We start from the raw sequence: 230686 nt of genomic DNA, 5'->3' as shown, positions 1-230686 counted from the left end.
GCGGTAACGGTGCCGAGCGCGGAAAGATAGTAGGGAACCGAGGCGGAACCGGTCCGGGCGGCCTGCACCGGAGGCAGCACGTTCATGGCGGCACGGCGACCGCCGCCGTTTCCCTGGCGCGCCGCGGGCGCGGCACGATCGCCGCTCTGGCCGGCGGTGGTTTGCGGCTGGGTGAAATGACGCCAGAGCAGCAGAGCGGCAACAACGACGGCAACGAATATCAACGGGCGTAAGAGGCGTTTGGCATTCATGGTAATCGGTTAGTCTCTCCGTATGGCGCGGACGGCGCGGGTCCCTGGAACATAGCGTGGTATAAAATTATGCGTTTTATCATACTAGTTTAACCACCCCATGCCGGAAAAATAATGAAGGAAATATGGAAGATATGTCAGGGATTGTCGGCGCGGGGCGGAAATGCCATACCCGACAGGCGGAAATCAGGCCGCGGCCAAAGCCTCTGACGGCGGCGGCGTGCCGGCGGGAGGGGTGTCGGAAACAGAAATGCCGCCTTGTCCCGGCAGGGTGGGGGCAAGGCGGCATTGGCAAGACGTTGTTTTATGCCGTTTGCTCCGTTCGGCCGGCGTGCGGAGATTGCGGCGCCCTTTCCTGGGATAGCGCCTCGATGCAGCGGTTGACCACGCCGTCGAGCGAGGCGGCGATGTCGATCGGCATCACGTCGCTTTCCCGTTTATCGGGAGACTCCAGGGTGGCGAACTGACTTTTCAGCAGGCTTTCCGGCATGAAGTGACCCGCGCGCTGTTGCATCCGTTCTAACACCAACTGGTAGTCGCCGTTCAGCCACAGGAAGGTCATATGGTTATTCCCCTCTCTCAGCCGGTCGCGGTAGCGTTTTTTCAACGCGGAACAGACCAGAAAGCCGGTTTCGTTTTTTTGCTGCAGGCTATAGGCCACGTCGCTCAGGCGTTCGAGCCAGGGCAGTCGATCGTCGTCGTTCAGCGGGCGGCCGGAGGCCATTTTTTCAATGTTCGCCCGCGGATGCAGGTCATCCCCATCGATGAATTTGGCGTTGAGGCGACTGGCCAGCGCCAACCCGACGCTTGATTTCCCCGTGCCGGATACGCCCATGATAATAATGCATTTACCGGACATACTATTCTCTCCCAGAGTCGGTCACACCGCGACCAGCATGCCGCCGTCAACGAACAACAGGTGCCCATTGACGAAATCGGACGCTTTCGATGAGAGGTAGACCGCCGCGCCGATTAACTCTTCCGGGTCTCCCCAACGCGCGGCGGGGGTGCGTTGGCATAACCAATCGGTAAAGGCTTTGTCATCCACCAGCGTTTTGGTCATGTCGGTTTTAAAATAGCCGGGGGCGATACCGTTAACCTGAATGTTATAGCGGGCGAGTTCCACGCACATTCCGCGGGTCAGCATTTTTACCGCCCCCTTGGAGGCGGCGTAAGGGGTGATGGTATCGCGGCCCAGTTCACTCTGCATGGAACAGATATTGATAATCTTTCCGCGCCGGCGTTGCACCATATGGCGCGATACGGCTTGAGAAACCAGAAAGACCGATTTTTGGTTAACGTTAATCACATCGTCCCACTCTTTTTCCGGAAATTCGGTAAAGGGGTGACGGCGTTGAATACCGGCGTTATTAATCAACACATCAATGGCGCCGATGTTTTCTTCGATATGGTGAATGGATTCCTGAACGGCGTCATGGTTGGTAACATCGAATGCCGCCGCATAGGCTTGATAACCGGCGTCGCGTAATTGTCCAACGGCTCTTTCCGCGCGTTCGGCGGTAATGTCGTTAATAATGATTTCCGCGCCAAATTCAGATAACCCTTTAGCCAGCAGAAAACCGATGCCTTGCGCGGAACCCGTAATAAGCACTTTCTTTTTGGACAGTGAAAATAGATCTTTCATAAATAATTCCTGATGGCTGCCTGAATGATTTTTTACGCAATGCCGTTATATTTCCGCGTGTCGTCAATTCCGATTCGGTAAATAATTAACCATCGGCATAGACCGTCCTGAAAAAAACAGGATGGCTGATGTTCAATTTATTTCACTCTGACCGATAAACGGAATGTCACCGTAAATAACGTGGGGCTATGAAACCGTTTTACGACGGGTAAAACTGTGACTAAGATCACTTTAAAGCGTGTTACTACCAGCTGTTACGGATTACGTGACCTTCATCAGGTCGTTAGCGGAAAAATTAGCCGAGCCGCAAGCAAACGCGGCGGAAAATACTCGATGGTTAAATTATAATTATATGATATTTAATATTATTTATTTTTACAGTTTCGGTATTTCCGCTTATAGGGGTAGCGGCAGTCTAGCCACAAATGTTGTAGAGTAAAGGTGATTTTTACCTTAATGATAGAGTATTGCAACAATCGGCGCGGTGGAAATGTCGACCGGATCACGTTACCGGTAACATGATTTGTTAACATCATATAGGGTAGGTAAGATAGTGGCAGAAGGTTAATAGCGTGGCGGTTTTTTATTAAATACCCACCGATAGCGGCTTCTGTTTTTTAATTAACAGGGGAGGGGGCGCTCTTATTTTAAAAGGGCGTGATAAGCGGGTGAAAAATAATATCGCTCATGCCCGCCGGTTACGCGTTGCCGCTCCCATTGTGCCGTTTTTGATTCAGATCCAGGAGACAGTATGAACCCGGTTGTATTACAGGTCACACAGCAGATTATCGATCGTTCAACCGACAGTCGGCGCGCCTATCTTGAGCGGATAGCCGCCGCCGGAGAGAGTAAGGCGCAGCGTTCCCGGCTGGCCTGCGGTAATCTGGCCCACGGCTTTGCCGCCTGCGCGCCGGATGACAAAGCGATGCTCAAAAATATGGTGCACAGCGATATTGCGATTATCACGGCGTATAACGACATGCTTTCCGCCCACCAGCCTTACGAAAACTACCCTGAGCAGTTGAAAGCGGCCCTGCGGGCGGCGGGCGCGGTGGGGCAGGTGGCGGGCGGCGTGCCCGCCATGTGCGACGGCATCACCCAGGGGCAGGACGGCATGGAGCTGTCGCTGATGAGCCGCGATGTGATTGCGATGTCGGCGGCGGTGGGGCTGTCGCACAATATGTTTGACGGCGCGCTGTACCTTGGCATCTGCGACAAAATTGTTCCCGGTTTATTGATGGCGGCGCTGTCGTTCGGTCATCTGCCGGCGTTGTTTGTTCCGGCCGGTCCGATGACCAGCGGCCTGCCCAATAAGGAAAAGGTGCGCATCAGACAGCTTTACGCCGAGGGCAAGGTGGATCGCCAGGGGCTGCTGGAGTCGGAGGCCGCCTCTTATCATGGCATCGGAACCTGTACCTTTTACGGGACGGCCAATTCCAACCAGATGGTGATGGAAGTGATGGGGCTGCATTTGCCCGGCGCCTCTTTTGTGCATCCCGATACGCCGTTGCGCCAGGCGCTGAATGAGGCGGCGGCCCGCCAGATTGTCCGCCTGACCGAGGTTTCCGGCAACTATCTGCCGGTCGGCCGGCTGGTAAACGAACGGGTGATGGTTAACGGCATGGTGGCGCTGCTGGCCAGCGGCGGGTCGACGAACCTTACCATGCATATGGTCGCCATCGCCCGGGCGGCCGGCATTATCATCAACTGGGATGACTTTTCACGCCTGTCCGAGGTGGTACCGCTGCTGTGTCGCATTTACCCGAATGGTCCGGCGGATATCAACTATTTTCAGGCCGCCGGCGGCGTAGCGCTGCTGGTGCGCGAACTGCTCGACGGCGGTCTGCTGCATGAGGACGTCGATACGGTCGCCGGACGGGGGTTGCGGCGCTATACCCGGGAACCTTATCTTGCGGACGCGGGCCTGCAATGGCGCGACGGTCCCGCAGCCTCGCTGGATCCCGCGGTGATTACCTCGGCCGACCGGCCTTATTCGCCGCACGGCGGGTTAAAGGTGCTGTCCGGCAATCTGGGCCGGGCGGTGATGAAAACCTCCGCGGTGCCGGATGAATCATTGGTTATTGAAGCTCCGGCGGTGGTCTTTGACAGTCAGCATGATATCGCCCGGGCGTTTGACGCCGGCGAACTCGATAAGGATTGCGTGGTGGTGGTGCGTTATCAGGGGCCGCGGGCGATAGGCATGCCGGAGCTGCATAAGCTGATGCCGCCGCTGGGCGTACTGATGGATAAGGGATTCAAGGTGGCGCTGGTGACCGACGGCCGTCTGTCCGGCGCGTCCGGCAAGGTGCCTTCGGCGATACACGTCACGCCGGAAGCCGGCGACGGCGGGGTGCTGGCGAAAATCCGCACCGGCGACAGGGTGCGCGTCGACGGACGTCGGGGAGAACTCTCGCTGCTGATTGACGATGCCGAACTGGCGCGGCGTGATGTCGTCCCGTACGATTTAACGCCCTACCATCAGGGCTGCGGCAGAGAGCTGTTTACCGCCTTGCGTGAACGCCTTTCCGGCGCGGAGCAGGGGGCCTGCTGCATTCCTTTCTGAAAGTAAAACCGGGAACGACGGTTCCCGGTTCAGGCCATTGACAAAGCTTGTTCTTACAGGCGGCTTTGTCAGCAATCCCGCTTACAGCACCAGCCCGGCAATGGAGGCGGAAAGGATGCTCACCAATGTGGATCCGTAAACCAGCTTCAGTCCGAAGCGGGAAACCACGTTGCCCTGATGCTCATTCAGGCCTTTGATGGCCCCGGCAATGATGCCGATAGACGAGAAGTTGGCAAAAGAAACCAGAAAGACGGAGAGGATCCCGACGCTGCGCGGTGAAAGTTCCCCGGCGATCTTTTGCAGTTCCAGCATGGCGACAAACTCGTTGGAGACCAGTTTGGTCGCCATAATGCTGCCGACCCGCAGCGCTTCATGGGAGGGGATACCCATAATCCAGGCGAACGGGTAGAAAGCGTAGCCGAGCATCTCCTGAAAACTTATGCCGAATACCGCGCTGAAGATGGCGTTGATGGCGGCAATCAGGGCGATAAAACCAATCAGCATGGCCGCTACGATAACCGCAACCTTGAAGCCCGCCAGAATATACTCGCCCAGCATCTCAAAAAAGCTCTGGCCTTCATGCAGATTGCCCAGCTGCAACTCCGGTTCTGCGTCGACTTTGTACGGATTGATCAGCGACAGCACGATAAAGGTGCTGAACATGTTCAGTATCAGCGCGGCAACCACGAATTTTGCGTCCAGCATGGACATATAGGCGCCGACGATCGACATGGAAACGGTGGACATCGCCGTCGCCGCCATGGTGTACATGCGCTTTTCGGACATCTTGCCCAGGATATCCTTGTAGGCGATAAAGTTTTCCGACTGCCCGAGGATCAGCGAACTGACGGCGTTAAACGACTCCAGTTTGCCCATGCCGTTGACTTTGGACAGCACGGTGCCGATCAGGCGGATGATGATCGGCAATAGCCTGATGTATTGCAGAATCCCGATCAGCGCGGAAATAAACACGATGGGGCAAAGCACCTTGAAGAAGAAGGAAATCAGGTTTTTCTCGCTGTTGACCATATCGCCAAAGACGAAATCGGTTCCCTGGCCCGCAAAACCAAGTAACTTATCAAAAACGGCGGCAAACCCTGTTACCACGCCCAGGCCGATATTCGAGTAGAGGAAAAAATAGGCAAGCAGGATTTCAATAACCAGCAGTTGAATAATAAACCGAATGCGGATGCTTTTACGGTCGCGGCAGATGAGTAACGCCAGAATCGCAACAACAACCAGCGCTAACGCAAATTGCGCAATATGTAACAGGGACATGTATGCTCCAAATATGAGGCAGGCCAAATTTTCCAGGTCATTTTATGTAACGGCTGCGCCAAAAATGAGATGGAGAACGCAAAAATGCAATTCTATATGAGAATGATGGCTAAACTAAATGGCGCATCTCGTTATCTCGGCACTTTTAACCATTCATTATTCTGATGCCTCCTTACAACGGCGATATTTTCATCAGCGCGTAGCGATGGGTGCATAACCATGTCCGCAGCCTGGCGGACTAATTCCACCGAGTCGGATTCGTTCCGTATGGCGAATAGCGGTAAAATTCGCATCTAGAGGCGAATATTTGATATATTCGTCCCTGAGTACGAATTTTGGTTCTATCATTGCCTGAGGGCGATAAAAATGGCGACAAAAATCAGTGTGATTACCGGCGATCTGGTCAATTCCCAACGGGGTGACACCACGGCCTATCTTGAGCGGCTGGAAAACCTGCTGCACGATTTGCAGCAGGCTAAACGGTTACATAGCTTCGAAATCTTCCGGGGCGATTCTTTTCAAGCCGTCGCTAAATCCGAACAGGGCTTATTGTTGGCGGTGTATATCCGCATCGCGTTGAAAGCCTCCGGCATCGCCTACCGGGACGCCAGGGTAGCCGTTGGCATAGGCAGCCGCAAGGCTCGGGGAACAGGCTACGGCAGCGCTTTTGTCAATTCCGGCAAGGCATTGGATACGATAGGCAAAAATTGCAGACTGGCTCTGAAAAATGACAATGATAAAACAAACGCGGTTGTCAGCGATTTGCTGCCGATGTTAGATCATGTCATTAGTCGTCTATCGCCGAGCGAGGCAAAAATCGTCCAGGCGCGGATGTTTGCCGCGACCAACGTCGAGGTGGCGAAAAAACTGCAAAAGGCGACATCAACGGTATCCGCTGCGCTCAAACGGGCCGCCTATGAGGAAATCACAAGATTTATCTCTGCCATCAACAGGATAACCTAGCCATGGATTTAACCTACGCTCCGCTGTTGACCTGGATGCTGATAGCGCATCTGGTTGTTGATTTCTCTTTGCAACCGCTCAGTTGGGTGAAGCATAAAGCCAGATACCGCGCCGGTTCGAAATTTTTGTTGCTCCACGCCATTCTGCATGCGGCGGCGGCGGCCTTGGTCGTCGCCGGATTTGGTTTACTGTACGGCGGTTTGCCCTCTTTCTACGCGTTGCTCGCATTACCGGTGATAGGCATCAGCCATTATCTGATCGACCTGATGAAAGTCACCGTAATGAGCCGGTTAAACCAGGCCGGCAGTTTCCTGATAGATCAGGGGCTGCATCTGTCGGCGATCCTGCTTCTGTGGTTAGCCTTGATTCCCGATGCCCGGCCGCTGCTCTCTTTCTTGTGTCAACAACTGGCTGGCGTGCAGTTTAGCCTGATTGTTGCCGCCTATCTGGTGATTTACCTGCCGATGAGTCTCCTGATCGACCAACTGCTGGCGCGTTGGTCGCCCCAGATGCCCCCTTCCGCCAGGGAGAATAAAGACTCACTGCTGAGAGCGGGGAAACAAATCGGCTATTTGGAAAGAACGCTAATTCTGACCTTTGTGCTAATTGGGCAGATACCGGCGATTGGTTTTTTACTGGCGGCAAAATCCATTTTCCGTTTCGGCGATCTGCGCCAAAGCGACGATAAGATGCGTACCGAGTATGTGATGCTTGGCACGCTGTTTTCCTTCACCTTGACCATCATGCTCGGCCTGCTGGTCAGGCGACTGCTGTAACCGGCGGGCGCAACCCTGTAAACGGACGCCGGCCCGACGAGTCGGGCCGGCGGATTAAAGAGGAAAGCGTCATTTCTTCTGGGACGGCGGGCTGACGGAGTGACGGCGAACCAGCGTCGGGCTGAACAGGTTTGTCGTCTCTTGCAGTGTTTTTCCCTGATGCAGGGCGACGGCCAGTTCGGCCGCCTGTATCGCCATGGCCGAAACCGGGTAATGCACCGTGGTCAGGCGGGGACGGAGATAACGGGCGATCAGCACATCGTCGAACCCCACGACGGACATATCCTGAGGAACGTTGATGCCGTTATCGCTAAGCACCGATAGCGCGCCCGCCGCCATGGAGTCGTTGTAACACACCACGGCCGTTATATTGCCGCCGCGGCTCAGCAGTTCGGTCATGGCGGATTCACCGCCCGTTTCATCCGGGGACGCGCGGGCGATCCGCCGCTCGTCCACCGGCAGGCCGTGCTCATTCAGCGCGTCGGTGTAGCCCTGTAAGCGGTCGAATGCGTCGGAAATCGGGTGATTCGAACAAAGAAAACCGATCTTTTGATGTCCTTCCTGCAGCAGGTGGCGGGTAGCCAACCAGGCGCCGTGGCGGTCGTCCAGCGCCACACAGCGGGTTTCATAGCCCGGCAGGGTACGGTTGATCAGCACCATATCGGGGATGTGGCTCATCAAGGACGCCAGTTCCCGATCGGCAATCATTTTGGCGTGGACCACCAGCCCGGCGCAGCGGTGGCGAATCAGCTGTTCAATCGCTTTTTTCTCTTGTTCGGCATTATGGTAACCATTGCCGATAAGTAAAAAATTTCCTGTCGCCTGGGCGATTTGCTCCACTGATTTCACCATGGCGCCGAAGAAGGGATCGGAGACATCGGCAACCACCAGACCCAGCGTTTCGGCGCTTTGATGCGCCAGGGCTCTGGCATTGGCGTTAGGATGATATTTCAATTCGGCCATCGCCTTATGCACGGCTTGACGCGAAGCGCTGCTGGCCTTGGGCGAATCGTTGATGACGCGTGAAACCGTGGCGACCGATACCCCTGACAAACGAGCGACGTCCTTTATTGTAGCCATGGCGGATTCCTGAAATCGGCATTACCGAGGGGCATGGGTTTTCCCGGTTAACGCAGTGGTTAGCAAAAACTAAAAGTTTATAAAACGACAGGTTTATAAAACGATAGGTTTTTTCAGATGTTACCTATTCATTCTTTTAGCGTCGGTATCCAGAGAACGCTTATGTGATCGGTATCACTATCAAGAGTAACTTCTCACTTCCCAAATGTCATCATGCGGTTTAAATTTAGGGTAATCGATTACACTAAATACGTATCCATAAATATTAATATTAATTTATTTTGTTTATTATTAATGAGTTATATCTGTAATTTGAAGTGGAACATGTTACATTCGGTGCGGTTTTGACATCATCATCCGGAGGCCGCCGGGAAATATCGCCACGGCGAAGGGTGTCTGTCCTGTTTTGAGGAGCGATCTATGCCATTTGAACCAACCGAACACCCGCATCGCCGTTTCAATCCGCTGAAAGGGGAGTGGGTTCTGGTTTCCCCGCACCGCGGCAGGCGTCCATGGCAGGGGCAGCAGGATGAACCCGAGCGCCGAGCGCCGCCGCCGCATGACCCAACCTGCTATCTGTGTGCAGGGAATAAGCGCATCACCGGCGATATGAATCCGCAATATCAGGGGACGTTTGTTTTCACCAATGACTTTTCCGCCCTGATGGAAGACACCCCGACGGTTTCGCCCGGCGACGATCCGCTGTTTCGGATACAAAGCGCCCGGGGCGTTAGCCGCGTGATCTGTTTTTCGCCCGATCACAGCAAAAGTCTGCCGGAATTACCGCTGTCAGCCCTGAAAAGGATCATCGACACCTGGAGCGAACAGACGTCGGAACTGGGACAACGTTATCCCTGGGTACAGGTGTTTGAAAATAAAGGGGCGATGATGGGCTGCTCGAACCCGCATCCGCACGGGCAGGTCTGGGCCAACGATTTTTTACCTAATGAAGTGGTGCGCGAAGATCGGGAGCAGCGGGCTTATTTTACACACTACGGTACGCCTCTCCTGCTTGACTATGCGCAGCGCGAGCAGGCGGACGGCGGGCGGCTGGTGGTGGAAACCGAATTCTGGCTGGCGGTGGTGCCTTACTGGGCGTCCTGGCCGTTTGAAACCCTGTTGCTGCCGAAGTTTGCCGTACGGCAACTGCCGCAGTTGAGCGAGGCTCAACGTGAGGATTTGGCCCTGGCGCTGAAAAAACTGACCAGTCGTTACGACAATCTGTTTCAGTGCTCGTTTCCCTATTCCATGGGGTGGCACGGCGCGCCCTTTAACGGCGAAGAGAATAGCCACTGGCAGCTGCACGCCCATTTTTATCCGCCGCTATTACGTTCCGCCAGCGTGCGCAAGTTTATGGTCGGTTACGAAATGCTGGCGGAAGCCCAGCGCGATCTGACGGCGGAACAGGCGGCCGAACGCCTGCGCGGCGTCAGCGATATCCATTTTCGTGAGTAAATTTGAGGACCGGGTATGAGCCGTATTGATGCTTTGCGCCACTCCGTCGATGCAACCTTTCAACGCCTGTTCGGTTACGCGCCGCAGGCGCATATTCAGGCGCCGGGACGGGTGAACCTGATTGGCGAGCATACCGACTACAATGATGGTTTTGTCTTACCCTGCGCCATCGATTACCAGACGGTGATCGGCGCGGCGGTTCGGCAAGACCGCATCGTGCGGGTGGTGGCGGTAAACTGCGATAGCCAGCAGGATGAATTTGATCTGACGCAGGAGATAGCGCCGCACGCCGAATATACCTGGGCAAACTATGTGCGCGGCACGGTAAAGTTTTTGCAGGCGCGCGGCTTGCCGATCGGCGGCATGGATATGGTGATTGCGGGCAATGTGCCGTCCGGCGCGGGATTAAGCTCGTCGGCCTCTCTTGAGGTCGCCGTCGGACAGACGTTCAAGGCGCTTTACCGCCTGGATATCAGCCAGCTGGACGTGGCGCTGGTCGGCCAGCGGGCGGAGAACGATTTTGTCGGCTGTAGCTGCGGCATTATGGATCAGTTTATTTCGGCGCAGGGGCGGTCGGGGCATGCGTTACTGATCGACTGCCGGTCGCTGGAAGGGCGGGCGGTAAGTATGCTGGAAGGGTTCGATATCCTGATCGTCAATTCCAACGTGCGTCGCGGACTGGTGGACAGCGAATACAATACCCGTCGTCGGCAGTGCGAGGAGGCGGCGCGCCATTTTGGCGTCCGGGCGCTGCGCGATCTGTCGCCGGAGCAGTTTGCGGCGGGTGCGGCGGGGCTGGATCCGCTGGCGGTAAAACGCGCCCGCCACGTTATTAGCGAAAACAGTCGTACGCTGCAAGCGGCCGACGCCCTGGCCCGGCAGGATGCCAGACGCCTGTTTGCCCTGATGGCCGAGTCTCACGTTTCGATGCGCGACGATTTCGAGATCACCGTTCCCCAGATTGATACGCTGGTGGATTTGATTCAGAACCACGTCGGTGAGCAGGGCGGAGCCAGAATGACCGGGGGCGGTTTCGGCGGCTGCGTGGTGTCGCTGGTGCCGGCGACGATGACCGCCGACATTTGCCGGATGCTGGAGCGCGAATACCCGGCGCGCAGCGGATTGCCGGCTTCAATCTATCTCTGCCGTCCGTCCGACGGCGCCGGCCGGCTGAGCTGAGCCGCTTTGGGCGTCAGGCGACGCGGGCTGCATCACGGCAGCAAAAATAGCGTTGCCAGCCCGAGGAAAATAAAAAATCCGCCGGTATCGGTGATGGCGGTAATCATTACGCTGGAGCCAATGGCGGGGTCGCGTCCGAGCTGCACCATAACCAGGGGGATCAGCACCCCCATCAGCGCCGCCAGCAGCAGGTTGAGCAGGATCGCCAGCATCATGACGCCGCCCATTTCGGGGTTGCCGTACAGCGCGAAGGTGATAAGCCCCATCACGCCGCCCCATATCAGGCCGTTGACCAGCGCCACGCCCAGCTCTTTTAACAGCAGATAAGACTTCCTGCCGTGTTCCAACTGATGCAGCGCCAGCGCGCGGACGATCATGGTGATGGTCTGGTTGCCGGTATTTCCGCCAAGGCCGGCGACGATCGGCATCAGGGTGGCCAGCGCCACCAGATGCGACAGCGTGTTTTCGAACAGGCCGATAACCCGTGACGCCACCAGGGCGGTGCACAGGTTGATGGCCAGCCAGCCCCAGCGGTTGCGTACGGCTTTGTAGACCGGCGCGTAGACGTCTTCGGAGGGCGTTAACCCGCCGGAACGGCGCAGATGGCTGTCGCTTTCTTTATTGACCACGTCGACGATATCTTCCACCGTCAGGCGGCCCATCAGTTTGCCTTTGCTGTCCACCACGGCGGCGGAGATCAGGTTATAACGCTCAAAAGCCCCGGCGGCGTCCGTCACCCGATCTTCCGGCTGGAACATGGTCGGCTGTTTATCCATGATGGCGGCTACCGACGTCCCCGGCGCATTAAGCAATATATTGGCCAGAGACAGCTCGCCAATCAGGGTGTTCTTGCGATCGGTGACGAACAGCTTATCGGTGGACTCCGGAATGGTTTTCCGATAGCGCAGATAGCGCTGTACCGCGGCAAGGGTAACATCGGCCCGTATGGTGGTGAGTTTGAAATCCATGATATGGCCGACGCAATCTTCGTCATAATCGATCGCGCCACGCACCTGCGCGCGCTGTTTCGGCTCCAGCGAGGTCAGTATCCGGCCCAGCAGATGGCGGGGGATCATGCGCGCCAGCTGGGCCTGTTCGTCAACATCCAGCACGCGCACCGCTTTCAGAATCTCTTTATTCTGCATATCGCCGACAAGATCGTCCGAAATGCTGTCGGAGGCCTCGATCAGCACCCGTCCGCGCCGGTCTATGGGGATCAGCCGCCAGAGCGCCAAACGTTCGTCATGGGGCAGCGACTCCAGCAGGTCGGCCAGGTCGGCGGCGTGCAGCCCGATAATCAACCGGCATATTTCTGCCGTCTGGTCGAGCAGGGTCTTACGTTCTGTGGCGCTGTCTCCTGGTTGCCGGTTGAGAATGTTATCAACCAAGTCGCCGTTTTCTAACAGTAAAAGCGATATGCGACGCCGGATGGCGGTGAGTTTTTTTACATTCGACATGAGTTTCTTATGCTCGGTATGGTTTTATTCCCGATCGGTATTTTATCCCGATTGTACTGAACGGTTGGTGCAGATGACTAAACGTAGCGCAAAATCAGTGGATTAAGAATAGGACGGTTTGCGGATTAATGCCTGAATGTGTTGAATCGGGGGAATAAAAAGGCAGCGGGACGCGGATGCCGCGAATCGATGGCGTGACGGAACGCGCGGATGAAGAGGCTGAATAATCAGCTACAAAACAGTCGCGGGGCGGCGAACGTTATTCTTTCTTGTGGATTACTACGTCGGAAGCGGTGAGGGATTGTTCGACGCGCTGTTGCTGTTTGTCCTGATGATGGGCGAACGCGCTGATAGCGGAGTAAGCAAAACGGCCTAAGAGGATAATAAAACTGATCAGTAAAACGGCACGGGCAATGCGTGAACTACTTCGTCGCGGGCGCATTGATATTCGTCGTTTATGGGTAAGCGTGGACATTACCGTAAAATCTCCTATGGAAGCGAACATTCGCTGTGATTAATTTAGGCACAAGCGCTGACGCAGGTCAATCCATCAGGATAAAAAAATGAAAGACGGCGTCGCCTTTCATTGCGGCGGTAAAAAGCGGCGCTGCGCGGGGCAACGGGCCGATAACGCTGAGGAGAAGCGAAGCCTCGGCGTTATCGGCATCCGGTTCAGGCCGGCTCTTCTTCGATATTCAGCTTCCAGCCGGCGACATCCTTCCAGTATTCCTGCTCCCGTTCCAGATCGAGCTGCACCAGGGTGTTCTGGGCGAAAAAGCCCGCGGGGAAAATCAGCGTCCAGTGATTATCGTCGGTGAGCAGGCGCAGCGTGGCGGGCGTGGTGGTGGCCTGCCGCTGATTGTTCAGCAGGGTGGCCAGGCGCAATAGCTGAACCATGGGCAAATACTGCTTCTTTTTAAACAGGTTCAGGCGCGGGAACTCTTCCAGCTTGATGGCCTTGCGATGCAGCCGCACGGTCAGCGCCAGCAATAGCTGCTGCTCCTGATTGAAGCCGGGCAGGTTGGTATTTTGCAGAATATAGGCCGAATGGCGATGCATGCCGCTGTGGTTTATGCCCAGCCCGACCTCATGCAGCATGGAAGCCCAGTTGAGGATCGCCTCAAGCTGCGGGTGCACCAGACTCGGGTTTTGCTGCGCCCATTGGGCGTACAGCGACTCGGTGGTTTCCCGCACCCGGCGCGCCTGTTCCCGATCGATATTGTAATGGCCGGCGAGGCTTTGCGCGGTGCGGATACGGATATCCTGATGGCGGAAACGGCCTTCCATTTCATACAGCACCCCTTCCCGCAGCGCGCCGTCGGAAAGACGAAGCTCTTTGATCGCCAGTACGTCGAAAATGCCGCACAGAATAGCCAGCCCGGGAACCAGCACCGACTGCCGGTCTTCCGGCAGCCCCGGCAGACTCAGCGCCTTGAACGACTTAAAGCGCAGCACATGGTCGCGCAGCATTTCCAGACGTTCCGGCGTAATCAGGCCGTCTTTCTCGCCCATTTCCACCAGAATTTCATGGGCGGCCTTGATGGTGCCGGACGCCCCCAGCGCATATTGCCAGCCGTAGATACGGTATTCCCAGGCCAGCGTCTCCAGCTTCTGGGCCGCCGCCAGCCTGGCGCGCTTAAAGTTTGCCGCGCTGATTTCGCCGTTGGGGAAAAACTGCTGGGCAAAACTGACGCAGCCCATACGGCGGCTTTCCACCAGCATGGGCTCAAAGTCTTCGCCGATCACCAGTTCGGTGGAGCCGCCGCCAATGTCGATCACCAGCTTGCGCCCCTTTTCCGGCTGGGTGTGCTCCACGCCCATGAAAATCAGCCGCGCCTCTTCATGGCCGGAGATGATTTCAATCGGATAGGGAATGATTTCCGCCGCCCGGCGCAGAAATTCCTGGGCGTTGGTCGCCTGGCGCAACGCATGGGTGCCGACAATGGAGACGTTCAGCGCCGAGAACCCCTGCAACCGTTCGGCAAACAGCGCCAGGCAGCTTAAACCGCGCTCCATCGCCTCTTCGCTGAGCCGGTTTTGACCGTCCAGTCCGTCGGCCAGATGAACGCGCTGTTTTAAACGGCTAAGCACCTGAAGCGCGCCGTTTACCACGCGGGCGATCACCATATGAAAGCTGTTGGACCCCAGATCGACGGCGGCGAACTCCTGGGGTTTTACGACATCGTCGTCTTGATTCGTTAATGGCATTATTCAGGCTTATCCTCGGGTTGCTCAAGCGCCTTGATGTAATCATAAATGGCATTTTGCGCGCGTACTTTACGACGGTTGCCGCGCAATACATAGCGATTACTCAGCTCTTTATCAATCACACGGGCTTTCACCGTATCGCTGAACAGAATGTCCAGAATCTCCAGAATACGATTTTTTAAAATGGGATCGAGCACTTCGACGGCGACTTCAATACGGTAATCAATGTTACGCGTCATCCAGTCGGCGGAGGAGAGATAGACTTTCTTATCGCCGCCATTATTAAACACATATACGCGATCGTGTTCCAGATAGCGATCGACGATGCTGATCGCCTGAATATTTTCGCTGATCCCCGGTAGAGCCGGGATCAGCGAGCACATACCCCGAACCAGCAGATTGATTTTCACGCCGGCGGCGGAAGCCCGATACAGCCTTTCCACCAGCCCTTTATCCACCAGGTTATTCACCTTAAGGGTGATGCCCGCGTCGATATTCGCCAGCGCATTGTCGGTTTCCTTATCGATCAACTGATAAAGCTTGTCGCGTGAATTCTGGGGAGAAACCAGCAGATGCTCAAAGGAGACGGGCCGATAGGGGTTTTCGATGAAATTAAATACCCGGCGCACTTCATTGGTGATGCGTTCGTCGGCGGTAATCAGCGAGTAGTCGGTGTAGAGCCGGGCGGTTTTTTCGTTGAAGTTGCCGGTGCCGATATGGGCGTAACGCACGATGTTGTCCCCTTCACGGCGGGAGATCAAAAACAGTTTGGCGTGAATTTTCAGCCCCGGCACCGAGAAGATCACGTGAACGCCGGCCTCGGTCAGCCGTTTGGCCCAGTGAATATTGGCCTCTTCATCGAAACGCGCCTGCAGCTCCACCACCACGGTGACTTTCTTGCCGTTGTGCGCGGCGTGGATCATCGAGGTGATGATGCGGGAATCTTTCGCCACGCGGTAAATATTGATTTTGATAGCCAGCACGCTGGGGTCGAACGACGCCTGGCGCAGCAGCTCCAGCACATGCTCGAAGGTGTGGTACGGATAATAAAGCAGTACGTCGCGTTCGCGAATGGCGTCGAAGCCATTGCGGAAGTGGCCGAACCACTCGTGGTGCAGGCGCGGCAGCGCTTTGTTGACCAGCGCGGCGCGGCCGACGTTGGGGAACGAAATAAAGTCTTTAAAATTGTGGTAACGACCGCCGGGGATCACCGAGTCATAAGAGGAGATCCCCAGCTTCTCCTGTAGTACGGCGACCATCGCATCCGGCATATCGCGCTGATAAACAAAGCGCACCGGCTCCGCCGTCAACCGCTGCTTGAGGCTGGAAGACATCAGTTCCAGCAGGCTGGACTCCATCTCGGTGACCAGATCGTACTCCGCGTCACGCGTCATTTTCATCGAATAGGCGTTGAGCGCGTCGTAATCGAAAAAGCCCTTGAAAATATCGTTCAGGCAATAGCGCAGAATGTTATCAATCAGAATCATGGTCTTGCGGCGGCGGGGCGCTTCCGCCGGCAGGTTGACGAAGCGGGGAACCTTGTCCGAGGGAATTTCCAGCAGCGCGTAATTGATCCTATCGCCGCGGATGATTTCCACCGCCAGATAGGTGTAGTCATCTTTCAGGAACTGCACCAGATTGGTGTCGTGCTGGATCAATATCGGGGTAATATGCTGGCGTAAATGCAGCCTGAAATACTCCCGCAGCCAATCCTGCTGATTCGGGGAGACCTGGCGCTCATTAACCAGGAAAATCTGGTTGCGCGCCATTTCAAGCAGTAACTCGTTGTAAAGATTGTCAAAAACTTGATCGGTTTTCAGCACCCGCGCCTGAATCTTGCCTAAAAGGTGGCGTAAATTGCCGTCTAAACCTTGCTCTTCGTTAATCAGGATGCGTCTTTTCAGATCGGCAAAACGGACTTTATAAAACTCATCGAGATTGCTGGAGTAAATGCCAAGAAAGCGCATGCGCTCAATCAAGGGGTTGCTTTTATCTGCCGCTTCCTGAAGTACGCGTTCATTAAAGGATAACCAACTTAACTCTTTTTCAATATAGAGTTTGTCCTGACTCATTGTCACTCCGGTAAACTAGTATGCTGAAGGTCTATCCAATATCCATCAACATTATGGCGCGTTCATGACGTGAAAATCCAATCCGCGGACGGCGTTGCCATCGTCATATTACGGGCATAAAGGCAACATATGCTACCTGCTTTTCCGGCGGTGACGATTAACCCAACAAACTGTAAACGATGGCGGAGATAGCGATCAGCCCCATAACGGTGACGAACAGGTTGCTGATATGGCCGCCGTATTTTTTCATCGCCGGGACTTTCTGGATGGCGTACATCGGCATCAGGAACAGCAGGCAGGCGATAATCGGACCGCCCAGCGTTTCGATCATCCCCAGAATGCTGGGGTTCAGCGTGGCGACGAGCCAGGTCGTCGCCAGCATAAACAACGCGGTAATGCGATTCAGTTTGCCGCTGGAGATGGTTTTCCCCTTACTGCGCAGCGACTTCACGATCATGCCGTTGAAACCTTCGCCGGCTCCCAGATAGTGGCCGAGAAACGATTTGGAGATGGCGATGGTGGCGATAACCGGCGCCAGGTAGCCCATCAGCGGGTTATTAAAGTGGTTAGCCAGATAGGACAGAATGGAGATGTTCTGCTCTTTTGCTTCCATTAGCTCGGCCGGGGAGAGGCTCAGCACGCAGCTGAACACGAAGAACATCACGGTGATTACCATCATGATATGGCTGTAAGACAGAATGCGGGCGCATTTCCTCTCGGCCTGTTCGCCATACTCTTTACGCTTGGCGACCGCAAAGGAGGAGATGATCGGCGAATGGTTGAATGAGAAAACCATCACCGGGATCGCCAGCCACAAGGTAGCCAGCAGCCCATTGCCGGTTACGCTGTTCGCCAGGGAAGCATTCTCGAAAACAGAGGTATTCCAGTGCGGCACTAAATACAGCGCCAGCAGTAATAAAACAACAACAAAAGGATAAACCAGAATACTCATTGCCTTAACAATCATGGTTTCGCCGAAGCGGACAATAAACATTAATCCCATGATTAATATCAAAGACAGCAATGCTCTGGGCGGAGAAGGCAAATGCAGCTGGTGAGTAATAAAACTGTCAACCGTATTGGTAATCGCCACGCTGTAAACCAGCAGAATGGGATAAATGGCGAAAAAATACAGCAAGGTGATTAATTTTCCAGCGCCGACGCCGAAATGTTCTTCAACAACTTCTGTAATATCTTCACCACCTTTTTTACCGGATAATACAAATCGACACAACGCGCGGTGGGAATAATAGGTCATCGGGAAAGCGATAATAGCCATGATAATTAGCGGGATCAGGCCGCCGATACCGGCATTTATCGGCAGAAACAACACGCCGGCGCCAATGGCCGTACCATAAAGGCCGAGCATCCACACCGTATCGCTTTTGCGCCAGTCTGAAGCCTGCTCCAACGCCTGGCTGCTATCGTGAATTGTGCTCATGCAAATTTCTCCTTAGTGAACACAGTATATAAAAAGTACAGTACCGGTAAGTTGCCGCTACGGAGTGGACATATAAATTACGTCGATGGGCATACCTTTGTGGCTGCATGTATATCGTGCTGGCCGGCGAATAATATTGCGGCGATCGCATAAATAAATCGAAGTGAATCATTTTAATAAATTTCAGGGGAAATGAAAATATCCATGGCGATAGTTTATTTTTTGACGGAAAATTATTGATGCGATAATTTATTTTCAAACGATAAAAATGACCGGGAATATAAAACTGTTAAAAACAGGGATGATGTAAATAATAAACGCCATTTCAAGGATGTCACGCTGAAAAATCGTGTTTTCGCTTTTAGCGAACGGCCAGGCATAGCGCGGCGTATGCCTGGCGGCGAATCAGACCGGCAGTTTTTCCTGCGCCCAGCGCAGACCGCTGTGGTATTCATCCGTCAGCATGGCGGCCAGCGATTGCAGGCTCTGCCGCAGCTGAGCGGTATCCTGGGCGGGTAAATTCAGATGGCCGACTTTACGCCCCGGGCGCACCTCTTTTTCATACCAGTGCAAATGAACCAGCGGCAGCGACAGCCAGTCGGTATTGACGTCGGTGCCGATCAGATTGACCATCACCGAGGCGTCGCTCACCACCGGCGCCGGCATCGGCAGATCCAGAATCGCCCGCAGGTGCAGTTCGAACTGGCTGATGGAGGCGCCGTTTTGCGTCCAGTGGCCGCTGTTGTGTACGCGCGGCGCGAGTTCATTAATCAGCAGACGATCGCCGACGATGAAACATTCCATCGCCATCACGCCAACGTAGCCCAGCTCGTCCATGATGGCGGAGAGCATCCGTTCCGCCTGTTGCTGCAACTGCGGCGCCGGCCGGGGCAGGGCGACGCTGGCGCGCAGAATGCCGTCCTGATGCAGATTATGCGTCAGCGGATAAAAAACGCACTCCCCGTGCGCGTTGCGCGCGCCGACCAGCGACACCTCGCCGGAAAAATTGATGCCCTGTTCAACGATGCATGCGCCATAGCAGTCCGCCGGTAATCCGTGCTGCTCGCCGTCCCGCAGGCGCCACTGTCCGCGGCCGTCGTAACCGCCGACGCGGCGTTTGACGATGGCAAGCTCGCCGAGCCGGCTAAAAACCTGCGGCCACTCTTCCGCGGCGGCAAGCAGCTGCCAGGGAGCGGTTGCCAGATTCAGCTCGTCCAGCAGCTGTTTTTGCGTCAGCCTGTCGGCCAGACGCGGGAAGATATCACGGTTGACGAACGCGGTATGCGCCGCCAGCTCACGCGTAAGCGCCGTTTCCGGCCAGCGTTCGATTTCAGCGGTAATGATGCTGTTGTGGAAAGGCACCGATTCCGGCTCCGCATCCAGCCCGACCGGGTAAACCGCGATCCCCAGCGGCTCGCCGGCCTGGCGCAGCATTCTTCCCAACTGACCATCGCCCAATACGCAGACCGGTTTCATGCTTCCTCCCGCGGGTCGGGGTGGGATAACACTTCATCGGTCTGGCTCCGCCGCCAGTCAGCCAGGCGCGTGGCGATTGCGCCGTCATGTAACGCCAGAATCTGCGCCGCCAGCAGCGCGGCATTGGCCGCTCCCGCTTTGCCGATGGCCAGAGTACCGACCGGCACGCCGCGCGGCATCTGGACGATGGAGTAAAGGCTGTCGATTCCGCTCAGCGCGGCGCTCTGCACCGGCACGCCCAATACCGGCACCAGCGTTTTGGCCGCCAGCATGCCCGGCAGATGAGCCGCGCCGCCCGCGCCGGCGATAATCACCTCGAAACCGTTGCTCGCGGCCTGTTCGGCGAAGCTGAACAGCTTATCCGGCGTTCGATGGGCGGAGACGATTTCCACATGAAAAGGAATAGCCAGCGTAGTGAGGATTTCCGCGGCAAACTGCATGGTGGCCCAGTCACTCTTTGAACCCATGACGATGGCGATTTTAGCCGGGGCAACGTTGGATGACATGCCTGTAAAGCTCCTGTGATGTTACATGGTGGTGGTGCGGCATCCGCCAGATAGTGGGTGCGCTGGCGTTGAGGGCGTAGAGCATATCACGACTGCAAAGTGAGGAAAACGGTTGCGTACGCCCGAAAAACAGCGCCGGCGGCAAGCCGCGGGGGGGAAAAGGGGTCAGAAAGGGAAAAAAATCAGTTCGATATCATGCTCCGTCACTTTGATCATCGATCCTTCGTTATGCCAGGCGCCCAGCACCGCGCGCTGCGCGCTGAAATGATCGGCGACGATTTGATGAATGGCCGGACGATGGGTGTGGCCGTGGATCATGGTGCTGACCTGATAGTGTTGCAGACGGGCGATAACCTGTTGCGGATTGACATCCATAATCTGCTGCGATTTATGCTGGTTGGCGCGCTGACTGGTCGAGCGCATTTTTTCCGCGATGCGCAGGCGCAGGCGTAAAGGCAACAGCAGGAAAAGACGCTGGATCAGCGGATTATGCACCCGGCGGCGAAACTTCTGATAGGCGCGGTCGTCGGTGCACAGCGTGTCGCCGTGCAAAATAAGTATCCGCCGGCCGTACAGATCCAGCACGTTTTCCGTCGGCAGCAGCGTTAAGCCGCTGCGTCTGGCGAAGCGCCTGCCGAGCAGAAAGTCCCGGTTGCCGTGCACGAAATAACAGGGAACGCCCTGTTGATGTAATGTCCGCAAGGCGTCGGCGACCGTCGCGTGCAGCGGCTGCGGATCGTCATCGCCGATCCAGGCGTCAAACAGATCGCCCAGAATATACAGCGCATCCGCATTTACCGCTTCATGGCGTAAAAAACGCAGAAAACCGGCGGTGATCGCCGGTTGATCAATGTTTAAATGCAGGTCGGCAATAAATAGTGTCGCCATGCTGCGGCAGTTACTCGCTGACGGTAACGCCGGTGATCACCACGTCTTCTTTGGGAACGTCCTGGTGCATGCCGCTGCGGCCGGTTGCCACGCCTTTGATTTTATCCACCACGTCCAAACCTTCAGCCACTTCGGCGAATACGCAGTAGCCCCAGCCGTCCGCACGCTCTGAACGGAAGTTCAGGAAGTCGTTGTCAACCACGTTGATAAAGAACTGCGCGGTGGCGGAGTGCGGATCGTTGGTGCGCGCCATCGCCAGCGTGCCGCGGGTGTTTTTCAAGCCGTTGTTGGCTTCGTTTTTAATCGCGCCCTGGGTTTCCTTCTGCTGCATGCCGGGAGCGAAACCGCCGCCCTGGATCATAAACCCATTGATAACACGGTGAAAAATGGTGTTGTCGTAAAAACCGCTGCGGCAGTAATTGAGAAAGTTTTCCACGGTAACCGGCGCTTTGTCGGCGAAAGTGTTAATGACGATATCGCCGTGGTTGGTATGAAACGTGATCATAGTAATGAGCCCTACATAGCCTTGGTAATGAACAACGACGCTCACAACATGCGGTGAACAATCAAGAGCGCTCTTATAACATAACTGGCTTGCCGAGTCAGTACAGGCCGGCGCATAACCTGGGGAGCGCGCGCTCAATCAGCGCGCGATATTTCGCCTATCCAAATAAACTGATTTAATATCAAAAAGTTAGTTAATTTATTTGAATGAGATTTTTATTGCGCCGGATCACTGTTTTTCATAATTTGCTTGTTGTTTAGCTGCCACCCGGATTAGTCTGAGAGCGATTCTTATTACCCTTAAATAACACTAAATCAATAGAAAGGTGAATTATGCTCAACAGTATTAATCGAGTATTGGATAAACCCGATTTCGGGAAGTTGTTGCTGCGCGTGTCGTTCAGTATCCTGATGCTGTTTCACGGCTGGCACAAGGTCCATAGCGGCATTGGCGGCGTGCAGAAAATGCTGGTGGAAGCGGGTATTCCGACATTCGTCGGTTATGGCGTCTATGTTGGTGAAGTCATCATTCCGATTCTGCTGATTCTGGGCATCTTCACCCGTCCCGCCGCGTTGATTTTTTCCTTCACCATGCTTACCGCCGCGTTGCTGGCGAATCCGAACGATTTATTCGTACTGACTAAAACCGGCGCGTGGATCGCGGAACCGGCGGCGGTATTTTTCTTTGCCGGCCTGGCTATCGCTTTCCTCGGCAGCGGCAGATATTCGGTGGTCTCCAATCCGCGCTGGCGCTGACGGCGTCTGTGCCGTCGCCACGGCAGTTTGGTTCCCGGCCCGGATAATTCCGGGCTTTTTTGCGGCGCGCCATCCCTGGCCGCCGCCCTTACGGGCCGTCGCCGGGGACGACGTCAAAAAACGCGCCGGGCGTTTTTTTGGCGCTATTCCTTAGCGGTTATCCGTTTATTCCTCTGCGTCAGTCTTGCAATAGCGCAGGGTTCAGGTTTCAATACGCCGTCAGGGTTGTAAAGCCCTTGGCAAAATGATGTTACTCACGCTTACAGCGAACGATGATCCACCTATCCTGCGAATACCATGGAATGCCTGATGCTAAAGATTTTTAATACGCTGAGTCGCCAAAAAGAGGAATTCAAACCTATCCACGCTGGTCAAGTCGGGATGTATGTATGCGGGATCACCGTTTATGACCTCTGTCATATTGGTCACGGGCGTACTTTTGTGGCGTTTGATGTGGTGGCGCGGTATTTACGGTATTTGGGATATTCGCTGAAATACGTGCGCAACGTTACCGATATTGACGATAAAATTATCAAGCGGGCGGCGGAAAATGGTGAAAGCTGCGATCAACTCACCACCCGGATGATCGCCGAAATGCATGCTGACTTTGATGCATTGAATATTTTACGGCCGGATGAAGAGCCGCGCGCCACCCATCATATCGCCGAAATCATCGAACTGGTTGAAGCGCTGATTGCCCGACGCCACGCCTATGTGGCAAGTAACGGCGACGTGATGTTTTCCGTCGCCACCGCCCGCGGCTACGGCGCGCTCTCCCGTCAGGATCTGGATCAGCTCCAGGCCGGCGCGCGGGTCGAGATTACGGAAGTTAAACATAACCCGATGGACTTCGTGTTGTGGAAAAAGTCCAAACCCGGCGAGCCGCACTGGTCTTCGCCGTGGGGAGAAGGGCGCCCCGGCTGGCATATCGAATGTTCGGCGATGAACTGCAAACAGCTGGGCGAACATTTTGATATCCACGGCGGCGGTTCGGATCTGATGTTCCCGCATCATGAAAACGAAATCGCCCAATCCACCAGCGCGCACGACGGCCCGTATGTGAACTATTGGATGCATTCCGGCATGGTGATGGTCGATCGGGAGAAAATGTCGAAATCGCTTAATAACTTTTTCACTGTGCGCGACGTACTGGCCTATTACGATCCTGAGACCGTGCGCTATTTCCTGATGTCGGGCCACTACCGCAGCCAGCTGAACTACAGCGAAGAGAACCTGAAACAGGCGCGTTCCGCGCTGGAGCGGCTGTACACCGCGCTGCGCGGTACGGACGGCAGCGTGGAGGCGCAGGGCGGAGAGATCTTTGAAGCCCGCTTCCGTGAGGCGATGGACGATGATTTCAATACCCCGGAAGCCTATTCCGCGTTGTTCGATATGGCGCGGGATATCAACCGCCTGAAGACGGAAGACCCGCACGCGGCCAATCAGCTGGCGTCGGCGCTGCGTAAGCTGGCGAAAGTGCTCGGCCTGCTGGAGCAGGACCCGGAAGTGTTCCTGCAAAGCGGCGCGCAGACCGATGACGCCGAAGTCAGGGAGATCGAAGGGCTGATTAAGCAGCGTAAGGACGCCCGTCAGGCTAAAGACTGGGCGCTGGCGGACCAGGCGCGCGACCGGCTCAATGAGATGGGCATTATTCTGGAAGACGGGCCGCAGGGAACTACCTGGCGCCGTAAGTAATTCGTTGCCGCTTTAGCAAAATAAAACCCCGCCGGAGCGCTATCGGCGGGGTTTTTTATGCGGATATCCTAGGCGCCGACTTCCACCGCGGCGCCGTTAAACCGCACTTGCTGGCCGGCAACGATTTTGCAGCGCTTGCGCGTCTCCGTTTGTCCGTCGACGCTGACCTCTCCCGCGGCAATCGCCACTTTGGCCGCGGCGCCGCTTTCACTCCAGCCCAGCAGTTTCAGTAAATCGCACAGTTCAACGTGCGGGTGATCGTCGAGATGAAAAATTTCCATAATTTCCTGATTTATATGCGTTAAGTATGTATTACCGCGCGGCGTTATCGTGATACTCCTCGCAGGCCTGCAAGGTGTTCTGAATCAAGGTCGCGACCGTCATCGGCCCGACGCCCCCCGGCACCGGGCTGATATATGACGCTTTTTCCCGGGCGCCGTCGTAGTCTACGTCGCCGACCACCCTGCCGCTTTCCAGACGGTTGATGCCGACGTCCAGCACTATGGCGCCGGGTTTGATCCATTCGCCGGGAATAAAGCCGGGTTTACCCACGGCGACCACCAGCAGATCGGCGTTTTCAATATGGTGGCGCAGGTTCTTGGTGAAACGGTGAGTCACCGTGGTGGTGCAGCCGGCCAGCAGCAGTTCAAGGCTCATCGGGCGGCCGACGATATTGGAGGCGCCGACGACGACGGCGTTCAGGCCGAAGGTGTCGATATTGTAGCGCTGCAGCAGCGTGATAATCCCACGCGGGGTACAGGCCCGCAGCAGCGGCGCGCGCTGGCAAAGGCGCCCGACGTTATACGGATGGAAGCCGTCGACATCCTTATCGGGCGCGATGCGCTCAATCACCTTGGTATTATCAATGCCTGCCGGCAGCGGAAGCTGAACCAGAATACCGTCAATGGTGTCGTCCGCGTTAAGCTGGTCGATTAACCCCAGCAATTCGGATTCCGTCGTCGTGGACGGTAAGTCATAAGAACGTGAGATAAAGCCGACTTCTTCGCAGACCTTGCGTTTGCTGGCGACATAAATCTGTGATGCCGGATGCTCTCCAACCAGGATAACCGCCAGACCCGGCGCACGTTTACCCGCGGCCAGACGCTGTTTTACCTGCGCAGCGACTTCGTCTTTAACCTGCTGCGCAATCGTTTTACCATCAATAATCTTTGCTGCCATCTGAGATGAGATCCATCAATTTTAAATGCGGGGAAGTGGCGCTATTTTGTCAGAAGCCGCGCGCGCTGTCAGGCATTGTGTAAAGATAATCATAACAATGGCGGCTACCCTGGGCCGCCGCCATGGCGCCATCTATCTTGTCAGCACCAATTTTTGACTCCGTTGATGCCAGCGCCAGCCGCGTTGACCGCCATCAATCCGTACGCCGCCAAGCCAGCGTTCAGCCGGATAACAGTTCATCCAGTCCAGACGATTGGCCAGCAATGCGCGTCCAACCTCGGTCAGACTCAGGACGCCCGAGGCCGCATCCAGCGACAGCGCGGGTTCCGGCGCCAGCCTCAGTCCGTCGATAATGTCGTCCAGCATGATATCGCCCAGCCAGGGCAAGGGGTCATGGTGTTCCGTCAGAGTGTGAAAAAGCTGCTTTGGCGTGTGGGGACGTTCCGCCAGACAGCGCAGCGCCAGTTGTTCGGTCAGGCCCAGTCCATTCTCTACGCCGGGAAACTCCTGGCAATGGCGCAGTAGCGCCTGCGGCATAAAGGGAAGGTCGGTGGCAACCGCTGTCGCCAGCGACAGCAACGTCGAGGGATTATCCGAACGCAACTGTTCCCACACCTGACGGCCCAGACGGCATTGCAGCGGGGTAACGGGCTGACGCGTTTGCCACAGCAGCAGCAAAGCTTCGGTCGGCAACTGGCCGAGGCCGAGAAAACGGCGGCTGCCGGGGTAGCGATCGACGGTGACCATTTCGAGCAACGGAGCTGGGTTAGCGTCGAAATGAGCCAGGCAGCGTGCCAGAATCAGCTGATCGTAGCTGTCATGTTCAAACCATAATACGATGCGCCGATAATTTTCGCCGGCGGATAACAGCGTGTGTTCTTCCTGTTCACGCTGTTGCAGAAGCTGTTGCCGGCTGATGCCCATGCGCGAGGTGTAGTGGCTGGCGAGAAACGCTATCCGTTGCGGCAGCCAGTCGTCGCCGGCAAGCACCGGGCCCTGACAAAAAGGATCGCTATAGGCCAGATAGTCGCCCCGGAATCCGGCCTGCCGCAGCGGCTGCTGAATGTCTGAACCACAGCGGATATGTAAGGTGGAAAGCGCGTGATCCGGCGCTCTGCTCTGGGCGTCGATCACCTTTCTGGCGCGCGCCATCGCTTCTATATGCGCTTTCAATTTGGGCCAGCTTGGCAACCCTAATTCCTGGGCGATGATCCACTGCGCGTCGCTCAGTCGGTCGTACCGTTCCGCCAATTGCGCTGGCGTCAAACCGGGATGGTAACGGCTAAAGCGGGCAATTGCCTCGGGATGAGATTGCCTGATGGCATCGCGCAGCGCTTTAGCGCGTTTACGCTGTTGCTCAAGATTAATGCGAAAGGGTGAGGATAATACGGAAGATTGGGATGACGTCATGATTGCGCCCCTTTTCCAAGGTCCGAGTCCGCCAGTCAGACAGAAAAGGGAAAGCCGTATGGCATACCGATTCATCGATCATGGGCGCAGCCCTTCCCGCGGACAAGGTGGCGCTGATCGCGCCTCCAGCACGTTAGCAAAGCGTAATATAACTTTCAATGGTCATATGTTGCGTCAGGACGATAATCGTTTTCCGTTGCCGCCGCTAAAATCCCGCCTGCGCGCTATTGCGGTCAATATTTATATTGTCAGCTTATATTAATCATGCTAATTATTTGTTGCCATAAATAGTCATGTATATAATCCCATTGTTTATTTTCTCTGGTTTCGGTGCGCTTTTTATTCATCCTTTCATTTTTAAAATCACGGCTATACTTTAAATGATTTAATGTGTTTACGGTGTTTTACAATACGCCGACAGCATAAAACTGACGACTTAACAGGAGTTTAGGTATGAGCGTTACGAATGAATTGCACGTGGCAAAAAAAATATCATGGGGGAGCATTATCGGCGGCGTCATCACCGTGTTAGCCGTCTCGTTATTGCTCTCTACGCTTGGCACCAGCCTAGGTTTTTCGATTGTTGATCCGCTGTCCGACGATCCGGTCGACGGCGTTGGGAGCACGGTATTGGTTTGGTCCGCCGTTTCCATCATTATCAGCCTGGCGGTGGGGGCATTTATTGCCGGCCGACTGGCGGCGATGGATGGCTTGATTCACGGTTTCCTTGTCTGGGCGACGGCGCTTATCGTCGCCGCTATTTTAGGCAGCGCACTGCTGGGCGGCGCGGTAAAGGCGACCGGCAGCGCGTTGGGTTCGGTGGCCTCGTTGACCGGTAACGTTATCTCCGGCGCCGGTTCCGCCGTAGGCGGCGGTTTGCAGGGGATGGCCAATATCGGCGGACAGGCATTTGATAATCTGAATCTGGACACCGAGCTGCAACCTGAAGCGATGACCGATGAAGTGGCCGCGGCCTTACGCAAAAGCAATATCGCCTCATTACAGCCGGACTTTGTGCAAACGCAGTTGCAGGGCGCCAAAAAGGAAATCGGCGAAGCGGTAAAAGCGCTGGCCATCAACCCGAATAACAGCGATGCCGTTATTCAAACGCTGACCGACAAGCTGAAAAAACGCGGCGAAGCGTTAACGCAAGACGTCGATCGCGACAGCTTGACCAGGGCGCTGGCTGAAAACACCTCGATGTCGCAGGAAGAAGTGAATAAAACCGTTGATAACCTGATTGCCGCCAAGCAGAAAACGGCGCAGTTGGTCGAGCAGCGCCTGAATGACGTTGAAGCCGGTATCGAACAGGCGAAACAGCAGTATGCCGAACTGAAACAGGCCGCGCGTGAAGAGGCCGCCGTCGCCGCTTCCGCCGTGGCTCACGCCGCGTTGTGGTCTTTCTTTGCGTTGCTGATTGGTGCGATCGTCAGTGCGCTGGCGGGACTGTGGGGCGTTAAAACCTGCAACAGATACTTTGTGCGTTAACCTTGCCGGTCGGCTAAAAACGCCGACCACCATCGGTTAAGCATGTGAGATATCCTCACCACGGGGCAGGCCGGGTAAATGGAGACCGCGCCCCGTGATTCCCCCCTCGCCGGACTGGCGTACGCCATAGCGCGATTCGGTATCGTACAAACTAATCTATTATTAAATCCAAACCTGGATATTGACGAGCGTGGCTTCCCCGCCATCAAACCGTCGGTTGCCGCGCGTCTGGCTTGGCTGATTTTTATCGTATCTTCGATGACTCTCTCATTTACGTGGTGGTTTTTTTAAGCAATTGTGATGGGATGTTTGTAATATTATGAACAAATAGTGCGCAAACCACGTAGCTAAAGGAGGAGAAGGATCTACCACGATATTTACTTCAGAAGGCCGATAACTGACCGGAGGTAAAGAAAATGGACATAGAAACCCGGATGATTGAGTTGATTGTTCAGTCTGGAGAAGCGCGCTCCTGCGCGATGGAGGCTTTGCGCTCTTCCCGCAAGCGGGAGTGGGAGCAGGTGGATCAGCTATTGAAGATGGCTGCAACGGCCGTTCGTAAAGCGCAGTCTATCCAGACGGAATTTATCAGCGGCAATGGAAATAAGGAAAAAATCAACCTCGACCTGATCATCATCCATGCTCAGGATCACCTGATGAATGCGATATTGTGCCGTGAACTGACTGAAGAAATTATTGCGCTTAGAAAAGAGCTATACGCTAAATAATTCGAGTTGCGGCAAGCGAGCGAATCCCCAGGCGCTTGCTACTTAGAACCTTCCCCCGGAGCAAGCCATCGACAAACGGCGCGCCAGCGCAGTTATGCGTTTTGCTCGTCGGCGCAACCCTCCCCCTGATTTTCACCCATAAATTTAAAGTATGGTCACCTCGTCGCAATATAAATCGCTGCAAAACCGCTGCTGGAACAACCTTTGAACCATTTATGCGGAAATTGATGGAACATTGAAGCTAAAAGCAGCAACTCCGTAGTGATTTTGTTGAGATTGCCGCATTTTCCCGCCCTTATCCCCCGTATTGACAGCGCATTCTTCTCATGGTCTGTTTGAACCAATTAAGAATTGGGATGAACCAATGAATAAAGCCATCGAGATGAAAACGGCTGAGAACGCCAATTACGCGCTGGAACGATTACGGGAGCTGTTAAGCGAAAGCGCCATTGAACCAAACGGCAAACTACCGACGGAGCGGACGCTTTCGGAGCGTTGGGGCGTCGGCCGGCGGGAAGTCCGGCGCGCGCTGGAAGTGGTGGAGGCCGAGGGGCTTATCTGGCGTAAACAGGGCGCCGGAACCTTTCTCGGCCCCAAGCCCGACAATTGGAGCCGTCACGCCGCCAACCTCGTCGAAGGAACCAATTTTATGGAGATCATGGAGGTCAGGCTGCGCATCGAGCCGCAGTTGGCGCAACTGGCGGCGTTGCGCGCCAAGCCGCAAGATATCGAACGCATGCGGGCGCTGAGCGAAAAAATTCACCAACGGACCGACGCCGACTGGCGCGAACTCTGGGATGGCTCGCTGCACCGCCTGATTGCGCAAAGCGCCGGCAACCAGCTTTTTCTGTCGCTGTTCGATGTGGTTAACCGCGTGCGGCAAGATCCGGCCTGGCAGGCGATACGCGATCTGGCGCGCCGGCAAAACGCCTCGATGGCTGAATCGCGCGCCCACCATAACGAGATTATAGAGGCCATCGCCGCACGTGACCCGCAAAGGGCCGGCGAGGCGATGCGCCGACATTTGCTCAGTCTGCAGGAACGGCTGATCCGTCAGACGTCGCTGGGCTACTTCACGCCGGAGACGGCGGGAGAGGCAGCCGACTGAGATTTTAGACCGGCCGGCGATTCGGCCGGCGACAACCGACCAGAGGAATGACGACATGAACCGACTTACCAGACAGACCGGGCTTTTGCTGGCCGGGACGTTGATGGCCGCTACGGCGTCTGCAGCGGAATTGCGTATTGGTTTACAGGATGATGCCGACGTGCTGGATCCCGCGCAGTCCCGAACTTTCGTGGGGCGTATCGTCTACACCAGCCTGTGCGACAAACTGGTGGATGTGGACAATACCCTGTCGATCATTCCTCAGTTGGCGACCAAATGGGAGTGGGGCGATAACGGCGGCACGCTGACCATGGATCTGCGTCAGGGGGTGGTGTTCCACGACGGCACGCCGTTCAACGCCGAGGCGGCCGTCTATAATATCGACCGTTATATGACGATGCCGGAATCGCGCCGCAAGAGCGAGCTGGCCTCCGTCGCCAAAGTAGAGGCCAGCGGCGCATACCAGATCAAGTTTACGCTGAAAAGCCCGGACGCCAGCCTGCTGGCCCAGCTATCCGACCGCGCCGGCATGATGATTTCCCCCGCCGCCGGCAAGAAGCTGGGGGCCAATTTCGGCTCCAACCCGGTGTGCTCCGGCGCCTTTAAATTTGTTCAGCGCGTTCAGCAGGATCGCATCGTGCTGGAAAAATTCGCCGACTACTGGAATGCGCAAAATATCTTTATCGATAAGATCACCTTCCTGCCGATCCCGGATACCACGGTTCGCCTGGCCAACCTGCAATCCGGCGAGCTCGACCTGATCGAACGCATCTCGGCGTCCGATGTCGATGCCGTCAAAAAAGATTCGAACCTCGTCTACGGCAAAGTCGTCGGTCCGGGCTATATGGCGCTGTACGTCAATATCGGCAATGGCGCGCAGGCCGATAACCCGTTCGGCAAGGATAAGCGCCTGCGGCAGGCTTTCTCGCTCTCCATCGACCGTGAGGCGATCAACCAGGTGGTATATGAAGGCACCGCGCTGGCCGGCAACCAGCCGTGGCCGTCCACCAGCCCGTGGTACAACAAAGCGATACCGGTTCCGGCGCGCGACGTCGCGAAAGCCAAGTCGCTGCTGAAAGAGGCCGGTTTTGAGAAATACGACATCGAGCTGCAGCACGCCAACAACACCACGCAGACCCAGATGATGCAGGTAATTCAGTCAATGGCGGCCGAAGCCGGCTTTAACGTCCGCCTGAAGGCGACCGAATTCGCCACCCTGCTTGCCGAGCAGACGGCGGGCAACTATGTGCTGTCGCGCTCCGACTGGTCCGGGCGTCCCGATCCGGACGGCAATATTCATCAGTTTGTGACCTGTAAAGGCGGCATCAACGACACCAAATATTGCAACCCGCAGGTCGACGCGCTGCTTAACGACGCCCGCGCCTCGACGGACAACGCGGTGCGCAAAGCCAAATACGATGCCGCGACCAAAATTCTGGATGACGATTTGCCGCTGATCTACCTCGGCCATCAGGCTTATCTCTACGCCTACGCCAAAAAAATCGCCGGCTTCGAGCCGTCGGCCGACGGCATGATCCGCCTGACCGGGGTCAAGAAAGGCGACTAGCGCCGTTTCGTCCACACGCCGGGAGCGCCGGACGCGTCTCCCGGGGTATCCGGTTAAGCCTTGCCTGAATGAGGAGTCGCCTGCATGCACATCTACATCGGTAAACGGCTACTGGTAGCGATACCGACGCTGTTAATTATCTCTATTTTCGTTTTTTCACTGCAAAAGCTGCTGCCGGGCGATCCGATACTGGCGATGGCGGGAGAAGAGCGCGATCCGGCCGTTATTGAACTATTGCGCGACAAGTACCGGATGAACGATCCCGTGGTTTATCAATATTTCTACTGGCTTGGCGACGTGGTTCAGGGGGATTTCGGCGTATCGCTGCGCACCAATCAGCCGGTGCTGGAGCTGATTGGCGAAAAACTGCCGGTCACCATCCAGCTTGCGTTGATGTCGATGTTTTTCGCGCTGATTATCGGCGTGCCGATCGGGATTCTGGCGGCGGTAAAACAAAACACGGCGATTGATTATCTCGCCAATATCGTTGCGCTCTCCGGCCTCTCCATTCCCAACTTTTGGCTCGGCATTATGCTGATCCTGCTGATTTCCGTAAATCTGGGCTGGCTGCCGGCATCGGGCTATGAGTCGATATTCGTCGATCCGGCGCGCTCGCTGAAAACCACCATTATGCCCGCTTTCGTGCTCGGCACGGCGCTGGCGGCGACGCTGATGCGCCATACCCGCTCGGCGATGCTCTCGGTGATGAAGTCGGACTATATCCGCACGGCGCGCGCCAAAGGGCTTTCCAACCGCGAGGTGGTGCTCAGCCACTCGTTGCGCAATGCGCTGTCGCCGATCGTCACGCTGACCGCGCTGCTGTTTGGCGAGCTGCTGGCCGGCGCGGTGCTGACCGAACAGATCTTCACCATTCCCGGTTTCGGCAAGCTGATTGTCGATGCGGTGTTCAACCGCGACTACGCGGTGGTGCAGGGCGTGGTGCTTTGCACCGCCGTGGGCTTTATTTTCATGAATCTGCTGGCCGATGTCATCGCCGTGCTGCTTAATCCGCGGATGAGGAGCGCGCTATGAGTCTTTCCGAAACACAGTTGCCCGCGCCGCAGGCCGTACCGGGCAATCGCGCCTGGAAAAAGATGAAGCGCAATCGCAGTTCGATCGCCGGGCTGATCATCATCGTCTTTTTCGCTCTGCTGGCCGTTCTGGCTCCCGTACTGCCGCTGGCCGATCCCTTCGCCACCAGTTGGAGCGCGATTCGCCAGGCGCCCTCCGCGGCGCACTGGCTCGGCACCGACGATATCGGCCGCGACGTGCTTTCCCGCATGGTATGGGGCGCGCAGGCGTCGCTGATGGCCGGCGTTATCTCCGTCGCCATCGCCGTGCTGACCGGGGTGCCGTTCGGCCTGATTGCCGGCTACTTCGGCGGCTGGGTCGATCAGGTGATTTCGCGTATTACCGAGGCGTTTCTCGCCATGCCTTTTCTGATTATGGCGATAGCGCTGGCGGCGTTTCTCGGCCCGAGTCTCACCAACGCGATGATCGCCATCGGCCTCTCCGCCATGCCGATTTTCGTGCGGCTGACGCGTTCGCAGGTGCTGGCGGTGAAAAACGAGGACTATATCGAAGGCGCCCGCTCCATCGGCCTCGGTCACGGCGATATTCTGCTGCGCTATATCCTGCCGAACATTCTGCCGCCGATTATCGTCCAGTCGACGCTGACGGTGGCCACCGCCATTATCGCGGAGGCCAGCCTCTCTTTTCTCGGTCTGGGCCAACAGGCGCCGGCGCCCAGTTGGGGCTCTATGCTTAACGTCGCCAAGAACTTCCTGACGCAGGCGCCGTGGATGGCCTGGTGGCCGGGCGCGGCGATTTTCCTGGTGGTTATCGGTTTCAATCTCCTGGGCGATGGTCTGCGCGATGCGCTCGATCCGCGCGAAAATTAACATACAGAAGGATATCGTTATGCCCGCATTCACCACACGCCCCGAGATCCTCGGCACCTTCGGCGTCGTCGCCTCGACTCACTGGATGGCCTCGGCCGTCGGCATGAGCATACTGGAAAAAGGCGGCAACGCGTTTGACGCCGCCGTGGCGACAGGTTTTGCCTTGCAGGTGTTCGAACCCCACCTGAACGGCCCCGGCGGCGATATGCCCGCCGTTATCTATTCGCGCAAGAAAGATAAGGTGGAAGTGATCTGCGCGCAGGGCACCGCGCCGGCCGGCGCGACCATTGAGCACTATACCGCCGAAGGGCTGGATTTGATCCCCGGCGACGGGCTGCTCGCCACCGTGATCCCCGGCGCGTTCGACGGCTGGATGCTGATGCTGCGCGATTACGGCACCCTGGGCGTGCGCGAAGTCCTGGAACCGGCGATCCACTATCTGGAGAACGGCCATCCGCTGCTGCCGCGCGTCGCCGCGACCATCAAGGATCTGGGCGAGTTTTTCCGCCGGGAGTGGCCGACCTCCTATGAAACCTGGCTGCCGGGCGGCGTCGCGCCCACGGCGCTGTCAAACTTTAAAAACCCGGCGCTGGCCGAAACCTGGAAACGTATTATCCGCGCAGCCGAAGCCAGACCCGGCCGCGAGGCGGGCATTGACGCCGCGCGGGATGCCTTTTACCGCGGCTTCGTCGCCGAGGCGATCGGCGAATACCTGAAAACGGCGGAGGTGATGGACGCCAGCGGCACGCGCCACAAGGCCGTGCTGACCGCCGAAGATCTGGCCAACTGGCGCGCCACCGTCGAGGAGCCGGTCACCTATGACTATCATGGCTGGACTATCGCCAAGACCGGGCCGTGGGGGCAGGGACCGGTGCTGCTGCAAGCGCTGGCGCTGCTCAAGGGCTTCGATATCGGGGCGATGGATCCGAACGGCGCTGATTTCGTCCACACCGTGGTGGAGGCGATGAAACTGGCCTACGCCGATCGCGAAGTCTATTACGGCGATCCCGCCTTTTCGCCGGTGCCGCTGGCAACACTGCTTGCGGAGGATTATAACCGGGAACGCCGCCGGCTGATTGGCGCGCAGGCGTCGCTGGAATTGCGCCCCGGCCGCTTACCCGGTTTTGAAGCGCAGCACGATCTCACCATGACGATGCTGGACGCCATGAGCGGCAGCGGCGCGGTCTACGAACCGACCATGTCGCACCTCAGCGAAAAACGCGGCGACACGGTTCATATTGACGTTATCGACCGCGAGGGCAATATGGTTTCGGTCACGCCGTCCGGCGGCTGGCTGCAATCCTCCCCGATCATTCCGGGGCTTGGCTTCTGCCTCAACTCCCGCGCCCAGATGTTCTGGCTGAAACCCGGCCTGCCGACCTCGCTGGCGCCCGGCAAACGTCCGCGCACCACGCTGACGCCGTCGCTGGCGCTGTATCAGGGCAAGCCGACGCTGTCATTCGGCACGCCCGGCGGCGATCAGCAGGACCAGTGGCAGCTGGCCTTCTTTCTGCGCTACGCGCATTTCGGCATCAACCTGCAACAGGCCATCGACCTGCCGCTGTTCCATACCGCGCATTTTCCCGGTTCGTTCTATCCGCGTACCCGCCAGCCGGGCAATGTGATGATCGAAAGCAGTATCGGCGAAGCCACGCTGGCGGCGCTGAAGGCGCGCGGCCATGACATCTCCACCGCCGCCCCCTGGACCATCGGGCGTTTGACCGCCGCGCGCCGTGATGCCGACGGCCTGCTGCACGCGGCCGCCACGCCGCGCCTGATGCAGGCATACGCGATTGGCCGCTGATGAATTAGACGACACCGGACGCTTATCGAAGCCGATGGTTTTCCGCAGGCTCCATGCGCCGCCGACAGACGCCTGATAGTGAGGAAAAAGATGACTAGCAATGTGATAAAGCCTGCGCCGGAAACCGTGCTTGCGGTTCGCAATCTCACCGCCGCCTTCCGGGTGGACGGACAGTGGAAATCGGTTGTGCGCGATATTTCCTTCGAGGTAAAGGCCGGAGAGACGGTGGCCGTGGTCGGCGAAAGCGGCTCCGGCAAAAGCGTCACCTCGCTTGCCATTATGCGCCTGCTCGATCCCCGCTCGAGCCGCATTGCGGGCGAGATTATCCTCAACGGCAGAGATATCCTCGCCTTGTCGGAAAAGGAGATGCGCGCGGTGCGCGGCAATGAGGCGTCGATGATCTTTCAGGAGCCGATGACGTCGCTAAACCCGGTTTTCACCATCGGCAGGCAGATTTCAGAGGTGCTGCGGCGCCATAAAGGCATGGGTAAAACCGAAGCGCGGGCGGAAACCATCCGGCTGCTGGAAAAGGTGCGAATCCCCAACGCGCAGAGCCGTTTCGACGAGTACCCCCATCAGTTCTCCGGCGGCATGCGTCAGCGCGTGATGATCGCCATGGCGCTGGCCTCGCGGCCCAAACTGCTGATTGCCGATGAGCCGACCACCGCCCTGGATGTGACGATTCAGGGCCAGATACTGGATCTTATCAAACAGTTGCAGGAAGAGGACGGCATGGCCGTGCTGTTTATTACCCATGATATGGGCGTGGTGGCGGAAATCGCCGACCGCACCCTGGTGATGTTTCGCGGCGATCGGGTAGAGACCGGCGCCACCGGCGATATCTTTCATCATGGGAAACACCCTTACACCCGGGCGCTGCTGGCGGCGGTGCCGACGCTGGGCTCAATGAAGGGGCACGCCTGGCCGCTGCGTTTCCCGCACATCGATATGGCAAGCGGAGCCATCACCGCCGCCAAAGATGTGCCGGATACGGTGGCCGGCGGCCAAACGCCGGTGCTATCGGTAAAGAATCTGGTGACGCGCTTTGATATTCGCTCCGGCCTGCTGGGTCGCGCCAGCGGCGCGGTACACGCGGTGGAGAACATTTCGTTCGACCTCTTTCAGGGGGAAACGCTGTCGCTGGTGGGCGAGTCCGGCTGCGGGAAATCCACTACCGGCCGCTCCATCAGCCGGCTGATCGAACCGCGCAGCGGTGAAGTGATGCTCGACGGGTTCGATGTGCTGAATCTCGATATGATCGGCCTGCGCACCATGCGCCGCAGCGTGCAGATGATCTTCCAGGATCCGTTCTCCAGCCTCAATCCCCGCATGACGATAGGCGCGGCCGTCGCCGAACCGATGATCAAGCACCGGCTGGCGACCCACGGCGAGGCGCGGCAACGGGCCGCCGACCTGCTGGAACGGGTGGGATTATCGCCGGCGATGATGGACCGTTATCCCCACGAATTTTCCGGCGGCCAGCGCCAGCGCGTGGCGATTGCCCGTGCGCTGGCGCTCAAACCGAAGGTGATCATCGCCGATGAGAGCGTTTCCGCGCTCGATGTGTCGATCAAAGCGCAGATATGCAACCTGCTGCTCGATCTGCAAGAGCAGTTCAAGATTGCGTTTCTGTTTATTTCCCATGATATGGCTGTGGTGGAGCGCGTCAGCCACCGGGTGGCGGTGATGTGCCTGGGGGAAATCGTCGAGATCGGCCCGCGCGCGGCGATTTTCGCCAACCCGCGCCATCCCTATACCCAAAAGCTGATTGCCGCCGTACCGGTTCCGGATCCAGCGCGGCGCGGCTTTCGCCGCAACGCCGCCATCGATGAACTGCGCAGCCCCGTCCGGCCGCTCGGTTATATTCACCCGCCGCGGACTTATACCGAGGTCGGCCCCGGACACCTGGTGATGGAGAATTTCGCCTCTGGATGAAAACGCCCATCCATTCGCCAACCGTTTAATCCGGCTCGGCTTGCCATTTTGCAGGAAGGCGCCCGGCCAAATATATGCGGCGCAATGGGCCGCGATGCTGGTATGATGCTGGGTGAAAAATCGACGTTTTTGTCGAATCGGAGAGCTGATTAAGATGAAACCACTATTCATTGCCGGCGCGTTCTGCCTAACGTTGTCGCTGACCGTATTGGCTCAGGCGCAGCCCCCATCGACCGATTCTGCGGCGTCGAAACCAATCGGCCAGAGGAACCTGGCGCAGGAAGAAAAAAACCGGGCGCTGGTGATTGAGTTTTATACCGCCGTTTTGAGTCATCGCAATGTTGATCTGGCGTATCGCTATCTGAGCGAAGATTACATCCAGCATAATCCGTTCGCCGCAACGGGGCGGGAAGCGTTTGTGGACTATTTCCGCGACTATTTTGCGCGCTATCCGCAGGCCGAAAGCCATATCATTCGCACCGCAACCGACGGTAATCTGGTTTATCTGCACGTTTTCGCTAAAAACGATCCGCAGGATATCGGACGTGCCGTGGTCGATATTCTACGCGTGGACAACGGCAAGATTGTAGAGCACTGGGACGTCGTGCAGCCGGTGCCGCAAGAAAGCGCCAACCAAAACGGTATGTTTTAAGCTACGGGCAATGCGCATGTAACCCCGATATTGGCGTTTTCACACTGCTGTCGTAGCCGTTGAAACCAATAGCCATACCGACGCTAAGGATGGATAAAAGCCTCCATCCCTACTTGAGCCTGTCTTAAAACTTGGTTGGCACCGTTATATTTTTTGCGCCGTCCAAAGCATAAACATCTTCGCCAAGCCATTTCCATCTGAACGGCCCCGGCTGCGCTCAGAATTTGCCGATAAAAATGTGATTCAGATCACTAAAAATGGCGCTTGAAATTTTTTCCGCCGTCACCATGTTGTCTGGTAGACAAGCGATGCTTGCCTTATAGGTTGAACTTTTGAATGTCTGGTAACGTATATTCAGGAGGTTAATTATGGCGCTAAGAACCTTGTCGTTATTCCCTGACGTCTCCAATACGCTTTTTTCCGATCGCTTTAACCGCATTGACCGGCTATTCAGTCAGCTAACCGGGGATGCGCCTTTATCAACAACGCCGTCATATGATATCCGCCGTCTGGATGACAGCCGCTATGGCATCACGCTGAGCGTTCCCGGCTGGAAAGAAGACGAGCTGGATATAAAAACGGCGGGCGGGCAGCTGATCGTTTCCGGTAAACGCGAAGAGGAAAATAATGCTGAAGAGGAAAACTGGCTGCATCGGGGGATTAGCCGTACGGATTTCAGCATCAGCTATTCCCTGCCTGAGCATGTGAAAGTGCAGGGGGCGGCTCTGGAAAACGGTCTGCTGACCATTGAGCTCTACCAGGAAATTCCGGAAAGCGAAAAACCGCAAAAGATCGCCATCGACAATCGCAGTAAGGCCATTGAACATCAGGCTTAATGGCCCGCTGACGTCACATCGCGACAGGGCGCGGTTGCCGCGTCCTGTCGTTTTTTTCAGTGGCTGAAAATCTTGCCGCCTAATCCGCCATCATCCATTCGTCGGCATCGTTAAACATCTCTTCAACCAGACGATTCAGGATGGCTTTATCCGATTTGCTGGCGTCGGTATTAATCCCGTTCGCCTGCATGGCTTTCGCCGTGACCGCCGCGTCGGGGAATACGCGCCGCACGCGCTTTTCCAGCTCGCTCTCAATCAGGGCGTGAGCATTATTCAGCCCGGCAACGTTGCGTTTATCGTATACAAGTTCAACAAACATGAAATACCTCATTATCAACTGTTTGGATATACAGTAATGGGGCGGGGCGGTTTTGAAAAGAGGATTAAGACAAAATAATCGCGATGCCGTTTCCTGGCGCATTTTTATCGTACCGATTGCATTACCGGCAGGCTTATTTATACTGTATAAAAAAACAGTATAGGTGTGCCATGTTGGTAATGAGTGCGATTGAGAATCCTGACGAACTGAGTCTGCCATTGTTTAATGACCTCATCCCCGCGGGCTTTCCAAGCCCGGCGCAGGATTATGTCGAACAGCGTATTGACTTAAACAAGGTATGCGTGCGCCATCCCAGCGCGACATATTTTTTGCGTGTGAGCGGGGAGTCGATGGTCGAGGGACATATCAGCGATGGCGACCTGCTGGTCGTTGACAGCTCGCTGGAGGCCAGACATGGGGATATCGTGATTGCGGCGGTTGACGGCGAATTTACCGTGAAGCGGTTACAAACCGCGCCGCGCCTGGCGCTGCTGCCGATGAACCCCGCCTATCAGCCCATTTATATCCACTCGGCGGAGTGCCTGGATATCTTCGGGGTGGTCACCTACGCCATACATGCGACACGTTAATGTACGCGCTGGTTGATGTGAATGCGTTTTATGCGAGTTGCGAGACGGTCTTCCGCCCCGACTTGCGCGGCCGGCCGGTCGTTGTGCTCAGCAACAACGATGGCTGCGTGATCGCCCGATCGGCGGAGGCCAAAAAACTCGGCATCAAAATGGCGATGCCTTTTTTCCATATCCGCGACCTGGTCAAGCGTTATGGTGTCGCTGTTTTTTCTTCAAATTATGCGCTCTATGCGGATATGTCCTGCCGCGTGATGACCATCCTGGAAGAGATGGCCCCCGCGGTTGAGGTGTACAGTATTGATGAGGCATTTTTAGATTTAACGGGGGTCGGCAACTGTGTGGATTTGACGCAGTTCGGCCACCACGTACGGGAGCGTGTTTTGCGGGAGGCTCATTTGATCGTCGGGATTGGGATAGCGCCGACGAAAACCCTGGCAAAACTGGCGAATTTCGCCGCCAAACAGTGGAGTAAAACGGGTGGGGTGGTCGATCTTTCAAACGTCGATCGCCAGCGAAAACTTTTAAGCCTGATCCCCGTCGAGGAAGTCTGGGGCGTTGGGCGCCGGCTGTCGCGCAAACTGAGAAGCTCGGGCATAGACAGCGCGTTGCAACTCTCCCAGTGTAATTCGTCATATATTCGGAAATCGTTCAATGTGGTATTGGAGCGCACCGTTCGCGAACTGCGCGGGGAATCCTGCCTGGACGTTGAGGCGCTGGCGGCGCAAAAACAGCAGATCGTCAGTTCCCGCTCATTCAGCTCGCGGGTCACTCACTATGACGATATGAGGCAGGCGGTTTGTTTATACGCCGAGAGAGCGGCCGAGAAACTACGGCGGGAGCGACAATATTGCAAACAGGTTTCCGTGTTTATCCGAACCAGCCCGCATGCCGGGAACGAGACGTTCTATAGCAACCAGTCCATGGGCGTATTATCGATACCCTCCAACGACACGCGCGATATTGTCCGAGTGGCCGTTGAATCGTTGCAGCGAATATGGCAACCGAATTGCCGCTATATAAAAGCGGGAGTGATGCTCAACGATTTCTACAGCCGTGGAATCGCCCAGCTCAACCTGTTTGATAGCCATCAACCCCAGCCGCACAGTGAAGCATTAATGTCGGCGATTGATAAAATCAACCACAGCGGTAACGGAAAAATCTGGTTTGCCGGGCAGGGCGTTTGCCAGTCGTGGGCCATGAAAAGAGAAATGCTCTCCCCGGCATACACCACCCGGCTATCTGATATCCCTGCGGTAAAAATGTGATTATGTAAAGGGGGTATTTTCTATTGGCGAGCTGACGGCTATAGCGTCGTCTCACTGTTATCAGGTACGGAAGCCGATAATTACAGGGGGTTTAATCTGAGGCAGTCTGTCCTGGAAGCGCGTTTAAAGATTCATAATCAATTTCAGAATCATTCTCTTCAAGTAACTGAGTTAGTGAAAGAAGGGTATCGAATTCATGCAGAAGTATTTCTGCATCAGATTTAAGCGGATTATCCGCTGAATCAAGCGCGGCGTTGATGGCTTTTTTAACGTTATCAACCATTTCGTTTACGCCACCGTTTTTGCCGATGGTCAGTAACAAGGCTCCAATGAGTAGTGACTGCGCCTCTACTCGGGCCGCAAGAAGCTTGGCTTCCGCATCCATCTTGGAAATCTTGGTGACCATGCTAATAATTACGTTTTTCATAATACCCCCTTTTTTTCGCCAGCTTAACCTGTTAGTAAAATAAGGGCGAGATTTCTTTGATGAAAAAACGAATTTCCTTGTGGTTGTTGGGGCGCCCGCCATGTTCCACCATTGGTTCTGGCCATATCGCTTGGCGCTGCCCTGTTACTGCCAGCCGTATTCTCCGGCAGGTCAGTTCACTGTCCGGTCTGTCTGAGAAGACTCAACGGACCACCCGACGTGAACACTGATCTATCAGTTCGCCGGGCAGTAGTGTTAGGATTTGATATGACTTTTATATCTGATGGTCATTCCATTTGTGATGATGGTGAATTATCGTATCAACAAATAATTTCGCACCATAGCAACATATTCCCAACTTTTAAATTTCATTACAACCCGTCAATAGGCTCAACCGAATATTTTACCCATTCATCTCGTAAAATACTCATTATTTTCGTATCCCATCTTTCGTTGCCGACTCTTGCAGAGGATCGTCGAATACCTTCAGCAATAAATCCTACGCGGGTATATATTTTGATGGCTTTTTTATTCCAGGTATAGACGTTAAGTTCCGTTCGCTCTATGTCAGCATAAGAAAATGCTTTTTCTAAAACCTTGCGAATCATTGGCGCTGCCAAACCACTTCCCTGTCTTTGGGGCGAAATTACAACCCTGCCAATTATGGCCGTCCCATTCCTCCAGTCAAAAGCAAGCTGGCAGTGGCCGCATAAGTCTCCTGCATGATCTTCAAGCATCCAGCACAAACGGTTTGGTGGTGTAGTCTTTGTTTCAATAAGCATCGCGTTAAATTGTGCTTCATTAAGCGGATAATACAGAGTCGTTCCTCCCCATTGGACAACTTCTTTTTCATTGAAAAACCAATCAGCCAATATTGAGAAATGTTGTTCAGTAAAAGAAATAAGACGGAGTTTATTATTCGAAGAGTTTGTTTTTTTATTCTGGAGAGACGCCGACATGTCCATAACCAATCTATCGCCCCGTATGTTACTTTGATACGAATGAAAATATCACAAACAAAATAGCTGATCAAAACACAATTTAATACAGCATTTCATTAGGTTCTGTCTTCTACTACGCAGATCGTCGTTTCGTGATAATCGATACCCCCAAACCTTTCCGCCTGGATTTTTTGCGGATGATTAGCCGGATAAGGTCATGGATTATATCCGGTTTTGAGTGAGGGGAAAATATGGCTTATTGGTTGACCCAGTTTTCTACCCGTAGTCCTGGCACGCGTTCAAACTCGCGAATATTATTTGTAACCAGTATCAAGCCTGACGAACGAGCGTGCCCTGCCAGCATGGCATCATACGGACCGATGGACGTTCCTTTTTTTGCCAGTTCTGCGCGAATCTGGCCAGTATGAACGGCAGCCTCGAAGCCATAGGTTTGTACTTCCAGACGCGCAGAAAAACCTTCAATCACGGCCAGATTCTTTTCCGGATTAACCGATTTCTCTGCGCCATAGATCAGTTCCATCAGCGTGATAGCACTAATCGCAAATTGCCCGTAATAGCGTTGGAACGCGTCCCTGACTTCCTGCGGTTTGTTCTTTATGGTGTAAATACAGATATTGGTATCAAGCAGATATTTGAGCATCAGAAATCTTCCCTGATTTGTTCATCAGGCTGTTCCCTGCTACTCATGAAATCAGACGTTACCCCAGTCCCTTCAAACCAACTATCCCAGCTTTCGCCTGCGGGAGTGATAATACGCGTGCGGCCAATAGCGACGATGTCGACATGTTTCACATCATCAGGCAGTGCAACGGCTTTAGGGAGCCGTACCGCCTGGCTGCGATTGCTTTTGAATACCGTTGTTTTCTCCATGGTAACCTCCGTGGATAAATTTTGTTCTATCACTAGCATAAAATGTTATTGGGATATGTCAATGGGATATACATCGGTGGCGGTGTTTCTATGTTATTAGGCAAGAAATGCGATAATGCCAAGTATGTGGACACTTACCGTCAGGGCAGCCAGTACACAAGTCATGAGTGACAGTCATTCATGAGTGGAGCAGGGTTTTTGGTCAGGGGGGTTCATTGAACGGGCTTGTACCATCAGATGTACCAACAAAGATTACTTGATGTACATTGATGTACATTGATGTTGATAGAGTCCAGTTGAGTGAAAATAGCCGAGTTAAGGTTAATTCACTGAATTTTAGGCATAAAAAAAGACGTCGGTTGACGTCTGTTTACTTCGAAATGGTACGCCCTACAGGATTCGAACCTGTGACCTACGGCTTAGAAGGCCGTTGCTCTATCCAACTGAGCTAAGGGCGCATTGCGAGGGGGGGGTATGACAATGCGTTGCAGTAACAGTGGGCTGGATTATACCCACCCGCCCCGGTGAGTCAACGGATCGGCGTTCGATTTCCTCCATACGGCGAATCCCTGTACAACTCGGGGAATATCTTCTTCTCCGGCGCTGTTTTTGTACCGCCGCGAGCTTTATTATGCTACGTGATAAAAGTATGGCTATTTCATCCTTATCTGCTGTGACTGTTCGGTTATTCTTTGTATGGTTATACGTGGGCAGGAGCCTGCTGTTGCTACACTGCATCACCGATGAATGATAATTTAACCTGTCTGACGCGTGCGGTTGTTTTAAAGTCCGCCACTTCTGTCGAACCTGGGAACCTTGCTATTTATGCGTACTTTGTTATCTGCGTTATTGCGTATTTTTCTGTTGGCAATGTTGGTATCGCCCGTCGGGTATGTGGCGGCGGCAGACCCGGATCCTCAGTCGTCATCAGATGAAACTCCGGTGAAAATAAATGTCGATGCCGAACTGGTGAAGCTGCAAAAGCAGCTGGACGGCATTAAGCAGCAGGTTTCAGGCGCCAACAGCGACGGTAAATTCGGCGCCCTGAACGACACCACGCAGCTACTGGTCGGCAGCGCCGACGATTTGTCCGCGGCGGTCGCGCCGCTGCGCGCGCAGTTACAGGCGCAGCTGGATGTTTTGGGGCCTGCGCCTGAGGCGGGTTCTTCCATCAACGAAACCAATGAAGTCACCCGCAAGCGCAACAGCCTGAACGCCCAAAAGGCGAAGGTGGATGCGCAGATTGAGCAAATTCAGGCGCTGCGCGCCAGTGCCGCGAATCTTTCGGCGCAGATTGTTACGCTGCGGCGTAATGCGTTGAAAACCCAGCTGGCATTGAATTCCGGCAGTATTTTGGGCGCGCGTTTCTGGTCTCCACTAATAAATCCGCAGGCGGAAGATTGGCGTAAGCTGAGCGCGTTTCAGCAGCAGTTAGGCACAGCGTTTACGGCGTCCTGGGGACCCGATTGGCGTTATGGTTCCGCTTTTTATCTGTTGATCGCGGCGGTGCTGGTCAGCGCGGGGCGGCGCTATATGGAGAAATACCTGACCTGGGCCGGGATTAATATATTGCCGGAAGGGCGGTTGAGACGCAGTTTTCTGGCGACGGCCAGCGTTATCTCCACGGTACTGACCATCGGCATCGCCGCAAATTTACTCGATTTCACCTTTACCCGTCATGGCGAGGCGTCTGAACGGGTGGCGGCATTTCTGGATGCGCTGACGCAATTATCCATCTTTTGTTCGATGATTGCGGGACTGGGGCGCGCATTTCTCTCGAATCATCGGCCTTCCTGGCGGTTGCCGGCGATCTCCAACCCGGTAGCCAAGGCCATGAAGCCTTTCCCGGTGATCGCGGCGGTGTTTATTCTGGTGTTTGGTATTGTTGAACAGGTTACGGCCACCGTGGGAACGTCGGTGTCGGCCACCATTATGGTGAATGGTTTATCCGCGCTATTTCTGGCCCTCACCGCCGGCACCATCGCGCTGAAAAGCGATCAGATTCGCCGCCAGATGGTACATTCCGGCACACAGCCGGAAGCGCGTTCTACGCTGGCCGGGTTGATTCATCTGGCTGTGCTGGTGACTTCACTGTCTGTGCTGATTTCGCTGCTGATTGGTTATATTTCGCTGGCCAGGTTCCTGACCTATGAACTGGTGTGGATCGGCATGGTTTTTTCATGCCTCTATCTGTTCTCGACATTTGTTACCGATATCTGCGAAAGCGTCTTTTCTCCCAACAATATCAGCGGGAGACGCATTAAAAACTCCCTCAATCTCGACGACCGGCATTTGGCGCAGGCAACGGCGCTGCTTTCCGCCAGCGGAAAGGTTTTTTTGATTTTGATGGCCGCTGTCGCGTTACTGAACGGGACTTTCGGCACCACCACCCCGCTGGAGCTGGTGCAAAAGGCCGCCGAGCTATGGGGCGGCAAGGGGCTGGAAACGTTAAGCATTGTGCCGGCCCATTTGGTTAATGCGGTGCTTTTCCTGGTTATCGGGATCTATGTCTTGCGCTCGTCAAAGCGCTGGCTGGAGGATGAGTTTCTTCCCAAGACCATGATGGATCGCGGCATCCGGGCGTCGCTGGTGACGTTATTCAGCAATATCGGTTATATCCTGATCATTCTGCTGACGCTGGCGACGCTGGGTATTCAGTGGAATAAGCTGGCATGGATCGTCAGCGCGCTGTCGGTGGGTATCGGTTTCGGCCTGCAGGAGATCGTAAAAAACTTTATTTCCGGTTTGATTCTGCTCACCGAACGGCCGGTCAAGGTCGGCGATCTGGTGAATATCAGCGGCGTGGAAGGGGATATCCGGCGCATTAACGTCAGGGCGACGGAGATTCAGCTGGGCGACCGTTCGACGGTGATTGTGCCCAATTCGCAGTTTATTTCGCAGAACGTGCGCAACATTACCATGGGGAATGCGCTTGGGGTGGCGACGCTGGCGCTGACGTTCCCGCTGGATATCGATCCCGAGGAGGTCAGAACCATTCTGCTGGACGCTTACACTGACCATGAATCGATACTGGAGTCGCCGGAGCCTTCCGTTACCTTCAGTCAGTTAACCCCGACGGGTATGGTGTTGAGCGTGACGGGCTATGTCAACAGCCCGCGCCTGGTGGCCGGTGCGAAGAGCGATCTGCTGTTTGATATTATCCGCCGCCTGCGGGCGTCTAGTATTCCTTTGGCGGTGCCGCAGAGAATGGTGTTGGAAAACTCTGCCGCCGATTTGCACGATGGTATTGAAGAGAAAGCGTAAAAAATAGAGGCTCCCGCGTTGATGGCGGGAGCCTGTTTGTGCCGCGGACGGTCTGTTATTTAACCTGTTGCTTCACCATCTCAATATAGATTTCCCGCAGGCGGCGGGTTACCGGGCCGGGTTTTCCGTCGCCGATGGTTTTGCCGTCAAGCTTGACCACCGGTAAAACGAAGGTGGTGGCCGAACTGATAAAGATTTCACTGGCGTGATAGGCTTCTTCCGGAGTGAAAAGCCGCTCTTCCAGTTTGATTTGAGCATCCGCAGCCAGTTTCAACAGCGACTGGCGGGTAATACCGTGCAGAATGTCGTTACTTAACGGGCGGGTCACGACGGTATTATCGTGCAGGACGATATAACAGTTGCAAGAGCTGCCTTCGGTAATAAATCCGTTTTCCACCAAAAAGGCATCATCGGCGTGCTGGGTATGGGCGTACTCTTTCGCCAGACAGGCGGCCAACAGACCGACCGTTTTAATATCGCGGCGGTGCCAGCGGATGTCGGGGCTGGTGACGACATGCAGACCGGTATCCGCCTTCGGGTTTTCCAGCACGGCGCGCGCCTGAGTGAACAGCACCAGCGTCGGTTTTACGTCAGCTGGCGGGAAGTGGAAGTCGCGATCGCCGGCGTTGCCGCGGCTTAACTGTAAATAGATCGCGCCTTCTTTCATGCCGTTTTTTTCGATCAGGGCGTAATGAATATCTTTCAGTTCGGCGGGGCCAACGGGCAGCGTAAGCGACAGCTCGCGGCAGGAGCGTTGCAGACGAGCCAGATGACCGTCAAACTCGGCCAGTTTACCATTTACCACCGCGGTCACTTCATATACGGCATCGGCAAAAAGGAAACCGCGGTCGAATACCGAAACTTTGGCTTCGCTTTCCTGCACATATTGCCCATCAACATAAACAAGACGTTGCATTACAACACTCCTTAAAATAGTCGTTCAATGCAGCTTAACGTATTTTAGCCCCACAGCGCCGCTTCTGACGGCTGTATTTTACTGCCGTCATAACCCAGGCCGTTGGTCCGGTCGCGCTGTAATAGCAAAGGACCGTCCAGATCGACCACCTGCGCACCCTGGGCCACGATAAAGGCCGGCGCCATCGACAGCGAGGTGCTCACCATACAGCCGACCATGATCTGCAACCCTCGCTCCTGCGCTTCAGCGCGCAGGCGCAGCGCTTCGGTCAGGCCGCCGCTTTTGTCCAGCTTGATATTGATCATCTCATAGCATCCGGCGATCGCCGCCAGCGAGTGGCTGTCATGGCAGGACTCATCGGCGCAGATCGGGATCGGGTGCGGCAGTTCGGCCAATACGCCGTCTTTCCCGGCGGGCAGCGGCTGTTCGATCATCGCTACGCCCAGGGCGGCCAGTTCCGGCACCAGTTTCAGGTAGAGCTCCGCATCCCAGCCTTCGTTGGCGTCGACGATCAGGCGCGCGGACGGCGCGCCGTTGCGCACCGCGGCCACTCTGGCCAAATCGTCTTTATCCGCCAGTTTCAGCTTGAGCAGCGGGCGGTTGGCGTTTTGCCGCGCGGCCTGTTGCATCTTCTCCGGCGTATCCAGCGACAGGGTATATGCCGTTTCCAGTACGCCCGGCGCCGGCAGATTCAGGCGCTGCCAGATGCGCTGATTGTGCTGTTTGCATTCCAGATCCCAGAAGGCGCAGTCGAGCGCATTACGCGCCGCGCCCGCCGACAGCCGGGTTTGCAGCTGTTCGCGATCCAGACCGTGGCGGATATCGTCATTCAGCGCGGCGATTTGCGCCATCACGCTTTCGATGGATTCGCCGTAGCGCGCGTAGGGAACGCACTCGCCATAGCCGGCAACATCGCCGGAACGGAGCGCGACCACCACCACGTCGGCCTGACTTTTACTGCCGCGCGAAATGGTGAATGTACCCTGTAGCGGCCAGCTTTCATGGAAAAGTTCGAGTTCGATCATAGACTGGCCAATTGGTCGACGATGCGTCCTACGCCCTGGCGGAACGGATCCACCACCGGCAAGCCGAATTTTTTCTCCAGGTCGGCCATCAGCTGTAATGCGTCCGCTTCGCTGAGCGCCGCCGTATTGACGGAGATGCCGACAAAACGCGCTTTAGGATTCGTGAGATGGGCGGCCGATAAATTCAAGGCCATACAATCGGCGATATCGGGAATGGGGTAGTCGACGCCGCGGAGGGTTTTACGGGTCGGCTCGTGACACAGCACCAGCGCATCGGGCTGCGCGCCGTGAATAATCCCGATGGTTACGCCGGCGAAGGAGGGGTGAAACAGCGAACCCTGGCCTTCGATAACGTCCCAGTGATCTTCATCATTCGCCGGAGCGATGGTTTCAACGGCGCCGGCGATAAAGTCGGATACCACGGCATCGATACTGACGCCCGAGCCGCTAATCAGGATGCCGGTTTGGCCGGTAGCCCGGAAGGTCGCTTTGCCGCCGCGCGATAAAATTTCTTTTTCGATTGCCAGCGCGGTGTACATTTTTCCGCAGGAGCAGTCGGTGCCGACGGGCAGCAGGCGTTTACCGGCGCGTTTGCGTCCGTTGGCGACCGGGAAGGTTTGCGACGGATGACGCACATCGAACAGGGAACGACCCAGTTTCGCGGCCAGTTCGCGGAGTTCCGCCACGTCGGCCAGGCGGTTATGCAGGCCGGCGGCCAGATCCATACCGCTTTCCAGCGCTTCGCTCAGTACGGCGATCCATTGTTGTGAAATAATCCCGCCGCGGTTGGCGACGCCGATGACCAGCGTTTGCGCGCCCGCCGCGCGGGCGGCGCTGATATCCATATCGGGTAAATTACAATCGGCGTGACAGCCATCCATACGATATTGGCCGACGCAATATTCCGGGTGCCATTGCTTAATCCCGATAGCAACCTTTGCTGCCAGCTGATCGTGCGCGTCACCAAGGAATAATAAATAAGGTTTTCTGATATCCATTATTCATCCTCATAAGTACCAGAACATAAGTCATTATAAAACGTTAGCGGAAAAGTTTTATTGGGCGGAAACAGGATCTTGCTGATTGATAATAACCGTGGGTGGATAATTGTCAATAACAACCATTATTAAGTGATAACGGCTGATTTTTTGCCTTTTTCATGAAATTAAATGCAGTTTTTTGCTTTTTTTGTGATATTAAATTTTGTCTTGGGGTTTTATTTCCCAATGTTGTGGTTTTTTATAAAAACCAAAAACATTTTCGCGAGAAGAAATATTTTAGTGGTTTGATATTATTGTGTTTTTTGTTTTTCGTCATTTGCGTACTGATGCGCTAATTTGGTGAGTTGATTTATAATGGGGCCCCAAAATAAAGCATTGGGCTTTTTTTAAATTACTAATATCAATAATTATGATGTTTTTACGCTTTGTCAGAAAAATAATTAATATCCTGTCTTTAAATATATAAGTGTAATGACGCGACAGGACAAGCACCGCCGGTAATTTGGTACCCGGTTGCCGACCGTGTGGTTAAACACGGCCGTCCGGGGATATCAGTTACGCCGCGCGGTATAACCCGCCGCGACATTATCGGGCGCGCAATCCACCACCGTTTGATCGTCAGGGTCGCAATCTTCAACAAAGGTCAAGGCAGCGAATTCGTCGATGACCAGTTTCGGATAGGTGGGGCCGGCGTCGCGGTATTGACGCATCAGATCCAGATGGTCGTTCTGGAAACAAACCGTTCTTTCCGGGTGTTGGGCAATCCATTGCGGAAAGAAAATTACGCCGTGTATCAACCGCTCGGCAAAGTTGATGGCAACGCTGACGGCGGTGCCGGTTGGTTCATCCCAGGAAATTTTACACACTTCGTCGGCCAGCCTGACGAGATGGACTTCCTGATCCCGTACCCAGCGCCCGCCCACCATGCCGCTGTGAATGCGGTAATCAATGGTGCGGGCGTTTTTGATATACATCTCATACTGCCAGCCGTTATCGTAGGTGTAGATAAGGTGTTTGCCAATAAAACGGGTCAGGGTTTCAGGCTTGGTGGATTCGAAAGCATCACTCATATTAAACGTCCTCTTATGTTGATTAAGGAATGAACCACAGCGTACTCCGCTACTAATTAGAGGAATATCAGAGTATTTAGGCGTTAATAACCATAGCAGCCAGACTAATATCCGTGTCTGTGGCTCGAAGGCAGGCGGATTGACGCCGGCCGGTATGGCATCCCCCCGCGATGGCAGGGGAACCTGTGGCTTTGCCGGATTAGCCGTTGCCCATCGCATTGAGCTGCTCATCCACAAACGCCCGGACCTCGTCGCCGTAGGGCGCGCGCATCGGGAGATTGGAATGGCCTGCCGCGCTCTGGATAAATATCGGGCGGGCATGGCTAAAGCGTTTGAAACCTTCTATGCCGTGATAGGCGCCGGTTCCCGACGCGCCGACGCCGCCGAAGGGAATATCATGGACCAGAACATGGGATAGGGCGTCGTTGATCACCAGCGCGCCGGAGAGGGTATGGTTGCGCAGCCGGTCGATTTCCGCCTGGTCGTGACCGAAGTAATAGGCGGCCAGCGGGCGCGGCCGGCGATTGACGGCGTCAATGCATTCGTCGTAGCTGGAATAGCCTTGTACCGGCAGCACCGGGCCGAAGATCTCTTCCTGCATCGCGCGCGCCGTATCGGGAACGTTGACCAGCAGCGTGGGCGCTATTTTATGTAATGCCTCGCTGTCCAGGTTTTCACTGGCCGGATTAAGCTCGAAAACCTCCGCGCCCAGGTCGGCCGCTTCCTCGATAAGCCCGTGCAGCCGGTTGAACGCTTTCGCGTTGATGATGGCGGTGTAATCCGGGTTGTCTTTGAGCGTCGGATAGGATGAGGCGATAAACGCCTGCGCGTATGCGATGAATTCGCCGAGTTTATGCCGCGGCGCCAGGACGTAATCCGGTGAAATACAGATCTGGCCGGCATTAAAGGTTTTCGCCGTCAGAATTCGTTCGACGGCCTGACGCAGATCGCTGCTTTCAGAGATGATGACCGGCGATTTGCCGCCCAGTTCCAGCGTAACCGGCGTGAGATTCTCAGCCGCGGCGGCCATAATCTGCCTGCCGGTCGCGGTGCTGCCGGTAAATACCAGATGATCGAACGGCTGCGCGGAGAAAAAGGTGCCGGCGTTGTGACCCTGCACCGTCGAGATCTCTTCCGGGGAAAAGTGTTCGGCGATAAGCCGGCACAGCAAACCGGAGCCGTTCGGCGTGGTGCTGGACGGCTTGAGCACCGCAATGTTTCCCGCGGCGATAACGTCCGCCAGCGGCCCAAAGGTCAGAACCAGCGGGAAATTCCACGGACTGATAATGCCGATGACGCCCAGCGGGCGATAGTCGATAGAGACCTGGGTATCTGGAAACGGCGATCTGCGGGTTTCGCTCTCCACCCAGGCGGATAAATGGTCGTGGGCGTGTTGCAGCGCGGCGACCGAGCCCAGAATATCGGAAATCAGGGTATTAACCGGGCTTCTGAAACCAAAGTCCTTGCTGTAAGCCGCCGCGAAATCTTCTTTGTTCTCCTTTAGCAGGCGAATGGCGCGCAGCAGGCGGTTCTGCCGTTGCTCGGCGGAGGGCGGCGAACTGCTGAGATGATGCTTTTTAAGCGACGTCAGTAACCGGGTGAAATCCTCATAAGATGCCGGATGGTTATTGACGATAAGCGCCGCCGGTGATGTTTGATTTGCCATAATGATCGTCTCTTATCAATGAGTTAGGGTTATTCGCAATAATAAAGGAACCGGTTTGTCCGGCGTCTGTTTAGCCAACCTGTTTCTCTATCGTCACAACAATGCGGAAGCGGGCTTCGTTGCGCATCATTTTCGCATATCCTTCCGCCGCCTGTTCCAGGCTTATCGTCTCGATTTTTGCGCGGATATTTTGCAGCAGGCTGAAGTTGAGCATGGTTTCGGATTCGCTTGGCGAACCGGTGACTACGCCTTTAACCGAACGTTCGCCGGCTAACAGATCGCCCACATTGATGCTGACGGGCTCGCTCCCTACGCCGACGATAACCAGGCTGCCGTGAGGATTCAGGCCGCGCAGCAGCGGCCCGAACGTGACCGGGTTCGACGCCGTGGCGATTATCACCTCTGCGCCGCCTAAAGCGATAAGCGCCTGCGCGGGATCGTCGACCTGACTATCGATATAGTGATGCGCGCCAAGTTCGAGGGCTAGCCGCTGTTTTTCGCCGCCGCGGGCAATGGCGATGGTGCGTAGGCCCATGCCGCGCGCATATTGGATGCCAAGATGACCCAGACCGCCGATCCCCTGAATCACCGCGGTCTGACCCGCTTTCACGCCCGACTTGCGCAGCGCGTTGAAGGTGGTGATGCCCGCGCACAGCAGCGGGGCCGCGCTGACCGAATCCAGATCGTCGGGAATGGCGATAAGACCGTACTGGTTGGCGAGCATGGCTTCGGCGTATCCGCCGTCGCGATGCACGCCGGTTACCTGCTGATTGGCGCAGTTGATAAAGTCGCCGTTGCGGCAGGGATCGCACTGGCCGCAGCGGCCGGCGAGATAGCCGACGCCCACGCGCTGACCGACGCGCCAGCGTGGGTCGATGCCTTCTCCGCATTGCGTAATCCGGCCGATGACCTCATGCCCCGGCACGCGGGGGTAGGTTAAGCCGGCAAAACCATAATCCACCGTAAAGGCGTCGGTGTGGCAGATGCCGCAGGCTTCGATGGCGAGCAATACCTCTCCGGCGCCCGGGGTCGGCAGCGGGCGTTCGACCAGTTCAAGTGCGCCGTTGCCTGTTGCCTGTACTGCACGATACTTAGCGTTCATAGGCTGTGATCCTTCTTTGATCTTGTGGCGGGGGTTGCATGATTTGCTTCCGTGTTCGAAATAAAATGCGGATAACGGGATAAATGAATCCGCGGGTTAGTCGTGGTAACCAAAAGGAGATCTGATAATGCCAATGCCACAAACAACGCTTGAACAATGGGCGGTACTGCGCACCGTGGTCGAATCCGGCAGTTTCGCCAGGGCGGCGGAACAGCTCAACCGCAGCCAATCTTCGGTTAGCTATGTGGTTAACCGTTTGCAGGAGCGGCTGGGGGTGGCGCTGTTGCAGATTGACGGCCGCAAGGCGCGGCTGACCGAGGCCGGGCGCACGTTGCTGGCGGACGCCACGCCGCTGATTGAGGATATGGTCCTGCTGGAGGTGCGCGGACGTTCGCTGCTGGCGGGGCACGAAGCGCAGGTGCTGCTGCTGGTGGACTGCATTTTCCCGCGTCCGTTGCTGTTTAAGGCGCTGACCGCCTTTCAGCAACACTATCCGACGGTGCAGATAGAGCTGCGGGAACTGGTGCGTCAGGCGGCGCCCGATCCGGCGACGCTGGCTTACGATCTGGCCATCAGTATGTGGGATATCACCAGCCGCAATGCCCGAAAAATGTTTGACGTCGAGCTGGTTGCCGTCGCCCATCACGGCCATGCGCTGCATCAGCGGGGGACCAGACTGACGCAGGCTACGCTGTCGCGTTACCCGGTGGTGTCCATTCAACATCACGATAGCAACCCGGCCATGCTTCACGCCTCGTCGATGACCAGCCGGCAGTGGCGGGTAAATACGGTGGAAGCGGCCATCAGCGCGGTAAACAGCGGTTTGTGTTATGGCTGGCTGCCTCGCCATTTGATTGCAACCGAACTGGAGGAGGGGCGTCTGGTGGTGTTGCCGCTGCTTAACGGCGCTTCGCGCCAGATCCCGCTGTGCCTGAGCTATCCCAGTCGGGATCGCGTCGGTATCGCCACCCAGGCGCTGGCCGAACTGCTGCTGGCAGGCAGCGAGTAACGCGGTACCGACGACGGACGGCGTGCTTGCCGACCCGTGCCGAAGCGGCGACGGCATGGCGTAATCGGTGGATTGGGAGAAGTCTGTCATCTCATTTACCCGCTGCGGTGTAGGGTGAAAAACATCCTATTCCGCCGGTAAAGAGATTAAAAACGGAAATTTTAGCCATCAATACATCGAAAAATCAGATTAATTAACATAAAAGAAGCGTGATTGTCGCCTGGGGTTAACGCTAAGTAACATATTATCGGCGGCAGGAGAAACGGCGGGGAAGGGGGAAAATAGGAGCAAAAACCGTTGATTACACGCAACTGGGCATTCTGGCGAAAATGCGTGAACGGTCATCGTTACGCGGTTGCAGCTCGCGGCGTCAATAAGCGCTGAACGGGGCGGGGCAGCCTCTTATCGGCCTCCGGCTGATATCGTAAAATGTGACGGAGTTATCTGTATATCCGCACCGGAAAAATTTTATCGGGCGCCGCTCGACAGATTATCCGATCTGGGATAGCTTAATTGCGGGCTCGCAAGTCGTGCCCAGCGTCGCTCGGACGGTCCGGGCGCTCACGTTACCTTGAGGATATTATGGCTGATTCCCATTCTCCGCGCCGTTTTACGCGCATCGATCGTCTTCCCCCTTATGTATTCAATATTACCTCCGAGTTGAAAATGGCTGCCCGCCGGCGCGGCGAGGACATTATCGATTTCAGTATGGGCAACCCCGACGGCCCGACGCCGCCGCATATCGTTGAAAAACTGTGTACCGTCGCCCAGCGCGAGGATACCCACGGCTACTCAACGTCCAGAGGGATCCCGCGTCTGCGCCGGGCGATTTCGCGCTGGTATGCCGAGCGCTATCAGGTGGAGATCGACCCAGAAAGCGAAGCCATCGTCACCATCGGTTCCAAAGAGGGGCTGGCGCATCTGATGCTGGCGACGCTGGATCACGGCGATACCGTGCTGGTGCCGAACCCAAGCTACCCGATTCATATTTATGGCGCGGTGATTGCCGGGGCGCAGGTTCGTTCTGTGCCGCTGGTTGACGGCGTGGATTTCTTCAACGAGCTGGAACGGGCGATCCGCGAAAGTATCCCTACACCGAAGATGATGATCCTGGGTTTTCCGTCCAACCCGACGGCGCAGTGCGTCGAGCTGGATTTCTTCGAGCGGGTTGTCGCGTTGGCGAAACAGTACGGCGTGCTGGTGGTTCACGATCTGGCCTACGCCGATATCGTCTATGACGGCTGGAAAGCGCCGTCGATTATGCAGGTGCCCGGCGCCAAGGATATTGCGGTCGAGTTTTTCACCCTGTCGAAAAGCTACAATATGGCCGGCTGGCGCATCGGTTTTATGGTGGGAAATCCGGAACTGGTCAACGCGCTGGCGCGCATCAAAAGTTATCACGATTACGGCACCTTTACCCCGCTTCAGGTGGCGGCGATAGCGGCGCTGGAAGGCGACCAGCAGTGCGTGCTGGATATCGCCGAGCAGTATCGCCAGCGGCGCAATGTGCTGGTGCGCGGCCTGCATGAAGCCGGCTGGATGGTGGACGAGCCAAAAGCCTCAATGTATGTCTGGGCGAAAATTCCGCAGGCTTACGCGCATTTAGGCTCGCTGGAGTTCGCCAAGCGTCTGTTGTCCGATGCGAAGGTATGCGTATCGCCGGGGATCGGGTTCGGCGACTATGGCGATACGCATGTGCGTTTCGCGCTGATTGAAAATCAGGATCGTATCCGCCAGGCCGTGCGCGGCATCAAGGCGATGTTCCGGGCTGACGGGATATTGCCGCCGTCGGGTAAAGTTCCCTTAGGGAAGGCTGCATCGGTCTGATAGACGGGCTCTCCGGTCGTTCCGGCCGGAGAGTGCCGTGGTTAATAACGTTTATCGGTGAGCCGTCGCCATTTATCCCTTAATGCCGCCGGAGGTCAGACCGTTGACCAGCCAGCGCTGCGCCAACAGAAATACGACCGTGATCGGAATGGCGGAGAGCACCGCCGCCGCCGCGAAGTCGCCCCACAGGTAATTTTGCGGGTTGAGATATTGCTGCATGCCGACCGCGAGGGTATAGCTGTTGACGTCGCGCAGCAGCAATGAGGCTATCGGCACTTCAGTAACCGCGGCGATAAATGACAAAATGAACACCACCGCCAGAATCGGCACCGACAGCGGCAGCAACACCAGGCGAAACGCTTGCCACGGCGTGGCGCCGTCCAGAGCCGCCGCTTCCTCCAATGAACCGTCGATGGTTTCGAAATAGCCTTTAATCGTCCAGACGTGCAGCGCGATGCCGCCCAGATAAGCGAAAATCACGCCGCCGTGGGTATTCAGACCGATAAAGGGCACATACTGCCCCAGACGATCAAACAGAACGTATAACGCCACCAGCGACAGAACGGCCGGAAACATCTGGAAAATCAGCATACTTTTCAGCAGCGTGGCCTTGCCGGGGAAGCGCATCCGGGCGAACGCGTAAGCGCACGTGGTGGAGAGCGACACGATGCCCATGGCGGTAACGGCGGCGATTTTCACCGAATTCCACAGCCATAGCAGCACCGGGAACGGCGGCGGAATGATTCGCCCATCCTCCTGTTGCACGCTGAACCCCAGCGCGAGCCGCCAGTGTTCCCAGGAAACCTGTTCCGGGATCAGGCTGCCGGTGGCGAAATTGCCGGCGCGCAGCGATATGGCGATCACCATTAATAGCGGGAACATAATGGCGGCGACAAACAGCAGCAACAGCAGGTGCGTGATGAACAGCCGCAGCTTTTGCGATTTGGGTTGAACCATTGCCATGGGTTGCGCTCCTTAATCAAACTTCATGCGAGTGGCTTTTAGATTAATAATCGCTATTGCGCCCACCAGCAGGAAGATCAGCGTGGCGATGGCGGCGGCCAGACCGAAGTCCTGGCCTCCGCCGCCTTCAAATGCAATGCGATAGGTGTAGCTGACCAGCAGGTCGGTGTAACCGGCCGGCGTGGTGGTGCCCAGACGGTCGGGGCCGCCGTTGGTCAACAGCTGAATCAGCACGAAGTTGTTAAAATTGAAAGCGAAACTGGCGATCATCAACGGCGTCAGCGGCTTGATTAACAGCGGAAAGGTGATACGGAAGAAGTTCTGCAAGGGACCGGCGCCGTCCATCGCCGAGGCTTCGTACAGATCGTCCGGAATGGCTTTTAACAACCCCATACAGAGGATCATCATATACGGATAGCCCAGCCAGGTGTTGACGATCAGAATCATCGCTCTGGCGGTGGTCGGGTCGCTGAACCAGGACGGACTGATGCCGAACAGCGCGTTGAGCATCATGTTGATTTCGCCAAAGCTCTGATTGAATAACCCTTTAAAGATCAATATAGAAATAAATGAAGGCACGGCGTAGGGCAAAATCAGCAGCACGCGATAAATGGCTTTGCCTTTCAGCGCATCCCACTGCACCAGACAGGCCAGCACCATGCCGACCGCCACCGTCAGGATCACGGTCAGCACGGAAAAGATCACCGTCCAGATAAAGATAGCGAAAAACGGTTTGCGGATCCCCTCATCGGTAAATACGCGTACAAAATTATCCCAACCGACGGTGACGCTATAGCCGGGACTGAGACGCTCCTCTCCCCAATGTCCATCGGCGGTCGCCGCCTGATAAAAACCGATCTCGTCATTCGGGCGATAGGTCGCGCCGCTCTGATTATTCGTCAGCGTACCGTCATCGCTCAGAGTATAGAGCGGGCGCGTGCCGGAAAACTGGCGCAGGGAACTCATCACCAGCTGCGTATGGTCCGGCAGTTCGGCGGTAAGCCTGCTTAACGCCTGGCGGTTTTGCGTGATAACGCGCAACGCGGCGCGTTCGCCGTCCGGTAGCGTATCCGCCGGCGCCATGATGAGATGCCGCTCTACGCCCAGGCTGAATGGCGGCGAGAGAAAATGTCGGCCGCTCGTGCCGTCGGTCAGCGCCAGCCGCCAGCGGTCGTCGATCGGGTAAAGACCGAAATTAAATGTATTGCCGGTCTGATACTGCCTGTCCAGCAACACCTGCTGAGCGCGTTCGTAGTTGAGTTGATTGGTGCTGCTGTAGTTGGTAAACGCGATAGTGATGGTATAGATGAGCGGGAAAAGCACAAATAGTCCCATTCCCGCCATGCCCGGATAAACATAGCGCCAGGCATAGGCATGGCGGTTGGTGAAAATGTACGAGCCAATGCCGCTCAGGAGCAGCGTTATGATGGCGAACAGATATTCCCCCCGGACGTACATCAATACGACAAGGTAGCCGACCAGTGCTCCCAGCAGCGAAAGGATGACCCATTTCAATCCTTCGCTTTGCCACCAGCGACGCTTCTTTATCACATCCATAGGGGTGATTCCTCATACAACCAATACCGCTCTCCCTCTCCGGCGAGGAGAGGGAAGCACAGGGGATATTATTTGGCGATACGGCTATGCGCATCTTGCAATGCCGCATCAACGGACTGGCGTCCGCTTAGCGTGTTGAGTACCGCGGTACGCATGGCATACCAGAAAGCGGACATTTGCGGAATATTCGGCATGATCTCGCCGTTCTGGGCGTTGGCCATCGTGGCGGCGATGCGCGGATCTTTCTCCAGTTTCTCCTGGAAGGATTTCAGCGCGACGGCGCCCAATGGCTTATCCTGATTCACGCTATCCAACCCCTCGTCGGTGATCAGATAGTTCTCCAGAAATTCTTTGGCGAGTTCTTTGTTCGGGCTGGCGGCGTTGATGCCGGCGCTCAGTACGCCAACAAATGCTTTGGAGGGGTTACCCTTGAAGGTAGGCAACAGCGTAACGCCATAGTCGATCTTGCTATTATTGATGTTGGACCAGGACCAGGGGCCGTTGATCGTCATGGCGACGTCGCCTTTGTTGAAGGCCGCTTCCGCGACGGAGTAGTCGGCATCGGCGCTGATATGTTTGTTTTTCACCAGATCGATCAAGAAGCCAAGCCCCGCTTTGGCGCCGGCGTTGTTGACGCCGACATTTTTCACATCGTATTTGCCGGCGGCGAGTTTAAAGGCATAACCTCCGTCCGCGGCGATTAACGGCCAGGTGAAGTAGGGTTCTTGCAGGTTGAACATCAGGGCGCGTTTGCCTTGCGCTTTTAACGTGTTATCCAACGCGGGAATTTCTTCCCAGGTTTTGGGCGGTTCGGGGAGCAGGTTTTTATTGTAAATCAGCGACAATGCCTCTACCGAGATCGGATAGGCGATCAGCTTGCCGTTGTAACGCACCGCGTCCCAGGTGAACGGATAGAGTTTATCCTGAAAAGCCCGTTCGGGCGTGATTTCCGCCAGCAGGCCGGATTGGGCGTAGCCGCCGAAACGGTCGTGCGCCCAGAAAATGATGTCCGGACCGTCGCCGGTGGCCGCTACCTGCGGGTATTTTTCTTCTAATTTGTCCGGGTGCTCTACGGTGACTTTAATACCGGTTTCCTGTTCGAATCTTTTGCCCACTTCAGCCAGGCCGTTATAGCCTTTATCACCGTTAATCCAGATAATCAGCTTACCTTCTTCAATTTTGGCCAACGTTGAAGCGGAAAACATCATGGTGCTCAGTGCGGATAACGCGATGATGCCCGCGCCTGTTGTTAGTTTCATAGGTTGTTCCGTCCTTTTCGTGATGAGCCATGGGTACAGATATAAAGTCAAAACGCTTTATAGCGAGCAGTCTGCGCATTTGGCCGGCGCGCGGCATCCTCCCCGGCTCTACGCCCGCCCTGGGCTGAATGTGATTCATTTCTCATAATTGCTGATTTTGCGGCGCAGAGCACGTAAAGCCCCCCGGATTTTGCCGCCAGGATCACGAAATTTCCTCTCGTATGCGCCGTACTTACGGTCGAATCCTTTACTCCGTCCTCCCGTCTTCTCCCCTGTAAAAAGTCAAACGCCGGAGGATTTGAGCCTCCCGCAGATCCGGTATAACCGGAGCCATCCTGATTCTTCCGCCGTTTGGCGGGCTGTATGGCAGTAAATAGGGAGAAGTGATGGCGAACGTACAACTGCGTAATGTGACGAAAGCCTGGGGCGACGTGGTGGTGGCAAAGTCGATTGATCTCGAGATCAAGGACGGGGAATTCGTGGTGTTCGTCGGGCCGTCAGGCTGCGGTAAATCAACGCTGCTGCGCATGATTGCCGGATTGGAAACCATTACCAGCGGCGATTTACTGATTGGCGGTAAACGAATGAACGATATCCCGCCGGCGGAACGCGGCGTGGGGATGGTGTTTCAATCCTATGCGCTTTATCCGCATCTGTCGGTTGCGGATAACATGTCGTTCGGCCTGAAACTGGCGGGCGTCAAAAAAGAGCAGATTAACCAGCGGGTGACGCAGGTGGCGGAGATGTTGCAACTGGCGCATCTGTCGGCGCGTTTGCCTAAAGCATTATCCGGCGGACAGCGCCAGCGGGTGGCGATCGGCCGCACGCTGGTGGCGGAGCCGCGCGTGTTTCTGCTAGACGAACCGCTCTCTAACCTGGATGCCGCACTGCGTGTGCAGATGCGCATCGAAATCTCCCGCCTGCACAAGCGCTTGCAACGCACCATGATTTACGTCACCCACGATCAGGTGGAAGCGATGACGCTGGCCGACAAAATCGTGGTGTTGAACGCCGGCCGCGTCGCGCAGGTAGGCAAACCGCTGGAGCTTTATCACTACCCGATTGACCGCTTTGTCGCGGGGTTTATCGGCTCGCCAAAGATGAACTTCCTGCCGGTTAAAGTCATCGCCACGGCCATTGATCAGGTGCAGGTGGCGTTGCCGAATCATCAGCCGATCTGGCTGCCGGTGGACAGCCACGGCGTCCAGGCGGGTTCCAATATGTCGCTCGGCATCCGGCCGGAGCACCTGCTGCCGGGTGATGTCGCCGACGTTACCCTTCAGGGCGAAGTGCAGGTGGTGGAACAACTCGGCCACGAAACCCAGATTCACATTCAAATCCCCGCCATACGTCAAAACCTGGTTTATCGCCAGAACGACGTGGTATTGGCAAAGGAAGGCGCCACATTCGCCATCGGTCTGCAACCCGAACGCTGCCATCTGTTCCGTGAGGACGGCAGCGCTTGTCGCCGGTTGCATCAGGAGTCTGGCGTTTAGGCGCACAACATAAAAAACAGCATCTTCAGGAGAAGAAAATAATGATAACTCTGCGCAAATTACCTATTACAGCGGCTGTGGCGGCGGGAGTGATATCGGCCCAGGCACTGGCCGTGGACTTTACCGGTTACGCCCGTTCCGGCATCGGTTGGACCGGCAGCGGCGGCGAGCAGCAATGTTTTCAGGCAACCGGCGCTCAAAGCAAATACCGTTTGGGCAATGAGTGTGAGACTTATGCGGAGCTGAAATTAGGCCAGGAAGTGTGGAAAGAAGGCGACAAGAGCTTCTATCTCGATACCAACGTGGCGTATTCGGTGGCGCAGGCGGATGACTGGGAGTCGATCTCTCCCGCGTTTCGCGAAATGAACGTACAAGGGATCAATCTGATCGACAGTTTGCCAGGCGCGACAATCTGGGCGGGCAAACGCTTCTACCAGCGTCATGACGTCCACATGATCGACTTCTACTACTGGGATATTTCCGGCCCGGGAGCGGGGATTGAAAATATCGATCTGGGCTTCGGCAAACTGTCGCTGGCGGCGACGCGTAATACGGAAAGCGGCGGTTCCGTGGGGTGGATTCGCGGGGAGCGCGATGAGATCGCCACATCGAACGATGTGTTCGATGTGCGTCTGTCGGGGCTGGAAACCAATCCCGGCGGCGTGCTGGAACTTGGCGTGAACTATGGGCGCGCCAATGCCCGCGACGGCTATTCGCTGGACAAAGACGCGTCGAAAGACGGCGTAATGCTGACGGCGGAACACGTGCAGGGCATGCTGGGCGGGTTCAATAAATTTGTCGTTCAGTATGCCACCGACTCGATGACCTCATGGAATGTCGGGCACAGCGAGGGCGCCAGCATCAACAATAACGGCAGCATGCTGCGTATTCTCGATCACGGCGCGATCCAGATGGGCGAAGACTGGGAAATGATGTATGTCGCCATGTATCAGGACACCGATCTGGACAACCAAAACGGCTCGACCTGGTATACCGTCGGCGTGCGGCCGATGTACAAATGGACGCCCATTATGAGCACCCTGCTGGAGGTGGGCTACGATAATGTGAAGTCGCAGCGCACCGGCGATCGCAATAACCAATACAAGGTAACGCTGGCGCAGCAGTGGCAGGCGGGCAGCAGCATTTGGTCGCGCCCGGCTATTCGCGTGTTCGCCACCTATGCCAATTGGGACGAAAAATGGGGAACCGATGGCGGAATCGCCTACCGCGATACGGCAACGACCACTTATAGCCGCGGCGACGACGACGAAGTAACGTTCGGCGTACAGTTTGAAGCCTGGTGGTAAAAGGTAAAACGCATCTTGTGCGTTAGCCTTGTCCGGGGACGGCGCGTTCCCGGAAAAGATCTCATCCGTTCAGGCGGCATGTCGTACTCCACATTGAGGTTCTGCTATGAAAACGAAACACGCTTTTGTTGCGATCTGCCTTGGCGCCGCGCTGCTGAGTATGGCGCCGATAAGCCAGGCGGCGGAAGCGCTTGTGCCGCAAGATGTTTCCGCCGCCCCCGCCGTTTCGGCCGCCGCGTTGCGGCAGCTTCAGTGGACGCCGGTGGGGCAGGGAGAAAAAAAGGTTACGCGTCTTGCCGCGGACGGGCAACCTCTGTCAGCCGGGGAGATCGCCGGCCCGGTCGCGGCATATCGCATACCGGCTAGTGTGGGAGATGTGACCGTGACGCTGAGCAGCGATGTCCGTCACCGCCAGGTGTTCGCGCCGAATGTGCTGGTGCTCGACGGGTCTATGACGCCTTCGGCCTTTTTCCCCAGCCGCCATTTCGCCTATCAGGGGCCGGGAGTAATGGCGCTTGATCGGCTGCAAGGCGAACTGAAATTAACGCCGGCGCCGGGGCAGCAGTTTATCTACCTGCTGGTGTTCACTACCCGACAGGATTTGCAGCAAACCACGACGTTGCTCGATCCGGCGAAAGCATACGCGAAAGGAACCGGCAACGCGGTGCCGGATATTGCGGACCCGATTGCCCGGCACACCCCAGAGGGGACGCTGACGCTGGCGGTGAAAACCTCTGCCGATGCCAGCGTGCTGGTCGGGCCGCTGTTCGGATCGTCCCGCCCGGAACCGGTGGTGGTCGGCGGTTCGAAGGCTGCGGGCAACGCCGTTCCGCCGCTTTCGCCGGCGCCGGTGTTGTCCGATACGGAAGACTATTTTAACCAGGCGATCCGGCAGGCGGTCGCCAGGGACGAAATCGATAAGGCGCTGACGCTGTTGAATGAAGCGGAACGTCTGGGGGTATCTTCCGCCCGTAAGGTGTTTATCGACAGCGTGGGCAACAGGAAGTAATGCAAATCGCACGTTGAAAAAATGCAAGGTAAGGTGGCGCGGATTACCTTGCGTATTACCCTCATCATCCGCTCCGGCGGCCTGATACGGCCGCGTTCTCCGGTCGGGAGCCCGTTGTGTCGCGGGCTCCCTTTTACATTACACGCCGTAACCCATCATTTTCATCAGTCGCCAGGCATGCTGCACGGCTTCCTGACGATGCGAGATGCCCAGCTTCTGATAGAGATTACGAATGTGCGTTTTGATGGTGGTCGCCGCGACAGCCAACTCGTCGGCAATCTGATCGTTGCTATAGCCGGAATAAATCAGCCCCAGCACCTGCCATTCCCGCTGGGTCAGCGGGCTGGTGCGGATCATTTCCGGCACTTCCGGGTGAGTGAGCAGACGGTTGACGAAATCTTCGTCAAAATGGGCAAACTTGTGGCGATAGTGCTGATTGATTTCGCGCAGGATACGCCGGGCGCGCGAGTGGTCCTGCTCCGGCAGGGTATTGAGCTGGATTAACAGGCGCAGTTGCTGAGCCATGGATTCGCCTTCAATGACAAAGTGACTGATAAAGCCGGTGCGGTTAGCCAGCGCCAGAGCCTCTATCAGCACGCGCTGCGCCGGACTTTTACGGCCATCCTGCCAGTAAAGCTGGTTCAATAGCAGCAGATTCTGATTGATATCGCTGATTAGGGACAGGCGGCGCGCATTGTCGTTCAGTTCTTCCAGCACCGTCTCCGCCGCATCAAATTCGCCCAGCAGAATTTGCGTGCGGGCGATATTGCGCCACTGGCTCTGCAGAAAATGGTTATGGGCGAATGCCGGTTTAGGCGTCTGGCGCAGCCAATTGGCGGCCTGCGTTTTATCGCCGGCCATTTGCCAGTAGATCGTCCGCACATTGTTCGCGTTGGATACCCAGTCGCTATGATAGTGACCATTGCTGAGCAGATTTTCCAGACGATTAAGGTGGGTGCGGGCGTTATCCAGATCGCCGCGCGCCAGTGAACACTGAATGATCAGCGCCAGGCATTGCAACTGTTGTCGCGGGTGACTGGCGGCAAGCAAGTCCATGCCCTGACGCGCCATCCTGTCCGCTTCATCCAGCCTTGACCAGGCCCATAGCAGTTGGGCGCGCACGCGCAACAGGAATTCATGCAGCGGCAACTGCCCGAGGTGCTGCTCGCGGATAAGCTGGAATCCGCGTTCCTGCGTTTCCCACGCCATTTGCGGAATTCCCTGAGAGAAAAGAATTTCACTTTGCTGGATCATGCTCCACAACGCGTAATGCCAGACGTTGTAACGGCGGGCATCCTGTTCTATCTGCCGCATCAACGTCAGCGCTTGAGGAAGATCCCCTTTGCAGTGCAGGACCTCTCCCCGCACCGAGGTGGCGACGATGCGGCTGTAATAGCTGGCGTAAGGCAGCATGTCGAGCGCCGCGTCGGCAAGGCGCTCGGCTTCTTCCGTATCGCCGTCGCTGATCGCCACCTGGGCGCGCAGGGCGCTGAATTCAGCGCGCAGGATATCGTCCATTTCGTCGGTCATTTCCTGTTCGGCGCGGGTCAGCAGCGAGTTCACCTCGTCGTAACGGTGCTGCCGCTGAATCAGCCACGCTTTCAACAGGATCAGCTTGGGGTTCTCCAGCAGATTCTCCCAGGACAGCGTTTGCAGCGATCTTTCAAATAAAGCCAGTTCGCTGTGATCGAACAGGCTCCAGGCGTGTTGCAGCAGAATATCGCGCAACAAGCCGGTATCGCCGGCGGCCATGGCGTGGTGGATGGCTTCGCCGGGAAACCCCAGCGTCATCCAACCCTGCGCGGCGGCATGGTGAATATCCGTAAGCTCCTCGGCGAGTTCCCACTGACAGCGCTGGCGCAGGAAGTTGCCGAACAGGGGATGATAGCTGAACCATTCGCCGGTATCGTCCATGCGTTGCAGGAACAATCCCTGACGTTCAATTTCCTCAAGACGCAATCGACCGTGGGCTTCGCCGGTAACGCAGGCGATCAGATCGTCGTTCATCGAACGCAGCAGGGAACTGCGCAGCAAAAAACGGCGGGTGTCGATATCGACGTTATCCAGCACCTCATCCGCCAGATAGTCGGAGAGGTGTTGCGAACTGATCCCGGAAAGACGGCGGGAGGAGGAGTGGGCGGAATTGCTGTCCTGACGCGCCGACAGGGCGATTAATTGCAGCGCGGTGGCCCAGCCCGCCACGTTGTCGCACAGATGGCGGCTTTCTTCGTCGGCAAGAGGCGATGCCAGACGACGATCGAAAAACAGCTTCGCTTCCGAATGGGTGAATGCCAGTTGCTGACTGTCGATTTCCAGCAGTTGATCGCGCACGCGCAGATTGGCGAGCCCCAACTGCGGCAGGTTGCGTGACAGTACCACCAGCGTCAGGTTTTCCGGCTGGTGACTGAGGAAAAAGCGCATGGCCTTGTGGATCGCCGGATTGGTAATCAGATGGTAATCGTCAATCACCAGCAGCGTGGGAGCGTGCCAGGTCGCCAACTCGATAAACAACTGGGCGAACAGGGTGCTGAGACTGGCGTACTGACACTGCTGCGCCATGACTTCGCTACTGACGAAATGGCCCGATGTGGCCTGCTGTAATGCGGCTACCAGATAGTTGGCGAACCGTTCCGGTTGATTGTCGCCTTCATCCAGCGAATACCAGCCCAGAGCCTGTTTGTCGCAGGCCCATTGCGAAATCAGCGTGGTTTTGCCGTACCCTGCCGGACCGGTAATGAGCGCCAGACGGTAGTTGCCGACGTCGGCCAGACGGGACGTCAGCCGGTCGCGGAGCACCGTGTCTTTCAAATGCGCCGGGCGGCTTAATTTAGAGGGAATCAACATAGGAGATCACTATTAGTGTACGTAAATTCTACGTTTCAAATTGTGTCGTGAATGATGCGATAAGGTCGAACAGTTTGTCGTCGATTGCAAGTCAGATAGGGGACTTCCCGGAAAATCCTCCTGTATCCGCCGGATCTGATCACATTTTTCTCTCCTACCTACGACTCCTCCTCTTCTAATCCATTAGCGGGAGGAGGCGTTGCTTTCAGGGACTAGGCACACTGATGGAAATCCTATTTTATCCACGGCCATTACAGGACTTCGCGAACCTATGTCACAACCTACATTTAACCAGGCTAAGTTTCAGGCTGCACTGACGCGTCAGTGGCGGCGCTTAGGACTTCTTGCTGCACAAGAGATGACGCAGCGTCAGTGGTGGCTGGCGCTCAGCGGCGCACTGGCGGAAATGCTGGCATCGCTGCCTGCCGCGCCGCCGCGGAAGGCGCCGCAGCGCCATGTGAATTACCTTTCGATGGAGTTCCTGATCGGGCGGCTAACCGGCAATAATCTGATCAACCTGGGGTGGTATCAGGCGGTGGGAGAGGAACTGAAATCCTACAACGTCAACCTGAGCGATTTGCTGGAAGAGGAAACCGATCCGGCATTGGGCAATGGCGGGCTGGGGCGTCTGGCTGCCTGTTTTCTGGATTCGATGGCGACGGTGGAACAGCCCGCGATAGGTTATGGCCTGAATTATCAATATGGCCTGTTCCGTCAGTCTTTTCTGGCGGGAGAGCAGGTTGAGCGACCGGACGACTGGCTACGCGACAGTTACCCGTGGTTCCGCCACAACGAGGCGCTGGACGTGCAGGTGGGCATCGGCGGGAAGGTGGTAACGCAGAATGGCAAAGCGCACTGGTCGCCGGGATTTATCATTCAGGGCGAGGCCTGGGATCTGCCGGTGCTCGGCTATCGTAACGGCGTGGCGCAGCCGCTGCGTCTGTGGCAGGCGCGGCACGCCCAGCCTTTCGACCTGGAGACGTTTAATGACGGCGCGTTTCTGCGCGCGGAAAAACAGGGTATTGATGCCGAGAAACTGACCAAGGTGCTCTACCCGAACGACAACCATACCGCCGGCAAAAAGCTGCGTCTGATGCAGCAGTATTTTCAGTGCGCCTGCTCTGTCGCCGATATTTTACGCCGTCATCACCGGGCTGGACGTCCGCTCGCGGCGCTGCCGGATTACGAAGTGATCCAGCTAAACGATACCCATCCCGCTATCGCCATCCCGGAGCTATTGCGTGTCCTGCTGGACGAACACCAGCTTGACTGGGAACAAGCCTGGAACATCGCCAGCCGTACCTTCGCGTATACCAATCACACGCTGATGCCGGAAGCGTTGGAGTGCTGGAGCGGGCGTCTGGTGCGCGCCCTGCTGCCGCGCCACTGGCAGATTATTAAAGCGATTAACGAGCGTTTTAAACAGCAGGTGGCGCAAACCTGGCCGGACGATGAGTCTGTGTGGGAGAAACTGGCGGTGGTCTACGACGATCGGCTGCGCATGGCGAACCTGTGCGTGGTAAGCGGTTTTGCGGTGAACGGCGTGGCGGCGCTGCACTCGGATCTGGTGGTGAAGGATCTGTTCCCGGAATATCACCAACTGTGGCCAACCAAATTCCATAACGTTACCAACGGTATTACGCCGCGCCGCTGGATCAGGCAATGTAATCCGGAACTTGCGGCGCTGCTTGATAACACGCTGCACCAAGAGTGGACCGGCGATTTGGATGCGTTGATCGGTCTGGAAAACTATGCCGATGATGCCACGTTCCGTAACGCCTACCGCGCCATCAAACTGCGCAACAAACAGCGGCTAGCGGTGTTCGTCAAGGCGCGTACCGGCATCGACATCAATCCGCAGGCGCTGTTCGACGTGCAGATCAAGCGCCTGCACGAGTACAAGCGTCAACACCTTAACCTGCTGCATATTCTGGCGCTGTATCAGGATATTTGCCGCCACCCGCGGGTTGAGCGCGTGCCGCGCGTCTTCCTGTTTGGCGCAAAAGCGGCGCCGGGCTATTACCTGGCGAAGAACATTATCTATGCCATTAATCAGGTGGCGGACAAGGTTAATCACGATCCTCGTGTGGGCGACAGGCTGAAGGTGGTTTTTCTGCCTGACTATTGCGTGTCGGTGGCGGAGCGGCTTATTCCGGCTGCGGATGTGTCCGAACAGATATCCACCGCCGGCAAGGAAGCCTCCGGCACCGGCAACATGAAGCTGGCGCTGAACGGCGCGCTGACGGTGGGAACGCTGGACGGGGCGAACGTGGAGATTGCCGAACAGGTGGGCGCTGAAAATATCTTTATCTTTGGGCTCACGGTGGACGAGGTTAAAGCGCTTAAAACGGCGGGCTATGATCCGGCGGCATGGCGTAAAAAAGATAACACGCTGAATAGGGTGCTGAAAGCGCTGGAAGAGGGGGAATTCAGCGACGGCGATAAACAGGCCTTTGCACCGATGTTGCATAGTCTGGGGACGAAGGGCGGCGATCCCTATCTGGTGCTGGCGGACTTCCGCGCCTATCTGGACGTGCAGCGTCGAGTGGATGCGCTGTATCGCGATCAGGAGGGCTGGACGCGTGCGGCGATTTTGAACACGGCGCGCTGTGGTATGTTCAGTTCCGATCGTTCCATTCGCGATTATCAGCAACGTATCTGGCAGACGCCGCGCTAAGGATCGGATATGGAAAACGGCAGTGTGAATCGTGCTGCGCGGGCGGCGGGAATTGCGGCGGACTACATCAATGCGCGTGGAGAAAGGCAGGCCATTCCGTCCAGTATTAAACAGCGTCTGCTGCGTGCGATGAATCATGGCGTTTCGCCCCGGATCGCGGCGCGTCCGTTACCGGCGGTTCGGGTGTTTACCCGCGGGGACGCCATGACCTTGCCGCTGGCGGGAAGCGGCGTTTTCGCCTGGATCTTTACCACGGAAAGCGGAAAGACATACCGGGGCGAGACGATGGCCGGGGCGGAGCTTATGCTGCCTGTGGATCAGGAGGAGGGGTATCACTCGCTAATCCTGATGCAGGGAGAACAGCGCTGGCGCTGCCGGGTGATTATCGCGCCGCCGCGCTGCTACGAAGAGCATGCGCTATTGGCGGGCCGCAAGCTCTGGGGAGTTTGCGTTCAGCTTTATACGCTCCGCTCCGATGACAATTGGGGCATCGGCGATTTTGGCGATCTGCGGAGTATGTTGGCGGCCGTGGCGCAACGCGGAGGCGCCTTTATCGGCCTTAATCCCATTCACGCTCTCTATCCCGCCGTTCCGGAAAACGCCAGCCCGTACAGCCCGTCATCGCGCCGCTGGCTGAATGTCATCTATATCAATGTCAACGCGGTGGAGGATTTCCGGTTAAGCGCGGAAGCGCAAGACTGGTGGCGGTCATCACATACTCAGCAGGCGTTGCGCGCCGCGCGTGATGCAAAATGGGTGGATTACGGCGCGGTGACCCGGCTGAAAATAACGGCGTTGCGTATGGCGTGGCAACGGTTTGCGCAGCGGGAAAAAGATGACGAACAGGTTGCGGCATTCGGAGATTTTGTGACAGCGGGCGGGGAAAGTCTTTACCACCAGGCTGTGTTCGATGCGCTGCATGCGCAGCAGATAAAAACCGACGCCGCTCGTTGGGGCTGGCCGGTCTGGGATGCCGCCTACCGCGATGCGATGAGCGCGGAGGTGGCGGCTTTCTGTAGGGAACAGGCGGATGATGTCTCGTTTTATCTCTGGCTTCAGTGGTTGGCGCATGACCAACTGGCGTCCTGCTGGGAAGACTGCCGGACATACGGTATGCCTGTCGGGCTGTATCGCGATCTGGCCGTAGGGGTGGCGTCCGGCGGATCGGAAACCTGGTCCGATGGCGAACTTTATTGCCTGCAGGCGTCGGTGGGGGCGCCGCCCGATATTCTGGGACCGCTGGGGCAGGATTGGGGGCTGCCGCCGATCAATCCGCATGTCATGTCGCAACGGGCCTATGAGCCTTATATCGATCTGCTGCGCGCCAACATGGCATATTGCGGCGCGTTGCGCATCGACCATGTGATGTCGATGCTGCGGTTGTGGTGGATCCCCAAGGGGGAAACGGCGGACAGGGGCGCCTATGTTCACTATCCGATGGAGGATCTGCTGGCTATTCTGGCGCTGGAAAGCCAGCGTCATCGTTGTATGGTCATCGGCGAGGATTTGGGCACGGTGCCGCAGGCTATTGTGGGAAAGCTGCAAGAAAAAGGGGTTTACTCTTACAAGGTGCTCTATTTTGAGCATGACAAGGCGATGCGTTTCCTTCCACCGGGAAAGTGGCCGGCGCAGGCGATGGCTGTCGTCAGTACGCACGATTTACCCACGCTGCGCGGTTACTGGGAAAGCGGTGATTTAACGCTGGGAAAAACGTTGGGATTATACCCTGACGACACCCTGTTGCAGACGCTTTATGCCGGTCGGAAACGCGCCAGACGAGGGTTGCTGAATAGTCTGCGTCGCCATGGTTACCTGCCTGTGTCAACGGCGTGCGGTACGCAGGACGGTGAGATGAGTATGCGGATTAACCGTGCAGCGCAGCATTATGTCGCCGATAGCGGTAGTGCGTTGCTGGGGCTGCAACCGGAAGAGTGGTTGGATATGGCTGAGCCGGTCAATGTTCCCGGCACCAGCGATCAATACAAAAACTGGCGGCGTAAGCTGTCGGTTTCGTTGGCGGCGATGTTTGCCGACGAGCAGATCAATCAACTGCTGTATGAGATCGACCGGCGGCGGGCCGGGACATAAGAAATGGCGTAGCGGGAAGAGGGAACACAGTAGTTACCGAATTCACTCTTCCGTACCTATGGTTGACGCGCGGCGGCGGTGGGTCATTTTCATGGGAATAACGGCCTTGCTTGAACAGGATTCTCCTTGCAAGGCACGCTGCATGGCGGAAAACGCGTGTTCGACCCAGGCATCCTCGTTTTGGCGCATTGACCAGATATTATTTGATAGAAAACCCAGCATGGCGTGTTCATCAAAGGTGCCGATATTTATATCTGACGGAATATACCCATAGCGTTCGCGCAATATGCTCAATATCCCTTCCAGCACGGGCAGAGATGAGGCAATAAACGCGTGCGGAGCGCCGTTGTGGCGGGTGAGGAATTCACGCATCATCCGCTCGCCGTCTTCACGGCGGTTGTGACTGGCTTCCAAGATCCAGTCCTGACTTTCCCGGAGCAGTCCTTGTTGACTCATGACCTGCTGATAACCGCGCAAACGTTCTTTTATGGCTGGCTGCTGGGCGTCGCCGGCCATAAAAAATAGCGCAGTGGAACAACGGCTAGACAGCATTGCCTCGGTCAATTGAACGGCGCCCTGAAAGTTATCGCTCATGACCAGAGGAACATCACAAGTCCCGAAGTCACGATCGAGTAACACCAGCGGCCGGTTTATCAGTTTCAGATGGTGGTTTTGCGTTTGCTGGGTTGTAGGGACAACAAATAAGCCGTCAATATTACGCTGTAGTAAGGATTCGACCAGTTTGTTCTCATATAGTGCGTCGCTATAAGTACAGCTGATCATTAATTGATAACCCGCCTCACGGCAGCGAATTTCCAGTTTTTCCGCCAACGTGGAAAAAAACAGGTTGGAAAGGCGGGGCACGATCAGGCCCAGCGTATCGGTTTTATTAAGCTTGAGACTACGTGCGGTATGGTTAACGACGTAGCCATGCTCCGCCACGTAATGGTTAATCCGCGTCTGTGTTTTTTCACTAATACGGTACTGTTTCGCTTTGCCGTTCAGTACTAAACGCACTGTTGTAATTGATAGACTCAATGCATTGGCAATTTGTTCTACCGTTTTCGACATAGATGTACGCCAGATTAATATTGTTAGCCACTTTACCCTGCGCCTTTCAAGTTACAGATACGTGAGTGGGTTACCCGGCCCATTCGTGGACCTCGCCCGGCTGCCGTCTTTCGGCCACCTGAAATCTATTGGGGTGTCAGAGTATATCATGCGGGCAATTATCCCATCATTAAGAGCCTGATTCACAAGTTCTGTTAACTTGTTTTTTCGCACTCGTTGCGTCTTTTCTGCCGCCATTTCTTTATTGCCGGAGATAAAATCGGTAAAAACAGGGTCAATAACGCAATGATAATGAAAACGGCGCAGACTGGTCGCGTGAAGAATATTGATGGGTCTCCCTGCGACATCATCAGCGAGCGCCGTAAATTGGTTTCCGCCAAAGGTCCGAGAATGATGCCGATGACGATTGGCGACATGGAGAAATCCATTTTAATCAGGACATAAGCCACAATACCGGCCCCCATCATGACAAACACATCGACCATGCTGTGGTTGACCGTATACGCACCGACAGTGCACAACACCAAAATAGTGGGAACCAGGATGGAGCGCGGAATGTCCATCACCTTAACGAACAGCTTCATGCCCATAAAACCCAGCAGGCCCATAAACAGGTTAGCCAGCATCAGGCCGATGAAAATCGTATTCACTTCGACGGGGTGTTCCGTAAACAGCTGTGGCCCCAGCGCCAGACCCTGCACCAGAAAAGCCCCCATGATGATGGCCGTCGCGCCATCACCGGGAATCCCTAATGTCATCAGCGGCACCATGCACCCCCCTGATACGGCGTTGGCGCCCGCTTCCGGTGCGGACACGCCTTCAGGCGAACCATGGCCGAACTCTTCGGGTTTTTTTGACCAGCGCTTGGCTTCGTTGTAGGCAATCCACGATGAAATATCGCCGCCAACGCCGGGGATTGTCCCGATAGCCGTACCAATGGCGGATGATCGCACCCAGGTTGGCAGGCAGCGACGGAAATCTTCCCAACTGGGCAGGATGCGCGAGATCTTGGCGATATTGCGCTGAACGCTGTTGGTGAACCGCTCACGATAATCTTCTTCAAAGCTGAGTAATCCCTGAGAAAACGCAAATAGCCCAACCAGAATTGGAATAAACGAAATGCCGCCCATCAGATACACGGAGTCAAAGGTAAAACGCATGCCGCTAGTCATGGGGTCAAGCCCGATGGTCGCAATGGCGAGGCCAATACCGCCGCCGATCAGTCCCTTGATCATGGATTGCGACGACACGCTGGTGATAATACTGATACCGAAAATCGCCAGTGCAAAATACTCCGGTGCTGAAAACCCGGTGGCGACAGTTGCAAGCATGGGCGCAACCAGGATCAGCGCGATCGTGCTGAAGACGCCGCCAAAGAGTGACCCCATGGTCGATAACCCTAGCGCTCTGCCAGCTTCGCCGCGTTTTGCCATTGGGTAACCATCCAGCACGGTAGCCGCGGAGGCCGGCGTGCCCGGAGTGCTGATGAGTATAGCGGTAATTGAACCGCCATAGATCGCCCCGCAATAAACGCCCAGCAATAATAAAATACCGCTGACGCCCTGGAAGGAATAGGTGAGGGGAAGCAACAGCGCGATCCCCATATTGACCGTCAGGCCGGGAATGATGCCGATGAGAATACCGGCCAGCGCGCCTAAGAAAACCACAATTATTGTGTCAAAACTGAACACAATAGAGAATGCCATAAGAACGTCGTTCATCATTATCCCCTTTTCAGGATTCGCTGAAAACTGATGTTGGTAAAGGCGAATTGAACAAATAGGTGAAAGAGAGATAAACCGCAGCCACAATTAAGATGGTTGATAGCGCGATATACCCTATCCGACGTTCATTCATAAACAGCATGGTGATCGGAATAAAGATTATTGCGGACAGAATAAAACCGGCCCAGTAAAGAGCAATGCCGTATACGACGGCGATGGCGCTTAGGATATAGGTTAACCGGACAAATTTGGAAGACAAATCCACGGGCTTATCGGTTGACAGACGATCTTTGATGACCACGGCCCATTGAAGAATGCCTAGTCCAATAAATAACCATGCCAGACCGTAGGGCCAAAATCTTTCCCCTGGTACACCATATTCATCAAACATCGACATATCTTTCGACAGGAGCAAAATCAATCCGCCCATACCTACGGAAATTAAACCGATGAGGATATTAAACTTGCGCATAGATATTCTCCCTCCTGCTGACAGGCGTCAGCAGGAGCCGGTGTGCAATTATTTTTTTAATGTGTCGGCAATGAGTTGTTTATACATCTCATCATCTTCCTGCATCATCTTATAAGCATCCGGACCGACGATGTTAACAGGCATAATCCCTTGTTTTTTGACCGCATCCTGATAGGACGGATCGTTGATCACGTCGGTAAACGCCTTGACTAACTGGTCAGTCACCTCAGATGGAACTTTTGCGGTTGTCGCCAACACGGCCCAGGCGCGCATTTTCACGTTGAAGTCCAGATTGAGGGCTTCTTTAACGGTGGGAACATCCGGGAATAATTCAAAGCGTTTTTCATCCATGACGCCCAGCGCACGTAGAATACCGGCATCAACCTGAGATTTTACCGCGCCGGGCGTGGTGAAGACGGCATCAATATGTCCGCCGACCAGGGCGGCGATAGAAGGGCCGGTGCCTTCGTTGTAAGGAATGTGGTTAAATTTGGTGCCCGTGTTTTTTTCGACATTTACCGCGGCAAGATGGTAAATGGCGCCCATGCCGGAATTGCCGACCTTGAATTTGCCTGGCTGTTGTTTTGCCGCGTCAATGAATTCTTCCAGCGTGTTGTAGCCTGAATCGGCCTTGACCACGATAGCAACCGGATCGGCAATAGTCGTGACTAACGGCGTGAAGTCTTTATAAGTGACCGGTGATTTATTTTGATAGGGAAACATGGCTAATTCCACCGTGGTCATGACCAGTTTATAACCGTCAGGTTTGGCTCTGGCGACCTCAATTAATCCGGTAATGCCATTTCCGGCGGGTTTATTGACTGGAACAAAAATAACCCCTTTCGGTAACCGATCTTTGGCATATTCAATTAATGTTCGCGCCGAAGTATCCGTACCGCCGCCGGGATTTTTGGGTATGACGACTTCAATATTTTTTTTTGCATAGGAGATGGTTTGCTCTGCCAGAGCCTGATTGCTACAGAGGGGGAATGCTGATGCTAATAATAAAAGTAAATACTTCTTCATCGTCTTATCCTTTTAATATGTAGGGTTGGATCAAGTACGTTATTACGGCAAAAAAGACATTCGCTGATAGATAATGTTTTTACGGTTCCAGGTATAGGTGATATGAATGTTTTCCCGCTCAGCAATAATCGCAGGGTAGGAAAACTCGCCGGTTTCACTTTCTAAATCACTGTGTTTTTCCCAGGTGAGGCCATTATTCGTTGAATAGGCTACCGACAAAGGGTAGCGCCGGTTCCAGTTGCCCGGTATCGGGTTATAGACCAGCACCAGCTTTCCTTCGCCCAAATGCACGACATCAATGCCGCTGTTATTATTCGGTAATTCAATAGGATAAGCCTCCGTCCAGCGTTGACCGAAGTCCATTGAGTCACTACGATAGATGCGGCCACGCGTACTGCGCATCAAAAGATGAATCTGTCCGGGAGACGACTCCCACGCGGTAGGCTGAATTACGCCATCCCACTGGAAGACGCGAGACAAATCGTTTTCCCATAGCGCGTCTTGCTGCAAACCTTGCCATAGCTGGTCTTGAGTGCAGTCTGCGGGCATCTGGTGTGTCAGGGGAATGGCGACGGACTGCCACTGTTTCCCGTCGTCCGTGATATCAACGAAGGCGTCCCAATAACGATCGTCTTCAACGGAGGCCGGCGCCAGCCATTGGCTATTGGACATCACCAGCAATTTGTTTTTCACCGGGCCGCGAGGCCGGCGATCGCCCGCAACCAACGGTTGCGGGGATGACCAGCTTACGCCGTCATCGTCCGAGGTCACAACCCGGGTCGTCCACTGGTGTACATCAGGCCCCACCTTATAGAACAGCCAGATACGGCCATCCTGCCGGTGTAGTACCGGGTTCCAGTGCGCCAGATTGTCCTGCGCGACGACACGTTGAGGCTCGGACCACTGGTTCTGTTGACGCCGCGACAGCCAGATGGCCGTATCCCCGCTTCCTTCCTTATGCCCGGCAAACCAGGCGGCCAATAGTTGGCTATTCGGCAACGCAATCAGTGTGGATGCGTGGCAGTTATCGAAATAGCCATGCTCGGCCGGCATCAGATTTTCCCGTAGTTCACCTGTTAGTCTCATGCGTTTAACCCACTATGACAGCGTTAAATTTTGCTGGAGCGATTCCCCAAGACGCATCATGCTGTTGATGGTTTCAGGGAAAAAGCCAGCGCTGTAGGCGGCGCCATTGCGAACCCGACAAACATGCGTCGTAAGATTACCTTGCTGTTGCTGAAAAAATTTGGCGCAGACCGGATAATCCAAATATTCGACTAACGCTGCGGTCGACAGATAATCGGACAATGCCTGTGCTTTTTGTGGCTGACTACGCCAGTTTTCGTATAGCCACACATACAGTTGCGGATGGAAGTTCGCCATGATGCCGCTGTAGGCCTGACACCCGGCCTGGAATGACGCCAATAGCGTCTGGCTGTTGGCGTTGGCCAAATGCAGGCGGCTGCCTTGCGCGAGTTGCAGCCGTCGTTGAATGGCGGGCAAATCGCAGCAGGTGTCTTTTATAAAGGTGTAACGTTGGCTTGCGGCACACCAGGCGACCATTTCATCGGACAACAGGCGCTTATACGGATAGGGACATTCGTAAATGCCCAAATCAACCTGTGCCGGCAGCTGTGCGGTAATTTGCTGTAGTGATAGCAGCGTCTGTTGATCCGATTCTCCGGCCAGAGCAAGACGATTGCTGATCAGAATCAAGCCGTCAACGCCGGTCTCAGCAATGGCGCTGAGCTGTTCGACCTGTTGGCTTATGCCGCAGGCGGTATGCCCTGATGCGACTATCGGCACTCTTCCGCCCACCTGCCGGACGATAAAGCGAACCAGTTCCTGTGTTTCCTTATCGCTGAGAAAAAACATTTCACTGGACTGACAGGCGGCGAATAGCCCATGTACGCCAGACGCCAGATACCATTCCACCAGCCGTTCGAGCGAGTCATAGTCGATTTCGCGCTGCGCGTTAAAAGGCGTCAGCATTACCGGCCAGACGCCCACGTATTTATGTTGTGCTTCATGCGGACCGGACATTATTCTGCCTCTATGAGCGTGGTATAAGCATCACCGGCAAGACGGACCCGGATATTCTGCGTCAGTGCCTGAGCGACAAAGGCTTTGAGCACTTCGGGCAACGCGGCTTCTTCGACGTAAGCGACGGTCAGGTGGTTACTCTGATGCCCGGCCATTAAATCGTCGCGGGTGACGCCATCCAGCACCGCATTCAGCAGCGGCCATTCGTAGTTGGTGGCGCGGCGGCGGCGTTCGAACTCCGCTTCCGGCAACTCCGCGGCCGTGCCGGTGCCGATATGCATCACCACCTGAACGCCCTCGTAATGCGCCCGCGCCCAGATAAAGCGTCCGGCTTTCCCTTGACCGGCAATGGTTGATCCGCCATAAGGGAAAAACATCGCGGGTTGACGATATCCGGTCGCGCCGGCAATGCCGTTTTTCAGGTGGGAGAACGGCACCGCGCCGGAAATCTCCAGATCCCAATAGAAGGTTCCCTGATATTCGCTACCCCAGCGAATATCATGCAACGTGGTTTCCGCCGGCATATCCAGCGCCTGTAATAACCGCCACAGCATCACCTGCGGGATGGCGCTGCCCATGTCGACTTCGTTAACGCAAGGAATGGCGCGATCGGGCCAGATAATCTCGCCGTTTTCATCGGGAATGGGGAAACGCTGCGCATTTCCGATAGCGCCTTCGGCAAAATCAGAGGCGGCGCAGCAATCTTTTAGCCCTTGCTGGTATTGAACGCCGACGGCGCTTAAACCAAAACGTTTCACAAAGCGCGCCATAGCGATCATCATGGCGCATTGCTCCAGCACTTGTTCCCGGGTTAAATGCTGACGACCATCATCACCAAACTGGAATTGCATTCCTCGCTGTTGATACCATTGCAGGCAATCTTCCCGTAACGAAAGGGGGACTTTCGCCATCTCAACCAGCAGGGCCGATTGCGACAGCGACTCAACCGGGATACCCGTATTGATCATTGCCTGTTGTGGGAAGACGCCGTTAATCATCCCCATGCAAAACGGATCAAACAGCCCGACAATCGCCTTGTGCTGCAGAATATACTGGCCGACCTGCCGGCCGATTTCCCCTGCCTTGCTGGACATCACTTCATGTGTCGGCGGGATATCGCGCAGGTAGCGGGTTTTATGATTTACCGCGCCATCGCGCAGCCACGTGTTCAATCCCTGTAAAAAGGGCTCATCTTCAAAGCTCTCGGACCACAACCGCGAAAACGGACGGCCCAGACTGGTCAGACTGCCGGCCATGCACAACATGCCGACCAAACCTGGCCAGGTGCCGTCGAAATTGGCCAGCAAGAGGATGGGCCCCCGATGGTGCACCAGTGATGGCGCGATATGGTGGGAGTACTGCCAGGCGGTGAGCAGCACAATAATCGGCGCTTCCGGGTGAATAGCGGCAAATAAATCACTGCCTTCTTTCTGACTGCTGATAAAGCCGTGTCCGCGTTGTTTATCAAAGGCATGGGCCCGTTTCATCCGGTAGCCGAGTTGTTCCAGCGCGGTCTGTAAGCGGGTTTCAAACTGCTGTTGCGTGGGCCAACAGGTGAGGTTTGCCGATTCGCGTAAATCCGCGTTAGTGACCAGCAGAACTTCGTTCCGGGCGGTCGTGATCGTCGCCGGAGGCGGCGGGAGCGTGAGTTTCAGCATGTTTTTCTCCTGGTTTAAAATGAATGTTCATACTCTGTTTGAGTACAATCGGCCGTGTAATAGCGATTCATCCAGAAACACTGACCTTGTCATCTTTCAGGCGCCGGTTCGTTTTCCTGCTATTTGATCGGCTTTATTTATCCATCCGTTTGGTCGATTGCGGTTATCCCGCACGTCGAAACCTGCCGGAAATATTCAAAATGGATATTGCATCTGTTGTTGCGCAAACTGGATGTCCTGATACATCTGTAGATAAACGCGGTATTTCGCGTTGTGGAAATCCTGCTGCGTCTTGTCTGCTTTCACGAGCTTCCCTGGGTGCGCCAGCGCGGCGGCGGCTTCGGGCAACGAGTCATATTCGCCGCAGGCGACGGCGCCGAGTAACGCGGCTCCTAAAGTCACGGCATCGTCTTCTCTTACCTGATGAATGTCACAGCCGGTAATGTTGGCGTACTCACGTAGCCATAGAGGATTTTTGGTTGCCCCTCCGCATAACACCAGTCTGTGAATGTGATGACCTGCCTCATTGAGGCTGTCGATAATGTGGCGGGTGCCATAGGCAATCGCCTGCAATGTAGCGAGATAAAGCCGGGCCAGCGAGTCGGGTCCTTGTTCCAACGTCAGGCCTAAAACCGCACCGCGGGCGTGAGGGTTAGCCCGTGGCGAACGGTTGCCATGATGATCGGCCAACACGTGTAAATGCCGCGTGGGGTGCGATTCCCTTTGCTCAAGCGAATCAACCCATTGATTCAGCAACGTATAAGGACTGCACCCTTGTTTCTCCGCTTCCTGCTGCAAGGGCAGCCAGCAGCTATGCTGACGCAACGTCCAGTCAACCAGCGCGCCCGCCGCGCTTTGCCCGCCTTCGTTCAGCCACCACTGCGGCAACATGGCGCTCCAGTAGGGCCCCCATACGCCCGGCACCATGACGGGTTCACGGCTCACCAGCATATGGCAGTTGGACGTTCCGCTAATCAGAGCCAGGCTTCCCTTCGGTTGCTGGCCGATCAGCGCTAACCCGCCGGCATGGGCGTCAATGATGCCGCTGGCAACCACGACTTGTGGCGTTAACCCGCACTGGCGAGCAACCTGTTCCTGAAGATAGCCGGCTTTTTCACCAAGATTGAGAATGTGGGCAGGAATTTTGGCAGGCAGGTCGGTTAAACCAACGGCGTTGAGCAGAGATGCGCTGAAGCGGTTTTCGTGCGCCAAATAGTTCCATTTGCAAGTCAGCGTACACACGCTGGCCACATCTGCGCCCGTTGCTTTCCACACCAGATAGTCAGCCAGATCGAATAAGCGCCATGCCTGTTGATAGCGTTCCGGAAAGTGCCGCTTAAGCCACATGATTTTCGGCAGTTCCATCTCGATACCGACCTCGCCGCCGACATAGCGCAGCGCGTCATCGCCCGTCGCGTTGATCGCGGCGGTTTCGCTATCCGCTCGATGATCCATCCACATGATGATGTCGCGTTCAGTTTCACCTTGTTCAGAAACCGAGATGGGACGGCCATTCTGTCCCACCACGACCAGCGAGCAGGTCGCGTCAAACCCGATTGAACGAATTTGCTCCGACGCAACGCCGGATAACGTCACGGCTTCTTTAATCGTGTCACAGACGGCTTGCCAAATTTCGACGGACGATTGTTCCACCACATTCACTCGCGGATGGAACTGCTTTATCGGGCGTACCGTAAAGGCAAGACGCTGACCGTTACGGTCAAAAACGCCTGACCTGACACTGGCCGACCCAACGTCCACACCAATAAAACATTCATCTCTCATCGCGTCATCTCTTTTGCTAACTCGAGTTAGCAATCTATTTTAAGCAAGCGAAAGAGACAACGGGTTTACGCTGGGTTTGTGAACTTGATCGCTGTTCGAAAAATAATCAATTTAAATAACAATGAATTAATATTATCCGATCTATTACGGCATGATGGCGCCGGAGCAGCAATACGCTGTGCCGGCGCTGGATGTCTCTGTCGTGGCGCAGGCGCCCGGCAACAAACTGCCGTTGCAATGCGTTGACGAGGGCTAACGTCGCGTTTTACTGCGCAGGTTAATGCTCTGCGTTTGGAGTGTTGCCGTCATTATTGCGCGGCGGTTCGCAGTGACATAATCGTGCTAAACGCGGGCGTTGGCGTGGTTTTCTGAGTGTGTCAGCATCGGTTGATTCAGATTTTAGCGATGGTTGGGGCTAGACGTGGAATGGTTAATGATCTTTGCTGAAGGATTTCCCGCATGGTGGCTCGGCGCGCTGGCATTGTCCGGGCTGATGGTCGGCAGTTTTCTGAATGTGGTTATTTACCGTCTGCCAATCATGCTGGAACGCCGCTGGCAACGTGAGGCGCGGGTATATCTGGGGATGCCGGCGTCCGGGGCGGAGCCAGGTTTCAACCTGTGTTGGCCGCCTTCGCGCTGCCTGCACTGCCGGCGGCAGATTGCGCTGAAAGACAACATCCCGCTGTTCAGCTGGCTGTGGCTGCGTGGGCGAGCGCGCTGTTGCCGGCGGTCGGTTTGCGGGCGATATCCGCTGGTCGAGTTCCTCGCCGCGCTGGGGTTCCTGACGGCGGGAATGCAATATCCGCCGGGAGACGCGCTATGGGGGCGGTTGGTGCTGTGCTCCTTTCTGCTGGCGCTGGCGGCGATTGATGGCGAAACGCAGCTGCTGCCGGACAGTCTGACGTTGCCGCTCTTGTGGCTGGGACTGCTGTTTAATCTCTCCGCAACCTTTGTTCCGCTGGATGAGGCGGTCGTGGGGGCGGTTGCGGGCTACCTGTCTCTGTGGCTGCCGTATTGGGGCGTTAAACTTCTCCGCGGCAAAGAGGCGCTGGGCTACGGCGATTTTAAGCTGCTGGCCGCGCTGGGCGGCTGGCTGGGATGGCGGGCGCTGCCCAGCCTGCTGCTGATCGCCGCGCTGGGCGGGTTGGTGGTTACGCTGTTGTGGCGCAGGCTGCGGCGGGAAAGGGCCGACCGGCCGCTGGCGTTTGGGCCCTGGCTGGCGCTGGGGGCGATGGTTCTGTTGTAGATAATGGCGGCCATAAAAATAGGCTGACGGAGTAACCCCGTCAGCCTGCTTAATTATTTCTTTGGTTAGCTTCCTGCCCTGCGGATTAGTGTCTGTCGGGCAAATGGTCGATGGTTATTCCACCATCAGCATAAACGTACTCGCCCAGACAACCAGACAAAATGAGATACCCATAAAAAAATATTTCACCGATATATTCTCCAGCAGAAACCACGCCAGCAACGATCCCGATTGTGCGTTTTATTATGGAAGGAAAATGTTTACACCGGTTGCCGGTTCGCAGCAGGGAAAACAGCTTCCCATTGTCATCACCGGAGCACGCTCCGATCATAACGGGATCGGCGCTAAATCTACGCCGAGTAGGGGGCATAATTCAAGTGGTCTCAGGCACTATATTTACTGAAATAGCATTAAAAAGCGTTGGGGTTTTATTGCCGGCATTTGGCGGTCCGCGGGCGATTTCACCACCCTTCCTCAGGTAAATCGGGCAATGGCGGTTATCTCTGTTATTATTGCGGCAAAATCACGCGCCGTTCGCTGTATCTGGCGTCGCCTTTCGTCATGTTGCCTTTGGTAATAATAGAGTAATCACTGTGAGCACAACCTCTTTTTCCTCCCTCGCGCTGCTGGCCGGGCAGTTATCCAACCTTAATGAACTGGGCTATAGCGCCATGACGCCGGTGCAGGCGGCGGCGTTGCCGGCCATCCTGAGCGGCGCCGATGTGCGCGCCAGGGCGAAAACCGGCAGCGGCAAAACGGCCGCCTTCGGCATCGGTTTGCTTAATCACATCGTGGTCGGGGAGTTTACTACCCAGGCGCTGGTGCTGTGTCCGACGCGGGAACTGGCGGATCAGGTAAGTAAGGAGCTGCGCCGTCTGGCGCGTTTTGCGCAGAATATCAAGATCCTGACCCTGTGCGGCGGGCAGCCGATGGGGCATCAAATCGACTCGCTGGTGCATGCTCCGCATATCGTGGTGGGTACGCCGGGGCGTATTCAGGATCACCTGCGCCGGCGTTCGCTGTCGCTGGAGGCTCTGAAAGTGCTGGTGCTGGATGAGGCCGATCGGATGCTGGATATGGGCTTTACCGAAGCCATTGATGACGTGATTGGCTATGCGCCGTCCGACCGTCAGACGCTGCTGTTTTCCGCCACCTATCCGCCGGAGATTGAGCAAATCAGCGCGCGCGTGCAGCGCCGGCCGGTGAATTTCGAAGTCGCCGACGATGGGGATGAGCCCGCCATCGAACAGCATTTTTATGAAACCGACAAAGATCGACGCGTGCCGCTGCTGATTGACCTGCTGAGCCACTACCAGCCCGCTTCCTGCGTGGTGTTCTGCAACACCAAGCGCGACTGTCAGAGCGTGTTCGACGCGCTGGATGCGCGCGGCATAAGCGTGCTGGCGCTGCACGGCGATCTGGAACAGCGCGATCGCGATCAGGTACTGGTGCGTTTTGCCAATCGCAGCTGCCGTGTGCTGGTGGCCACCGACGTCGCCGCCCGCGGTCTGGATATCAAGGATCTGCAACTGGTGGTGAATTTCGAGCTGGCCTTCGACCCCGAAGTGCACGTGCACCGCATCGGCAGAACCGGCCGCGCGGGGATGGAAGGGTTGGCCGTAAGCCTGTGTACTCCGCAGGAAATGAGCCGCGCCCATCTGATAGAGGATTATCTGGGGATCCGCATTAGCTGGACGCCGGCGGCGGAGATCGGTCGCGGCGCGGCGACCCCGCTGGAGCCGGAAATGGCGACGCTGTGTATCGACGGCGGTCGGAAAGCCAAAATCCGCCCGGGGGATATTCTCGGCGCCCTGACCGGAGAGGCCGGACTAACGGCGGCGGAGGTCGGTAAAATCGATATGTTCCCGCTTCACGCCTATGTCGCTATCCGCAAAGCCAGCGCCAAACGGGCGCTGCAGCAACTGCAGCAGGGGAAAATCAAGGGAAAAAGCTGCAAGGTGCGGCTGCTGAAGTAAGCCGAGCAATCACCTCTGTTCCCTATTGCCCTGTCAGCTACGCAAAGCAGGGCAATTCCCATCCTGCCGACGGTTACTGCGCGGCGAAGTCCGCGGTGGGTTGCAGGGTAAAGCCCTCCCCGGTGTTGCCGCTGATGCGTAAGAAGCGGGTTTCTCCGGCTTTCAGGAACGGCGTCTGACTGCCTGAGGTATCGCGCCAGACGCAGGCGTTATTATAATAGCCATCCTGTCCCAGACTCACAGTATGCTGCCCTACGGGTATCCGGAACTCGGCTTTCTCCGCAGAGGCGATGGAGCCGGCGAATTCATTATCGATCACCACGCCGATGCGGCAGGTGCCCGCCAGCCAGCCTTTATCCCGCACGATCACCAGCGTCGCATAGGGCGTGGTCGGGGTGTTCTGATACAGCATCAGGCGGCTGGGGGGAACGGACCGAATATCATTTAGTCTGGGCTGTGACGTACTGCAACTCACGGCCGCCAGCGATAACAGCAGGGGAAATAGATAGCGCATTAAGGGTAACCTGATGAAAAAGTGAAAAATCGAGTATAGCAGCAACGGCCGCCGATCAGCATGGCCGGCATGCTCGGTTAAGTCTTAATTTGCCTGCTGCGGCCTAATGCCGCAACAGGCAAATTATTGATTCACAGTCGCTTGCTTTTAAGCGAGCCGATTACCGGCATATAGTAGGTGGGCGATACGGCTTTCTTCGCCGTGCGGGGGGCATGGCGCTCTACCTTTACCTCCCGCTCGTTGTAGAGCTTCAATACGATCACCGTCATGGCCAGCAGCGTCGTAATGCCGTTGGCCGCCATGACCGGCACATCCTGTACCTTGAAGCCGTAGGCGGTCCAGCAGGAAACGCCGAAGAACAGCGCCGCGTACATGCCGAGCGAGATGCCGGTGGTATCTTTATTACGAATAATGTGCACGACCTGCAAGAAGAAGGAGCCGGTGGTGACCCATGCGGCCAGCGTTCCCAGCGCTATCGGCAACCGATAGAACGTCAGTATCGACAGTGCGGCGGCGGCGACCGTCCCCAGCACGATCAGCAAATGTTTTTTCATCTTATTTTCCCCTCGGGTGACGCATGGAGCGTGGTCTGAACCTCGTCAACGGCCGCGCGCAGATGTTCGGTAAACGCTTTTTGACGACGCACCGAGCCGAACAGAACGGACTGGTCGGCAAAGGCGGCCAGCGGGTCATCGGCGCTGAAAATACGTTGCACATCCAGGGTGTCGATGGCGCGATCCTGGTAGCTGAACGGCAGTTCTCCACGGTGATGGCGCTGCATAAAAAGAAAGAACAGCGCTGGCAGACGCAGCGTCGCCTGCGGTATTTTCCCTTGGCGATAGCCATCTTTTAAGGTGGGGACGATAAAACCATGCAGTTTGGCGATGCTGTCGGATGACACGCGAGCGACGGTATCGCGCACCCCGCGATTACCAAAACGGGCCAATACGCCGTCGCATTCGGCCGGCAGATCGAGAACGACGCCGCGCTGTTGCAGCGCGGGGCTGACGTCCTGCAGGATATAATCGCGGATCCAGTTCGTTACGTGCCGGGGCAGGCTTTCGTCGATATAGCGTCGGTCCTGTAATGCCCCGGCCCAGGCGATGCCGCTGTGGCTGGCGTTGAGCAGCCGAATTTTCGCCTCTTCGACCGGCGTAACGTCGTCGACAAACTCGACGCCCGCCCGTTCGAGGGCGGGGCGCTCGCCGGCGAAACGATCCTCTATCACCCAGCGGGTAAAACTTTCGCAGGAGAGGGGAACCGCATCATCGACAATGCCCTGCCGCCGTAGCCGGGTATAAAGCGCATCGTCGAATTTCGGGGTGATGCGATCGACCATGCTGTTCGGTGCGCTGGTCTGTTCCGCCATCCAGGCAATCAGGTCGGGACGCCGTTTCGCTGCCAGAAATTCCCGCATTCCCTGAGTAAAACAGTCGCCGTTCTGCCGCAGATTATCGCAGCAGAGCAGGGTAACCGGACCGCTTTGCTGCTGCTGGCGAGCGGTCAGGATCAGCGTCAGAGCCCCGTATAAAGTATTTATTTCACCTTCATCATTAAGGTCGGCGCGTACGGCGGGGTGGGATAGCTCAAGATGATCGTCGTCATCCAGGAAATATCCCCCTTCGGTAACGGTGAAAGAAATAATTTTTGTGTCCGGGTCGGCGCCTACGGCGACGGTTGAGGCGAGACGGCTGTCCCACAGCAGGATCTGGTCCACCACGTCGATGGTTTCATAGCGGCGTTCTCCCTCGGGAGAGACGGTTTCGAGCGTGTAGCGGCCGTTCTGGGCCTTAAGCTGTCGCAGGGTTTCTTGCGTGGGGCTGTTGCGGATGTTGCACAATGCCATGTGCCAGTGGTTGTCTCCCGTTTGTCGCAGCCGGTTGAGATACCAGGCCTGATGCGCTCGGAAGAAGGCACCTGCCCCGAGGTGCAGCCAGGTTGACGCGTTTTTTTTCGATACAGACAAACCTTATCCTTACTCCGTTGGAGGTTATTTATCCAACTTTAAGGCTATCATTTTTACGGTGATAATAAAAACACCTTTATTATTAATTGGTTAAAAGATAAATAGTCTGTTTTTTAAACGGTTCGCGCCGCGGCGCAACGCCCGGTCGGCAAATCTTGGCGGCGCCAAAGTGTGCCGTGCGCGGCGAGTAGGATTCTGCGGCAATTACGTCTATGCTGAATGCTGAAATACGGGACTGTCCCCACTGTCGACATAATGAACTGGAATAAGGAACAACACTTTGGCTGGAGCAAGTTTACTCACGCTGCTGGATGATATTGCCACGTTGCTTGATGATATTGCGGTAATGGGAAAAATGGCGGTTAAAAAAACCGCCGGGGTATTGGGGGACGACCTCTCCCTGAATGCCCAGCAGGTAAGCGGCGTCAAGGCGAACCGTGAATTACCGGTGGTGTGGCGGGTAGCTAAAGGTTCCTTTCTTAACAAGCTGTTTCTGGTGCCGGTGGCGTTGCTGATCAGCGCGTTTATCCCCTGGGCGATTACTCCTTTGCTGATGATCGGCGGCGCCTTCCTCTGCTATGAGGGGGTGGAAAAGGTGATGCACAGCCTGCATCAGGATAAAGCGGAAAAGACGCCGGAGGCCCGCCAGCAGCGATTACTGGCGGCGGCGCAGTCCGCCGACACCGCGGGCTACGAAGACGACAAGGTGAAAGGGGCGATACGTACCGATTTTATCCTTTCGGCCGAGATTGTGGCGATTACGCTGGGCATTGTGTCGGAATCGCCGCTGCTCAATCAGGTTCTCGTCCTGTCCGGTATCGCCATTCTGGTGACCGTCGGCGTATACGGCATTGTGGCCGGTATCGTCAAGCTGGACGACCTGGGTCTGTGGCTGGAACAGCGGGCGTCCTTCGTGGCGCAAAAGGTGGGGGGCGCGCTGCTGGTGGCGGCGCCCTGGCTGATGAAAATCCTTTCCGTCGTCGGGACGCTGGCGATGTTTTTGGTCGGCGGCGGCATTGTGGTTCACGGTTGGCCGCTGCTGCATCACGCCGTTACCAATATAGGGGAGAAGTTCGGCGGCTTTGGCGCGGTGCTGACGGACAACCTGGCCAACCTGATTATCGGTTTTATCGTCGGCGCCGTCGTACTGTTTGCGGTAACGGTGATATCCCGTTTACGCGGTAAGAAATAAGTTAGGCGTCCCGTCATGCCGGGAGCAACATCAGAGCGGAATAGCATCTGCTCTGGTGTTTATTTATCGCCTGATTGAAAGAAACTTGCCTTTAAAATAACGTTAACCTTCCGGCGGAAAAATATTAATTAACCGCCGCGAACGTTTATATTAATCGTATTGTAATTACTGAATTTTTATTTTTATCCTGAGGTTTTATTAGCCATGCTTATGTTTTTTAAAGCGGTTTGAATATGGCGCAGCGGCAAAATAAGCCGATAAAAACAGATAAATCCCCGCCGTCTTTATCCCTCCTTTGAGAGTCCCAGTCTAGAGATAAATTGGCTATAGATAGTTTTTTTTCTCATTTTACAATGGAATATCGGTATGTTTTTTTATGGCTTCTTTGTTTGATTCCATATTGAAAAGCAGGGCATAAATACCCCTTCAGCGCTTGCGCTGCAATATATTGCTCCGCAAGCGATACCGCCACGGATGCCGGGACAAAGATATTCATCAACTCAATTCGTACCCCAATTAATTAAAGTGATAAAGGATAACGATGAAAGATAATGAATCTTTTCGGCAGTTTATCGAGCGATTGAGAAATGAGGGCGAACTCATTGATTTCAGACAGCCGGTAGATATTCGCCATATTGCGACATTGGTCGATCAGTCCGATAAGGCCATCATGTTTCATCATGTCATCGGCTACGATATTCCGGTTGTTTCCGGCATTATCCGTTCGCAGAAGCGGGTCATCATGTCGATGGGGTGTCAGGCCTATCAGGAAATTGAGGGCAAGCTGAAAAAGGCCATCGATAATCCGCTTCCGCCGAGGCAGGTGGCGACATCCCCCATACAGGAGGTGGTGCTTGAGGGAGACGATATCGATTTGTATAAACTGCCGATTCCCATGAGTTCGATCTATGACGGCGGTCCGATGATCACCGCCGGGGTGGTGATTGCCCGCGATCCTGAATACGGCCTCAATTCCGGCATCTATCGTTTTATCGTCAAGGAGAAGGATCTTACCGGTATCGATCTCGTTACCCCAAACAATATGCGGCTGTTCGCCCAGCGGGCGTTCGAGGCCGGAAAACCCTGTCCTATTTCCATTTCGATCGGCACGCATCCCTATGAAATCATGGGCTCGGGATTTCGCGCGCCGCTCGGCGTCGACGAAATGGCGATTGCCGGCGGACTGCGCGAGACGCCGGTCGAGCTTGCGCCCGGCCACCTGATCGACGTGCCCTGTATCGCGGATGCGGAAATTGTTATCGAAGCGGAAATCCTGCCGACGGGATGGGTCTATCCGGAAGGCCGCTTCGGCGAGTTTACCCGGCTGATGGGCGGCCTGCACTGGAACCCGATCGTACGGGTAAAAGCGATCCGCCGGCGCAAGGACGCCATTTATTATGCGCTGCATATGCCGTGGGAGAATACCTGGCTCGCCGCGCCTACCCGCTATACGCAGATTCGCCAGGCGCTGAAGACGGCCGGGGTGGCGGTCAAGGATATCAACGTCACCCTGGGGGGATGCGCCTTCTGGCACGCGGTGATCTCCATCAGAAAACAGGCGGGCGAGGGGAAAAACGCCTTGCTCGCCGCGCTCTCGGTTATGGATATCAAACACGTGGTGGTGGTTGACGACGATATCGACGTCTTCAATCCGGTGGACGTCGAATGGGCCATCGCCACCCGCGTGCAGGCGGACAAGGATCTCGTCGTCGTCAGCGGCGCGCGCGGCAAACCGCTGGATCCCAGCCTGCCGGTGATGCCGCCCGGCGTGGTGCCGACCACGGCGAAACTGGGGATTGACGCCACCATTTCGGAGGGGATCCCCCATGAGCGCTTTGAGCGCATCGCCTACGCCTATGCGGACAGCGCGCGGCTGGAGGAGTATATCGCCGGCAAAGCGGACGTGGGCGGAACCACCGCCGGTGATGCGCAGATCGACGCCGTAGCCGATGAGATCCTGGCCATGATTCGCACCGAGCCGCGTTTCTATACCGACGTCGCCGATGCGCTTGCGCGCTATAACTTCGAAACCGTCGCCCGCGCCCTGGGCAAGCTGCACGCCACGCAACGGCTGTGGCAGGATGCCCGCGGGCGGATGTGCGAACGCGGTTCAGAGTTTGCCGTGCGCTTTCCACAGTAAATACGTCGCTTATTTGCCCTCAACGTCAGACCTTCTTATTTTCAGGGAAATATTATGCTAACGAAAAACGCCATACTTATCGGGGCGCTGGTTGCCATCAGCGGACTGTTTTCGGTTGCCGCCGCCCAGGAGTCCGTCATCAAAATCGGCGCGGCGCAGACGTCGGCCGCGTCGCTGCCGATTATCGTTGCCGACCAGGAGGGGCTGCTTAAAGCCGAGGGGCTTTCCTATGAACGTTTCGATTTCAAAGGCGGCGGTCCGGCGATTCAGGCTCTGGCATCCGGCAGCGTTGATGCGTGCATCTGCGCGGTCGAACATGCGGTTCGCCTGCAGGAAAGGGGACTGGGGGGAAAGGTGCTGGTCTCTCTGGCTGACCGCCACAGCTACGCGCTGCTCGCCGGGGCCGGTTTGACCGCGACGCGTCTCGCGGATCTCAAAGGGCAAAAAATCGGCATCACCTCCGCCGGCAGCCTGACGGATACCACGGTGCGCTACGCCATTCGCCAAATCGGCCTCGATCCGGATAAGGATTTTAGCCTTATCGCCGTTGGCCGCGCCAGCGCGCAGCGGGCCGCCATCCAGGCCGGCGCCATCTCCGCCGGCATGTTCACCACCCCGGATATCCAGATCACCCTCGCCGATAGCGGCAAGTTCAAGATTCTGGAAGATTACCGCACGCTGGCCTACCCCTCGCAGGGGCTGATCGTGACGGACGTCTGGCTGGAGAAAAATCCGCAGCGGGCCGCCGCCCTCTCCCGGGCCATCACCAAGGCGCTGGCGATTATTCATCAGGATCCGCAGGTGCTGACCAGGGCGCTCAAAGAGATGTTCCCCGAGGTTAAAGACGAGGCGCTTATCCGGCAGATCGTCACTGACGTCACCTCCGGTTACCTGTCGACCGATGGCGTGCTTTCTCCGGCGAGCTACGCCACCCTCGGCGAGATTGTTCGCACGGTAACCCCGAACGAGAACGTCTCCTCATACCGGGATATCACCATTAACACGCATCCCTGAGAGGGGGTTTAATGCCTTTCGCAACCATGTTCGGGAGCCGTCATGCCCAAGACAACCCTGCCCGGGAGAACCATAAACGGGCGTAATAATGCCGGCTTGCCCGCGCGGCGTCACGCCGGGTGGCGCTCGGCGCTGGTGCCGCAGATGGCGTTGATTATCGTGCTGCTTTTGCTCTGGGAACTGGCCTCTTACCATCTGTACAATCCGTTCTGGGGCAGCCGCCCCAGTATGATTGCCGAGCGCCTGTTTGAACTGGCGCGCAGCGGCCATCTGTGGCTGCACACCTCCACCACGCTGCTGGAAGCCGCCGCCGGACTGCTGCTGGCGGCGATTGTCGGCGTGCCCGTCGGTATCGGGCTTGCCTGCGCGCCGCGGCTGGCGCGCCTGCTCGATCCCATCATCATGGGGCTGTACGGCCTGCCGCGCGTGGCGCTGGCGCCGCTTTTTATTCTCTGGTTCGGCATCGGCCTGTTTTCCAAAATCACCATGTCGTTCACCATGGTGATCTTTATCTTTATTCTCAATGTGATGGAGGGCATCAGAACCATTGATGCCGACCAGATCGACCTGATGAAATCGATGCGCGCAGGGCGGTTATATATCGCCATAACCGTGCTTTTTCCCGCGGTGGTGCCGTGGATCCTGGCCTCGTTTCGCATCGGCGTCGGCCTGGCGCTGATTGGCGCGGTGGTCGGAGAACTGATCGGGTCCAACCGGGGGCTGGGCTGGTACATTGAAAGCTCCGGCGGCCAGCTCGATACCACCGGGGTGTTCAGCGGTCTGGTGGTGCTTATGGTGCTGGCCATGTGCGCCAATTACCTGATCGGCTTTATTGAAAAGAGGATAATCCGGTGGCGTTAACGACCAATATTCATCAGGAGGCGGTGGGCGCGAGCGATCCCCGGCCGCCAACGGCGCAGCCTTATCGCGCGGAATTGTGCGATCTTCTCGTCGCCTTTCCCCTGGCGGATGGCGCCCAGCTTGAGGTTCTCGCGGGGATTTCGCTGACGGTGGCGGAAGGCGAATTCATTGCCATCGTCGGCCCGAGCGGCTGCGGAAAATCCACCGTGCTGCGCGCGCTTTGCGGTTTGCTGCAACCTTCCGGCGGCATCAGCATGGTGGATGGCAAACCGGTGACGGGCACGCCGCCCGGCGTGGGCTTTATGTTCCAGAAAGATGCGCTCCTGCCCTGGAAAACCGTGAGCGGCAATATTCGCATCGGCGCCGAGCTGGGCGGAATGCCGGCGGAGCAGCGGGACGAGCGCATCGCCGCGTTGATAACGCTTCTGCATCTGGACGGTTTTGAGCATGCCTGGCCGCATCAGCTCTCCGGCGGGATGCGCCAGCGCGTTTCTTTGGGCCGCCTGCTGGCCTACCAGCCCTCTTTGATGCTGATGGATGAGCCCTTTGGCGCGCTCGATTACCAAACCAAGATCGCCATGGGCAAGGAACTGCTCAGGGTGTGGGAGGCGGAACGCCGCTCGATTATCTTCGTCACCCATGATATTGAGGAAGCGGTGGCCCTCGCGGACCGGGTGATCGTCTTCAGCGCCCGTCCGGCGAGCATCATCGCGGATTACCGCGTGACCTTGCCGCGACCGCGCCACCTGCGCGCGCTGCGCGGCGATCCCGCTTTTATCCAACTTACGGAGGCCATCTGGTCCAATTTGGCGCTGCCTTCCTGAATGTCGCGGCGTACTTGGGGGGAAACATGGCTTTAATTTATTTTTAATAAACGCCGCCGTTAACGGCATTAAATTTAACCGGCCGGCGATGGGCTAAATGGCGTATTGAATGCAGGGACGCTTGGTCTGTTATTTAGGGGACAACTATTTAGGATACTACGGGGAAAGGAATATTAGCCGCTAACGATTATTAGCGGCTAAAAAACCGATAGCGGAAACGTCAGATGGCAAAATCTTCCAGTTTTTTGCCGCTTTCCAGAGCTGCGGTTATGGCTTTTGGCGTTCTACCCTGACCGGTCCAGGTTTTTTCATCGCCGTTCTCATCAATATATTTGTATTTAGCGGGACGGGGATGACGTTTTGCTTTGGCCGGTTTAGATTTTACACTTTCCAACAGTTCGGCCGGGTCTATGCCGTCTTCAAGCAATTTAGCGCGAATCGCTTCCAGTTTGGCCAGACGCTCAGCCTGTTCCTTTTGAACCTTGCTTTCTTCTTCACGGCGCTCTTCAACAATGGCGGTGAATTTGCTTAACAGATCTTCAAGCACCTCAAGATCGGTATCTCTGGCCTGAGCACGAAGAGAGCGGACATTATTGAGGATGTTAAAACTCATCATTGGGTTTCCTTATGTTGAAAAGATATTATCAGCATACAAGATATTTTGCGCTAAAACGAGACCGATGTATTGCTATATAAAGATTACTTTGTGTTAAATCTGGATTTCATTCAAATATAACAGATCTGCCATAAGTTATCACCCCATGTCGCTCGCCGGCTAATCAGTTGAATATTTATTTCTCCTATTGTTCACACGCAATTAATTGCTCATCCTCCCTATCATTTAAATGACGGCGGAGATAAACCGAGTTGACTGCAAAAGAAAAACTAAAGGGGATTACTGGCCGGACGATTTTTAGTTTTGGGGATTATTGCCGCCCCAATGACGCCGACGCTACATATAGGGTTAATGCAGGCGTCTGACGCTTTTGCCCGTTGGGGATGATGGCGGTCGGGCGCGTCGGTTGGCGCGTGATGGTGTCCCCGACTGGAATCGAGTTAATTGATTAACTATTTGTTTTTATTTTAATTTTAACTGTTCGAACATTTTATTTATACATGTGGTTATACACTAATAAAAAACTTTATGATTGATGACGATATTATGTATTTACAGTTCTTTACATTAACGTCTCGATAATTATATAGTGATAATGAGTGATAAATAAGACTGAATATTATTGAATATGACCTGGTAGAGTTTTAAATAAACATTCCTTACCTCTACGTAGCAAACCTGCCCTATTTACAAGATATACTCTACATGTAAATCTATATACATCTTACGAACTCCTTTTGAATCTGAATTTATCTCAGGGGGAACGTGTGGCTAAAATAAATATGATAAAGGTGTGGTTATGGATGCTTCTTTAAATAAAAACAAAGAGATACGCTTAATTCGCTTAAAAGATGTAATGGCCAAAACCGGGCTTCCCCGTTCAACTATTTATCACAGAATGAAGGATGGTCGATTCCCGCTTAATGTATCGATCGGGGAAAGAACAGTGGCATGGGTAGAGCAAGAAATTATCGATTGGATTAATAGCAATCTGGTAAATAGGAAAGGCGTGGAGTAATAAAATGAAAAAAATAGAACACTGTAAATACGATAAATCGATGAATGTCATCGCAGCTTATCAGCCAGTTCCGTTTGAGCCTAAATATGGGGATGGCGGTTATGCGATCCGCGTCATTGAGATTTATCGCCTGTTTAAAATGGAGCGCTCATTAGCCGAACTGGAAACCCTGACCGGCTATAACATGCCTAACTACATGTGTGACCCGGACGAAATCAACTTCCTGATTGAACGTGGCACGGCGATTTGCCAGGCCGCAGAGAAAGCTGTATCTGAAGCAAGTAAGGGGGTGATGAGATATTCGTATGATGTTGATTGGGAAAATAAAGAGGTTGCTTATGCAAAAAAATGGCGTATTACCGTCAATGAAGCTATGAAACGTACGCAGGAAAAACGGTTACAGGCACAGGATGATTACGAACGGGCTAAATTAATCTATCAAGCACGATACGGATTATTAGGGTTATTACGTCCTGTCGTAGAAACGATGCTGAAAAAGAATATTAAAGGTTTTATGAATAAGGTGATGGAAAAACTACCAGATGCTTCCTTACCTGAGTATACCTATAAAACCAATTTTTATTCTGACGGCCTAAGTTGTGAATCCCATATTTATGCCTGGTCAGCGATGGATGAATTACAAAAAGCGGTTGAAGAGATATTAAAACGCTGTCGTCACCCCATAGATAAATATGAGTTAAATAATAATGGGATCGCAAAATCTGAACTATGCCGTTTGTATTACGGTCATGACGGTGAACTATTTCGCCAACTCATGCCGGTAAATGATTATGTGAAATTAATGATGGAAACGTTAGAGGCCGAACAATATAAAAATAGCATGATGCGAAACGCACTGTAATTCACAGTATTACCACATTTTTATAAAAGGATATTTTATGCATCACGTTAATGCTCCTGCATTGGCGGGGGAGTTTCATCGCAATTTTACCCGCGGCGCAAGTTATTTAAGCAGCAACAAAAAAACGTTTTCTGTATCAGAAGAGGCAGAAAATAAATTACGCGTCGCCTTACTGGAATCCGGGTGGATGATGCAGGGCATCACCTTGATGGACATGGTGGAAGAAAGCGGCCAGGCGATCACCATTGGGGATAGCAGCCTGCATACCGGGCGTGCGCTGGAGGGGAGATTTAACAAGCCGCTGGCTGTCAACGGTACGCCGTATGTGCTGGTTGAAACGGATTCCTGCGCATCGCTGTCGTATGAGCAAATGTCACTCATTGCCAACGTAGGCGGGATTGACCATTTCACCCGGACGGTGGCGGCGTTTTTCGAACGGGCAATGGCGTTAGATATTTTGCGCATCGGGCTGAATGGCGCGTTTCTCAGCCCGGAAACCAACCCGGCCAAATACCCTAAAGGGGAAGATATCAATCTTGGCTGGCATGCCGTTGCCAAACAATTTAATGGCGGCTCACAAGTGCTGACTAATGCGATCACCCTGGGAAATGGCGGCGATTTCCCGCACCTGGATGCACTGGCCAATCACCTGATCACCCAAAAGATACCGGAGGGCTTTCGTGAAGATCCGCGCCTGGTGGTATTGGTGGGCGCTGAACTGGCCGCTGCGGAACGGCTACGGCTGTTCAATATGGCAGACCGGCCAGCGGATCTCGCCGCCGCGCAGATGGCCGCCAGTTCAATTGCGGGACGCTTTGCCTTTGTTCCGCCGTTTATGCCGGGTAAACGGCTGGCCATTACCACGCTGGAAAACCTGCACGTCTACACGCAAAAACACAGCCGCTATTTCCGGGCAGAATTCATTGATGATCGTTCCGTGTATGAGCATAGCTACTGGCGTAATGAGGGGTATGCGCTGGGGGATGGTTATCTGTATGCCGCTGCCGATGAGCAGGCTATCACGCTGTTGCAGTGAGGGAGCATATGAACGATTCACAGTTAACGACCGGCTGGTTTTGCGTGGCCACCGAAGGCGCAACCATTGACGGGCGCTATATCGATCCGGCCTGGCTGAAAGACATGGGGGCGACCTACAACCCGGCGCACTATACCGCGCTGATTTGGGGCGAGCATAAACGCAATGGCGATAACCTGGGGGAAGTGCTGGCCGCAAAACATGAGGTTATCGAAGGCGAATCCCGGCTGTTTGTGCGCATTCGTCCCACGGCGCAACTGGTCAGCTACAACGAGAAAGGGCAAAAGCTGTTTTGCTCGATTGAGATTGAAGAGGATTTCCCCGAAGCGGGGCGGTTTTATCTCAGTGGGTTGGCGGTAACGGACAGCCCCGCCAGTGTGGGAACGGATCGCATCCGCTTTAGCGCTAATCGGGCGTATTTCTCACGCCGGGAAAAACGCGCCCGCCTCAGCCAGCCGATCCCTTGTCGGTTTTCGCTGGCGCCGTCCGGCTGGTATTCAGCGATATCAGGCGGCTGAACGCAGGCAAAAAAATACCCGGTGCGGTAGGCACCGGGTAACACTCCCTTGTCATCTAACGTCATGGCTCGTCACTGAGCAGGAAACACTATGTACGCGATAACGCACCCGGTCAATCACCGGTATTCGGATAAAAATTGCTTGCTGTCGCCAGAAAATGCGGGGTATAGTCTGCCCGTTGCCGCAAAATCGGCAATCGGGATTTGCAGCCCGTGTAATCTACTGGCGATACCAGACGCCGATTGCGTCTTTTTTTGTATCGTAGCCTTAGCGCACCCATTATTAACGGCACCGATCCGTACCGAATCAATGGTGGCTCAGGCGGGGCAGCTTTCGGGCTGGCCGGTATCCAGTAGAGCCGGTACTGCAAACCCTGTCTGGGCTACCACCATTCAAGAGATTTGCAGCTCTGGTGGTAGCAAGTTTTGCTATCTACTGGAGATTGACGCATGTCAACGACCCCGACCCAAACTCACCCTGAATTTGTCTTTTTATTTCTTGCCGTGCGCCGTGCTGATGTTCACGCCGTCCCGCATCGTGAAACCGTTATTGCCCCGAATGAACGCAGCGCCCGCCGTCTGTTGGCGCGTGACTATGTGCTCGCTTTTGCTGGCCGTCTGCCGGTTGAGGGGGCGCGTCATGTTTGATAACACGCCGCTGGAACTCGAAGAAATCATCGATCAATGCCGGGCGCTGGCGTATGCGCTGGTTGAACTGGAGCAGCCTCAGGCCAAAGAAATTCTGACCTTTGTTCTATGGGAACGGCTGGACAACTTGCACCGCGCTTTTCACCAGCCGGTAGCGGGGGGCGACCATGACTAATTCCCTTTTCCCTTGCGGCTATACGCAGAACGGCGAAGAGCGTATACACCGCGCTTTGCAGGCCACCGAATGTATGGCCGATCTGTTACGCCACCATGCCGATCACCCCAATAAGCCGCTTAATTCGGACGGCCTTGCCGCCATTTTTGAATGTGTTCGTGACCAGATCAATAGCGCGGTAGAAAGCAGCGCATTCTTTGCCGGAGGGGAACGCCATGAGCGCAATTAACACGCCGACCTCACCGGCTTTCAAAATGGCGCTGCTGCGCCATTACATCGCCAGCGCCTTTATTGAGGCCATGACCGCCCAACACGGCCAGGCGGTTTATGTGCTGAACGGTAGCCGTATTCCGCTGACCGCTGACAAGGTGGCGATTAACATCATTCGCCATATTGAAGCGCCCTATATCGACCAGTTCGGCTGTGCGATGGGGCAACCGATGGCGGCGCAGGCGCTGTATGAAATGCTCGAACCGGGCTTTATGCGTGAGGCGGTGCGCCTGTCGGCGTATGGCTACCGCTGCTTATCGGCGGTGTACACGGAGATTGCCAACGGCGCGACGGATGGCGAATTGCCGTCCGGTGCCGTGGTGGAAACGCTGACGGCGGGAGGGAAGGTGCAATGAGCCGACAAAAACTCTCCGAGACGGTGAAGGCGGCAAGCAACCGCTGGGCGCAGATATTACCGGCGCTGGGGATTACGGTTCCGGCCAATGGCAGGCACGGCGCCTGCCCAAAATGCGGCGGCACCGACCGTTTCCGTTTCGATGATAAGAACGGGCGCGGAACGTGGTTTTGTTCGCAGTGCGGCAGCGGCGACGGGCTGGATTTGGTGCAACTGGTCAGCGGCGACGACAACAAAACCGCCGCCGATGCGGTGGCGTCTGTGCTGGGCTTACCGGAGGTGCAACACCCGACAAACCCGCCCGCCAGGAAAGAAGCCGACGAAGCCGAAAAGCGCCGCCAGTTCAGCGCCGCCTATCGCACACTGCGGGCGACCTGCGAAACAGGCGAAAGCACCTATCTGACCAACAAAGGCTTAACGGGGCAGGGCTTGCCGCTGATTAGCCAGGAGAAACACAGCGGCGGCGTGGCATTTCCTGCCGGTTCGTTGCTGCTGCCTTTAACTGATATTGACGGGCAGGTGACCGGGGCGCAGCTAATCAGCCCGTTGGGGGATAAACGGCTGCTGGCCCATTCCACCCTGGCGGGCAGCTTTATCACCCTGCAACCGCTGCCGCTGGATGTGCCGGAGCAGGTCACTATCACCGAGGGCTACGCTACCGCGCTGACGGTGGCCGCATTGACCGAGGGCGTCACGGTGGCGGCGGTTGCCGCCAGTAACTTGCCTAATGTGGCGCAGGCGTTCCGCCAGCGCTGGCCGGATGTGCGGCTGGTGATAGCCGGAGATAACGACTTTGACGACGGCAAGGAAAACACTGGGAAACAGTGGGCGGAGAAAGCGGCCAAAGCGGTGGATGGCTGGGTATCGCTGCCGCCGACGCGCCATAAAGCGGATTGGGATGATTTCAGGCAGGAGCACGGCCAGGAGCGCACCAAAGAGGCATTGCGCGAGGAAATGATTTTGTTTGGCAAGGGCAAAACCCGTCTGCCGCAAGGCTTCCGGCTGACCAAAGAATACCTGTGGTTTGACAAACTGGTGAACAAGTCGGACGGCGATACGGAAATCCGCAATATCAAGCTGTGCAGCCCGGTACGGGTGACCGCTATCACCTGCGATATGGACGGCAGCAACTACGGCCGCCTGCTGGAATGGGAAGATACCAACGGCGTAAGCCGCAAATGGGCGATGCCGATGGAGTTATTAGGCGGCAGCGGGGAAGAGTTGCGCCGGGTACTGCTGGTTAACGGCCTGTCGTACATCAACACCAATGGCCAGGCGCGGGCGCACCTGATGGAATACCTTTCTCTGTGCAAGCCAGACCGCAAGGTGACGTGCGTCAGTAAAACCGGCTGGCACGGCTCGGTGTACGTGCTCCAGGATGAAGTGATAGGCGAGGGAGCGGAATCGGTGATTTTGCAAACGTCCAGCGTTCAGGGGCGGGATTTTCGCACGGCGGGAACGTTGGCTGACTGGCGCGACCAGGTGGCGCGGTATTGCGTGGGTAACGCCCGCGTGGCGTTTGCCGTCAGCCTGGCCTTTGCCGCGCCGCTGCTAAAGCTGGTCGGCGTAGGCGGGGGTGGCTATCACCTGAAAGGGGAATCGACGGACGGCAAAACCACCACCATGAAGGTGGCGGCATCGGTGTGCGGCGGCGCGGATTTTTGGCACACCTGGCGCTCAACCGGCAACGCGCTGGAAGGCACGGCCAGCCGCCGTAACGATGCGACGCTGATGCTTGATGAAATCCGCGAGGTAGACGGACGGGAAGCCGGGAATATCGCCTACATGCTGGCCAACGGTCAGGGCAAGGCCAGAGCCAGAACGGACGGCAGCGTAAGGGAAACGAACCGCTGGTGCCTGCTGTTTCTCTCCACCGGGGAACTGTCGCTGGTTGAACATGCCGCTAATGCCGGGGAACGCACCTATGCCGGGGTGGAAGTGCGCATGGTGCAAATCCCCAGCGATTCGGGCAAATACGGCGTGTTTGAAGAGTTGCACGGCTTTTCGGGCGGTAAGACGCTGGCCGAACATTTAGAGCAGGCGGTGACGGAATACCACGGCGCGGCGTTCCGCGAGTGGTTGCGCCACTTGACGGCGGATTTGTCCGGCATGACGGCGAAAGCCAAAGCGCTGCTGAAAACATACACCCGCGAGTTAACCCCAGCGGAGGCGGGCAACCAGGTGGGGCGGGCGGTGACGCGCTTTGCCCTGGTGGCAATGGCGGGCGAACTGGCCACCGAAGCGGGGATAACCGGCTGGCCTGCCGGGGAAGCGCTACGAGCGGCAAAAGTCTGTCTGGATGCGTGGATGGTCGATCGCGGCCATGTGGCCAATCAGGAGGAAGCCGCCGCGCTGGAGCAGGTGAAAGACTTTATCACCCGTAACCAGTTCAGCCGCTTTGCCGACTGGCACAACGAATACAGCCGTCCGGCCAATATGGTGGGCTTCCGGCAAGTGGTCAAAGGCCATAACACCGAGGATGCGGTAACCACGTTTTACGTGCTGTCGTCGGGCTGGAAAGAAATCTGCAAAGGGTTCGACGCCAAGAAAGTGGCGCAGCTTTGCGCCAGGGCGGGGTATCTGGATTTGCCGGAAGATGCTGCTCGGACACAGAAAAACATCCGCCTGCCAGAAATAGGCGTCAAGCGGGTGTACCAGTTTAATAGCAGCGTATTGGGGTAATACTCTCGCGTGAATCTTATTTTTCTGAGGTAACAGAGGTAACACTGGTAACAAGTAGACGGAACAAGGGCTGAACGTGTTACCAGTGAATAAAGGTCAGTGGTAACACTGGTAACAAAAAGCAGTTTGTTACCGCTGTTACCAGTAATGAAAATTCAGTGGTAACAGAGAAAAGTCTTTTATATCAAAGCTGTTACCAGTGTTACCGCTGTTACCACACGCAGAGAAGATAAACATATTAAAAATGGCCGTCCGTTAAGGCTTTATTTCTGGCGGGCGGGGTTAACAGAATGGAAGGAGTGAGCGACATGAGGATAATGCGTGTTTACTGCCCGGAATGCGGCACGGTGGCCAGGGTGAAGAAAACCCATCGGAAGCACCCGCATATCTCTGATATTTACTGTGCCTGTACCGATGTGGAATGCGGGCATACCTTTGTGATGAATATGACGTTCTCACATACCCTTAGCCCCAGCGCCAAAACCCACGGGCATGTGATCAAGAGCGTGATAGACGGTATCGCGCCGGATAAGCGCAAAGAGATGATCGACATGCTGAGGCAGGCGCAGGAGGACGACAAAAAGGCCGAAAACGTGGACGAGCCGGAAAATTCCCTGGTTGTGGTGCGACGTAAAATTGGGGAGAAATAAAGCGCGTAACGCCGCATTGACCGTTCTCATTTTTTCAGTTATTCCAACATCACAACTCGTCTGTAAGCCCCGTCCGGCAAGGGATTGCCGGAACGGCGGCGCACTGTCTTTCTCGCCTAATTTTTTTCATCATGCCACGCAAAATCGCATTGTGTATTTAAATTCAAAGAGATAGCGTAATTTTTTGCCGATTGTAGAATTGACGAAAAACGACAAAACTGAAAAAAGCTGAGATTTGTTTCAATGATTTCAGTTGGCACCGGAGCGCACCAGCCCAGCCACGGCGCGGGCTAGCGGGTTGGTTTGTAGAAAATGAAAACTGAAAAAATTTTATGATCCGAAAACCGCAGGCGGGTGCGGTGTAGTGCCGATTTTGTCAGTTTTTGGTTTTTTTTAATTAAAAACAGTAGTATCATTTTTAGTGAGGCGTATCGCTTTGCGATCATCCAGCCCACTGGGTGCAACTAATTTTGGGAGGCTTGTCCTCTAGTTCTACTAGTCTGTTTACAGGCGTTACACGATACTACTTAAGGCGCCTCGGCCTTCAAGGGGTGAATGATGAGTGATTTTTCAGATAAGATTTGGTGGACTAAGAAAGCCAGAATAAAAACTGAGGTACGGCTTCTAAATCTAAATTTTTACTCTCAATTTTTTCTATTGTGGTATTCAATATTTTTGGTTTGTTATTCAATTTATACTTTGGTATTACCAGTTGGCACAATAACTCAAACCGAGTCTGCAACAATGGTTGCGCTTTCTGTACTGGTTTTGGTAGCAACATTATTTATAAATAATATGGATTTCAAAGGAAGAGCTTTGTTAGTAAAACAGTGCTATGAACAACTCAGCATTATTTATACTAGATCTCGTGGTGAGAATCCTGACTATGCTCTTTTGGATAAAGATTATCAAGCCGTCCTATCCATATCAGAAAATCATCAAGAGAAAGATTTTTATTTAGCAGTGGTTGATGAATATAACAATGCGAGCGATAAAACTAAAGTAAGTAAAGCACCATCTGATAAAATGGCATGCAAAGTTAATTTTATAAAACTGAGAAATTCTACATCTATAATATTTCTATTTTTCTTCCCGTTTTTGGCTGTTTGGTTATTAAGGGTCGCATGAAATGAAAGTTGTAGAGGTTTTTGATTCACATTATAACGTTGATTATCTTAAAGATATATATTTAAAAAAAGTGTCTCTTTCGGCCGCAACTGGCATTGATAATATGTCTCACCAATTGCTTTGGCCAATTTTAGATGAGCAATTAGAAATTATTAATAGGAAAGTGTTATCATCTAATTATATTTTCAGTAAATATAAACTTAAACTTATTAGTAAAGGGAGAGGGAAACCTCCACGAGAAATATCAATACCAACAATAAGAGATAAGATTGCGTTAAAAGCGCTATGTAATTTTTTGCAATTAAAGTATCAAAATTTAATTAGTTTTAAATTGCCTCAAAATATGATTAGAGAGTTAAAGGCGGAAATCTCTTCCAATAAATTTAATTCATTTATAAAATTTGATGTTGCTAATTTTTATCCATCAATCGATCACGTAAAACTTATCAGTAGATTGAGAAAAAACATTCGTGATGAGCGTATATTGAAATTAATTGAAAGCGCTATAAAATCTCCTACAGTATCTAAAGCGAGTAAAAAAGATAAGCCTTCAACTATAGGGGTTCCTCAGGGTCTTTCAATCTCCAATATTTTGGCTACGATCTATCTATCAAATATAGATAAGTACTTTTCAAATAAAGCGGGGATTAAATATTTTAGATATGTTGATGATGTGTTCGTCCTTTGTGATAAAAAGGATGTGCAAGAAATATCTCGAGATATAATTAAAAGATTCAGAATGATAAAACTAAAAGTTTATGACCCGCAGAAGGAACCTGAAAAATCAAGCGTTGGGCTATTAGGTAAAGATAGTTTTGGATACCTGGGATATTATTTCAATAATAATACTGTGTCAGCACGAGCGGGATCTATAGAACGACTTCGTGAATCTTTATTGGCGATATTTACAGGTTATAAACACTCTAAGCTAAAGAGTGAAGAGTTCTTGGAATGGAGGCTTAATTTAAGGATTACGGGCTGTATCTTCCAGAATAAATCTAAGGGATGGATGTATTTTTTTTCAGAAATGGATGATAAAACACTTCTTCATCAACTTGATGACTTCTTAAAGAACCTATGCGAAAGATTCAATGTGAATGTTAATTTGAAATCCTTTTTACGTACTTACTTTCAAATAAAGCATAATAGACGAGAGACAAAATATGTCCCTAATTTTGATGAGTATACAGAGGATCAAAAAACATTTGTACTAAATCATTATTTTCAGAAGAAAACAGAAAATATGACTTCATTAGAAATTGATTATCATTTTAAGAAAAGAATTTCAAAACAGGTTAAAGAGATTGAAACTGATGTTAAAGATGCAGGTTACTAAGGCTTAGTTGAAAACCTTTTTAGCATACCATTGAAGCATTTCTTTCCTACCTGATAAGTACTGCGCATGATTATAAGTTCCACGGATGGAATTTTTATCAACATGTGCAAGTTGGGTTTCAATCCATGCGCTGTTAAATCCATGTTCGTGCAAAATGGTACTCATGGTATGCCTGAAGCCATGACCGGTAAGCCTGCCGTGATAACCCAACATCTTGATCACTTTATTAATGGCGGCATCACTCATCGGTTTTCTGGTGTCATTTCGGCCAGGGAAAACCAGTTGATAATATCCCGTAAGCACTTTCAGTTCTTTCAGAATAGCAATTGCCTGCGTGGATAGCGGCACCAAATGCGGGCGGCGTTTCTTCATACGTTCTTTGGGGATCTCCCATAGTGCATTCTCTAAATCAAACTCAGCCCATTCAGCCGAGCGTAATTCAATGGTTCTTACTCCGGTCAGCATTAAAAGCTGAGTAGCATATTTGGTGATCTGGCTTCCTTGGTAATTATTGAGTGCCTTAACAAAGTCGGGTAGTTCACTTTCGGTGAGGAACGGGAAATGATTGCTCTTTGGCTTGTTCATGGCGCTGGCCAGATCCGGTGCTGGGTTATACATAGCGCGACCCGTTACCACCGCGTAGCGGAATACTTCACCACAGCGGCGTCGGATCTTACTGGCTTGCTCTAATGCCCCGCGTTTTTCGATCTTTTGCAGAACGGACAAGAGTTCAAGCGGTGTGATCTGGTCTATCGGGCGTTTACCCAGGAACGGGAAAATTTCTTTTTCCAGATAGTGTATAACTTCTTTGGCATATCCTTCTGACCAGGTAGCGAGTTTTGAGGTGTGCCATTCTCTCGCTACTACTTCAAAGGTGTTTTCCGTAGAGAACTGCAAAGAGAGCTTATTCGCTCTACGGGCGTCGCTGGGATTAATACCGTTGCCTAACATGGCTCTGGCTTCATCACGTTTCTTACGAGCGTCGGCAAGGGACACGGTATCGTAAGTGCCAAACGAAATGAGTTTAGGCTTACCGGCGAATCGATAGCGGAAGCGCCAGCCCTTTGTCCCTTTGGTATCAATCAGTAAAGACAGCCCGTTGCCGTCATTGAGTGTGTAGGGTTTGTCTTGGGCTTTCGCCTTCTTTATTTTTAGATCGGTTAGCAGCATGTGTATAAGAAAAAGATCGAACTGAGTGTATACACGATTCTATACGCATATGTGTATAGCTTCTACAAGATTTTATGGCATCAGTTAAGACAGGGGTTTGATTGTATTTATTGTTTTTAAAGGATTTTTTAGACGATTGGAGAGTGTATAAGAGAGTGTTCTGGTGTCCCCGACTGGAATCGAACCAGTAACTAGCCCTTAGGAGGGGCTTGTTATATCCGTTTAACTACGGGGACTTAGCGCGGAGCCATTATACGCATTTTGGCTCCGATAATAAGCACCTGACCGCTCGTTTGCTCAAAGTGTCAGCACTCAGGCCGCTTTTTTACCCGTCGTCGGTTTTTTCCCGCCGTCCGTCGGCGCTTTCTTGTTTTGGCCGCTCATGTCGTTACGGATTTGGGCATGGCTTATCAGGGCGAAAATAAAGGTGCCGCCGATAATGTTGCCGGCCAGCGTCGGCAGCGCAAAAGGCCAGAGAAAATCCTGCCAGGCGATTTGACCGATAAACACCAGATAAAATATTTCCGAGGCGCCGGCGACAATGTGGGTGAGGTTGCTGAAGGCGATCAGCCAGGTCATGATGATGATGATCCATATTTTGGCTGAACCGGAGCGGGGTAGCATCCACACCATGGTGGCGATAATCCAGCCGGACACCACCGCGTTGGAGAACATTTCACCCGGCGAGTTTTTCATCACTTTCAGGGAAAGCTCGATTAACGCATCGCGGGTGGCGCCGTCAAAAACGGGCATATGGGTGAATGCCAGCGCCGCCAGCGCCGTACCCGCCAGATTGCCGCCCAACACCAGCCCCCATAGCCGGGACAGCAGATAAAAGTTATGCCGCGCCGGGTTTTGCATGATAGGCAGTACTGCGGTCACGGTGTTTTCGGTAAACAACTGCTGGCGCGCCATAATAACGATGACGAAACCAATGGTGTAGCCAAAGCTTTGCAGCAAAAAAGCGCCGGGTACGCCCACCAGATTGATGTGCAGCATACCGATGGCCATAAACGACGTCCCCATGGACAGGCCCGCGGCGACGGCCGACCAGAACAGCGCCATGGCGTCACGCTCCAGCTCTTTCTGTCCTTCCTGGCGGATCTCTTCATGGATGGCGGCGGCGGGCGAGGGCAGGATATTTTCATCAATCTCGATTTCTTTTCCCTGGCTTTTTTCTTCGCTTTCCACTTCGTTATCATCATTCCGTGGCTTGGCTTTTTCCTTATGGATAGGCTTTTTCGCTGACGGTTGGTTCATCTCTGTTCCCTCTGTTTTTCTGCTGATGGTTATAGCGTAGCCATTTTCAACATATCCGGTAGCGGCGGTCGTCCGGCGGCAGGCTATGCTATGATTTTGTCATGCTGGCGGGGGGAGCGTGCGTCGGGCGCGGTGAAATCGAGCGGACCGGCCGTATTTTCCCCGTGGAGGGAGTATTGAGAGTTGTCTGACAATTGTGCGAAAAGACAGGAATACACAAGCCGAAGTAGAAGCGAAGCAATAAAATGTTACACTGTTGGCCGATATTCCGCCCTTGCTTTTCAGCCGGTTGGACTGGGCGCAGCCAACGCACCTGTGGCTTGACGTATGACGGGTAGAACGTAGATAAACAGGGAGAACAGATATGAATTACCGCCTGAGTGGGGTGGTGTTTGCCAGCGTATTGCTCGTTGGCTGCGCCAGTTCCGGGGATCGCTCTCAAGAAGGGCGTTCGGACCCGCTTGAAGGTTTCAACCGTTCCATGTTCAGCTTTAACTACAACGTGCTGGACCCTTATCTGGTAAGGCCGGCGGCCGTGGCGTGGCGTGATTACGTGCCGACGCCGGCGCGCAACGGGCTGAACAACTTTTTTGGCAACCTGTCCGAACCCGCGGCAATGGTGAACTACTTTGTCGAAGGTAAGCCGTACAAGGCGATGATTCATTTTAACCGTTTCTTCCTCAATACCCTGTTGGGAATGGGCGGTCTGATTGACGTGGCGTCAATGGCGAACCCCAAACTGGCAAAAGAGGAGCCTCGCCGTTTCGGCAGTACGCTGGGTAATTACGGCGTAGGATATGGGCCGTACGTGGTGTTGCCCGGCTATGGCAGCGTCACCATCCGTGAAGACGGCGGCGGTTACGTCGATACGCTCTATCCGGCGCTGAGCTACCTGACATTCTGGATGTCGGCGGGTAAATGGGTGCTGGAAGGTTTGGAAACGCGGGCGCAGCTGCTGGATTCCGACGGAATACTGCGTAACTCTTCCGATCCTTACCTGATGGTGCGCGAAGCCTATTTCCAGCGGCATGATTTTCTGGCCGGCGACGGGCAGCTCACCGCGCCGATAAATCCCAATGCGGCGGCGATTGAAGACTCGCTTGGCGAGATTGACTCCCCCCAGTAGCGAGGCGTTATTGTCGTGCCGACTAAAGGCGCCCGCGGGCGCCAGGGGGTGCTGACAGAGTCGCCTATGAGCCTGAGATACCCGGGCCTACCGTACCGAGGGGCTCTCCGGCGGCTTACGCCGCTACGACCCCTCGCCACGCTCTCCCTAATAACGAACTTTGTCAATGACCTGCGGGCGCCTTTAGCTTTTATAAAATGCTGCTAAACTTGTTTCCCATTGGGGTATTAGTCGGTTTGTTTCGTAAAAGTTATTGCATTGTTGATTGTTTATTTACTTACAAAAATTTCTTTTCTCCTCCCAGATAACAATAATGTTGCGTCGCCGGCCAGAGCTGATGCCCCTTATGATGCTGAAAAGAGTCAGCCAACTGATTTTTTTGTTAAAAACCGCATTAACAAAAAGGTCATGAAATGATGGTTTTTCGATATGAAAGGAGCAGGGTCTTGCTGACGACAAGGGATGTCCGAAAAGTCTATTTGCCTGCAATTATAAAAATTCAATGAATAGAGATAAAAGCATGAAAAAACTACTCACGATGATTTTATGCCTGAGCATGGTTGGGGTTGCCCCACTGGCGACGGCGCAAGAAAACGGCACCGCGGACAAAACCACGGATGTGGTGCTGATTGGCGGCGGTATTATGAGCTCGACGCTCGGCGTCTATTTGCAGGAGCTTCAGCCCGACTGGTCGATCGACATGATCGAACGTCTGGATAATGTCGCCGAAGAGAGCTCCAACGGCTGGAACAACGCCGGCACCGGCCACTCCGCCTTTATGGAGCTGAACTACACGCCGGAGCCTGAGAATGAAAGCGACCCGGTCAATATCAGTAAAGCGGTAGAGATCACCGAAGCCTTCGAGATATCGCGCCAGTTCTGGTCGCATCAGGTTAAAAACGGCGTGCTTCACGATCCGCACTCCTTTATTAACAGCGTGCCGCACATCAGCTTTGTGTGGGGGGATGAAAACTCCCGCTTCCTGCAGCGCCGCTATGAAGCGATGCAGCACAGCACGCTATACCGCGGTATGGAATTCTCCAACGATCCGAACATCATCAAAGAGTGGGCGCCGCTGATTATCGAAGGCCGCGACCCGGCGCAGAAAATCGCCGCCACCCGTATGCCCATCGGCACGGATGTAAACTATGGCGAAATTACCCGCCAGTTGGTGGGTTCTCTGCAGAAAAAGCAGAATTTCGCCCTGCATCTCAATTCTGAAGTGCGCGATATCAAACGTAATGCGGATAACACCTGGAGCATCACCTACGCCGATCTGAAAAACGGCGAGAAAGAGAGCGTGGTCAAGGCCAGGTTTGTCTTTATCGGCGCGGGCGGGGCGGCGTTGCAGCTGCTGCAGAAATCCGGTATTCCGGAAGCTGACGGCTACGGCGGTTTCCCGGTCGGAGGCGAGTTTCTGGTAACGGAAAATCCTGAAATAGTGAAACGCCATCTGGCGAAAGTCTATGGCAAAGCGTCCGTCGGCGCGCCGCCGATGTCGGTTCCGCATCTGGACACCCGTATTTTCGACGGCAAGCCGGTGCTGCTGTTCGGGCCGTTCGCCACATTTTCCAGCAAGTTCCTGAAAAATGGTTCGCTGTGGGATCTGGTCGATTCGGTTACCCTGTCCAACGTTTTACCCATGGCGAAGGTGGGGCTGGATAATTTCGATCTGGTTAAATATCTGATTAGCCAGGTGATGATGGATGACGACGACCGTTACGCGGCATTGAAGGAATATTTCCCCGACGCCAAGAAAGAGGACTGGAAACTGGTCATCGCCGGACAGCGCGTACAGGTCATCAAGAAAGATGGGGATAAAGGCGGCGTGCTGAAGCTGGGCACCGAGATTGTCAGCTCGCAGGATGGTTCCATCGCCGCCTTGCTGGGGGCATCTCCGGGCGCGTCCACCGCGGCGCCGATCATGCTGAGCCTGCTGAAAACGGTCTTTAAAGATAAGGTCGCGACGCCGGAATGGCAGGCCAAGCTGAAGGAAATTATCCCTTCCTACGGCCAGACGCTGGACGGCAATATTGAATTGACCAATAAGATCCGCAGTTACACCAGCGGCACCCTGCAGTTGAACTATATTGAAGTAAAACCGGAATAACGGCGTGTTATAGCGTTGATAAGGCCGCGCAAGCGGCCTTTTTTCGTTGATGAAGCGCGGGTTTAGAACGCGTAGTTGAGGTTGACGCCATACAGCCAGGCCTTGCCTTCAGAGCTGTAGGTATAGGTGTTTGCCCCCACGGGATCCGACTCGCGGATGGTGACTTTCTTACCGTGCATATAGGAAACCCCGACGTCCACCGACGCGTCTTTATTAAAGGCGTAGGTGGTGCCGGCGCTCAGCCAGAAACGGTCCTGATCCGGAATGGAGACGGAGCGCTTGTCGGCGGGAACCGGGCTGTCGTCAAAGGCGATGCCGCCGCGGAAGGTCCAGTTATCGTCATGATAATAGGTGGTGCCCAGGGCGATACGGTAGGCGTCGCGGAAACCTTCTTCTTTCTGGAATAGCGTCCGCCCATTATTACCCGTAGCTTTCAGCTCCTGGAACTGACTCCAGCTGGTGTAGGCCAGGCTGTAATGCACCGCCCACTTGGGCGCCACGCGATGGTAGGCCGACGCTTCCCACATTTCCGGCAGATTCAGCGTCAGTTTGCCAGGGATGGTCGCTCCCCCGGTGCCGCCGATGGCGGCAGGGATGTCGTTGCTGTAATCGCCGTTAAAATCGATATCGACTTTGGAACGGTAGGTCAGGCCGTAGCGGTTGTTTTCATCCACTTCATACAGAATACCGGCGTTCCAGCCGTAGCCCCACTCCTTCCCCTCCAGGCGAGAGATTTCGGAAGAGGGCTGTAAACCAAGCGCCGGCGCCAGCTCCCCCGCATGGCGAACGATTTTCGCATCGGCGTACACCGCATTTACCCCCAGACCAAAGCTGAAGTGCTGATTGAGGCGATACGCGGCGCTCAGGTTCAGGTTGGAGGTCACCAGATCGGTCTGTCCGCCGATGGAGCCCGCGACGTAATTGTCGTTGAATTCCGTCGCCAGACCGTAATTGGTCACCGCCGAGGCGCCGATGGCCCACCGGTCGTTAAGCGGCATAACAAAGTGCAGGTTCGGCACCCAGGCATGGGGCGCAATGTTTTTGGCATCGGCGTTTTGACCGGATGAGCTTGAACCGTTCAGATCAATATCCGGGTTGATATAGGTCACGCCGCCGGAGAAAGAGGGACGATCAAACAGCGTCATGGTCGCCGGGTTACGGCTGCCGGAGGCGGCGTTATCCGCGACGGCGCCTTCACCGGAAAACGCGCGTCCCAGACCTGACGATGAGTATTCGTTGAGCTGGAAGCCAGCCGCGGACGCGTTTGCTGAAACCAGTGCCACTGCAACAGCAAATGCGGATTGTTTTAACCGGTTTTTTTGGCTCATGACCAAAACCTCTTTATGTGCTCGTGAGTTAACTTTGTTACATGAGGTAACAAGGGACGCGCATTGTAGGGGGCGCTCTCAATCTGGCAAATCGGACCAGTTGCCAAAGTATATGTGGGGAATATTTAAATGTTGCATGTATGTAGTTAAAATATGTCTTAATTGATACAGAAATAAGATCTGCTTAACATTTTGGTTGATTTTAACGGCGAGAATTAGCGAGATTTTACCCTGCTATAACAATGGAATGTGACGGCTCTCACTAAATGCCCCGGCGGGCAGTAAGTTCTAGTGCTGAACTGAACCGGTGAGTAGAATAGAACGGAAAGTAAGCTTTTTTGAATCGGATCATAGCCGTTGTACAGATCTCTGCCGTATAGAGGAAGAAATGATGACAAACGCCATAAACAAATGTTCTGCCGAAGAAACCGCCGCCTGCTGCTGCGTGGACGTTGGCACGGTGATGGATAACACCGATTGCACCGCGTCTTACAGCAAAGTCTTTACCGATCGGGCCGAGGCCGAGGCAACGCTGCAAGCGCTGACGGATAAAGCCCGTTCGGTGGAGTCGGACCCTTGCCAGATCGACAGCCGGCTGGAAAGCGTGGACGGCGGCGTGAAGCTGGACATTGATTTCACCTTCAGCTGCCAGGCTGAAACGATGATTTTCCAGCTTGGGCTACGTTAAGCGGCCTTATTGCATGCTCGCCGCGGCGGTTGGCCGCTAAATTTCCAGGCGCGGGAAGCCGGCATACCCGCAACCTGAAAGCGGGCGGGTATATTGATGCCCGCCCGTCGGATTCTCCTCTCGCAACACGCCATTCTCCCGCACTATTCTCACTATCGGCGGCGCCGGGCGCGTCAACGGCGTTTACCGACGCCTGTGCGCGGCCCGCTGCTTTAGCCAACAATTGCAATAGGATAGCTATTTTTATCACTGGCAGATAATTCTGTGATTCTATTTAATTTCAAGATTATCGTTCGCTAACAGGTTGCAAAGATGAGTACAGTGGATGCCGCCCGTCACCGGGCACAGATTCGGTCCCATATTGAACGTTCCGCCCGGCGCTATCTGCAGGTCAGCCATCAGATTCACGCCCGGCCGGAAATCGGTAATCAGGAATTTTTCGCCGCCGAAACGCTGGTCGACGTGCTGCGTGAAGCGGGATTTGGCATCACCCAGAATATCGCCGGGCATGAAACCGGGTTTATCGCCCGCAAAGGGGAAAGGCATAGCGGGCCGCGCATTGGTTATCTGGCGGAATATGACGCGCTGCCGGGGCTGGGTCACGCCTGCGGTCATAATCTGATTGGCACCGGCAGCGTGGCGGCGGCCGTTGCGTTGTCACAGGTTATCGATCAGACGGGAGGCGAGGTCTGGGTCTTCGGCACGCCGGCGGAAGAGGGCGGGCCGAACGGCAGCGCCAAGGGCAGCTTTGCCGACGCCGGCCTGTTTGACGATATCGACGCCGCGCTGATGATCCATGCTTCCGGTAAAACCCGGCTGACGTCCGCCAGCCTGGCGGTCGATCCGCTGGATTTTCATTTTACCGGGCGGGCGGCCCACGCCTCGGCGTCGCCGGAGGAGGGCGTTAACGCCCTGGATGCGGTGATCCAGCTTTTTACCGGTATTAACGCGTTACGCCAGCAGCTGCCCGGCGATGTGCGCATCCACGGCATTATCACCCATGGCGGCGATGCGCCGAACATTATCCCCGAGTATGCAGCCGCGCGCTTTTATATCCGCGCCTCGACCTGGCAGCGCACGCTGGCGGTAAGCGAAAAAGTCCGGGCGATAGCGCAGGGGGCGGCGCTGGCTACCGGCGGTACGGTAAGGATCGAGCGTTTTCAAAACGCCATCAAGGATCTGATCATCAACCGCACGCTGGATGAGGTGGTGGGCGCGGAACTGAGCGCGCTGGGCGAACAGCTGTCGGCCCAGCCGCGTCACGGTCTGGGCTCCACGGATGCCGGCAACGTGAGCCACGTTATACCGGTAAGCCACTGCTATATTAAAATCGGTCCGGACGATCTCGTCGGCCATACGCCGGCTTTTCGCGAGGCGTCGGTCTCCGAACGGGGCGACCGCGCGCTATTGATTGCCGCGCAGTCGCTGGCGTTGTCCGGCTACCGTCTGCTGACCGAGCCGTCGCTGCTGGCGGCGGTGAAAGCGGATTTTCACCGCACGCACTAGCCGGCCCGGTGCCGGCCGGACGCTTCCCCTCTCATTTTGCCTCGCCGCGGTTTGCGTAATGTAACTATCTGGTTAACAATCAGATCAGGTCTGACCTGTTGGGCGCAGGCTCGATTTTATCAGTTAACAGGGGAGCGTTTATGAGCGAGGTGTTACCACTGATAACCCGTCGTGGCGATCGCGTGGCGATTGTCGGCGGCTTACGTACCCCGTTTGCCCGCCAGGCGACGGCCTATCACGGCGTGCCGGCCGTGGATCTGGGAAAAATCGTGGTGAATGAGCTGCTTATTCGCACCGGCATCGACCCTGAACTGATCGAACTGCTGGTATTCGGTCAGGTGGTGCAAATGCCGGAGGCGCCCAATATCGCCAGGGAAATCGTGCTGGGAACGGGGATGAGCGTGCATACCGACGCGTACAGCGTATCCCGCGCCTGCGCCACCAGTTTTCAGGCGGTGGCCAACGTGGCGGAAAGCATTATGGCGGGCGTCGTCGAGGTGGGGATTGCCGGCGGGGCGGACTCCTCCTCGGTGCTGCCGATCGGGGTGAGTAAATCCCTCGCCGGAACCCTGGTCGATATCAGCAAAGCCCGCACGCTGAGCCAGCGCCTTAAACTGCTCGCCCGGCTGCGCCCCAGGGATTTGCTGCCCGTCGCCCCCCCGGTGGCGGAATATTCCACCGGCCTGCGCATGGGCGATACGGCGGAACAAATGGCGAAAACCTACGGCATTACGCGGGAAGAGCAGGATGCGCTGGCGCATCGCTCCCATCGTCTGGCCGCCCGCGCCTGGCAGGAGGGGCTGCTGCGCGACGAGGTGATGACGGCATACGTGCCGCCTTACCGGCAGGCGCTGGCCGAGGATAATAACGTGCGTCGCGACTCGGCGCCGGAGCATTATGCCCGCCTGCGTCCGGCCTTTGACCGCATGCACGGCAGCGTAACGGCGGCCAACAGCACGCCGTTGACCGACGGGGCGGCGGCGATTGTGCTGATGAGCGAATCGAAAGCCAAAAGTCTGGGAATTACCCCGCTGGGTTATCTGCTCAGCTACGCCTTCAGCGCCATCGGCGTGCGGCAGGATATGTTGCTGGGACCGGCTTACGCCTCTCCGCTGGCGTTGGCGCGGGCCGGGGTGGCGTTGTCCGATCTGGCGTTGATCGATATGCATGAAGCCTTTGCCGCCCAGACGCTGGCGAATCTGAAAATGTTTGCCAGCGAGGATTTCGCCCGCCGCAAATTGGGGCGGGCGGCGCCGCTGGGCGAGGTGGAGATGGAGAAATTCAACGTGCTCGGCGGCTCCATAGCCTACGGACATCCGTTTGCCGCTACCGGCGCCCGGATGATTACCCAGACGTTGCACGAACTGCGCCGCCGCGGCGGCGGGCTGGGGTTGACCACCGCCTGCGCGGCGGGAGGACTGGGCGCCGCAATGGTACTGGAGGTGACGCCATGAACGATCGGCAACCGTTATCCGCATCCCCTGACGAGGCTTCGGCTTTTTCCCTTGCTATCAGGCCGGACAATATCGGCGTCGTCACCATTGACGTGCCGGGAGAAAAGGTGAATACGCTGAAAAGCGAATTCGCCGAGCAGATCGTCAAGGTTCTTGAACAGGCTCAGCAACATGCGGCGCTGCGCGGGCTGGTGCTGGTGTCCGCCAAGGCGGATTCGTTTATCGCCGGCGCGGATATCGCCATGCTGGACGGCTGTACCAGCGCCGAACAGGCGCAGGCGCTGGCCATAAAAGGGCAGGAAACCTTCGCCTATATCGCCGCGCTGCCTTTCCCGGTGGTCGCGGCGATTCACGGCGCCTGTCTGGGCGGCGGGCTGGAACTGGCGCTGGCCTGCGACTACCGCCTGTGTTCGCTGGATGAGAAAACGCTGCTGGGGCTGCCGGAGGTCAAGCTCGGCTTGTTGCCCGGCTCCGGCGGCACCCAGCGCTTACCCCGGCTGATCGGCGTCGGACCGGCGCTGGATATCATCCTTACCGGGCGCCACGTCCGCGCCGCGCAGGCGCTAAAACTGGGACTGGTGGACGATGCGGTGCCGCACAGTATTTTGCTGCAAACGGCGCTGGAAACGATCAGGCAGGGTAAGCGTAAAGCATCGCCGCCGGACTGGCGCGCCCGTCTGTTGGCGAGCCCGGCGATCCGGCCGCTGTTTTTTAATATCGTTAAGCGCAAAACGCGGGCCAGAACGCAGGGTAATTACCCGGCGACGGAGCGGATTATTCAGGTGATTCGCCGCGGAATGGAAAAAGGCATGGCCGAAGGCTGCCGGCTGGAGGCCCGCGCCTTCGGCAAGCTGGTTATGACGCCGCAGTCCGCCGCGCTGCGCAGTCTGTTTTTTGCCTCGACGTCGTTAAAAAAGGAATCCGCCGGCGCTGCGGCGCAACCCATCCGCCGGGTGGGGATTCTGGGGGGCGGACTGATGGGCGGCGGCATCGCCAGCGTAACGGCGGTGCGCGGCGGCTTGCCGGTGCGCATCAAGGATATTGATGAGCAGGGCGTCAACCGTGCGCTGAACTACAGCTGGCAGCTGCTGACCAGACGGGTGGAACGCCGGCGTCTGTCGTCTGCCGAGCGGCAACGCCTGATGAGCCTGATTTCCGGCGGCACCGACTACCGGGGATTCGAACAGAGCGACATGGTGATAGAAGCGGTATTTGAGGATCTGTCGCTGAAACGGCAGATGGTGGACGAGGTGGAACGCCATGCCGCTCCGCATACCATCTTTGCCTCGAATACCTCGTCATTGCCGATTCACCAGATCGCCGCCGAAGCCCGGCGCCCGCAGCAGGTGATCGGCCTGCATTACTTTAGCCCGGTGGATAAAATGCCGCTGGTGGAAGTGATTCCGCACGCGCACACCAGCGCCGAAACCATTGCCGCCACGCTGGCGCTGGCGCGTAAACAGGGTAAAACGGCGATTGTGGTGGCCGATAGCGCGGGCTTTTACGTTAACCGTATCCTGACGCCCTACGTTAATGAAGCCGCCTATTGTCTGCTGGAAGGCGAACCGGTCGAGTCGATCGATTATGCCCTGGTGCGCTTTGGTTTTCCGGTCGGCCCGTTGACGCTGCTGGATGAGGTCGGCATCGACGTCGCCACCAAAATCGTACCGGTGCTCGGTCAGGCGTTCGGGGAACGTTTTATCCCGCCCCCCACCTTTGACGCCGTCTTGAAGGATGGCCGGAAAGGGCGTAAAAACGGCAAAGGGTTTTATCGCTATAACCGGAAACGTTATTTCCATTTACGGCATAAGGCCAGAGAGGTGGATGCTTCCATCTATCCGCTGCTGGACGTGACCCCGAAAGCGCATCTCGATCCGGCGCTGATCGGCCAGCGCTGCGTGATGCTGCTGCTGAACGAAGCGGCCCGCTGTCTGGATGAAAAGGTGATCCGCTGCGCGCGCGACGGCGATATCGGCGCGGTGTTCGGCATCGGTTTCCCCCCGTTTCTCGGCGGTCCGTTCCATTATATGGATCGCCTTGGCATCGCCACGGTGGTAAAAACGTTGCAGGTATTGCAGCAGCAGTATGGCGACAGGTTTGCGCCCTGCGACGCGCTGCTGGCCATGCGGGACAATCAGCAGCGTTTCTACCCGGCGAAAGACGAGGTTGCGCCGGCGGCGCCTCCGCCCGGCGATGCGCCGGTTGACGCTGGTTAATGGTTGACGCCCAGCCAACAACTAAGGTAGAAAGTGCGCTTTACCGAACGGTTAAATTTACATCAGGCGGCGGCGATAATGGTTTCGTGATAGCCTTTATCGTCCTGCTTCAGCGTGTGCTTATACAACGACTGATTGCTTTATAAGCCTTTTAATTACGGTATGTTCGTCAAATAGCGGTGTGATATGCAAGTTTTGATTATGCGTCATGGTGATGCGGTACCTGATGCGGCCAGCGACGCGCAGCGGCCTTTAAGCGCGCGCGGCTATGATGAGTCGCGCAAGATGGCAAGCTGGCTGAACAACCAGCAGCTGGATATCGACCGTATTCTGGTCAGCCCTTATCTGCGCGCCCGGCAAACGCTGGAGGCGATCCGGGGGCTATTGCCCTTGCCCGAGGGGGATGAATGCCTGCCCGAGCTGACCCCCGGCGGCGATGCCGGCTTTGTCGGCGGCTATCTGCAAGCCCTGGCCAAAGAGGGGACGGAAGCGGTGCTGGTGGTCTCGCATCTGCCGCTGGTCGGCTATCTGGTCGCGGAATTGTGTTCCGCTGAAAACGCCCCTATGTTCGCCACCTCGGGCGTTGCCAGTGTGAGCATTGATGCCCCGTCGGGGCGCGGCGTGTTTGACTGGCAGGTGAGTCCGGCGCAGCTGGCGCTGAAGAGGTAATCGCCGCCGCGCCGCTCTCCCGCCGTCCTGGCTAGCCGAGCGACGGCGCATCCAGCGCCACCAGTATCAGCAGCGCGGCGTCGCCGCCGAACTCCTTGGGCGCCTGATGGAAAGCCAGCACGTCCGGGTGCTGCGCCAGCCACAGCGGCGTCTGCTGCTTCAGAATGCGTTTGCCGTGGCCGTGCATCACGCAGGCGCAATAAACGTGTTCCCGGCGGCAGGCGGCAAGCAGCGCGCCCAGCTCCTGTTTGGCCTGCAACTGCGTCAGGCCGTGCAGGTCGAGAAACAGTTCCGGGGAGTAGTCGCCGCGCCGCAGTTTTTTCAACTCGTAGTGGCTGGCGCCGGGGCGCACGTAGCGCGTCGGCCCCTCGCTTTCCAACTGCGGCTGAAATTCGTCCGAAAAATAAAAGCTGGCATCGGCCTGCTCCCGCAGCGCCCGCCGGGGCGGCAGTTCGCCGGTTTTGGGACGAACCGGCTTATGGATATAGGTATCCTGGCGTAATTTTTTAGTGCCGGAGACTGAAGTACGAAAAAGCTGCAGTTCTTCGTCGTTCAGCGAATATTTATTACTCATTGGCCGCTCACTTCGCATCAATATCCGTTCAGTTTACCTTTTCTCTTCGCGGCCGCTAAATAAAAGTCGTCGCAACCTATAGTTCCGCCGGTTATATCTGCTGATTTGTCGCGGGGTTCATGGCAAACTATGCCTTTCTTATGTGTAACAGCGCCAATTTCCATTCAGATGTGTCTGCGGAGGACAAGCTTGGACAAAATTTTCGTCGATGAGGCCGTCAGCAATCTACATACCATTCAGGATATGTTGCGCTGGGCGGTCAGTCGGTTTAACGCAGCCAATGTCTACTATGGTCACGGTACGGATAATCCCTGGGATGAAGCGGTACAGCTGGTGCTTCCCACTCTGTTCCTGCCGCTGGATATTCCTGAGGATATGTATATTTCCCGCCTGACGTCCAGCGAGCGTCATCGTATTGTCGAACGCGTTATCCGCCGGGTAAACGAGCGCGTCCCGGTGGCTTATCTGACCAATAAAGCCTGGTTCTGCGGGCTGGAGTTTTACGTCGACGAGCGGGTTCTGGTGCCGCGTTCGCCCATCGGCGAGCTGATCGGCAATTATTTCGCCGACCAGTTGCCTAAAGCGCCGGGCCATATTCTGGATATGTGCACCGGCAGCGGCTGTATCGCCATCGCCTGCGCCCAGGCGTTTCCGCAGGCGGAAGTCGACGCGGTGGATATCTCCGACGATGTGCTGGCGGTGACCGAGCAAAATATTCAGCAGCACGGCGTGGAATACCGCGTCACCCCGATTCGCTCCGACCTGTTCCGCGACCTGCCGGCCATTCCTTACGACCTGATCGTCACCAATCCCCCTTATGTCGATGAAGAGGATATGGCGGATCTGCCGCAGGAGTTCCGCTATGAACCGGAACTGGGATTGGCGGCGGGCAGCGACGGCCTGAACCTGATGCGCCGCATTCTGGCGAGCGCGCCGGATTACCTCAGCGACGACGGCGTGCTGATTTGCGAAGTGGGCAACAGCATGGTGCACCTGATCGAGCAATATCCCGCCATTCCGTTCACCTGGCTGGAATTCGCCAACGGCGGAGAGGGCGTATTTATGCTGACCAGGTCTCAGCTAATTGATTGTAAAGAATATTTCAGTATTTACCGCGACTGATTCGCGATGGTAACCCTATCTGTACAGGCTAAGGAGCTGTGATGGCAGGAAACAGTATCGGGCAGTTGTTCCGCGTCACCACATTTGGTGAGTCCCACGGCATTGCCCTGGGCGGTGTTGTCGACGGCGTACCGCCGGGGATCCCGCTGACGGAAGCGGATCTGCAACAGGATCTGGACCGGCGTCGCCCGGGAACGTCGCGCTATACCACCCAGCGCCGCGAGCCCGACCGGGTGCGCATTCTTTCCGGGGTGTTTGAAGGCGTTACCACCGGCACCAGCATTGGTCTGCTGATCGAAAATACCGACCAGCGCTCGCAGGATTACAGCGCCATCAAGGACGTTTTCCGCCCCGGTCACGCCGACTACACCTATGAACAAAAGTACGGCCTGCGCGATTATCGCGGCGGCGGACGTTCTTCCGCCCGGGAAACCGCGATGCGCGTGGCGGCGGGCGCGATAGCGAAAAAATATCTGCAACAGCGGCACGGCGTGAAAATTCGCGGCTATCTGGCGCAAATCGGCGAGGTAACCTGCGAATTGAAAGACTGGGATCTGGTCGAGCAGAATCCGTTCTTCTGTCCCGATGCCGACAAGCTGGAAGCCCTGGATGAGCTGATGCGGACGCTGAAAAAAGAGGGTGATTCCATCGGCGCCAAGGTCAGCGTGGTGGCGGAATTCGTCCCCGCCGGGCTGGGCGAACCGGTGTTCGATCGTCTGGATGCCGATCTGGCGCACGCCCTGATGAGCATCAATGCGGTGAAAGGGGTGGAGATTGGCGACGGTTTTGCGGTAGTGACCAGACGCGGCAGCGAAAACCGCGATGAGATTACCCCGCAGGGTTTCCAGAGCAACCACGCCGGGGGGGTTTTAGGCGGCATCAGCAGCGGACAGCATATTGTGGCGCATCTGGCGCTGAAACCCACCTCCAGCATTATGGTGCCTGGACGAACCATTAACCGTCAGGGTGAAGCGACGGAAATGGTGACCCGCGGACGTCACGATCCCTGCGTGGGGATCCGTGCGGTGCCGATCGCCGAGGCAATGATGGCGATTGTGTTAATGGATCACCTGCTGCGCCAGCGCGCGCAGTGCGGCGATGTGGCGAGTCAGGTTCCCCGCTGGTAAAAGATGATGAAAAAAGGGTTTATCGGGGTTATCGCCCTGGCGCTCGGTGCGTCAGGGTGGATGCAGGCCGGGTGGGCGAAAACCCCCTGGCAGGAAATGACGCACCCGGTGGCGGGCGCGGCGCAGTCCATCGGCGGCTTTTCCAACGGCTGCATTATCGGCGCCCAACCGCTGCCGCTGCAATCGCCTGATTACCAGGTGATGCGCGTCGATCAGCGACGCTATTTCGGTCACCCCGATCTGCTGGCGTTTATTCATCGCCTGAGCGCCAATGTGAAACGCCGTACCGCCGCCAATGTGTTGATTGGCGATATGGGCATGCCGGTGGGAGGGCGTTTCAGCAGCGGCCACGCCAGCCATCAGTCCGGTCTGGATGTCGATATCTGGCTGCAACTGCCCAAACGGCGCTGGAGCGAGCAGCAGTTGCTTAAACCGCAGCCTATCGATCTGGTTATGACCAACGGGCGTCAGGTTAACCCGCGCGTCTGGCAGCCAGAGGTAACGACGCTGGTAAAACTGGCGGCGCAAGACCATGATGTGACGCGTATTTTCGTCAATCCGGCGATAAAAAAACAGCTGTGCGCCGAGGCAGGTCAGGATCGCGACTGGCTGCGCAAGGTGCGCCCCTGGTTCGGGCATCGCGCGCATATGCACGTTCGCCTGCGCTGTCCGGCGGATAGCCTGGAGTGTCTGGAGCAGGATTCGCCGCCCGCCGGCGATGGCTGCGGCGCGGAGCTGACCAGTTGGTTCCAGCCGCGCCAGCCGGGGCGTGAATCGCCGGTCAAAACAACGCCGCCACCTTTACCTCCGTCTTGTCAGGCTCTGCTCGACAGACATTTCGCCGCGGAATAGCGCATGGACTGGTTTATCGTCGGGCCGGAAATATTGGCCATTATGTTCTTCGTCGCCGTGCTGGCCGGGTTTATCGACTCCATCGCCGGCGGCGGCGGGCTATTGTGCGTGCCGGCTTTGCTGGCCGTCGGGCTGTCGCCCGCCCAGGCGCTGGCGACCAATAAGCTGCAATCCGTGGGCGGTTCGTTTTCCGCCAGCCTCTATTTTATTCGCCGCCGGGCGGTCAGCCTGGGCGAACAGAAGCTGGCCATCGCCTTAACCTTTGTGGGCTCAACCTTTGGCGCCTGGCTGATTCAGCAGATCCACGCCGATTTTCTGCGCCAGCTGTTGCCGCTGCTGATCATCGGCATCGGGCTCTATTTTCTGCTGTCGCCGAAGATCGGCGATGAGGATCGCCAGCGCCGCCTGTCCGCCGTCCCCTTCGCGATTGTCGCCGGCTGCGGCGTCGGATTTTACGACGGTTTTTTCGGCCCCGGCGCCGGATCCTTTTATGCGCTGGCGTTCGTCACCCTGAGCGGTTTTAATCTGGCCAAGGCCACCGCCCATGCCAAAATCCTCAATTTCACCTCCAATTTCGGCGGGCTGCTGTTTTTTATGCTGGGCGGGAAAGTGGTGTGGGGGCTGGGGCTGGTCATGCTGGCGGGGCAGTTTATCGGCGCGCGTCTCGGCGCCAAAATGGTGCTGAGCAAAGGCCAGAAACTGATTCGTCCCATGCTGGTGATCGTCTCCGCCGTTATGAGCTGCAAACTGATTTACGACAGCCACGGCGGCGAGCTTGCCCGTTGGCTGGGACAATTTTTCTGATGACGGTGAATAATATGGGTTGCCATCACTACCAGCAACTGATTGATATCTTTGCCGCCTGCTTTAGCGATGAGTACAACACGCGGCTGGTTAAAGGCGACGATGAGCCAATCTACCTGTCGGCGGACGAGCAGGCGCCGTACCACCGGATTATCTTCGCGCACGGTTTTTACGCCAGCGCGCTGCATGAGATTTCCCATTGGTGCATCGCCGGCGAGCAGCGGCGCCTACAGGTCGATTTCGGCTACTGGTATTGCCCGGACGGACGCGATGCGCAGACGCAGTCCCGCTTTGAGGACGCGGAGATTAAACCGCAGGCGCTCGACTGGCTGTTCTGCGTAGCGGCGGGTTTTCCGTTCAACGTCAGCTGCGATAATCTGAACGGCGACGGCGAACCGGATCGCATTGCTTTTCAACGTCGGGTTCATGCGCAGGTGATGCACTATCTGCAGCAGGGGATCCCGCCGCGGCCGGCGCGCTTTATTAATGCGTTACAGACGTTTTACCATACGCCGCCGCTGACGGCGGCGAGCTTTCCGTATCCCGCCGACCTCTGCTGAGCGGCGCGGAAACAGTTTAACCGAGGATGATAAATGATCGCAGAATTTGAGGCGCGTATTCTGGCGCTGATTGATGACATGGTGGAGCATGCCAGCGACGATGAACTTTTTGCCGGCGGATATTTGCGCGGTCATTTGACGGTGTCGGTGGCGGAAGCCGAAGAAAATGGCGAACACACGCTGGAGGCTTTACATGCGCGAGTCAGCGACAGCATTGATAAAGCGATAAAAAACGGCGAGCTTTCCCCGCCGGATCAGATTCTGGTCAACCGCATGTGGGATAGTTTATTCCAGCGGGCGCGGAGCCGGCAAACGCACTAACTTCCCATAACCCTGCCCGCCCAGGCGCGCCTGGGCTTTCGTCCGCTCACACCGGTCGCCCCTTGAGCAATTTTCTGATCCAGAATCGATTAGGATTCAGCGCCGCCAGCGTGTCGCCATCCAGCGGCAGGGGTTCGCCGTAAATCTGCGAGGCCAGAATCTCCGCCGCCAGCGGGGCGGAGCAGAGTCCGCGCGATCCCAGCGCGCCGATGATAAACAGATTGGGGTAGACCGGCGCCGGCGGCAGGTTTTCCGCGCCGCGCCGCTGCGGCGACAGATGCCGGTAACAGTCCAGCGTCCGCTGATAGTCGGCGACCGCGCCCACCAGCGGCAAATGGTCGCGCAGCGCGCAGCGCACGCCCTGACGCGCCTGGCGGCCGCTGATATCGATCTGCTGCGCCCATTCCGCCCGCGGCAGGCAGTTCAGCAGGCGCCGACGATTCTCCTGCTGTTCATCGTCCCGGTAGTCGGTGGCGCTATCGCCGCGCTGATAGCTGGCGCCGATGCAGTGTTGCTGATGCCGCGGGCTGACCGGCGTCAGATAGCCGTCATAGCAAAGCACCTGTTTCAGCCGCCGCAGCGCCGGGGTGGTCGGAATATGGCTGACCTGGCCGCGCACCGCATAGCACGGCAGATGGCGGGTTTGCGGCCAGTCCGCCAGCGCGTGCCCGTTGGCGAGAATCAGCGTGGCGTGCTCAGCCTGTTGCCGGCCGTTGAGCGTCAGTCGCCAGCCGGCGGCGCTCTGTTCCAGCGCGGTGACGGCGGCGTTCATCCGTAGCGTCAGCCTCTGTCGCCGGGCCAGCTCCAGCGCCGAGGCGGTGAGTTCCGCCGGGCACAGCCAGCCGCCGTCGGGGTAGGTAACGCCGCCGGCGCCCAGCGTCAGACCGTTCACCTCTTCAAGCTGCTGCGCCGTAACGCCGAAGACCAGTTCCGGCGGCCAGGCGCCCTGTAAAATCTGCGCAATCCTGCGGGCGCTTTTTTCGTCATAGGCCAGTTGGCTGACGCCGCACCACTGATGTTCAAAAGCGACGCTCTGCGCCGCCAGTTCGTCATACCGGCGGCGGGCGAAGGTGAAGGCGGCGGCGAAGAAGCGCGACTGGGCGTCGTGCCTGTCGTTCAGCAGAGGGTAGAGCGCGCCCTGCCGGTTGCCGGACGCGCCCTGCGCCGGCTGTTGGTCGGCGCAGTACAGCGTCACCCGCGCGCCGCGTCGCTGCAGGGCCAGGGCGGTCAGCACGCTGGCGACGCCGCCGCCGATAATGGCGATGTCGTCGGTGGCCGAGGCCGGCGGCCGGGCATACCAGGGGGCGGCGGACGGCGCGGCGACGCCGGCGGGGAGATAGCCGTTCAGCATTTCACGTTTGCGGCCGAAGCCTTTGACTTTACCGACGTTAAAACCCGCCTGTTGTAGCCCCCGGCGCACGAAGCCGGCGGCGGTAAAGGTGGCGAAGGTGCCTTGATCGCGGCCAAGGCGCGCCATGGCGTGAAACAGGTTATCCGTCCACATATCCGGGTTTTTGGACGGCGCGAAGCCATCGAGAAACCAGGCGTCGACCTGATGATGCAGCGAATCGTCCAGCGTGGGAAGCAGCGCGTTGACGTCGCCAAACCACAGGTCGAGCGTGACGCCGCCCTGGGCCAGAATCAGACGGTGGCAGCCGGATAGGGGCAACGGCCACTGCCGGCGCAATTCCGCGGCGTAGGTCGCCAGCTCCGGCCATTGGGCGTGCGCCGCGGCCAGATCGTGCCGCCGCAGCGGAAATTTTTCAAAGCTGATGAAATGCAAACGGCGCAGGGGCGCGTGGGGATGCCGGGTGCGGAAGGCGTCGAAAGCCTGCCACAGCGTCAGAAAATTCAGCCCGGTGCCGAAGCCGGTTTCCGCCACCACGCAATTTTCACGCGCGTGGGTGAGAAAACGTTCGGGAAACCGGTTGCCCTGCAAAAATACGTAACGGGTTTCCGCCAGCCCATCCTGATTGGAAAAATAGACGTCATCAAACTGTTGCGATACAGGTGTACCCTGTTCGTTCCAGCTCAAGGATGCATGTTGAACGGGGCGGTTATTCACGGCAAATGACTCATTATTCAGGCGGTGCGGCGATTTTAACGGTCCGCATGGCGCGGAGCAAATTTAGCAACACTTCGTCTGATCGGACTTGTTCAGCGTACAACTGTACGCTAAAGTGCGTTGCGAAATCCCAAACTTTATAAGTGGAAGAGGTATTGAATGAAACGTGCAGTGATTACTGGTCTGGGGATCGTATCAAGCATAGGTAATAACCAGCAGGAAGTTCTGGCATCTCTGCGGGAAGGCCGCTCGGGTATTACTTTTTCTCAGGAGCTGAAAGATTCCGGCATGCGTAGTCACGTCTGGGGTAACGTTAAACTGGACACCACAGGCCTCATCGATCGCAAAGTTGTGCGCTTTATGAGTGATGCATCGATTTATGCTTATCTGTCTATGGAACAGGCGATTAAAGATTCCGGGTTAAGCGACGATCAGGTTTCCAACGATCGTACCGGTCTGATCGTCGGGTCTGGCGGCGGTTCTCCGCGTAATCAGGTTGCCGGCACCGACGGCATGCGGGCCAAAGGCCTGCGCGGCGTGGGTCCCTATATGGTCACCAAATCCATGGCTTCGGGCGTTTCCGCCTGCCTGGCGACGCCGTTTAAAATCCGCGGCGTCAACTACTCCATCAGCTCCGCCTGTGCGACCTCCGCGCACTGTATCGGCAACGCGGTGGAGATGATCCAACTGGGTAAACAGGACGTGGTCTTCGCCGGCGGCGGCGAGGAGCTGTGCTGGGAAATGGCCTGCGAATTCGACGCCATGGGCGCGCTGTCCACCAAATATAACGAGACGCCGGAAAAAGCCTCCCGTACCTATGATGCGGATCGCGACGGTTTCGTTATCGCCGGCGGCGGCGGCGTCGTGGTGGTTGAAGAGCTGGAGCATGCGCTGGCGCGCGGCGCGCACATCTACGGCGAAATTATTGGTTACGGCGCCACCTCCGACGGCGCGGATATGGTCGCTCCCTCCGGCGAAGGCGCCATGCGCTGCATGAAGATGGCGCTGAAGGACGTGGATACCCCGATTGATTATATCAACACCCACGGCACCTCCACCCCGGTTGGCGATGTGAAAGAGCTGGGGGCGATCCGCGAAGTATTCGGCGACAATATTCCGGCCATTTCCGCCACCAAAGCCATGACCGGCCACTCGCTGGGGGCGGCGGGCGTGCAGGAAGCGATTTACACCCTGCTGATGCTGGAGCACGGCTTTATCGCGCCGAGCATCAATGTGGAAACGCTGGATGAGCAGGCGATCGGGATGAACGTCATCACCGCGCCGACGGAGCGCAAGCTGACTACCGTGATGTCGAACGGTTTCGGTTTCGGCGGCACCAACGCCACGCTGGTGATGAGAAAGTTCGAGCAGTAATAACGCGTCGAACATCAGCCCGCGTCAGGCGGGCTGAGACCGTTCCCCCGTTGCGCCCTGCCTGCAGGGCGTTTCCCTTTCCGCCGCCGGCGAAATCAGAATACCACCCATAACAGAAATAGCGCCACGCCAACGCCGGCGATGGTCCAGAACATCGATTTCTGAAACAACGCCGGCCAGTTAAGCGGCAGCGCGGCAATAAGCGGGTTCAGCAGCGGCTGCGGCGCCGTCCAGTCGGTTTCCTGCGCGCGCTGTATGCGCTGGGTGAACAGGAAGGCGAGCGCCTCGCTAAGCTGCATCGGCGCCAGCGGCGTCGGCCACCCGGCGTTAAAACGGTTCTGCATATAGTCCAGCAGCATTTGCTGCTCCTGGGTAGTGAGCGGCTGCGGCAGCGCCGCCTGCAGCGTCGCGATGGCCGCGGTCTGCGCCGCGCCGGCCTGCGGCGATATTGAGGCCGCGCCGGCCGTACCGGCGGCCGTCTGGACGGCGTTCGCCGCGGGTTGATTCGCCGCGGCATCGGCGGCGAGGGGCGTCGGCGTCCCCTGCGGTAAAGGCGGCGGTGAAGCGGTCGGCGACTGCTGCAACGACGCCTGCGTTTGCAGGAACTGGGTCAGCAACGGCAGATTTTTTAGCGGGATCGCCTCTCCGGAATTGAGGTTCTGCATCGTCATCAGCGTGGTCCAGATTTTTGCCGGCTGTTCGCCGCTCTGCGACGCCAGGCGGGTAACCTGCTGGTTCAGGCTATGCTGCTCGGCCGGCGACAGGGTACGCTCAGGCGGGTTGGCAACGGATTGCGGCTGGGGGGACGCCGTATTGGCGGGCGCCGTCGGTCCGGGTTGCAACAGCGTCACCACCTGCTGCAGCTGTGCTTTGTTCAATGAGCTCAGCGTGGTATGGCCGAATTGCTGACGGATAAAATCACTGACCACCTGTCGGTTGTTGCCCTGGGGCAGCATCTCCGTCACCCGTTGCATTAGCTGCTGGCGGGTGCCGTTATCCTGCGCTTGCGCCTGGGTTAAGCGCGTTTGCAACTGCTGCTCCGCCGGCTGATAGTGGCGTGAGGTCAGCTCGGCGTTTTCTTGCAGCCCCAGCCCTTGCTTTACGCTGCTCCAGACTTCGCTCGCTTTTAACGTGCCGAGGGCGACGATTTTAACCATCAGGTTTTCAAGCGTGGCGCGCTGTGCCGGCGTCAGCGGCGCATCGCCGCCGTCAGTCCCCGGCGTATTGGCCGCCGGGGACGTAGCCTGCGGACTGACGGCGCGATCGCCTGGCAGTGGGGCTCCTGGGCCGCTTACAGGTTGCATACCGATTATCCTCACCGCTGTAATGGGGCCTGACGATGGGCAGGCAGTCTCAATCATTGAGACGAATCATAGCAAGCTCCATCGCCGTTCGATAGTCACAGATAAACGCTGAATATCCGCTGAATCCGGCCTTTGCCGCCTTGCCCCGCGCCGCCCGACCGCTAATCGGCGCCGCGCGGCTTCGCCCTGGCCAACGGGGTGCGCAACCGCTGCGCCAGAATGACCCCCAGCAGCGCAATCCCGCCGCCGATCAGGTGGTAGCCGTGTAACGGCTCATGGAGAAAAATAATGGCGATGGCGGCGGTGAATAACGGCATCAGGTTCATAAAGACGGACGCGGTGCCGGCGCCCAGCCGCATCACCCCGAGGATCCACAGGAAAGGCGCGATAATCGACGCCATAACGCCGGCGAAAGCGACCAGCGGTATGTTCTGTCCGGTGAGCCGCACATTCTCCGTCAGCAAAAAATTGGGCAGCAGCAGGACCACGGCAAGGGCAATCTGCACGTAAAGCGACAGCCAGTTGGGCAGGGGGATGTTCCAGCGTTTGGTTAATACGCCATAGAGCGCATAGGCGCAGACGGCGCCGAACATCATGATTTCGCCGGCGCCGATGCCCTGGGCAAGGATCCGTTCCGGATGGCCGGCGCTGATCAGCCAGACGATGCCGCCGAACGACAGCAATCCGCCGCAAACGATGCCCACCGTAGGCGCGATGCGCAGCAGCGGAATGCTGATCAACACGGTGAGCAGCGGAATGAGCGATCCCAGAATCCCCATCATCAGCGCGCTGATGGTGTGCGCCGCGTAGTAAGCCAGACTCTGATACAGCACCATGCCCAGCAGTCCGAGCGCCAGCAGTTTCCAGCCGTACTGGCGAATGGTGGCCAGATGCCTGCCGATGCCCGGCAGCATAAACGGCGTCATTACCATAAAGGCCAGCAGCCAGCGATAAAAAGAGATGGCGGCCGGATCGATAACGGCGGCGGAGAGTTTATTGACGATGATATTAACCGACCAGATCAGCACGGCAATAATGGGGAACAGGGAATTCAAAATAGGGATTCTCAATGGCGATAACTAAACAACAGCCGCTGAGTTTAATACCATTGCGCTTATTCTTCATAGACAAAATCAGCGTCCGCCGGTCAGGCTTCCGCGCCGCGCGGGCGCTATTCCGCCGCGTTACCGGCGGGAAACGGCAATAAAGGCGAACCCCGGCGGCCGATAGCGTTGGGCTTCCTCCCCATTCAGTGGCAAAATAGCCACCCTCTTTTTTCAGGGTAACGGGTTACCGGGGAAGACAATGAAGATTGTGGTTGACGAAAATATGCCGTACGCACGCGAACTGTTTAGCCGCCTGGGGGAGGTTCAGACGGTGCCGGGGCGTCCGCTGCCGCGCGCCGCGCTGAACGGCGCCGACGCGCTGATGGTGCGTTCGGTAACGAAAGTGAATGCCGAACTGCTGGCCGGCGGCGGGGTAAAGTTTGTCGGCAGCGCCACGGCGGGCACCGATCACGTTGACCGTAACTGGCTCGACGCCAACGGCATTGGCTTCTCGGCGGCGCCGGGCTGCAATGCGATAGCCGTCGTCGAATATGTCTTTTCTTCCCTGCTGATGCTTGCCGAACGGGATGGATTTCAACTGCGAGATAAAACCGTCGGGATTGTCGGCGTCGGCAACGTGGGGGGACGGCTGAATGAACGGCTGAAAGCCTGGGGAGTCAAAACATTATTGTGCGATCCGCCCAGGGCGGAGCGGGGCGATGATGAAGATTTCCTGCCGCTGGATGCGCTGGTGCGTGAAGCGGATATCCTGACGCTGCATACCCCGTTATACCCTGACGGCCCTTATAAGACCCACCATCTGGTTGATGAGGCGGTGCTGCATGATTTCGCCGACGGGCGCATCCTGATTAACGCCTGCCGCGGGCCGGTGGTGGATAACGCCGCGCTGCTGAAAGCGTTGAAACAGGGGAAAAAACTCAGCGTTATTCTCGACGTCTGGGAGCCTGAGCCGGCCTTGTCCACCGAGCTGCTGGCGCTGGCGGACGTGGCAACCGCGCATATCGCCGGCTATACGCTGGAAGGCAAAGCCCGCGGCACCACCCAGGTGTTTGAGGCGTGGAGCCGGTTTATCGGCAATCCGCAGCGGGTGGCGTTGTCTTCATTGTTGCCGCCGCCGGAATTCTCCGCGCTGACCCTCGCCGCGCCTCTGGATGAAGCGTTATTAAAGCGCCTGGTGCATCTGGTGTATGATGTGCGCCGGGATGACGCCCTGTTGCGCCATGCGGCGCATCAGGAAGGCGGATTCGATCGCCTGCGCCGCCATTATCAGGAGCGGCGCGAATGGTCGTCGCTGCATATTGTCTGCGCCGACGCCGCCAGCGCGCAATGTCTGAACGAATTGGGATTCACCGCGTCGCCGGCCGCCGGCCTGTGACGCGCTGCTACTGCGCCAACGCGGCGGTAATGGTGTTTTATTTACAAGTTAGGGGAGAATAACCACATGTCTGACGGCTGGAATATTGCTCTGCTGGGCGCCACGGGCGCCGTAGGCTCGGCGTTGCTGGAGTTATTGCATGAGCGCGAATTCCCGGTGGGTGAACTCTACCCGCTGGCCAGCGAACGTAGCGTGGGGGAAATCATCCGTTTTAACGGTAAATCCCGCCCGGTGGAAGATGCGGCGGGTTTCGACTGGTCTCAGGCGCATTTGGCGTTTTTTGTCGCCGGCGAGGAAGCCAGCGAGCGCTATGCGCAAGAGGCGGGAGATGCCGGGTGTCTGGTTATCGACAGCAGCGGCCTGTTCGCCCTGGAGCCGGACGTGCCGCTGGTGGTGCCGGGGGTTAACGCCCACGCGCTGGCCGATTACCGCAACCGTAATATCGTGGCGGTGGCGGATAGCCTGACCAGCCAACTGCTGACGGCGATCAAGCCATTGACGGAAGCGGCCGGATTATCCCGCCTGCACGTCACCAATCTGCTGTCGGTTTCCGCGCGCGGCAAAGCGGCCGTGAATGATTTGGCCGGACAAAGCGCGCGTTTGCTGAACGGCATCCCGCCTGAGGCGGGGATATTTCCCAAACAGCTGGCGTTCAATCTGTTGCCGCTATTGCCTGATAATGAAGGCAGCGTGCGCGAAGAGCGCCGCCTGGTGGAGCAGGTGCGTAAGGTCCTGCAGGATGAAGGGCTGCCGGTCTCCGTCACCTGCATCCAGTCGCCGGTATTCTACGGCCATGCCCAGGTGGTGCACCTGGAGGCGCTGCGTCCGCTTTCCGCGGAGGAAGCGCGGAACGAACTGCGGCAGGCCGGCGATATCGAGCTTAGCGAAGAGCAGGATTACCCGACGCAGGTGGGCGACGCCTCCGGCAACGTGCTGCTGAGCATCGGCTGTTTGCGTAATGATTACGGTATTCCCGAGCTGCTGCAGTTCTGGTCGGTGGCGGATAACGTTCGCTTCGGCGGCGCGCTGATGGCGGTGGAAACGGCGGAACTTCTGGTGCGGGAGTATCTGGGGTAATGTCGCAACCGATGCTGGCGGAGGAGAATGCCGCGCTGAAAATTGCGCTGGGAATAGAGTATGACGGCAGCCGCTACTATGGCTGGCAGCGGCAGGCGGAGGTCGACAGCGTACAGGGCTGTCTCGAACGGGCGTTGAGCAAGGTGGCGAATGAACCGATCGCGGTGTTCTGCGCCGGACGCACCGACGCCGGCGTGCACGCCACCGGGCAGGTGGTGCACTTTGCGACGCGGGCGGCGCGCAAGGACGCGGCCTGGACGATGGGCGTCAACGCCAATTTGCCGCCGGATATCGCGGTGCGCTGGGTAAAAACGGTGGATGATGATTTTCACGCCCGTTTCAGCGCCACCGCGCGCCGTTATCGCTATGTCATCTATAATCATCGCTACCGTCCCGCGGTGCTGGCCAGGGGCGTCACCCATTGCTATCTGCCGCTGGACGCCGGGCGGATGGAGCGCGCCGGCCAATGTCTGCTGGGAGAGAACGATTTCACCTCCTTTCGCGCCGTGCAGTGCCAGTCGCGTACCCCCTGGCGCAATGTAAATCATTTAAAGGTTAGGCGTCATGGCGCTTATATCGTGGTAGATATTAAGGCCAATGCGTTTGTCCACCATATGGTGCGCAATATCGTCGGCAGCCTGATGGAAGTGGGCTGCGGCAATCGGCCGGAAGGGTGGATTGCGCAACTGCTGGCGGCGAAAGATCGCTCGTTGGCGGCGGCGACGGCCAGAGCCGAAGGGCTGTATCTGGTCGCGGTGGATTATCCCGCGCGTTTTGCTTTACCGCAGCCGGTGATGGGACCTTTGTTTTTAGACGATTAGTTTCCGGGTGACTCGTTTCTGGCCGGCCGGTGGCGGCCAGAGGTAAAAAGGCGACATCAAGAGAGATGTTTTATGGAATTTATACGCTTTATTATTGATTTTATCCTGCATATTGACGTTCATCTGGCGGAGCTGGTGGCGCAATACGGCGTCTGGATTTATGCCATTCTGTTTTTGATTCTGTTTTGTGAGACCGGGCTGGTGGTCACGCCGTTTTTGCCGGGAGATTCTTTACTGTTCGTCGCCGGCGCCCTGGCCGCGCTGCCGTCCAACGCGCTGGATGTGCACCTGATGGTTTTCCTGATGCTGGTGGCGGCCATCCTCGGCGATGCGGTGAATTACACCATCGGCCGCCTGTTTGGGGAAAAGCTGTTCAGTAACCCGGATTCTAAAATTTTCCGCCGCAGCTATCTGGATAAAACGCATCAGTTTTATGACCGCCACGGCGGCAAGACGATAATTCTGGCGCGCTTTGTTCCTATTGTGAGAACATTTGCGCCGTTTGTGGCGGGAATGGGACATATGAGTTACCGCCATTTCGCGTTCTATAATGTAACGGGCGCTTTGCTATGGGTGCTGCTGTTTACCTATGCGGGCTACCTGTTTGGCGATTTGCCGGTGGTGCAGGAAAACCTGAAGCTGCTGATTGTGGCGATTATCCTGGTCTCCATTCTGCCCGGCGTAATTGAAATCGTACGACACAGAAGAGCCGCCGCGCGCGGCGATGTAAAACAAATGAAGTGAATTTTAACCTCCGGTTCGACCAGTTTTTTATCCACAGTGCCGGAGCGTTATGGTTTAATGGGCAGCATTTATGGTCTGTTCACGGCAACAATCCTTGGCGCCGACGCTCCGGTAACGCCGGCAAAGCGCGTTCCGGGCATATTTTAAGCGGCTGCGTCGTCAAGGAATACATGAACAGCGGACTGGCGTTTGCCAGGTTCAAGCAGAAAGGTTATCAATGAGCTGGATTGAACGAATTCTTAACAAAAGCAATATTACTCCGACCCGTAAAGCGAACATTCCTGAAGGGGTCTGGACGAAATGCGATAGCTGCGGCCAGGTTCTTTATCGCGCCGAGCTGGAACGAAATCTGGAAGTGTGCCCCAAGTGCGATCACCATATGCGCCTCTCCGCGCGCGCGCGCCTGCAGGCTTTCCTGGATAAAGAAGGGACGGTGGAGCTGGGCAGCGAACTGGAACCGAAAGATATCCTGAAATTCCGCGATTCCAAAAAATACAAAGATCGCCTGGCCGCCGCGCAAAAGCAGTCCGATGAAAAAGACGCCCTGATCGTCATGAAAGGCACGCTGTACGGTATGCCGGTTGTCGCGGCCTCCTTTGAATTTTCCTTTATGGGCGGTTCGATGGCCTCGGTGGTGGGCGCGCGTTTCGTGCGCGCCGTAGAGCAGGCGCTGGAAGACGGCTGCCCGCTGGTCTGCTTCTCCGCCAGCGGCGGCGCCCGGATGCAGGAAGCGCTGATGTCGCTGATGCAGATGGCGAAAACCAGCGCCGCGCTGGCGAAAATGCGCGACCGCGGCCTGCCCTACATTTCCGTGCTGACCGACCCGACCATGGGCGGCGTCTCCGCCAGTCTGGCCATGCTGGGCGATCTGAATATCGCCGAACCCAAGGCGCTGATCGGCTTTGCCGGTCCGCGGGTGATTGAGCAAACGGTGCGTGAAAAACTGCCGCCGGGCTTTCAGCGCAGCGAGTTCCTGATTGAGAAGGGCGCTATCGACATGATCGTCCGCCGCCCGGATATGCGTTACAAACTGGCGACGATCCTCGCCAAGTTGACCAATCATCCGGAACCCGGCGGCGATGTGGTGGAGGAGAGTCACGATACCGCCTCCGAATCGCAGGATGAAGTATAACCGAACCGATGAACAGGAAGCGTGAGCGATGCACCGAACGGCAGCCATGCTTCCTGTATAAAATGAACCGTAAGCCAGTGAACGGGACTCATGGATAATCTTCAAGTACCCCAAGCCACGTCGCCTTTGGTCACGTGGCTTCATTATCTGGAGCACCTGCACGCCCAGGCCATTGATTTGGGACTGGATCGCGTCAGGCAGGTGGCCGGGAATCTTCAATTGTTACAGCCCGCCGGCGTGGTATTTACCGTCGCAGGAACCAACGGCAAGGGCACGACCTGCTGTACCCTGGAGTCGATACTGCTGGCGGCGGGACTGCGGGTGGGCGTTTACGGCTCGCCTCATTTGCTGCGCTACACCGAGCGGGTGCGGATTCAGGGCAAAGAGCTGCCCGAGACGCAGCACTGTCAGGCATTCGCGGAGATTGAAGCCGGCCGGGGCGATGTGTCGCTCACCTATTTCGAATTCGGCACCCTGGCCGCGCTGCGGCTGTTTAAGCAGGCGCAACTGGACGTGGTGATCCTGGAAGTGGGGTTGGGCGGACGCCTTGACGCCACCAATATCGTCGATGCGGACGTCGCCGTGGTCACCAGCATCGCGCTGGACCATACCGACTGGCTGGGTAAGGACCGCGACAGCATCGGCCGGGAAAAGGCGGGCATCTTCCGCGCCGGCAAACCCGCGGTGGTCGGCGAACCCGATATGCCCGGATCGATTGCGCAGGTGGCCGCTGAACAGGGCGCGGTGTTGCTGCGCCGCGGCCGTGACTGGGATTTCTCCATACAGCGCGACGGATGGAGCTGGCAGAATAAGCAGCGCGAGCTGTCGGGGCTGCCGCTGCCGCATGTGCCGTTGGCCAATGCGGCCAGCGCCCTGAGCGCGCTGAACTATTCGCCTTTGAACGTCAGTGAAGAGGCGATTCGCCAGGGATTATCCCAGGCCGCGCTGCCCGGCCGTTTCCAGATTGTCGGCGAGAAACCGCTGCTGATTCTGGACGTGGCCCATAACCCCCATGCCGCCGCTTATCTGGCGAGCCGCCTGGCGATGCTGCCGCAGGGCGGGAAAGTCCGCGCGGTGGTCGGTATGCTGGCGGATAAAGACATCGGCGGCACGCTGAGCCAGTTAACGCCGCAGGTGGACGAATGGTATTGCGCGCCGCTGGACGTCCCGCGCGGCGCCACGGCGGGGCAACTGGCGCAATATCTGGAGCGGTGCCGGCAGTTCGCGGATGTGGCCGGCGCCTGGCGCCAGGCGATGTCCGAGTCGGCGGAACAGGATATCGTCATTGTGTGCGGATCTTTTCATACGGTAGCGCAGGTCATGGAAGCGCTGGATGAGGGGCAAACGTATGGCGAGTAAATTTCAGAACCGTTTGGTCGGCACGATCGTTCTGGTGGCGCTGGGCGTTATCGTGCTGCCCGGCCTGCTGGACGGCGATAAAAAGCATTATGCCGATGAGTTCGCGGCTATCCCGCTGGTTCCCAAGCCGGGCGACAGCAACGAAATGGAAGCCTTGCCGGCGCTGAACCAGCCGTTGCCCAGCCAGCCGCCGGAAGGGGCGGCGTCCGCCGTGGAGGATAAGAGCGCGGCGTCCGATGCCGAAACTCCCGGGATAGGCGCCCAGCCGGAAAGCCCGCCTCCGGCAACGCCGGCTCCCCCGGCGACGATCGCGCCGCCGGCGGTGGTTGAGCGCCCGACGGCGCCCAGTGAACCCAAGCCGCAGCCGAAAGCGGAAGTGAAACCCAAACCTGAACCTAAAGCGGAACCGAAGCCTGAAGCCAAACCGGAGACCAGGCCTGCGCAACAGGCGCCCGCCGGGCAAGCCTATGTGGTACAGCTTGGCGCCTTGAAAAACGCCGACAAGGTGAATGAGATTGTCGCCAAGCTGCGTCTTTCCGGCTATCGGGCCTATACCGTGCCGGCCACCCCGGTGGCGGGGCAGATAACCCGTATTTATGTCGGGCCGGACGCGTCAAAACAGAAGCTGCAGTCTTCGCTGGCGGAATTACAGCGGCTCAGCGGATTGAGCGGTCAGGTCAGATCGTACAGCGTGCGTTAAAGGATTAACGCGCCGGCGGGCGGTTTTTGCTCTGCCCGCCGATTAATAAAATCGGCGGAAATACGCTACGCAAACGTTTTCTTTTTCTGTTAGAATTCGCCGCGAACAGGATGACGTGGCGGCCGGGCGGTTGGCATCGTTCATTATTAGGATGGCTCATGGTTTGGGTTGATTACGTCATTATTGGCATCATCGGATTTTCGGCTCTGGTCAGCCTTATCCGGGGGTTTATACGTGAAGCGTTGTCGCTGGTCACCTGGGGATGCGCATTTTTTGTCGCCAGCCATTACTACGCTTATCTGGCGGTGTATTTCACCCGCTTTGATGACGAACTGGTCCGCAATGGCATCGCTATTGCCATTCTGTTTATTGCGACGTTGATTGTGGGTGCTATTGTCAACTATGTGATCGGCTCTTTGGTTGAACGCACCGGATTGTCGGGCACCGATCGCGTATTGGGCGTCTGTTTCGGGGCGCTGCGCGGCGTATTGATTGTCTCCGCGCTGCTCTTTTTTCTGGATACCTTTACCGGTTTTTCACAGAGCGACGATTGGAAGCAGTCCCAGTTAGTTCCGCAGTTCAGTTATATCATCAGGTGGTTTTTTGACTACCTGCAAAGCACGTCAAGTTTCTTGCCGCAGCATATATAGAGCTGCGATAGCGCTGATGAGGAAAAGACACCATGTGCGGTATTGTCGGTATCGCCGGTTTTACGCCGGTCAACCAGTCGATTTATGACGCGTTAACGGTGTTGCAACACCGTGGGCAGGATGCCGCAGGCATCATAACCATTGATGCCTTAAACTGTTTTCGCCTGCGCAAGGCCAACGGCCTAGTGAAGGATGTGTTTGAAGCACGGCACATGCAACGTTTGCAAGGCAATATGGGCATCGGTCATGTGCGTTACCCTACCGCGGGCAGCTCCAGCGCCTCCGAGGCGCAACCTTTCTACGTTAACTCGCCGTTCGGCATCACCCTGGCGCATAACGGTAATCTGACCAACGCTCACGAACTGCGTAAAAAGCTGTTTGAACAGGAGCGTCGCCACGTCAACACCACCTCGGATTCGGAAATTCTGCTGAATATTTTCGCCAGAGAGCTGGATCGTTTTCAGCACTATCCGCTGGAAGCCGATAACATTTTTGCCGCCGTTGCCGCCACGCATCAGCAGATTCGCGGCGCTTATGCCTGCGTAAGCATGATTATCGGCCACGGTATGGTGGCGTTCCGCGATCCCAACGGCATCCGCCCTCTGGTTATCGGTAAACGCGATCTGGAAGACGGCCGCTGCGAATATATGGTGGCGTCGGAAAGCGTGGCGCTGGATACGCTGGGTTTTGAATTCCTGCGCGACGTGGCGCCGGGCGAGGCGATTTACATCACCGAGAAAGGGCAGCTGTTCACCTGCCAGTGCGCCGAGAACCCGAAGAGCAACCCTTGTCTGTTCGAGTACGTTTATTTTGCGCGCCCGGACTCGTTTATCGATAAAATTTCCGTCTACAGCGCCCGCGTGCGCATGGGGCAGAAGCTGGGCGAGAAGATCGCGCGCCAGTGGGAAGATCTCGATATCGACGTGGTGATCCCCATTCCCGAGACCTCCTGCGACATCGCGCTGGAAATCGCGCGCATCATTGATAAGCCGTATCGCCAGGGATTCGTCAAAAACCGCTATGTGGGCCGTACCTTTATCATGCCGGGGCAGCAGGCGCGCCGTAAATCCGTGCGCCGCAAGCTGAACGCCAACCGCGCCGAGTTCCGTGATAAAAACGTGCTGCTGGTGGATGACTCCATCGTGCGCGGCACCACCTCGGAGCAGATTGTCGAGATGGCGCGCGAGGCGGGAGCCAAACGGGTCTATCTGGCGTCGGCGGCGCCGGAAATCCGCTTTCCCAACGTCTACGGCATTGATATGCCGAGCGTAAATGAACTGATTGCCCACGGCCGCGAAGTGGAGGAGATCCGCCAGCTTATTGGCGCGGATGCGCTGATTTTCCAGGATCTGGACGATCTGATCGCCGCGGCCCGCGAGGATAACCCGGATATTACCCAGTTTGAATGTTCGGTATTCAACGGGATATATGTGACCAAGGACGTCGATCAGGGCTATCTGGACTACCTGGAAGTGCTGCGCAATGACGACGCCAAAGCGCTGCGCAGCCAGAGCGAAGTGGAAGATCTGGAGTTGCACAACGAAGGTTGAGCGCTGAAAATCTTGTAGTGCGATAACGAAAAGGGGAGTGCGTTCGGGCGCGCTTCCCTTTTCTTATTCTTGCCTATCGCCCGCCGATGCGGCAAAGTCAGCGCAGATCCGTTATTCGCGTTGAGCATCAGGCGCGCTCAGTCCAGAGGCAGTATTGATGAAACGACTTATTATTGGCATTTCCGGCGCCAGCGGCGTGATTTACGGCGTCCGCCTGCTGCAGGTGCTACGGGCGGTTGAGGGAATAGAAACCCATCTGATTATCAGTCAGGCGGCGCGGCAGACGCTGCCGCTGGAGTCTGATTTCACCCTGCGCGAGGTTCAGGCGCTGGCGGATGTGGTGCACGATACGCGCGATATCGCCGCCAGCCTCTCTTCCGGATCGTTCAAGACGGCGGGAATGGTGATTTTGCCCTGCTCGATCAAAACCCTGTCGGGGATCGCCCATAGCTACAGCGATACGTTGCTGACGCGGGCGGCGGACGTGGTGCTGAAGGAGCGTCGCCCGCTGGTGCTTTGCGTGCGTGAAACGCCGCTGCATCTGGGGCATTTGCGCATTATGACCCAGGCGGTGGAGCTGGGGGCGGTTATTATGCCGCCGGTGCCCGCTTTTTATCATCGCCCGCAAACGGTGCAGGATATTATCGATCAGACGGTAAACCGCGTGCTCGACCAGTTTGATATTGCGCTGCCGCAGGATCTGTTTACCCGCTGGCAGGGGGCGTGACGGCGGCCTGTTTTTCGGGCATCGACCGGCCGCCGGGGAAAGGGGTGAAATAACGGCAATGCTCCGTTATGGGGCTTTTTTCCGCTGGCGCACCGTTTTATTGCGTCAATGCACTAATATTGTGCGCGCGGGGCGCCGTGTTTACCGTCGCGTGCTGTCGCGCGGCGGTTTTTTATGCGAGATTACGGGGTTAATTCATTAATAATCAAATGGTTATTTTGGCCGTTGCGCGATATATTCGTCCGGTGACGTAGTTAATGCGACTTTCTTCTTTTGGCATGAAAACTGCAATGTTCCGCAGTGGCAAACAGCTAGCCGTCTTTAAAGCAAGCAATCGCTCTGATACAGACGCACCACATTTGACCTTCAATCACTTATTGGCAAAGGTAGCAATATGAAAAAACTGATAAAAGTTTTACCGCTGGCATTCATTCTGGCCGCAGGAAGCGCCATGGCCGACATTCCCAAAAATATTAAATTTGGCACCGATCCCACCTATGCTCCCTTTGAGTCTAAAAACAGCAGCGGCGAACTGGTTGGGTTTGATATCGATCTGACCAAAGCGTTATGCCAGCGCATCGCGGCTAACTGCACCTTTGTTGAAAGTGACTTTGATGCGTTGATTCCGTCGCTGAAGGCGAAAAAAATCGACGCCATTATCTCTTCGCTCTCCATCACCGAAAAACGTCAGCAGGAAATTGCTTTTACTGAAAAACTTTACGCCGCCAATGCCCGGCTGATCGCCAAAAAAGACGCCGGGATTGAACCGACGACGGCGTCCCTGGGCGGGAAACGCGTCGGCGTATTACAGGGCACCACGCAGGAATCTTACGCCAATGCGTACTGGCAGCCGAAAGGCATCGACGTCGTCGCCTACCAGAACCAGGACTTGATCTACGCCGACCTGACCGCGGGGCGCATCGATGCCGCGTTTCAGGATGAGGTGGCGGGCAGCGAAGGTTTCCTGAAGCTGGCTGTCGGCAAGGATTATGCGTTTGCCGGCCCGGCGGTAAAAGATGACAAATATTTCGGCGTCGGGACCGGCATCGGGCTGCGTAAAGCGGATACTGAGCTGAAGGCCGCGCTGGATAAGGCCTTTGAGGAAATACGCAAAGACGGCACCTACGATACCCTGGCGAAAAAATACTTCGATTTTGATGTCTACGGCGGCTAAGCCTCCGTTATCGGCTGTTTAGGACGTTGATAAACCGCGACGCTAGACCGCGGTTTATCAGCGTGCCCGCCCGCGCGGGCACAACGCCGGCAAAGGTCCGCACGACGGATTCAGGAAGCCCGTCGCACCGCAATGCCTGGCGGTTAACCTCCATTTTACTCTTAACGGATATGAGCAATGCTGTATGGCTATTCGCAATTAATTCTGGATGGCGCGGCGATGACGCTGGAGCTGGCGGTGAGTTCGCTGCTGCTGGCGTTGGTCATCGGGCTGATCGGCGCCGGCGCCAAGCTGTCCGCCAATCGGCTGCTGTCGGGATGTTTCTCCTGCTATACCACGCTGATCCGCGGCGTGCCCGATCTGGTGCTGATGCTGCTGATTTTTTACGGTCTGCAGATCGCGCTGAACGGCGTAACGGAAGCGCTGGGGGTCGGCCAGATAGATATCGATCCGCTTACGGCGGGGATTATCACCCTGGGTTTTATCTACGGCGCCTATTTTACCGAGACCTTCCGCGGCGCCTATCAGGCGGTGCCTCCCGGCCAGATTGAAGCGGCGGTGGCGTTTGGTTTTTCTCCGCTGAAAGTATTTCGCCGCATACTGTTTCCCTCGATGATGCGCTTCGCCTTGCCGGGCATCGGCAATAACTGGCAGGTGATCCTGAAGGCCACCGCGCTGGTGTCGCTGCTCGGTCTGAACGATGTGATCAAGGCCACGCAGCTGGCGGGCAAAGGCGCCCATGAGCCGTTTTATTTCGCGCTGGTCGCCGGGGCGATGTATCTGATCTTTACCACCCTGTCCAACGGCGTGCTGTGGTGGCTGGAAAAACACTATTCGGCGGGAGTCAAAAAAATAAGCTATGAGTGAGATCCTGCAACAATACTGGCAGCCTCTGCTGTGGAGCGACGGCTATCGCCTTACCGGGTTGGCGATGACCATGTGGCTGCTGATTTCTTCGGTGGTTATCGGCGGTATGCTGGCGCTGCCGCTGGCGGTGGCCCGGGTGTCGCCCAGACGGCGATTCAGCCTGCCGGTCTGGCTGTTTACCTATGTGTTCCGCGGTACGCCGCTGTACGTGCAGCTGCTGGTGTTTTACTCCGGCGTCTACAGCCTGGAAATGGTGCGCGGCAGCGATCTGTTAAATGCCTTTTTCCGCAGCGGCCTCAATTGCGCCATTCTGGCGCTGACGTTAAATACCTGCGCCTACACCACGGAGATTTTCGCCGGCGCCATCCGCTCGGTTCCCCACGGCGAGATCGAAGCGGCCAGGGCCTACGGTTTTTCGCGCTTTAAGCAGTATCGCTGCATTATTTTACCCGGCGCGCTGCGGATTGCGCTGCCGGCCTACAGCAATGAAGTGATCCTGATGCTGCACTCCACGGCGCTGGCGTTTACCGTCACGGTGCCGGATATTTTGAAAATCGCCCGCGATATCAATGCCGCAACCTACCAGCCGTTCCACGCTTTCGGCATCGCCGCGGCGATCTATCTGGCGATTTCTTTTGCGTTAATCGGGCTGTTCAGAAAAGCGGAACAGCGCTGGTTACGCCATCTTGATACCCGTTCATCCCATTAAAACCAGGAACAGAGTATGTCGAATAATCAGCTGATGGTGACGGATCTGCATAAACGTTATGGTCAGCATGAAGTGCTGAAGGGCGTTTCGCTACAGGCTAACGCCGGGGATGTGATTTCGATTATCGGATCGTCCGGCTCCGGCAAAAGCACCCTGCTGCGCTGCATCAACTTTTTGGAAAAGCCCTGCGAAGGGACCATTTACGTCAACGACCAGGAAATCCGCATGGTGCGCGATAACGACGGTCAGTTGAAGGTGTTCGATAAAAAACAGCTGCAGATGCTGCGCACCCGTCTGACGATGGTGTTTCAGCATTTTAACCTGTGGAGCTTTATGACCGCGCTGGAAAACGTGATGGAGGCGCCGGTTCAGGTATTGGGGTTGAGTAAGGCCGAGGCGCGCCAGCGTGCGGCGTTTTATCTGGATAAAGTGGGCATCACCGGGGAGGCGCAGAGTAAATACCCGGCCAATCTCTCCGGCGGACAGCAGCAGCGGGTATCTATCGCGCGGGCGCTGGCGATGGAGCCGGAAGTGCTGCTATTCGACGAACCCACCTCGGCGCTGGATCCGGAGCTGGTCGGCGAGGTGTTGCGTATTATGCAGCAACTGGCGGAAGAGGGGAAAACGATGGTGGTGGTCACCCATGAAATGGAGTTTGCGCGCCACGTTTCCAGCCATGTGATTTTTCTGCATCAGGGCGTGATTGAAGAAGAAGGGCCGCCGGATGTGCTGTTCGGCAGCCCCAAAAGCCCCCGCTTACAGCAGTTTCTGTCGGGGAATTTGAAATAGCGTCGTTCCGGCTGGCGTTGCGTCAGCCGGTTTTTTTCGTCACGTCGCGCAGCGCCTCTTCCAGTTCAAAAAAGCGAAAGCCGAAACCCGCCGCCTCCAGCCGCTGCGGAATGGCCCGCTGTCCGCCCAGCACCAGCGTGGCGGCTTCCCCCATCAGCAGCTTGATGGCCCAGGCGGGAGCGCGCACCAATCCCGGCCGATTCAGCACCTGCGCCAGCATGGCCGAAAACTGCTCGTTGCGCACCGGATAGGGCGACACCATATTGAACGGGCCGCTAAGCACAGTGTTATCCAGCAGATAAATAATCCCGTTCACCATATCGTCGAGATGAATCCAAGGCATGTACTGTTTGCCGGACCCCAGCGGGCCGCCAAGGCCGAGACGGAAGAGCGGCAACATCTTGGCCAGCGCGCCGCCCTGCGCGGAAAGGACGATGCCGGTGCGCAACAGGCAGACGCGGGTTTTGTCGCTCTCGGCGGACTGCGCCAGCGCTTCCCAGCGGGCGCACAGGTGATGGGTGAATTCGTTGGCGGGGGTTTCATCCTCCGTCACCAGCGCCGCCCCCTGATCGCCGTAATAGCCCACGGCGGAACCGGAAATAAAAACGGCGGGCGGTTCGCTGCTGGCGTTAATCAGGTTGGCGAGGCGTTCGGTAATACTCCAGCGGCTCTGGCTCAGGCGCTGTTTCTGCTGCGGGGTCCAGCGTTTGTCGGCGATCGGCTCGCCCGCCAGATTAATCACGCCGTCGAAATCGTTCAGCGCGGTTTTATTGTTCAGCGTCGACCAGTATTCCACCTTATCGCCCAGTCGTTTGCGGGCGCGTTCGGGATCGCGGGTCAATACGGTGACCTGGTGGGAAAGCAACTGTAATCGTTCAATCAGATGGCGGCCGATAAGACCGGTTCCACCGGTAATTAATAATTGCATATCTTACCTCATTGAGAACCCATGCCGGCCAGGGGGATGTCATAAGGCTTTTTCCTGACGGGCCACGGCTAGCGTAATTCCTTGTAATAGCGCATGGTCATGGAGACCGAGTCGGCGTAGCGCAGGGCGAAGGGTTTATCCACTTCAACTTCAGCATAGGTGATCCAGTCATGATTGCTGGCGATATCAAGCACATCCTGGGTTAATTTTTCCAGCAGGGAAAAACGGTTCTCCTCAATATGGCGAATAATACTCTTAGTGATCGTGCGGTAGTTCAACGCATCATCGATCTTCTCGCTATGGCGCGCGCGCGCCGCCGGGTAGTGGATCGTCACGTTGACCACAATATCCTGCCGGTTATTGATCTCTTCTTCTTTAATTCCAATGAACGTGCGTAACCTCAGGTTTTTTATACGAATAATAGCATCGGTGTTGCTGTGTGGCATTCATCGGCCCTCGGTGATATGGATGTTTGGCTAACCATACCAGAAGATAACCGAAGGCCGAATGGGATGAATAGCAGAATGATTACCGCTCAGCCAATTTGTAGGCGCGCTCGGTGGCCGGACGGGCGTTAATCCGCTCATACCAGCTTTTCACCGCCGGATAGTCGCCAAGATCGATACGCTGGCGGGCATATGAGACCACCCACGGATAGGTGGCGATATCGGCGATACTGTAGTTTTCGCCCGCCAGCCAAGGGCTTTTCTGCAACTGCTTATCCAATACGCGGTATAAGCGCTGCGTTTCCTGCTGATAACGCTCAATGGCGTAGGGAACGGGCTGCGGCGCATAGTGGTTGAAGTGGTGGTTTTGCCCCAGCATCGGACCGAAGCCGGCGACCTGCCAGAATAACCATTGCAGCGTCGCCGTGCGTTCGCGCAGATCCCGGCTCAGCAGGGCGCCGCTTTTTTCCGCCAGATAGAGCAGGATCGCCCCCGACTCGAACAGGTTGATGGCGGCGCCGCCATCGGCGGGCTGATGATCGACGATCGCCGGGATCTTGTTGTTGGGCGAGATGGCCAGAAACGCCGGTTTAAACTGCTCGCCGGTGCTGATATTAACGTGATGAAGCTGGTAGGGAATATTTGTTTCTTCAAGAAAAAGGGTGATTTTATGCCCGTTGGGGGTAGGGGCGTAATAGAGATCAATCATAAATAGCGTCTCCGTTGCTGGAACTGCGTGACTATTGATCGCATTTGATCACGTTGCCGTTCGGTCAGGATTAACCGCCGGGTTAACCCGCCGTTTCTGAAAAGCCGGGAGATTACCCTACCACTTCTGCGGCGGGAAAATAAGCGGCGCAGAGCTAATCTTGTGGCGCGGATCAAGCTGCCATAAACCGGGCCGGCGCTCGGATTGCCCGCGCGTTTTGCCTCTCAACGGTGCATGCCCTGAAATTATGCAGCAAATGCCGCATTGTGGAGCAGCCCGTCTCGGCACGGTGCGCAGGACGGCGACGGGTCGTTTGGCCGATCGGCTCTGGGCGGGCTAATTTTCTCTTTGGCCATCTGGTACGGTCTTTGCAATATCCCTGGATAATATATTGATATCAAGGGATGGATGTATGAAAAGCAACAACGCGGAACCGGGGTTAAAACGCACCCTGGGCAGTTTCCATTTATGGGGGATCGCCGTCGGGCTGGTGATTTCCGGTGAATATTTCGGCTGGAGCTATGGCTGGGCGCAGGCCGGCACGCTGGGGTTCCTGATCACCGCATTGGCGATCGCCGCCATGTATTGCGCCTTTATCTTCAGCTTCACCGAGCTGACCACCTCGATACCCCATGCCGGCGGTCCGTTCGCCTACGCCTACCGCGCTTTTGGCCCGACCGGCGGTTTTATCGCCGGGTTCGCCACGCTGATCGAGTTTGTGTTTGCCCCGCCGGCTATTTCAATGGCCATCGGCGCCTATCTGAACGTGCAGTTTCCGGCGCTGGACCCCAAATGGGTCGCCGTCAGCGCCTATCTGGTTTTTATGGGGCTCAATATTCTGGGCGTCGGCATCGCCGCCACCTTTGAACTGCTGGTCACCCTATTGGCGATTTTCGAACTGTTGGTGTTTATGGGCGTGGTCGCTCCCGGTTTTGAATGGGACAACTTCACCAATCTGGGCTGGGCGGGGTCAGACGAATTCAGCACGGTGGCGATCTCCGGTATTTTTGCCGCCATTCCGTTCGCCATCTGGTTCTTTCTGGCGATTGAAGGAGCGGCGATGGCCGCCGAAGAGGCTAAAGATCCGCGCCGCACCATTCCGCGCGCCTTTATCTGCGGCATCCTCACCTTAACCCTGCTGGCGCTGGGCGTCATGCTGTTTGCCGGCGGCGTGGGAGACTGGCGTCAACTGGCGAATATCAACGATCCGCTGCCCCAGGCCATGAAGCTGATCGTCGGCGGCAACAGCGGCTGGCTGCATATGCTGGTATGGCTCGGGCTGTTCGGTCTGATCGCGTCGTTCCACGGCATTATCATGGGCTATTCCCGGCAGATATTCGCGCTGGCGCGGGCGGGCTATCTGCCTAAGCCGCTGGCGCGCATCCATACCCGTTTCCGTACGCCTCACCGGGCGATTCTGGCCGGAGGCGTGGTCGGCATCGCCGCCATTTTCTCCGATTCGCTGGTCACCATCGGCGGGCAGCCGCTGACGGCCAATATCGTCACCATGTCGGTATTCGGCGCCATTGTGATGTATATCACTTCAATGGCGTCGCTGTTTAAACTGCGGCGTAGCGAACCTGCGCTGGACCGTCCGTTCCGCGCCCCCTGGTATCCCTTTGCCCCGGCGTTTGCGCTGGTGATGGCGCTAATCTGTCTGGCGGCCATGGTGTATTACAATAGCTTATTGGCGACGATCTTCGCCGCCATGATGCTGATAGGCTACGGCTGGTTCCGCCTGACCGGCGAATCGCGCGATGCCGCCGCGCTGGACCCGCAGCTGACGGCGTCCAAGTAAGCGACGGATTAAACACCGCCCGCCCGTTATCCCGACGGCGGACGGTTCAACACCATTGAGGCGCAAGCATGTATCAGACTACGCTGAGTCACCGCAGCTACCGTTTTAATGATTTGCGCGAGCTGATGGCCAAGGCGTCGCCGGCGCGTTCCGGCGATGTTCTGGCCGGCGTGGCGGCGCAAAGCGCCGAGGAACGTATGGCGGCGCGCATGGCGCTGGCCGATCTGCCGCTGGATACCTTTCTGCGGCAGGCGCTGATTCCTTACGAACAGGATGAGGTGACGCGGCTTATTATCGATACGCATGACCATCAGGCGTTTGCCGCGATTTCTCATCTGACGGTGGGGGATTTTCGCAACTGGCTGTTAAGCGAAGGCACCGATAGCGCGCTGCTGGCCCGGGTCGCCCCCGGCATCACGCCGGAAATGGCGGCGGCCGTCAGTAAAATCATGCGTAATCAGGACCTGATCCTGGCGGCCAAAAAATGCCGCATCACCACCCGATTCCGCAACACCATCGGCCTGCCCGGACACATTAGCGTGCGGTTGCAGCCGAATCACCCGACCGACGATCTGAAAGGCATCGCGGCAAGCATGCTGGATGGCCTGCTGTACGGCAGCGGCGATGCGGTGGTGGGCATCAACCCCGCCAGCGACAGCCTGCCGCTGCTGGAAAAACTGAACTACATGCTGGATGACGTCATCAGCCGTTTCGCCATCCCGACGCAATCCTGCGTGCTGACGCACGTTACCAATACCCTGCAATTGATGGAGCGGGGCGCTCCCGTCGATCTGGTGTTCCAGTCGATCGCCGGCACCGAGGCCACCAACGCCGGCTTTGGTTTTAATCTGGCCACGCTGGAAGAAGCGCATCAGGCGGCATTAAGCCTGAAGCGCGGTACGGTGGGCGATAACGTAATGTATTTTGAAACCGGGCAGGGGAGCTGCCTGTCCGCCAACGCGCATCACGGGGTGGATCAGCAAACCTGCGAGGCGCGGGCCTATGCGGTGGCCCGTCGCTTCTCTCCGCTGCTGGTGAATACGGTGGTGGGGTTTATCGGCCCCGAATATCTGTATGACGGCAAACAGATTATCCGCGCCGGGCTGGAGGATCATTTCTGCGGCAAGCTGCTGGGCGTCCCGCTGGGATGCGATGTGTGTTACACCAACCATGCCGAGGCCGACCAGGATGATATGGACACGCTGCTGACCCTGCTCGCCAATGCCGGACTGACGTTTCTGATGGGCGTTCCGGGCGCGGACGACATTATGCTCAACTATCAGAGCACCTCCTTCCATGACGCCCTTTACATCCGCGAACTGCTGGGGCTGAAGCATGCGCCGGAGTTCGGCGCCTGGCTGGAGCAGATGAGGATCATCGACGCACAGGGCCGCCTGTGCGATGCCGGCAGTCAGCACCCGCTATTACGGCATCAACCCTATCTGGAGGAGAACGCATGAGTAAGGTGATCCACGCTAATCCCTGGGAGGCGCTGCGCGAGTTTACCGCCGCGCGCATCGCGCTGGGGCGCGCCGGGGCCAGCATGCCGACGGGGGAGCTGTTGAAGTTCGGCCTGGCCCACGCTCAGGCCCGCGATGCCGTGCATCAGGCGTTCGACAGTGAAACGCTGGCTCGCCGCCTGGAAAGCGCGGGACTGAAAACCCTTAGGGTGCACAGCGCCGCGCAAAGCCGGGAGCAGTATCTCTGCCGGCCCGATTTAGGGCGCCGGCTTGCCGATGAGAGCCGCGAGCTGCTGCGGGACTCGTCCGTCAAGCCGGCCGATCTGCTGCTGGTGGTGGGCGACGGCCTCTCTTCCAAGGCGGTGCATCGGCAGGCCGCGCCGTTAATCGCGGCGCTGCTGCCTTATCTTTCCCGTCTGGGACTATCGTTGGCGCCCGTCGTGCTGGCGCATCAGTCGCGCGTGGCGCTGGGAGACGATATCGGCGAGTGTTTGCAGGCCAGGGCCGTCGCCATTCTGATCGGCGAGCGGCCGGGGCTCTCTTCACCGGACAGTCTGAGCGTTTATCTGACCTGGGGGCCCCATACCCGGCGTCTGGAGTCGGAGCGCAACTGTATTTCCAATATCCGTCCCGAAGGGCTGGATTATCCCCAGGCCGCCTTTAAGCTGGCCTGGCTGCTGGAGCAGTGCTTCCTGCGCCGCCTGTCGGGGATTCGGCTGAAGGACGAAAGCGACAATCCCGCGTTGCACGGGCGCATCGCGCCGCCGTCCGCCGGGTTGCCGTCACGCTAGCGTTTTTCCCCGCGTGAAAACGGCCTGGCGGCGACGGCGCGATTTATCCTGAATTCGGGGTAAGACCGGCGGCGTAACTTTGTTAAACTATGGAGGTATGACTGATAACGTGCTTTGGGGCGTAACCAAAGTCACTGGAGTCGCCGCCAACCCTGTTTTACCTTGACAAGGCGGCGACTGCGATGCGAGGAAAGGTATAAACGATGAAATTAATGTTTGCTTCAGACATCCACGGATCTCTGGCCGCCACCGATCGGGTGCTGGATATTTTTGAGCAAAGCGACGCCGCGTGGTTGATCCTGCTGGGTGATTTTCTGAATCACGGTCCGCGCAATCCATTGCCCGAACGCTACCTGCCGGCGGATGTCGCCGCCCGGCTGAACGCCTATGCGCGGCGTATCATTGCGGTACGGGGAAACTGCGACAGCGAGGTGGATCAGATGCTGCTTGATTTCCCGGTGACGGCGCCTTGGCAACATGTGCTATTGCCGAAAAATCGTCTTTTCCTTACCCACGGCCACCTCTATCATCCCGACAATCTTCCGCCGTTAAATACCGATGACGTGCTGGTTTACGGCCATACGCATATTCCCGTGGCGGAGAAGCGGGGTGACCTATACTACTTTAATCCCGGTTCGGTGAGTCTGCCTAAAGGCGGCTACCCCGCCAGCTACGGGATGCTGGCGCAAGGCGCCTTACAGGTTCTTCCGCTGCAAGGCGGCGAGCCTATTGCACAAGTGACGATTAGCTACTAATTTAGCGGTTGTCGCCCGGCAACACACCATTATTCAACACCGACGCGCGCGGCAACGCGCCAATACTAAAGGGTTTCAGAGGATGGCGGAACAAAGTCAGTCAGCAGGCACCGAGTGGGTGGATATCGTCGATGAAAACAATCAGGTTATCGCCCAATCCAGTCGTCAGCAGATGCGTGCTCAGAGTCTGCGTCATCGGGCTACTTATATCGTTGTGCATGACGGCATGGGGAAAATCCTGGTTCAGCGCCGGACCGAAAGCAAAGATTTCTATCCGGGATGGCTGGACGCGACGGCCGGCGGCGTCGTGCAGAGCGGAGAGAATATGCTGGAGTCCGCCCGGCGTGAGGCGGAGGAGGAGCTCGGTATTGCCGGGGTGCCCTTTGCCGAACACGGTTTATTTTACTACGAAGGGGAAAATTGCCGGGTGTGGGGGGGATTATTCAGCTGCGTCACGCACGGGCCGTTTGCGCTTCAGGAGACGGAAATCGACGAGGTAAGCTGGCTGACGCCCGAAGAGATCACCGCCCGCTGCGACGAGTTTACGCCCGATTCGCTCAAGGCTTTGTCGCTGTGGCTGACGCGCTACAGCGATAAACACTACGGCAAGCCGCTGACGGCGCCTCTCGACGCCGCCGAGTAGCGGCTTCGCCGCCCCGCCGTTTTTCGACGGCGGGGCGTTTATCGCGTCGCGATTTCCCGCTAAAAGCTGCTGCGCCTGCATAGGGTGGACGCGATGACATCGGCCACCTGACTCTCTTCATTGTTCAGCCGCGCCAGCAGCGCTTTACCCGCCTGTACCCCTATCTCCCTGAACGGCACCGTCATGGTGGTCAGCGGCGGCTGGCATACCTGGCTGACGTCGCTATTGCCGAATCCCACCACCGCCAGATCGTCCGGCACTTTAATGCGCCGGCGCTGGCATTCGTACAGTACCCCGCAGGCCATTTCATCCGACAGGCAGATAAGCGCATCCAGTTCGGGCCAGGCCAGCAAAAACTCCGGCAACTGATGAGCGCCGGTGCTGAAATTGGCCGGGCTGGAGGCGTTGATTACCCGGTGCGGCGACATATGGTTGCGCAGCATGGCTTTATGCCAGCCTTGCAGATACTGCTTGAACAGCCACTGCTCCTGATTGGCGCACAGCAGGCCGATATTCTGATAGCCGCGCTCGACCACCGCCTGGGTGAGCAGATCCATCGCCTGCGCATTGTCGATGCCGATATTCATATCGATAGGGTTATCGCTGATGGCGCCGATCTCCATGACCGGGATATGCGCCGCCGACAGCCCTTTGCGGGCGCGCTCGCTGTGCTCTACGCTGAGCAGCACCGCCGCCGCCAGGTTGTAAGACAGCAGCATATCCAGCAGCTTTTCTTCCCGCTCCATGCTGTGACGGGTTTCCGCCAGCATGATTTGATACCCGGCGGGCAGCAGTACTTTTTGCAGCCCGGCGAACATCTCCGCCGCGCCCGGTTCCGACAGGCTTGAGACCAGCATGGCGATGGAATAGGAGGAGGCGGAAGCCAGAGAGCTGGCCGCCAGATTGGGCAGATAGCCCAGCTCCTCAACCGCCGCCTCGATTTTGCTGCGCAGCTTATCGGAAACCTGTTCCGGGGTGCGCAGCGCCCGTGAAACGGTCATGGTACCGACGCCGGCAAGCTGGGCAACGTCCGATATCGTTACCCGTCCCAGGCTGCGTCTTTTTTTAATGATAGACATTCACAATCCTACACTCGCGGCCGCACCTCTCGTGCGCCGCTGAACATGGCATTCGGACACTTGCGTACCCCTGGTTTTTTGAAGGTAGTTTAACGCGAGCCTCGGGTTACCGATAGCGACGTTTTAACCAGCATCCTGCACGGTGCTTGTGTTTTGATAGCGCTATCACAAAATCCTGTTTGCGTTTTTTGATAGCGCTATCTTTGGGACGATAATCACAGTTAGACGCCTACGGCTTGATTAGAGTTTGTTCAGCGCGACGCCGCGAGTGTCGCTTGGCAACGTGTCAGGGCGAAGGAGGCACCGTGTTAAACGACTGGCTTATGCAGGACAGCATTCAGATATGCGATAGGGCGGATGACTGGCGCCAGGCCGTGGCGCTGGCGGCGGCGCCTCTAATAGCCAAAGGTATCATCTCGAATAGCTATGTGCCGGCCATTTTTCGGCAGTACGACGCGATCGGTCCCTATTTTGTCCTGGCGCCGGGCATCGCCATGCCGCATGCCCGGCCGGAAGAAGGAGCGCTTACGCTGGGCCTGTCGCTGCTTCTGGTGCGCGAAGGGGTCATTTTTCATTCGGCCGATCACGATCCGGTGCGCCTGATCGTGATGCTGTCGGCGCCCGACGGCAACAGCCATATCGAACTTATCGCGCAACTGGCGGAATTATTTTCCTGCGACGAGGCGATTACGGCGCTATTGGCGGCGCGCACGGTAGAGGAGGTGCTCGACATTATTCATCAATACTAAGCGATATTCTCTGCCGGCGACGATAGCGCGCCGGGCTAATTAAACAGACATCTCCATAGAACGGAATGGCTTATTCCGCTCCAGGATCTCGTCGTCTCTAAATTTTACGATGGAAGCACGCGATGAAAATTATGGCTATCTGTGGTTCCGGCCTAGGCAGCAGCTTTATGGTCGAAATGAATATCAAAAAGGTATTAAAAAAACTGAATATCGAGGCGGAGGTAGAACATTCGGATCTGTCGTCGGCCGTACCGAACGCGGCTGACGTCTTTGTCATGGCCCAGGATATCGCCGACAGCGCCGGCGTGCCCGCCGAACAGGTGATCGTGATTAAAAATATTGTCGATATCAATGAGTTGGAATTAAAACTCCGTGCTTACTTCAAGCTGGACTAACCCTGACACAATGGCGAGGTGGATATGTTTATCCAGGAAACGCTCAAGTTTATCGTTGATATACTCAAGGTGCCGTCGATTCTGGTCGGTATTATCGCCCTTATCGGTTTGCTGGCGCAAAAAAAGCCATTTAGCGATATCGTTAAGGGAACGGTAAAAACCATTCTGGGATTTTTGGTTCTGGCGGGCGGCGCGTCGGTATTAGTGAGCGCGCTGAATCCGCTTGGCGGCATGTTCGAATATGCGTTTAATATTCAGGGCATTATTCCGAATAATGAAGCCGTAGTCTCTATCGCGCTGGAAAAATATGGCGCCGCGACGGCCTTTATTATGGCCTTCGGTATGGTGGCGAATATTATCGTCGCCCGCTTTACCCGCTTGAAATATATCTTTCTGACCGGCCACCACACTTTTTATATGGCCTGCATGATCGCCGTCATACTGAGCGTGGCGGGGTTCGAGGGGATCGAACTGGTCTTCACCGGCGCGCTGGCGCTGGGGCTGATTATGGCGTTTTTCCCGGCCATCGCCCAGCCCTATATGCGGCGCATTACCGGCAACGACGATATCGGCTTCGGCCATTTCGGCATCATCGGCTATGTGCTGGCCGGCTGGATCGGCGACCGGGTCGGGAAAAATTCTCGCTCCACCGAGGAAATGAGCCTGCCGAAAAACCTCAGCTTCCTGCGCGACAGTTCCATCTCCATCTCCATAACCATGACGGTCATTTATCTCATCCTGGCGGTATGCGCCGGACAAAGCTTCGTCGAACAGCAGTACAGCGCAGGCCAGAACTATCTGGTGTACGCCATTATTCAGGCGATCACCTTCGCGGCGGGGGTGTTCATCATTTTGCAGGGCGTGCGGTTGATTTTGGCTGAAATCGTGCCGGCGTTCACCGGCTTTTCGGAAAAGTTGGTGCCGAACGCCCGTCCCGCCCTCGATTGCCCGGTGGTGTATCCCTATGCGCCCAACGCCGTGCTGATCGGCTTTCTGTTCAGCTTCCTGGGCGGTCTGGTCGGCCTTTTCCTGCTGGGGCAGATGAAGCTGGTGCTGATTCTGCCGGGCGTGGTGCCGCACTTTTTCACCGGCGCGACGGCGGGCGTGTTCGGCAACGCCACCGGCGGCCGCCGCGGCGCCATGCTGGGCGCGTTCGCCAACGGACTGTTGATTACTTTCCTGCCGGTACTGCTGCTGCCTGTGCTGGGCGCGATCGGACTGGCCAATACGACGTTCTCCGACGCAGATTTCGGCGTGGTGGGGATCGTGCTCGGCAACCTCGCCCGCTTTATGAATAAGGAAATGATCACGCTGTTGATCGTCGCCATCTTCGCACTGCTGGTGGCGCATAACTATCTCGGTAAAAAACGCCGTGTGGATGAACCTTCTTCGCCTGACGGCAGGAAGAATCAGTGAGGACTCTACTATGAAAGATGCAACGACGACGCGCGATTTTGCTCGCCGGATCCGTATCGAGACGCTGAAAATGCTGACCGGACTCGGGTTCGGACACTATGGCGGCTCGATGTCGGTAGTCGAGACGCTGGCTGTGTTGTACGGCGAGGTGATGCGCATTGACCCCGGCAAACCCGGCTGGCCGCAGCGCGACTATTTCGTGCTGTCCAAGGGCCATGCCGGCCCGGCGCTCTACAGCACGCTGGCGCTGTCAGGCTATTTTCCCGTCGGGCAGCTCGCGACGCTCAATCAAAACGGCACGCGGCTACCGAGTCACCCCGACCGCCGGCTCACCATCGGCGTGGACGCCACCACCGGCTCGCTAGGCCAGGGGGTGTCCATCGCCGCTGGCATGGCGCTGTCCCACAAGCTGGCCGGGCGCGATAACCGGGTGTTCTGCATTCTGGGCGACGGCGAACTGAACGAGGGACAATGCTGGGAAGCCTTCCAGTTTATCGCCCACCACTCGCTGCAGAATCTGACGCTGTTTATCGATTACAACAAACAGCAACTGGACGGCACGCTGGATGAAGTGATCCGTCCATTCGATCTGGCTGGCAAGTTTCGTGCGTTCGGTTTCGATGTCGCTACGGTCAAGGGCGACGACATCGACGCCATCCGCCAGGCCTGCGCGCCGCTGCGTCAGGCCGAGCAGCCGCCGCTGGTGGTGATTCTCGATAGCGTGAAGGGGCAGGGGGTGCCTTATCTGATGTCGTTGGCGAATTCGCACCACCTTCGCCTGACCGAAGACGTCAAACAGGAAATCGAACAGGCGATAGCTGAACTGGAGGCCGCAGATGATTAACGTTACGCTCGCGCTGGAAAAAGACAGGATAGAAATGCGCAAGGTGTATGCCAATACGGTGCGCGAACAGATTGAACGGGAGACGCCGATCATTGCGCTGGAGGCCGACCTGATGAGTTCGATGTCGATGGACGGCGTGCATAAGGACTATCCGCGCCACGTCATCAACTGCGGCATTATGGAGGCCAATGTCATCGGCGTTGCGGCGGGGCTGTCTCTCACCGGCCGAACTCCCTTCGTGCACACCTTTACGGCGTTTGCCAGCCGCCGTTGTTTCGATCAACTGTTCATGTCGCTGGATTACCAGCGCAACAATGTGAAGGTCATCGCCTCCGACGCAGGCGTCAGCGCCTGCCATAACGGCGGCACACATATGTCGTTCGAGGATATGGGTATCGTGCGCGGCCTGGCCCATTCCATTGTGTTGGAAGTGACCGACGCCGTAATGTTCCGCGATATCCTGCTGCAGCTTATGGATCTGCAGGGGTTCTACTGGGTAAGGACCATCCGTAAGCAGGCGACCAAAATCTATGAGGAAGGCTCGCGCTTTACTATCGGCAAGGCGAACCTGTTGCGCGACGGCGGCGACGTGACGTTGATCGCCAACGGAATTATGGTGGCCGAGGCGCTCAAGGCAGCGGAGATGCTGGCGCAGCGCAATGTCAGCGCGGCGGTGATCGACATGTTCACGCTCAAGCCTATCGATCGCGACATTATTCGCAGCTATGCACAGAAAACGGGACGGGTCGTGACCTGCGAAAATCACAGCATTCACAACGGACTGGGTTCGGCGGTGGCGGAAGTCCTGGTGGAGAGCTGTCCAGTGCCGATGCGGCGGATCGGCGTGAAGGAACGCTACGGCCAGGTCGGCACGCAGGATTTTCTGCAGCAGGAGTACGGTCTGACGGCGGAACATATTCTGGCGGCGGCGACGCAACTGCTCGACTAACCGAACGTTGATGTTCAGACAAAAAAAAACGCCAACCCGCAGGTTGGCGTTGGCGTCCAAGGCGGCAGAATTAAATCTGGGTTGCCTGAATCGCCGTCAGGGCGACGGTGTAAACGATATCGTCTACCAGGGCGCCGCGCGACAGGTCGTTAACCGGTTTGCGCATACCTTGCAGCATCGGCCCGATGGAGATCAGGTCCGCCGAACGCTGCACCGCTTTGTAGGTGGTGTTGCCGGTGTTCAGATCCGGGAAGATGAACACCGTCGCTTTACCCGCCACCGGCGAGTTCGGCGCTTTGGAGAGCGCCACGTCGGCCATGATGGCCGCGTCATACTGCAGCGGTCCGTCGATGATCAGATCGGGGCGTTTTTCCTGCGCCAGCTGGGTGGCTTCACGCACTTTTTCCACATCGCTGCCGGCGCCGGAGTTGCCGGTGGAGTAGGAGATCATCGCCACGCGCGGGTCGATGCCGAAAGCGGCGGCCGAGTCCGCGGACTGAATGGCGATTTCAGCCAGCTGCTCCGCGGTCGGATCCGGGTTGATGGCGCAGTCGCCGTAAACCAGAACCTGCTCCGGCAGCAGCATAAAGAACACGGAGGAGACCAGCGAACTGCCCGGCGCGGTTTTAATCAGCTGCAGCGGCGGGCGGATGGTATTGGCGGTGGTGTGTACCGCGCCGGAAACCAGGCCGTCGACTTCGCCCTGTTCCAGCATCAGCGTACCCAGCACCACGTTGTCTTCCAGCTGTTCGCGGGCAACCACTTCGGTCATGCCTTTGCTTTTGCGCAGTTCAACCAGACGCGGAACGTAACGCTCGCGCACGGCTACCGGATCGACGATCTCAATGCCTTTGCCCAGTTCGACGCCCTGAGCGGCGGCGACGCGCTGGATCTCTTCCGGGTCGCCCAGCAGCACGCAGTGGGCGATACCGCGTTCAGCGCAGATAGACGCCGCTTTAACGGTGCGCGGCTCATCGCCTTCCGGCAGAACGATGCGTTTGCCTGCTTTGCGCGCCAGTTCGGTCAACTGATAGCGGAACGCCGGCGGGGACAGGCGACGCGAACGCTCGGATGCGGCGCTCAGCGACTCAATCCACTGGGGATCGATATGGCGCGCCACGTACTCCTGCACTTTTTCCACGCGCTGGTGGTCGTCCGCCGGTACTTCAAGGCTGAAGCTTTGCAGGCTGAGAGAGGTCTGCCAGGTATTGGTCTTGACCATAAAGACCGGCAGGCCGGTCTGGAACGCGCGTTCGCACAGCTTGCTGATGCTGGGATCCATCTCATAGCCGCCGGTCAGCAGCAGAGCGCCGATTTCAATACCGTTCATGGCCGCCAGGCAGGCCGCGACCAGCACGTCCGGACGGTCGGCGGAGGTGACCAGCAGCGAACCCGGGCGAAAATGCTCCAGCATGTGCGGAATGCTGCGCGCGCAGAAAGTAACGGATTTGATGCGCCGCGTCTGGATGTCGCCTTCGTTGATGATGCGCGCATTCAGGTGCTTCACCATATCGATGGCGCGCGTGGCGATCAGATCGAAGTTCCACGGAACGCTGCCCAGCACCGGTAACGGGCTGTTGGCGAACAGCTGCCGGGGATCGACGTTCGCCACGTTGGCCTTGGTTGAATCATCGAAGATTTCAGACAGGTCGGGGCGGGTACGGCCTTGCTCATCCACCGGCGCGTTCAGCTTGTTGATGATTACGCCGGTAATATTTTTGTTCTTGCTGCCGCCGAAGCTGGAGCGGGCCAGTTCGATGCGCTCTTTCAACTGCGCCGGCGAGTCGTTGCCCAGCGCGATCACAAAGACGATTTCCGCATTCAGCGTCTTGGCGATTTCATAGTTCAGCGCATTGGCGAACTGATGTTTGCGGGTCGGGACCAGCCCTTCCACCAGTACCACTTCCGCATCTTTGGTATTTTCATGGTAGCGGGCAATGATTTCTTCCATCAGCACGTCTTGCTGATTGGAACTCAACAAGGCTTCCACGTGGCTCATTTGCAGCGGTTCGGCGGCAATGATGGATGAGTTGGCGCGGATGATGGTGGTGGTCTGGTCCGGTTTGTTATCGCCGGAACGGGGCTGAGCGATAGGCTTGAACACGCTCAGGTGTACGCCTTTTTGTTCCATGGCGCGAATGACACCCAGGCTGACGCTAGTCAAGCCGACGCTGGTGCCTGTAGGGATCAACATGATTGTACGGGACACGGCTGAACCTCTTTACGGTTGCTCGTTAGTCAAAAACAACTCCGTCAGCCTGAGCTGACGGAGTTGGGATTTATGTTTACGCTGTCAGACGGAGGGCGTCCTGGGCGATCACCAATTCTTCATTGGTTGGAATAACCAGCGCCGGGCGGCTGCCGTCTTTGGCGATGTTGCCGCCTTTGCCGAAGCGCGCGGCCAGATTACGCTCGTGATCGACTGCGAAGCCCAGCAGGCCCAGCTTGTTCAGCGTCAGTTCGCGCACCATCGCGGCGTTTTCACCGATGCCGCCGGTGAACACCACGGCGTCCAGGCGGCCTTCCATCAGCGCGCTGTACGAACCGATGTATTTGGCCAGGCGGTGGCAGTATACGTCCATGGCGCGTTTGGCATCTTCTTTGGTGGCATAGTTATCTTCAACGTAGCGGCAGTCGCTGGTGACTTCGGTCAGACCCAACAGGCCGGACTCTTTGGTCAGCAATGTGTTGATTTTCTCAACGCTCATGCCCAGTGAATCATGCAGGTGGAAGACGATCGCCGGATCGATATCGCCGCTGCGGGTGCCCATCACCAGCCCTTCCAGCGGGGTCAGCCCCATGGAAGTATCAACGCACTTGCCGTTACGCACCGCGGCGACGGAACCGCCGTTGCCCAGATGGCAGGTAATCACGTTCAGTTCGTCGACCGGTTTGTTCAGCGCTTCGGCCGCCTGCTGCGTGACGAAGAAATGGCTGGTGCCGTGCGCGCCGTAGCGGCGGATATGGTGATCCGTATACAGTTTGTACGGCAGGGCATAAAGATAGGACTCTTCCGGCATGGTCTGATGGAACGCGGTATCAAATACGGCCACGTTTTTATCAGCCAGTTTCGGGAAGGATTTCAGCGCCTCGGCGATACCGATCAGGTGAGCCGGATTGTGCAGCGGTGCAAAAGGTACGGAATCCTTGATACCCTGCAGGACACTGTCATTGATGACGGCCGACTGGGTGAATTTCTCACCGCCGTGGACGATACGATGACCGATGGCGACCAGTTGAGCAGACAGCTCTGGTTTCTGGGCCAGAATGGTATTAACGATGAAGTTCAGCGCCTCGCTGTGAGCTGCGCCAGCGCCCAGTGCGGCTTCCTGTTTACCACCCTCGATTTTCCATTTGATGCGGGCTTCGGGAAGGTGGAAACACTCGGCCAGGCCGGACAGGTATTCTTCCCCGTTAACAGCATCGATGATGGCGAACTTCAGGGATGAACTACCACAGTTAAGAACCAGTACTAACTTACTCGACATGGAAGTACCTACTTGTTATATATGGTTAAAAAAATGCCAAACGCGGTTAGCGTATCGCATATCGCAGTTAGCATTTATGATTAACATCATACCCTGGTGTGAAACACCCGACATGACGATGAAAAAGTGCCGATGTTATCAAGTATTGTTATACCGAATGCACGGTATAATGACATGACACTGGCCTTATGAAGCCCGCAGTTTAATAAGGCGATGAGTCATCGCCGGTGGCTGTCGACAGCACTTGTGGCGCCATGGGGAATTATATCCCGTGCGTATAGTCATACAGCGTGAGTATATGGCGGCTAAAAGGCCGGACTAGAATACCGATAGCGTCCGGCAAACACAAAATATATTTTAACCTTGTCAAAATGAGTTGTTGATTTGTGAGAAAGTTTTATTCTTTATCTGTAAAGTTGAGGAGTGACCATGGCAACGAAACCTAGCGGTCGAATCGGTTGGCTACAGTTACTCCAGCGCGGGCAACGTTATATGAAAACCTGGCCCGCGGATAAACGCCTGGCGCCGGTGTTCCCTGAAAACCGCGTGGCCCGCGCCACGCAGTTCGCGATCCGGCTTATGCCGCCGCTGGCGGTATTTACCCTGACCTGGCAGATTGCGCTTGGCGGGCAGCTGGGTCCGGCCATCGCCACCGCGCTCTTTGCCTGTAGCCTGCCGATGCAGGGGCTATGGTGGCTGGGGCGTCGTTCGGTTACTCCTTTACCCCCTACGTTATTGCAGTGGTTTCACGATATCCGTCATAAGCTGCTTGAGTCCGGCATGGCGCTGGCCCCGCTGGAGGAAACGCCCACATATCAAGCGCTGGCCGAGGTGCTGAAACGTGCTTTTAAACAGCTCGACAAAACATTTCTCGACGATCTGTGATCTCCGTCAGACAGACGGCGGGCGGAAGGCTATTTTTGCCCTTGCCGCCGTTTTAAATCAAAAAACCGGGCGCTACGGCTACCGCGACACGATTCAGTATGCGATTCTGCTGGCAAGATAATAGCGATCGGCGCCATGCCGGAAATAGAGGTTCAGGAGAGCACGATGGAAATGACGAATGCCCAGAGATTGATCCTTTCAAATCAATATAAAATGATGACCATGCTCGATCCGGATAATGCGGAGCGCTATCGCCGGTTGCAAACCATCATCGAGCGCGGCTACGGTTTGCAAATGCGCGAGTTGGATCGCGATTTCGGCGATCTGAGCGAAGAGGTCTGCCGCACTATTATCAACATCATGGAAATGCATCACGCCCTGCAGGTCTCCTGGGGGAATCTGAAAGATAAGCAGGATCTGGACGAACGCCGCCTGGCCTTTCTGGGCTTTGACGCCGCCACCGAGGCGCGCTATCTCGGCTTTGTGCGTTTTATGGTGCACGTGGAAGGGCGCTATCCGCATTTCGATTCAGGAACGCATGGTTTTAACGCCCAGACAAAAATGTGGGATAAATATGGCAGAATGCTGGCTATCTGGCAGTCTTGTCCGCGTCAGTATCATTTGAGCGCGGTCGAAATCGCCCAAATTATCAACGCCTGATTAATTGCCAAGGAGCCCACCGTGGAGTGTAAAGGTTTTCTGTTTGATTTGGATGGTACGCTGGTTGATTCATTGCCGGCCGTGGAGCGGGCCTGGGCTAACTGGGCGCAAGCGCACGGTATCGAACCGCAGGACGTTCTCGATTTCATTCATGGCAAACAGGCGATTACCTCTCTGCGCCACTTCCTCAAGGGGGAGACAGAAGAATCGATCCAGCTGGAGTTCGCCGCGCTGGAAAAAATAGAGGCGGCGGATACGCAAGGCATTGTCGCCATGCCGGGCGCGAAGGCGCTGCTGGAACGGCTGGATGCGCTGGGTATTCCCTGGGCGATCGTCACTTCCGGCACCGTGCCTATCGCCAGCGCCCGTCATCAGGCCGGCGGGTTGCCCGCGCCGCACGCCTTCATTACCGCGGAGCAGGTGGCGCAGGGCAAACCCCATCCCGACGCCTACTTGTTGGGCGCGCGGCTGTTGGGATTGAAACCGCAGGATTGCGTCGTCGTCGAAGATGCTCCCGCCGGGGTGTTATCCGGCCTGGCGGCGGGCTGTCAGGTTATTGCGGTAAAGGCGCCGTCCGATACGCCGCAACTCGATCGGGTTGACCTGGTCCTGGATTCGCTGGCGCAATTGCGCATCGAGCCGTCGTCTGACGGCGCGCTGATTATCCTCAATGGGTAGTTTCGTCTAACTTATTGATAAAAAACTTACTAAACATGATCAAACCTCGTATTCGCGGGGTTTTTTTATGGCAGACTATCCCTGTCTGCCACCCTTCGGGCCGCGGCAGGGCAGCGTTAAAAAATGCTCCTGCATTTTTTTATGGCAGACTATCCCTGTCTGCCACCTTCCCATCCTATGGTTCGCAGCAGAATGCCTATCCATCAGTCTTTTCCGTCAGGGGAACCGTTTTGAATAGCGAACTTCTCTGGGTCTTATCCCTGTTGCTGATCGCCATTGTGTTGTTTACCACCAATAAATTACGCATGGATGTTGTTGCCCTACTGGTCATTATCGCTTTTGTGCTGAGTGGGACATTGACGTTACCGGAGGCGCTGGTGGGCTTCAGCGATCCCAACGTTATTCTGATCGCCGCCCTGTTTGTTATTGGCGAAGGTCTGGTGCGTACCGGCGTGGCTTATCAGGTCGGCGACTGGCTGGTGCGGGTCGCCGGCAACAGCGAAATAAAAATGCTGGTGCTGCTGATGGTCTCCGTCGCGCTGCTGGGGGCGTTTATGAGTTCGACCGGCGTGGTGGCCATCTTTATTCCGGTGGTGCTTAGCGTGTCCGCCCGCATGAAAACCTCGCCGGCGCGGCTGATGATGCCGCTCAGTTTTGCCGGGCTGATCAGCGGGATGATGACGCTGGTGGCCACGCCGCCCAATATGGTCGTCAGCAGCGAACTGATACGGGAAGGCATCGACGGGTTCGGTTTTTTCAGTATGACGCCGATTGGCGTCGTGGTGCTGTTGATCGGCGTGGCGTATATGACGGTGGCTCGCTACTGGCTCAGCGACGCCCAAACCGCCACGACCAAAGAGGGCTGGAAAAGAAGGACTTTCCGCGATCTTATCCGCGATTACAAACTGACGGGCCGGGCGCGTCGTTTGGCCATCCGCCCCGGCTCTCCCTTTATCGGCCACCGGCTGGACGAACTGCGTCTGCGTCAGCGCTATGGGGCGAATATCGTCGGCATTGAACGCTGGCGCAAATTTCGGCGGGTGATGGTCAGCGTGGCGGGAAATACGGAGCTGCGTCTTAATGACGTTCTGCTGATCGATATGTCCACCTCGGAAGTCGATTTACGCGAGTTCTGCACCTCGCAGCGTCTGGAGCCGATGGTGCTGCGCGGCGAGTACTTCTCCGAGCAGGCGCGTGATGTGGGAATGGCCGAGGTCTCCTTGATTCCTGATTCCGAACTGTTGGGGAAAACCCTTTACGATGTCGGCTTTCGCAGCCGCTATGGTCTGACCGTCGTGGGGATCCGCCGCAACGGTGAGGCAATGGAAGGGATTCTGGCCGACGAACCGCTGCAGTTGGGCGATATTTTGCTGGTCATCGGCGATTGGCGCATGATTCGGCAGTTGCATACGCAGAAAAACGACTTTCTGCTGCTTAATCTGCCGGCGGAGGTGGATGACGTGGCCCCGGCGGTCAGTCAGGCTCCCCATGCGCTGTTCTGTCTGGCGCTGATGGTGGCGATGATGCTGACGGACGAAATTCCCAATGCGATAGCGGCGCTGATCGCCTGCTTATTAATGGGCAAATTCCGCTGCATCGATATGGAAGCGGCCTACCGCTCCATTCACTGGCCGAGTATTATCCTGATCGTGGGGATGTTGCCGTTCGCGCTGGCGTTGCAGCAAACCGGCGGCGTAGCGCTGATCGTCAACGGGCTGATGGATGTCGCCGGGGGAGCCGGGCCTCATATCATGTTGGTGTGCCTGTTTATTCTGTGCGCCGTTATCGGCCTGTTTATCTCCAATACCGCGACCGCGGTGCTGATGGCGCCCATTGCCATCGCCGCGGCGAAACAGATGGGGGTGTCGCCGTATCCTTTCGCCATGATCATTGCGGTCGCGGCTTCCGCCGCTTTTATGACGCCGATATCATCACCGGTGAATACGCTGGTGCTGGGGCCGGGAGGATATAAGTTCGGCGACTTTGTGCGTATCGGCGTGCCGTTCACCGTACTGGTGATGATCGTCAGCGTGACGATGGTTCCATGGATTTATCCTTTCTGACGCGTGCGGGCGCCCGCGGCATAGGGAGGGGGTGGCGTTACAGCGGCGAGTCCTGGCTGATCTCATCCAGCGATAAACTGAAGCTGGGGATGAATACGGTCATGAAATAATCCATCTCCGGGCTTTGGCGCTGCTGCAATGTTTTTTCCAAGCGGGCCTTGGCCAGGGTAAATTCCGTGTTGCCCGCCGACAACTCTTCCAGACATTTCAGATAAGCGCACAGCGCATCGGCCTGCTTGACGATTGCCCGCTCATCTTCGCTCATCTGTTGCTCGTCCAGCAAAGAGTGGTAGTCCGGCTGTAGTTCCGCCGGCAGCATATCGATCAGTTTCTGCCGGGCTATCTTTTCAATTTTCTTATATTCGTGAGCGATCTGCGCGTTGTAATACTTGATGGGGGTCGGCATATCTCCGGTCAGGACTTCGCTGGCGTCGTGGTACATCGCCAGCAGGGCGATACGCTCGGCATTAATGTTGCCATTGAACTTGCGGTTTTTTATCACCGCCAGCGCGTGGGCGACAAAGGAGACCTGAAGGCTGTGCTCGGATACGTTTTCTGTGCGCACGTTACGCATCAGCGGCCAGCGGCTAATGAGTTTCAGACGCGATAAATGGGCAAAAAAGTGACTCTGAATCATAACAATCTCTCAGACGGCAGCACGATGGAAATCTATTGTGGCACCTGGCGGGGATAATGCAAACCTCACACCGCTCCGGCGCGGGCGCTCAAACGGTACGCCCGGCGCCGGGAAACGGCAACTGCGTTACTGGCGATAGTTCTCCAGGAAGCGGCCCAGTTTATGTACGGCCATGTCCAGTTCGTCGATACGGGGCAGAGTCACGATGCGCACGTGGTCCGGGTAAGGCCAGTTGAACGCCGTTCCCTGAACCAGCAATACTTTTTCCTGCAAAAGAAGATCCAGCACCAGTTTCTGGTCGTCATGAATGTTAAAGCGTTTGGCGTCGATACGCGGGAACATATAGAGCGCGCCGCGCGGTTTCACGCAGGATACGCCGGGGATCTGGTTAATCAGCTCCCAGGCGCGGTTACGCTGTTCGTATAACCGCCCGCCGGGCTGAATAAACTCACTGATGCTTTGATAACCGCCGATGGCGGTTTGAATGGCATGCTGCATGGGGACATTGGCGCACAAACGCATCGACGCCAGCATTTCCAGCCCTTCGATATAGCCTTTGGCATGCTTTTTCGGCCCGTTCAGCACCATCCAGCCCTGGCGGAAACCGGCGACGCGATAGGTCTTGGATAACCCGTTAAAGGTTATGGTCAGCAGATCCGGCGCCAGTGCGGCGATCGAGTGGTGCTGGGCATCGTCGTAGAGGATTTTGTCGTAAATTTCGTCGGCGAAAATAATCAGGCCGTGTTCGCGGGCGATCGCCACGATTTCCAGCAGCAGTTCTTTGCTGTATACCGCGCCCGTCGGGTTGTTCGGGTTAATAATCACAATTCCCCGGGTGCGCGGCGTGATCTTGCTGCGGATATCGTCCAGGTCGGGGAACCAGTCGGATTCTTCGTCACATAAATAATGTACCGCGTTGCCATTGGACAGCGACACGGCCGCCGTCCACAGCGGGTAGTCCGGAGCCGGAACCAGCATTTCATCGCCGCTGTTGAGCAATGCCTGCATCGACTGAACAATCAGTTCGGAGACGCCGTTGCCGATATAGACGTCTTCGACGGTCATATCGCGCATATCCCTGGCCTGATAGTGCTGTACGATGGCTTTACGCGCCGAATACAGACCCTTGGAATCACAGTAGCCCTGCGCCGTCGGCAAATTACGGATAACATCGACCAGAATTTCATCAGGGGCTTCAAAGCCGAAAGGGGCCGGATTGCCAATGTTCAGCTTAAGGACTTTATTGCCTTCTTCTTCCAGGCGCTTGGCTTCCTTCAGTACTGGACCACGGATGTCATAACAGACGTTCTCCAGTTTCTTTGATTTTTCAATCGGCGACATAAATATCACAAACCTTTTGCGGGAAAAGCGTATTCCTGGGTGGAATAGCACAACCTGCTTAATGTACTCCTCCCGTAGTGCCTTTTGAAGAATGATTAGCGCTTTCTATGCAAATTATTACCCTGATGCACTATGAGGGTTGTGTACTAGTCTGATGGTGCGATAGGGTAGATGGCGGCACCGATTTTCGGTCGGTCAGTTTTTTGCTATGAAAATACGCCTGCGATTATTTAAAATAATGGAGATTATTTATTTTGCAGGTTGAAAAAAGAAAAGGTAATTTTTTTCGGATTAATCGTTTAACAAATTAAGGAGGTAAATCCCTTGAAATAATGATGACTCATCAATTGAAAAGGCGATTGTGGTAACGAAATATAAGTATTTTTTTGCCCTTATCGTGCGTCTGCGATAGTGTCTTTAAACTGTATGGGTTGTTGCCATTACATGTAAAAACACCAGGAATATTTTCGTTAAAAATTAAAATAGATAAGTGATGAATCGTATGACCAATGCAAATCGACCAGTACTTAATCTTGATCTTGATCTATTGAGAACGTTTGTCGCTGTTGCAGATTTGAACACTTTTGCAGCCGCTGCCGTTGCCGTACGCCGGACACAATCGGCGGTCAGCCAACAAATGCAACGTTTAGAGCAACTCATCGGAAAGGAGCTGTTCGCCCGTCACGGGCGCAATAAGCTGTTTACCGAACATGGTATCCAGTTTCTTGGATACGCCAGAAAAATATTACAATTCAACGATGAAGCATGTACTTCATTAATGTACAGCGATATTCAGGGCACGCTCACCATCGGCGCCTCCGATGATACCGCCGATACCATCCTTCCTTATATTTTACACCGGGTAACCTCTGTTTTTCCTAAATTATCCATAGCCGTCAGCGTGAAACGCAGCGCGGAAATGTTGGAAATGCTACAGCAAGGAAAAATTGATCTGGTGATTACCACCATGAGCAGTAGGGCATTTCCCCATATCTTATTACGAACGTCGCCAACGCTGTGGTATTGCGCCGCCGATTATGCGTTCAGACCGGAAGAGCCCGTCCCGCTGGTGGTAATGGATGACCCCAGTCCTTTTCGCACCCTGGCATTGGAGCACCTGACCGCGGCGGGCATCCCCTGGCGGATTTCTTACGTGGCATCCACGCTGTCGGCCGTCCGTGCCGCCGTTAAAGCCGGTCTGGGGGTAACCATCCGCTCAGTGGAGATGATGAGCCCCGAGTTAAGGGTGCTGGGCGAGGAGGACGGATTGCCGAGGCTGCCGGAAACCCGCTATTTTCTGTGCAAAAATCCGCATCATGAAAATGAGCTGGCAACGGCGATTTTTAATGTGGTTGGGACGGGCAATAAATCCCATGTGCCCACGGCGGATGAGGCTTCCTATGGTAATGACATCAACATCCCGCCCGCGGCGCCTCCGCTGAAGGATGCCATATAGCGGCATGACAAGTCGGACATCGTTCGGGTCACAGGATGCGGCCTGAACGATGGCGGCTTATTTATCGCGTCGTATCCTGGCTAACAAATCTGCATTCGGGCCGTTCCTCCCCCCCCCAGGCTGGCGAAAAGTTGCTATCGCTACGCCTTCTTGATTTTATGAAATTGCGGTTCTTTTTTTTTAAACCTAGAGTGTAAAAAATCACCCCGCATCCGGGATTGACACGGCTAATTTTTTTACTAACTAAATTGGTAAAAATGTGTGCCAGATCAAAAAATAACCCTAATAACACTATGGGAGAACGGGCATTTCTTTTGAAAATGGTATAGTGGCCGGGTAAACCTAAAGTTGCCTGCGATAGCCAGTTGTTAATGTGTAACTGTCACTGACTCGATTTAGCGAAGAGGGGGATGGAGATGTTAACAAAACTGAGTGCATGTAAACTAATATACTGCTATTTTTAGTAAGGTTGAAAAAAAGGTTATAAAATTTAGGGATTCAGCCATGGTTAAGCCGTTTACCTGACACGTTTCCGTGCTTTTTGTGTGGTTATTAATCCTTCCTTTTAATCGATGTGGTGCATTAGCTGCCGAAAATGAAGAGCAGACGTTAACAGCCACTTTTGATGAGTAAGCAACGAGTATGTCAACAACTACTGAAGTCCTCGCCCATCATTGGGCATTTGCGCTATTCCTTATCATCGCCGTGGGCCTGTGCGGCTTCATGCTGACGGGGGGATTTTTGCTCGGTGGCAGAGCAAAGGCCAGAGCTAAAAATACACCTTATGAATCCGGGATTGATGCGGTAGGCTCCGCGCGTTTGCGCCTGTCCGCCAAGTTTTATCTGGTCGCCATGTTTTTTGTCATCTTCGATGTTGAAGCCTTATATCTCTATGCCTGGGCCGTTTCCATCAGAGAAAGCGGCTGGGTCGGCTTTATCGAAGCAGCCATTTTCATTTTGGTGCTGCTGTCCGGTTTGATCTACCTGGCACGCATCGGGGCGCTGGACTGGATCCCCGAACGTTCCAAGAGACAGGTCGTTAAATCAGACACCCTAAGCTCCACCAACAATCATCAGCAGTAACAGCGAGGCATATAAGATGGACTATACGCTCACCCGCATAGAGCCGGACGGTGAGAATGACCGTTATCCCCTGCAACGGCAGGAGATCGTTTCCGACCCTCTGGAGCAGCATGTTCACCGCAGTGTCTATATGGGCAAGCTGGAGCATGCGCTTCACGATACGGTGAACTGGGGTCGTAAGAATTCTCTTTGGCCTTATAACTTCGGCCTTTCCTGTTGCTATGTGGAAATGACAACCTCTTTTACCGCGGTACACGACGTGGCCCGTTTCGGTTCCGAAGTTATCCGCGCCTCGCCGCGCCAGGCCGATTTCATGGTCGTCGCCGGGACGGTGTTCACTAAAATGGCGCCGGTCATCCAGCGTCTGTACGAACAAATGCTTGAGCCCAAATGGGTTATTTCCATGGGGGCCTGCGCCAACTCCGGCGGGATGTACGACATTTACTCCGTGGTGCAGGGCGTCGATAAATTCCTGCCCGTCGACGTGTACATCCCCGGCTGCCCGCCGCGTCCCGAAGCCTATATGCAAGCGCTGTTACTGTTACAAGAATCAATCGGCAAAGAGCGTCGCCCGCTGTCATGGACGGTGGGGGAGCAGGGCGTTTATCGCGCCAATATGCAGTCCGAACGGGAACGTAAACGCGGTGAGCGCATCGCGGTGACCAATCTGCGCTCCCCCGATGAGATTTGACCTGTAAATGATGAGTATCCCGATCGCGTAATATCACGATAACAGTGTGCGGACGGGATCAGATACAGAAAATGGCACATTTAATGTGGTGACATATTTATGACAGATTTAACGACGCACGATATCGCTCAGCCTGCCTGGCAAACCCGCGATCACCTTGATGATCCTGTGGTTGGCGAACTGCGTAACCGTTTTGGGCCGGAAGCATTTACCGTACAGGCGACGCGCACGGGCGTTCCCGTCGTATGGATTAAACGTGAGCAATTACTGGAAGTCGTTTCTTTCCTGAAAAAACAGCCGCAGCCTTATGTGATGCTGTTTGATTTGCACGGCATGGACGAACGTTTGCGCACCCATCGCGAAGGTTTGCCGGCCGCTGATTTCTCTGTTTTTTACCACCTGATTTCCATCGAGCGTAACCGCGACATCATGCTGAAAGTCGCGCTGGTCGAAAACGACATGCATTTGCCGACCATGACCAAGCTGTTTCCCAACGCCAACTGGTATGAGCGTGAAACCTGGGAAATGTTCGGGGTCACGTTCGACGGACATCCTCATTTGACTCGCATCATGATGCCGCATTCCTGGGAAGGGCATCCGCTGCGCAAGGATTATCCGGCGCGCGCCACCGAGTTCGATCCTTTCGTGCTGACCAAGCAGAAAGAAGATCTGGAAATGGAGTCGCTGACCTTCAAACCCGAAGAATGGGGCATGAAGCGCGGCACCGAAAACGAAGACTTCATGTTCCTCAACATGGGGCCGAACCATCCCTCGTCGCACGGCGCTTTCCGTCTTATCCTGCAACTGGACGGCGAAGAGATCATCGACTGTATTCCCGATGTCGGCTATCACCACCGCGGCGCGGAAAAAATGGGCGAACGCCAGTCCTGGCACAGCTACATTCCTTATACCGACCGCATCGAATATCTGGGCGGCTGCGTCAACGAAATGCCGTATGTGCTGGCCGTTGAAAAACTGGCGGGCATCGAGGTGCCGGATCGGGTTAAAACCATTCGCGTCATGCTGTCCGAACTTTTCCGCATCAATAGCCACCTGCTGTATATCGGTACTTACATTCAGGATGTCGGCGCCATGACGCCGATCTTTTTTCTGTTTACCGACCGCCAGAAAATTTACGATCTGGTGGAAGCCATCACCGGATTCCGTATGCACCCGGCATGGTTCCGCATCGGCGGCGTGGCGCACGATCTGCCGCGCGGCTGGGAACGCCTGCTGCGCGAGTTCCTCGACTGGATGCCATCCCGTCTGGACACCTATGTCAAAGCCGCTTTGCAGAACACCATCCTGAAAGGCCGTACCCAGGGCGTTGCCGCCTACAACGCCAAAGAGGCGCTGGAGTGGGGCGTTACCGGCGCCGGTCTGCGGGCGACCGGCGTCAATTTTGACGTGCGTAAACAGCGTCCCTATTCCGGTTATGAAAACTTTGACTTTGAAGTGCCGCTGGGCGACGGCGTCAGCGACTGTTATAGCCGGGTGATGCTGAAAGTTGAAGAGCTGCGCCAGAGCCTGCGCATTCTGGAGCAGTGTCTGAACAACATGCCGGAAGGGCCGTTCAAGGCGGACCATCCGCTGACCACGCCGCCGCCGAAAGAGCGCACGCTGCAGCATATCGAAACCCTGATTAACCACTTCCTCCAGGTTTCCTGGGGGCCGGTGATGCCGGCCAATGAATCATTCCAGATGATTGAGGCGACGAAAGGCATCAACAGTTATTACCTGACCAGTGACGGCGGCACCATGAGCTACCGCACTCGTATTCGCACGCCGAGCTATCCGCATCTGCAGCAGATTCCGTCTGTTATCCGCGGATGTCTGGTATCCGATCTGATCGTATACCTCGGCAGTATTGATTTTGTCATGTCAGATGTGGACCGCTAATTATGCACGATCATAACGACACTCACGATCATATCGACGTTCAGGGGCAACCCGCCGCCGACTCGCTGACGAAAGATACTGTTTTTGCGCTGAGCGACGCGGAGCGTGACGCCATCGAGCACGAAAAACATCACTATGAAGATGCGCGCGCCGCCTCGATCGAAGCGCTGAAAATCGTGCAGAAACAGCGCGGCTGGGTGCCGGACGGCGCCATCAAGGCGATCGCCGACCTGCTGGGCATTCCGGACAGCGACGTAGAGGGCGTGGCGACATTTTACAGCCAGATTTTCCGTCAGCCGGTGGGGCGTCACATCGTGCGCTACTGCGATAGCGTGGTTTGTCATATCAACGGTTATCAGGGCGTTCAGGCGGCGCTGGAGCGCAAACTCAGCATCAAGCCGGGGCAAACTACGTTCGACGGACGTTTCACCCTGCTGCCCACCTGCTGCCTGGGGAACTGTGACAAGGGGCCGTCGATGATGATTGACGATGATACCCACACCCACGTCAAGCCTGAAGATATCGAATCGTTATTGGAGCAGTATCAATGAGTAAAAACATTGTCCTGACTGCTGAGCAGCATCCTCTGACCTGGCGTCTACGCGATGACGAACAGCCGGTATGGCTGGAAGAGTATCGCGGCAAAAACGGCTATGCCGGCGCGCAAAAAGCGTTGAGCGCCATGGCCCAGGATGAGGTGGTTTCTCTGGTTAAAGACGCCGGTCTGAAAGGGCGCGGCGGCGCGGGCTTTTCCACCGGGCTCAAGTGGAGCCTGATGCCGAAAGACGAAAGCATGAATATCCGCTACCTGCTGTGCAACGCGGATGAAATGGAGCCGGGCACCTATAAAGACCGCCTGCTGATGGAGCAGCTTCCGCATTTGCTGATCGAAGGGATGCTGATTAGCGCCTTTGCGCTGAAAGCCTACCGCGGCTACATCTTCCTGCGCGGCGAATATATCGAAGCGGCGGTGAATTTGCGCCGGGCCATCGAAGAAGCCAAAGACGCCGGCCTGTTGGGCAAAAATATCCTCGGCAGCGGGTTTGATTTCGAGCTGTTTGTGCATACCGGCGCCGGCCGCTATATCTGCGGCGAGGAAACGGCGCTGATCAACTCGCTGGAAGGCCGTCGCGCCAACCCGCGCTCGAAACCGCCTTTCCCGGCGTCCGCCGGCGCCTGGGGCAAACCGACCTGCGTCAATAACGTGGAAACGCTGTGTAACGTGCCGGCCATTATCGAATATGGCGCGGCCTGGTATCAGGGGTTGTCTGCGGGCAAAAGCAAAGATGCCGGCACCAAGCTGATGGGGTTCTCCGGCCGGGTTAAAAATCCGGGCCTGTGGGAGCTGCCGTTCGGCACCACCGCGCGCGAGATCCTCGAGGATTATGCCGGCGGCATGCGCGACGGGCTGACGCTGAAAGCCTGGCAGCCCGGCGGTGCGGGTACCGACTTCCTGACGGCGGATCATCTCGATCTGCCGATGGATTTCGAACATATCGCCAAAGCGGGCAGTCGTCTGGGCACCGCGCTCGCCATGGCGGTCGATCATGAAATCAACATGGTTTCCCTGACCCGCAATCTGGAAGAGTTTTTTTCCCGTGAATCCTGCGGCTGGTGTACCCCGTGCCGCGATGGTTTGCCCTGGAGCGTAAAACTGCTGCGCGCGCTGGAGCGCGGGGAAGGGCAGCCGGGAGATATTGAAACGCTGGAGCAGCTTTGCCGCTTTCTGGGGCCGGGCAACACCTTCTGCGCCCACGCGCCGGGGGCCGTGGAGCCGCTGCAAAGCGCCATCAAATATTTCCGCAATGAATTTGAGGCGGGTATTTCTCCACAATATCTGGGTAACACCAAAGCGATTGGCGGCATTCAACCCAACCTGTTGAAAGAACGCTGGTAGCCAATCGCCCGATGAGCTTGAGATGCAGTAAATGTATCCGCCGGGCGGCGCAAACAAGCCGCCCTCATAAACAGAATTTTTGATTAGCGCCTGTGGCGACACAGACCATTATGGAAGCATGCTGACTATGGCTACTATTCATGTAGACGGCAAGGAGTATGAAGTAAACGGCGCGGACAACCTTCTTGAGGCCTGTCTGTCCCTGGGACTTGATATTCCTTATTTTTGCTGGCACCCGGCGCTGGGGAGCGTAGGCTCCTGCCGCCTGTGTGCGGTCCGGCAATATCAGAACGCGGAAGATACCCGCGGTCGCCTGGTAATGTCCTGTATGACGCCGGCAGCCGACGGTACCTATATTGCTATTGAGGAAGAAGAAGCCACGCTATTCCGTAAAACGATAGTCGAGTTTCTGATGACTAATCACCCGCACGACTGTCCGGTGTGCGAGGAGGGGGGCAACTGCCACCTGCAGGATATGACGGTGATGACGGGGCATAATGTCCGTCGCTATCGTTTTACCAAGCGCACCCATCGCAATCAGGATCTCGGGCCGTTCATTTCCCATGAGATGAACCGCTGTATCGCTTGTTACCGCTGCGTTCGCTACTACAAGGATTATGCCGACGGCTCCGACCTCGGCGTTTACGGCGCGCACGATAACGTCTACTTCGGCCGCCCGCAGGACGGCACGCTGGAAAGCGAGTTCTCCGGTAATCTGATCGAGGTTTGTCCCACCGGCGTCTTTACCGACAAAACGCACTCCGAGCGTTACAACCGCAAATGGGATATGCAGTTTGCGCCGAGCATCTGCCAGCAGTGCAGCGTCGGCTGTAATACCAGCCCGGGCGAACGCTATGGCGAGCTGCGCCGCGTTGAAAACCGTTTCAACGGCAGCGTAAACCACTACTTCTTATGCGACCGCGGCCGTTTTGGCTACGGTTACGTCAATCTGCAGGATCGTCCCAAACGGCCGCTGCAACGCCGCGGTGAAGACTGGATTGCGCTGAATGCCGACCAGGCGTTGCAGGGGGCGGCCGACGTGCTGCGCCAGGCAAAGAAAACCATCGGCATCGGTTCGCCGCGCGCCAGCATCGAAAGCAACTTTGCGCTGCGCGAGCTGGTGGGGGCGGAAAACTTCTATACCGGCATCGCCCATGACGAACAGGATCGTCTGCAACTGATCCTGAAAGTATTGCGCGAAGGCGGCGTGCGTACCCCGGCGCTGCGTGAGATAGAGAGCTACGACGCCGTGCTGGTGCTGGGAGAGGATCTGACCCAGACCGGCGCCCGCATTGCGCTGGCGGTGCGTCAGGCGGTGAAGGGCAAGGCGCGTGAAATGGCGGCGGCGCAGAAAGTGGCCGACTGGCAGATTGCGGCCATTATGAACATCGGTCAGCACGCCAAGCATCCGCTGTTTATCACCAACGTCGACGATACCCGTCTGGACGATATCGCCGCCTGGAACTACCGCGCGCCGGTGGCCGATCAGGCGCGGCTGGGCTTTGCCATCGCCCATGCGCTGGACGACGGCGCCCCGGCGGTGCCGGACCTGGCCGCCGGGCTTGAGCAGAAAGTGGATATCATCGTTCAGGCGCTGGCCGGGGCGAAAAAGCCGTTGATTATCTCCGGCACCAACGCCGGCAGCCGCGATATCATCGCGGCGGCGGCCAACGTGGCGCAGGCGCTGAAAGCGCGCGGTTCCGACGTCGGCATCACCTTTGTCGCCTCCGCGGCGAACAGCATCGGCCTGTCGATGATCGGCGGCGGTTCGCTGGATGACGCCCTGGCGCAGTTGGAAGGCGGCGAGGCCGATAGCGTGGTGGTATTGGAAAACGACCTCTATCGCCATGCGCCCGCGGCGCGCGTCGACGCGGCGCTGGAGAAAGCCGGCAATCTGGTCGTGCTGGATCATCAGCGCACCCGCATTATGGACAAAGCCAGCCTGATCCTCTCATCGGCAAGTTTTGCCGAAAGCGACGGCACGCTGATCAACCAGGAAGGCCGCGCCCAGCGTTTCTTCCAGGTGTATGACCCCACTTACTACGACGACCAGGTGGTGATGCTGGAAAGCTGGCGCTGGCTGCACTCGCTGTTTATTACCTATAACAGCCGCCAGGTCGACTGGACGCAGCTCGACCATGTGATTGACGCCTGCGTCGCCGCGCTGCCGCTGCTGGCGGCGATCAAGCAGGCCGCGCCCGATGCGTCCTTCAGGATCAAGGGGCAAAAGCTGGCCCGTTCGCCGAACCGTTCAAGCGGACGCACCGCGATGCGCGCCAATATCAGCGTGCACGAGCCGCGTCAGCCGCAGGATAAAGACACCATGTTCGCCTTCTCGATGGAGGGGAACAACAGCCCGACGGCCGATCGTCAGCAGATTCCTTTCGCCTGGGCGCCGGGCTGGAACTCGCCGCAGGCGTGGAACAAGTTCCAGGATGAAGTGGGCGGTCATCTGCGCCACGGCGATCCCGGCGTGCGCCTGATTGAAGCGGGCGAGAAGACGCTGGATTATTTCGCCGAAATCCCGGCCGCTTTCGTCGCCCAGTCGGGAAGCTGGCGCGTGGCGCCGTATTACCATCTGTTCGGCAGCGACGAACTGTCGCAGCGCTCGGCGGTGATCCAACAACGTATGCCGGAGCCTTATGTGGTGGTTAATCCCGCGGATGCGGCGGCGTTGGGGGTTAATCCGGGGTCGCTGGTGGAGTTGAGCTGCGGCGGTCAGACATGGCGTTTGGCGCTGCGGTTAAGCGCCGGACTGAGTCAGGGACAGGTTGGTTTACCGCTGGGGCTGCCGGGCATCGCCCCGGTGCTGGCGGGCGCAACCGTTGAGAATCTGCGGGAGGCTGCACAATGAGTTGGTTGACACCGGATCTCCTGGAGATACTGATTTCTGTCGCAAAAGCGGTTGTTATCCTGCTGGTCGTGGTGACCTGCGGGGCATTTATGAGTATGGGCGAACGTAAGCTGCTGGGGCTGTTCCAGGGGCGTTACGGACCGAACCGGGTCGGCTGGGGCGGTTCGCTACAGCTGGTCGCCGATATGATCAAAATGTTCTTCAAAGAAGACTGGGTGCCGAAGTTTACCGACAAGGTAATCTTCACCCTGGCGCCGATGATCGCCTTTACCTCGCTGTTGCTGGCCTTCGCCATCGTACCCATCACCCCGACCTGGGGCGTATCGGACCTGAATATCGGGCTGCTGTTTTTCCTGATGATGGCCGGTCTGGCGGTTTACGCGGTGCTGTTCGCCGGCTGGTCGAGCAACAACAAATATTCATTGCTGGGCGCGGTGCGCGCATCCGCCCAGACCCTGAGTTACGAAGTGTTTCTCGGATTGTCGCTGATGGGGATCGTCGCCCAGGCAGGTTCCTTCAATATGCGCGACATCGTGGATTCCCAGGAACATTTGTGGAATATCATCCCGCAGTTCTTCGGTTTCGTTACGTTCGCCATCGCCGGGGTGGCGGTGTGTCACCGCCACCCGTTCGACCAGCCCGAAGCGGAGCAGGAACTGGCGGATGGTTACCACATTGAATATTCCGGTATGAAATTCGGATTGTTCTTCGTGGGGGAATATATCGGCATCGTCACGGTTTCCGCCCTGATCGTCACCCTGTTCTTCGGGGGCTGGCACGGTCCGTGGCTGCCGCCGTTCATCTGGTTTGCCCTGAAAACGGCTTTCTTTATGATGATGTTTATTCTGATCCGCGCCGCGCTGCCGCGTCCGCGTTATGACCAGGTGATGTCTTTCGGCTGGAAGATCTGCCTGCCGATAACCCTACTGAACCTGCTGGCGACCGCCGCGGTCATTTTGTACAACGCTCAATAAGGGGTGAATAAACCATGACATTAAAAGATTTAGTGGTTGGTTTCGGCACCCAGGTACGCAGTATCTGTATGGTGGGCTCGAACGCTTTTAAAAAGCGCGAAACCAGAATGTATCCTGAAGAGCCGGTGAACCCGCCGCCGCGCTACCGCGGCCGTATCGTGCTGACGCGCGATCCGGACGGCGCGGAGCGCTGCGTGGCCTGTAACCTGTGCGCGGTGGCCTGTCCGGTGGGCTGCATCTCCCTGCAGAAAGCGGAAACCAAAGACGGCCGCTGGTATCCTGAATTCTTCCGCATCAATTTCTCGCGCTGCATCTTCTGTGGTTTTTGCGAAGAGGCCTGCCCGACCACGGCCATTCAGCTGACGCCGGATTTTGAAATGGGGGATTACAAACGTCAGGATCTGGTTTACGAAAAAGAAGATCTGCTGATCTCGGGGCCGGGTAAATATCCGGAATATAACTTTTACCGGATGGCCGGCATGGCTATCGATGGGAAAGATAAAGGCGAAGCCGAAAACGAAGCCAAACCCATCGATGTCAAAGGCCTGTTGCCCTAAGGAGCTAGCATGGAATTCGCTTTTTATATTGCGGGCCTGATTGCGGTAGTGGCGACGCTGCGCGTCATTACCCATACCAACCCGGTGCATGCGCTGTTGTATCTGATCGTTTCTCTTATCGCCATCGCCTGCGTGTTTTTCTCGCTGGGGGCTTACTTTGCCGGCGCGCTGGAGATCATCGTTTACGCGGGCGCCATTATGGTGCTGTTCGTGTTTGTGGTGATGATGCTCAACCTCGGCAATTCCGTGGTCGAGCAGGAGCGGGCATGGCTGAAACCCGGCGTATGGATTGGCCCGGGCCTGTTGTCGCTGGCTTTGCTGGTGACGATCGTCAAGGGCATTTTCAGCCTGGACGGTCAGGCCATCAGCGGAGAAATGGTGGATGCCAAGTCGGTGGGCATCGCGCTGTTCGGCCCTTATGTTCTGGCCGTCGAGCTGGCCTCGATGCTGCTGTTGGCCGGGCTGGTGGTTGCTTTCCACGTTGGTCGTGAAGACAAACGCGGAGAGGTTATCGCCAAAGAAACCGCGCACCAGGATGTTGATAATAAAATAACAGGGGAACGCGCATGATTCCGTTAGAACACGGTCTGTTGTTAGCCGCCATTTTGTTTGTTCTGGGGCTGACCGGACTTCTCATCCGACGCAATTTGCTGTTTATGTTGATAAGTCTCGAAATTATGATCAATGCCGCCGCGCTGGCGTTTGTGGTGGCGGGCAGCTACTGGCAGCAGGCGGACGGACAGGTGATGTATATTCTGGCGATTACGCTGGCGGCGGCCGAAGCCAGTATCGGTTTGGCGCTGCTGCTGCAGCTGTACCGCCGTCGCCAGACCCTGAATATTGATACAGTCAGTGAGATGCGCGGATGAACTTACTCTATTTAACAATACTATTCCCGCTGCTTGGCTTCCTGCTGTTGGCGTTTTCCCGCGGCCGCTGGTCGGAGAACGCGTCTGCGACGGTCGGTGTGGGCTCCATTGGGCTGGCGGCGCTGACGGCCGCCTGGGTAGTGGCTGATTTTCTTGGTCGGCAACATAGCGGTGCGGGCGTATTTGACCAGCATCTGTGGACCTGGATGGCGGAGGGCGACTTTAATATCGGCGTGACGCTGACGCTTGACGGCCTGTCGGCCACCATGCTGTCCGTGGTGACCGGCGTGGGTTTCTTTATCCACCTGTACGCTTCCTGGTATATGCGCGGTGAAGAGGGGTATTCGCGTTTCTTCGCTTATACCAACCTGTTTATCGCCAGCATGGTGGTGCTGGTGCTGGCGGATAACCTGCTGCTGATGTACCTCGGATGGGAAGGGGTGGGGCTGTGCAGCTATCTGCTGATCGGTTTCTACTACACCAATCCGAAAAACGGCGCGGCGGCCATGAAGGCCTTTGTGGTGACGCGCGTCGGGGATGTGTTCCTGGCGTTTGCGCTGTTCATTCTTTATCGGGAACTGGGCACGCTCAACTTCCGCGAACTGATGGTGCTGGCGCCGCAACAGCTGGCGGAGGGGTCTCCGGCGATTACCTGGGCGACCCTGATGCTGCTGGGCGGCGCGGTCGGTAAATCCGCCCAGCTGCCGCTGCAAACCTGGCTGGCGGACGCCATGGCCGGCCCGACGCCGGTCTCCGCGCTGATCCACGCCGCGACCATGGTTACCGCCGGGGTGTATCTGATCGCCCGTACCCACGGTTTGTTCCTGATGGCGCCGGAGGTTTTACATCTGGTGGGGATTATCGGCGCGGTAACGCTGGTATTGGCGGGGTTCGCCGCGCTGGTGCAGACGGATATCAAACGCGTGCTCGCCTATTCCACCATGAGCCAGATCGGCTATATGTTTCTGGCCCTTGGCGTGCAGGCGTGGGATGCGGCGATTTTCCACCTGATGACGCACGCGTTTTTCAAAGCGCTGCTGTTCCTCTCTTCCGGTTCGGTGATTCTGGCCTGCCACCACGAGCAGAATATCTTCAAAATGGGCGGCCTGCGTAAGAAGATCCCGCTGGTGTACGCCTGCTTCCTGGTGGGCGGCGCGGCGCTGGCGGCGCTGCCGCTGGTTACCGCCGGCTTCTTCAGTAAAGACGAGATTCTGGCGGGCGCCTGGGCCAACGGGCATATCAATCTGATGGCGGCAGGGCTGGCCGGCGCCTTTATGACCTCGCTGTACACTTTCCGTATGATCTTTATCGTGTTCCACGGCGAGGAAAAAACCCATGCGCATGCGGTCAAAGGGATTTCCCATCATTTGCCGCTGATCGTGTTAATGGTGCTGTCCACCTTTATCGGCGCGCTGATTGTGCCGCCGTTGCACGGCGTACTGCCGGAAACAACGGTACTGGAGCACGGCCGGATGATAACGCTGGAAATTGCTTCCGGCGTGGTCGCCATCGCGGGAATCGTGCTGGCCGCGGTGCTGTGGCTGGGTAAACGTCAGCTGGTGAGCGATATTGCGCAAAGCTCGCCCGGACGTTTCTTCTCGACCTGGTGGTTCCATGCCTGGGGATTCGACTGGCTGTACGACAGAGTCTTTGTCAGACCTTATCTGGCCATTGCCAAACTGTTGCAGCGCGATCCGCTGGACGCGCTGATGAATATTCCGGCGTTCATCACCCGCTGGGGAAATCGCGGGCTGACGCTAAGCGAAAATGGTCAGGTACGCTGGTATGCCGCCTCCATGGGGTTGGGCGCCGTCGCGGTACTGGCGTTGTTATTGCTGGTTTAAGTCGGTACCCGGGAACGTAGAAAGGTAGGGCATTCCGGATGTGAATGCCCGCCACGGCAAGTTTTCAGATTTATTTAATTTAGGGACACAAAGCGCCATGCTACTACCTTGGCTAATTCTTATCCCCTTTATCGGCGGTCTGCTGTGTTGGCAGTTCGAGCGTTTCGGTACCAAAGTACCGCGTTGGATCGCGCTGATTGCGATGGGGCTGACTCTGGTGCTATCTCTGCAACTGTGGTTGCAGGGTGGCTATTCTCTGGCGACACCCAACGGATTGCCGCAATGGCAGGCCGAGTTCAACGTGCCGTGGATCCCGCGCTTTGGTATTGATATCCATCTCGCGCTGGACGGCCTGTCGATACTGATGGTGGTATTGACCGGGCTGCTGGGGGTGCTGGCGATCCTCTGTTCGTGGAATGAAATCCAACGCTATCAGGGTTTTTTCCACCTGAATCTGCTGTGGATCCTCGGCGCCGTCATCGGGGTCTTCATCGCTATCGACCTGTTCCTGTTCTTCTTCTTCTGGGAAATGATGCTGGTGCCGATGTATTTCCTCATCGCGCTGTGGGGACACAAGGGCTCAGACGGTAAAACCCGTATCACCGCCGCCACCAAATTCTTTATCTATACCCAGGCCAGCGGGCTGGTGATGCTGATCGCCATTCTGGGACTGGTGTTCGTGCACTATAAGGCCACCGGCGAGTGGACGTTCAACTACGAGAAGCTGCTCGACACGCCGATGTCCCACGGCGTCGAATATCTGTTGATGCTTGGCTTCTTCATCGCCTTTGCCGTCAAAATGCCGGTGGTGCCGCTGCACGGCTGGCTGCCGGACGCCCACAGTCAGGCGCCGACGGCGGGGTCGGTCGACCTGGCCGGTATCCTGCTGAAAACCGCGGCCTACGGCCTGCTGCGCTTTAGCCTGCCGCTGTTTCCCAACGCTTCCCACGAATTTGCGCCTATCGCCATGTGGCTGGGGGTTATCGGTATTTTCTACGGCGCCTGGATGGCCTTTAATCAAACCGATATCAAACGCTTAATCGCTTATACCTCGGTTTCCCATATGGGATTCGTGATGATCGCCATTTACTCCGGCAACCAGTTGGCGTACCAGGGGGCGGTGGTCCAGATGATCGCTCACGGTCTGTCCGCCGCCGGGATGTTTATTCTGTGCGGCCAGCTGTACGAACGCCTGCATACCCGCGATATGCGTCAAATGGGGGGGCTGTGGGCGCGCCTGAAATACATACCGGCGCTGTCGCTGTTCTTTGCCGTTGCGACATTGGGTATGCCGGGCACCGGGAACTTCGTCGGCGAATTTATGATTCTGTTCGGCAGCTATCAGGTTGTGCCGGTGATTACGGTGATTTCCACCTTCGGTCTGGTATTTGCGTCGGTTTATTCGCTGATCATGATGCAGCGCGCCTACTACGGCGCGCCCAAGTCAGAGCAGCCGTTGCAGAATATGACGCCGCGCGAATTGTCTATCGTCATGCTGCTGGCGGTGCTGCTGGTGGCGTTAGGGGTCTTCCCGCAGCCGATTCTGGATACCTCCAGTGCCGCGATGTCAAATATCCAGCAGTGGTTTATGTCGTCTGCTCCAGATTCAATACTTTCAACAACAAGGCTGTAATTCGCCATGACAATAACTATTCAACAACTAATTGCGCTATCGCCGCTGTTAATCGTCGGATTGACGGTAGTGGTTGTGATGCTGTGCATTGCGTGGCGACGCAACCATTTTGTCAACGCAACCCTCACGGTTATCGGCCTGAATATTGCGCTGCTGTCGCTTTACTTTGTAGGCCAGGTAGGGCCGACCGATGTTACGCCGCTGCTGCGGGTTGACGGTTTTTCCATGTTCTACACCGCGCTGGTGTTGCTGGCCAGTCTGGCGACCAGCACCTTCGCCTATCCGTGGCTGGAAGGTTACCCGGATAACCGCGACGAGTTCTATCTGCTGGTGCTGATCGCCGCGTTAGGCGGTATTTTGCTGGCCAGCGCCAACCACCTTGCGGCGTTGTTCATCGGTATTGAATTGATTTCGCTGCCGCTGTTCGGGCTGGTCGGCTATGCGTTCCGGCAGAAACGTTCGCTGGAAGCCGCTATCAAGTACATGTTGCTGTCGGCCGCCGCCTCTTCTTTCCTGCTGTTTGGTATGGCGCTGGTGTATGCCGATTCGGGCAGTCTGACGTTCGCCAGCCTCGGGGAAAGCCTGAGCGACCTGCGTATTCATGAGCCGCTGTTGCTGGCAGGTCTGGGGATGATGCTGGTCGGTCTGGGCTTTAAACTGTCGCTGGTGCCTTTCCAACTGTGGACGCCGGACGTGTATCAGGGCGCCCCGGCGCCGGTCTCGACCTTTCTGGCCACCGCCAGCAAAATCGCCATTTTCGGCGCGGTGATGCGTCTGTTCCTCTATGCGCCGCTGGTAGACAGCGAAGCGGTCAGAACGGTGCTCGGCGTGATCGCCTTTGCCTCCATCCTGTTCGGCAACGTGATGGCGGTATCGCAGAGTAATATCAAACGCCTGCTGGGGTACTCCTCCATTGCCCATTTGGGATACCTGCTGGTGGCGCTGATTGCGGTACAGAGCCATCAGTTGGCGCTGGAAACCGTGGGGGTGTATCTGGTGGGATATCTGTTTGCCAGTCTCGGCGCCTTCGGCGTGGTCAGCCTGATGTCCAGTCCGTACAGCGGTCCGGATGCCGATTCGCTGTTCTCCTACCGCGGCCTGTTCTGGCATAAGCCGATTTTATCCGCGGTGATGACGGTGATGATGCTGTCGCTGGCCGGAATCCCTATGACGCTGGGCTTCTTCGGTAAGTTCTATGTGCTGGCCGTTGGCGTAAATGCCGAACTGTGGTGGTTGACCGGTACGGTGGTTTTGGGGAGCGCCATCGGTCTTTACTACTATCTGCGGGTGATGGTCAGCCTGTATCTGCGGGCGCCGGAGATGCTGAATCGCGATACGCCAAGCAACTGGGCGCTGACGGCGGGCGGCGTGGTGGTGCTGATTTCGGCGATCGCGGTGCTGTTTCTGGGGGTTTACCCGCAGCCGCTGATTGGGCTGGTTCAACTGGCGCAGCCCATGATGTAACCGCAAGATAAAACCTTGCCTGACGTGAAAACCGCCGCGGATTTTTATCTGCGGCGGTTTTTTATGGAGGGCTATCGATGCCATGCCCGTCACCCTTGCGAGCGGCTTTGCAGGGTGGGGCGTATTATCTTTACCCGCGAGCGGCAGGCGTTATCGTGGCGTTTTCAGGGAACGCCATTCGTCAGGGACGACATGCAATCACATGATAAGGTATTCAAACTTTTTCTCAGCGATTAACATTTAAGATGATTTATCATTATTTTCTGGGGATTCCCCAGGCTCCCGGCGTTTTTTTATAAAAATAGCCGACTTTCGGAATGATCTGCCCCTATAAGGCGCTACAGAAACGCAGAATTGTCTATAGTTAACTGGACAACCATTTTTCATAAGGAAAGGGAGCACTGTATGGCAGCCGAAAAAAAGCAACCTGAAGAGATTCGTATCGACGACGATCTAAAACTCTTGACTGAAACGCTGGACGAAGTGCTACGTTACACCGGCGACCAGGCCGACAAGGCCTATCTTGATCTGAAAAAGAATGCGGAGAAAGCGCTGCTTGAGGTCAAAGCGCGCATTGGCGCAACCGATAGTTACTACGCCCGCGCCAAACAGGTGGCGGATAAAGCCGATGTCTACGTACACGACAAACCCTGGCATGGTATCGGCATCGGCGCGACGGTCGGGCTGGTGCTCGGGTTGTTATTAGCCAAACGATAGTGGATAAGGCTATTGGTTGATAGGGCGGTCGGCGTATCAACCTTTGGTAATAACCCGTCACGGCGGTCGGCCAGGATCAGGGCCTCGTCTTTTAACCGGGAGGTCGACGGCAGGCGATATCAGGGATGATAGCGGTAAATATTCTGATCGATGCGCCGATCGCCAAGCTTTTCTCCCCCTTTTTCGATGCGATAAAAAGCAAATCCCAGACGCCGCGCCAGCGCATTGCTGCGCGCGTTTTCCACCGAGGCTTTTATCACGCAGCGCTTAACGATCCCGGCGTCGATATAGGCTTTTATCATGGTGCCGACCGCCTGTGAAACCACGCCTTTGCCTTCAAATTTTTCGCCAATCCAGTAACCAATCACCCCTTCCTGGTCCCGGATGGTATTGAACGAAACGATGCCGGCGATAATGCCGTCCCAGCGAATGACATAGACCGCGGCGGCGCCGGCGAAAAACTCATCCCGATTGGTTTTGATGGTGTTTAGCGTGTCATTGATCTGTTTTACCGAATCGGGCCAGGGCAACGTACGGCGCAGGCGGGGCTTTTCCGCCTGAATCAGCGCGAAGAGCGCGGCGGCGTCGTTCTCATCCTGGATGCTTAAACGCAGGTGCGGGGGATGATGTAATTCATACAGCGTTTTCATTCCGGCTCCTAAATAAAGATCATTTCTTGCGGCAACGGCACTTACACCTGCGGCGCCCCGTCAATAAGCGCTATGCGGTAGAAACATCGTCCCGTAAAACCGCCGCCTATTCCGGGCATAAACTATGTCTTACTGTTTTCGCGCCGGACTAACCGCGATTATGCGGCTATCTTGTGGCATAATGCGTGCCATATCACATTTTGACTTGAGTAAGTGCTGTGTTAAGTACCAACAATATCACCATGCAGTTCGGCAGCAAGCCGTTGTTTGAGAACATTTCCGTTAAATTTGGCGGCGGTAACCGTTACGGTTTGATCGGCGCGAATGGCTGCGGCAAATCCACCTTTATGAAAATCCTCGGCGGCGATTTGGCGCCGAGCGCCGGCAACGTTTTCCTCGATCCTAATGAACGCCTGGGGAAACTGCGCCAGGATCAGTTCGCGTTTGAAAAATACAGCGTGCTGGACACGGTGATCATGGGCCATGCCGAGCTGTGGACGGTAAAAGAAGAACGCGATCGTATCTATGCGCTGGCCGAAATGAGCGAAGCGGACGGCTATAAAGTGGCCGATCTGGAAGTGCAGTACGGCGAGATGGACGGTTACAGCGCGGAAGCCCGCGCCGGCGAACTGCTGCTGGGCGTCGGCATTCCCGTGGAACAGCACTACGGCCCGATGAGCGAAGTGGCGCCGGGCTGGAAACTGCGCGTGCTGCTGGCGCAGGCGCTGTTCGCCGATCCGGATATTCTGCTGCTGGATGAACCGACCAACAACCTGGATATCGACACCATCCGCTGGCTGGAGCAGGTGCTGAACGATCGTAACAGCACCATGATCATCATTTCCCACGACCGTCACTTTCTGAATATGGTGTGTACCCATATGGCGGACCTGGACTACGGCGAACTGCGTATTTATCCCGGCAACTATGACGAATACATGACCGCCGCCACCCAGTCGCGTGAACGTCTGCTGGCGGACAACGCCAAGAAAAAAGCGCAGATTTCCGAGCTGCAGTCTTTCGTCAGCCGTTTTAGCGCCAACGCCTCTAAATCCAAACAGGCGACCTCCCGCGCCCGGCAGATTGATAAAATCCAGCTGGAAGAGGTGAAGGCTTCCAGCCGCCAGAACCCGTTTATTCGCTTCGACCAGGATAAGAAACTGTTCCGTAACGCGCTGGAAGTGGAGGCGCTGGCGAAAGGGTTTGATGGCGCACCGCTGTTCAGCAAATTGAATCTGATGGTGGAAGTGGGTGAAAAGGTCGCGATTTTAGGGACCAACGGCATCGGTAAATCGACGCTGCTGAAAACGCTGGTCGGCGATCTCCCGCCGGATAGCGGCGGCGTGAAATGGTCGGAAAATGTCAAGATCGGCTATTACGCCCAGGATCATGAATACGAGTTTGATGACGCGCTGACGGTATTCGACTGGATGAGCCAGTGGAAGCAGGAAAGGGATGATGAACAGGCGGTGCGCAGCGTGCTGGGCCGTTTGCTGTTCAGCCAGGATGATATCAGGAAGAAGGTCAAAGTGCTGTCGGGCGGCGAAAAGGGCCGCATGCTATTTGGCAAACTGATGATGCAGCGCCCGAACATTCTGGTGATGGATGAACCGACCAACCACCTGGATATGGAGTCCATCGAGTCGCTGAACATGGCGCTGGAAATGTACCAGGGCACGCTGCTGTTCGTTTCTCACGATCGCGAGTTCGTCAGTTCGTTGGCGACCCGTATTCTGGAGATGACGCCGAATAGAGTCATCGACTTCACCGGCAACTACGAAGATTATCTGCGCAGTCAGGGCATTCAATAACCCGGCCTGAAAACGGCGCTGTTTTTTTCGCTCCAGGCAGCACGGCTGATACCGTCGCTGCCTTTTTGTTTACTCTTTCAGCTATTGATGGGTGCCGTGCCGTGCCGTGCCGTTTTTATTCGCCATTCACTAACCAATATTAGCGCTATTTATTGTGTGGATTATCAGGTTATAAGGGGATTTCCTGTTAGCTGGATTGAAAATCTGCGGCGTCAGGATTTATTTTTAAACTAAAAAATCTAAAGTAATTAATATTAATTGTTAATTTCAGGGTGCAAAAAAAAACCATATACGCCGTAGAGAATAACAAATAGAGATAATAAGGGATTGTTAAAAAATCTTTCTATATCAGCATGTTTTAAATAATAAATTAAAAGATTACGTCCGGTGACTAATCGATTTAGCCAATTAAAAATAAATATCATGATAATCCCTCGCGGGTTATTGCGATTATTTCTCATTTAAACGACTGCCATGTCCTTTTAAATAGATGCTATGCGTATAAAGTCACAGTTATAACAGAAATAAGAAATCTATTGTCCCGCCGATTGATGAAGATCAAGTCTGTTAACTTAGCTTACTCATTACCATAACCCCACACATATTGTGTGTTCCTCCGTTCGGGTTACAGGAGAATAATAAAAAATGAGTGGGGAAAATTTAATGCTTTCCCATCACGGCGTTAATCGTCGTGATTTTATGAAGTTATGTGCAGCACTGGCGGCGTCGATGGGGTTGGCGGATTCCGCCGTGGCGGAAATCGCCCGGTCAATCGGTTCCACGCAGCGCCCGCCGGTTATCTGGATCGGCGCGCAGGAGTGTACCGGCTGTACCGAGTCCCTGCTGCGGGCGACGCATCCAACCATTGAGAATCTGTTGTTAAACACCATCTCGCTGGAATATCACGAAGTGCTCTCCGCCGCGTTCGGCGAACAGGCGGAGGAGAATAAGCATCGCGCCATCGAGCAATACAAAGGGAAATACGTACTGGTCGTCGACGGTTCGATCCCCATCAAAGACGGCGGCATCTACTGCATGGTGGCCGGCAAACCGATAGTGGATCATATCAAGGAGACGGCCGAACACGCCGCCGCCATCATCGCCATCGGCTCCTGTTCCGCCTGGGGCGGCGTCCCGGCGGCGGGCAGCAACCCGACCGGCGCGGTCAGCCTGCAGGAGATCCTGCCGGGGAAAACGGTGATTAATATTCCCGGCTGTCCGCCGAATCCGCACAACTTCCTGGCCACCGTCGCGCATATCATCACCTATCAGCGGCCGCCGGCGTTGGATGGCGAGGGCCGGCCGACGTTCGCCTACGGCCGCCTGATCCACGAAAACTGCGAGCGCCGCCCGCATTTCGACGCCGGACGTTTCGCCAAGGAATTCGGCGATGAAGGGCATCGTCAGGGGTGGTGTCTCTACCATCTGGGCTGCAAAGGGCCGGAAACCTACGGCAACTGCCCGACGCTGGAGTTCTGCGACGTGGGCGGCGGTATCTGGCCGGTAGGCATCGGCCACCCTTGCTATGGCTGTAACGAGAAGGGCATCGGCTTCACCAAGGGTATTTTCCAGCTAGCCAACGTGGAAAATCCCACGCCGCGGGTGGAAAAACCCGACGTCCATAGTCCTGAAGGCGGGCATATTTCAGCCACGGCGACGGGTTTGATCGGCGGCGTGCTTGGCGTGGTCGGCGGCGTCAGCCTGATGACCGTGCGTGAGTTGGGGCGTCAGCAAAAGCAGGCGGCGGCTCACAAGCAAAGTCAGCAGGACGCTGGAAACCCACCCCGGGAGGGTTAGGCCGTGAACAGACGCAATTTTTTCAAGCTGGCCTCCGCCGGCGCGTTGCTGGCCGGTACGCCCCTGGCGGGTCAGGCCGCGGCAACCAATAAACAACCCATTCCCGGCGCGCTGGGGATGCTGTACGACTCCACGCTGTGCGTCGGCTGCCAGGCCTGCGTGACCGAATGCCAGCAGCTCAATAAGCTGACCTACAATCCGGACAGCAAAATCTACGCCGGCGGGGACGCCATCTGGTCGAACAACGATAAGCTCAGCCCATACACCAATAACATTATTCAGGTGTGGAGCTCCGGCGACGGCAAAAACAAGGATCAGGTTGAGAACGGCTACGCCTATATCAAAAAGCAGTGCATGCACTGCGTCGATCCCAACTGCGTATCGGTTTGCCCGGTTTCCGCGCTGAAGAAAGATCCCAAAACCGGCGTGGTTCATTACGACGCCAGCATCTGCACCGGCTGCCGTTACTGCATGGTGGCCTGTCCGTTCAATATCCCCAAGTACGATTACGAAAACCCGTTCGGCAAACTGCATAAATGCGAGCTGTGCAATCAGCCGGGGCTGGAACGACTGGACCAGGGCGGCCTGCCGGGCTGCGTGGATGTCTGTCCTACCGGCGCGGTCATTTTCGGCACGCGTGAAGAGCTGTTGGCCGAGGCCAAACGCCGTTTGTCGCTGTCGGCCGGCGATGAGTATCACTATCCGCGCCAGACGCTGAGCAAAAAGGATACCTATCTCCATACCGTGCCGAAATACGACCAGCACGTCTATGGCGAAAAAGAGGCGGGCGGCACTCAGGTGCTGGTGCTGGCGGGCGTACCTTATCAGAATCTTGATCTGCCTGAGCTGGCGGAGCTTTCCACCGGCGCGCGCTCCGAGCATATCCAGCACACCCTGTATAAAGGAATGGTGCTGCCGCTGGCGGTATTGGCGGGGCTGTCGGTGCTGGTTCATCGCAATACCCGCGCGGACCGGCAGGATCACCAGGATCCGGCGGACGACAAACCCACCGATAAGAAACAGGAGAACGATCATGACGGCGCATAAAGCGAGTCCGTTAGGCGGGCGTCTGGTCAGCTGGCCGGTGATGTTGCTGGCGCCGTTTGTCATTCTGTGCGCGCTGCTGATAGTGAAACGTCTGGTTTTCGGCATCGGCTCCGTGGCGGCGCTGAACGGCGGCTATCCTTGGGGCATCTGGATCGCCTTCGACCTGCTGGTGGGCACCGGTTTCGCCTGCGGCGGCTGGGCGCTGGCCTGGGCGGTGTATGTGTTTAACCGCGGCGAATACCACCCGCTGGTTCGTCCGGCGCTGTTGGCCAGTCTGTTCGGCTATTCGCTGGGGGGACTGTCGATCACCATCGACGTCGGGCGTTATTGGAACATTCCGTACTTCTTTATCCCCGGCTATTTCAATACCTCATCGGTACTGTTTGAAACCGCGGTCTGTATGACGATTTATATCGGCGTCATGGCGCTGGAGTTCGCGCCGGTGATCTGCGAGCGCATGGGCTGGAAGGTATCGCTCAAGCGGTTAAATAAAGTGATGTTCCTGATTATCGCCTTCGGCGCGCTGCTGCCCACCATGCACCAGTCGTCAATGGGGTCGCTGATGATTTCCGCCGGGTTTAAGGTCCATCCGCTGTGGCAAAGCTATGAGCTATTGCCGCTGCTATCGCTGCTGACGGCGTTCATCATGGGGTTTGCCATCGTGATGTTTGAGGGTTCGCTGGTGCAGGCCGGGCTGAAAGGCCGCGCCGCGAATGAAAAGCATCTGTTCGCCCGGCTGACGCAAATCATTCAGGTACTGCTGCTGCTGTTTGTGGTGCTGCGTTTCGGCGAGCTTATCTGGCGTGACAAAACCGGGTATCTGTTTACCGCCGATCGTTTCGCCGTCACCTTCTGGTGCGAAATCGCGCTGATGGTTTTCCCGCTGATCCTGTTCCGCTTCAAACGCTGCCGCAATGACTCGCGTCTGCTGTTTATCGGGGCGCTGAGCATGCTGTTCGGGGCCGCGCTGTGGCGGTTGAGCTACTCCCTGCTGGCGTTCAATCCCGGCGGCGGTTATCACTACTTCCCGGCTACGTCGGAAGTGCTGATCTCCATCGGTTTTGTGGCGATTGAAGTCTGTGCATACATCTTGTTAATCCGGCTGCTGCCGGTACTTCCCGCGCTGGAAGGCGTTCATAAGAATTATCAGGCCGAGGTAAAGCATGAGCCAACGCATCACCATTGATCCCATTACCCGTATTGAGGGACACCTGCGCATTGATTGCGAAATTGAACAGGGGAAAGTCACTAAGGCCTGGTCGTCCGGCACCATGTGGCGTGGGATGGAAGAGATTGTAAAAGGTCAGGATCCGCGCGATGCCTGGATGATAGTGCAGCGTATCTGCGGCGTTTGCACCACGGTGCACGCCATCGCGTCCGTGCGGGCGGTGGAGAATGCCCTGCAGCTGAACGTTCCGGTTAACGCCCAGTATATCCGTAACCTGATCCTGGCGGCGCACAGCATCCATGACCATATCGTGCACTTTTATCAGCTCTCCGCGCTGGACTGGGTTGACGTCACCTCCGCCCTGGAGGCGGATCCGCAAAAGGCCGAAGCCTTGCTGAAGGGGCTGTCCGACTGGCCGCTGAACAACGCGGCGGAATTCACCAAAGTGCAGCAGAAGCTGAAAGACCTGGTGGCCAGCGGCCAGTTGGGCATTTTCGCCAACGGCTATTGGGGACACCCGGCCATGGCGCTGCCGCCGGAGGTTAACCTGATCGCGGTCGCCCACTATCTCCAGGCGCTGGAGTGTCAGCGCGACGCCAACCGTATCGTGGCGATCCTCGGCGGTAAAACGCCGCATATCCAGAATCTGGCGGTGGGCGGCGTCGCCAACCCGATCAATCTGGATGCGCCCAGCGTACTGAACCTGGAACGCCTGATGTACGTGAAGTCGTTTATCGATCGTCTGGGCGATTTTATCGAGCAGGTCTATAAGGTGGACTGTGTGGTGATTGCCGCCCACTATCCCGAATGGCTGAGTCTGGGGAAAGCCGCCGATCACTACCTCAGCGTGCCTGAACTGCCGACGGATAATAAAAGCGGCGGTTTCCTGCTGGCCGGGGGCTACCTGGAAAACGGCGACTTTACCAAATATCGCCCGATTACCAGCCATAGCGATCCCTTCCTGATTGACGGCATCAAGGAGAGCGGCAAGCACGCCTGGTATCAGGATGACGAACCGCTGGCGCCGTGGGAAGGGCTTACGCGCCCGAACTATACCGGCTGGCAGGATGACGGCAAATACTCCTGGGTCAAGGCGCCGACCTTCTACGGCAAGACCGTGGAGGTGGGGCCGCTGGCCTGGCTGCTGTGCGGTCTGGCGGCCAAACATAAAGAGACCGAAGCGCATTTCGCCCAGGTCGGCGCGGCATACCGCAAACTGACCGGCCAGCAGTTGCAGATAGCACATCTGCACTCCACGCTGGGCCGGGTGATCGGCCGTACGGTGCACTGCGGCGTGCTGAAGGATACGCTGGCGCAGCAGTGGCAGGCGTTGGTGACCAATATCGGCAACGGGGATCACCAGACCTTTATCAAACCCGATCTGTCGCCGGACGCCGAGTTCCGAGGCGTGGGATTCGGCGAAATGCCACGCGGCATGCTGGCGCACTGGATCGTGTTTAAAAACGGCAAAATCACCAACTATCAGGCGGTGGTTCCCTCCACCTGGAACTCCGGGCCGCGCAACTTCGAGGGCGTCGCCGGGCCTTATGAGCAATCGCTGGTGGGAACGCCGATTGCCGATCCCCATAAGCCGCTGGAAGTGGTGCGCACCATCCACTCCTTTGACCCGTGCATGTCCTGTGCGGTGCATATTGTGGATACGGTAAACGGCAATGAAGTGACCAGGGTCAAGGTGCTGTGATGAACATACTGGTGCTGGGGATCGGCAACCTGCTGCTGAGCGATGAAGCCGTGGGCGTGCGCATTATCGAGGCGCTGGAGCGGCGCTATAGCTTTGCGCCGCAAATCGACATCCTTGACGGCGGTACGTCGGGCATGGAGCTGATGGAAGCGATGGCCGGGCGCGATCACCTGATCGTGGCGGATGCGGTGCTGACCGGGCAGGCGCCGGGGGAGTTGGTGGTACTGCGCGACGACGAAGTGCCGGCGCTATTCACCCGCAAGATTTCCCCGCACCAGTTGGGCTTATCCGATGTGCTGATGGCGTTGCGGCTGACGGGAGAATTCCCGCAAAAGCTGACGCTGGTGGGGGTGGAGCCGGAGTCGCTGGAGGTGCATATCGGCCTGACGGCATCCGTTACGCGGGCGCTGGAGCCGGCCTTACAGCAGATTATCGCGGCGCTGCGGCAAAGCGGCGTCACCGTCAGCGAACGTGAGCATGACGAGGTATGTAGTGAATAACCCAGTTGAAGCAAGCGATTTGGACCAGATGCCGGGCGAGCGCAAAGAATCCGCGCTTGCTATCCGTCATGATGAACATCCGGCGGCCTGGCTGGAGCCGATGTTCGAACAGGTCGCGCGGGAAAAAATGCGGATGCTGCCTTTTTATCGTCAAGGCATCCCGGTCAGGGCCTGCGGTTTCACCCTGTTTGAACAGCAGTGGGTCGGCTGTCTGCTGACGCCGTGGATGATAACCCTGCTGGTGCTGCCGGGACCAGGACAGGTCTGGCCGGTCAGAAAGTTGGCCGATCGTCTGGCGCTGGCGCTGCCCTGCGGCAACGTGACGTTTATCGTCGGCGAGATGTCCGGGAAGCAGTATCTCTCCTGTTCGCTGATGTCGCCGATCGACAGCGGCATGAGCGGAGAGCAGGCGGTTCTCCTGGCGGAGCAGAGCGCGAAAATGGCGCTGTCGTTCCCCGTCAGGGATGGCGATGCGCCGCAGAATATCAGCCGCCGGGCGCTCTTCAGTCGAAACCGGAGTGAACACCATGCATGAAATTTCCATGTGCTATAGCGCACTGGAACTGATTGAACAGCAGGCCCGTCAGCACCATGCCCGGCGGGTGACCGCCGTGTGGCTGGAAATAGGCGCGCTTTCCTGTATTGAGGAGAGCGCCCTGCGTTTTTGTTTTGAGTCAGCCTGCCGTCAAACGCTGGCGGAAGGATGTGAACTGCACGTTGCGGTTCGGCCGGCCAAAGCCTGGTGCTGGGAGTGCAGCGCCGTGGTGGAAATCGTCAACCATGACGCCGGGTGTCCGCAGTGCGGCAGCCACAATCTGCGGGTTGATGACGGCGACAGTATGCAACTAAAGCAGTTAGCGGTGGAGTAACCGATAGTTAAGCCCTCTTGGTGTCATTCCCGCGTAGGCGGGAATCTCAATCACCGAGTGGCTGAATAAAGCAGATCCCCGCCTGCGCGGGGATGACGACGCTAAAAGAGATAGCGGGAGGAGATCCCTATGTGTACCACATGCGGTTGCGGTGAAGGGGAAAGCAGAATCGAGGGTGAAGAACATTCTCATCAGCATGACCATCATCACGGCCACGACCACGACCACGGTCATCATCACGACCACCATCACGGTCATAAACACGATCATCACCACGGCCATCATCAGGGCGCTAAAATAAAGAGCCGCTGCGTGATTATCCATCACCACCATTATCACGGCGATGTCCATAACCACTATTACGCGCTGCCGCCCAAGGGCGCGAAGCCGTCGGCCAAAGGCGCCGCCGCCGAGGGCGAGGCCGCCTTTCAGCCCGAGGTCAGGGAGCAGGATCTGCATTACGGCCAGGGCGCGGCCGGAACGCACGCGCCGGGCGTAGGGCAGCAGCGTCTGCTGCAGATTGAAATGGACGTGCTGAGCAAGAATAACCATCTGGCGCAGCATAACCGCGAGCATTTTCAGGCGCGGAACATCCTGGCGCTGAATCTGGTTTCCAGCCCCGGCTCCGGTAAAACCACGCTGTTGACCTCCACGCTGAACCAGATCGGCCAGCGCTTTTCCTGTGCGGTGATCGAGGGCGATCAGCAAACCACCAACGACGCCGAACGTATCCGCGCCACCGGCGTTAGCGCGATTCAGGTGAACACCGGCAAAGGGTGCCATCTGGATGCGCAGATGGTGCACGACGCCGCGCACCATCTGCAGCTGGCGGACAACAGCCTGCTGTTTATCGAGAATGTCGGCAATCTGGTGTGCCCGGCGGGGTTCGATCTGGGCGAACAGGCCAAGGTCGCGGTGCTATCGGTGACGGAAGGCGAAGACAAACCGTTAAAATATCCCCATATGTTCGCCGCGGCCTCATTGATGATCATCAATAAAATCGATCTGTTGCCGTATGTGGATTTCAGTCTGGAAGCCTGCGTGACCAATGCCCGCCGCGTTAACCCCGAGATTCAGGTTATCGCCCTGTCCGCCAGCAGCGGAGAAGGGATGGACGAATGGCTGGGCTGGCTGGAGGCGCAGCTATGTGCCTAGGCATTCCGGGCAGGGTGATTTCAGTGGGCGAGGATATCCACCAGCCCGCTTACGTTGACGTTTGCGGCGTGCAGCGCGCGGTGAATATTGCGCTGGTATGCGAAGGTTCGCCTGCCGAGCTGATCGGACAGTGGGTGCTGGTGCACGTCGGTTTCGCCATGAGCCTGCTGGACGAACAGGAAGCGCAGGATACGCTGGCGGCCTTGCAGTCGATGCGCGCCGTGGGGCTGGAACTGGATGAAATGCGTCAGAGCGGAGCCGATTATGCAGTACGTTGATGAATTCCGCGATCCCGAGCTGGCGAAAGCGCTGCTGCAGCGTATTCAGGCGCTGGTGGCCGATATGCCGCAACTGCGTGAACGCCCGCTGCAGCTGATGGAGGTCTGCGGCGGCCATACCCACGCCATTTTCAAATTCGGGCTGGACCGGCTGCTGCCGCCGGAAATCGAGTTCGTTCACGGTCCGGGCTGCCCGGTTTGCGTACTGCCGATGGGGCGTATCGACGCCTGTCTGGAAATCGCGGCGCATCCCGAGGTGATTTTCTGCACCTTTGGCGACGCCATGCGCGTGCCGGGGCGCAATGGCTCTTTGCAGGATGCGCGCCGTCATGGCGCCGACGTGCGCATCGTCTATTCGCCGCTGGATGCGCTGGCGCTGGCGGAAAAAAATCCGCAGCGGCAGGTGGTGTTTTTCGGGCTGGGCTTTGAAACCACCATGCCGAGCACGGCGCTGACGCTGCAACAGGCCAAACGCCGCAACATCAGCAATTTCACCCTGTTTTGCCAGCACATCACCATTATTCCGACGCTGAAGAGCCTGCTGCAACAGCCCGATTTGCGCATCGACGGTTTTCTGGCGCCGGGGCACGTCAGCATGGTGATCGGCGCTTATCCCTATCAGCCGCTGTGCGATCGCTTTCATAAACCCTTTGTGGTCACCGGCTTCGAACCGCTGGATATTTTACAGGCATTGCTGATGCTGGTGAGCCAACTGCACGACGCGCGCTGCGAGGTGGAAAACCAGTACCGTCGCATCGTGCCGGACAGCGGTAATCTGCTGGCGCAGCAGGCGATGGGGGAGGTATTTGAAATCAAGGCCAGCAGCGAATGGCGCGGGTTGGGCGAAATAGCTCAATCCGGTATGCAGCTGCGGCCCGCCTATGCCGACTTTGACGCCGAGCGCCGTTTTCATCCGCGGCAGCAGCGCGTGGCCGACGAGCCGGGTTCGCGCTGCGGCGACGTATTGACCGGGCGCTGCAAGCCGGCGGATTGTCCGCTTTTCGCCCGCAGCTGTACCCCGCAAAATGCGATAGGGGCGCTGATGGTCTCCTCCGAGGGAGCCTGTGCGGCTTATTATCAGTATCGGCGGGAGTGCGCCTGAATGAGTAGTCTAAAAGAGATGCAGCCAAAAGAAATTACCCTGGCGCACGGCAGCGGCGGCCGGGCGATGCAGCAGTTGATTGAACAGCTGTTTTTGCAGGCGTTCGACAATCCGCTGCTGGGGCAGCGGGAAGATCAGGCCAGACTGCCGCTGGCGCCGTTGACGCAGCAGGGCGATCGGCTGGCGTTCACCACCGACAGCTACGTTATCGATCCGATTTTTTTCCCCGGCGGGGATATCGGCAAACTGGCGGTGTGCGGCACGGCGAATGATATCGCGGTCAGCGGGGCGACGCCGCAGTATCTCTCCTGCGGTTTTATTATCGAAGAGGGATTTTCCGGCGCCGACCTGCGCAGGATCGTGGAATCCATGGCGCAAACCGCCCGCGACGCCGGGATACAGATCGTCACCGGCGACACCAAAGTGGTGCCGCGCGGCGCCGCCGACAAAATCTTTATCAATACCGCCGGGATCGGCGTGATTCCGACGGATATTCGCTGGGGCACCGGGGAGATTCGTCCGGGGGATAAGATTATCGTCAGCGGTACGCTGGGCGATCACGGCGCCGCCATTCTTAACCTGCGCGAACAGCTGGGGCTGGAGGCGGAGCTCGCCAGCGACTGCGCGGTGCTGGCGCCGTTGATCGCGCCCCTGCGCGAAATCGCCGGGGTGCGCGCCCTGCGCGACGCCACCCGCGGCGGGGTGACCGCCATACTGCATGAGTACGCCCAGGCCAGCGGCTACGGCATGGAAATCAACGAAAGCGCGTTGCCGCTGAAGCAGGCGGTACGCGGCATTTGTGAAATACTGGGGCTGGAGGCGCTGAATTTCGCCAATGAGGGCAAGCTGGTGCTGGTGGTGTCAACCGAGGCTGAAAACGCCGTATTGGCCGCGCTGCGCGCGCATCCGCTGGGCCGTGACGCGGCGACCATCGGTTCGGTGACGGAGAAACCGCAGGTTCGCCTGTGCGGGGTGTTCGGCGCCTCGCGGCTGCTGGATCTGCCGCATAACGAGCCGATGCCGAGGATTTGCTAGGTGCCATTTTTCAGCTATATGCAAGCATAGGTGATCATTTCGTGCGTGGTAAGTAGCGGTATTTCTCTGTGAATATCGCGCCACGCCCGACATAGGGCAGCTCAAACGCCGCTTGCCCTATGAACCCAGGCTGGTGGTTGAAATTGTGTCGCTGGCGCGATACCTTCGGCGCCAGTGAATGCTTATCGAGCCGCCAGTGACGCGCTCCCGGCGCGGCACTGGCTTTCGCGACGTCCTGTCGCTCACTCGGCATTCACTGCCACCTCAGCACAATTTCTTACGCCACAAACACAAAAGAAGATTCCGTTTTGATACATTCGTGGAGATATTTTGGGTAAGAACGGCATTCAGATCCGCGTAAAAGGCAAAGTGCAGGGGGTGGGGTTTCGCCCTTATGTCTGGCAGTTGGCGCAGCAACTGAAGCTGTGCGGCAGCGTCAGCAACGACGGCGCCGGGGTGCTGATTTATCTTTACCAGTCGGAAAATATTGAAGGCTTTATCGAGGCGCTGTCGGCCGGGTGCCCGCCGCTGGCGCATATCGACAGCATTACCCGCCAGCCGTGGCGGTGGACGGCCATACCTACGGCGTTCGTCATCGAACACAGCGGCGCCGGGCGGATGGATACCCAGGTGGTGCCGGACGCCGCCACCTGCGAGGCGTGCCGGCGCGAACTCAACGACCCGGCCAATCGCCGCTATCGCTATCCGTTTATCAACTGCACCCACTGCGGTCCCCGCTTTACCATTATCCGCCGGATGCCCTATGACCGCCCGTTTACCTCCATGGCGGATTTTCCGCTGTGTCCGCAATGCCTGGACGAGTACCGGCAGCCGGCGGATCGGCGTTTTCACGCCCAGCCCAACGCCTGCCCGCAGTGCGGTCCGCAGGTCTGGCTGGAGAATGCCGCATCGCAGCGACTGGCCGCGGGGGAAGACGCCATCCGCCAGGCCGCCGGCGCCCTGCGGGCGGGGAAAATCGTGGCGATTAAAGGGATTGGCGGCTTTCATCTGGCCTGCGACGCCACCAATACCCAGGCGGTGCAGCGCCTGCGCCAACGCAAGCATCGTCCCGGCAAGCCGTTGGCCGTGATGGCGCCGGACGCCGCGTGGCTTGAGAGATGCGCCGCCGTCGACGATATGCCCGCGGCGCTGCGGTTGCTGCAAAGCGCCGCCGCGCCGATTGTGCTGCTGCCCTGGCGTGAGGACGGCCCGCTGTCGGCGTCGGTCGTCCCCGGCCTGTCCGAGGTCGGGCTGATGCTGCCCGCCAACCCGTTGCAGCATCTGCTGCTGGCGCAGGTTAATCTGCCGCTGGTGATGACCTCCGGCAACGCCAGCGGCAAGCCTCCCGCCTTGAGCAATGCGCAGGCGACGGAGCAGCTCGGCGCCATCGCCGATCGCTGGTTAATGCATAACCGGGATATTGTGCAGCGGGCCGATGACTCGCTGGTCAGGCTGCGCCACCAGGGGTTATTCAAGAGCGGGGCGGAAATGCTGCGCCGGGCGCGCGGCTACGTGCCGGACGCCCTGCCGCTGCCGCCGGGGTTTGCCGGCCAGCCTGCGCTGCTGGCGCTGGGGGCGGATTTAAAAAACACCTTTTGCCTGCTGCGTGATGAAAACGCGGTGGTCAGCCAGCATCTTGGCGATCTGGAAGACAGCGATGTCGAGCGGCAGTACCAGCAGTCAATCGACCTGTTTGAGGATATTTACCGTTTTACCCCCGGCGCGCTGACGGTTGATGCGCATCCCGGCTATATCAGCCATCGCCTGGGCAAACGGCTGGCCGAACAGCGGCAGATTCCCTGTATTGAGGTGCTGCATCATCACGCCCATATCGTCTCCTGTCTGGCGGAACATCAATGGCCGCGCGACGCCGGACCGGTTATCGGTCTGGCGCTGGACGGCATCGGCTATGGCGCCGACGGCCAGTGGTGGGGCGGGGAGTGTTTGCTGGCGGACTATGCCCAGTGCCGTCATCTCGGCGGCTTGCCCACCGTGGCGCTGCCCGGCGGCGATCTGGCCGCCCGCCAGCCGTGGCGCAACCTGCTGGCGCAGTGGCTGCGTTTTGTTCCTGACTGGCAATCGCTACCGCAAGCCGCGGCGATCCCTGCGTCCTCAGCCGCTTTGCTGAGCAGGGCGATTGCGCGCGGCATCAACGCGCCGCCGGCCTCATCCGCCGGACGGTTATTTGACGCCGTCGCGGCGGCAACGGGATTTCCGCACGAGGCGCAAAGCTGGGAAGGGGAGGCGGCCTGCTGGCTGGAGTCGCTGGCGTGGCGCAGCGAGCGATTTCAGCGTCAGCGGGCGCAGTGGCGGCCGCCGGTCGCGCTGCCGGTGCTGGCGGACGGCAGGCTGGATCTGGCGACCTTCTGGCGACAGTGGCTGGATTACCGCGCCGCGCCCGCCGACAGGGCCTATGCGTTCCATTACGCGCTGGCGCAGGGATTTGCCGCCCTGGCCCGGCGTACCGCCCGGCGGCACGGCATCCATACGGTGGCGCTGTCCGGCGGGGTGATGCATAACCGCCTGCTCTCCGTGCTGTTGCATCAGCAGCTGTCGGGGCTGACGGTGCTGCAACCGCAGCGGCTACCCGCCGGCGACGGCGGGCTGTCGCTGGGACAGGCGCTGATCGCGGCGGCGCAATTAGCGCCTGCGGGCGCTCAGGGGTAAAATCCCCGATTAAGCGCCTGCACCGCTTCGGCCACGCGCGGCCCCATTCCCAGTAAAATGGCCTGTTCGAGCGCGATAATGCGCTGAGTCTTCCAGGCCTGGGTTTGCACGATCCCCGACACGGCCCTTTTCATACTCTGCTCCGTCAGAAAGAGAAAGAGGCGCCGATGGCGGTGCTGAAACCGGATGCCGGAATGCTTTCATGCGCCGTGGTGTCGCGTTTATCCAGCAGATTATTCAGTGCCAGCGTGACCTGATACTGGCTTTCGTCACCGAAGGTGCCGGTCAATTCCAGATTGGCGGTGGCCCAGCCGCTGTGGCGGGTTTCGCTATCCACGGTGTGATCTTTGGCGCGCGAGGCGGCGCGCAGATAGAAGTCGGACTCCAGCTCCCCCCCCGTTAGAACCTGTCTCTTATACACAAATTCAAGGAACCTCTAGAGGCCATGTGTATTCTGGTCTTGGGTTCATTCTTGGTTCTTTGTTTTTTGCTTTTCGTCGGCGTAAGAAATCACGCTGAGGTGGACGACCCCGCGAATGCGCCGCAGGGAAGCGGCGCAAGCCAGTGTCGCGTCGGGAACGCGTCACTGGCGGTTCGGGAAAGGGGGCGACCGCCGAAGGCATCGCGTCAGCGACGTGATTTCAGCCACAGCCCGGGTCCGGAGGGTGGTGGCGCTTGAACCACCCTGCGTCGGGCGCGTGCTGCGACATAGCATAGAAATGACGGCCTTCTAGCGCACGAAATAGCGCTGAACTCACATATACCGTTAACAGTATATGTGACTAAGAGACAGCCGTTCGAACAGGGTAGTGTTCTTTATCCCGAAGCGGGCGGAAATTAAACTTCAGAGAGTTTTCGATTATGTGATTCGTATCGCATTTTTATCTGGTAAAGCACTTGCGATATTTTTTGATTTGCCAGGTTAATTAATTTTAATACGGGGGTTTTTATTTTCATTTTTATAACATTATTAAACGTTAATCCGTCTAACATAATGAAAAAGATAAAGAATAAAAAAGTAATTTGTAGGTTTTATTTTAAATAAAATATGTAAATAGGTTAATTGAAAGCAAATCCGCCGCTAAAATAAACTATCGCCCGCCAGGGGGAGTTCGGGCGCGTTGATAAATAAAAATAATTATCATCTAATTATTCTATTGCCTTTGAAGGGATGGATATAAATGAACATCGATTTGACGCCCTATTATGCCCAGCCCGGCGCCCAACCGTTTGGCGCGCGGCGCATGGCCATGCCCTGGCGCAACCATGTGCCGCTGTCGGCCGAACAGATCCCCGCCGGCTGGCACGCCTTGAAACAGCAGGTTTTACCCGCCCGCAAGCGTCTGCTGTATTTGCATATTCCTTTCTGCGCCACCCACTGCACCTTCTGCGGTTTCTATCAGAATAAACTGCGTGACGACAGTACCGAAACCTACACCCGCTACCTGCTGCAGGAACTGGCGATGGAGGCGGACAGCCCGCTGCATCAGGCGGCGCCGATCCATGCGGTCTATTTCGGCGGCGGTACGCCGACGGCGCTGGCGGCGAGCGAACTGGCGCGGATAATCACCGCCATCCGCACCTCATTGCCTCTCGCCCCCGACTGCGAAATTACGGTCGAAGGCCGGGCGATGGATTTTGACGATGCGCGCATCGACGCCTGCCTGGACGCGGGAGCCAACCGTTTTTCCATCGGCATTCAGACGTTTGACAGCCGTATTCGCCAGCGCATGGCGCGCACCTCGGATAAACGGCAGTCCATCCGCTTTCTGCAGCGGCTGTGCCAGCGCGATCGCGCCGCGGTGGTGTGCGACCTGATGTTCGGTCTGCCGGGGCAGACGCCGGCGATCTGGCGGGAAGATCTGGCGATTGTCAGCGATCTTCCGCTGGACGGCGTCGATCTCTACGCCCTGAATCTGTTGCCCACCACGCCGTTGGCGAAAGCGGCGGAAAATAAGCGGGTGGAACTGCCGGATGTCGCCGCCCGGCGTGATTTTTACCGTACCGGCGCCTCCTTTCTGGCGGACGCCGGCTGGCATCAGTTAAGCAACAGCCATTGGGCCAGAACCACCCGCGAGCGCAATCTGTACAACCTGCTGATAAAGCAGGGCGCGGACTGTCTGGCGCTGGGCAGCGGCGCCGGCGGTAACCTGAACGGCCAGTCGTATATGATGGAGCGCAGTCTGGAACGCTATTATCAGACGCTGGATGGCGGGCGCAAGCCGATCATGATGATGACGCCCGCCAGTCCGGCCGGTCCCTGGCAGCATCAGCTGCAGGCCGGCATCGAGGTCGGCCGGGTGAGCTTGCCGCAACTGACCCGGCGCGCCGGCGAGCTGCAGCCGTTGCTGACCCAGTGGCACCAGGCGGGGCTGACCCGCGATGACTCCACCTGTCTGCGTTTGACCGACGACGGCCGTTTCTGGGCGAACAACCTGATGCAGGCGCTACAACAGATTATTCCGCAGCTTGATGCCGAAGAACACGCCCACTAACAGGAGACGAACCATGACATTGCATGAATTATTGGCGACCGAGCCGGATGGCGCGCTGGAAGATATCGCCGCTCAGTATGACGCCTCGCTGTTCAACGTGGTTAAGGCGCTGCCCGCGGCGCAGCGTATCCTGGTCGCCGGCGAGCGGTTCGACCAGGTCTGGGAGGCGATTGCCGGTTGGGGGGAAGTGACGTTAATCAGCCATACGGCGGACGCCATTCTGGAATTTAAAGGCGAATTGCCGAGCGGCACGCACCGCCACGGTTACTTTAACCTGCGCGGCAGGAATGGGCTGAGCGGGCATATTCGGGCGGTAAACTGCCGGCATATCGCTTTTATCGAGCGCAAGTTTATGGCAATGGACACAGCGTCTGTGGTGTTTTTTAATGCCGCCGGAGCTGCTATGTTTAAAATCTTTGTCGGACGGGATAGCCATCGCCAGCTGTTAACCAATCAGGTTGAGGCGTTCCGTACCTTGGCGCTTGAGCTACAGCCGGAGCAGGTATGACGTGGTTACTCTTTGGAGCGGGTCAGGGAGTGGGGCGCTGTTTGTTGCAGCGCGCCATTGAATGCGAGCAGCCGGTGGTGGCGGTGCTGCGTAACGCCGAACAGGTCGCGCACTGGCGCGGGCAGGGCGTCACCGTGGTGCAGGGCGACGCCCTCGACGCCGACGCCGTGGCGCAGGCCTGCCGCCTGGCGGGGCGAGCGGCTATCGTCGTCTCGACCATGGGCGGCGGCGAGGTGAACTATCAGGGCCACCGGGTGGTGATTGACGGCGCCGAGCAGGCCGGGATAAAACGTATGCTGCTGGTGACCTCCATGGGCTGCGGCGAGCAATGGCCGTTGCTGTCGCCGCGCGCCAAAGCCGCTTTCGGCCTGGCGGTGCGGGAGAAGTCGCTGGCGGAAAGCTGGCTGCAGACCAGTTCGCTGGATTATTGCATCGTCCGCCCGGGGGGATTGCTGGATGTGGTCGCCACGCACAATGCGCAGCTGACGCAGGGCAACGCGGCGCTGGGCCTGGTCTCCCGTCAGGATGTGGCGCTAAGCGTCGATCGGCTCTTACAGCAGCCGGTATTTGGTAATCAGATTTACAGCCTTATCGATCCGGAGCTTGAACTGCCTTTGATGCCATAACCCATTGCGCCGCCGCCGGGTAAATTGCCCCTGTTATCTTTTTTCGGTCTATGCTTTAGTCAGGACGTAATGTTGTATTTTTGTTAATTGCGCGTCGGCGCAATTTTTGCCCTGAAATCAATATTGGTAAGCGTAACGGTGGCGGTAATGGATGAAGTGAAACGCATTCTGAGCGAAGAAATCGATAGAATTAACCGGGAAGAAAAACGCGACGATAATAAGATCAGATTCAGCCGGAAATTTATGCAGTCACATCCCTATCTTTTTTCCACGATGTTGATTAGCTACATTCCGGTTGCGGCCATCCTGCTTTATGCCCCTTATTTCGGCTGGCACTACGCCGTCGGCTTTACCGTCTTTGTGCTGGTGATGGTACTGGCGTTGTCGCTGGACATTCGCCCCAAATATCGCTTTGAAGATATCGACGTGCGCGATCTGCGTATCTGCTATAACGGCGGCTGGTTCACCACCCGTCGCTTGTCGGCGGCGGCGGTGGATAAGCTGCTTAACAATGAGCATATTCCGCCCGACGTGAAAACGGGGATAGACAAAATCCTGCACCACAAAGGCAGGGTGGTTTTTAACGACGTCTTCTCGCTGGCCTATCGCCAGCCGCCGCCGGCGGCGTGAGTTCTGTACTGCCGTAACGGCTCAATGCTACGATGATATCGCCCGCTTAGCGCTACGAGCGGCGGGATATCCCGTTAATTTCAGCTACCACAGGCAGAAAAGGAAGATGAGCGAGAAGGCGTTGTTGATTATTCAGATGGGCGAGCCGCCGGAAGATATTGCGGCTCAGGTCGGGCAGCAGGGGAAATGGTTCGCCGATGCGCTATCGGAGCGGCATGATGCGCTGCGGGTGATCCGCCCGGATCGCGGCGAGGCGCTGCCGCCGTTTGAGCAGGTGTCGGCGGCGATTATTTCCGGCTCCTGGGCGATGGTCACCGATCGGCTGGAGTGGAGCGAATATACCGCCGGCTGGATGCGCGAAGCCTTTCACGCCGATGTGCCGATGCTGGGCGTCTGCTACGGGCATCAGCTGCTGGCGCATGCGCTGGGCGGCACGGTGGGCGACAACCCCAACGGCCCGGAGTTGGGCATTCAGACGGTAACGCTGCACCCGGCGGCGGAAAAATCGCTTTGCCTGCGACATCATCCTTCACGGTTCGCCGCCTATCTTACCCACCGTCAGTCGGTGCTGGCCGCGCCGCCGGGGGCGGAGATTCTGGCCGCGTCGCAGATCGACCGCTGCCAGATCATTCGCTACAGCGATAAGGTGCTGAGCGTACAGTTCCACCCGGAATTCAATGCGCAGATCATGCTGGCCTGCTTGCGGCGCAATGAGGCCCGGCTGCGTGAGCTGGGCTTTGACGTTGAGCGCATGATGCAACTGACCGACGAACCGGTATGGGCGCGTAAAATCCTGCTGGATTTCGTTCAGCGGTATGCCGCCCGCTAGCCGCAGGTCCCCGCCTACTACCGCGGGGACGACGGTTGTTGTATTTGGGACGAGATGTTGAGCCTCCATCGTCGTTCCCGCGCAGGCGGGAATCTTCTTTCTCTCCGCATTATCTCAAGTAAAGACGCTTCATCACGCAGATGAGAAGCGGTTGTTCTCCGAGTCGCCTGTTACTTTATGTGCGCGCCCAAATAACATCACGCATTCAATTTTTATATAAACCAATCCCTCTCCCATTCCCGAAATAATTCAAATGATTATCACCTGTATTATCAATCAATAAGTTTGTGACGAGCTACGCAAATAACGTCGATTTTGTGATGAAATTGTTATTATTTAGATAAAAATTTGAGCTTTTATTAATCCACATCATAATACCTATAGTTAATGGGGTTTTGGGCTGGTCTAACCATCGCTTTATTCCATCTTATAAAAAGAAGAGTTTCATTTACTTGTGAGCCATGTAGTGCGAGGAACTTTCCATGCAGGTCAGCAGACGACAATTTTTTAGAATATGCGCGGGCGGCATGGCCGGAACCACGGTCGCGGCGCTGGGTTTTTCGCCCGCCGCCGCACTGGCGGAAACCCGGCAATATAAGCTGTTGCGCGCGAAGGAGACGCGCAATAACTGCACCTATTGTTCGGTCGGGTGCGGCATTTTGATGTATAGCCTGGGCGATGGCGCCAAAAACGCCAAACCCTCCATTTTTCATATCGAAGGGGACCCGGACCATCCGGTGAGCCGCGGCGCACTGTGTCCGAAAGGGGCGGGGCTGATTGACTATATTCATAGCGACCAGCGGCTGAAATATCCCGAATACCGCGCGCCGGGCTCGGATAAATGGCAGCGCATCAGCTGGGGGGACGCCTATGAGCGCATCGCCAAACTGATGAAGGCCGACCGGGACGCCAACTTTATCGAGAAAAACGACGCCGGGGTGACCGTTAACCGCTGGCTGACCACCGGCATGCTGTGCTCGTCGGCGGCGAGTAATGAAACCGGGATGCTGGACTTCCGCTTTACCCGCGCGCTGGGGATGCTGGGCATTGATACGCAGGCGCGCCTCTGTCATGCCCCCAGCGTATCGGCGCTGGCGCCGACCTTCGGCCGCGGCGCCATGACCAACAACTGGGTCGATATCAGAAACGCCAACGTGGTGCTGGTGATGGGCGGCAACCCGGCGGAGGCGCATCCGGTGGGCTTCCGCTGGGCGGTGGAAGCCAAAATCAAAAACGGCGCCAAGCTGATAGTGGTCGACCCGCGCTTTAACCGCACCGCATCGGTCGCCGATCTTTACGCCCCGATCCGCGCCGGTTCAGACATTACTTTCCTGCTGGGGGTGATTCGCTATCTGCTTGGCAACAATAAGGTGCAGATGGAGTATGTGAAGTCCTACACCAACGCCAGCCTGCTGGTGCGCGAGGACTACCGTTTCGATGACGGTATTTTCAGCGGCTACGACCCAGAAGCGCGCAAATACGACCGCGCCTCCTGGCACTACGAACTGGATGAAAACGGCTTCGCCAAACGCGATACCACCCTCAGCCACCCGCGCTGCGTCTGGAACCTGATGAAGCAGCACGTGGAGCGCTACACGCCGGAAGTGGTGTCCAGCATCTGCGGCACCCCGCAGGACGAGTTTCTCACCATCTGCGACATTCTGGCCTCCACCTGCGTGCCGGACCGAACGGCGACCATTCTGTATGCGCTGGGCTGGACGCAGCACACCACCGGTTCGCAGATGATCCGCGCGGCGGGGATGATCCAGCTGCTGCTGGGAAATATCGGCATGATCGGCGGCGGCATCAACGCGCTGCGCGGCCACTCCAATATTCAGGGCTACACCGATCTGGGGCTGCTCTCCCTGCGCCTGCCCGGCTACATGGATCTGCCGTCGGAAAAACAGACCACCTTGCAGGACTATCTGGCGCAAATCACGCCGCAGGCGCTGCTGCCGGATCAGGTCAACTACTGGAAAAACACCCCGAAATTCTTTATCAGCCTGATGAAAAGCCTGTACGGCGATAAGGCGCGCAAAGAAAACGACTGGGGATTCGACTGGCTGCCGAAGTGGGATCAGAGCTATGACGCGCTGAATTTCACCCAGCGCATGATCGAAGGCAAGGTCAACGGCTATATCGCCCAGGGATTTAACCCGATAGCCGCCTTTGCCGACTCCAACAAGGCGCGCGATGCGCTGAAAAAACTGAAATTTCTGGTGATTATCGACCCGCTGGCCACTGAAACTTCCAATTTCTGGCAAAACCACGGCGAGTTGAACGAGGTGGACCCGGCGCAAATCCAGACGGAGGTTTTCCGTCTGCCTTCAAGCTGTTTCGCCGAGGAAAACGGATCGATCGTCAACTCCGGCCGCTGGCTGCAGTGGCACTTCAGCGGCGCGGAGCCGCCGGCGGAAGCCCGGCACGACGGGGTGATTCTGGCGGGAATTTTCCTGCGTCTGCGGGAGTTGTACGCCACAGAGGGCGGCGCCAATCCTGAACCGGTGCTTAATATGGCGTGGAATTACCGCGACCCGGAAGATCCGACGCCGGAAGAGGTGGCCAAAGAGGGCAACGGCTACGCGCTGGAAGATCTTTACGACGAACAGGGCAACCTGGTGCTGAAAAAAGGCCAACTGCTGGCCGACTTTTCGCAGCTGCGCGACGACGGCACCACCGCCAGTTTCTGCTGGGTGTACACCGGCTGCTGGACCGAGCAGGGCAACCAGATGGCGCGGCGCGACAACGCCGATCCCTCCGGCCTGGGCAGCACCCTCGGCTGGGCCTGGGCCTGGCCGCAAAACCGCCGCATTCTGTATAACCGCGCCTCGGCGGACGAACAGGGCAACCCCTGGGACCCGAAACGCGAACTGATTCGCTGGAACGGAGAGCGCTGGACCGGCATCGACACCCCCGACTACGGCAATGCGGCTCCCGGCAGCGGCGTGGGGCCGTTTATTTTACAGGCCGAGGGACTGGGGCGCCTGTTCGCCATCGACAAGCTCGCCGACGGCCCGTTCCCGGAACACTACGAGCCGGTGGAATCGCCTCTGGCGAAGAGTCCGCTGCATGAAAACACGCGCTTTAATCCGGCGGCCCGGCTGTTTGACGCCGATCGCCAGCGTATGGGCGACGCGGCCGAATTTCCCTATGTGGCGACCACCTACTCCATTACCGAACTGTTTCGCCACTGGACCAAACACGCGCGCCTGAACGCCATTGTCCAGCCGGAGCAGTTTGTCGAAATCGGCGAAGCGCTGGCCGGGCAGAAAGGCATCCGCGCCGGCGATATGGTGAAGCTCAGCAGCAAACGCGGCTATATCAAGGCCAAAGCGGTGGTCACCAAGCGCATCCGCACGCTGATGATCGAAGGCCGGGCGGTGGAAACCATCGGCGTGCCCTGTCATTGGGGATTTGAAGGCACCACGCAGAAAGGGTTTCTGGCCAATATCCTGACGCCGCACGTCGGGGATGCCAATACCCAGACGCCGGAATACAAGGCGTTCCTGGTTAATCTGGAAAAGGCGTAGCGGAGGACGATTATGGCCTTGCAATCACAAGATATTATCCGTCGCTCGGCGACGAATTCCCTGACGCCGCCGCCGCAGGCGCGCGATCATCAGGAGCCGGTCGCCAAACTGATCGACGTCACCACCTGTATCGGCTGTAAGGCCTGTCAGGTCGCCTGCTCCGAATGGAACGATATCCGCGACGACGTGGGACATAACGTCGGCGTGTACGATAACCCCACCGACCTGAGCGCGAAATCCTGGACGGTGATGCGTTTTTCGGAGGTGGAAGAGAAAGGCAAGCTGGAGTGGCTGATCCGCAAGGATGGCTGCATGCACTGCGCCGATCCGGGCTGCCTGAAAGCCTGCCCGGCGGAAGGGGCGATTATTCAGTATGCCAACGGCATCGTCGATTTCCAGTCGGAACAGTGCATTGGCTGCGGCTACTGCATCGCCGGCTGCCCGTTTGACGTACCCAGAATGAATAAACAGGACAACCGCGTCTACAAATGCACCCTGTGCGTCGATCGCGTGGCAGTCGGTCAGGAGCCGGCCTGCGTCAAAACCTGCCCGACCGGCGCCATTCATTTCGGCACCAAGGCGGCGATGAAGGATCTGGCGGCGGAGCGGGTAAGCGAACTCAATACCCGCGGCTATGAAAATGCCGGGCTGTATGACCCGGCCGGCGTGGGCGGCACCCATGTGATGTATGTTCTGCACCACGCGGACCGTCCGCAGCTCTATCACGGCCTGCCGGATAACCCCAGCATCAGCCCGACGGTAACCTTCTGGAAAGGGATCTGGAAACCGCTGGCGGCGATTGGCTTTGCCGCCACCTTTGCCGCCAGCGTATTCCACTACGTCGGCGTCGGCCCGAACCGCGTCGAGGAAGAGGAAGACGACGAACGGGAAACCGACGAGGCGCATCATGAGGACAAACAGCATGAAAAAGAGTAAGCGGATTCAGCGCTATAGCGCGCCGGAGCGCATTAATCACTGGATTGTGGCCTTCTGCTTCGTGTTCGCCGCTATCAGCGGTCTGGGTTTTTTATTTCCCTCGCTCAACTGGATGCTGCATATTCTGGGCACGCCGCAGCTGGCGAGAATCGTGCATCCCTTTGTGGGGGTGGTGATGTTTATCGCTTTTCTGTTAATGTTTTTCCGCTACTGGAAACACAACCTGATTAACCGCGACGATATCGAATGGGCGAAAAACATCCATAAGATTGCCAAAAATCAGGAAGTCGGCGACACCGGCAGGTATAATTTCGGTCAGAAATGTGTGTTCTGGCTGGCGATTATCAGCCTGATATTGCTGCTGGCGAGCGGCATTGTGATGTGGCGGCCGTACTTTGCCGACGCATTTCCCATTCCGCTTATCCGGCTGGCCCTGCTGGTGCATTCTCTGGCGGCGGTAGGGCTTATTCTGGTGATCATGGTGCATATCTATGCGGCCTTATGGGTGAAGGGAACCATTACCGCCATGGTGGAAGGCTGGGTGTCTACCTCCTGGGCGAAGAAGCATCATCCGCGCTGGTATCGCGAGCTACAACGTAAACAACAGGAAAAATAGCCCTGATGAGTATCCGCATTGTTCCTCAGGAACAGTTAGAAAGTAATGAAAAATCGAACGCGGCGGGAAATATTCCACCGCTGCTGTTCGCCAATCTGAAAAGTTTATACGGCAGCCGCGCCGAGCGTTTGCGACAGCTGGCGCAGGATCATCCGCTGGGCGACTATCTTGCGTTTGTCGCCGGCGTGGTGGACGCCCAGCGCAAAGTGCTGCACGACCATCCGCTGCGGATGGATCTGACCGAGGTGTTAAAGCAGGCCGGCAATCGTCCGCCGCTGGATATCGAGGTATTTCCGCGCGATGCGCACTGGCACACCTTGCTGCGCGCGCTGATCGAAGAGCTTAAGCCCGGAGCCGACGGACAGGTGCTGGCCACGCTGGAAAATCTGGAAAAGTCGTCGGCTCAGGAGCTGGAAACTATGGCGAGCGCGTTGTTCAGCCATCAGTTCAGCGCGGAAAATAACGACAAGGCCCCGTTTATCTGGGCGGCGCTGTCGCTGTTCTGGGCGCAGATGGCGGCGAACATTCCCGGCAAAGCCCGCGCGGAGCCGGGCGAGCACCGCCAGTTCTGCCCGGTGTGCGGCAGCATGCCGGTGTCCGGCGTGGTGCAGCTGGGCGCAGGCAGCGGGCTGCGCTATCTGCACTGCAACCTGTGCGAAAGCGAGTGGCATATGGTGCGGGTGAAGTGCAGCAACTGCGAAGAGTCCGGCGATCTGAATTACTGGTCGCTGGACAGCGAAAACGCGGCCATCAAGGCGGAAAGCTGCGGCCACTGCGGCACCTATCTGAAAATCCTGTATCAGGAAAAGGATCACCGCGTTGAGGCGGTGGCCGACGATCTGGCGTCGCTGGTGCTGGATGTGAAGATGGAGGAAGAGGGTTTTTCCCGCAGCAGCATTAACCCGTTCCTGTTCCCGGAAAGCGCCATCTGACCCGCGAATTGGCGGGGATATCCCCGTCATTCCCCGGTTACCCGACCACCCCGGTCATCCCCACGGAAAATTACTCCCCATCATCCCCGCAGTCATCTCCGTCATCCCCGCAGTCACCTCCGTCATCCCCGCAGTCACCTCCGTCATCCCCGCAGTCACCTCCGTCATCCCTGCGGCAGTAGGCAGGGATCTGCTTCCGCTGGCGGCTCGGTGTTGCTGAGATGCCTCCTCGCGAAAGCGGGGATCTGCGGGCATGACGGAGGGGGGTTAAGGCATGATGAATAAAAGTGTCTTGACCGCTGACGCTTAACACAGTTTCTGCGGCAGTAGGCGGGGATCTGCTACCGAAACCGCGAGCCTCGTTACCTTGCCCGGCGCGCCAGCAGCGCAAACGAGCCGATAGCCAGCCCGTAGCATATGGCGATGGTCAGCGCCATGGAGAGGGCGGACATCCCGTTCAGGCCGGTGAGCGGCACGCTTATCGCCCCCAGAGTGAACATGCTGACGCCGAGCAGCGCCGACGCGCTGCCGGCCTTATCCCCCTGGCTCTGCATCGCCAGCGCCGACGCGCTGGGACCGACGATGCCGATAATGATAATGGTGAAGAACAGCGGCACCAGCAGCCATATCAGCGGCGCCTGCAAAGCGGCCGCCAGCAGCAACAGCAGCGATGATACGGCGGCGATCAGCAGCCCCAGCTTCAGTATGCGCATTTCCCCCCAGTGGCGGCTCAGGCGTACGGAAATCTGCGCGGCGCAGATCAGTCCCACGCCGTTGATGGCGAAGCACAGGCTGAACATTTGCGGGCTAAGCAGGTAGATTTCCTGCAACACGAACGGCGACGCGCCGATATAGGCGAACATGCCTGCGCCGGCGAATCCCTGCGCCAGACAGAGTCCCATAAACTGGCGGTGCGCCAGCAGGCTGCCCAGCGAGGCCAGCAACGACGCCACGCCGCCGGTCACCCGGCGCTGCGGCGGCAGGGTTTCCGGCAGGCGCAGGGCGGAAAGCAACAGCAGCAGCGCGGCGATAAACGACAGCGCGATAAAAATGCCGCGCCAGTTCATGATGCTCAGCATGGCGCCGCCCATCACCGGCGCCAGGATCGGCGCCAGCCCGTTAATCAGCATCAGCAGGGCGAAAAAACGGGTTAATTCATGGCCTGAATAGAGGTCGCGCGCCACCGCGCGGGAGAGCACCGCGCCGCCGGCGCCGGCCATGCCCTGAATCAGGCGCGCCGCGATCAGGTGGTTGATGTCCTGCGCCAGCGCGCACCACACCGACGCCGCCAGAAAAATCAGCAGTGAAAACAGCAGCGGCCGCCGCCGTCCCAGCTTGTCGCTCAGCGGGCCGAAAATCAGCTGGCCGGTTCCCAGTCCCAGCAGGCCCGCCGTCAGGCTTAGCTGCGCGGCGGCGGTGGAGGTGGACAGGTCCGCGGTTAATTCCGGCAGGGCGGGAAGATAGAGGTCGGTGCACAGCGGGCCCAGCGCCGCCAGCAGCCCCAGAACCAGGGCATAGCCCAAACGGGACGATCGTATAGTCTTACTCATTGGCGTCGGTTTCGGAAAAAGTGGATTGAAAAATATGCTGATAGAGCTGGTTCAGCCTATCCGGCGAGGCTTTCTGGCTGGTCACCATGCGAAACGCCGTCCCTTCGGACAATACGGCCATCAGCTCGACCCGGGCGGCGATTTGCGGCGGGCTCAGATGCGGAAACTGTCGTTGCAGAAGGACGACGGCCTGCTGAAACAGTCTGGCGTCGGCCTCTTGCAGGATCGCCGCGACGCGGCGGTTGCGGGTCGCCTCGGCGGTCACTTCCAGCATCAGCGCATGGTCGTCCTCGCGCGTGGCTTCATCGCCGGGCAGGGCGCGCTGCGCCAGCATTTGCGCCATTTGCGGCAGGTGATTGTCCTCCAGGCGCAGAAAGTGCAGTTTACTGTTGACGATCCGGCTGACGATTTCTTCAATAATGGCGTCTTTGCTGGCGAAGTAACGGTATATTTGCCCGACGCTAAGCTGCGCGCGGGCGGCGATTTCCGCCATCCCCGCGCCGTGGAATCCCGAACGGCGGAAACAGAGGCGCGCCGCGGCGATAATCTGGTCGCGCCGGGCGATAGTTCGCTCCGTTTTGGTGGTTATCTGCTGCACTTGGTTAATTCTCCTTGTGTGAGAACGATCACCTTTTACCAAAACCTTACGTAATCTTGTGAGAAGAGTGGGTCTCACTTGCCTGATAATGAGAATGAACGTTCATTCTCAATTATAGGGCATGATTTCATGCAAGGTAAACGCTTTATTTTCTTCCTGGTAGTCTTACTTTCCGGCTGTGAACGTGCCGCCGAACCGGCGCAGGCCGACGCGGCCGTCGAGGTCACCGTCGAAACGTTGCAGCCGCAATCGGTGGTGTTGAACAGCCTATTGAACGGTAGAACCGTCGCGGGCATGGTTTCCGACGTGCGGCCGCAGGTGGACGGCATTATTCAGCAACGCCTGTTCACCGAAGGGAGCGAGGTGCGGGCCGGGCAGGTGCTGTATCAGATCGATCCGGCCAGCTATCAGGCCGCCTATGACGAGGCGGCGGCGGCATTGAAAAACGCCCAGGCCGGCGTACGGGCGGCAAAGCTGAAGGCGCAGCGCTACGCCCGTCTGGTTAAAGAAGAGGGGGTGTCGCGCCAGGATGCCGACGACGCGCAAACCAGCTATGAAGAGAGCCTGGCGGCGGTGGCGGAAAAACAGGCCGCGCTGAAAACCGCGCAAATCAACTTGGCCTATACGCAGATCAAGGCGCCGATTTCCGGCCGAATCGGCATCTCTTCCGTTACCCCCGGCGCGCTGGTGACCGCCAGCCAGACCACCGCGCTGGCGACCATTCGTCAGCTCGATCCCATCTATGTCGATCTCACCCAGTCCAGCCGCGAGCGTCTGGCGCTGCGGCGCTTGCGGCAAAACGAGCGGCCGGCGGTGTCGCTGACGCTGGAAAACGGCGAAACCTACGCTTCCCGCGGGCAGTTGCAGCTGTCCGAGGTGGCGGTGGATGAGTCGACCGGCTCGGTGACCCTGCGGGCGACCTTTCCCAACGCCGAGCATATTTTGCTGCCCGGCATGTATGTGCGCGCCACCGTTGACAACGGCAGCGATCCGGCGGCGATCCTGGCGCCGCAGCCGGGCATCACCCGGGATGCGAAAGGGAACGCCACCGCGCTGGTGGTCAATGATCAACAGCAGGTGGAACAGCGTTCGGTGGTGACCGAGCGGGCCATCGGCAATCGCTGGCTGGTTTCGGCGGGATTGAACGCCGGCGATCGGCTGATTATCGAAGGCACCGATAAGGTGAGCGTCGGCGATAGGGTGCAGGCCGTCGAAACCACCTCCGCCGCCGCCGATGCGGCGGCCGTCGAGACCGAGGTGAAATCCTGATGTTTTCTCGTTTCTTTATTTATCGACCGGTATTCGCCTGGGTGATCTCGATTGTCATCATGCTGGCCGGCGTACTGGCGATCCAGTCGCTGCCCATCGCCCAGTACCCGGACGTGGCGCCGCCTTCGGTATCGATAACCGCGACCTACACCGGCGCCTCGGCGGAGACGCTGGAAAACAGCGTCACCCAGATCATCGAACAACAGCTTACCGGGCTGGACGGGCTGCTTTATTTTTCCTCGTCCAGCAGCTCCAGCGGCGAAGCCAGAATTATCGCCACCTTTAAACAGGGCACCAACGCCGATACGGCGCAGGTTCAGGTGCAGAACAAGGTACAGCAGGCGTTAAGCCGTTTACCGACGGACGTGCAGCAGCAGGGGGTGACGGTAACCAAATCGCAAACCAGCTTTCTGCTGATTATGTCGCTGTACGACACCACCGATAAAGCCAGCGGGGCGGACATCGCCGACTATATGGTCAGCAACCTGCAAGATCCGCTGGCCCGCGTCGATGGCGTGGGGGACGTCAAGGTCTTTGGTTCGCAGTATGCGATGCGCATCTGGCTCAATCCCACCCGGCTGGCCGCCTACGACCTGATGCCGTCGGACGTCGCCTCGGCGATTGAAGCGCAGAATACCCAGGTTTCGGCGGGTAAAATCGGCGCGCGGCCCTCCCGCGACGATCAGCAGCTTACCGCCACGGTCATGGCGCAGTCGCGGCTGAAAACGCCCGAACAGTTCAACAACATCATTGTAAAAAGCCAATCCAGCGGGGCCATCGTTCGTCTGGGCGACGTGGCGCGCGTGGAGCTGGGAGATGAGGATTACAGCGCGGTCACGCGGCTGAACGGCCACCCGGCGGCGGGGATCGCCGTGATGCTGGCCCCCGGCGCCAATGCGCTGGCTACCGCGGAGCGGGTGAAAGCCAAGGTCGGGGAGTTCGTCAGCACCATGCCGCAGGGATACGAGATCGCCTATCCGAAAGACAGCACCGACTTTATCAAAATCTCGGTGGAGGAGGTGGTTAAAACCCTGTTTGAAGCCATCCTGCTGGTGGTGATCGTGATGTTTCTGTTCCTGCAGAATTGGCGCGCGACGCTGATCCCGACCATCGCCGTGCCGGTGGTACTGCTGGGAACCTTTGGCGTGCTGTCGGTGTTCGGCTACTCCATCAATACCCTCACGCTGTTCGGCATGGTGCTGGCGATCGGGCTGCTGGTGGACGACGCCATCGTGGTGGTGGAAAACGTCGAGCGGGTGATGCGTGATGAAAACCTTGCGCCGGCGGCGGCCACTGAAAAGTCGATGAGCGAGATTTCCGGCGCGCTGGTGGGCGTGGCGCTGGTGCTGAGCGCGGTGTTTCTGCCGATGGCGTTCCTGGGCGGATCGACCGGGGTGATTTATCGCCAGTTCTCCATCACCATCGTTTCCTCCATGCTGCTGTCGGTGCTGGTCGCCCTGACGCTGACGCCCGCGCTGTGCGCCTCGCTGCTGAAACCGGCGGCGCACCGGGGTGAGAAAAAAGGCTTTTTCGCCAGCTTTAACCGGGGCTATCAGGGCATGCAGGATCGCTACTCCGGCAAGGTCGCCCGGGTGCTGCACAGCCCGATGCGCTACATCGTGCTGTATGCGCTGCTGATTGTCGGTCTGGCCCTGATGTTTATCCGCCTGCCGTCCGGTTTTTTGCCGACGGAAGATCAGGGCGACGTCATGGTGCAGTTCACCCTGCCGGCGGGAGCGACCGAGGCGCGCACCACCAAGGTGGGCAAAGCGATTGAGCGCTATTTCCTCACCGAGGAAAAGGAGAATACCGAAGCCATTTTCATTATTTCCGGGTTTAACTTCAGCGGCAGCGGGCAAAACGCCGGGATGGCGTTTGTGGCGCTGAAAAACTGGGACCAGCGGCGCGGCGCCGAAAACAGCGCCGAGGCGATTTCGGCGCGGGCGACGCGGGCGCTATCCAAGCTGCGCGATGCGCAGGTCTTTACCCTGACGCCGCCGGCGGTGGACGGGTTGGGGCAGTCCAGCGGCTTCACCTTTGAGCTACAGGCCACCGGCACCACCGATCGCGCAAAACTGCTGCAACTGCGGGATGAACTGCTGGCGGCGGCCGGTAAAAACGAGCGGCTGACGGCGGTGCGTCCCAACGACCTGACGCAGATGCCTCAGCTGCAGGTGGATATCGATAATGACAAGGCCAGCGCGCTGGGGCTGGCGATGAGCGATATCACCGCGACGCTGAGCAGCGCCTGGGGAGGAAGCTATGTTAATGATTTTATCGACCGCGGGCGGGTGAAAAAGGTCTATATCCAGGGCGATGAGGATTCGCGCAGCAAGCCGGAGGATCTGGATAAGTGGTTTGTGCGCGGCAGCGACAGCGCGGGCGACAGCGTGATGACGCCTTTCTCCGCCTTTGCCACCACGCGCTGGATCTACGGGCCGGAAAGCCTGTCGCGCTACAACGGTCTGGCGTCCTATGAGATCCAGGGCACCGGTTCGTCGGGAGTGAGTTCCGGGGCGGCGATGGACGAAATGCAACGGCTGGCGAACCGGTTGCCGCAAGGCAGCACCTATGCCTGGAGCGGGCTCTCCTATCAGGAGCGGCTGGCCAGCGGGCAGGCGCTGTCGCTGTATGCGATCTCGATTCTGGTGGTGTTTCTGTGTCTGGCGGCGCTGTATGAAAGCTGGAGCATTCCGTTTTCCGTTATGTTGGTGATCCCGCTCGGCGTGGTGGGGGCGGTACTGGCCGCCACGCTGCGCGGGCTGGAGAATGACGTCTATTTCCAGGTGGCGCTGCTGACCACCATCGGGCTATCGGCGAAAAACGCCATTCTGATTGTGGAATTCGCGGAAACCGCCTATCGGCGCGGGGCGACGCTCTATGCCGCGGCGCTGGAAGGGGCCACGACCCGCCTGCGCCCGGTGCTGATGACGTCGCTGGCCTTTATCGTCGGGGTCTTCCCGCTGGCGATCTCCTCCGGCGCGGGAGCCAACAGCCGTATTTCCATCGGTTCCGGCATTGTGGGCGGAACCCTGACGGCGACCGTGCTGGCCGTTTTTCTGGTGCCGATGTTCTTTGTTCTGGTGAGACGGGTATTTCCCCAGCGTGCCGACAAAGCGTTGCCTGGCGTTGACTCATCGAGGAAAGAATAATGCGTAGTCGTCAATTTATCGTTGCCCTGTTACCCCTGCTGCTGGGGGGATGTTTGTCGCTGGATCCGGACTATCGGCGTCCCGACGCGCCGGTGCCCGCGGCCTGGCCGCAGTCCGAAAGCGCCTCGTCCGCGCAGCCCGAAGCCGGCGCCATTGCGTGGCGTTCGGTCATCGTGGATGAAAAATTGCAGCGCGTTATCGATATCGCGCTCAGCGATAACCGCGACCTGCGCAAGGCGCTGGCGGATATCGAAGCGGCGCGCGCGCAATACGGCATTCAGCGGGCCGGGCAGTTTCCCGCCGTCAACGCAGGCGTGGAAGGCACCCGTAGCCGGGCGCTGACCAGCGATGCGTCGTCGGGCAATAATGCCACGGCGATAAGCCAGAGCTACGGCGCCAATCTGGCGATCAGCGCCTTTGAACTGGATCTGTTCGGCAAGGCGCGCAGCCTGAGCGCCGCCGCGCTGGAGAGTTATCTGTCAACGGAGGAGGCGGCGAAAAGCACCCGTCTGGCGCTGATTGCCGATACGGCGACGGCCTATATCGCGCTGGCGACGGCGCGCAGCGATCTGCAACTGTCGCGGGAAACCATGCAAAGCGCCCGGCACTCGCTGGAGGTGACGCGCAACCGGCAGCGCAACGGCGTCGCCTCCGGCGTGGATGTGGCGCAGGCTGAAACCGTGTATCAACAGGCGCGGGCCGACGTGGCCGGCAATACCACGGCGGCGGCGCAGAGTAAAAACGCGCTGGATCTGCTGGCGGGGCAGGCGGTTGACGATGCCCTGCTGCCTGACGGCCTGGATACGCTGGCAACGGCGGTGGCGCCGGTATCCGCCGGACTCTCCTCGGCGGTGCTGCTGCAGCGCCCGGACGTGCTGGCGGCGGAGCATACGCTGAAAGCGGCGAATGCCGATATTGGCGCGGCGCGGGCGGCGTTTTTCCCCAGCCTGACGCTGACCGCCAGCGGGGGCGTCGGCAGCAGCGCGCTCTCCTCGCTGTTCAGCCACGGCGCCGGGGTGTGGTCGTTCGCCCCCAGCCTGAGCCTGCCCATCTTCGACGGCGGCGCCAACCGCGCCGCGTTGCAGTACGCCGAAGCGCAGAAAAAAGGCTATATCGCCAGCTATGAAAAGGCCATTCAGTCCGCGTTTCAGGAGGTGGCGAATGCGCTGGCCCGTAAGGCCACCATCGACGAGCAGCTTACGGCGCAGCGGGATTACGCCGCCGCCGCCGAACGCAGCTACCGGCTGGCGGACTCGCGCTACCGGGAAGGGGTCGATAGCTATCTGAACGTGCTGGATGCGCAGCGCACCCTCTACAGCGCCCGGCAGACGCTGATCGGCATCGAGCAGGCCCGGCTGAACAATCTGGTGACCTTGTATAACGCGCTGGGCGGCGGGGTGTAGGTGAATCACCGCTCTGGCGACGCCTGTTGCTACCCCCTCCCGGCCTCCCCCTTGTCAGGGGGAGGAGCTGACTTGGTCCCTACGCCGCAGGGAAGCGGCGTATCAGGACATAATCAGCCCGCCGTCAACGTTAATGGTTTGTCCGGTGATGTAGCGCGCATCGTCGGAGGCCAGGAAAGCCACCAGCCCGGCCACGTCCCGAGGCTGGCCGGCGCGCTTGAGGGGAATACCCTGCACCCACTCCGCCATCAGCTCCCCTTTGCCGTAACGTTTCTCCTCGCTGCCGAGGATCTCGCCCCAGACGCGATCGTTATAGTCCCACATTTCACTTTCGATGATGCCGGGGCAGAACGCGTTCACCGTGATGTTCCACGGCGCCAGTTCGTGCGCCAGACTTTGGGTGATGCCGATAACGCCCATTTTGCTGGCGGCGTAATGCGGCGTATAGATAAAGCCCTGACGCCCCTGACCGGACGAGGTGTTGATCAGGCTGCCGCCGTTTTGCCGCACCATGATCTTTGCCGCCTCGCGGCAGCACAGCCAGACGCCGGTGGTATTGACGGCCAGCACCTTGTCGAAATCGGCTTTGGGCATTCTGTCGAAGGTGTCGATGGTGATCACCCCGGCATTCTGGATTGAGACATCAATCCGGCCAAAACGGGCGAGCGCCTGCTGATACAGCGACTGCACCTGTTCTTCATCGGTGACGTCAATCTGGAGCGCCAGAATGTCGCCGGCGTATTGGGCGTTGAGTTTTTCCGCGGTGTCAAAGACGCGCTCAGCGTTGGAAACCATCACCAGATTGGCGCCCTCGCGCGCGAAACGCTCGGCGATGCCGGCGCCGATGCCGCGACAGGCGCCGGTAATCACCACCGTTTTTCCCGTAAAGTTACGATTCATTATTGTCTACTCCTTGATTGGCATAGCCGATGGGTTGCGCCGCCGGTCACCATCGTGAAAACCCGACGACCGGGCAGGGCGCAACGCCTTCGGGAGGTAAAGTCAACTCATACGTCAGGCTGCCACAGCGTACGCCGTACGGCCTCGCGCATCACCGTCAGCGACGCGTCGATCAGATCCCTAGCCATGGCTTATCCCGGAGAACGGCGCGGCCGCCTGTTTTTTTTCATGACGCCGCATCAGCACGACTTTGCTCTGCAGGCGCTGTTGGAACTGGTCGATCACCACCGCGGTAATAATCACCAGTCCTTTAATAACCATTTGCCAGAAGTCGCTCACGCCCATCATTACCATGCCGTCGGCCAGAAAGACGATCACAAAGGCGCCGATAATCGATCCGGACACGCGGCCCCGGCCGCCCGCCAGCGCGGTGCCGCCAAGCACCGTGGCGCCGATGGCGTCCATCTCGAACATGTTGCCGGTCATGGGATGCGCCGTTTGCAGCTGTGAAGCCACCACCAGCCCCACCAGCGCCGCGCACAGGCCGGAGAACGCGTAGACAAACACTTTCACTTTGATGATCGGCACGCCGGCCAGACGGGCGGCGGATTCATTGCCGCCGATGGCATAGATGTAGCGCCCTAACGGGGTTTTAGTGGTGAGATACAGGCCAAGCAGTAGGATGCCGAGCATCAGCCAGATAGGCAGATAAACCCCCAGCACAGTGCCGGAACCCAACAGTGAAAACCCGGTGTTACCCAGTTCCGGCATTCCCACCAGATTGGCGTAGGTGCTGCCGTCGTTGAACAGCAACGCCGCGCCGCGGGCGATATACATCATGCCCAGCGTGCAGATAAACGGCGCGACGCCCAGACGGGTAATGACCGCGCCATTAATCAGGCCGACGATCACCCCGAACAGCGCGACGACCAGGATCACTTCCGGTACGTTAAGGAACAGAATCCGCCCGCCCCACAGCGGAATGCCGCTGGTCAGCAGCACGCCGGCCACCATGCCGCAAATGCCGGCCACGGCCCCCACCGATAGGTCAATGCCGCCGGTGAGGATCACCAGCGTCATCCCGACCGCCAGCAGGCCGGTGATCGCCACGTGCTGCGTCATGATCAGCAGGTTGGAGGTGGTGAGAAAATTGGGCACCATCACGCTGAAAAAACCGATGACGATCAGTAAGGCGATAAACGTTCGCGCCTTGAGCAGATACATATAGAAAAGATATTTTTTATTCATGTTGTTGTCCTCAAAGCGGGATCTACTCATGCGGCGTGGAGGCGCGGATCAGCGTTTCACGATCGACGCCGGCGCGCGGGATATCGGCGGTGATTTTGCCGTTGGCCATCACCAGTACCCGATCGGCCAGGGCGATCACTTCATCCAGTTCGGAGGAAGAGAACATCACGGCCAATCCGTCTTTCGCCATCGCGCCAATCAGATGGTAGACGTCGGTTTTGGCGCCGACGTCGATGCCGCGCGTCGGCTCATCCAGCAGCACCACTTCAGGCTCGGTCATCAGCGCCTTGCCCAGCACCACTTTTTGCTGATTGCCGCCGCTGAGCGAGGCGATCGGCAGTTCCGCATCGCTCACTTTAATCGCCAGTCTTTGGATCATGTCGCTGACGCTATGCGTCTCCTGTCGCGGCTTCAGCCAGGCGATGGCGCGGCGAAAACCGCGCAGGCTGAGGCGCGACAGCGTCATATTGGTTTTGACCGACATCAGTTGCACCACGCCTTCGCCTTGCCGATCCTCCGGCACCAGCGCAATGCCTTTTTTCAGCCGATACTGGAAGTGGCGTTTGTCGAGGCGCTCGCCGTTAAGCACGACGCTGCCGCGCTGGCAGGGCATCAGGCCGATCACCCCCTTAAATAATTCGGTGCGTCCGGCCCCCAGCAGGCCGTAAACCCCCACGACTTCCCCTTTACGCAGCGAAAAACTCACGTCATTGAGCTTATAGCCGCCGTTTTGATGCAGGGCGGTCAAGCCGGCGACTTCGAGTACGCAGTCTCCTTGCGCGGCAGGGGAATAATCGAAATGTTTTTTCTTGTCGCCCACCATCTGTTCAATGATCCAGGGCACGGTGGCATTCTGGACTTCACGTTCGCTGATAAAACGCCCGTCGCGAAAAATGGTGATGTGATCGCCGATTTCCAGCAGCTCTTCGAGGCGGTGGGAGATATAGATAATGGTGACGCCGCGGCGTTTGAGCTGGGCGATAACGCTGAACAGCACTTTGACTTCCGATTGGCTGAGCGCCGACGTGGGCTCATCCATGATCAGCACGCGGGTGTCTTTCGACAGCGCGCGCGCGATTTCCACCAGTTGCTGATGGCCGATACCCAGTTCAACCAGCGGCGTCAGCGGATCGACATCCAGCTCCAGACGCTCCAGCAACGCTTTCGCCAACTGATACTGATAGTCTTCATTAATTCGCCCGCGCTGAAAGAACTCGTTGCCGATAAAGATGTTGTCCATCACGTTCATATTGGGAAACAGGTTCAGTTCCTGAAAAATGATGCTGATGCCGTGTTTTTCCGCCTGCTGGGTGGAGCCGAACGTCACCGGTTCGCCGTCGAGCAGGATCTGGCCGGATGACGGCGCTTCCACCCCGGCAAGAAGTTTCATCATGGTGGATTTACCCGCGCCGTTTTCGCCAATCAACACATTGACCTTGTTGCGGTAAACCCGGTAGTTGACCTGTTCGAGCGCCGTCACGCCGGGGTAAATGCGTGAAACCTCGCGGGTTTCAATAATCACCGGGGAAAGGGGCGGCGGGGCGGCCGCAACGGGGGATTGCCTCTGAGCCATCATTCGCTCCTCACTGTCGCGTGACGCGTGCGGGGGTGATATCCGGCAGCGTTTGCGGTACGTCCCAGACGCTGAATACGCCGTACACATCCAGGCGGTCGCCCGTTTTGAGCTGCATTTCTTGTATCTCGGCGGAAGCCAGGTCGTTAATCGCCCGAGCGTAGTCGCCGAACAGCACCTGATCGTTAAAATCCTGATAGCTCAGCCCTTTGTAGGCATCGCGCAACGCCGTGCCGCGAATAATCGGCCCAATCTGCACCACCACGCGGGCGCCGCCGACGTCCTGCACCGTCATCTTTCCGCTTTTCGAGGTGGTATTGACTTCGGTAACGCTGCCGCTAACGTGAACCGGGAAAACGCAGGGGTTCTCTGCCTGGGCGCGATAGCCGTACTGCTGACAGGTGGCGGCGAAATCCGTTGACGCGGCGAAGTGCTGCATTAACTCTGCCACCGGTTTCGCCTCTGATACCACCTGGGGAACAATGTTCTGCTGCCAGGTTTGCGCGACCTGGTTGACGTGAGGGGCGGCCGGGTTTTTCAGATCGGCCAGCTCCTGCTGCGACACGATCCGACAGCCGCCGAGGGTGAATGCGGCAACGGCCAGCCAAATTCGCCTGGACATGGTTCTCTCCTTTGCGCCCCTTGCGGGGTACTATCATGCGGGGATTAGGATTTGTAATTGAAATCCTGAACGTTGTTGGCGTTACTTTGGTCGATCAGAATGCCGCGAAACATCACGCGTTGCTGTGCCGGTTTGACGCCGTTCTGAAGGAAGTTATCCAGATCGCTGACGCCCTGTGCGGCGATGGCCTGCGCCTGTAGCATTACCGTGGCTTTCAGCGAACCGGCCGTCACCGCGTTGCGTTCGTCATTGCTGCCGTCAATGCCCACCACCACCACATCATTACGCCCCGCGGCCTTTAGCGCGGCAATGGCGCCCAGCGCCACCGGGCCGTTACCGCAGATCACCCCCTTGACGTCGGGATGCGCCTGCAAAATGCTATCCATAATGCGTTTGCCGTCGAGCAGCGTACCTTTGGCGTCCTGGCGCGCGACGCTTTGCATGTCGGTGTACTGGTCGATCACCTGATGGAAGGATTTGGAGCGGGTTACGCAGTTATTATCCGCCAGGTTGCAGGTCAGCTCCGCGTATTTACCGGTTTCGCCCATCAGTTCGACAAAACGGTTCGCCACTTCTGAACCGGCCTGAAAGTTGTTGTGGGTAATCTGCACCAGCGCGACGTCATCGACCGGTATTTCCCGGTTGATCAACACCACCGGGATCCCGGCGTCGCTGGCCTTTCTGATGGCCGCCACGCTGGCGGTGGAGTCGGCGTTGTCCAGCACAATGCCCTGTACTTTTTGCCCAATGGCCGCATCAATCAGCTCACTTTGTTTCTTGACGTCCTCACTGTGCGACAGCACCGTGGTTTTATATCCCAGCGACTGCGCTTTTAAATTGGCGCCTTTTGCTTCGGCGGCGTAATAGGGATTATCCAACGAGTTAACCATAATCATGATGGTGCCTTTTTCCGCAGACCAGACGGCGTGCGAAAATGTGCAGGCGGCGGTAATAGCTAACAGCATTAAACGCATTTTCATGGTGATGTTCTCTCTATGTCATTGTTATGTGTAGGTAGGTACAGAATGACGGCACTACTGGTGTTGACCGGGTACTAGCAAATCGTGAAACCGCCGTCGATCATCAGGTCGGCGCCGGTAATCATGTCGCTGCCGTTGCTGGCGAAAAACAGCACGGCGGCGGCAATTTCGTCGGTATAGGCGAAACGTCCCAACGGGATCAGTTTCTTCATCGCTTCCCCTTTTTCCCCGCGCCAGGCTTTTTCGCCCATCGGCGTCAGCACCACGGTGGGGGAGAGGGTATTGACGTTAATCTTGTACGGGGCGAACTCTTTCGCCATCACTTTGGTCATCCCCAACAGACCGGCTTTGGCGGAGGTGTAGGCCACGTGGTTATCGATGGCGATGGAAGCGGCCTGCGAGGCGATATTGATGATTTTTCCTCCGTCGCCGGCGTTGATCATCCGTTTCGCCGCGGCCTGCGAGCAGAGGAACGGCCCGGTCAGATTGACGGCAATCTGCTTTTGCCATTCGGAAAATTCGGTGTCCAGCACCGGCTGTAACATCACGTAGCCCGCGCAATTCACCAGAATATCTATCCGGCCGAAACGTGCTTCCACGTCGCTGAACGCCAGCTCCACCGATGCCGGTTCGGTCACGTCGCACTGCACAAACTGTACGCGTGAATCGTCAAACCGTCTGGCGATCTCCGCCGCCTTCGCCTGCTCGAATGCCGGATAAAGCAGCGCCAGACGAGCCCCCTTTTTCAGCAGCATCTCGTTGCTCGCCATGGCGATGCCGCCGAGACCGCCGGTGACCACGGCGACTTTGCCCTCAAGGGTTAAATCGGTATCCACGCCGTAGCGCAGATTCACGTCATATTCGTTGCTCATGGCCGCGTTCTCCTTATGAAACGGCGTGTAAAGCGGTGTGGCGCAGCGTGGCGAGCAGGCCGTCGGCATCAATACGGAATTGATGCCTTAAGGCGCCGCGGCTGCTGCTATGGGTAAATTCATACGGCGGAATGCCGAGCGGAATGAAGCGCTGGCGACAGGCGTGTTTGAGCATCAGTTCGCCAATAATGCTGCTCAGGCCGCCGCTGAGCACATGCTCTTCCATGGTAATGACCTGCTGGTGCGCCGCGATCAGTTTGACGACCGCCTGCTCATCCAGCGGCCAGAGCGACGGCAGGGAGACGATGGTGATGCTGCGGTCTTTTGCCGCCAGCGCTTCATGCGCCAGCGTGCCCAGACAGAACACCACCGTGTCGGCGCCGTGCTGCAGCACCTCCGGTTTGCCGGGCTGGAACCGATAGTCGGCGTCATGCAGCACCGGCACTTTGTCGCTGTCCATGCGGATATACACCGGCCCCGGATGGGCAATGGCGTAGCGGGCGATGGCGCTGGCCTGCGCGGCGTCCGCCGGCGCGAAGATCTGCAAATTGCCCATGGAGCGGGCGATGGCGATGTCGTTGGTGCAATGGTGCGTCGCCCCCAGCGGGCCATAGGCGAAGCCCGCGTTGAGGCCCAGCATTTTGACGTTGCTTTCGGAGTAGCAAATATCGTTCTTTACCTGTTCATTCGAACGGGCAAACAGGAAAGGGGCCGCATTGGCGGTGAATACCGTGCGGCCACTGAGCGCCACTCCCGCGGCGATGCCCACCATATTCTGTTCGGCGATGCCGACATTGATCACCCGCTCGGGAAAAGCTTTTTCAAAGGGGGCGATTTTGGAGGTGGAGGTCGAGTCCGCCACCATCACGCTAAGGTTGGCGCCGTTTTGCTGTTCCTCTACCAGTGCGGCAATCACCGCGTCGCGTAAGTCTTGCATCATTGTTCCTCCAGCTCTGCCAGCCCAAGGACTAGCTGCTCATCGTTCGGTACGGCGTGGTGCCAGGCCGGAACGTTGGCCATAAATGAAATGCCGTGGCCTTTTTCCGTGTTCGCCAGGATCACGCGCGGTTTACCGCGGCCAGGGTGATTCACCGCCGTGATAATCGCCTGCGGATCGTGACCGTCACACTCATGGACGTCGAAACCGAACGCGCGCCACTTATCGGCCAGCGGCTCCAGCGGCATGATGTCTTCCGTTTTGCCCGCCAGCTGTAGCCGGTTGCGATCGACAATCACGATCAGATTATCGAGCTGAAACTTGCTGGCGGACATGGCGGCTTCCCAGTTGGAACCTTCGGCCAGTTCGCCGTCGCCGAGCAGCACGAACGCCCGACGGTGGCGGCGTCCCTCCAGTTTGTTGCCCAGCGCCAGACCTACAGCGACGGATAAGCCGTGGCCAAGGGCGCCGGAGTTGATCTCCACCAGATCCGGTAGCTTCTGACGGATGGGATGCCCCGCCAGCAGGGTATCGTCGCCCATAAACTGATCGAGTACGGCGGGATCAATCAGCCCCATGGCGGCCGCGCTGCAGTACAGCCCGCCTGCGCCGTGTCCTTTCGACAAGATGAAGCGATCCCGATCCGGGCGGGGCTGTTTCCTGTCCATTGCCGACATAAACAGCGTACAGATAATGTCGACTTCGGAGAGGTCCGCACCGGTATGGCCTTTGCCTGCCCGATGGTTCATTTGCAGTACATAACGCCGGGCCTGACGCGCTGTCTGTTTAATTGTCTGAAAGTCCATCATTACCTCTTTCATCAACGGAGCCGCTGTCGGATAACGCGCTTAATCACGTCATTGGCGAACGTTCATTTTCAAATAAAAATATAGACTATCGTTTGGTGCGATATTGTGGCGTGGATCAAATTTCAAACAAAAGCAAATGATAATGATTAATGCGTTGATTTATCTTGATTATTATTTTTTATCCGCCTTTATATCGGCATGAAGCAATAAAAAGCATTAAAAATCAACTATCGTTTTATGATTAATTGTTGTTTTCGAATGAAAATAAATATGCGTTATCACTGCGCTCGCATTGCCGGTGCCGCGGCGGTAATATTTGACGTAACAACAGGGTTGGCGTTCGTGGTCTGTCAAAGGGAGTGTTTCGATTGAAAAGCAAAAGTGAGCAATTAGCGGATATGCAGAAACGACGTGAGAAGATCCTTGAGATGATTCGTGAAGATGGCACTGTCACAGTGAAAATGCTCACGGAAGCCTTCGATCTGACGGAAGCGACCATCAGAACCGACCTGCGGATGTTGCAGAAAGAGGGGTTGGTGCAGCGTTATCACGGCGGCGCAACGCTGGTGACCGGCAGGCAAAACACCCATGCGTTACTGCTTGAGCGGCAGATCAACCTGCATGAGAAAGAGGCGATTGGCCGGGTGGCGGCGCAGTATATCAACAATGGCGATACGGTCATTCTGGACTCCGGTACGACGACGTCGGCTATCGCCAACCATCTCGGTCATATCCGCAAGCTGTCGGTGATCACCACGGCGGTGAATATAGCCCTGAAGCTCGGGGCCGAGCCGGGAATAAACATTCTGCTGACCGGCGGCACCTTTAAATTTCCCACCCTGTCGATGTCGGGCGAGAAAGCCGCCAGCTTTTTTGAAAACGTACTGGCGGAGAAGCTGTTTCTGGCGACCGCCTGCATTTCGCCGCGTCTGGGATTGAGCTTTCCCAGTGAAACCGATATCAAGGTGAAAAGCGCCATGATGAAGTCGGCGCGCACGGTTTACGTGGTCGCCGACTCCAGCAAGATTGATAAGGTATCGATGTTTGCGCTACCGTGCGACTGGCGTGATATCCACTATCTGATTACCGACAGCGGGATCTCTCAGGGATCCATCGACGAGTTTGAAGCGCTGGGGGTACAGGTGCTGGTGGCGGGAAGCTAGTCTTGTCAGGGTGTTGTCTGAATATTTCGGGATAATTTCAGGGAGGTTGATGCGCTGGCCGCAGCCAGCGCAAGTGCCCGGGATGAATTAAAACGTTTCCCAGTTATTTTCACCTTTCTTTGCCGGGGGAAGCGCTCCGTCGGCGGGTAATCCTTGCGGCAAAGGCATGGGTTTGACCGGGGCGGGATGATGAGCGCCGGTCGCGCCGCTTTCCGGCAGATGGAATACCGCCACCGCCTGAGTTAAATGGCGCGCCTGCGTTTCCAGCGACGCGGCCGCGGCCGCTGATTGCTGCACCAGGGCGGCGTTCTGCTGGGTGACGCCGTCCATTTCGGTGACCGCCTGCGCCACCTGTTCGATGCCGCGATTCTGTTCCTCAGACGCCGAAGATATTTCCCCCATCAGATCGGTAACGCGGGTCACGGATTGCACGATGCCGGTCATGGTCTCGCCGGCCAGCGCGACCTGTTTGGAACCGCTGTTAATCCTGGTCACCGACTCGGCGATCAGCCCGCCGATCTCTTTCGCGGCCTGGGCGCTACGCTGCGCCAGATTTCTCACCTCTCCCGCCACCACGGCGAAACCACGCCCCTGTTCGCCCGCCCGTGCGGCCTCCACCGCCGCGTTCAGCGCCAGGATATTGGTTTGAAAGGCAATGCCGTCAATCACGTTGGTAATGTCGGCGATTTTTTGCGAACTGGCGGTGATGTCATTCATGGTGGTCACCACGTCGCCGACGAGATGGCCGCCTTTGTTGGCCAGCGCGGAGGCTTCCTGCGCCAGCTTATTGGCCTGCGTCACATTATCGGTATTCAGTTTTACCGTCGCACCCAACTGCTCCATGCTGGCGGCTGTCTCTTCCAGCGCGGCGGCCTGCTGTTCGGTGCGCGACGAGAGGTCGCTGTTGCCGGCGCTGATTTCACTGGCGCCCTGGTAAATGGAGGCGGCGCTATCGCGAATGGTGCCGACGGTGCGAATCAGGCTCTCCTGCACCTCGCGCAGGTAGGGAATCAACTGGCCGATATTGTTACGGCCGAAATCGCTAATGTCATGATGCAGCTCTCCTGACGACAGGGTCTGGAATTGCTTTTTGATCTGTTCCAGCGGCGTCAACAGGCAGGAGACCAGATAACGATCGGTCAGCAGCAGAATCAGCAGCCCGGAAATTAACGCGGCAATCAGCGCGCGCTGGCAGGTCTCGACCAATTGATGGATCTGCTGGCCGTTTGCTTCGTCACTGGCAAACAGGCTCTCGGCATATTTTTGCGTCGCCTTGCCGAACTCAATGCTGATGGGCGGCAGGGTGGTTCTTACCACATCACGGTATTGATCGACGTTACCCTCGGCAAGCAGGGCGATCATATTGCGCATTTCATGAATAACATTCGTCCAGTAACGCACAATATCATCAACCTGCTGCGGCAATACGCCGATCTGGGGTTGGGAGCGAAAAAGCGCCAGATCGTTTTGACTGACATCAAGGGCGTCCGTCGCCGCTTTAAGTATGCCCTGCGCTTTTTCCTGCTCGCCGCTCTGATGCAGATCGGCGACCATATATAACCGGACGGCGGTACGGAAATAAGATTCTGTTCCGTGGCTCATTATATTATTGTTTTTCTTTTGAATCTGGCTGGTTTCCAGTAGCTGGCTTAGCTGACCGAGAGAAGATAGCGTCAGCCAGGAAACCCCGCCCCAGAGTAATAAGAACAGGGTTAGGGTGGTTAATAACACTTTACGGATAGTTATATTTCTGAGCGATCGCATAAATTTATCCCGATTATTATGATTAGATTGTGATTTTTATGTTCTGCTACAAGGTGTTATTTGAATGGCGAAATATGAATAGCTATTTTTAATCACGTCAAAAAGGTTATCGGCACCGCTCGCCCATTTTATTGGCGATAATAAATAAATATTTCAAAATAATGATCGCACAATGATTATTGAAAATAATATTCAATATTTATTGTTGATTGGCATAATTGTTGAATACTCCCACTACAACGCGCCACGATTTGTGCCGTGGCGCAATAATGGTTGTATCAGCCGAATGTTTCCCAGGCGGGCTGTCCTGCGCTAGGACGACGTCAGCCGTTGCAGGGCGGTCAGCTGTTCCACCGCCTCGTGCATGGCGTCCATGCCTTTGGCGGCCTCTTTCATCCGCCCCATATTGGTGGTCAGATTACGGCGCTCCTGGCTGGTTTCCGTGCTCATGGCGGCGATCTGATCGGCGGCGGAGATGCTCTGGTCGGCCATCTCCTGGGTGGTGCCGACCGTTTGCGCGGCAACGCTGCGGATGCGCTCAATGGTCTCGACGGCGGAGCGGATATTGTGGCGGGTGGCGTCGGCCTGATCCTTCGACGAGCGGGCCAGGCGGCGTACTTCGTCCGCCACCACGGCGAAACCGCGTCCCGCCTCGCCGGCCCGCGCCGCTTCCACGGCGGCGTTAAGCGCCAGCAGGTTGGTCTGATCGGCGATGCCGCTGATGCCGACGGTGATCTGGGTAATGCCGAGGGAAATCTGTTCCAACTGGTTAAGCTCATGCTCCAGATGATCCTGCGCGCTGCGGGTCTGGGTGGCGGCTTCGCTGATGGCGCGAATGCTGGACTCCGCCACGTCAAGGGTTTCGCTCTGGCGCGAGGTGGCGCGCTCAAGCTGCGGCAGGGCGGTCAGCAGCGGGTTGAGCTCTTCCTGATAGGCCACCACCCGCTCGATCACTCCCGACTGGATGGCGTGCATCGCCTCCCAGCGGCGCAGCGCCCGCTGGGCGTAGTGCCCCGCATAGGCGGCGTATTCGATGGGGAAATGGGTCATCGCCTTGACGTCATGGTCGAAGAACGCCAGCGCGGATAGCGTCTGGTTGATGGGGACGCCGAAAATTTCTCCGAAGCTGGAAAAACCGGCCGCCGGCACGTCGTCAAAGAAGCTGGCCTGCCCCAGGCTGGCGGCGTTATTCATTCTGCGCAGCACGCAGTCGTTGAGCAGCAGCCCGCTGGGCTTGCCTTTCCCCGCCAGAAACCGCCGCCAGTCTTCCCGGGTGGCGGCGACAAAATCCGTCGCCTGCAGCAGATACAGGCGGTCGCCGAACTCCAGATCGCAGAAGAAAGCGAGGCTGTCCGCCCGAATGGCGGCCACCGAACGAATGAAATACTCATCATCCACCTTCACCCCAAAGGTTTTTCCCTCCAGGTGGTTGCCGATCTGTTCCGGCGCGCAGCGCAGGTGGTCGGACAGGGCGGTGATAATCGACTGGGGGCGTCCGCTGGCGTCGAATACCGAGGTGACGGTGCGGGCGACCGGATCGGCTTCGGCCACCAGCCAGCTCTGCGCGGTGGGTTCAAAGTTCTGGCTTTTGAACGGGGCAAAGGATTTCCCCGGCGCCATCTGGCAGAACACCAGTACCGCCTTGCCTTGCAATACCCCGTTATGGCTGCCGATATAGGTGGCGCTGAAGTCGAGTTTTCCCCCGGCCGAGCCGCCGATGGCCATGCAGGGGAAGCGGCCGCTGGCGTACCACGCTTGCATCAGAAAGCCTTCGGCGGCGGAGAGTCCGTCGCAGTAGATCATGGCGAAGGTGCGATCGGC

The 230686-nt window shown here is 56.9% G+C and carries 204 protein-coding genes, 2 tRNA genes and 1 pseudogene (2 of these 207 only partly in view); 131 read left to right on the top strand and 76 right to left on the bottom strand.

Translation table 11 applies throughout. From position 1 onward, the window contains the following. The 3 genes from MFP24_RS19975 to idnO all read right to left on the bottom strand — a co-directional run. Positions 1–251 carry the start of an MdtA/MuxA family multidrug efflux RND transporter periplasmic adaptor subunit gene (locus MFP24_RS19975; protein WP_249232024.1) on the bottom strand. It extends 973 nt beyond the left edge of the window, so the window shows 251 of its 1224 coding nt (coding positions 1–251); its start codon is at positions 249–251; its stop codon lies off the left edge, out of view. Between the two features lie 304 nt (positions 252–555). Further along, positions 556–1110, bottom strand: a complete 555-nt coding sequence (locus MFP24_RS19970; protein ID WP_249232023.1) for a gluconokinase — start codon at positions 1108–1110, stop codon at positions 556–558. Between the two features lie 21 nt (positions 1111–1131). Beyond that, positions 1132–1896: a gluconate 5-dehydrogenase gene (idnO, locus tag MFP24_RS19965; protein ID WP_249232022.1), complete on the bottom strand. Its 765-nt coding sequence runs from the start codon at positions 1894–1896 to the stop codon at positions 1132–1134. Positions 1897–2647: 751 nt separating this feature from the next. Between idnO and edd the strand changes: the two genes are divergently transcribed. Continuing rightward, a complete protein-coding gene (gene edd, locus MFP24_RS19960; RefSeq protein WP_249232021.1) occupies positions 2648–4459 on the top strand; it encodes a phosphogluconate dehydratase in 1812 nt (603 codons plus the stop codon). An 81-nt stretch (positions 4460–4540) separates the two neighbouring features. On the opposite strand, the gene MFP24_RS19955 is transcribed toward edd, so the two are convergent. Continuing rightward, positions 4541–5731 carry a NupC/NupG family nucleoside CNT transporter gene (locus MFP24_RS19955; protein WP_283164127.1) on the bottom strand — a complete coding sequence of 397 codons (1191 nt, stop codon included), beginning with the start codon at positions 5729–5731 and terminating at the stop codon, positions 4541–4543. Between the two features lie 372 nt (positions 5732–6103). Between MFP24_RS19955 and MFP24_RS19950 the strand changes: the two genes are divergently transcribed. Next, complete coding sequence (locus tag MFP24_RS19950) at positions 6104–6700, top strand: SatD family protein (RefSeq protein ID WP_249232019.1); 597 nt, start codon at positions 6104–6106, stop codon at positions 6698–6700. Positions 6701–6702: 2 nt separating this feature from the next. Then, positions 6703–7476, top strand: a complete 774-nt coding sequence (locus tag MFP24_RS19945; RefSeq protein WP_249232018.1) for a DUF3307 domain-containing protein — start codon at positions 6703–6705, stop codon at positions 7474–7476. A 69-nt stretch (positions 7477–7545) separates the two neighbouring features. On the opposite strand, the gene galR is transcribed toward MFP24_RS19945, so the two are convergent. Then, entirely contained in the window at positions 7546–8556 is a 1011-nt protein-coding gene (galR, locus tag MFP24_RS19940; RefSeq protein WP_249232017.1) for an HTH-type transcriptional regulator GalR, read from the bottom strand. Between the two features lie 420 nt (positions 8557–8976). On the opposite strand from galR, the gene galT reads away from it, so the two are divergent. After that, positions 8977–10011, top strand: coding sequence for a galactose-1-phosphate uridylyltransferase (gene galT, locus MFP24_RS19935; protein WP_249232016.1), 1035 nt, complete (start codon positions 8977–8979; stop codon positions 10009–10011). A gap of 15 nt (positions 10012–10026) precedes the next feature. Next, complete coding sequence (gene galK / locus MFP24_RS19930; protein WP_249232015.1) at positions 10027–11190, top strand: galactokinase; 1164 nt, start codon at positions 10027–10029, stop codon at positions 11188–11190. A 32-nt stretch (positions 11191–11222) separates the two neighbouring features. Here galK and mgtE read toward each other — a convergent pair whose 3' ends face one another. The 8 genes from mgtE to ppiB all read right to left on the bottom strand — a co-directional run bounded on the left by mgtE (position 11223) and on the right by ppiB (position 21743). Further along, positions 11223–12647, bottom strand: coding sequence for a magnesium transporter (gene mgtE / locus MFP24_RS19925; RefSeq protein ID WP_249232014.1), 1425 nt, complete (start codon positions 12645–12647; stop codon positions 11223–11225). 672 nt (positions 12648–13319) lie between these two features. Then, complete coding sequence (ppx, locus tag MFP24_RS19915; RefSeq protein ID WP_249232013.1) at positions 13320–14855, bottom strand: exopolyphosphatase; 1536 nt, start codon at positions 14853–14855, stop codon at positions 13320–13322. Continuing rightward, positions 14855–16927 carry a polyphosphate kinase 1 gene (gene ppk1, locus MFP24_RS19910; protein WP_249232012.1) on the bottom strand — a complete coding sequence of 691 codons (2073 nt, stop codon included), beginning with the start codon at positions 16925–16927 and terminating at the stop codon, positions 14855–14857. Before ppk1 ends, ppx begins: the two co-directional genes overlap by 1 nt. Positions 16928–17084: 157 nt before the next feature. After that, entirely contained in the window at positions 17085–18368 is a 1284-nt protein-coding gene (locus MFP24_RS19905; RefSeq protein ID WP_249232011.1) for an HAAAP family serine/threonine permease, read from the bottom strand. Between the two features lie 405 nt (positions 18369–18773). After that, positions 18774–19844, bottom strand: a complete 1071-nt coding sequence (gene purK, locus MFP24_RS19900) for a 5-(carboxyamino)imidazole ribonucleotide synthase (protein ID WP_249232010.1) — start codon at positions 19842–19844, stop codon at positions 18774–18776. Next, entirely contained in the window at positions 19841–20350 is a 510-nt protein-coding gene (gene purE, locus MFP24_RS19895; protein ID WP_249232009.1) for a 5-(carboxyamino)imidazole ribonucleotide mutase, read from the bottom strand. The genes purK and purE overlap by 4 nt, the downstream gene beginning before the upstream one ends. A gap of 165 nt (positions 20351–20515) precedes the next feature. Then, a complete protein-coding gene (gene lpxH, locus MFP24_RS19890) occupies positions 20516–21238 on the bottom strand; it encodes a UDP-2,3-diacylglucosamine diphosphatase (RefSeq protein WP_249232008.1) in 723 nt (240 codons plus the stop codon). 10 nt (positions 21239–21248) lie between these two features. After that, complete coding sequence (gene ppiB, locus MFP24_RS19885; RefSeq protein ID WP_249232007.1) at positions 21249–21743, bottom strand: peptidylprolyl isomerase B; 495 nt, start codon at positions 21741–21743, stop codon at positions 21249–21251. A 332-nt stretch (positions 21744–22075) separates the two neighbouring features. Here ppiB and MFP24_RS19880 point away from each other — a divergent pair, with 332 nt between their 5' ends. Both MFP24_RS19880 and cysS read left to right on the top strand, forming a co-directional pair. Next, positions 22076–22498, top strand: coding sequence for a DoxX family protein (locus tag MFP24_RS19880; protein WP_249232006.1), 423 nt, complete (start codon positions 22076–22078; stop codon positions 22496–22498). A gap of 309 nt (positions 22499–22807) precedes the next feature. Beyond that, on the top strand, positions 22808–24193 hold the full coding sequence (cysS, locus tag MFP24_RS19875) for a cysteine--tRNA ligase (RefSeq protein ID WP_249232005.1): 1386 nt from the start codon (positions 22808–22810) through the stop codon (positions 24191–24193). A gap of 68 nt (positions 24194–24261) precedes the next feature. Here the strand turns inward: cysS and ybcJ are convergent, their stop codons facing one another. The 3 genes from ybcJ to MFP24_RS19860 all read right to left on the bottom strand — a co-directional run bounded on the left by ybcJ (position 24262) and on the right by MFP24_RS19860 (position 26782). Continuing rightward, positions 24262–24474, bottom strand: coding sequence for a ribosome-associated protein YbcJ (ybcJ, locus tag MFP24_RS19870; protein ID WP_249232004.1), 213 nt, complete (start codon positions 24472–24474; stop codon positions 24262–24264). Between the two features lie 31 nt (positions 24475–24505). Beyond that, positions 24506–25372 carry a bifunctional methylenetetrahydrofolate dehydrogenase/methenyltetrahydrofolate cyclohydrolase FolD gene (gene folD, locus MFP24_RS19865; protein WP_249232003.1) on the bottom strand — a complete coding sequence of 289 codons (867 nt, stop codon included), beginning with the start codon at positions 25370–25372 and terminating at the stop codon, positions 24506–24508. A 132-nt stretch (positions 25373–25504) separates the two neighbouring features. After that, on the bottom strand, positions 25505–26782 hold the full coding sequence (locus MFP24_RS19860; RefSeq protein ID WP_249232002.1) for a DUF1835 domain-containing protein: 1278 nt from the start codon (positions 26780–26782) through the stop codon (positions 25505–25507). 58 nt (positions 26783–26840) lie between these two features. Between MFP24_RS19860 and MFP24_RS19855 the strand changes: the two genes are divergently transcribed. The 11 genes from MFP24_RS19855 (at position 26841) to MFP24_RS19805 (ending at position 38801) form a co-directional block, all read left to right on the top strand. After that, positions 26841–27044: a hypothetical protein gene (locus MFP24_RS19855; protein ID WP_249232001.1), complete on the top strand. Its 204-nt coding sequence runs from the start codon at positions 26841–26843 to the stop codon at positions 27042–27044. Positions 27045–27235: 191 nt separating this feature from the next. Beyond that, positions 27236–28270, top strand: coding sequence for a CAP-Gly protein (locus tag MFP24_RS19850; RefSeq protein WP_249232000.1), 1035 nt, complete (start codon positions 27236–27238; stop codon positions 28268–28270). Between the two features lie 416 nt (positions 28271–28686). Further along, the gene (locus tag MFP24_RS19845; protein ID WP_249231999.1) at positions 28687–28998 is read left to right on the top strand and encodes a PTS lactose/cellobiose transporter subunit IIA; all 312 of its coding nucleotides are present in this window, start codon (positions 28687–28689) and stop codon (positions 28996–28998) included. A gap of 364 nt (positions 28999–29362) precedes the next feature. Next, positions 29363–30106 carry a FadR/GntR family transcriptional regulator gene (locus MFP24_RS19840; protein ID WP_249231998.1) on the top strand — a complete coding sequence of 248 codons (744 nt, stop codon included), beginning with the start codon at positions 29363–29365 and terminating at the stop codon, positions 30104–30106. A 55-nt stretch (positions 30107–30161) separates the two neighbouring features. Next, positions 30162–31673 carry an ABC transporter substrate-binding protein gene (locus MFP24_RS19835; protein WP_249231997.1) on the top strand — a complete coding sequence of 504 codons (1512 nt, stop codon included), beginning with the start codon at positions 30162–30164 and terminating at the stop codon, positions 31671–31673. 84 nt (positions 31674–31757) lie between these two features. Then, a complete protein-coding gene (locus MFP24_RS19830; RefSeq protein ID WP_249231996.1) occupies positions 31758–32705 on the top strand; it encodes an ABC transporter permease in 948 nt (315 codons plus the stop codon). Beyond that, positions 32702–33574 (top strand): ABC transporter permease, encoded by an 873-nt coding sequence (locus MFP24_RS19825; protein WP_249231995.1) that lies wholly within the window; start codon positions 32702–32704, stop codon positions 33572–33574. The genes MFP24_RS19830 and MFP24_RS19825 overlap by 4 nt, the downstream gene beginning before the upstream one ends. Positions 33575–33593: 19 nt before the next feature. Next, on the top strand, positions 33594–35378 hold the full coding sequence (locus tag MFP24_RS19820) for a gamma-glutamyltransferase family protein (protein ID WP_249231994.1): 1785 nt from the start codon (positions 33594–33596) through the stop codon (positions 35376–35378). A 90-nt stretch (positions 35379–35468) separates the two neighbouring features. After that, positions 35469–37313, top strand: a complete 1845-nt coding sequence (locus tag MFP24_RS19815; protein WP_249231993.1) for an ABC transporter ATP-binding protein — start codon at positions 35469–35471, stop codon at positions 37311–37313. 154 nt (positions 37314–37467) lie between these two features. After that, positions 37468–37965: a nuclear transport factor 2 family protein gene (locus MFP24_RS19810; protein WP_249231992.1), complete on the top strand. Its 498-nt coding sequence runs from the start codon at positions 37468–37470 to the stop codon at positions 37963–37965. 368 nt (positions 37966–38333) lie between these two features. Next, positions 38334–38801 (top strand): Hsp20 family protein, encoded by a 468-nt coding sequence (locus tag MFP24_RS19805; protein WP_249231991.1) that lies wholly within the window; start codon positions 38334–38336, stop codon positions 38799–38801. 79 nt (positions 38802–38880) lie between these two features. Here MFP24_RS19805 and MFP24_RS19800 read toward each other — a convergent pair whose 3' ends face one another. Continuing rightward, entirely contained in the window at positions 38881–39120 is a 240-nt protein-coding gene (locus MFP24_RS19800) for a DinI-like family protein (RefSeq protein WP_249231990.1), read from the bottom strand. 170 nt (positions 39121–39290) lie between these two features. Here MFP24_RS19800 and umuD point away from each other — a divergent pair, with 170 nt between their 5' ends. Further along, on the top strand, positions 39291–39710 hold the full coding sequence (gene umuD / locus MFP24_RS19795) for a translesion error-prone DNA polymerase V autoproteolytic subunit (protein WP_249231989.1): 420 nt from the start codon (positions 39291–39293) through the stop codon (positions 39708–39710). Beyond that, positions 39710–40975: a translesion error-prone DNA polymerase V subunit UmuC gene (gene umuC, locus MFP24_RS19790; RefSeq protein WP_249231988.1), complete on the top strand. Its 1266-nt coding sequence runs from the start codon at positions 39710–39712 to the stop codon at positions 40973–40975. The genes umuD and umuC overlap by 1 nt, the downstream gene beginning before the upstream one ends. Before the next feature lie 91 nt (positions 40976–41066). On the opposite strand, the gene iraP is transcribed toward umuC, so the two are convergent. From iraP to MFP24_RS19765, 5 genes are all read right to left on the bottom strand, one after another. Then, positions 41067–41402, bottom strand: a complete 336-nt coding sequence (gene iraP / locus MFP24_RS19785) for an anti-adapter protein IraP (protein ID WP_249231987.1) — start codon at positions 41400–41402, stop codon at positions 41067–41069. A gap of 371 nt (positions 41403–41773) precedes the next feature. Then, positions 41774–42361: a GNAT family N-acetyltransferase gene (locus MFP24_RS19780; RefSeq protein ID WP_249231986.1), complete on the bottom strand. Its 588-nt coding sequence runs from the start codon at positions 42359–42361 to the stop codon at positions 41774–41776. A 238-nt stretch (positions 42362–42599) separates the two neighbouring features. Then, positions 42600–43004: a type II toxin-antitoxin system tRNA(fMet)-specific endonuclease VapC gene (vapC, locus tag MFP24_RS19775; RefSeq protein ID WP_249231985.1), complete on the bottom strand. Its 405-nt coding sequence runs from the start codon at positions 43002–43004 to the stop codon at positions 42600–42602. Further along, positions 43004–43234 carry a type II toxin-antitoxin system VapB family antitoxin gene (gene vapB, locus MFP24_RS19770; RefSeq protein ID WP_249231984.1) on the bottom strand — a complete coding sequence of 77 codons (231 nt, stop codon included), beginning with the start codon at positions 43232–43234 and terminating at the stop codon, positions 43004–43006. Before vapB ends, vapC begins: the two co-directional genes overlap by 1 nt. Positions 43235–43615: 381 nt before the next feature. Then, positions 43616–43692: transfer RNA gene (locus tag MFP24_RS19765), tRNA-Arg, on the bottom strand. Positions 43693–44059: 367 nt separating this feature from the next. Here MFP24_RS19765 and MFP24_RS19760 point away from each other — a divergent pair. Next, complete coding sequence (locus tag MFP24_RS19760) at positions 44060–46498, top strand: DUF3772 domain-containing protein (RefSeq protein ID WP_249231983.1); 2439 nt, start codon at positions 44060–44062, stop codon at positions 46496–46498. Positions 46499–46553: 55 nt separating this feature from the next. On the opposite strand, the gene MFP24_RS19755 is transcribed toward MFP24_RS19760, so the two are convergent. From MFP24_RS19755 to MFP24_RS19730, 6 genes are all read right to left on the bottom strand, one after another. Continuing rightward, positions 46554–47414 carry a D-amino-acid transaminase gene (locus MFP24_RS19755; protein ID WP_249231982.1) on the bottom strand — a complete coding sequence of 287 codons (861 nt, stop codon included), beginning with the start codon at positions 47412–47414 and terminating at the stop codon, positions 46554–46556. Between the two features lie 44 nt (positions 47415–47458). Next, a complete protein-coding gene (gene dgcA / locus MFP24_RS19750; RefSeq protein ID WP_249231981.1) occupies positions 47459–48439 on the bottom strand; it encodes an N-acetyl-D-Glu racemase DgcA in 981 nt (326 codons plus the stop codon). Then, positions 48436–49437 carry an N-acetyltransferase DgcN gene (gene dgcN, locus MFP24_RS19745; protein WP_249231980.1) on the bottom strand — a complete coding sequence of 334 codons (1002 nt, stop codon included), beginning with the start codon at positions 49435–49437 and terminating at the stop codon, positions 48436–48438. Before dgcN ends, dgcA begins: the two co-directional genes overlap by 4 nt. A 554-nt stretch (positions 49438–49991) precedes the next feature. Then, positions 49992–50510 carry a phenolic acid decarboxylase gene (locus tag MFP24_RS19740; RefSeq protein ID WP_283164123.1) on the bottom strand — a complete coding sequence of 173 codons (519 nt, stop codon included), beginning with the start codon at positions 50508–50510 and terminating at the stop codon, positions 49992–49994. 199 nt (positions 50511–50709) lie between these two features. Continuing rightward, entirely contained in the window at positions 50710–52176 is a 1467-nt protein-coding gene (locus MFP24_RS19735; RefSeq protein ID WP_249231979.1) for a coniferyl aldehyde dehydrogenase, read from the bottom strand. A 70-nt stretch (positions 52177–52246) separates the two neighbouring features. After that, positions 52247–53278: a zinc-binding dehydrogenase gene (locus tag MFP24_RS19730; protein ID WP_249231978.1), complete on the bottom strand. Its 1032-nt coding sequence runs from the start codon at positions 53276–53278 to the stop codon at positions 52247–52249. A 127-nt stretch (positions 53279–53405) separates the two neighbouring features. Between MFP24_RS19730 and MFP24_RS19725 the strand changes: the two genes are divergently transcribed. Both MFP24_RS19725 and alaC read left to right on the top strand, forming a co-directional pair. Further along, positions 53406–54287, top strand: coding sequence for a LysR family transcriptional regulator (locus MFP24_RS19725; protein ID WP_249231977.1), 882 nt, complete (start codon positions 53406–53408; stop codon positions 54285–54287). A 582-nt stretch (positions 54288–54869) separates the two neighbouring features. After that, entirely contained in the window at positions 54870–56114 is a 1245-nt protein-coding gene (alaC, locus tag MFP24_RS19720) for an alanine transaminase (RefSeq protein WP_249231976.1), read from the top strand. Positions 56115–56186: 72 nt separating this feature from the next. Here the strand turns inward: alaC and malG are convergent, their stop codons facing one another. The 3 genes from malG to malE form a co-directional block, all read right to left on the bottom strand. Further along, entirely contained in the window at positions 56187–57077 is an 891-nt protein-coding gene (malG, locus tag MFP24_RS19715) for a maltose ABC transporter permease MalG (protein ID WP_249231975.1), read from the bottom strand. Between the two features lie 12 nt (positions 57078–57089). Further along, the gene (gene malF, locus MFP24_RS19710; protein ID WP_249231974.1) at positions 57090–58634 is read right to left on the bottom strand and encodes a maltose ABC transporter permease MalF; all 1545 of its coding nucleotides are present in this window, start codon (positions 58632–58634) and stop codon (positions 57090–57092) included. 68 nt (positions 58635–58702) lie between these two features. Next, entirely contained in the window at positions 58703–59893 is a 1191-nt protein-coding gene (gene malE, locus MFP24_RS19705) for a maltose/maltodextrin ABC transporter substrate-binding protein MalE (RefSeq protein ID WP_249231973.1), read from the bottom strand. A 386-nt stretch (positions 59894–60279) separates the two neighbouring features. On the opposite strand from malE, the gene malK reads away from it, so the two are divergent. The 3 genes from malK to malM all read left to right on the top strand — a co-directional run bounded on the left by malK (position 60280) and on the right by malM (position 63705). Beyond that, on the top strand, positions 60280–61389 hold the full coding sequence (gene malK / locus MFP24_RS19700; protein ID WP_249231972.1) for a maltose/maltodextrin ABC transporter ATP-binding protein MalK: 1110 nt from the start codon (positions 60280–60282) through the stop codon (positions 61387–61389). Between the two features lie 41 nt (positions 61390–61430). Beyond that, on the top strand, positions 61431–62696 hold the full coding sequence (locus MFP24_RS19695) for a maltoporin (RefSeq protein ID WP_249231971.1): 1266 nt from the start codon (positions 61431–61433) through the stop codon (positions 62694–62696). A gap of 106 nt (positions 62697–62802) precedes the next feature. Beyond that, positions 62803–63705, top strand: a complete 903-nt coding sequence (gene malM, locus MFP24_RS19690; protein ID WP_249231970.1) for a maltose operon protein MalM — start codon at positions 62803–62805, stop codon at positions 63703–63705. A gap of 138 nt (positions 63706–63843) precedes the next feature. On the opposite strand, the gene malT is transcribed toward malM, so the two are convergent. Continuing rightward, on the bottom strand, positions 63844–66549 hold the full coding sequence (gene malT / locus MFP24_RS19685; protein WP_249231969.1) for an HTH-type transcriptional regulator MalT: 2706 nt from the start codon (positions 66547–66549) through the stop codon (positions 63844–63846). Between the two features lie 271 nt (positions 66550–66820). Between malT and malP the strand changes: the two genes are divergently transcribed. Together malP and malQ are read left to right on the top strand one after the other, a co-directional pair. Further along, entirely contained in the window at positions 66821–69226 is a 2406-nt protein-coding gene (gene malP, locus MFP24_RS19680; RefSeq protein ID WP_249231968.1) for a maltodextrin phosphorylase, read from the top strand. Positions 69227–69235: 9 nt separating this feature from the next. Then, complete coding sequence (gene malQ, locus MFP24_RS19675; protein WP_249231967.1) at positions 69236–71314, top strand: 4-alpha-glucanotransferase; 2079 nt, start codon at positions 69236–69238, stop codon at positions 71312–71314. A 42-nt stretch (positions 71315–71356) separates the two neighbouring features. Here malQ and MFP24_RS19670 read toward each other — a convergent pair whose 3' ends face one another. From MFP24_RS19670 to MFP24_RS19635, 8 genes are all read right to left on the bottom strand, one after another. Further along, a complete protein-coding gene (locus tag MFP24_RS19670) occupies positions 71357–72385 on the bottom strand; it encodes a LacI family DNA-binding transcriptional regulator (RefSeq protein WP_249231966.1) in 1029 nt (342 codons plus the stop codon). Positions 72386–72579: 194 nt separating this feature from the next. After that, positions 72580–74106, bottom strand: a complete 1527-nt coding sequence (locus MFP24_RS19665) for a tripartite tricarboxylate transporter permease (protein WP_249231965.1) — start codon at positions 74104–74106, stop codon at positions 72580–72582. A gap of 13 nt (positions 74107–74119) precedes the next feature. Beyond that, entirely contained in the window at positions 74120–74581 is a 462-nt protein-coding gene (locus tag MFP24_RS19660) for a tripartite tricarboxylate transporter TctB family protein (protein ID WP_249231964.1), read from the bottom strand. 48 nt (positions 74582–74629) lie between these two features. Next, the gene (locus MFP24_RS19655; RefSeq protein WP_249231963.1) at positions 74630–75607 is read right to left on the bottom strand and encodes a tripartite tricarboxylate transporter substrate binding protein; all 978 of its coding nucleotides are present in this window, start codon (positions 75605–75607) and stop codon (positions 74630–74632) included. A gap of 42 nt (positions 75608–75649) precedes the next feature. Continuing rightward, complete coding sequence (locus MFP24_RS19650; protein WP_249231962.1) at positions 75650–76693, bottom strand: sialidase family protein; 1044 nt, start codon at positions 76691–76693, stop codon at positions 75650–75652. A gap of 12 nt (positions 76694–76705) precedes the next feature. Then, positions 76706–77650 (bottom strand): dihydrodipicolinate synthase family protein, encoded by a 945-nt coding sequence (locus MFP24_RS19645; protein WP_249231961.1) that lies wholly within the window; start codon positions 77648–77650, stop codon positions 76706–76708. Then, positions 77650–79308 (bottom strand): signal transduction protein, encoded by a 1659-nt coding sequence (locus tag MFP24_RS19640; RefSeq protein WP_249231960.1) that lies wholly within the window; start codon positions 79306–79308, stop codon positions 77650–77652. The genes MFP24_RS19645 and MFP24_RS19640 overlap by 1 nt, the downstream gene beginning before the upstream one ends. Before the next feature lie 195 nt (positions 79309–79503). Beyond that, positions 79504–81093 carry an FGGY-family carbohydrate kinase gene (locus tag MFP24_RS19635; RefSeq protein ID WP_249231959.1) on the bottom strand — a complete coding sequence of 530 codons (1590 nt, stop codon included), beginning with the start codon at positions 81091–81093 and terminating at the stop codon, positions 79504–79506. Positions 81094–81526: 433 nt separating this feature from the next. Here MFP24_RS19635 and MFP24_RS19630 point away from each other — a divergent pair, with 433 nt between their 5' ends. Continuing rightward, positions 81527–82339, top strand: a complete 813-nt coding sequence (locus MFP24_RS19630) for a prepilin peptidase (RefSeq protein WP_249231958.1) — start codon at positions 81527–81529, stop codon at positions 82337–82339. A 114-nt stretch (positions 82340–82453) separates the two neighbouring features. Here MFP24_RS19630 and ypdK read toward each other — a convergent pair whose 3' ends face one another. Then, positions 82454–82513, bottom strand: a complete 60-nt coding sequence (ypdK, locus tag MFP24_RS24285; RefSeq protein WP_369750665.1) for a membrane protein YpdK — start codon at positions 82511–82513, stop codon at positions 82454–82456. Positions 82514–82932: 419 nt separating this feature from the next. On the opposite strand from ypdK, the gene dbpA reads away from it, so the two are divergent. After that, complete coding sequence (gene dbpA / locus MFP24_RS19625) at positions 82933–84315, top strand: ATP-dependent RNA helicase DbpA (RefSeq protein WP_249231957.1); 1383 nt, start codon at positions 82933–82935, stop codon at positions 84313–84315. A 73-nt stretch (positions 84316–84388) separates the two neighbouring features. On the opposite strand, the gene MFP24_RS19620 is transcribed toward dbpA, so the two are convergent. The 3 genes from MFP24_RS19620 to dalD all read right to left on the bottom strand — a co-directional run bounded on the left by MFP24_RS19620 (position 84389) and on the right by dalD (position 86795). Further along, positions 84389–84829 (bottom strand): hypothetical protein, encoded by a 441-nt coding sequence (locus MFP24_RS19620; protein WP_249231956.1) that lies wholly within the window; start codon positions 84827–84829, stop codon positions 84389–84391. A 131-nt stretch (positions 84830–84960) separates the two neighbouring features. Further along, positions 84961–85383, bottom strand: coding sequence for a SemiSWEET family sugar transporter (locus MFP24_RS19615; RefSeq protein WP_249231955.1), 423 nt, complete (start codon positions 85381–85383; stop codon positions 84961–84963). Next, positions 85380–86795: a D-arabinitol 4-dehydrogenase gene (dalD, locus tag MFP24_RS19610; RefSeq protein ID WP_249231954.1), complete on the bottom strand. Its 1416-nt coding sequence runs from the start codon at positions 86793–86795 to the stop codon at positions 85380–85382. The genes MFP24_RS19615 and dalD overlap by 4 nt, the downstream gene beginning before the upstream one ends. 280 nt (positions 86796–87075) lie before the next feature. On the opposite strand from dalD, the gene MFP24_RS19605 reads away from it, so the two are divergent. The 5 genes from MFP24_RS19605 to MFP24_RS19585 all read left to right on the top strand — a co-directional run bounded on the left by MFP24_RS19605 (position 87076) and on the right by MFP24_RS19585 (position 92826). Continuing rightward, positions 87076–87987, top strand: a complete 912-nt coding sequence (locus MFP24_RS19605; protein ID WP_249231953.1) for a DUF808 family protein — start codon at positions 87076–87078, stop codon at positions 87985–87987. A 541-nt stretch (positions 87988–88528) separates the two neighbouring features. Beyond that, positions 88529–90127 carry a UbiD family decarboxylase gene (locus tag MFP24_RS19600; protein WP_249231952.1) on the top strand — a complete coding sequence of 533 codons (1599 nt, stop codon included), beginning with the start codon at positions 88529–88531 and terminating at the stop codon, positions 90125–90127. Between the two features lie 54 nt (positions 90128–90181). Beyond that, positions 90182–91141 (top strand): ABC transporter substrate-binding protein, encoded by a 960-nt coding sequence (locus tag MFP24_RS19595; RefSeq protein ID WP_249231951.1) that lies wholly within the window; start codon positions 90182–90184, stop codon positions 91139–91141. 42 nt (positions 91142–91183) lie between these two features. Next, positions 91184–92002: an ABC transporter permease gene (locus MFP24_RS19590; protein WP_249231950.1), complete on the top strand. Its 819-nt coding sequence runs from the start codon at positions 91184–91186 to the stop codon at positions 92000–92002. Beyond that, positions 91993–92826 carry an ABC transporter ATP-binding protein gene (locus MFP24_RS19585; protein ID WP_249231949.1) on the top strand — a complete coding sequence of 278 codons (834 nt, stop codon included), beginning with the start codon at positions 91993–91995 and terminating at the stop codon, positions 92824–92826. The genes MFP24_RS19590 and MFP24_RS19585 overlap by 10 nt, the downstream gene beginning before the upstream one ends. A gap of 220 nt (positions 92827–93046) precedes the next feature. On the opposite strand, the gene MFP24_RS19580 is transcribed toward MFP24_RS19585, so the two are convergent. Then, positions 93047–93442 (bottom strand): H-NS family histone-like protein, encoded by a 396-nt coding sequence (locus MFP24_RS19580; RefSeq protein ID WP_136165106.1) that lies wholly within the window; start codon positions 93440–93442, stop codon positions 93047–93049. Between the two features lie 799 nt (positions 93443–94241). Between MFP24_RS19580 and MFP24_RS19575 the strand changes: the two genes are divergently transcribed. The 13 genes and pseudogenes from MFP24_RS19575 to MFP24_RS19515 all read left to right on the top strand — a co-directional run bounded on the left by MFP24_RS19575 (position 94242) and on the right by MFP24_RS19515 (position 104119). Beyond that, complete coding sequence (locus tag MFP24_RS19575) at positions 94242–94460, top strand: helix-turn-helix transcriptional regulator (RefSeq protein WP_249231948.1); 219 nt, start codon at positions 94242–94244, stop codon at positions 94458–94460. A gap of 4 nt (positions 94461–94464) precedes the next feature. Then, positions 94465–95322, top strand: coding sequence for a hypothetical protein (locus MFP24_RS19570; protein ID WP_249231947.1), 858 nt, complete (start codon positions 94465–94467; stop codon positions 95320–95322). Positions 95323–95359: 37 nt separating this feature from the next. After that, on the top strand, positions 95360–96358 hold the full coding sequence (locus MFP24_RS19565) for a P2 family phage major capsid protein (RefSeq protein WP_249231946.1): 999 nt from the start codon (positions 95360–95362) through the stop codon (positions 96356–96358). Positions 96359–96366: 8 nt separating this feature from the next. Then, the gene (locus MFP24_RS19560) at positions 96367–96876 is read left to right on the top strand and encodes a GPO family capsid scaffolding protein (RefSeq protein ID WP_249231945.1); all 510 of its coding nucleotides are present in this window, start codon (positions 96367–96369) and stop codon (positions 96874–96876) included. Between the two features lie 90 nt (positions 96877–96966). Then, a pseudogene (locus tag MFP24_RS19555) lies at positions 96967–97266 on the top strand (ash family protein); the annotation flags it as partial. A 59-nt stretch (positions 97267–97325) separates the two neighbouring features. Then, complete coding sequence (locus tag MFP24_RS19550) at positions 97326–97523, top strand: host cell division inhibitor Icd-like protein (RefSeq protein WP_249232175.1); 198 nt, start codon at positions 97326–97328, stop codon at positions 97521–97523. Further along, the gene (locus MFP24_RS19545; RefSeq protein WP_249232174.1) at positions 97516–97698 is read left to right on the top strand and encodes a hypothetical protein; all 183 of its coding nucleotides are present in this window, start codon (positions 97516–97518) and stop codon (positions 97696–97698) included. The genes MFP24_RS19550 and MFP24_RS19545 overlap by 8 nt, the downstream gene beginning before the upstream one ends. Next, a complete protein-coding gene (locus MFP24_RS19540) occupies positions 97691–97927 on the top strand; it encodes a hypothetical protein (RefSeq protein ID WP_249231944.1) in 237 nt (78 codons plus the stop codon). Before MFP24_RS19545 ends, MFP24_RS19540 begins: the two co-directional genes overlap by 8 nt. Further along, positions 97914–98324 carry a DUF5375 family protein gene (locus MFP24_RS19535; RefSeq protein WP_249231943.1) on the top strand — a complete coding sequence of 137 codons (411 nt, stop codon included), beginning with the start codon at positions 97914–97916 and terminating at the stop codon, positions 98322–98324. The genes MFP24_RS19540 and MFP24_RS19535 overlap by 14 nt, the downstream gene beginning before the upstream one ends. Next, positions 98321–101005 (top strand): DUF927 domain-containing protein, encoded by a 2685-nt coding sequence (locus MFP24_RS19530; protein WP_249231942.1) that lies wholly within the window; start codon positions 98321–98323, stop codon positions 101003–101005. Before MFP24_RS19535 ends, MFP24_RS19530 begins: the two co-directional genes overlap by 4 nt. 308 nt (positions 101006–101313) lie before the next feature. Beyond that, positions 101314–101655 carry an Ogr/Delta-like zinc finger protein gene (locus tag MFP24_RS19525; RefSeq protein WP_009112021.1) on the top strand — a complete coding sequence of 114 codons (342 nt, stop codon included), beginning with the start codon at positions 101314–101316 and terminating at the stop codon, positions 101653–101655. A 558-nt stretch (positions 101656–102213) separates the two neighbouring features. Then, a complete protein-coding gene (locus MFP24_RS19520; RefSeq protein ID WP_249231941.1) occupies positions 102214–102783 on the top strand; it encodes an SLATT domain-containing protein in 570 nt (189 codons plus the stop codon). A 1-nt stretch (position 102784) separates the two neighbouring features. Beyond that, positions 102785–104119 (top strand): reverse transcriptase/maturase family protein, encoded by a 1335-nt coding sequence (locus MFP24_RS19515; RefSeq protein WP_249231940.1) that lies wholly within the window; start codon positions 102785–102787, stop codon positions 104117–104119. A gap of 3 nt (positions 104120–104122) precedes the next feature. On the opposite strand, the gene MFP24_RS19510 is transcribed toward MFP24_RS19515, so the two are convergent. The 3 genes from MFP24_RS19510 to MFP24_RS19500 all read right to left on the bottom strand — a co-directional run bounded on the left by MFP24_RS19510 (position 104123) and on the right by MFP24_RS19500 (position 106549). Then, positions 104123–105289 (bottom strand): tyrosine-type recombinase/integrase, encoded by a 1167-nt coding sequence (locus tag MFP24_RS19510; protein WP_249231939.1) that lies wholly within the window; start codon positions 105287–105289, stop codon positions 104123–104125. A gap of 161 nt (positions 105290–105450) precedes the next feature. Then, a tRNA-Arg gene (locus MFP24_RS19505) sits at positions 105451–105525 on the bottom strand. 76 nt (positions 105526–105601) lie between these two features. After that, a complete protein-coding gene (locus tag MFP24_RS19500) occupies positions 105602–106549 on the bottom strand; it encodes a formate/nitrite transporter family protein (protein ID WP_249231938.1) in 948 nt (315 codons plus the stop codon). A 364-nt stretch (positions 106550–106913) separates the two neighbouring features. On the opposite strand from MFP24_RS19500, the gene mlaA reads away from it, so the two are divergent. After that, complete coding sequence (mlaA, locus tag MFP24_RS19495; protein WP_249231937.1) at positions 106914–107675, top strand: phospholipid-binding lipoprotein MlaA; 762 nt, start codon at positions 106914–106916, stop codon at positions 107673–107675. Between the two features lie 520 nt (positions 107676–108195). Further along, positions 108196–109785, top strand: coding sequence for a malate dehydrogenase (quinone) (gene mqo / locus MFP24_RS19490; protein ID WP_249231936.1), 1590 nt, complete (start codon positions 108196–108198; stop codon positions 109783–109785). 62 nt (positions 109786–109847) lie between these two features. Here the strand turns inward: mqo and fadL are convergent, their stop codons facing one another. Beyond that, positions 109848–111113, bottom strand: coding sequence for a long-chain fatty acid transporter FadL (gene fadL / locus MFP24_RS19485; RefSeq protein ID WP_249231935.1), 1266 nt, complete (start codon positions 111111–111113; stop codon positions 109848–109850). Positions 111114–111504: 391 nt separating this feature from the next. Here fadL and MFP24_RS19480 point away from each other — a divergent pair, with 391 nt between their 5' ends. The 5 genes from MFP24_RS19480 (at position 111505) to sixA (ending at position 117646) form a co-directional block, all read left to right on the top strand. Beyond that, the gene (locus MFP24_RS19480) at positions 111505–111801 is read left to right on the top strand and encodes a YfcZ/YiiS family protein (protein WP_136166561.1); all 297 of its coding nucleotides are present in this window, start codon (positions 111505–111507) and stop codon (positions 111799–111801) included. Positions 111802–112113: 312 nt separating this feature from the next. Continuing rightward, positions 112114–113307, top strand: a complete 1194-nt coding sequence (locus MFP24_RS19475; protein ID WP_249231934.1) for a M20 family metallopeptidase — start codon at positions 112114–112116, stop codon at positions 113305–113307. Positions 113308–113447: 140 nt separating this feature from the next. Continuing rightward, positions 113448–114761: an acetyl-CoA C-acyltransferase FadI gene (gene fadI / locus MFP24_RS19470; RefSeq protein ID WP_249231933.1), complete on the top strand. Its 1314-nt coding sequence runs from the start codon at positions 113448–113450 to the stop codon at positions 114759–114761. Beyond that, the gene (gene fadJ / locus MFP24_RS19465; RefSeq protein WP_249231932.1) at positions 114758–116977 is read left to right on the top strand and encodes a fatty acid oxidation complex subunit alpha FadJ; all 2220 of its coding nucleotides are present in this window, start codon (positions 114758–114760) and stop codon (positions 116975–116977) included. The genes fadI and fadJ overlap by 4 nt, the downstream gene beginning before the upstream one ends. A gap of 186 nt (positions 116978–117163) precedes the next feature. Further along, positions 117164–117646, top strand: coding sequence for a phosphohistidine phosphatase SixA (gene sixA / locus MFP24_RS19460; protein ID WP_249231931.1), 483 nt, complete (start codon positions 117164–117166; stop codon positions 117644–117646). A gap of 31 nt (positions 117647–117677) precedes the next feature. Here sixA and smrB read toward each other — a convergent pair whose 3' ends face one another. After that, positions 117678–118220 (bottom strand): endonuclease SmrB, encoded by a 543-nt coding sequence (gene smrB / locus MFP24_RS19455; RefSeq protein ID WP_249231930.1) that lies wholly within the window; start codon positions 118218–118220, stop codon positions 117678–117680. Positions 118221–118409: 189 nt separating this feature from the next. Here smrB and prmB point away from each other — a divergent pair, with 189 nt between their 5' ends. The 6 genes from prmB to MFP24_RS19425 are packed head-to-tail and all read left to right on the top strand — an operon-like array spanning position 118410 to position 123006. Then, positions 118410–119342: a 50S ribosomal protein L3 N(5)-glutamine methyltransferase gene (prmB, locus tag MFP24_RS19450; protein WP_249231929.1), complete on the top strand. Its 933-nt coding sequence runs from the start codon at positions 118410–118412 to the stop codon at positions 119340–119342. Between the two features lie 41 nt (positions 119343–119383). Beyond that, positions 119384–120469 carry a chorismate synthase gene (gene aroC, locus MFP24_RS19445; protein ID WP_249231928.1) on the top strand — a complete coding sequence of 362 codons (1086 nt, stop codon included), beginning with the start codon at positions 119384–119386 and terminating at the stop codon, positions 120467–120469. Between the two features lie 6 nt (positions 120470–120475). After that, positions 120476–121321, top strand: a complete 846-nt coding sequence (gene mepA / locus MFP24_RS19440; protein WP_249231927.1) for a penicillin-insensitive murein endopeptidase — start codon at positions 120476–120478, stop codon at positions 121319–121321. Positions 121322–121324: 3 nt separating this feature from the next. Next, complete coding sequence (locus MFP24_RS19435; RefSeq protein ID WP_249231926.1) at positions 121325–122125, top strand: sulfite exporter TauE/SafE family protein; 801 nt, start codon at positions 121325–121327, stop codon at positions 122123–122125. A 14-nt stretch (positions 122126–122139) separates the two neighbouring features. Continuing rightward, entirely contained in the window at positions 122140–122685 is a 546-nt protein-coding gene (locus tag MFP24_RS19430; protein WP_249232173.1) for an elongation factor P hydroxylase, read from the top strand. 33 nt (positions 122686–122718) lie between these two features. Then, the gene (locus tag MFP24_RS19425; protein ID WP_249231925.1) at positions 122719–123006 is read left to right on the top strand and encodes a YfcL family protein; all 288 of its coding nucleotides are present in this window, start codon (positions 122719–122721) and stop codon (positions 123004–123006) included. 46 nt (positions 123007–123052) lie between these two features. Here MFP24_RS19425 and mnmC read toward each other — a convergent pair whose 3' ends face one another. After that, positions 123053–125071, bottom strand: coding sequence for a bifunctional tRNA (5-methylaminomethyl-2-thiouridine)(34)-methyltransferase MnmC2/FAD-dependent 5-carboxymethylaminomethyl-2-thiouridine(34) oxidoreductase MnmC1 (mnmC, locus tag MFP24_RS19420; protein WP_249231924.1), 2019 nt, complete (start codon positions 125069–125071; stop codon positions 123053–123055). 159 nt (positions 125072–125230) lie between these two features. Here mnmC and fabB point away from each other — a divergent pair, with 159 nt between their 5' ends. Then, positions 125231–126445: a beta-ketoacyl-ACP synthase I gene (gene fabB / locus MFP24_RS19415; protein WP_249231923.1), complete on the top strand. Its 1215-nt coding sequence runs from the start codon at positions 125231–125233 to the stop codon at positions 126443–126445. Positions 126446–126540: 95 nt separating this feature from the next. Here fabB and flk read toward each other — a convergent pair whose 3' ends face one another. Together flk and MFP24_RS19405 are read right to left on the bottom strand one after the other, a co-directional pair. Beyond that, positions 126541–127749: a flagella biosynthesis regulator Flk gene (gene flk, locus MFP24_RS19410; protein WP_249231922.1), complete on the bottom strand. Its 1209-nt coding sequence runs from the start codon at positions 127747–127749 to the stop codon at positions 126541–126543. Positions 127750–127910: 161 nt separating this feature from the next. Then, positions 127911–128804: a DMT family transporter gene (locus MFP24_RS19405; protein ID WP_249231921.1), complete on the bottom strand. Its 894-nt coding sequence runs from the start codon at positions 128802–128804 to the stop codon at positions 127911–127913. Between the two features lie 250 nt (positions 128805–129054). On the opposite strand from MFP24_RS19405, the gene pdxB reads away from it, so the two are divergent. From pdxB to hisP, 14 genes are all read left to right on the top strand, one after another. Next, the gene (pdxB, locus tag MFP24_RS19400; RefSeq protein WP_249231920.1) at positions 129055–130191 is read left to right on the top strand and encodes a 4-phosphoerythronate dehydrogenase PdxB; all 1137 of its coding nucleotides are present in this window, start codon (positions 129055–129057) and stop codon (positions 130189–130191) included. 66 nt (positions 130192–130257) lie between these two features. Next, on the top strand, positions 130258–131268 hold the full coding sequence (locus tag MFP24_RS19395) for an aspartate-semialdehyde dehydrogenase (RefSeq protein WP_249231919.1): 1011 nt from the start codon (positions 130258–130260) through the stop codon (positions 131266–131268). Beyond that, positions 131268–132089 carry a tRNA pseudouridine(38-40) synthase TruA gene (truA, locus tag MFP24_RS19390; RefSeq protein WP_249231918.1) on the top strand — a complete coding sequence of 274 codons (822 nt, stop codon included), beginning with the start codon at positions 131268–131270 and terminating at the stop codon, positions 132087–132089. The genes MFP24_RS19395 and truA overlap by 1 nt, the downstream gene beginning before the upstream one ends. 72 nt (positions 132090–132161) lie before the next feature. After that, complete coding sequence (locus MFP24_RS19385; RefSeq protein WP_249231917.1) at positions 132162–132833, top strand: DedA family protein; 672 nt, start codon at positions 132162–132164, stop codon at positions 132831–132833. Positions 132834–133050: 217 nt separating this feature from the next. Continuing rightward, positions 133051–133965, top strand: a complete 915-nt coding sequence (accD, locus tag MFP24_RS19380; protein ID WP_009112050.1) for an acetyl-CoA carboxylase, carboxyltransferase subunit beta — start codon at positions 133051–133053, stop codon at positions 133963–133965. A 90-nt stretch (positions 133966–134055) separates the two neighbouring features. Beyond that, positions 134056–135324: a bifunctional tetrahydrofolate synthase/dihydrofolate synthase gene (folC, locus tag MFP24_RS19375; protein WP_249231916.1), complete on the top strand. Its 1269-nt coding sequence runs from the start codon at positions 134056–134058 to the stop codon at positions 135322–135324. After that, positions 135314–136024: a cell division protein DedD gene (gene dedD, locus MFP24_RS19370; RefSeq protein ID WP_249231915.1), complete on the top strand. Its 711-nt coding sequence runs from the start codon at positions 135314–135316 to the stop codon at positions 136022–136024. Before folC ends, dedD begins: the two co-directional genes overlap by 11 nt. Positions 136025–136182: 158 nt before the next feature. Further along, on the top strand, positions 136183–136674 hold the full coding sequence (gene cvpA, locus MFP24_RS19365; RefSeq protein WP_136166408.1) for a colicin V production protein: 492 nt from the start codon (positions 136183–136185) through the stop codon (positions 136672–136674). Between the two features lie 32 nt (positions 136675–136706). After that, on the top strand, positions 136707–138224 hold the full coding sequence (gene purF / locus MFP24_RS19360; RefSeq protein ID WP_249231914.1) for an amidophosphoribosyltransferase: 1518 nt from the start codon (positions 136707–136709) through the stop codon (positions 138222–138224). Positions 138225–138381: 157 nt separating this feature from the next. Further along, positions 138382–138951, top strand: coding sequence for a UbiX family flavin prenyltransferase (locus tag MFP24_RS19355; protein WP_249231913.1), 570 nt, complete (start codon positions 138382–138384; stop codon positions 138949–138951). Positions 138952–139345: 394 nt separating this feature from the next. Continuing rightward, positions 139346–140125: a lysine/arginine/ornithine ABC transporter substrate-binding protein gene (locus tag MFP24_RS19350; protein ID WP_249231912.1), complete on the top strand. Its 780-nt coding sequence runs from the start codon at positions 139346–139348 to the stop codon at positions 140123–140125. A gap of 177 nt (positions 140126–140302) precedes the next feature. After that, positions 140303–140992 carry a histidine ABC transporter permease HisQ gene (locus tag MFP24_RS19345; RefSeq protein WP_249231911.1) on the top strand — a complete coding sequence of 230 codons (690 nt, stop codon included), beginning with the start codon at positions 140303–140305 and terminating at the stop codon, positions 140990–140992. Beyond that, on the top strand, positions 140985–141701 hold the full coding sequence (locus MFP24_RS19340; protein ID WP_249231910.1) for an ABC transporter permease: 717 nt from the start codon (positions 140985–140987) through the stop codon (positions 141699–141701). Before MFP24_RS19345 ends, MFP24_RS19340 begins: the two co-directional genes overlap by 8 nt. 15 nt (positions 141702–141716) lie before the next feature. Next, the gene (gene hisP, locus MFP24_RS19335) at positions 141717–142490 is read left to right on the top strand and encodes a histidine ABC transporter ATP-binding protein HisP (RefSeq protein WP_249231909.1); all 774 of its coding nucleotides are present in this window, start codon (positions 141717–141719) and stop codon (positions 142488–142490) included. A 22-nt stretch (positions 142491–142512) separates the two neighbouring features. Here the strand turns inward: hisP and MFP24_RS19330 are convergent, their stop codons facing one another. The 3 genes from MFP24_RS19330 to yfcG form a co-directional block, all read right to left on the bottom strand. Then, positions 142513–143418 (bottom strand): TIGR01777 family oxidoreductase, encoded by a 906-nt coding sequence (locus MFP24_RS19330; protein ID WP_249231908.1) that lies wholly within the window; start codon positions 143416–143418, stop codon positions 142513–142515. Positions 143419–143486: 68 nt separating this feature from the next. Further along, on the bottom strand, positions 143487–143864 hold the full coding sequence (folX, locus tag MFP24_RS19325; protein WP_249231907.1) for a dihydroneopterin triphosphate 2'-epimerase: 378 nt from the start codon (positions 143862–143864) through the stop codon (positions 143487–143489). 82 nt (positions 143865–143946) lie between these two features. Then, positions 143947–144573, bottom strand: a complete 627-nt coding sequence (gene yfcG / locus MFP24_RS19320) for a GSH-dependent disulfide bond oxidoreductase (protein WP_249231906.1) — start codon at positions 144571–144573, stop codon at positions 143947–143949. A gap of 412 nt (positions 144574–144985) precedes the next feature. Between yfcG and eat the strand changes: the two genes are divergently transcribed. From eat to yfcD, 5 genes are all read left to right on the top strand, one after another. Continuing rightward, entirely contained in the window at positions 144986–146371 is a 1386-nt protein-coding gene (eat, locus tag MFP24_RS19315; protein ID WP_249231905.1) for an ethanolamine permease, read from the top strand. A gap of 68 nt (positions 146372–146439) precedes the next feature. After that, a complete protein-coding gene (locus MFP24_RS19310; RefSeq protein ID WP_249231904.1) occupies positions 146440–147831 on the top strand; it encodes an ethanolamine ammonia-lyase subunit EutB in 1392 nt (463 codons plus the stop codon). Continuing rightward, the gene (gene eutC, locus MFP24_RS19305; protein WP_249231903.1) at positions 147828–148622 is read left to right on the top strand and encodes an ethanolamine ammonia-lyase subunit EutC; all 795 of its coding nucleotides are present in this window, start codon (positions 147828–147830) and stop codon (positions 148620–148622) included. Before MFP24_RS19310 ends, eutC begins: the two co-directional genes overlap by 4 nt. 203 nt (positions 148623–148825) lie before the next feature. After that, positions 148826–149377 carry a phosphodiesterase gene (gene yfcE / locus MFP24_RS19300; RefSeq protein ID WP_249231902.1) on the top strand — a complete coding sequence of 184 codons (552 nt, stop codon included), beginning with the start codon at positions 148826–148828 and terminating at the stop codon, positions 149375–149377. 82 nt (positions 149378–149459) lie between these two features. Continuing rightward, positions 149460–150020, top strand: a complete 561-nt coding sequence (gene yfcD / locus MFP24_RS19295; RefSeq protein WP_249231901.1) for an NUDIX hydrolase YfcD — start codon at positions 149460–149462, stop codon at positions 150018–150020. Positions 150021–150079: 59 nt separating this feature from the next. On the opposite strand, the gene MFP24_RS19290 is transcribed toward yfcD, so the two are convergent. Continuing rightward, positions 150080–151099, bottom strand: a complete 1020-nt coding sequence (locus MFP24_RS19290; RefSeq protein WP_249231900.1) for a LacI family DNA-binding transcriptional regulator — start codon at positions 151097–151099, stop codon at positions 150080–150082. 305 nt (positions 151100–151404) lie between these two features. Here MFP24_RS19290 and MFP24_RS19285 point away from each other — a divergent pair, with 305 nt between their 5' ends. The 5 genes from MFP24_RS19285 to MFP24_RS19265 all read left to right on the top strand — a co-directional run bounded on the left by MFP24_RS19285 (position 151405) and on the right by MFP24_RS19265 (position 155452). Continuing rightward, complete coding sequence (locus MFP24_RS19285; RefSeq protein ID WP_249231899.1) at positions 151405–151848, top strand: PTS sugar transporter subunit IIA; 444 nt, start codon at positions 151405–151407, stop codon at positions 151846–151848. A 122-nt stretch (positions 151849–151970) separates the two neighbouring features. Continuing rightward, entirely contained in the window at positions 151971–152243 is a 273-nt protein-coding gene (locus tag MFP24_RS19280) for a PTS sugar transporter subunit IIB (protein ID WP_249231898.1), read from the top strand. 24 nt (positions 152244–152267) lie between these two features. Further along, the gene (gene ulaA / locus MFP24_RS19275) at positions 152268–153659 is read left to right on the top strand and encodes a PTS ascorbate transporter subunit IIC (protein ID WP_249231897.1); all 1392 of its coding nucleotides are present in this window, start codon (positions 152268–152270) and stop codon (positions 153657–153659) included. 10 nt (positions 153660–153669) lie between these two features. Further along, complete coding sequence (locus MFP24_RS19270) at positions 153670–154503, top strand: transketolase (protein ID WP_249231896.1); 834 nt, start codon at positions 153670–153672, stop codon at positions 154501–154503. Next, positions 154496–155452: a transketolase family protein gene (locus MFP24_RS19265; protein WP_249231895.1), complete on the top strand. Its 957-nt coding sequence runs from the start codon at positions 154496–154498 to the stop codon at positions 155450–155452. Before MFP24_RS19270 ends, MFP24_RS19265 begins: the two co-directional genes overlap by 8 nt. A gap of 70 nt (positions 155453–155522) precedes the next feature. On the opposite strand, the gene pta is transcribed toward MFP24_RS19265, so the two are convergent. Continuing rightward, positions 155523–157661: a phosphate acetyltransferase gene (gene pta, locus MFP24_RS19260; protein ID WP_249231894.1), complete on the bottom strand. Its 2139-nt coding sequence runs from the start codon at positions 157659–157661 to the stop codon at positions 155523–155525. 76 nt (positions 157662–157737) lie between these two features. After that, positions 157738–158940, bottom strand: coding sequence for an acetate kinase (gene ackA / locus MFP24_RS19255; protein WP_249231893.1), 1203 nt, complete (start codon positions 158938–158940; stop codon positions 157738–157740). 429 nt (positions 158941–159369) lie between these two features. Between ackA and yfbV the strand changes: the two genes are divergently transcribed. The 4 genes from yfbV to MFP24_RS19235 all read left to right on the top strand — a co-directional run bounded on the left by yfbV (position 159370) and on the right by MFP24_RS19235 (position 163226). Next, the gene (yfbV, locus tag MFP24_RS19250; RefSeq protein WP_249231892.1) at positions 159370–159825 is read left to right on the top strand and encodes a terminus macrodomain insulation protein YfbV; all 456 of its coding nucleotides are present in this window, start codon (positions 159370–159372) and stop codon (positions 159823–159825) included. 165 nt (positions 159826–159990) lie between these two features. Next, a complete protein-coding gene (locus MFP24_RS19245) occupies positions 159991–160485 on the top strand; it encodes a YfbU family protein (protein ID WP_009112074.1) in 495 nt (164 codons plus the stop codon). Between the two features lie 21 nt (positions 160486–160506). Then, positions 160507–161163, top strand: a complete 657-nt coding sequence (locus MFP24_RS19240) for a sugar phosphatase (protein ID WP_249231891.1) — start codon at positions 160507–160509, stop codon at positions 161161–161163. A gap of 230 nt (positions 161164–161393) precedes the next feature. After that, complete coding sequence (locus MFP24_RS19235) at positions 161394–163226, top strand: SLC13 family permease (RefSeq protein ID WP_249231890.1); 1833 nt, start codon at positions 161394–161396, stop codon at positions 163224–163226. A 37-nt stretch (positions 163227–163263) separates the two neighbouring features. Here the strand turns inward: MFP24_RS19235 and yfbR are convergent, their stop codons facing one another. Together yfbR and MFP24_RS19225 are read right to left on the bottom strand one after the other, a co-directional pair. Further along, positions 163264–163863 carry a 5'-deoxynucleotidase gene (gene yfbR / locus MFP24_RS19230; RefSeq protein ID WP_249231889.1) on the bottom strand — a complete coding sequence of 200 codons (600 nt, stop codon included), beginning with the start codon at positions 163861–163863 and terminating at the stop codon, positions 163264–163266. Between the two features lie 126 nt (positions 163864–163989). Then, positions 163990–165204, bottom strand: coding sequence for a pyridoxal phosphate-dependent aminotransferase (locus MFP24_RS19225; protein WP_249231888.1), 1215 nt, complete (start codon positions 165202–165204; stop codon positions 163990–163992). Positions 165205–165706: 502 nt separating this feature from the next. Here MFP24_RS19225 and lrhA point away from each other — a divergent pair. The 15 genes from lrhA (at position 165707) to elaB (ending at position 183142) form a co-directional block, all read left to right on the top strand. After that, on the top strand, positions 165707–166660 hold the full coding sequence (lrhA, locus tag MFP24_RS19220; protein ID WP_249231887.1) for a transcriptional regulator LrhA: 954 nt from the start codon (positions 165707–165709) through the stop codon (positions 166658–166660). Between the two features lie 642 nt (positions 166661–167302). Further along, positions 167303–167743, top strand: coding sequence for an NADH-quinone oxidoreductase subunit A (locus MFP24_RS19215; protein ID WP_249231886.1), 441 nt, complete (start codon positions 167303–167305; stop codon positions 167741–167743). A 16-nt stretch (positions 167744–167759) separates the two neighbouring features. Continuing rightward, positions 167760–168434 carry a NuoB/complex I 20 kDa subunit family protein gene (locus tag MFP24_RS19210; protein ID WP_009112081.1) on the top strand — a complete coding sequence of 225 codons (675 nt, stop codon included), beginning with the start codon at positions 167760–167762 and terminating at the stop codon, positions 168432–168434. A 99-nt stretch (positions 168435–168533) separates the two neighbouring features. Then, positions 168534–170333 (top strand): NADH-quinone oxidoreductase subunit C/D, encoded by a 1800-nt coding sequence (nuoC, locus tag MFP24_RS19205; RefSeq protein ID WP_249231885.1) that lies wholly within the window; start codon positions 168534–168536, stop codon positions 170331–170333. A gap of 2 nt (positions 170334–170335) precedes the next feature. Further along, positions 170336–170884 carry an NADH-quinone oxidoreductase subunit NuoE gene (gene nuoE, locus MFP24_RS19200; RefSeq protein WP_249231884.1) on the top strand — a complete coding sequence of 183 codons (549 nt, stop codon included), beginning with the start codon at positions 170336–170338 and terminating at the stop codon, positions 170882–170884. Continuing rightward, positions 170881–172230, top strand: coding sequence for an NADH-quinone oxidoreductase subunit NuoF (gene nuoF, locus MFP24_RS19195; protein WP_249231883.1), 1350 nt, complete (start codon positions 170881–170883; stop codon positions 172228–172230). Before nuoE ends, nuoF begins: the two co-directional genes overlap by 4 nt. Positions 172231–172357: 127 nt before the next feature. Next, the gene (nuoG, locus tag MFP24_RS19190) at positions 172358–175084 is read left to right on the top strand and encodes an NADH-quinone oxidoreductase subunit NuoG (protein ID WP_249231882.1); all 2727 of its coding nucleotides are present in this window, start codon (positions 172358–172360) and stop codon (positions 175082–175084) included. Continuing rightward, on the top strand, positions 175081–176058 hold the full coding sequence (gene nuoH, locus MFP24_RS19185) for an NADH-quinone oxidoreductase subunit NuoH (protein ID WP_249231881.1): 978 nt from the start codon (positions 175081–175083) through the stop codon (positions 176056–176058). Before nuoG ends, nuoH begins: the two co-directional genes overlap by 4 nt. A 14-nt stretch (positions 176059–176072) precedes the next feature. Next, positions 176073–176615 carry an NADH-quinone oxidoreductase subunit NuoI gene (gene nuoI / locus MFP24_RS19180; RefSeq protein ID WP_249231880.1) on the top strand — a complete coding sequence of 181 codons (543 nt, stop codon included), beginning with the start codon at positions 176073–176075 and terminating at the stop codon, positions 176613–176615. Positions 176616–176624: 9 nt separating this feature from the next. Next, positions 176625–177185 (top strand): NADH-quinone oxidoreductase subunit J, encoded by a 561-nt coding sequence (gene nuoJ / locus MFP24_RS19175; RefSeq protein WP_249231879.1) that lies wholly within the window; start codon positions 176625–176627, stop codon positions 177183–177185. After that, positions 177182–177484: an NADH-quinone oxidoreductase subunit NuoK gene (gene nuoK / locus MFP24_RS19170; RefSeq protein ID WP_249231878.1), complete on the top strand. Its 303-nt coding sequence runs from the start codon at positions 177182–177184 to the stop codon at positions 177482–177484. The genes nuoJ and nuoK overlap by 4 nt, the downstream gene beginning before the upstream one ends. After that, complete coding sequence (gene nuoL, locus MFP24_RS19165; RefSeq protein WP_249231877.1) at positions 177481–179328, top strand: NADH-quinone oxidoreductase subunit L; 1848 nt, start codon at positions 177481–177483, stop codon at positions 179326–179328. The genes nuoK and nuoL overlap by 4 nt, the downstream gene beginning before the upstream one ends. A 97-nt stretch (positions 179329–179425) precedes the next feature. Further along, positions 179426–180961, top strand: coding sequence for an NADH-quinone oxidoreductase subunit M (gene nuoM, locus MFP24_RS19160; RefSeq protein WP_249231876.1), 1536 nt, complete (start codon positions 179426–179428; stop codon positions 180959–180961). A 6-nt stretch (positions 180962–180967) separates the two neighbouring features. After that, the gene (nuoN, locus tag MFP24_RS19155) at positions 180968–182425 is read left to right on the top strand and encodes an NADH-quinone oxidoreductase subunit NuoN (RefSeq protein ID WP_249231875.1); all 1458 of its coding nucleotides are present in this window, start codon (positions 180968–180970) and stop codon (positions 182423–182425) included. Positions 182426–182830: 405 nt separating this feature from the next. Beyond that, the gene (gene elaB, locus MFP24_RS19150; protein WP_009112093.1) at positions 182831–183142 is read left to right on the top strand and encodes a stress response protein ElaB; all 312 of its coding nucleotides are present in this window, start codon (positions 182831–182833) and stop codon (positions 183140–183142) included. A 119-nt stretch (positions 183143–183261) separates the two neighbouring features. Here the strand turns inward: elaB and MFP24_RS19145 are convergent, their stop codons facing one another. Further along, a complete protein-coding gene (locus MFP24_RS19145; protein WP_249231874.1) occupies positions 183262–183792 on the bottom strand; it encodes a GNAT family N-acetyltransferase in 531 nt (176 codons plus the stop codon). 218 nt (positions 183793–184010) lie between these two features. Between MFP24_RS19145 and MFP24_RS19140 the strand changes: the two genes are divergently transcribed. The 13 genes from MFP24_RS19140 to hypF all read left to right on the top strand — a co-directional run bounded on the left by MFP24_RS19140 (position 184011) and on the right by hypF (position 198923). Next, complete coding sequence (locus MFP24_RS19140) at positions 184011–185603, top strand: ABC-F family ATPase (RefSeq protein WP_249231873.1); 1593 nt, start codon at positions 184011–184013, stop codon at positions 185601–185603. 645 nt (positions 185604–186248) lie between these two features. Next, positions 186249–187400, top strand: coding sequence for a hydrogenase 2 small subunit (gene hybO, locus MFP24_RS19135; RefSeq protein ID WP_249231872.1), 1152 nt, complete (start codon positions 186249–186251; stop codon positions 187398–187400). Positions 187401–187403: 3 nt separating this feature from the next. Next, positions 187404–188447: a hydrogenase 2 operon protein HybA gene (gene hybA, locus MFP24_RS19130; protein ID WP_249231871.1), complete on the top strand. Its 1044-nt coding sequence runs from the start codon at positions 187404–187406 to the stop codon at positions 188445–188447. Beyond that, positions 188434–189633, top strand: coding sequence for a Ni/Fe-hydrogenase cytochrome b subunit (gene hybB / locus MFP24_RS19125; RefSeq protein ID WP_249231870.1), 1200 nt, complete (start codon positions 188434–188436; stop codon positions 189631–189633). Before hybA ends, hybB begins: the two co-directional genes overlap by 14 nt. Continuing rightward, on the top strand, positions 189611–191317 hold the full coding sequence (gene hybC, locus MFP24_RS19120) for a hydrogenase 2 large subunit (RefSeq protein ID WP_249231869.1): 1707 nt from the start codon (positions 189611–189613) through the stop codon (positions 191315–191317). The genes hybB and hybC overlap by 23 nt, the downstream gene beginning before the upstream one ends. Further along, positions 191317–191817: a HyaD/HybD family hydrogenase maturation endopeptidase gene (locus MFP24_RS19115; RefSeq protein WP_249231868.1), complete on the top strand. Its 501-nt coding sequence runs from the start codon at positions 191317–191319 to the stop codon at positions 191815–191817. Before hybC ends, MFP24_RS19115 begins: the two co-directional genes overlap by 1 nt. Positions 191818–191845: 28 nt before the next feature. Beyond that, on the top strand, positions 191846–192352 hold the full coding sequence (gene hybE, locus MFP24_RS19110) for a hydrogenase-2 assembly chaperone (protein ID WP_249232172.1): 507 nt from the start codon (positions 191846–191848) through the stop codon (positions 192350–192352). After that, positions 192345–192686, top strand: coding sequence for a hydrogenase maturation nickel metallochaperone HypA (hypA, locus tag MFP24_RS19105; protein ID WP_009112102.1), 342 nt, complete (start codon positions 192345–192347; stop codon positions 192684–192686). Before hybE ends, hypA begins: the two co-directional genes overlap by 8 nt. 129 nt (positions 192687–192815) lie before the next feature. Then, complete coding sequence (hypB, locus tag MFP24_RS19100; protein WP_249231867.1) at positions 192816–193841, top strand: hydrogenase nickel incorporation protein HypB; 1026 nt, start codon at positions 192816–192818, stop codon at positions 193839–193841. Continuing rightward, positions 193832–194119, top strand: a complete 288-nt coding sequence (hybG, locus tag MFP24_RS19095; protein ID WP_249231866.1) for a hydrogenase maturation factor HybG — start codon at positions 193832–193834, stop codon at positions 194117–194119. The genes hypB and hybG overlap by 10 nt, the downstream gene beginning before the upstream one ends. Then, entirely contained in the window at positions 194106–195221 is a 1116-nt protein-coding gene (gene hypD, locus MFP24_RS19090; protein WP_249231865.1) for a hydrogenase formation protein HypD, read from the top strand. The genes hybG and hypD overlap by 14 nt, the downstream gene beginning before the upstream one ends. Before the next feature lie 18 nt (positions 195222–195239). Beyond that, positions 195240–196256, top strand: a complete 1017-nt coding sequence (hypE, locus tag MFP24_RS19085) for a hydrogenase expression/formation protein HypE (RefSeq protein WP_249232171.1) — start codon at positions 195240–195242, stop codon at positions 196254–196256. A gap of 330 nt (positions 196257–196586) precedes the next feature. Next, complete coding sequence (hypF, locus tag MFP24_RS19080) at positions 196587–198923, top strand: carbamoyltransferase HypF (protein ID WP_249231864.1); 2337 nt, start codon at positions 196587–196589, stop codon at positions 198921–198923. Here hypF and MFP24_RS19075 read toward each other — a convergent pair. Next, positions 198914–199057 carry a hypothetical protein gene (locus tag MFP24_RS19075; RefSeq protein WP_249231863.1) on the bottom strand — a complete coding sequence of 48 codons (144 nt, stop codon included), beginning with the start codon at positions 199055–199057 and terminating at the stop codon, positions 198914–198916. The genes hypF and MFP24_RS19075 overlap by 10 nt on opposite strands. Positions 199058–199068: 11 nt before the next feature. Then, positions 199069–199344 (bottom strand): hypothetical protein, encoded by a 276-nt coding sequence (locus MFP24_RS19070; RefSeq protein ID WP_249231862.1) that lies wholly within the window; start codon positions 199342–199344, stop codon positions 199069–199071. A 760-nt stretch (positions 199345–200104) separates the two neighbouring features. On the opposite strand from MFP24_RS19070, the gene hutW reads away from it, so the two are divergent. The 9 genes from hutW (at position 200105) to fdhE (ending at position 210025) form a co-directional block, all read left to right on the top strand. Then, positions 200105–201418 (top strand): heme anaerobic degradation radical SAM methyltransferase ChuW/HutW, encoded by a 1314-nt coding sequence (gene hutW, locus MFP24_RS19065; RefSeq protein WP_249231861.1) that lies wholly within the window; start codon positions 200105–200107, stop codon positions 201416–201418. Between the two features lie 13 nt (positions 201419–201431). Beyond that, a complete protein-coding gene (gene hutX, locus MFP24_RS19060) occupies positions 201432–201926 on the top strand; it encodes a heme utilization cystosolic carrier protein HutX (RefSeq protein ID WP_249231860.1) in 495 nt (164 codons plus the stop codon). Further along, a complete protein-coding gene (locus MFP24_RS19055; protein ID WP_249231859.1) occupies positions 201923–202552 on the top strand; it encodes an NAD(P)H-binding protein in 630 nt (209 codons plus the stop codon). The genes hutX and MFP24_RS19055 overlap by 4 nt, the downstream gene beginning before the upstream one ends. A gap of 147 nt (positions 202553–202699) precedes the next feature. Beyond that, entirely contained in the window at positions 202700–203182 is a 483-nt protein-coding gene (locus tag MFP24_RS19050) for a YlaC family protein (protein ID WP_249231858.1), read from the top strand. A gap of 106 nt (positions 203183–203288) precedes the next feature. Next, complete coding sequence (locus MFP24_RS19045; protein WP_249231857.1) at positions 203289–204011, top strand: glutamine amidotransferase; 723 nt, start codon at positions 203289–203291, stop codon at positions 204009–204011. A gap of 482 nt (positions 204012–204493) precedes the next feature. Continuing rightward, the gene (gene fdnG, locus MFP24_RS19040) at positions 204494–207541 is read left to right on the top strand and encodes a formate dehydrogenase-N subunit alpha (RefSeq protein ID WP_249231856.1); all 3048 of its coding nucleotides are present in this window, start codon (positions 204494–204496) and stop codon (positions 207539–207541) included. A gap of 12 nt (positions 207542–207553) precedes the next feature. Then, a complete protein-coding gene (gene fdxH / locus MFP24_RS19035) occupies positions 207554–208477 on the top strand; it encodes a formate dehydrogenase subunit beta (protein WP_249231855.1) in 924 nt (307 codons plus the stop codon). Further along, positions 208464–209093 carry a formate dehydrogenase cytochrome b556 subunit gene (fdoI, locus tag MFP24_RS19030; protein WP_249231854.1) on the top strand — a complete coding sequence of 210 codons (630 nt, stop codon included), beginning with the start codon at positions 208464–208466 and terminating at the stop codon, positions 209091–209093. Before fdxH ends, fdoI begins: the two co-directional genes overlap by 14 nt. Before the next feature lie 5 nt (positions 209094–209098). Then, positions 209099–210025, top strand: coding sequence for a formate dehydrogenase accessory protein FdhE (gene fdhE / locus MFP24_RS19025; RefSeq protein WP_249231853.1), 927 nt, complete (start codon positions 209099–209101; stop codon positions 210023–210025). 362 nt (positions 210026–210387) lie between these two features. Here the strand turns inward: fdhE and MFP24_RS19020 are convergent, their stop codons facing one another. Further along, positions 210388–211575 (bottom strand): multidrug effflux MFS transporter, encoded by a 1188-nt coding sequence (locus MFP24_RS19020; protein ID WP_249231852.1) that lies wholly within the window; start codon positions 211573–211575, stop codon positions 210388–210390. Continuing rightward, positions 211568–212173 carry a TetR/AcrR family transcriptional regulator gene (locus MFP24_RS19015; RefSeq protein ID WP_249231851.1) on the bottom strand — a complete coding sequence of 202 codons (606 nt, stop codon included), beginning with the start codon at positions 212171–212173 and terminating at the stop codon, positions 211568–211570. The genes MFP24_RS19020 and MFP24_RS19015 overlap by 8 nt, the downstream gene beginning before the upstream one ends. A gap of 129 nt (positions 212174–212302) precedes the next feature. Here MFP24_RS19015 and MFP24_RS19010 point away from each other — a divergent pair, with 129 nt between their 5' ends. The 3 genes from MFP24_RS19010 to MFP24_RS19000 are packed head-to-tail and all read left to right on the top strand — an operon-like array spanning position 212303 to position 217997. After that, positions 212303–213442 (top strand): efflux RND transporter periplasmic adaptor subunit, encoded by a 1140-nt coding sequence (locus MFP24_RS19010; RefSeq protein ID WP_249231850.1) that lies wholly within the window; start codon positions 212303–212305, stop codon positions 213440–213442. Continuing rightward, complete coding sequence (locus MFP24_RS19005; RefSeq protein WP_249231849.1) at positions 213442–216594, top strand: efflux RND transporter permease subunit; 3153 nt, start codon at positions 213442–213444, stop codon at positions 216592–216594. The genes MFP24_RS19010 and MFP24_RS19005 overlap by 1 nt, the downstream gene beginning before the upstream one ends. Continuing rightward, positions 216594–217997: an efflux transporter outer membrane subunit gene (locus MFP24_RS19000; RefSeq protein WP_249231848.1), complete on the top strand. Its 1404-nt coding sequence runs from the start codon at positions 216594–216596 to the stop codon at positions 217995–217997. The genes MFP24_RS19005 and MFP24_RS19000 overlap by 1 nt, the downstream gene beginning before the upstream one ends. Before the next feature lie 102 nt (positions 217998–218099). Here MFP24_RS19000 and MFP24_RS18995 read toward each other — a convergent pair whose 3' ends face one another. The 8 genes from MFP24_RS18995 to MFP24_RS18960 all read right to left on the bottom strand — a co-directional run bounded on the left by MFP24_RS18995 (position 218100) and on the right by MFP24_RS18960 (position 225935). Next, positions 218100–218897, bottom strand: a complete 798-nt coding sequence (locus MFP24_RS18995) for a glucose 1-dehydrogenase (protein WP_249231847.1) — start codon at positions 218895–218897, stop codon at positions 218100–218102. A gap of 180 nt (positions 218898–219077) precedes the next feature. Continuing rightward, a complete protein-coding gene (locus tag MFP24_RS18990) occupies positions 219078–220145 on the bottom strand; it encodes an ABC transporter permease (RefSeq protein WP_249231846.1) in 1068 nt (355 codons plus the stop codon). 22 nt (positions 220146–220167) lie between these two features. Next, positions 220168–221718: a sugar ABC transporter ATP-binding protein gene (locus MFP24_RS18985; protein WP_249231845.1), complete on the bottom strand. Its 1551-nt coding sequence runs from the start codon at positions 221716–221718 to the stop codon at positions 220168–220170. Between the two features lie 10 nt (positions 221719–221728). After that, a complete protein-coding gene (locus MFP24_RS18980; RefSeq protein ID WP_249231844.1) occupies positions 221729–222340 on the bottom strand; it encodes a DUF2291 family protein in 612 nt (203 codons plus the stop codon). Positions 222341–222384: 44 nt separating this feature from the next. Next, on the bottom strand, positions 222385–223320 hold the full coding sequence (locus MFP24_RS18975) for a D-ribose ABC transporter substrate-binding protein (RefSeq protein ID WP_136166482.1): 936 nt from the start codon (positions 223318–223320) through the stop codon (positions 222385–222387). A 74-nt stretch (positions 223321–223394) separates the two neighbouring features. Further along, positions 223395–224192: a GolD/DthD family dehydrogenase gene (locus MFP24_RS18970; protein WP_249231843.1), complete on the bottom strand. Its 798-nt coding sequence runs from the start codon at positions 224190–224192 to the stop codon at positions 223395–223397. Positions 224193–224205: 13 nt separating this feature from the next. Continuing rightward, the gene (locus tag MFP24_RS18965; RefSeq protein WP_249232170.1) at positions 224206–225129 is read right to left on the bottom strand and encodes a transketolase family protein; all 924 of its coding nucleotides are present in this window, start codon (positions 225127–225129) and stop codon (positions 224206–224208) included. Continuing rightward, entirely contained in the window at positions 225129–225935 is an 807-nt protein-coding gene (locus MFP24_RS18960; protein WP_249231842.1) for a transketolase, read from the bottom strand. The genes MFP24_RS18965 and MFP24_RS18960 overlap by 1 nt, the downstream gene beginning before the upstream one ends. Before the next feature lie 371 nt (positions 225936–226306). Here MFP24_RS18960 and MFP24_RS18955 point away from each other — a divergent pair, with 371 nt between their 5' ends. Next, positions 226307–227101 (top strand): DeoR/GlpR family DNA-binding transcription regulator, encoded by a 795-nt coding sequence (locus MFP24_RS18955; protein ID WP_249231841.1) that lies wholly within the window; start codon positions 226307–226309, stop codon positions 227099–227101. Positions 227102–227188: 87 nt separating this feature from the next. Here the strand turns inward: MFP24_RS18955 and MFP24_RS18950 are convergent, their stop codons facing one another. Both MFP24_RS18950 and MFP24_RS18945 read right to left on the bottom strand, forming a co-directional pair. Then, the gene (locus MFP24_RS18950) at positions 227189–228865 is read right to left on the bottom strand and encodes a methyl-accepting chemotaxis protein (protein WP_249231840.1); all 1677 of its coding nucleotides are present in this window, start codon (positions 228863–228865) and stop codon (positions 227189–227191) included. A gap of 312 nt (positions 228866–229177) precedes the next feature. Then, positions 229178–230686: the 3' portion of a methyl-accepting chemotaxis protein gene (locus MFP24_RS18945; RefSeq protein ID WP_249231839.1), read on the bottom strand. 441 nt of this gene lie beyond the right edge of the window; the window shows 1509 of its 1950 coding nt (coding positions 442–1950); the start codon falls outside the window, past its right edge; the stop codon is at positions 229178–229180.

The organism is Brenneria tiliae (assembly GCF_023347575.1).
Taxonomy (GTDB): domain Bacteria; phylum Pseudomonadota; class Gammaproteobacteria; order Enterobacterales; family Enterobacteriaceae; genus Brenneria; species Brenneria corticis.
The sequence above is the reverse complement of the archived record's forward strand: the minus strand, read 5'-3'. Positions and strand labels throughout refer to the sequence as shown.

Coding starts and splice junctions, on each gene's coding strand:
- MFP24_RS19570 (WP_249231947.1), top strand. CDS start 94,465: ATGAAAAAAATAGAACACTGTAAATACGATAAATCGATGAATGTCATC.
- MFP24_RS19840 (WP_249231998.1), top strand. CDS start 29,363: ATGAATAAAGCCATCGAGATGAAAACGGCTGAGAACGCCAATTACGCG.
- umuD (WP_249231989.1), top strand. CDS start 39,291: ATGTTGGTAATGAGTGCGATTGAGAATCCTGACGAACTGAGTCTGCCA.
- MFP24_RS19850 (WP_249232000.1), top strand. CDS start 27,236: ATGAGCGTTACGAATGAATTGCACGTGGCAAAAAAAATATCATGGGGG.
- MFP24_RS19905 (WP_249232011.1), bottom strand. CDS start 18,368: ATGAGCACAATTCACGATAGCAGCCAGGCGTTGGAGCAGGCTTCAGAC.
- malP (WP_249231968.1), top strand. CDS start 66,821: ATGTCACAACCTACATTTAACCAGGCTAAGTTTCAGGCTGCACTGACG.
- yfbV (WP_249231892.1), top strand. CDS start 159,370: ATGGCAACGAAACCTAGCGGTCGAATCGGTTGGCTACAGTTACTCCAG.
- MFP24_RS19635 (WP_249231959.1), bottom strand. CDS start 81,093: ATGAGAGATGAATGTTTTATTGGTGTGGACGTTGGGTCGGCCAGTGTC.
- malM (WP_249231970.1), top strand. CDS start 62,803: ATGAAAACGAAACACGCTTTTGTTGCGATCTGCCTTGGCGCCGCGCTG.
- MFP24_RS19115 (WP_249231868.1), top strand. CDS start 191,317: ATGAACATACTGGTGCTGGGGATCGGCAACCTGCTGCTGAGCGATGAA.
- elaB (WP_009112093.1), top strand. CDS start 182,831: ATGGCAGCCGAAAAAAAGCAACCTGAAGAGATTCGTATCGACGACGAT.
- MFP24_RS19245 (WP_009112074.1), top strand. CDS start 159,991: ATGGAAATGACGAATGCCCAGAGATTGATCCTTTCAAATCAATATAAA.
- yfcG (WP_249231906.1), bottom strand. CDS start 144,573: ATGATTGATCTCTATTACGCCCCTACCCCCAACGGGCATAAAATCACC.
- MFP24_RS18960 (WP_249231842.1), bottom strand. CDS start 225,935: ATGGACTTTCAGACAATTAAACAGACAGCGCGTCAGGCCCGGCGTTAT.
- MFP24_RS19615 (WP_249231955.1), bottom strand. CDS start 85,383: ATGAAAAAACATTTGCTGATCGTGCTGGGGACGGTCGCCGCCGCCGCA.
- hypD (WP_249231865.1), top strand. CDS start 194,106: ATGCAGTACGTTGATGAATTCCGCGATCCCGAGCTGGCGAAAGCGCTG.
- MFP24_RS18990 (WP_249231846.1), bottom strand. CDS start 220,145: ATGAATAAAAAATATCTTTTCTATATGTATCTGCTCAAGGCGCGAACG.
- ybcJ (WP_249232004.1), bottom strand. CDS start 24,474: ATGGAAATTTTTCATCTCGACGATCACCCGCACGTTGAACTGTGCGAT.
- MFP24_RS19290 (WP_249231900.1), bottom strand. CDS start 151,099: ATGTCTATCATTAAAAAAAGACGCAGCCTGGGACGGGTAACGATATCG.
- MFP24_RS19515 (WP_249231940.1), top strand. CDS start 102,785: ATGAAAGTTGTAGAGGTTTTTGATTCACATTATAACGTTGATTATCTT.
- MFP24_RS19215 (WP_249231886.1), top strand. CDS start 167,303: ATGTCAACAACTACTGAAGTCCTCGCCCATCATTGGGCATTTGCGCTA.
- mlaA (WP_249231937.1), top strand. CDS start 106,914: ATGAATTACCGCCTGAGTGGGGTGGTGTTTGCCAGCGTATTGCTCGTT.
- MFP24_RS19695 (WP_249231971.1), top strand. CDS start 61,431: ATGATAACTCTGCGCAAATTACCTATTACAGCGGCTGTGGCGGCGGGA.
- MFP24_RS19510 (WP_249231939.1), bottom strand. CDS start 105,289: ATGCTGCTAACCGATCTAAAAATAAAGAAGGCGAAAGCCCAAGACAAA.
- galT (WP_249232016.1), top strand. CDS start 8,977: ATGCCATTTGAACCAACCGAACACCCGCATCGCCGTTTCAATCCGCTG.
- fadL (WP_249231935.1), bottom strand. CDS start 111,113: ATGAGCCAAAAAAACCGGTTAAAACAATCCGCATTTGCTGTTGCAGTG.
- MFP24_RS19050 (WP_249231858.1), top strand. CDS start 202,700: ATGGATGAAGTGAAACGCATTCTGAGCGAAGAAATCGATAGAATTAAC.
- malQ (WP_249231967.1), top strand. CDS start 69,236: ATGGAAAACGGCAGTGTGAATCGTGCTGCGCGGGCGGCGGGAATTGCG.
- mqo (WP_249231936.1), top strand. CDS start 108,196: ATGAAAAAACTACTCACGATGATTTTATGCCTGAGCATGGTTGGGGTT.
- purE (WP_249232009.1), bottom strand. CDS start 20,350: ATGTCATCCAACGTTGCCCCGGCTAAAATCGCCATCGTCATGGGTTCA.
- MFP24_RS19355 (WP_249231913.1), top strand. CDS start 138,382: ATGAAACGACTTATTATTGGCATTTCCGGCGCCAGCGGCGTGATTTAC.
- fdoI (WP_249231854.1), top strand. CDS start 208,464: ATGAAAAAGAGTAAGCGGATTCAGCGCTATAGCGCGCCGGAGCGCATT.
- eutC (WP_249231903.1), top strand. CDS start 147,828: ATGAGTAAGGTGATCCACGCTAATCCCTGGGAGGCGCTGCGCGAGTTT.
- lrhA (WP_249231887.1), top strand. CDS start 165,707: ATGACCAATGCAAATCGACCAGTACTTAATCTTGATCTTGATCTATTG.
- MFP24_RS19755 (WP_249231982.1), bottom strand. CDS start 47,414: ATGCAACGTCTTGTTTATGTTGATGGGCAATATGTGCAGGAAAGCGAA.
- MFP24_RS19620 (WP_249231956.1), bottom strand. CDS start 84,829: ATGCGCTATCTATTTCCCCTGCTGTTATCGCTGGCGGCCGTGAGTTGC.
- MFP24_RS19815 (WP_249231993.1), top strand. CDS start 35,469: ATGACTAGCAATGTGATAAAGCCTGCGCCGGAAACCGTGCTTGCGGTT.
- MFP24_RS18965 (WP_249232170.1), bottom strand. CDS start 225,129: ATGCAAGACTTACGCGACGCGGTGATTGCCGCACTGGTAGAGGAACAG.
- MFP24_RS19760 (WP_249231983.1), top strand. CDS start 44,060: ATGCGTACTTTGTTATCTGCGTTATTGCGTATTTTTCTGTTGGCAATG.
- MFP24_RS18985 (WP_249231845.1), bottom strand. CDS start 221,718: ATGGCTCAGAGGCAATCCCCCGTTGCGGCCGCCCCGCCGCCCCTTTCC.
- nuoE (WP_249231884.1), top strand. CDS start 170,336: ATGCACGATCATAACGACACTCACGATCATATCGACGTTCAGGGGCAA.
- folX (WP_249231907.1), bottom strand. CDS start 143,864: ATGCCACACAGCAACACCGATGCTATTATTCGTATAAAAAACCTGAGG.
- nuoC (WP_249231885.1), top strand. CDS start 168,534: ATGACAGATTTAACGACGCACGATATCGCTCAGCCTGCCTGGCAAACC.
- malT (WP_249231969.1), bottom strand. CDS start 66,549: ATGTTGATTCCCTCTAAATTAAGCCGCCCGGCGCATTTGAAAGACACG.
- MFP24_RS19565 (WP_249231946.1), top strand. CDS start 95,360: ATGCATCACGTTAATGCTCCTGCATTGGCGGGGGAGTTTCATCGCAAT.
- MFP24_RS19225 (WP_249231888.1), bottom strand. CDS start 165,204: ATGTCGCCGATTGAAAAATCAAAGAAACTGGAGAACGTCTGTTATGAC.
- MFP24_RS19265 (WP_249231895.1), top strand. CDS start 154,496: ATGATTAACGTTACGCTCGCGCTGGAAAAAGACAGGATAGAAATGCGC.
- hypA (WP_009112102.1), top strand. CDS start 192,345: ATGCATGAAATTTCCATGTGCTATAGCGCACTGGAACTGATTGAACAG.
- MFP24_RS19435 (WP_249231926.1), top strand. CDS start 121,325: ATGGACTGGTTTATCGTCGGGCCGGAAATATTGGCCATTATGTTCTTC.
- nuoI (WP_249231880.1), top strand. CDS start 176,073: ATGACATTAAAAGATTTAGTGGTTGGTTTCGGCACCCAGGTACGCAGT.
- MFP24_RS19525 (WP_009112021.1), top strand. CDS start 101,314: ATGAGGATAATGCGTGTTTACTGCCCGGAATGCGGCACGGTGGCCAGG.
- aroC (WP_249231928.1), top strand. CDS start 119,384: ATGGCAGGAAACAGTATCGGGCAGTTGTTCCGCGTCACCACATTTGGT.
- MFP24_RS19270 (WP_249231896.1), top strand. CDS start 153,670: ATGAAAGATGCAACGACGACGCGCGATTTTGCTCGCCGGATCCGTATC.
- MFP24_RS19500 (WP_249231938.1), bottom strand. CDS start 106,549: ATGAACCAACCGTCAGCGAAAAAGCCTATCCATAAGGAAAAAGCCAAG.
- MFP24_RS19280 (WP_249231898.1), top strand. CDS start 151,971: ATGAAAATTATGGCTATCTGTGGTTCCGGCCTAGGCAGCAGCTTTATG.
- nuoG (WP_249231882.1), top strand. CDS start 172,358: ATGGCTACTATTCATGTAGACGGCAAGGAGTATGAAGTAAACGGCGCG.
- MFP24_RS19640 (WP_249231960.1), bottom strand. CDS start 79,308: ATGCTGAAACTCACGCTCCCGCCGCCTCCGGCGACGATCACGACCGCC.
- MFP24_RS19385 (WP_249231917.1), top strand. CDS start 132,162: ATGGAATTTATACGCTTTATTATTGATTTTATCCTGCATATTGACGTT.
- umuC (WP_249231988.1), top strand. CDS start 39,710: ATGTACGCGCTGGTTGATGTGAATGCGTTTTATGCGAGTTGCGAGACG.
- yfbR (WP_249231889.1), bottom strand. CDS start 163,863: ATGATTCAGAGTCACTTTTTTGCCCATTTATCGCGTCTGAAACTCATT.
- ppx (WP_249232013.1), bottom strand. CDS start 14,855: ATGCCATTAACGAATCAAGACGACGATGTCGTAAAACCCCAGGAGTTC.
- malE (WP_249231973.1), bottom strand. CDS start 59,893: ATGAAACTAACAACAGGCGCGGGCATCATCGCGTTATCCGCACTGAGC.
- MFP24_RS19650 (WP_249231962.1), bottom strand. CDS start 76,693: ATGAGACTAACAGGTGAACTACGGGAAAATCTGATGCCGGCCGAGCAT.
- MFP24_RS19855 (WP_249232001.1), top strand. CDS start 26,841: ATGGCATACCGATTCATCGATCATGGGCGCAGCCCTTCCCGCGGACAA.
- MFP24_RS19970 (WP_249232023.1), bottom strand. CDS start 1,110: ATGTCCGGTAAATGCATTATTATCATGGGCGTATCCGGCACGGGGAAA.
- dgcA (WP_249231981.1), bottom strand. CDS start 48,439: ATGATCGAACTCGAACTTTTCCATGAAAGCTGGCCGCTACAGGGTACA.
- eat (WP_249231905.1), top strand. CDS start 144,986: ATGAAAAGCAACAACGCGGAACCGGGGTTAAAACGCACCCTGGGCAGT.
- MFP24_RS18995 (WP_249231847.1), bottom strand. CDS start 218,897: ATGAATCGTAACTTTACGGGAAAAACGGTGGTGATTACCGGCGCCTGT.
- MFP24_RS19530 (WP_249231942.1), top strand. CDS start 98,321: ATGAGCCGACAAAAACTCTCCGAGACGGTGAAGGCGGCAAGCAACCGC.
- purF (WP_249231914.1), top strand. CDS start 136,707: ATGTGCGGTATTGTCGGTATCGCCGGTTTTACGCCGGTCAACCAGTCG.
- galK (WP_249232015.1), top strand. CDS start 10,027: ATGAGCCGTATTGATGCTTTGCGCCACTCCGTCGATGCAACCTTTCAA.
- hybO (WP_249231872.1), top strand. CDS start 186,249: ATGAGTGGGGAAAATTTAATGCTTTCCCATCACGGCGTTAATCGTCGT.
- MFP24_RS19475 (WP_249231934.1), top strand. CDS start 112,114: ATGAGTACAGTGGATGCCGCCCGTCACCGGGCACAGATTCGGTCCCAT.
- fadI (WP_249231933.1), top strand. CDS start 113,448: ATGAGCGAGGTGTTACCACTGATAACCCGTCGTGGCGATCGCGTGGCG.
- MFP24_RS19000 (WP_249231848.1), top strand. CDS start 216,594: ATGCGTAGTCGTCAATTTATCGTTGCCCTGTTACCCCTGCTGCTGGGG.
- MFP24_RS19345 (WP_249231911.1), top strand. CDS start 140,303: ATGCTGTATGGCTATTCGCAATTAATTCTGGATGGCGCGGCGATGACG.
- MFP24_RS19800 (WP_249231990.1), bottom strand. CDS start 39,120: ATGTTTGTTGAACTTGTATACGATAAACGCAACGTTGCCGGGCTGAAT.
- mgtE (WP_249232014.1), bottom strand. CDS start 12,647: ATGTCGAATGTAAAAAAACTCACCGCCATCCGGCGTCGCATATCGCTT.
- MFP24_RS19340 (WP_249231910.1), top strand. CDS start 140,985: ATGAGTGAGATCCTGCAACAATACTGGCAGCCTCTGCTGTGGAGCGAC.
- ulaA (WP_249231897.1), top strand. CDS start 152,268: ATGTTTATCCAGGAAACGCTCAAGTTTATCGTTGATATACTCAAGGTG.
- MFP24_RS19740 (WP_283164123.1), bottom strand. CDS start 50,510: ATGAGTGATGCTTTCGAATCCACCAAGCCTGAAACCCTGACCCGTTTT.
- galR (WP_249232017.1), bottom strand. CDS start 8,556: ATGGCTACAATAAAGGACGTCGCTCGTTTGTCAGGGGTATCGGTCGCC.
- folC (WP_249231916.1), top strand. CDS start 134,056: ATGGATAATCTTCAAGTACCCCAAGCCACGTCGCCTTTGGTCACGTGG.
- yfcD (WP_249231901.1), top strand. CDS start 149,460: ATGGCGGAACAAAGTCAGTCAGCAGGCACCGAGTGGGTGGATATCGTC.
- dedD (WP_249231915.1), top strand. CDS start 135,314: ATGGCGAGTAAATTTCAGAACCGTTTGGTCGGCACGATCGTTCTGGTG.
- fdnG (WP_249231856.1), top strand. CDS start 204,494: ATGCAGGTCAGCAGACGACAATTTTTTAGAATATGCGCGGGCGGCATG.
- MFP24_RS19575 (WP_249231948.1), top strand. CDS start 94,242: ATGGATGCTTCTTTAAATAAAAACAAAGAGATACGCTTAATTCGCTTA.
- MFP24_RS19430 (WP_249232173.1), top strand. CDS start 122,140: ATGGGTTGCCATCACTACCAGCAACTGATTGATATCTTTGCCGCCTGC.
- fadJ (WP_249231932.1), top strand. CDS start 114,758: ATGAACGATCGGCAACCGTTATCCGCATCCCCTGACGAGGCTTCGGCT.
- MFP24_RS19330 (WP_249231908.1), bottom strand. CDS start 143,418: ATGCAATTATTAATTACCGGTGGAACCGGTCTTATCGGCCGCCATCTG.
- MFP24_RS19010 (WP_249231850.1), top strand. CDS start 212,303: ATGCAAGGTAAACGCTTTATTTTCTTCCTGGTAGTCTTACTTTCCGGC.
- MFP24_RS19660 (WP_249231964.1), bottom strand. CDS start 74,581: ATGCGCAAGTTTAATATCCTCATCGGTTTAATTTCCGTAGGTATGGGC.
- fdxH (WP_249231855.1), top strand. CDS start 207,554: ATGGCCTTGCAATCACAAGATATTATCCGTCGCTCGGCGACGAATTCC.
- edd (WP_249232021.1), top strand. CDS start 2,648: ATGAACCCGGTTGTATTACAGGTCACACAGCAGATTATCGATCGTTCA.
- MFP24_RS19540 (WP_249231944.1), top strand. CDS start 97,691: ATGACTAATTCCCTTTTCCCTTGCGGCTATACGCAGAACGGCGAAGAG.
- dgcN (WP_249231980.1), bottom strand. CDS start 49,437: ATGGATATCAGAAAACCTTATTTATTATTCCTTGGTGACGCGCACGAT.
- alaC (WP_249231976.1), top strand. CDS start 54,870: ATGGCTGATTCCCATTCTCCGCGCCGTTTTACGCGCATCGATCGTCTT.
- MFP24_RS19600 (WP_249231952.1), top strand. CDS start 88,529: ATGAAAGATAATGAATCTTTTCGGCAGTTTATCGAGCGATTGAGAAAT.
- MFP24_RS19645 (WP_249231961.1), bottom strand. CDS start 77,650: ATGTCCGGTCCGCATGAAGCACAACATAAATACGTGGGCGTCTGGCCG.
- MFP24_RS19310 (WP_249231904.1), top strand. CDS start 146,440: ATGTATCAGACTACGCTGAGTCACCGCAGCTACCGTTTTAATGATTTG.
- MFP24_RS19630 (WP_249231958.1), top strand. CDS start 81,527: ATGATCTTTGCTGAAGGATTTCCCGCATGGTGGCTCGGCGCGCTGGCA.
- folD (WP_249232003.1), bottom strand. CDS start 25,372: ATGGCAGCAAAGATTATTGATGGTAAAACGATTGCGCAGCAGGTTAAA.
- MFP24_RS19845 (WP_249231999.1), top strand. CDS start 28,687: ATGGACATAGAAACCCGGATGATTGAGTTGATTGTTCAGTCTGGAGAA.
- MFP24_RS19075 (WP_249231863.1), bottom strand. CDS start 199,057: ATGAAAAGGGCCGTGTCGGGGATCGTGCAAACCCAGGCCTGGAAGACT.
- nuoH (WP_249231881.1), top strand. CDS start 175,081: ATGAGTTGGTTGACACCGGATCTCCTGGAGATACTGATTTCTGTCGCA.
- MFP24_RS19055 (WP_249231859.1), top strand. CDS start 201,923: ATGACGTGGTTACTCTTTGGAGCGGGTCAGGGAGTGGGGCGCTGTTTG.
- hypB (WP_249231867.1), top strand. CDS start 192,816: ATGTGTACCACATGCGGTTGCGGTGAAGGGGAAAGCAGAATCGAGGGT.
- MFP24_RS19830 (WP_249231996.1), top strand. CDS start 31,758: ATGCACATCTACATCGGTAAACGGCTACTGGTAGCGATACCGACGCTG.
- smrB (WP_249231930.1), bottom strand. CDS start 118,220: ATGAGTAATAAATATTCGCTGAACGACGAAGAACTGCAGCTTTTTCGT.
- hypE (WP_249232171.1), top strand. CDS start 195,240: ATGCAGCCAAAAGAAATTACCCTGGCGCACGGCAGCGGCGGCCGGGCG.
- hisP (WP_249231909.1), top strand. CDS start 141,717: ATGTCGAATAATCAGCTGATGGTGACGGATCTGCATAAACGTTATGGT.
- pdxB (WP_249231920.1), top strand. CDS start 129,055: ATGAAGATTGTGGTTGACGAAAATATGCCGTACGCACGCGAACTGTTT.
- hybB (WP_249231870.1), top strand. CDS start 188,434: ATGACGGCGCATAAAGCGAGTCCGTTAGGCGGGCGTCTGGTCAGCTGG.
- lpxH (WP_249232008.1), bottom strand. CDS start 21,238: ATGGCGACACTATTTATTGCCGACCTGCATTTAAACATTGATCAACCG.
- MFP24_RS19725 (WP_249231977.1), top strand. CDS start 53,406: ATGCCAATGCCACAAACAACGCTTGAACAATGGGCGGTACTGCGCACC.
- MFP24_RS19945 (WP_249232018.1), top strand. CDS start 6,703: ATGGATTTAACCTACGCTCCGCTGTTGACCTGGATGCTGATAGCGCAT.
- idnO (WP_249232022.1), bottom strand. CDS start 1,896: ATGAAAGATCTATTTTCACTGTCCAAAAAGAAAGTGCTTATTACGGGT.
- MFP24_RS19655 (WP_249231963.1), bottom strand. CDS start 75,607: ATGAAGAAGTATTTACTTTTATTATTAGCATCAGCATTCCCCCTCTGT.
- hybG (WP_249231866.1), top strand. CDS start 193,832: ATGTGCCTAGGCATTCCGGGCAGGGTGATTTCAGTGGGCGAGGATATC.
- ppk1 (WP_249232012.1), bottom strand. CDS start 16,927: ATGAGTCAGGACAAACTCTATATTGAAAAAGAGTTAAGTTGGTTATCC.
- cvpA (WP_136166408.1), top strand. CDS start 136,183: ATGGTTTGGGTTGATTACGTCATTATTGGCATCATCGGATTTTCGGCT.
- malF (WP_249231974.1), bottom strand. CDS start 58,634: ATGGATGTGATAAAGAAGCGTCGCTGGTGGCAAAGCGAAGGATTGAAA.
- MFP24_RS19535 (WP_249231943.1), top strand. CDS start 97,914: ATGAGCGCAATTAACACGCCGACCTCACCGGCTTTCAAAATGGCGCTG.
- MFP24_RS19520 (WP_249231941.1), top strand. CDS start 102,214: ATGAGTGATTTTTCAGATAAGATTTGGTGGACTAAGAAAGCCAGAATA.
- ppiB (WP_249232007.1), bottom strand. CDS start 21,743: ATGATCACGTTTCATACCAACCACGGCGATATCGTCATTAACACTTTC.
- MFP24_RS19820 (WP_249231994.1), top strand. CDS start 33,594: ATGCCCGCATTCACCACACGCCCCGAGATCCTCGGCACCTTCGGCGTC.
- MFP24_RS19545 (WP_249232174.1), top strand. CDS start 97,516: ATGTTTGATAACACGCCGCTGGAACTCGAAGAAATCATCGATCAATGC.
- MFP24_RS19735 (WP_249231979.1), bottom strand. CDS start 52,176: ATGGCAAATCAAACATCACCGGCGGCGCTTATCGTCAATAACCATCCG.
- MFP24_RS18950 (WP_249231840.1), bottom strand. CDS start 228,865: ATGCGATCGCTCAGAAATATAACTATCCGTAAAGTGTTATTAACCACC.
- MFP24_RS19005 (WP_249231849.1), top strand. CDS start 213,442: ATGTTTTCTCGTTTCTTTATTTATCGACCGGTATTCGCCTGGGTGATC.
- MFP24_RS19670 (WP_249231966.1), bottom strand. CDS start 72,385: ATGTCGAAAACGGTAGAACAAATTGCCAATGCATTGAGTCTATCAATT.
- MFP24_RS19835 (WP_249231997.1), top strand. CDS start 30,162: ATGAACCGACTTACCAGACAGACCGGGCTTTTGCTGGCCGGGACGTTG.
- hybE (WP_249232172.1), top strand. CDS start 191,846: ATGCCGGGCGAGCGCAAAGAATCCGCGCTTGCTATCCGTCATGATGAA.
- hybC (WP_249231869.1), top strand. CDS start 189,611: ATGAGCCAACGCATCACCATTGATCCCATTACCCGTATTGAGGGACAC.
- MFP24_RS19020 (WP_249231852.1), bottom strand. CDS start 211,575: ATGAGTAAGACTATACGATCGTCCCGTTTGGGCTATGCCCTGGTTCTG.
- nuoJ (WP_249231879.1), top strand. CDS start 176,625: ATGGAATTCGCTTTTTATATTGCGGGCCTGATTGCGGTAGTGGCGACG.
- MFP24_RS19860 (WP_249232002.1), bottom strand. CDS start 26,782: ATGACGTCATCCCAATCTTCCGTATTATCCTCACCCTTTCGCATTAAT.
- nuoF (WP_249231883.1), top strand. CDS start 170,881: ATGAGTAAAAACATTGTCCTGACTGCTGAGCAGCATCCTCTGACCTGG.
- MFP24_RS19480 (WP_136166561.1), top strand. CDS start 111,505: ATGACAAACGCCATAAACAAATGTTCTGCCGAAGAAACCGCCGCCTGC.
- MFP24_RS19880 (WP_249232006.1), top strand. CDS start 22,076: ATGCTCAACAGTATTAATCGAGTATTGGATAAACCCGATTTCGGGAAG.
- ackA (WP_249231893.1), bottom strand. CDS start 158,940: ATGTCGAGTAAGTTAGTACTGGTTCTTAACTGTGGTAGTTCATCCCTG.
- MFP24_RS19950 (WP_249232019.1), top strand. CDS start 6,104: ATGGCGACAAAAATCAGTGTGATTACCGGCGATCTGGTCAATTCCCAA.
- MFP24_RS19805 (WP_249231991.1), top strand. CDS start 38,334: ATGGCGCTAAGAACCTTGTCGTTATTCCCTGACGTCTCCAATACGCTT.
- MFP24_RS19045 (WP_249231857.1), top strand. CDS start 203,289: ATGAGCGAGAAGGCGTTGTTGATTATTCAGATGGGCGAGCCGCCGGAA.
- MFP24_RS19560 (WP_249231945.1), top strand. CDS start 96,367: ATGAACGATTCACAGTTAACGACCGGCTGGTTTTGCGTGGCCACCGAA.
- MFP24_RS19395 (WP_249231919.1), top strand. CDS start 130,258: ATGTCTGACGGCTGGAATATTGCTCTGCTGGGCGCCACGGGCGCCGTA.
- MFP24_RS19825 (WP_249231995.1), top strand. CDS start 32,702: ATGAGTCTTTCCGAAACACAGTTGCCCGCGCCGCAGGCCGTACCGGGC.
- MFP24_RS19780 (WP_249231986.1), bottom strand. CDS start 42,361: ATGTCGGCGTCTCTCCAGAATAAAAAAACAAACTCTTCGAATAATAAA.
- accD (WP_009112050.1), top strand. CDS start 133,051: ATGAGCTGGATTGAACGAATTCTTAACAAAAGCAATATTACTCCGACC.
- nuoK (WP_249231878.1), top strand. CDS start 177,182: ATGATTCCGTTAGAACACGGTCTGTTGTTAGCCGCCATTTTGTTTGTT.
- hutW (WP_249231861.1), top strand. CDS start 200,105: ATGAACATCGATTTGACGCCCTATTATGCCCAGCCCGGCGCCCAACCG.
- MFP24_RS19210 (WP_009112081.1), top strand. CDS start 167,760: ATGGACTATACGCTCACCCGCATAGAGCCGGACGGTGAGAATGACCGT.
- truA (WP_249231918.1), top strand. CDS start 131,268: ATGTCGCAACCGATGCTGGCGGAGGAGAATGCCGCGCTGAAAATTGCG.
- hutX (WP_249231860.1), top strand. CDS start 201,432: ATGACATTGCATGAATTATTGGCGACCGAGCCGGATGGCGCGCTGGAA.
- nuoM (WP_249231876.1), top strand. CDS start 179,426: ATGCTACTACCTTGGCTAATTCTTATCCCCTTTATCGGCGGTCTGCTG.
- MFP24_RS19810 (WP_249231992.1), top strand. CDS start 37,468: ATGAAACCACTATTCATTGCCGGCGCGTTCTGCCTAACGTTGTCGCTG.
- MFP24_RS19425 (WP_249231925.1), top strand. CDS start 122,719: ATGATCGCAGAATTTGAGGCGCGTATTCTGGCGCTGATTGATGACATG.
- MFP24_RS19590 (WP_249231950.1), top strand. CDS start 91,184: ATGCCCAAGACAACCCTGCCCGGGAGAACCATAAACGGGCGTAATAAT.
- malG (WP_249231975.1), bottom strand. CDS start 57,077: ATGGCAATGGTTCAACCCAAATCGCAAAAGCTGCGGCTGTTCATCACG.
- mepA (WP_249231927.1), top strand. CDS start 120,476: ATGAAAAAAGGGTTTATCGGGGTTATCGCCCTGGCGCTCGGTGCGTCA.
- MFP24_RS19665 (WP_249231965.1), bottom strand. CDS start 74,106: ATGAACGACGTTCTTATGGCATTCTCTATTGTGTTCAGTTTTGACACA.
- MFP24_RS19550 (WP_249232175.1), top strand. CDS start 97,326: ATGTCAACGACCCCGACCCAAACTCACCCTGAATTTGTCTTTTTATTT.
- nuoN (WP_249231875.1), top strand. CDS start 180,968: ATGACAATAACTATTCAACAACTAATTGCGCTATCGCCGCTGTTAATC.
- sixA (WP_249231931.1), top strand. CDS start 117,164: ATGCAAGTTTTGATTATGCGTCATGGTGATGCGGTACCTGATGCGGCC.
- MFP24_RS19350 (WP_249231912.1), top strand. CDS start 139,346: ATGAAAAAACTGATAAAAGTTTTACCGCTGGCATTCATTCTGGCCGCA.
- MFP24_RS19580 (WP_136165106.1), bottom strand. CDS start 93,442: ATGATGAGTTTTAACATCCTCAATAATGTCCGCTCTCTTCGTGCTCAG.
- MFP24_RS18970 (WP_249231843.1), bottom strand. CDS start 224,192: ATGAGCAACGAATATGACGTGAATCTGCGCTACGGCGTGGATACCGAT.
- purK (WP_249232010.1), bottom strand. CDS start 19,844: ATGAAACCGGTCTGCGTATTGGGCGATGGTCAGTTGGGAAGAATGCTG.
- yfcE (WP_249231902.1), top strand. CDS start 148,826: ATGAAATTAATGTTTGCTTCAGACATCCACGGATCTCTGGCCGCCACC.
- nuoL (WP_249231877.1), top strand. CDS start 177,481: ATGAACTTACTCTATTTAACAATACTATTCCCGCTGCTTGGCTTCCTG.
- iraP (WP_249231987.1), bottom strand. CDS start 41,402: ATGAAAAACGTAATTATTAGCATGGTCACCAAGATTTCCAAGATGGAT.
- fdhE (WP_249231853.1), top strand. CDS start 209,099: ATGAGTATCCGCATTGTTCCTCAGGAACAGTTAGAAAGTAATGAAAAA.
- MFP24_RS18980 (WP_249231844.1), bottom strand. CDS start 222,340: ATGTCCAGGCGAATTTGGCTGGCCGTTGCCGCATTCACCCTCGGCGGC.
- MFP24_RS19595 (WP_249231951.1), top strand. CDS start 90,182: ATGCTAACGAAAAACGCCATACTTATCGGGGCGCTGGTTGCCATCAGC.
- vapB (WP_249231984.1), bottom strand. CDS start 43,234: ATGGAGAAAACAACGGTATTCAAAAGCAATCGCAGCCAGGCGGTACGG.
- MFP24_RS19730 (WP_249231978.1), bottom strand. CDS start 53,278: ATGAACGCTAAGTATCGTGCAGTACAGGCAACAGGCAACGGCGCACTT.
- MFP24_RS18975 (WP_136166482.1), bottom strand. CDS start 223,320: ATGAAAATGCGTTTAATGCTGTTAGCTATTACCGCCGCCTGCACATTT.
- MFP24_RS19145 (WP_249231874.1), bottom strand. CDS start 183,792: ATGAAAACGCTGTATGAATTACATCATCCCCCGCACCTGCGTTTAAGC.
- flk (WP_249231922.1), bottom strand. CDS start 127,749: ATGCAACCTGTAAGCGGCCCAGGAGCCCCACTGCCAGGCGATCGCGCC.
- fabB (WP_249231923.1), top strand. CDS start 125,231: ATGAAACGTGCAGTGATTACTGGTCTGGGGATCGTATCAAGCATAGGT.
- vapC (WP_249231985.1), bottom strand. CDS start 43,004: ATGCTCAAATATCTGCTTGATACCAATATCTGTATTTACACCATAAAG.
- malK (WP_249231972.1), top strand. CDS start 60,280: ATGGCGAACGTACAACTGCGTAATGTGACGAAAGCCTGGGGCGACGTG.
- cysS (WP_249232005.1), top strand. CDS start 22,808: ATGCTAAAGATTTTTAATACGCTGAGTCGCCAAAAAGAGGAATTCAAA.